This is a genomic window from Natronococcus sp. A-GB1 (assembly GCF_029688845.1).
In the GTDB taxonomy this organism is placed as follows: domain Archaea; phylum Halobacteriota; class Halobacteria; order Halobacteriales; family Natrialbaceae; genus Natronococcus.
The window spans coordinates 1-221037 of record NZ_JARUKW010000005.1; the positions used below are offsets into that span (position 1 = coordinate 1).

Consider the following 221037-nt stretch of genomic DNA (forward strand, 5'->3'; position numbering starts at 1 on the left):
AACTGCGGGACGCGAGCCTCGAGGAACTGGGCGAGGAGTGGCTCTCGATCGTGGTACCCTACCTCGAGTCCCTCGAACTTGAACTGCCGGTCAGCGCGCAGGTCGACGACGACACCTTCGAGATCACCGAGGAGATGCTCCCCGAGGAGCGCGGCCGGGACGGCGGCCACACCGACGCGTGGGTCGACCTTCACGACGACCTCACCTACACCTACCGCGATCTCGGGCGCAGCGACACCACCAAAATTATGGAGAAACCAGAATAGCCGTTTCCGAGGTGGGTTGGTCCGGGTCGCCGGCGAAAAGACGAGCTGCCGGCAGACTCAAATACAGACGTACTCGTGTAAATAGCTGTGCGCGTACCGCGGTTGAGAACTTGTTGAAATTCCGGTACGGTTTCCCGTCGGAAAAGCTCCCGAGATTGGTGCTGAGTCGAGAGTATCCCGTAGCGAGGCCTCAACCGGGTATCTTGGATCTCGTCCCGAGCGGGCGTCGCACGTCTCCGTTCAGCGTCGCTCCAGAAACGCCCGAACGCCGTCCTCGTGCTCGGGCGTTCCGTACGCCAGCGATTGGGTGAGCAGCTCGTGGTCCAGCGCCTCCTGCCAGTACCGGCCCATGTTCTCGTGCATCGCCCGCTTGGTGAGCCCGAGGGTCGCCGTCGGTCGCTTCCGCAGGGTCTCGAGGAGGTCGGCGACCGCGTCGTCCAGTTCCCCGTCCGGGACGGCCTCGTTGACGAGCCCCAGCTCCGCTGCCTCCTCGGCGGAGACGAACTCGGCAGTCAGCGCCAGTCGCTTGGCGTCCCGAAGTCCGATCAGTTGCGGGAGCAGGAAGGTTCCGCCGGTGTCGGGGACGAGCCCGACGCGGACGAACGCGCAGCTAAACGCGGCCGATTCCGCGGCGTAGGCGAAGTCGCTGACCGCAGTGACGGCCAGGCCGGCGCCGACGGCGTCGCCGTTTACCTTCGCGACGATCGGCACGGGCGAGGTGAGCGCGGTCTCGACGACCCGTCCCAGCGTCTCGGTCGTCCGCTCGTACGACTCCTTGGGCGTCTCCTCGCGTTCGGCCATCGCCTCGAGGTCGCCCCCGGCGCTGAACGCCTCGCCCTCGCCGGTGAGCACTATCGCGTCGTACTCCTCCTCGTCGACCTCCTCGATGGCCGCTGCCAGCTTCCTGGCTTCGCTCGCCGTAAACGCGTTCAGCTGTTCGGGCCGATCGAAGGTGATCGTTCGGACTCCGTTCTCGTCATCGATGCGCATACGCCCGCGACAGTGTCGAGTAGTATAACGATTCGCATGTTCGCTTCGTTGACCGTCTCCCTTCGAGAGCGCGTTACGGCACTGAGGGAGCGCAATCATATCATAATAAATATGGCTCCGGTATAGTGTCTGATATCGTATCAGTCTGGGCTTCGCTCGGATATCTATCTCAAGCACCGATTCGACGCTGACGAACCGGACAGGTAGAGGCGCTCAAGGCGAAGAATACGGCCAACCAGGAAGAAGGCGTGTTCGACGAGCAGCGTTGGAGAGGCGGACGATCGATCGATTCCGACTTAGCTCCAGCTCTGCCAGAGTCACGTCTGAGAGGGCTGTATTGCAGTAGCTGAAGCTGTACTGCAGAGCTGCCTGATCGGCGCCCGCAAGCCACCAGCTAGATATTTATATGTATATAGATCTGGCACGTTTGGAGAGAGCGACCGAAACGGGTGTTTGTCTTTGAAAACCCGTCACAGAACGGTCCGGAAGAGACGCGGTTGCCGCGTTACTCTCGGAGCGCGTCCTCGCGCTCGGTTGCCTCGAGCGTCTCGGTCTCGAGGTCGGTGGCGACGACGGCGGGCTTGTAGGCACCGCCATCGAAGAGGTCGTGGTCGCTGACCGAGGACTCGACGAATCGCGTGAATGCTCGGCGGTTCGCGGGCAGTTCGCCGTAGACGACTTCCTCCTCGACGAGGTCGTAGACGGGAATGCGCGGCGTCAGGAGCGTGTTCTCGCCGACGACGCTGTTCTCGCCGACGACGAACCCGGATGTCACTCGGCAGCCGGCACCGAGCGAGACGTTGTCCTCGACGATGACTGGCGCCGACTCGACGGGCTCTAAGACGCCCCCGATCAGCGTGTTCGCGCCGAGCTTGACGTCCGCGCCGATCTGGGCACAGGAGCCGACCGTGTCACAGGAGTCGACGAGGGTGCCGTCGTCGACGTAGGCGCCGACGTTGACGAAGCTCGGGCTCATCATGATGCAGTCCGAACCGAGGTAGGCGCCCCGTCGGATCGTCGTCCCGTCGGGCGTGTTCCGGGTCCCGCGCTCGCCGAGGTCGTCGGTCTCGCGCAGCGGGAGGACGTCGTAGTGGTCGACGCCGCCGTAGTCGTAGGCCTCGTTCTCGCGCAGGCCGAAGTTCAGCAGGATCCCCTGTTTGACCCACTCGTTTGCCTCCCACTCGCCACCGTTTTTCTCGGCGGCGCGGACCTCCCCGTCCTCGAGCGCCTCGAGAAAGGCCTCCAGGGTCGCGAACTCGTCCTCGCCGGCCGACGCCGCGTCGACCTCGTCGTTTTGCTTGCGATCCCACAGCTCGCCGATCTCGCTCTCGAGCGTGCTCATTCGTCGATCACGTCCGCAAAGTCGTAGTTCCCCGCCTTCCGTCCTGCGATCCAGACCGCGGCGTCGACCGCGCCCGCGGCGAACACGCCGCGGTCCTCGGCGCGGTGAGTCAGGCGAACTTCCTCGTCGTTGCCCGCGAGGACGACCTCGTGTTCGCCCGTGACGTTGCCAGCACGGAGCGCGTGAACTCCGATTTCACCCTCTTGGCGGGGTGCTTCCCCCTCGCGGCCGTGCGTGCGCCCCGAGAACTCGCCGTTCGCCTCAATCTCGTCGAGTAGTCTGTTCGCGGTGCCGCTGGGGGCGTCGCGCTTCCCGTTGTGGTGGGTCTCGACGAGTTCGACGTCGTACCCCGGGAGGTTCCGCACTGCCTGGCCGACGACGTTGACTAGCGCCTGAACCCCGCGGGCGAAGTTCGGCGCGTGGAGCACGGGCACCTCGTCGCCGGCGTCCTCGAGCGCCGCGAGCCGGTCGTCGTCGAACCCGGTCGTGCCCGTGACGAAGGCGACGCCGGTCTCGGCGCAGGCCCGGGCGTAGTCCGCTGCCGACTCGGGTCCGGTGAAATCGACGACGACGTCGGGCTCGCGTTCCGCGAGCAGCGCGTCGAACCGCGCCGCGGCCTCGAGGTCGACGCCGTCGACGCGCTCGCCGTCGGGATCGCGGTTGACGGCGAAGGCGACCTCGCAGTCCTCGTGATCGGTGACGGCGGCGACGACCTCGCGGCCCATCCGCCCCGTCGCTCCGGTGACGCCGATCCCGACCGTCATGGACTGGCCTCTGCGTCGGCGACCGCCGTCGGCTCGTCCTCGAGTTCGGCGAGGACGTCCTCGAGCAGTTCTCGGTTCTCGTCGGTGAGGCGGGTCATCGGCGAGCGCATGCGGGCGGGGCCGTAGCCGCGGATCTCCATGGCCTCCTTGACCGGGATCGGGTTCGTCTCGATAAACAGCGTCCGGAACAGCGGGCCGAGTTCGTGGTGGAGCTTGCGGGCGCGCTCGTAGTCGCCCTCGAGGGCGGCTCCGACCATCGCACACGTTCGCTCGGGCTCGATGTTCGCCGAGACGCTGATCGTGCCGGTGCCGCCGACCGACAGGACGGGCAGGGTGAGCGCGTCGTCGCCCGAGAGGACTGCGAAGTCATCGTCGCGCGTGCGTTCGACGACCTCGCCGATCTGGCCCAGGTCGCCGCTTGCGGCCTTGTAGCCCGCGATGTTCTCGTGACTCGCCAGCTCGACGGCTGCGTCGGGCTCGATGTTCTGGCCCGTCCGCGAGGGGACGTTGTAGACGATCTGGGGCAGGTCGACGGCGTCGGCGATCGTCTCGTAGTGGTCGACGAAGCCCTGTTGTTCGGGCTTGTTGTAGTACGGCGAGATCAGCAGGAGGCCGTCGGCGCCGGCGTCGGCCGAGCGCTCGGAGAGCTCGAGGGCCTCGCGGGTGTTGTTCGAGCCCGAGCCCGCGATGACGGGCACGTCGTCGACGGCGTCGATAACGGCCTCGACGACCTCGATATGTTCGTCGTGGGTCAGCGTCGCCGACTCCCCCGTAGAGCCGACGGGAACGAGCCCGTCGACGCCCGCTTCCTCGAGCCGCTGGGCGTCGGTCTGTAGTGTTTCGAAGTCGATCTGCTCGTCCTCGTCGAACGGCGTACACATGGCCGGGAAGACGCCGCTGAAGTCGATGTTGGATGTCATGTCTGTGTCGTGTGGTGGTCGTGCGTTCGTCGAACGATTCTGGGAAACCGCACACCGGAGCGCGCCCGAGACGAGGTCGCCACGCTCGCCACGAGCACTCTCAGACGCGTTTTTTCGAGAAGAGGGCCGCGCTCGCTCCGCTCACCTTGGGTCCGACAATCGCGCGAGCGGTGCGTGGCATACCCGGAAGGCCAACCGGGACGAACTTATGGATTTCGTTGTCCTGCGATTCTTGCGGGAGCTCGAGGCGGACGGGCCGAGATGAGACGCACTCCGCCACGCCGTCTGTCGAATCAACCCGCGAAATTTATACATCGCGACCCCTTACCTCGGGGTATGACAGACTTCGGACTGAAAGTACGAATGTTCGTCGTCGGCTCGATGCTGGCGGCGCTGTACCTGTTCGTCGGGGCCGTCGGCCTCGCGTTCCTGGGGACAGGTGGCTGGCCGATCGTCCTAGTGTTGCTGGTGACGTTCCCGTTCCTCCAGTACAAGCTCGGCAAGTGGATGGCGACCAGGAAAGCCGAGGAGATGCCCGAGGAGGGACAGTACGCCGATATCCACCGCATGACCGAGTCGCTCTCCCGTGACATGGGGATCAAAAAGCCGACGCTGATGGTCCAGCAGATGGGCGTCCCGAACGCGTTCGCGACCGGTCGAAAGGGCGACGGCGTCGTCGTCGTCAGCGAGGAACTCATCCGGCTGCTCGACCGCGACGAACTCGAGGGCGTCATCGCCCACGAGCTGGCCCACATCAAGAACCGCGACGTGCTGATGATGACCGTCGGCAGCTCCATCGGGATGATGGTCGGCTACGCCGTCTACTTCGTCTACGTCTTCGGCGGCGAGGAGAACCCCGGCGGCTTCATCGTCGGCTGGATCCTCTCGATCTTCGCCCAGATGCTCGTCACGATCCTCGTGATGGCCATCTCGCGGTACCGCGAGTACGTCGCCGACGACGACGCTCGCCAGTACATCGGTAGCGGCGACCCGCTCGCTCGGGCCCTCGAGAAGATCTCGAAGGGCGCCGAGAACCGCGAGTCGACCGTCGACGAGGGACAGGCTGCGCTCTGTATCTTCAACTCCGAGCGTGGACTGCTCGCGACCGTGTTCGCGACCCACCCGCCGACCGAGAAGCGCATCGAGAAGCTGCGCAGCTGATCGGGCGTCAGCACGTTTTTTCCGCGACAGGTAGCCACGGATTGCCGGAGGGCCGCCCGTTGTGAGAAGGGTTTTCACGATCGGCCGTCACGGGTAGGACATGACCGAGATCCATTCGGGGCAGCGCGTCGCGGTTCTCGTCGACGCGCAGAACCTCTATCACACCGCACAGAGCCTCCACAGCCGAAATATCGACTACTCCTCGCTGCTCGAGAAGGCGGTACAGGACCGCCAGCTCACCCGTGCCATCGCCTACGTCATCCGCGCGGACTCGCCCGAGGAGGAGAGCTTCTTCGAGGCGCTGATCGACATCGGCTTCGAGACGAAGATCAAGGATATCAAGACGTTCGCCGACGGTTCGAAGAAGGCCGACTGGGACGTCGGGATGAGCCTGGACGCGGTGACGCTCGCGAACCACATCGACACGCTCGTGCTCTGTACGGGCGACGGCGACTTCTCGCGGCTCTGCTCACACCTGCGCCACGAGGGCGTCCGCGTCGAGGTGATGGCCTTCGAGTCCTCGACCGCCGAGGAACTCATCGCGGAGGCCGACTCGTTTCTGGACCTCGACTCGCGCCGCGAGACGTTCCTGCTCTAGACGCGGACGTCGCGGGCACGATCGACGCACAGTGCACCCGCGCCGATCACCAGCGCCGACCCCGTAAGCGCGTAGACGAGGACGTGCGACTCGAGCGCGGACGGGCCGGCGAACGTGAGGCTGCTCACCGCGAGCACCACCAGTCCCAGAACGACCTGCGTAAAATCCATTCGCTCGTCGAATCGGGACCGACCTATATAATGGTCCTGATGACAGTCGCGTGACGGTGGTTGTCAGCGGATCACGAACGCCGTCGCCGACGGGTCGAAGGGCTTTCGACCGCCCGCACCGAACGCGGGCTATGAGCGATCCAGCCGACGGAAACGCGGGACTGCCGGCGCTGCGGACGATCGCCGACTACCAGTTCGGCGCCGACGCGGGTGCGAGCCTCTTCCCGCGGACGGAGTCGCTGACGGTCAAACGCACCTCCTCGGGACGACCCCAGCAGATCTACTGCGAGGACGGTCGCCTCGTCTCGTTCGGAATCGACGGCAGATTCACGCTGGGGATCGAGGGCGGGCGACGGCTCGACACCGCTCTCGAGCGGCCGGCCTACCGGGTCGTCGTCGACGACGAGAGCGAGCCGTTCGTCCGCGAGGAGAAGAACGTCTTCGCGAAGTTCGTTCTCGAGGCCGGTTCCGAGATCCGTCCGGGCGACGAGGTGGTCGTCGTTCACGAGCGTGACGAGGTGCTTGCGGTCGGCACGGCCGAACTCGACGGCGCGGCGATGGGTGACTTCGAGACGGGGATGGCCGTCTCCGTTCGCGAGGGCGTGCCCGCGGAGAACTGACGGCAACCGTCGTCCCTGTTCTCCGACGCCTACGTCTCACCGCCGCGTAGACTCCTTCGAGGTTGCTCGAGCGGACTACCGATCGACGCGGAGGGCGCTGTGTACGCTCCGTTCGGATTTCGGGAACGGTATCGGTCGGAAGAGACCGCAGAGTAAAAGACGGCTGACGGCGACGTTTCGGGTATGTTTGGAGGAGGCGGCGGCATGAACCCGCGCAAGATGGAACAGATGATGGAACAGATGGGAATCGACGTCGAGGACGTCGACGCCGAGGAGGTCATCATCCGGACCTCGGAGTACGACCTCGTCTTCGACGACGCCGAGGTCACGAAGATGGACGCCCGCGGCCAGGAGACCTACCAGGTCATCGGCTCGCCCGAGGAGGTCGAGTCCGGGGCGGCCGGCGCCGTAGAAGGCGCCGACGCCGGAGCCAGCGAGGACGCCGGGAGCGCGATCCCCGACGCCGACGTCGAGATCGTTGCCACCCGCACAGGTGTCAGCGAGGACGAGGCCCGAGAGGCCCTCGAGGAGCACGACGGCGACCTCGCCGCGGCGGTCGAGGCCCTCGAGTAACGCGTGACTGTCCCGGTATTACTGGTTCGGGGCGACCGCGAATACCTCGTCGAACCCGGCGAGGAGAAGGGGACCGACCTCGGTGTGCTCGAGGTTCCCGAGGACGTCGAGCCCGGCGAGACCCTCGAGACGCATCTCGGCGACGAGTTCAGGGTACGCCGGCTCCGGGGGCCGGATCTCTTCCACCACTTCGACCGAACTGGCGCGCCGATGGTGCCACGGGATATCGGGCTGGTGATCGGCGAGACCGGCGTCGCACGGGGCGATCGCGTGCTCGACGCCGGCACCGGCACGGGCGTGCTCGCGGCGCTGCTGGCCCGTGCGGGCGCGTCGGTCGTCACCTACGAGCGCGACCCCGAGTTCGCCGACGTCGCCCGGAAGAACATGCGACTGGGCGGCGTGGCTGAGTCCGTCGACGTCCGAACCGGCGATCTGACCGAGGAGCTCGACGCCCTCGACCCGTCGTCGTTCGACGTCGTCACCCTCGATACGGGCGACGCGCCCGCCGTCGTCGAGGACGTCCCCGAACTGCTCGTCGAGGGTGGGTTTCTCGCGGTGTACAGCCCGTTCGTCGAGTCGACCCGTGAGGTCGTCGAGGCCGCTCGAGCGGCCGAGCTGTCGAACGTGCGCACCCGAGAGACGATCCAGCGGGAGATGCAGTTCGACGATCGAGGGTCCCGACCCTCGACGGCTCCGGTCGGTCACACGGGATACCTGGTGCTCGCCCGGAACGAGTAGTTTTGGTCTACCACTCTCGAGGGAAACTGGCCGGGAGCGGACGCCGAGCACTGCGAGGAGTCCGCGACCCGGGGGAGGGCAGGCCGTTTACCGCCATTTACCGCGAGCGAACCCGGAGGGTGAGCGAGCGGGCCGACGACTGACGTGGAGAGCGCGGCGCTACGCGCCGCGATCAAGCGAACGGCGAAGCCGTGAGCTGAGAACGCCACGCGTTCGGAACGGAGGGAGGAGTGCTTTTGATCGAAATTTTACCGAGGGACGTCGCGGCCGCGGCGATACCGCGGCCGCGACAGACTGCAGCGTAAAATTTCGTTAGTTGTCGTCCTCGCGCCACTTGTACTCGCACTCGCTACAGATGAAAAACCGCGTCTCGGACTCGTCGGCCGAGCGGATCTGTTGCATGTACCAGTACGCGCGGTCGTGACCACACTCGGGACAGTGCGCGTCCGTTTCGGGCAGCGACGTCTCCTCGGAGGACTCGATGACCTCGGACGCCTCCTGGTCGTCGGTCAGCGTGTACTCGGCGGCGTCGCCCTGCGGCTTCGTGAAGCCGCAGCTCCCGCACTCCCAGATGCCGTCGTCGGCTTTCATCATCGAACCGCATTCGTCGCAGAATTCCATCGTTGTCCGGCATACGTCGGTGGAGCGACTTAAACGACCCGTTTGGGTGTTAGCCCTCTCCCTCCGACTGGTACGGCTCGCCGACGGCCTCCCGCGGCAGGACGTTGTGCAGTTCAGCCTCGAGATCGTCGGCCGACTCGAACCGATCGCTGTTGGTCCGGCCGACGAGTTCGCCCAGGTTGCGTTCGCCGTCGGCCAGCAGCAGGGTGACGCCCTCGAGTTCGGTCGCCGCCGTCTCGGCCTCGACCGGGTACTCGAGGCGCTCGAACGCGTCGTCGATTCGACTGAGTTTGACTTCCTCCATGCGAGGGAGACGCGCGCCAGGGTCTTGTAGAGCGATGCAACCAAATCTGACTGTCAGCCCGACAGCCATTTCGATTCGAAACGATAATCGGGGTGGGTTACGCAGTTCGAGGCGATGCGGCGTCTCGTTCACTGGATTCTCGCGCAGTTCGCCGTCGACAGGCGCGTGCTCGCGCTGGCGTTCGCCCGAATGGCGGACGGGGTCGGTAACTCCTTTCTGATCATCGTGATCCCGCTGTACGTCGCCGACGACGTCGTCGGCGGACCGACGTTCGGCCTCAGCGAGGCGATGATCATCGGCGTCATCCTCTCGCTCTTTGGCTTTCTCAACAGCTCCTTCCAGCCGATCACCGGGCGCCTCTCGGACCGAACGAGGCGGCGAAAGACGTTCATCCTGGTCGGTCTCGGCGGACTCGCGCTGACGAATCTGGCGTACGTCTTCGCCGAGACCTACGTCTCCCTGCTCGTGATCCGCGGCCTCCAGGGGATCAGCGTCGCCTTCATCATCCCCGCATCGGTCGCACTGGTCAACGAACTCGCGACGACGGGCGATCGGGGCGGGAACATGGGCGTCTACAACACGTTCCGGCTGGTCGGCTTCGGCGCGGGCCCCGTCGCCGCCGGTGCGGTGGTCAGCGCCGGCCCCTACCCGCTTCCGGGCGGGCTGGCGATCAGCGGCTTCGACGCCGCTTTCTACGTTGCCGCGATCACGGCGACGCTGAGCTACCTGCTGGTGACGGTCCTGATTACGGACCCCGAGTCGACGGGCGCGACCGCGGGCGCGGATCTCTCGATCGACGTCTTCGATTCGTCGGGAAAGAACCTGCTCGATCCGATCTTCACCCTGGGCGTCGTCTCGCTGTTCATGGCGGCGGCGATCGCCCTGTTCGCGACGATCCAGCCACAGGTCAACGACCACCTCGACCAGGGGTCGACCTGGTTCGGCCTCCAGTTCGCGGCGTTCATCCTTGCCCAGATCCTCCTGCAGACACCGATCGGCCGGGCCTGTGACCAGTACGGTCGGCGGCCGTTCATCCTCGCCGGGATGATCGTCCTCGTCCCCGCGACGATGGCTCAGGGGCTGGTCGCGAGCTCCGAGGCCATGTTCCTTGCCCGTCTCGTCCAGGGGATCGCCGGTGCGATGGTGTTCGCACCCGCGCTGGCGCTGGCCGGCGACCTCGCCGGCGACGGCGAGTCGGGGTCGAAGCTCTCGGTGCTGACGATGGCCTTCGGCTTCGGGATCGCGATCGGCCCGTTCTCCTCGGGCGCGCTGATCGGCTACGGGTTCTGGGTCCCCTTCGCCTTCGGCACCGTGCTGGCAGCGCTGGGGGCGATCCTCGTCTACACGCAGGTCGAGGAAACCCTCGAGACGACCGCTCCGGTCCCGATACTCGGGGATTGACCCGTCCGCGTCGGGACACAACGCAAAAGTACCGGATCCGCATATCTCCCGACGATGACGCTCTCGGACGAGGCCACGGAACGGTTGGCCGACGTGGTGGAACTACAGCCGACGAAGAACTCGGAGCTGCAGGATCGGTGGGGACTGGAAAGCGGCAGCGAAGTCCACCAGTACCTCGAGAACGAGCTCGGCGACTACTACTTTCGCGACGACAACAGCCTGATTCGGGCGACGAGCGAGGCCGCAGACCTCGTCGACGTCGAACCGGGCGTCGAGAGCGACCCCGACGACGGCACCCCCTCCAAGATCCGGGTGCCCGAACTCCAGGCGCGAATCGTCGAGGTGCTCGCCGGTCCCGACGAGGAGTCGGAGAGCGTCGTCTCGGTGTTACACAAGCTCCGGGACGCCTACGACGTCGATCCCGACTCCGAGGACGTCCGCTCGGGTCTCCAGAGCCTGCGCCGGAAGGGCGTCGTCGAGATCGAGTACCGCACCGTCCCGACGTTCCGGCTGGCCGTCGAGCGCGACGAACTCGAGGTCACGACGACCGACTGAAGCTCCCTCGCCTCGCGCTCGCCGAACGCCTCGATTGCCACGTTTCAGCCGTCGTTGCGAGCTACAGTCCGGGTCGCCGACGGCGCCGCCGCTCCTCGAGCAGCGTCGAGAGCCGCGTTCCCGGTCCGCCCTCGATCGGCCACCCTCGGATTCGCCAGACCGGGGGCTCCGGTTCGAACTCGGGACAGGAGCCCGAACACTCCGCGGCCGTCTGGCAGCGCCCCTTGGCCTCGCAGTGAGGACGGAGCTGCGTTCCGTCCGTTCCGCGCAGCGCGAAGTGCCGACAGTCGGGACGCATCGTCTCGACGAACGAGCGCCAGCCGCGCTCGTAGGCCCGCTCCGCGATCGCGAGGCGCTTTTCGGCCTTCCGCTCCGGAGCGACGTACTCGAACCGGGCCGCCGAGCCGTCCCGCTCGCCGCCGTCGGGTCGCTCGAGGATCCGGGTTCCCGGCTGGTCGACCGACAGCGACCGGGGGTACCACGCGATCTCGGCCGACAGCGACTCGGGCTCGAGCGCGAGCACGCCCGCCTCGACGGGGAGGCCCTCGAACAGCACGGGCTCGACGCGCTCGCCCGTCTTCCGGGTGGCGACCCAGACCTCGTCGGCGAGCCCCAGCGCGACGTCGTACTCGAGCTGGGTCGCGAGGGTTCGGGCGGCGCTCGCGTCGAGGTCGGGTTTGTTCTCGATGGCGACAATCCGGTCGATCCACGCTGGATAGGCCCACTTCCGGCGGATCTCGATGCGGTTACTCCGTTTTCCCACGTCGAGGATCCCCCGGTCGTCGGCCTCGTGGATCGCCTCGCGGACGTACCGCCAGGGGTAGCCCGGATCCGGGAGCGCGTCGCGGTAGTAGGCCCAGTCGGTGGGCGCGTTCCGGACGACGTGCAGGAGGTCGCCGTCGAGTCGCTTCGGGCCGAAGTTCGCGCGGGTCTCGAGAGCCTTGCGGTCGCACTCGAGGACGATCGTGTCCCAGCGTCGGCGCTTCGTGCCGAGCTGGCGGGCGACGAGGACCGCACGGTCGTCCGCGAGGGGCTCGGCCGGCGGCCACTCCCGCTCGGCCCAGCGGCAGCTCCGCAGCTCGAAGGCGAACTCGCTGTCGGTCGCTCGCGTTCGCGTCACTGGCCGTCCGTAGGGTGATCGGCGACAAGTGCGCTGTGGTCCGCCGCCGGTTCTGGAATTGGACTCCGAGTTGAGGCCACAGCTGGAGCTGTCGACGCCAGATCCGTTCTGCGCGTCCGCTCGTCGCTCGCCTTACTCCTCGTCGTCCTCTTCTAAGATCTCGTCGAGATAGACGTGGGCCTCCTCCAGGATTTCTCGCGGCCCGTCCTGCGTGACGGTGTTGACCGCCTGCTCGTAGTCGCGCCACTGGAGGTCGCGGTGTTCGTTCGAGAGCTCCGCGCTCGCCTCGAAGGACTTCGCGACGAAGAGGTGAACGGTCTTGTGAATCGTCTTGCCGTTGGCCTCGAAGACGTAGTCGTAGTCCTCGCGGAAGCCGTCGAGTAGTCGGAACTGATCGATACCTGCCTCTTCCTTTATTTCGCGGATCGCCGTCTGCTGAAGTTCTTCATCTCCCTCGACACCGCCCTTCGGAAACTCCCAGTCACCCGGGCGGCTCTTGAGTAGAAGATACTCGCGCCGGCCCCGCGTATCGCGGAAGAGGATCGCGCCTGCGCTCGTAGCTTCGACTGCCATTACCTCGAGTAACGTGCGGGACGTTAAGAGAATATCGGACTGTGTATCCGCCGGCACCGCATCTCAGCAGGTTTTTACGCGCCGACCGTTCACAGTTGTACAGTACCAGCATGACCTTCGTCACCCGGCTCACGCTTCAGAGCGGCGATCGAGCCGCACTCGACGGCATCGTCGACGACATCAAATCCACCGCCGAGCGCAAGGGCGCCGCGCTGAAGGGACCCCACTCCCACCCGCCCGAGAAGCTGACCGTCCCCCAGCACGCTCGCCTGCACGGCGACGACGACCGACGGTTCGACTCCTGGAACTACACCGTCTTCACGCGCGAACTCGAGATCCACGGCCACGACGACCTCGCGCGAAACATCGCCGAACACGACTTTCCTGATTCGGTCCACATCGAAGCCGAGGTCGAACAGATCCACGGCGCGGGCCGCGGAAACTGAGTCCAACCGGGTCTCAAAACGGAACGACCGATCCGGACGGCGTCGCCGCGATCGAGGGGCTTTTCTCCGCTCGGTCGAACGCTCGAGCGATGTACACGGGCAAGGTCGAGAAACCCTGCTGTCTCTGTGACGACCCCGAGATCCACCGCCGGATCGACCTGCCGCCGCGGCTCATCCAGCGGCTGCGGTACAGCGAGGCCGTCGCCTGGCGGGACGTCGTCGGCGAGGTGTCGATCCACTTCTGTGCGTCCGACTGGGAGACGGTCCGGAAGCTCGTCCTCGAGACGGGGATGTCGCCGCTGCCCCGCTGTAACGTTGCCCGCGCCTCGTTCGATCTCCGGGTGGACTTCGAGGCGTTCACCGGCCGCACGCGCGAGGAGCCGGATCAGCAGCCGGTCGAGGAGCGGTTCTGGCGGGAGAGTCGACGGGTTCTCGCCGGCGACACCGAGTACCCGCCGTCGGATCGCGACCTCGTCCAGGCCCACGTCGTCACGCGGGCGCTTCGCGAGCTGGACGCCCCCGTTGCCCGAGCGGCGAACACGGAGCCGGGGACCGACCGCGACTGATGCCGCCGTCTCGCGGACCGACGAGCCGAACCCGCCACTGCTTTGGGACCTCCCTCCTAAGACGGCGCTATGTCCACCGACCCGGACCTCGTTTCGCTGCGTCGAGACCTCCACCGTAAACCCGAACCCGCCTGGCGGGAGTTCTACACCACCGCGCGGATCGTCGAGGAACTCGAGTCCCGCGTCGACCTCGACGAACTCCACGTCGGCCCCGACGCCATCGCGGCCGAACACCGCATGGGCGTCCCCGACGAAGCCGAGCTCGAGGCGTGGCACGAGCAGGCTCGCGAACACGGCGCCGACGAGGCGGTCCTCGAGTCTCTCGAAGGCGGCTATACTGGCGCCGTCGCCGTTCTCCGGAAGGGTGAGGGGCCGACGGTTGGCCTGCGGGTCGACATCGACGGCCTTCCCCAGCCCGAATCCGAGGACCCGGACCACCTCCCCGTCGCGGAGGGCTTTCGCTCCGAACACGACGACGCGATGCACGCCTGCGGCCACGACGCCCACGCGACGATCGGGATCGGCGTCCTCGAGGCGGTCGCCGAGAGCGACTTTTCCGGGACGCTGAAGATCTTCTTCCAGCCCGCCGAGGAGGTCGTCGGCGGCGGGAAGTCGATGGCCAAAAGCGAGCACCTCGCGGACGTCGACTACCTGCTCGGACTCCACGTCGGCCTCGACCATCCCACCGGCGAGATCGTCGCTGGCATTGACGGCTTCCTCGCAGTGCGGCACCTCGAGGCGACGTTCACCGGCGAGCCGGCCCACGCGGGCGGCCATCCCGAACAGGGCCGCAACGCCGTCCAGGCGATGGCGACGGCCGTCCAGAACTGCTACGGCATTCCGCGCCACAGCGACGGCCCCACACGGATCAACGCGGGCGTCGTCGAGGGCGGCAGCGCGGCGAATGTCATCCCCGAGGAGGCTCGCATCGTCGCCGAGGTGCGAGGCGAGACGACCGAGCTGATGGAGTACATGTACGAGAAAGCCGAGCGCGTGATGCGATCCGCGGCCGAGATGCACGACTGCGAAGTCGACCTCGAGATCGGCGCGGCCGCGCCCAGCGCGACGAGCGACCAGGCGCTCGTCGACGTCGTCGCCGACGTCGCCGGTAGCGTCGACGGCGTCGAGACCGTCCTCGAGCGCGACGAGCTCGGCGGCAGCGAGGACGCCACCTTCCTGATGCAGGAAGTCCAGCAAAACGGCGGGCTGGCGTGTTACGTCGGCGTCGGCACCGATCACCCCGGCGGCCACCACACCTCAACGTTCGACGTCGACGAGGCGAGCCTCGGCCACGGAATCGAGACGGTCGCCGGCGCGATCGAGCGGCTCGGACGGGACGGTCCCTGACGACGCACCCCCGCAACCGGCTGACTACGACGCCGGATCGAAACGAACCTATCTGCCGGATGAACTTTATTGCCACTCGATCGAAACAGTCGAGTAGTGATGCGACCTCGCCCGCAGCCCCGCTGTTCGTTCCCTGACTCTCGAGTGCGTTCCCGGAGCGTGATCGAGCCGTGAGTTCGACCCGTATCCGGGTCGGTCTCTGGGCACGCATGGCCCTCGCCTCGGCGCTCTGTCTCCTGCTGATCGGCGCCGTCGTCGGTGCCGGGCTGGTGCTCGTCGCCGTCCCAGTCGCCGGCTTCATCTGGTACGCGGTCGATGTCCTCGCGCTCGTCCTCCCGGTTTCGGTCGCGGCGACACTCGCGGTCGCGACCGTCGCTCTCTCGCTGTTCGCCGTCGAGCTGGGTCTTCGAGCCCTGCGAACGGCCCGGACGAAGCCGGCGTCGGTGCGTCCGGGTCCGCTCGCGGAGGGCGTCGTCGAACTCGGCGCGTACGTCCTCTTGCTCTCCTCGCTGCTCGTCGCCCTCGCGACTCTGCCGTTCGCGGCCAGCGTCCTCCCCGCATCCGTCTTCGCCGCGCTCGTCGTGTTCGGCGCCTTCTACCTGCTTACGATCTCGTACGTCTGGGCCGCTCGAGCCTGGGTCCGATCGCGAAACGACGGCGAGGACCGACTCGAACGAAGCGCCGCAGGCGACCAGCTTCTCGTCGCCGTCCTCGCCGTCGGCTACATGAGTGTCGTGTACTCGGAGCTGTTCGCCGTCGTGCTCGTGGTCGCCCTCGTCGCGATCGGTCTGGGCGCGATACTCGCCCCCGGCGCGCTCGACGTCGCTCGGGATCGGCTCGTGGCGTACGTGGAGGACGGGGACGAGGAGGCGGATCCGGAGAAGGCGTACCACGGGATCGCAGAGAAGGCGCGACAGATCGCCGCCCGTCTCGAGCGCGCGCCTGGCCCGCGGCCGACGCTTCTCGTCGCGCTCGGCGGTGTCGTCATCCTCGCAGGGAGCTACGCGGCGACGACGATCTGGTCGTTCGAAGCGCTGGCCGTCGCCGTCGGCGCGGTCGCCGCGTCGGCGTTCGTCGGCGGTCACTTCGTCGACGCAGTTCGCGGCGAGTTCGGCGGCAATGCCGCCGTCCTCCGGAACCTCGAGCTCGAGGACGATCTCGACCGAGAGCCGGTCGCCGAAACGACCGTAGACGACCGCGAACTGGCCGACATCCGGACCACCGTCGCGCGCCTCGCCGGGCAGGCGGACGTTCCGGCCCCCGACGTTCGGCTCGTCGATCGGCAGACGCCGACCGCGCTGGCCGTCGGCTACCGACCCGCGACGTCGACGATCGTGCTCTCACAAGGGATCGTCGACTCGCTCGAGGGCCGCGAACTCGAGGCCGTGCTGGCTCACGAGCTCGCCCACGTCGCGAACCGCGATGCGGCGGTGTTGACCGCGCTGTCGGCACCCGGCAGCGTTGCGCGGACGGCGACCGGTCGGTACGGGTTCAATCCGGTGCTCGAGCCCCTGGCAATGCTTACGAACGCGGTCAGCCGCGCCGCCGTCGCGTTCGTCGCCCGTGGCCGGGAGTACGCGGCCGACGACGCGGCCGTCGCGATTACCGGCGATCCGGCGGGGCTGGCGAGCGCACTCGAGATGCTCGACACCGACCTCGAGCGCCGCCCGGAGTCGGATCTGCGGGAGCGGGATGTAACGGCGGCCTTCTCGATCGTTCCGCCACCGTGGGAGCAACACCGGTTCTTCGATCGGACGCGACGCCTCGTGGCTCGCGGACTGTTCGGGACCCATCCCGCGACCGAGCGACGGATCGATCGGCTCCGGGCTCACACCTAAGGACCAGCCCGCTGGCCCGTCAGCGCTTAGCTCGAGCCGTCGTCGCTCGCCCGCGAGATCGTTCCCTCCGCGGTGGAGTGTCGCGGCTCGGCACCGACCTGGAGGTCGTCGTCTTCGACGACAATCGCGTTCCCGGTACCGAACATCCCGGCACCCTCCTCGAGGTCGTGGCCTCTGTCCTCGAGGTTCTCGAGCACCTCCGGTGGGAACTCGGTCTCGATCTGCAGGGTGCCGTCGGCCTCGTAAGGGTAATCCGTCGAGGGGAAGGCGGTGCTGACGAACCGCGGGCGGTCGACCGCCGCCTGGGCGTCCAGCCCGAACTCGACGACGTTGAGAAACTGCTGGGTCTGGCCTTGGGGCTGGGTGTCGACGCCGGTGACCCCGCCCAGCACGTAGGGACGCCCGTCCCGGAGCGCCATGTACGGGTTCGAGGTGTGTCGAACCTCGTAGCCGGGCGTCAGCCGGTTCGGGTCGTCCTCCTCGAGGGCGAGCATCCGCATCCGGTTGTTGACGTGAATCCCGGTGTCGCCGATCACGAGGAACTGCGCGCCCAGGCTGGTCGTCACCGCGGCCGCATTGCCCTCGCCGTCGACGACGTGGAACGTGGTGGTGTGGTCGACGTCGGTCTCCTCGAGTCCGGTGTCGATCGGCCACTCCATGGCCTCGTCCGGGTCGATCCGGTCGCGCTGGTCGGCAGCGTAGTCGTCCTCGAGCAGGCCTGCGACGGGGACGTCGACCTGGTCGGGATCGCCGACGTGGTGGTACCGATCCGCGAACGCGAGCTTGATCGCCTCGACCTGGAGGTGGACCGCGTCGGCGTCGTCCGGCTCGAGGTCGTCGAAGTCGAACTCCTTCAGGACGTTCAGCGCCAGCAGCTGGGTAATCCCCTGGCTGTTGGGCGGGTTCTGGTAGACATCGACGTCCCCGTCGTACGCGATCGAGAGCGGCTCGACGATCTCGGCCTCGAACTCGTGGAACTCCTCGAGGGTCAGGTAGCCGCCGTGCTCGTCGGCGTGGTCGACGATCGCCTCGGCGATCGGGCCACGGTAGAAGTAGTCCCGTGCGGCCCGGATCCCGGCCGCTCGGTCGTTCCCGTCGGCGTAGGCGTCGGCCAGGTCCTCGAACGTGTCCGCCATCGCGTCCTGGGTGACGGTGTCGCCCTCCTCGAGGAGCTCCCCGTCCTCGCGGTAGATGTCGGCCGCAGCGGGTCGGTCCGCGATCAGATCGGCTTCGTCCGCGAGCCAGCCCTCCATCGCCGGGCTAACCGGGTACCCCTCCCGGGCGAGTGCGATCGCGGGCTCGAGGATGTCCCCGAGATCCAGGTCGCCGTACTCGGCGAGCCACAGCATCCAGCCGTCCCAGGCGCCGGGGACGACGGCCTGGTGGATCCCCGCCTCGTCCGCGCGCTCCTCGTAGTCCTCGGGCGTCGCCTCGAGTCCGGCCGGACCGACCCCGTCCAGACTGGTCACCTCGTCGGCCTCGGCGTCGTAGTACAGCGCCCAGGTCCCCCCGCCAAGCGCCGAGGAGAACCAGGGTTCGACCACGCTCAGAGCGCAGGCAACGGAAACGGCGGCGTCGGCGGCCGTCCCGCCCGCCTCGAGAGTCTCGAGTCCGGCCTCGGTCGCGAGATGGTGCTGGGAGACGACGGCCCACTGGTCTCCCCCCGATTGTTCTTCGGATCCGTCGCTCGAGAAGCCGGCACAGCCGGCGAGACCCGCGGCGCCGGCTCCGGCGCTCGTTACCAGCAACTCCCGACGGCGAACGTTCGTACCCATACCGAAGGCCAGCGACGCGAGAACAAAAGCGAACGGGACGGTTCGAACCGTAGCGAGACGCTACGGTCCGTGCGAGAACGAGACTGGAGCGTCCTCGAGCGAACCGGTAGCGGTCGATCGGCCGTCTCAGACGGTCGGAGACGGCGTCGGTGTCGACAGATCAGTAGTCGTCGTCGTAATCGTCGTCTTCGTCGTGGTCGTGGTCGTCGTCTTCGTCGTAATCGTCGCCGTAGTCGTCGTCTTCGTCGTGGTCGTCGTAATCGTCGTCCATCGCCTCGTCGCCCTCGACGACGTGAATCTCGCCGACCATATCCTGGGCCTCGTGGGGTTCACAGACGTACTCGTAGGTCCCCTCCTGCTCGAAGGTGTGCTCGTACGTCGCGCCCGCGTCGAGGTTCTCGGGTTCGCCATCCCAATCGGTGCCGTCGGGAACCGAGGTCGGAACGACGTTGTGGCCGTCGGAGTCCCAGACGAACTCGACGGTCGTTCCGGCCTCGACCTCGAGGTCGTCCGGATCGAAGACGAGGTCGCCGTCGGGGCCGACGGTGACCGTTTCGCCGTCGGGAATCTCGTCTTCCTCCTCGTCCGCTCCGTCCTCGTCGTCGTCGGGCGCGGCGTCGAGGACGACCTCGAGGTCGAAGGGCTCGTCGGCGGGCGCGGCGTCGGGGTCGAGATAGCCGACAGCGAACGCGGAGTAGACGTTCCCGGCTTCGGGGCTGACTTCGAAGGTCGCGACGACGTCGCCGTCGTTGCACTCCGTCGCGGGTCGCACTTCGAGGCAGTAGTCACCCGGTGGTACTTCGAGCGCCCCTGCCTCGCCGAAGGCGACGTCCTCGAACAGCACCATCTCGCCGTCATCGACGGTGACGTCGACCGCTGGCGCGTCCGGTGAGGCGTGGACGAGGCGGACGCGGGCATCTTCGCCCGGATCGCTCACGTCGTCCTCGAGGACGGCCGGTGCGAACGGCTGGTTCTCCTCGCTCAGCTCGCCCAGCGCGGCGATCGTGAACGCGCCCTCGGCGAGTTCGAGCTCCTCGTCGAAGACGACGGTGTCCGGATCCTCCGCCGCCGAGATGGCGACGTTGGCGGCTCCGACCGGCAGCTCGAGATACTCGCTGACGGCCCGAAACGGCACGTCCTCGAGGACGGTGTCGCCATCGACGCTCACGTCGACGTTCGGCGCGTCCGGCGAGAGATGGGCTGCTCGTACCTGCGCGACCTCCCCTTCGTCGTCGTGGTCGTCGTACTCATCGTCGTGGTCGTCGTACTCGTCGTCGTCCCCCCCGTGCTCGTCGCTCGTCCCGCTGAAACTGGCCGCAACCAGCCCGGCTCCGGTGGCTCCGATCAGCGTTAGCGTGCGTCTGCGGGTATGTCCTTGCGACATAGACACATGTTGGGCGTTCGCAATATTATCGATCACCCCTAACGAGGTAGGAAGACGAGAAGTCGTGAGACCGGTTTAGCGTGTGGTCTGGCGGGCAACGAGTTTCCCGTACGTTTCGGGCATGGTACGTTTCGGGCATGGTACGTTTCGGGCATGCGACGATTACCTGAGAGGGGAGTCGGCGAGTAGATCGCCTCGGAGCGACAACACTGTGTCACAGCTGCGCCGCTCGCCGAACCAGAGGGCTCGACTCTAGTACTTGGGGTCGGCACCAGTCGTCTCGTACACCGCCTCCATCAGGTCGTCGCGGCGATCCTGCCAGCTGTCGAGCGCGCCGGGATGTGAGGGGTAGTGACCGTAGTGCTCGAGCAGGTCGTCCGCACACTGCTTCGTCCGGTAGAGCGTCCAGATCGTCCTCCAGTGGTCACGGCTCTTGAGCAGCGCCTCGAACTTGAGCTTCGTGCCGATGTCCGTGCTGCCCGAGTACAGCGCCTCGGCGAGCTTGTCGCCGGGCATCGCCGCGAGCAGCCCCATCAGGTCGTCGACGTCGACCGCTGTCGAGAGGACGTTGTAGACGTCCAGCGCGGCGTAGCGGGCACCGAAGTGGTCCATCACCTGCTGGTTGTACTCCCAGAGGGCCCGCTCGCCGACGTCGCCGGCCTCGATTCCGTTGACGGCGGCCTCCGCGGCGTACTTGCCGGCGTAGGCCGCGCCCGCGATCCCGCCACCCGTCGTGGGGTTGACGTGGCCTGCCGCGTCGCCGACGGCCATGTAGCCCGGGTGGACCGCCGAGTCGTAGGGTCGACGAGTCGGGAGGGCTGCGCCGAGCTTGTCGTCGACCGTCGCGCTCTCGAACTCCGATCGGCTTCGGAGGTCGCGTTTCAGGCTCTCGACGAGCTTCATCGGCTCCTCGGTCATCTGGAAGCCCAAGCCGACGTTGATCTCGGTCTCGGTGCGAGGGAAGTACCAGAGGTAGCCCGCCGCCCGCTCGGTCGGCTTGAACACCAGGGCGTCGGACCACTCGACGGGGTCGTCGACATGGACGACCTCGCGGTAGCCCGAACAGAAGTGGGTGTAGTCCACGTTCGTGTCGAACGTCGACTCCGAGAAGTCGACGTGGTCCTGCAGCACCGACAACGAGCCCGCCGCGTCGATGACGACCTCGGCCTCGTACTCGACGAGCTCGCCCTTCCGCATCGCCCGAACGCCCGTGACGCGGCCATCTTCAGCCTGGGTGACGTTCTGAACGACGGTGTCGTAGTGGATCTCCGCACCAGCGTTCGCGGCACCCTCGATGACGAGCTTGCCGTACTCCCAGCGATCGACGACCGCCAGCTCTCCGGGGATCGGGATCTCGAGGACGGTGTCCTCCTGAGGAATCTCGAAGCGGCCGTGGTCGACGTCGGTGTTCGTGAAGGCGGGCTCGATCTGAGATCTGGGGATCGCGTCGGGAAAGTCCGCCGCGCCCTTCAGGGCGTCCCCGCAGGCGATGTGACCCGCCTCCTGCTCTGACTTTCGCTCGAGGAGCACGACGTCGTACCCCTCGCTCGCGGCGGTCGCTGCCGCGTAGCTGCCCGCGGTGCCGGCGCCGACGACGACGACGTCCGTCGATCGGGTTCCGGACGTTCCGGCGACCGACCGTTCCTGCGTACTCATATGGAACAGTGTGGATTCCGGGGTAAGAAAACGTTTTATGTGCAGTTTGGCGAGCCAACGACGGAGTCGCCATAGCGGAGCTAATAAAGAGTTTTGACCGGGTCGTTCGTATCGCTCCGTATGACCGAGTACACCGTCGAGTTCGTCGGCACGGGGGAGACGATCACCTGCACGGACAAGGAGACGATCCTCAGCCGCTGTCTCGAGGAGGGGATCGCCCAGGAGTTCTCCTGTCGGGTTGGGATGTGTCTGGCCTGTACCGCCGAGATCCTCGAGGGGGAGGTTACCCAGCCCGCGGCGCGCGGGTTCACCGAGGAGGAGGCCGAGAACTACGCGCTGACCTGTATGGCCCGTCCCCAGTCGGATCTCAAACTCGAGCGGGGGAAGTACCCGCCGAGCATCGAGGGCGACCTCGCGGGCGACGAGCCGGCGACGGCCGACGACTGACACGACGGGAGACGGTCGTGCGTCGCTCTCGCACACCCGCGGTAGGGATTCCCGCGCCATCGTACTACGGACGGTATGGACCCCACGAGGCGCGGGTTGCTCGCGACGGCCGCGGCGGTTACGACGGCGTCGCTCGCGGGTTGTGTCGGCGACACGGACGCGATCGGCCCGTACGAACCCGACGGGGAGTCCGGAGGGGCGACTCCCGAAGAGATGACCGCATCGCCCGACGAGGACGCCGTCGCCGAGACGGCGATCCCGATCGCGGACGATCAGCTCCCCGTCAGCTACTCGCTCGAGACGCTCCGGGGTGAAGTCATCGACGGCGGCGTCCCCCAGGACGGCATCCCCTCGATCGACGACCCGGTGTTCGAGCCCGTCGCGGACGTCGGCGACCGCTTCCGCGCGGACGATCCCGTCTTCGGCGTCGTCCGGGAGGGGGAGGCGCGGGTCTACCCGCAGTCGATCCTCGTCCACCACGAGATCGTCAACGACGAGATCGGGGGCGAGTCGGTCGCCGTCACCTACTGTCCGCTGACGGGGACCGCAATGGGGTTCGAGCGTTCCGGCGTCGAGTTCGGCGTCTCCGGGAACCTGGTGAACAGCAACCTCGTCATGTACGATCGGGAGGACGAGAGCATGTGGCCCCAGATGCTCGGTACGGCGATCGAGGGCCCCCTCGAGGCGGCCTCGCTCCGTGAGTTTCCGGTCCACTGGAGCACCTGGAGCGACTGGCAAGCGGCGTATCCGGAGTCGACGGTGCTCACCGAGGACACCGGGTACGTCAGGGATTACGACGACGACCCCTACGGGATGTACAATCCGAGTAGCGGCTACTACCGCGAGGACAGCGATCCGATCTTCGAGCCGCTGCGAACCGACGACGACGAGCCGCCAAAGCGGATGGTGCTCGGCGCCAGACCGCCCGAGGGGCCGCTCTCGATCGACCACGAGACGCTCGCGGACGAGCGACTGCTCGAGATCGACCACGGGGACGCGACCCTGCTCGCGGTTCACGACCGATCGATCGACGTCGGCCACCTCTATCGCAACCCCGACGGGGAGACGTTCGAACTCGAGGACGACCGACTCGTTGACGCGGACGGTGACTCCTACGAACCGGGCGAGGCCCCTCTCAAGCGGGTGTACGTCTACGACGCGATGTGGTTCGCGTGGACGGGGTTCTACCCCGACAGCGCACACTTCGGGTGATCGCAGTGACAAAGACCCTCCCGGAGCGGATCCGAGTTCGAGTCCGCGACACAGGGCAGGCGAGCCGGCTCGCCGTCAGCCGGCTCGACGCGCTCGCGGTCGCCGGGCTCGTCGCGGCGGCCTACCTCGCGGGATACCTCTGGTCGACCGACCGACTCTCCGTTCGGGCCGGGCTCGGCGGCTCCGTGACCGTCGTCGACGAGCCGCTGGCGCGGGCGTTCGAGCGAACCGGCCAGCTCCAGTTCGAGCCCGTCGCGCTGGTCGATCTGTGGGTCGTCCGCCTGCTCGTCTCGCCGATCGACGTTCTCGTCGGCGCCACGATCGCGGGACTCGTGGGGCTCAACCTCGCACTCGCGTACCTCGCGCTCGTCCAGCCCCGATCCTGTGGACTCGGCGCCGGTGCTGGTGCAGCGGCGTCGGTCCCGGCGCTGCTCTCGGGAACCGTCTGCTGTGCGCCGGTGATCGTCATTGCGCTTGGTGTGCAGGTGAGCGGCACCCTCCTGACGGTCCTCCCGTGGCTGTTGCCGCTCGGAGTCGTGCTGTTGCTGGGGAGTCTGGTCTACGTGGGCGGACTGGTGGATACAGAAAACGGCCGACGGGTCAGTTGACGAAGTCGATGTCGTCCTCGCCGCGAGCGCCGCCCCGGCCTCGAGCCTGCGTGCCCCGCTCGGGCTGTGTCGGCTCCTCGTCGCCGTTGCCGTAGATCTGTGGCGACTCGACGCCCGTGACGACGATCATCGTCCGCATGCTGCCCTCGAGGCTCTCGTCGATCGAGGTCCCCCAGATGATGCGGGCGTCGGGGTCGATCCGGTCGTAGATCTCCTCGACGACGCCCTCCGCTTCCTCGATGGACATGTCGTTGCCGCCGGTGACGTTGACCAGCGCGGAGGTCGCCCCGGAGATGTCGACGTCCAGAAGCGGCGAGCGCAGCGCGGTCTTGACCGAGTCTTCGGCCTTCGCCTCGGAATCGGACTCGCCGAGGCCGATCATGGCGACCCCGCCGCGTTCCATGACGGTCCGAACGTCGGCGAAGTCGAGGTTGACGAGACCGGGCTTCGTAATCAGCTCGGTGATCCCCTTCACCGAGCGCATCAGCACCTCGTCGCTGACCTTGAACGCCTGCCGGACGGGCAGCTTGCCCACGGAGTCGAGCAGGCGGTCGTTGGGGACGACGATCACCGTATCGGAAACGTCCCGGAGACGCTCGAGGCCGGCCTCGGCGTTGGTCCGGCGGACCTCGCCCTCCGCGGTAAACGGCGTGGTGACGATCGAGATCGTGAGCGCTCCGGATTCCCGGGCCGCCTTCGCGACGACGGGCGCCGAGCCGGTGCCGGTGCCGCCACCCAGTCCGGCGGTGACGAAGACCATATCGGAGCCATCCAGCGCGCCGGTGATGTCTTCCTGGCTCTCGAGGGCGGCCTCCTCGCCGACCTGCGGGAGCGAGCCGGCGCCCCGGCCGCCGGTCTTGTCCTCGCCCATCAGGATCTTGGTGTCGGCCTCGATCTCGACCAAGTGCTGGACGTCGGTGTTCGCGGCGACGAGCTTCGCTCCGTGGATCCCCTCCTCGTGCATGCGGTTGACGGTGTTGCCGCCGGCGCCGCCGCAGCCGACGACCGTGATGTCGGTCTGGAGATCCTGCAGAACGTCCTCGAGTTCGTCGTCGGTCATCGTGCCGCTGTTGTCGACGCCGTTCGCGGCCGACCGGTCCGACCCCGACGCGTCGGGGACGTTCCCCTCCGCGTTCTCGGCCTCGTCGATCGCGTCTTCGATAAGAGAGTCCATTCCTGGGAGCCTGTAGTAGATGGAGCATAATTACCTTTCCCCTACACGTCAGGCGCCCGGAGGCGGGATAAGGCGGAGTTACGTGTCGCGACTCGAGAACGAGTGGACCGTCGGACGCGGTCGAACAACCGAGGACTTCCCTCCCGGACCCGACCGGTCAGAACTCGAACCGGTGGGTGCGCTCGCGGTGGACGGCCTCGGGGTCGATCTCCTCGCCGTTGACCGTTACCGCTTCGCCGTCCGCGAGCGCGCCGAACGCCGGCCCCTCGGAAACGCCGAGCGTCCGGGCAAGCTCGGGGTCGAACGCTAGCTCCTCGGCGACGACGGCGTCGTCCTCGACCGCGACGCGCTCGAACTTCGCCTCGAGAACGTCGGCGACGGCCTCGATAACCTCCCGTTTCGCCTCGGGATCGGGGAGGGCGACGCGGCTTCCGACGCGGCTGCCGGCGTTCTCGGTCTCGAAGGCGACGGCGTGGCGTTCGAACGACTCCCGGACCCGATCGGGATCGACGCCCTGGGCGGTCTCGAGCAGCTCCTCCGGCAGTTCGCGGACGACGAACGACTCCTCGCGGCGGTCGCCGAACCGAACGCCCTTCTCGACGCGACCGAGCTCGGCTTCGACGGCGTCGACGAGCTCGAGCGGGCAGTCGCCAACCGCGCGCAGCCAGGTCTCGCCGACGATCCGGCGATCGAGGTCGTCGAGAAGGTCCTCGAGGACGGGCCACTCGCCGTCGAGCACCGCCAGCTCGGCGCGGCTCGCCTCGAAGGCTCGCTCGATGACCTCGCGGTGGGTCTCGGGGTGGCCCATCGACTCGAGCGCCCAGTCGGCGGCAATATGGCCGACCGCCCACTCGGTTTCCTCGACGACCCGCTGGAAACGGGGCGCGTAGTGGTTCCCCCCGAAGCCGACGACCTGCCTGTCGCGGTGGGCGTCGACCCCGCGGAGCTCGAGGATCGCCCGCGCAACGGCCGCGGCGCCGTCGGGGTCGTCCCACTGCTCGTCGTCGCTTCCGAGCTCCGCGAACAGCGACGGACAGCCGACGTCGCTCGGGCCGTGGTGGGTACATTCCATGCCGACATCGTACCCCTCGGGTGCGTGGACCTCGAACGCCTCGAGCAGCCGGGCGAGGGCGTTCGGACAGGCCTCGGCGAGGGCGTCGTCCTCGCCGCCGAACTCCGCCGAGCCGAAGTTGCCTGTGAAGTGGCCCGTCAGCAGGGCGCCGGTGTCGCCGGAGTGGCGGGAGGCGAACACCAGTAGCTCGGGGTCGCAGTCGAAGGCTTCGGCGGGGCGCTCGAGGTCGAGGTGGAGGTCGTCGAACGAGCGCAGTTCGGCGCCCTCGAGGCGGTAGTACGTGCCGCCGCCGTCGGCCGCGGGACGGTCGGGGTCCCCGCGTTCGATCCAGTCGGCCAGCGAGCGAAGCTGCTCGCAGACGTGGACGGAGGCACGATCGGCGCGGCTCTCGACGATTGCGATCACGTCGACTCCTCGGGGGCGGGGCCTCGAATACGCTCCGCTTTCGATCGGCAGCGAAGGAACTCAGTCGGAGGCGACCTGCGGGTTCCGGCCAGTCGTTCCGGACGGCAGCAGGCCGACGTAGTCGTCGAGGTCGAGCGCGAACGCTCGATCGGTCGTCGGCTCGATCCACCGGAACTCGAACTCCGAGCCGTGTTCCTCGCCGCCGTCCCGGACCGTGTGGGTCCAGCGGTCTCGGGGTTCGTGGACGGTCGCGTGGAAGAAGTGGCGGACGTAACACTTCGGCGGGGACTGGCGCCGAACCCAGATATCGGTCGTGAGGTGTTCGGTTCCCTGCAGCGTCGCGAGACCGCTCTCCTCGCGTACCTCGCGGAACACCCCTTCTCGAGGGGACTCGTCGCCCTCGAGGGTTCCCTTCGGAATCTGCAGGCCCTCATGTCCCGGACCTTCGAAGACGAGTAACTCGCCCGTCTCCCGGGTGATGTACGCACAGGCCTTCCCGACGTACGTGGTTTCTTTCGATTCGCTCATACGTTTCGTACAACGGGTATCCCGTAAAGTCCACTCCCAAATCCTTTGGGCACTACGGGACGAGCAGGTAGAGGAAACCGGCGTAGCCGGCGAGGAGAACGGCGCCGTCGAGCCGTGAGAGCCGCCGTCCGTACCCCATCATCGCGACCAGGACGACGGTGAAGCCGACCAGTATCGGGAGCTCGAACCGGAGCGTGCTCGGGGCGATCTCGATGGGGGTGATCAGCGCGACGATACCGAGCACCGCGAGCACGTTGTAGATGTTCGAGCCGACGACGTTTCCGATCGCGAACCCGGTCTCGCCGCGGACGGCTCCGACGGCCGAGGCGGCGAGTTCGGGGAGCGACGTCCCGAGCGCTAACACGGTGAGCCCGACGAACAGCTCGGAAAAGCCCAGTTCGAGCAGCAGGTCGGTGCCGCCGGCGACGAGCCACCGCGAGCCGACCACGAGCGCGAGCAGCCCGCCCCCGACGAGCGCGAGATCCCGGAACGAGACTCCGTCGCTGGCCTCGGGTTTCTCCTCGGCCGGCATCGGGTCGGCGTTGACGTAGTACAGCAGGTAGGCGGTGAATCCGGCCAGCACCAGCAGGAAGATCGCTCCCTCGAGGCGGCCGATCCGACCGTTCCCGCCGAAGGCGACCAGCAGTAGCGCCGCGAACACCATGAAGGGAACGTGGCGTTTCATCACGGTCTCGCTGACCGACAGGGGCCTGATGAGCGCGGCGACGCCCAGCACCAGTCCCACGTTCGCGATGTTCGAGCCGACGACCGCGCCGAGTCCGATATCCGTCGAGACGTCGAGGGCGCCGATCGTCGCGACGAACAGCTCGGGGGCGGTCGTCGCGAACGCGATCACCGTGACGCCGACGGTCGCCGCCCGGAGGCCGATCCCGAGCGCGAGGCGGCCGGCCCCGGCGACCAGCAGCTCCGCACCGGCGTACAGCGCGACGATCCCGGCTCCCAACAGGAGCACAGAAACCCCGGTCTCCGACAGCATACCGGTCGCTACTCGAGACCGTGGGATAAGCGACCCGGAACCCGACCGAAGCGCTGCCGGAGTCACACCCGTTATACGCCCGCTCGCTCGAGTCGACGTATGGCTATGGACGTCTACGGACTGATCGGCAACCCGGTCGGCCACTCGCTGTCGCCGCCAATGCACGAGGCCGCCTACGACGAACTCGCACTCGACGCCCGGTACGTCACCTTCGAACCCGCCGCCGACGAGCTCGAGGCGGCGATTCGGGGCGCCGAGGCGCTCGGCGTTCGGGGACTGAACGTGACGATTCCCTTCAAGCAGGACGCCCTCGAGGTCGTCGCGGCCGACGAGCTGGCGAGTCGGATCGGCGCGGTGAACACGATCGACTTCTCCGGCGAGGAGCCCACGGGTCACAACACCGATGCCGCCGGCGCGTTGCGCGCGCTTCGGGATCACGACGTCGTGCTCGAGGGAGCCGATGCCATCGTGGTGGGTGCGGGCGGTGCCGGCCGGGCAATCGCGTTCGGGCTCGCCGACGCGGGCGCCGCCGTGACGATCGCGAACCGGACCGAATCGACGGCACACGAACTCGCCGACGAGGTGCCCGGCGCGATCGGTCGGGGACTCGAGGACCTCGAGGCACTCCTGGCCGATGCCGACGTGCTCGTCAACGCGACCAGCGTCGGGATGGAGGAGGACGCGACGCCGGTGCCGGCCGAGGCACTCCACGGCGAGCTGGCGGTGCTCGACGCGGTGTATCGCCCGCTCGAGACGCGACTGCTTCGGGAGGCTGCGTCGGTCGGCGCGCCGACGGTCGACGGCGCCTGGATGTTGCTCTACCAGGGCGTCGAGGCGCTCGAGCTGTGGACCGACCGCGAGGCACCGGTTGACGCGATGAACCGGGCGTTACGCTCGAGATTGTAGACGCGACCGGAGGAGCGGTCGTTCACCGCGGTCATCAGGCGAATTTAAGTGGTGCGAGTTAACTATATCCAGCTAATGGCAATCCTCCAAAAGCTGAAGTCGCTGCTGGGGTTCGACGACTCTGGCTCGGAGCGTGGGGACGCTCGGGACGTCGGGGTAACGGTCGAACGAGAGCGCGGGGCCGACCCCGACGAGGAGTCGGCGGCCGCCGAAACGACGGCTTCGGCCTCGACGGGGTCGATGACCGAGGCGAACGACACGCCACACGCCGCGGCGGAGCCGGCCGAGGCGACGGGTCCGACACAGTCTGACGCGACGCCGACCGAATCGAAGGAACCCGGTGAGCAGGGTGTTCGCGACGAGGAACTCGTCGACGACGAGCCGGCGCTCGAGGCCGAATCCGAGACCGAGTCTGCAGAACCGGCCGACCAGATCGAGTCGGCCGAATCTGGCGATCTCGAGGAGTCGACCGAGACTGAGACGTCTCCGGACGACTCCGACGCGGCTGCCGAATCCGAACTGGAGGCCGAGTCCGAGACGCTGGACGAATCGGGGTCCGAGAGCGAGGCGCCGGACGAGCCGGATTCGGAAGCCGAGGCCGAGGCCGAATCCGACGAGCCAGCCGACGACGAGACGCCAGAGGTTCCGGACGAACCCGTCGACGTCGTCAAGGGGATCGGCCCCGCGTACGCGGATCGGTTGGCCGACGCCGGCGTCGAAACCGTCTCCGAGCTCGCCGACGCCGACGCAGCCCACCTCGAGGCCGAGACCGACATCGCCGAGAAGCGCATCCAGGGCTGGATCGACCGGGCGAAGGTCCGCTGACCGCGTCGAGGAACCGTACACTGATTAGGGTCACGACCCTCCGCGAGGGTATGAGCGATCCGCGCGTCGTCACGACGGCCAACTCGTTTCGCGCCGCCGCCCGCGACGGACTCGACGGCGACGGGGTAGCGGCCGCCCGCGTTCCGGTCACCGTCCGTCTCTCCGTCTCCGATCCCTTTCTCGCGTACCGCAGCGCCCGCGACGGCGACAGCGGCGTCTACCTCGAGACCACCGGCGGTCAGCCCGGCTGGGGGTACTTCGGTACCGATCCCATCGACGGGCTCACCGTTGGCCCGGATTCGACCGTGCGGGGCAGAACCGGCGACTCCCCGACGCTTGCGGCACTCGACGGGCTGCTCGACGACGAGGAGCTGGTTCGCGGGGACTGCGAGGTTCCCTATCCCTGCGGGGCGGTCGGCTGGCTCTCTTACGACATCGTCCGCGAACTCGAGGAGCTGCCAGCGTCGGCGATCGACGACCGCGGGCTCCCCCGCCTCGAGGTCGGCGTCTACGACCGGTTGGCGGCCTGGGAGGAGCCGACGGCCGACGACGAGGCGACCGAACTCCGGATCACGGCCTGTCCGCGCGTCGAGCCCGGCGACGACCTCGAGGACGCCTACGATCGGGGTCGGGAGCGAGCGCTCGAGCTTTCCCGGGCGTGTCTCGAGGGCGACCCCGAAGTCGGCGACCCACCCGTTGCGACCGACGAGGCGACCTTCGAGAGCGACTGCGGCCGCGAGGCCTTCGCGGACCGCGTTCAGCGAGTCAAGGAGTACGTCCGGGACGGCGACACCTTCCAAGCGAACATCTCACAGCGGCTGACCGCGCCCGCTGCGGTCCACCCCGTCGCGGCCTACGACGCGCTCCGGCGGGTGAATCCGGCGCCGTACTCCGGACTGCTCGAGTTCCGCAGCGCCGATCTGGTGAGCGCGAGTCCGGAGCTCTTGCTCGAGCGAGACGGCGAGTTCGTTCGGACGGAGCCGATCGCGGGCACCCGGCCCCGGGGCGAGACCACGGAGGAGGACGCCGAGCTCGAGGCGGATCTGCTCGCCGACGAGAAAGAACGCGCCGAGCACGCGATGCTCGTCGACCTCGAGCGTAACGACCTCGGGAAGGTCAGCGCGTACGGCAGCGTCGATGTCGAGGAGTACCGACGGATCGACCGCTACTCGGAGGTAATGCACCTCGTCTCGGACGTCACGGGCCGGCTCCGTTCGGACGCGACGCTCGCCGACGCCGTCGCGGCGATGTTCCCCGGCGGGACGATCACGGGCGCGCCCAAACCCCGGACGATGGAGATCATCGACGAGCTCGAGGCGACCCGGCGAGGTCCGTACACCGGTAGCGTCGGCATCTTCGGCTTCGACGGGCGAGCGACGCTGAACATCGTCATCCGAACGCTCGTCCGCCACGACGAGGAGTACCATCTTCGTGTGGGCGCGGGGATCGTCCACGACTCGGATCCCGACAGCGAGTACGACGAGACCCTCGACAAGGGGCGGGCGCTGATCAACGCCATCGACGACGCGCTCGGGGAGCGAGCCGGAATGGGCCTCGAGTCGACGGAGGGAGGTGGCGAGGATGACTGAACCGACGCGGATCGTCGTCGTGGACAACTACGACTCCTTCGCGTACAACCTCGTCCAGTACGTCGGCGAGGTCGCCGACGAGGTCGTCGTCAGACGGAACGACGAGATCGACCTCGAGGACGTCCGCGAACTCGATCCGACGGGGATCGTCGTCTCGCCTGGTCCCGGCACTCCGCAGGAAGCCGGGATCTCGATCCCGCTGTTCGCCGAAACGGAGTACCCCATCCTCGGGGTCTGCCTGGGCCACCAGGCGCTGTGTGCGGCCGAGGGCGCCCCGGTCGTCCACGCACCCCACGTCGTCCACGGCAAGCCCTCGCGGATCTCCCACGACGGTTCGGGGCTGTTCGACGGCCTCCCCGAACGGTTCCAGGTCGGCCGCTACCACTCGCTTGCCGTCGAGCGTGAGGACCTCCCCGACAGCCTCGCGGAGACGGCCCGGACCGCCGACGAGCGGGGCGTCCTGATGGCGGTCCGTCATCGGGAGAAACCGCAGCTAGGCGTACAGTTTCATCCCGAGAGCATCCTCACTCGCGACCCCGAGGAGGACGCCAACGGCGAGATCTCGCTTTCGGTCGGCAAGCGGATGGTCGAGAACTTCTGTCGGTTCGCCGCCGACCACGAGCGACCCGACTCGCGGGGCGAACGATGAGCAACCGACTGTACCACGTCGACGGCGAGCTCGTTCCCGCCGAGGAGGCGACCGTCAGCGTCGACGACCGCGGCTTTCGCTACGGCGACGCCGCCTTCGAGACGCTGCGGGCCTACGGCGGGACCGTCCTCGACTGGGCGGCCCACCGCGAGCGCCTCGAGGGGACCTGCGACGCCCTCTCTCTCGAGTACGGGCTCTCGGGGAGCGAACTGCGGAACCGAATCGACGAGACGCTCGCGGCGAACGACCTCGCGGACGCCTACGTCCGGCTCTCGGTCACCCGCGGGGTCCAGCCGGGCAAGCTCACCCCCCAGCTCGAGGTCGATCCCACGGTCGTCGTCTACGCCAAACCGCTCCCCCGCGGCGGGCTCGAGGGCGAGCCCGTCTGGGACGGGCCCGCGACGGTTCGCAGCGTCGAGACCCGACGGATCCCCGACGCGGCGCTCCCCTCGAGCGCGAAGACCCACAACTACCTCAACGGGATCCTCGCCCGGGCGGAACTCGAGGGCGAGGCCGACGAGGCGCTGCTCTCGGATCTCGAGGGGCACGTCGCCGAAGGCGCGACGAGCAACCTGTTTTTCGTCCGCGACGGAACGGTCTGTACCCCCACGACGGACGACGACGTCCTGCCCGGGATCACCCGAAAGACGGTCCTCGAGCTGGCTCGAGCGGCCGATCTCCCGGTCGAGGAGGGGAGCTACGGGCTGGCCGAGGTCCTCGAGGCCGATGAGGCCTTCCTCACGAACCGAACCTGGGAGCTACGCCCGGTAGCCTCGCTCGATGCGGTCGACCTCGGCGGCGGGCCGGTAACGGATCGCCTCTCGAGGCTGTACGACGAGCGCGTCGAAAGCGCCTGTTACTGATCGCTCGGTGCGCGGACCGAAAATGTCAGTGTGTTGTACGAAACACTACTCGTATGGACAAACCCAAAAAGAGTATGGACGTCTTCGCTCTGGAGATGACGGTTCTCCTCCTGGCTCCACCACTCGGTTTGGGTGCGTTTCTCGCCGTCCTCGGCGAGCCCGCGGACTTCCTGCCCGGGTTCGGTGTCGGCCTGATCGTCGGCGTCAGCGCGGCCAGTCTGCGCAACGAGATCCGCGGGGCTCGAGACGCGAGCGACGACTGACCGGGACGGGTCTCCGCCTCGAGCCGTCGGGAACCGCCATACGCGGCCGGACTCTCGTTCACGGTCTGCCGATCGGAACGTCCGATCCGCGACGGTGAAGCCGACCCCCACGCCGATCACGACAGAAAGGGAGCGCGTCGGCTCGAACCGACCGAACAGCAGCAGCTCGAAACTCGAGAGAGCCACGAACGCGAGGATCGCCCAGAGAAAGACAGAACGGACGACGGACGACGGACGGGCCGTTCGCCTCGAGAGGCGGTTCGGTTCGCGATAACGCTTTGGGCGCTCGGAGTCGAGGGGTTCGAGGTCGGTCAGTCCGCCGGCTCGGGCATCGCCGATCCCTCGGTGTCGGTCTCGAGGAACTCCCGTTCGACGCCCGCGAGTTCCGTGACGAACGCCGAGCCGAACGCACTGGCCGGGGTCTGGAACCCGTTCTCGACACCGACCTCGAGGACGCGTTCGACGGCGCTGACAGCGGCGTCGGCCGTCAGCGCGTATGGGTTGGGCGTCCGGAGGCGGCCGCTGTGGCGCTCGCCGCTGTCGTCGTCGACGACCTCGCCCCAGACGGTTGCGGATTCGGTCGCCAGGGCCGTTCCGTCGGGACCGTCGAGGAGGGCGTCGATCGCGCGGGTCGCCGCGCGTTCGACCGACGGCCGCTCGAGGAGCCACCCCAGCGAGTCGGTCGCCGACAGCAGTGGCTTGCTCCACTCGGGAACGGCGCCGTAGACCTCGACCGTCTCGATTCCTGTCGTGTGGGCCGCGGTGACGACGTCGCCTAGCGGGATCGTTACGGCGTGTTCGGGACCCTCCCCGAAGTCGATCGTCCGGCTTCGGAAGGCCGCGGGGACGTTGAGTAGCCGTCCATCCCGACGGATGACCCCCCCTTCTCCGGCCAGTTCGACGAACGTTCGGGCGGTTCCCGGGGAGAAGCCGTACTCGCTCTTGACGCCCAGCTGAAGCCGATCGGCGGTCGGCAGACGCTCGTGGAGCATCGCGGCCAGACAGTCGGTCGGCACGACGTCGAACCCGACCCCGGGAAGCAGCGTGATCCCCGCTGCGCTGGCCGCCTCCCCGTATTGGCGGAGGCGTTCAAATACCGGGAACTCGCCCGTAATGTCGAGGTAGTCCGTCCCCGCCTCGAGACAGGCCAGCACGAGCGGTTCGGCGGTTCGCTCGAACGGACCGGCGCAGTTCAACACGGCGTCGAACGCCTCGAGATCGTCCTCGAGCGGGCCGTCCGTGAGATCGATCGCCCGTCCCTCGAGGCCGAGCTCCTCGGCCTGTCGGGCGACCCGGTCTCCGTCGCGCCCCGCGAGCGTCGGCGAGCCGCCGCGAGCCACGGCCTCGCGAGCGATCAGCCGGCCGGTGTAGCCGTACGAGCCGTAGATGAGGAGGGAGTCCATGCCAGCCGTTAGGGGTTCGGCGTGTTAAAACTCCGTCAGACAGTCTCGAAACGTTCACGAACACTGACTCGTAACTGGACACCGATGGCGGCTACACAGCGGATCACGAGCCTGGAGAACGTCCCCACGGAGTCGACCTTCCTCTTTCGCGTCGCCGACGAACTGGGCGACCGTCAGGAGGCGATTCTCGTGGCGAACGGCACGGGGTCGACCGACACGGACGTCTCGTGCTGGCTGAACTACTGTCAGCACTTCACACACATCAAACTCGACAAGGGCGACGGCGCGCCGATGCGCGACGGCGAAGTGATCTGTGCGAACCACGGCGCGTACTTCGAGACCGACTCGGGGGAGTGTACGTTCGGTCCCTGCGAGGGGGCGTACCTGACCGAACTCGAGGTGACGGTCTCGGACGGCGACGTCTACCTCACCGACGAGGAGTACGAGTTCGTCGCGGCGGGCCCGATTGAGGACGACGGCGACCTGACCTCGACGTCGAACGTCGAGTTCTAGCGCATCTCGAGGGGGATCACCAGATCCCGCTCCTGGTCGTACTCGATGAGGTCGGCCTCGACGAGCCGGGGCATGTGGTCGTGGTACAGCGAAATGTAGACGTTCGCGACCCGTTCGGCCGACAGCTCGGTTACCTTTCGGCCGGTTTCGCGAACCGCGACCTCCTCGGCGGCGTCGGGTAGCGTCAGCTCCTCGCCGTAGGTGCGCATGACCTCGAGCAACAGCCGGCGGCGCCGATCGGCCAACAGCTCGAGGCTTTCGTCGACCGCAGCCGGGGACTCCTCGCGGCGCTCGAGCCAGTCGAGCATCGCGAGAACGAACCCGGGGGAGTCGAAGTCGGAGTCGGAGGTGGTCATGCGTATGTTGCGTCGGGTGCCCGGTGGCGGCCGGCCAGAACCGGCGATCGACCGCTCGGGGCGTCGATATCGGATCGTTGCCGCGCCGACAGATAGGCGTGTCGAAACCGTGCTCGCAGTTCGCGGCTGTGGCTACTCGATCGTGTAGGTCGGCTCGTCGATCGCCTCGCTCTTGCAGTCGGGACATCGCGACGGACGGTTCAACAGCTCGTCGAAGCCGTCGAACCCGCAGTCCCGACAGGCCGGGGGCGCGGCGAGGAACTGCTCGTCGCCGCCGTCAACCGACCGCGAGACGTGCTCGAGGTGTCGAAGGATCGTCTCCGGGGTCAGCTCGAACTGGACGGCGAGTTCGCTCGGCGTCGCCGGCTCGGCCCGAAGCGCGTCGGCGAGTCGTTGCCGGGTCGTCTCGTCTGCTTCCCGCATACGTGGGATCATCGCCCGGATCCGGATAGGTGTTCGGTTCGTTCGCGAGACTGTACACCGTGCAGGGGTAAACGACTTACATCGGCTCGGTGAAACACGGGACATGAAAGCCGTCGTTCTGGCAGGCGGGTACGCGACCCGGATGTGGCCGATCACGAAACATCGACCCAAGATGTTCCTCCCGATCGGCGACGCCACGGTTATCGATCGGATCTTCGCGGAGCTCGAGGCCGACGACCGGATCGACGAAGTGTTCGTGAGCACGAACGAGCGCTTCGCCGACGAGTTCGAGGCTCATCTCGCCGACAGCGAGTTCGAGAAGCCGACGCTGTCGGTCGAGGAGACGAGGGCGGAAGACGACAAGTTCGGCGTCGTCGGCGCGCTCGCCCAGCTGATCGATCGCGAGAACGTCGACGACGACCTGCTGGTCGTCGCCGGCGACAACCTGCTGAGCTTCGATCTCTCCGAGTTCGTCGACGAGTTTTTCGACCGGGAGGCTCCGACGCTTGCCGCATATGACGTCGGCTCCCGCGAGAAGGCAAAATCCTACGGCCTGGTCGAGCTCGAGGGCGACCGCGTCGTCGACTTCCAGGAGAAACCCGACGACCCCAAGAGCACCCTGGTGTCGATCGCCTGTTACGCGTTTCCCCGCGATGCAGTGTCGCTGTTCGACATCTACCTCGAGGGGGATAACAACCCCGACGAGCCGGGTTGGTTCGTCCAGTGGCTTCAGGATCGGGAGCCGACCTACGCCTACACCTTCGAGGGAGCGTGGTTCGACATCGGCACCCCCGAGAGCTACCTCGACGCCGTCGCCTGGCACCTCGACGGCGAGTCGCTGATCGCTGACTCGGCGACCCTCGAGAACGCGACGATCGGCGAGAACGTCCACGTGATGGACGACGTCACGCTGATCGACACCGAGCTCGACCACGCGGTCGTCTTCCCGGAGGCGACCATCGAGAACGGCGGCGTCAGGCGATCGATCATCGACGAGGGAACCCGACTCGAGGACCTTGATCTCGCGGGCGCGCTCATCGGAGCCCACACGACCATCACCAGGTGATCGCCCGCCTTGCAGTAGCCGAGCCGTTTATAATTGCTCGGAAAAAGTAGGTGCTATGAGTCTCTTCGGGGAGTTTCACATTCCCGCCGAGGCGTTCGCGCTCCACGAGACCCTCCGATCGGAGCGGGATCTCGTTATCGAGATCGAGCGCGTCGTCGCGGCGGACGACGTGCTCACGCCGTATCTGTGGGTATCCGGGGTCGATCACCGAACGTTCGAGCGAGCAACGGCCGACGATCCGACGATTCGAGACGTCGAACATATCGACGACTACGAGCGATCGATGCTGTACCGCGGGGAGTGGACGGGGAACGTCGACTCGCTGGTCTACGCGTACACGGAACTGGGCGCGACGATCCTCGAGGCGTCGGCGCAGTACGACGAGTGGGAGCTTCGGATGCGATTCGCGGATCGAAACAGCCTCGACGATTTCCAGACGTACTGCCGCGACTTCGACGTCCCCTATCGGCTCACGCAGCTGTTCGCCCGCGCACACCCCCGCGGCGTCGGCCAGTACGAGCTAACGGAGAAACAACACGAGGCGCTGCTCACTGCCTGGGAGATGGGGTACTTCTCCTCGTCGTCGGTTTCGCTCGCTGACGTCGCCGACACACTTGACATCAGTCAGCAGTCGCTCTCCGAGCGGCTCCACCGCGGCTACGAGGCGCTAATCGGTAACACCTTGCCCGTGACCCCACCGGGCCAGGAGGCTGCACCGACCGAGAGTCGTCTCGAGCGGCCGGATACTTGAAGGGTTGAACATACAACCCACCCGACCAATGGGACGGGTTGTGAACGTCCGACCATGGAACACGGTCTCACGGACACCGATGCCGTCTTCGACCTCCTGGCGAACCGACGGCGGCGCAGGACTGTCACTGTACTCAGGTCCGACGACCGCCGGCTGACGATAACCGATCTGTCCAGGAAGCTCGCCGTCGAGGAGGCCGGCCCGCTCATCACCGACGTCCCCGGCGAGACCGTTCGCGAGATCTTCGTCTCGCTCCGCCACGTTCACGTTCCGAAGCTCGCGGACCTCGAACTCGTCGAGTACGACCGAAATCGGGGACTCGTCGAACCGACCGACCGACTCGCCGGTCTCGAGCCGTATCTCTCGATCGTCTCCGAAAGCGACCCCGAACCGCGCTCCGAGCGCGACGATTCCTGAGTCCCTCGAGACCCGCCTCTCACTCCAGCCCCGCGTCGGTCACCCGCAGCGTCCCACGAGTCCCGTCCCACTCGGTCTCGTACTCGAGATCGATCCGTCGATCCATGTGCGGGCCGTCGACCACCAGCGTCTCGAACTCGCCGCCCTCTCCCAGGATGTGAACGCCGTACTCCTCGTTGAGCGACTCGAGCTCCGCGAGGGCATCCGCGTCGAGCGTGCGGCCGAGCCAGGACTCGTCGAGCCCGTAGGCCGCGACCCGAATGATCTTAATCTCGAAGCCCGCGGCGAGCATCGCGTCGGCGAGTTCGCGGGGGTCCTCGCGCCACAGCGGCGCGAACAGGTCACAGCCGAGGCGGTCACACATCGCCTCGATCCGGCTCGTCTGGTACTCGCTCTCGACGGCCCCCGCGGTGACGCCAGCGATCCCACCCGGCAGCTCGGCGTCGAGCTCCCGCAGGGCGGCCTCGAGGGGTTCGAGTTCGTTGTCACCTTGCGCGCCCGCATCCGTTACGTCGTCGGCTCCGAAGTCGTCGGGTTCGACCTCCAGCAGCTCGATGCCGATGCTCTCGGCGGCCAGTCCCGCGAGCTCGGTCGCCGGGACGTGGTACATGTAGGAGTCACCGGTCGGGTGAACCGTGACGAGTCGCTCGACGTTCAGTCCGCGCTCGAGGGCCCGGTACAGCGCCCAGGCGGAGTCCTTCCCGCCCGAAAAGAGGCTGATCCAGGTGCCGTCTGCATCGCTCATGGGGATTACTCGAGCGACGAGGCTAAAGGGGTGGCGAGTCACATCGTTCGACTACCGGGGGTAGTCGGGACCCGAGTCCTCCTCGCTCCCGCGCCCCGAGTCGGTGTCGCTCTCGTCGCGACCGGCGTCCTGACCGTCGGCCGGCTGCGAGCGCGGTCCGCCGTCGGTGAGCCCCGACTCGGGCGTGACGTCCTCGAGAACCGTTCGATCGGTGTCGCCGCTGAACGTCGCGGCGACCTTGGCGCCGACGAGGCTCACGATGATCGCGCTGACGACGTACAGCGCCAGCCGCTCGCCGGCCGTGATCCCGAACGTGTCGATCGAGAGCACGCCCAGCTCGATCGCGGGGACCTGAACCGACTCGATGAGAGCCTGTTGCTCGAGGAAGTACGCCGAGAACCCCCGGACCACCAGCCCGACGGCGACGACGATGAAGGGAAGGTTGAGGTAGGAGCTGCCGATCGGCTCCTCGCCGATCGCCTCGTCGAGCAGTCGGCCGGCGCTGGCGGTCAGGGCGGCCGCGGCGAGCCAGGGGGCGCTGTCGAAGGCGAACTGGACGGCCGGGAGCACGACGCCGGACGGTTCCTCGAGGTTCGAGACGCCGAGAACGCCGACGAAGACGCCGACGAGGGTCAGTCCGGCTGCGACGGCGTAGGTGACAACCGAGACCTGCCCGGAGTACAGCGACTCGCGGATCTGGAGGGCGAGCCCGGTGACGACCTCGTCGACGCTGAACCCCTTGTACAGCAAGAAGAGGCCGATGACGGTCGTGATCGCGGCGGCGCCCTCGGCGGGGCCGACGAACCACGCGAGCATCGGAAACACCAGAAGCGTCAGGCCGATCGGGACCAGGACGGTCTGGCGGAGCTCCTCGTCGGCCAGGAACTGTTTGAGCAGGTAGTACGTCGACTCGATGTCCCGGGCTTGGCGAACGACCACCCGATCGACGGAGTCGACCTGGACGCGACTCTCGACGATCGGCACCAGCCGTTCGTCCTCGGCACTGTCGATGACGACGACCGCCGAGTCGGGGTCGTGGGCGGCCATCAGGTCGTCTACCTGCCGTGCGACCGACCGGTCGGCCGAGACCATCGACTCCCGGTCGCCCGAGACGACCGCGACGACGACGTCCTCGTTCTCGTCGCGGAGGCTCTGTGCGACCCGGAGGGTCTCGAGTAAGGAGTTGACTCCCGAGTCCTCCGGATCCGCGAGGCCGACGTCGGTCACCAGCGCGCGAACTGCCTCCCAGCCGACGATAGGCGACCGGAGTCCGGTCTTTCGCCCGACGTCGTCGGTCCGGTCGAGACAGACGACCAGCGTTGTCACGGTAGGCGTTCGATCCCCTGAAACGATAAAACCACGGCTAGAATCGCAGCCGGAACTCCCGGTCGCCGACGACGCTTGCGACGCCGGCGCCGAAGGCGTAGGCGATACTTCGGGCGCCGCCGCCGACGCGAGCCATCAGCGGTCGCTCGGGCTCGAACTCCTCGATCACGACCGCCTCCCGCTCGAGCCGGTCGGCGAGTTCGTCCTCGAGCTCCCGACGCGTGCCGAGTTCGTCGACCAGTCCCATCTCGTGGGCCTGCTCGCCGAGGTAGATCCGGGCCTCTGTCTCGCGGACGAACTCTGGTTCCAGATCCCGGCCCTCGCTGACTCGCTCGACGAAGTTCTCGTAGTAGTCGTCGATCAATCCCTGGAGGTAGGCCCGCTCGCTGTCGTCCATCTCCTTCAGCGGCGTGCCGGCGTCCTTGAACTTCCCGGCGGCAAAGCGCTCGTAAGAGAGCCCGACCTTGTCGGCGAGGTCGCTCGCGTTGACCCGCGAGCCGATGACGCCGATCGAGCCCACGATGGAGCCGTCTCGCGCCCAGAGTTCGTCACAGCCGCTGGCGATCCAGTAGCCGCCGCTGGCACAGACGTCGGTCGCGTAGGCGACCGTCGGTCCGTCGAACCGTTCGGCGGCGAGTTTGATGTCGTCGCTGGGGACGACCTCGCCCCCGGGCGTGTTCAGCTTGAGCAACAGGGCGTCGACGCTGTCGTCCTCGTCGGCCCGGTCGATCTGCTCGACGATGTCGTCGGCCGGGGTCGAACGCGGCCCCGACGGGAATCGCCCGCCGCCGCCGTCGCGGGTGATCGGTCCCTCGACGGCGACTTCGGCGACGTCGTACCCCGGAAAAAGGGAGTCGGCGACCGAGCCGGCGATCCGAACTCCGAGGACGATCACGGCGAGGGCGACGAGCACGCCGGCGAGATCGGCCAGCGTGTCGGGGTAGATCACGAACAGCGCGACGCCGATCGCGGCGAACGCCGCGGCCCCGACCGCGAGGACGGCGAGTCGACCGATACCTTCGTTACTGACCACTCCTGCCACCTCGAGTCATACCCGTGAGTGACGCCGCAACCCCGTTAAGCGTTGGCGATTCGGAGCCGTTACTCCGCCGGGAGGCCGCCGGGCGCGTCGGCGGTATCCCCGTCGTCTCGCGCCTCTCGCTCGACCTCGCCGGCGTTGGGCAGCGCCTCGTCGGGGTCGGCCGTCCAGTCGCCGAACCACTCCCGGAGGACGTTCCAGCCGTCCCTGGCGAACGGCATGGGATCGTCGGCAACCGCGTAGTCGAACCGCGGCTGGCGGACGAGCGACAGCCCGACCGCCACCAGTGCGGCCCACGGTGACGGCCGCTCGAGACCGGGATACTCCTCGGTCAGCACGCTGTGAAGGTAGCTCACCTCGCCCCGCAGGAGATGGCCGCCGAGCCCGGTCTCGTAGGTCGGACGGCCCGGAATCGGCTCGCCCATCGCCAGCTGCCAGTAGTAAAACGGGAAGTCCGCCCCCGCCTGGACGGTAAACGGCAGCGACGACCAGAACCGGGGGTTGATCTCCATCAGCTTGAACCGCCCGTCGCGGGGGTCGCGCAGAAACTCGACCATCGCCAGCCCGTGCCACTCGAGTTCGTCCAGCAGCGCCCTGCCGTCGGCCTCGAGCTCGGGGAGGTAGATCGACTCGCGGTACGCGCTGGGTCCGCCGCAGTACTCCCAGCCCCGGCGCTGGCAGTGCTGGAAGGTCGCGACGGCCTCGCCCCGGTCGTACAGCGCGAAGAACCCGAACTCCCTCGAGTCGGGAATCCGCTCCTGGACCAGCGGAACGTGGCCTCGGGCCTCGGTACAGGCGGCCACGTTCGGGGGCTCTCCCGGCGTCTGATAGGCGGTCGAGCCGACCTCGACGCGGTCGAACCCCGAACCGAGGTACTCCGGCGCGGCGACCGAGTAGCGAGGTTTGACGATCGTCTCGCGGTTCCAGTCGTCCCACTCGTCTACGAGCGCGGTGTCGGGGGCGGCGACGCCAGCGCGATCGGCCGCCGCGAACAGCTCGAGACGGTCCTGGACCTGCCGCAGCGTCTCGAACGTCGGCCACGGCGTCGCGACTTCCGCCGCGAACGCCTCCCGGTTTCGCGCCAGCGAGTAGACGTCCTCCTCGCGGACCGGAATGATCGTCTCGACGTTGGGCCGGCGGGCGATCGAGAGGAGCGCGTCGCCGTAGGCGGCCAGCTCCGTGGTCGGATCGGGTAAGCGGACGAACTCGTCGCAGTACCGTGAGACCGCACTGGGAGTGGCGGCCGACTCGGAGCCGACGATCGTCCGGATGCCGCGGGGTCGAAGCGAACGGAGACAGGCGACCGTACTCGGGGCGTCGATCCCCGGCACGAAGACGGCGACGTCGTCCCTGGACTCGTGCATGCGAAAGTTCCCCAGCGACGAGGGCATTGTTATGGCCGAACTACCGCCGAACGACTTGTTTGGTGGCCGTGAGAGGTGCCCTCCCGGCACTGTATGTGTCGGTTACCGACTCTCGACGGCTCGAGAGTCGAAACCATCGGCTCACGAACGGGTGACCAACGCAGGAACCAAAATGGCTGTACGCGTCCGTTTCGCCCGAAAACGGGAACCGAAAACCGAGAGAGAACGCGACCGCTACTGCAAAAAGCGAACGGCAGCAGACACAGGTTGACGAATCGGCCTACAGCAGTCCGGTCTTCTGGAGCTTCATCAGGTCCTCGGTGTCGAGGGTCTCGCCCTCCTTGAACTTCTGATAGATCTCCTCGGCCTCCTCTTTGGCTTCCTCTTTCTTCTTGTCACGCTGGGACTTGCGCTGTTCCTCTTCCTGTTTGTCCAGTTCGCGCAGGCGCTTCTGGACGCGGACGAAGTCCTCGTGGTGACGGTCGGCGGCCTCCTGGGCCTCGACGAACGACTCGTGCATCTCGTCGGCCTCGTCGCGGATGTCGTCGGCCTCGCGGTAGGCCTCGATCATCTGGTTGTGATGTTCCTGGGCCTTGTCAGCGAGTTCGGTAACCTTCTGGTGGTGCTGGGAGGCCTCCGAACGCACTTCCTCGGCTTCCTCGACGAGGTCCTCGAGGTCGTCGTTCTGCTCGAGCTTGCCCTTGCGCTCCTCGTACTCCTCGCGCTTGGACTCGATCTTCTCGATGAGCTCCTGTTCTTCCTCGCTCGAGAGCACTTCGGTCTGCTGTTTGAACTCGAGCTGTTCGATCTCCTCTTCGAGTTCCTCTAAGTCCTTGCCCTCGTTGAGCTCCATGTCGGACTTGAGCTGCTCGACGCGGTCGAACAGCTCGTTGGCCTCGGCGTTGAGCTCGTTTCGCTTGTCCTTGTGCTCCTGGACCTGCTCGTTGAGCTCGTCGCGCTTCTCGCGGTGCTCCTGGGCCTCGTCGACCTTCTCGCGAGTCTTCGCGTTGAGGTCGTCGCGCTCGGATGCGCGCTCGGAGGCCATCTGGTTGAGATCGTTTCGTCGATCTCGGAGCTGGCCCGCCTTCTTGATGAGCTGTCCCTTGGAGTCGTTTTCGAGGTCGTCGTCTGTCAGTTCGATGTTTTTCGATTCGTCTACCATGTGTTAGTCAAACCTCTGTGCCATACCCGCACCGGGAGCAGACGGACGCGGTCATCGTCGGTGGTGATCCGCACGTTCGGCGGATCGCCGACTCGTCGCGTCGCCGCGTACAGCGTTCGCTCACGACCTGCGAAACCTCGGTGAATAAGATTTCCTGTCATCGATCGTCGAGCGATACGCGCCCCGGTGGCGTTCTGGTGACCACATCTACTGTCGCCGGTAATTTAAATGTACCGGTCAGCTCACCCGTGAAAACCGTTAGCAGGGCCCGCGTGGGGCTGTCTGGACCGATTCAGCGACCTCGGATGGCGTATAAATATCGTCGATGCCGCCGGAAGGACAACCCACTTGTGGCCGACCGCTGTGGTGTCGAGTATGTTCTACGAACAGCGGATGTCCGTCCCGGAGACGCCGGCCGACCTCCGCGCCGAGTACGACGATCAGCTCGCCTCGGTCGTCGATCGACACGGCCTCGAGACGGCCCTCGATCGCACGGACGTCGACCGCGAGGAACTCGAGGCGCTGCTCGAAGGTGAGTCACCCGACCTCTCGCTCGAGGAGGCTGCCGAGATCCAGGCGCTCGAGAGCGACGAACCCGACGCCGAGACGATCGAGACGATGGCCTGCGAGCACCTGCTGCTCGGCATGACGACGGCGGTGCTCGACGTCGACGCGGTCGAGAGCCACCTCGAGATCGATCTCGACGCGAAGGAGGTGCAACAGAAGATCGAACGGCGCGCACCGATGTCGTTCGCGGAGTACGTCCACTTACAACACGTCATCGTCGGCCGATCCCAGTAGCGGATACCGCCGGGACACCGGGCGGACGCTACGAAGTCAGCGTTACCTGTCCGGTGCGGTCGACCGAGACAAGGAAGCCGGCGTACTCGAAGCTGACCGAGCCGACCGCTCGGTCGGTTTCGCATCGGTCGTGAAACAGCGAGTCAAGCGCCGACGGATCGATAGTGTGGTACAGCGGGCCGAACTCGTTGGCCAGCGCGATCTGATCGACGTCGGTCGCCGTAGCGACCGCCTCGAGAACCGCCTCGCTGAGCGATTGCTCGGGATCGGCCTGGTAGCTCACTGGCGTCTGATCCGTCTCCCGAGTAGCTGTCGTGGAGGTCATGGTTCCCCGTATCGCCGGGAGCGGTGAAAGGACGCTGGTTGGATCGCCAACCTTTCAAGTGGGGTGGTCTATCTCGGTCGCATCAACGATCGGTCGGTCTGTCGGTGCGATTATGTGGCCCGGAGCCCGAGTCGGCGTATGCGTGTTGCGATTCTCGGCTGTGGCTACGTCGGCTGCGAACTCGGCCGCCAGCTCGTCGAACGGGATCACGACGCGATCGGCGTCCGTCGATCCGACGACGGACTCGAGGCGCTCGAATCGGCGGGGCTGGAGGCCGTCCAGGCCGACGTCACCGACCCGGCGACGCTCGAGGCCGTTCCCGACGTCGACGCGATCGTCTTCGCGGCCAGCAGCGGCGGTCGGGGCGCCGACGCCGCCCGCGAGGTGTACATCGAGGGGCTCGAGACGGCGATCGAGGCGTTCGGCGAGCGCGAGAACCCGCCCGAGCGGCTGATCTACACCTCTTCGACGGGCGTCTACGGCGACCACGACGGCGATTGGGTCGACGAGGAGACGCCGATCGAGCCGACGACCGAAAAGACCGAGATGCTGGCCGAGGCCGAGCGGGTCGCCCTCGAGCTTCCGGGGGAGTACGGGTTCGACGGCGCCGTCGCGCGCTACGCGGGTCTGTACGGTCCGGATCGCTACCGGCTCGAGCGCTACCTCGAGGGGCCGGTCACGGAAGGCTACCTGAACATGATTCATCGCGACGACGCCGCCGGCGCCGTCCGCTACCTGCTCCGCGAGGACCTCGCTCGCGACGAGGTCGTCCAGGTCGTCGACGACGAACCCGTCGAGAAGTGGGCCTTCGCCGACTGGCTCGCCAACGAGGCTGGCGTCGAACGGCCGCCGAAGCGGACGAAGTCCGAACGGCTCGAGGCGGACGACCTCTCGGAGGCCGCCCGTCGTCGGATCCTGACGAGTAAGCGCTGCTCGAACGGAAAGCTTCGCGAGCTGGGGTACGAGCTCGCGTACCCGACGTTCCGGGAGGGGTACCGCGAGGCGATCGACGCCCGTCGGTAGGGGTCGGGCAACTATCTCTCCAGTTGATGGGAAACTTCTTGGGGATCCGATGTAATGGTGCGGTATGCGACACCGGGGCGTCGACAGCGGCGGCATCGGAGGTGACACGTTGGCTCTCGAGCCCGCCGCGGAGACGCTCCAATCGCTCGACCCGCTCGTGCTCTCCTTGCTCGTCGTCGCCGTCGGCGGGGTTGCGGTCGGCGTCTGGTGGCTCGTCCGCTGGCTCCGGCGCCCGCCGGGCGTTCGCCTTTGCAACCTCCTCGAGAGCCGCGACGAGGTCGCCGTCCTGTTACACCCGAACCCGGATCCCGACGCGATGGCGTGTGCGATGGGGGTCGCCGAGATCGCCTCGTCGGTCGACACCGACGCGACGCTGCAGTTTCCCGGCGAGATCCGCCACCAGGAAAATCGGGCCTTTCGCACGGTCCTGGGGCTCGAACTCGAGCGCATCGAGGCGGCTTCGGAGCTCGCTGCGGAGGCGGTCGTGCTCGTCGATCACAACACGCCGCGAGGGTTCACCGGCGCACAGATCGTCGAACCCGTCGCCGTCGTCGACCACCATCCTGGAAACGGGACCGGAACCGAGTTTACCGACGTTCGCAGCGAGTACGGGTCGGCCTCGACGATCGTCGCCGCGTACTTCGAGGAGCTGGACGTCTCGCCCGATGGCGACGAAACGGCGGACGAGCCCGCGCTCTCGACGGCGCTGGCGACGGGGCTGCTCTACGGCATCCAGTCGGATACGAACCACCTGACTCGAGGCTGTTCGTGGGCCGAGTTCGAGGCCTGTGGCTATCTCTACCCGGGGATCGACGAGGACCTGCTCGACCGGATCGCCAACCCGCAGGTGAGCGACGACGTCCTCAAGACGAAGGCGCGGGCAATCACCGATCGACGGATCGAGGGCTCGTTCGCCGTCTGTGACGTCGAGTCGGTCACCAACGTCGACGCAATCTCCCAGGCCGCCGACGAGCTGCTCCAGCTCGAGGGCGTCACCGCGGTCGTCGTCTACGGCGAGTACGACGGGACAATCCACGTCTCGGGTCGGTCCCGGGACGACCGGGTTCACATGGGAGAGACGCTTCGCCACGCCGTCAGCGACGTCCCGATGGCCAACGCCGGCGGCCACGCTCGAATGGGTGGCGGACAGATCCCGGTCGACTACCTCGAGGCGATCGAAACGGAGGACGGCTGCGGGCGGGCGGTGTTCGACGATCGCCTCTTCGAGGCGATGTCGGGCAGCCGACGGTAGCGACGACCGAACCGGTTCGGCCCGCCGAACGGAGCGTGGTGCCAGCCGCGGTTCGCCGGAGTCGTGGCCGTTTTACCGGCTCGCTCCAACAGTGGACCGATGGAGTACGTCCAGGATCGGATCGCGACGCTCCACGACCTCGGCGGGGAACCGCTCGCTACTGGTCTCGAGGGCGATCCCATCGCCGAGACGGCCGTCGTCGTTCCGATGACCGACCGGGAACACGAGAGCCCGGCCGCAACCCGCGTGCTCGCCGAACTCGAGTCCCTCGAGCCCGCCACGGTCATCGTCCCGGTCCGGGCGTCGCCCGCTCGGATCGGCCCGTTCCGCGAGTGGCTCGAAACCTTCGCCCTGCCGATCGAGGTGCTGTGGTGTAACGCGCCGGCCCTCGAGGAGCGACTCGCGGACGCCGGGCTCGCCGGCGAGACCGGAAAGGGGCGGGACATCTGGCTCGCGCTCGGTCCCGCCGCCGAGGCCGGCGAGTACGTCGTCGTCCACGACGCCGACGCCCGCAGCTACGAGGCCGACCACGTCCGTCGGCTGCTCGCGCCCCTGACCATGGACTTCGCCTTCTCGAAGGGCTACTACGCGCGCGTCGAACGCGGACGGCTCTACGGGCGCCTCTTCCGGCTGTTCTACGAGCCGCTGCTCCGGACCCTGTCGGCCCGACACGACGAGCCGATCCTCGAGTACTGTAGTGCCTTCCGGTACGCGCTGGCCGGCGAGTTCGCGATGACCGCCGACCTCGCAGAACGGCTCCGCCCACCCCGGACCTGGGGACTCGAGGTCGGCACCCTCGGCGACGCCTTCGACTACGCCGGGTTCGCGGGCACCGCACAGGTCGATCTGGGCGTCCACGAGCACGACCACCGTGCGGTCGCCGGCGAGACCGGGCTCGAGGGTATGAGCCGGACGGTCGGCGCCGAACTGCTTCGGGTGCTCGAGGCCGGCGGCGTCGACCCCGACTACGAGACGCTACCGGGGCGCTACCGGGAGACCGGACGGGAGCTGATCGCCCAGTACCGGGCCGACGCGGCGTTCAACGGGCTCGCGTACGATCCAGAGCGCGAGCACGACCAGCTCGAGCGCTACGCCGCTGCGATCGAACCCCCCGGACCGGACCGCCGGCTGCCCCGCTGGCTCGACGCCCCGATCGATTCCGGAACCGTCCGCGAGTGTGCCCGCCCGTGGCGCGGACCCCGAGTCGGCTCCGCGGGAAGCGACTGATCGCTCGACCGTCGTACTGGATTGCGAGGCGACCGCCCTGACCTCCCGTGGCCGGGATGAAGCCGGCGCTCGACGAGAGGACGAATTCCGCCGCGCTACCGCGTGCGGGGTAACATTCAACAGCGCACCGACCGTGGACGGCGTATGAACGCGACCGCCGACGAACTCGCCGGCGTCGTCGACCTCTTCGGCGGGCTCACCCGCGCCGAACTCGAGCGGGCCCTCTCCGAGGCGGCGTTTCGCGCCGACGGCGGCGATGTCGACCCAGACGCCCTCGAAGCGGGGATCAACCGGGCCCGGGAGTCGTTTGCCCTCGTCGCCTACGACCCTCTCGAGCAACCGACCCCCGACGGAACCGAGTCCGACGAACCGCTGCTGGTCGCCGGGCCGACCGCGTTTCCGACCGTTCCCGAGGGCGCCGAGGACGTTCCCCACATCCTCGACGTCGAGCCCAGACGACCCGACCGCGAGGCCCTCGGCGAGACGGTCCGCGAGGAGTTCGTCGCGGCGGCCGATGCGGCTCTCGACGACGGCGACGACGACAGGGTCGAGACGCTGCTGGACGTGAGCTACGACGTCGAAACATGGGCCCCCGTCGATCTCGTGGACGAACGCGCGCGACTGGAGGCCGCCCTCGAGTGATCAGATGGGACCGAGACTGACTCTCGAGCCGATCGCGGACCACCCCCCGATCGGCATCGACGACCAGGAACACGACGCGGCCGTCGTCGCCCCTGTCATCGAGCGCGACGAGGAGGACTACCTGCTGTTTACCCGCCGATCCGACGATCTGGGCAACCATCCCGGCCAGATGAGCTTTCCCGGCGGCGGCGCCGAACCGGAGGACGAGTCGATCCTCGCGACCGCGTTGCGGGAGGCCAACGAGGAGATCGGGCTCGAGCCCGACGAAGCCGAGGTCGTCGGCCAGCTCGACGACATCCGGACGATCTCGGAGTACGCCGTTACCCCCTTCGTCGCCCGGGTACCCGACCGGGAGTACGAGCGCGATGGGATCGAGGTCGCCGAGATCGTCGTCCTCCCGCTCTCGGGGTTTCTCGACCCCGAGAACTACGAGTGCGAGCGCCGCGACCACCCCTACTACGGCGATATCGTCATTCACTACTTCCACGTCGACGGCTACACCGTCTGGGGGGCGACGGGTCGGATTCTGGTCCAGCTGCTCGAGCTGACCACCGGATTCGAGGCGCCCGAACGGATCGATCGCTCGACGCTGTGAGACGCGCTCCCGTACGAGTCCTGCGCGGAACGTCAGCTTTTTGCTCGCGGCCCACCCAGAACGTCCATGATCGCGCAGACGAGTGATCGCGTTCCGCACCGATCGTAGCCGCCTTTTCGTCGCGCGAGGTGAGTCCCAATGTTAACCACGAGCACCGTCGCCCGAGCCGGACTGGACGGGATCGCGCTGAAACCCGCGGAGTGTGACGTCTCCCTGGCCGCGTCGATCCCCGCAGAGACGATCGCCGTCGACTACGAGGGCCGGGATCATATCCCGGCACCCCACGTCCTCGAGTCGCTGTCGGTAGACGCCGACGTGTTCGTGACGACCCCGGTTCGGGCCGACGGCTTCGACCCGCTGGGCGACGACTCCCTACTGGCCGAACTCCCGTCCGGAGTCGGGCGCGTGCTGGTCGCCGGCCACCCCGCCTACCTCACCGACGAGGAGCGCGAGCGGGCCGTCGCGCCCCGACTGGGTGCGGCCCTCGAGACCGACCCCGACGCCTGGGTCGGCTCCGAGAGCGTCGAACGGATCGCGATGGCGACGGGCGCGACCCAGTACGACCTGCTCTCGCGCTCGACTCCCCGCGAGCTTCGGGCCCTCCGGGCGGCCGGCTTCGAGGGCGACCTCGCCGTCTACGCGCCCGCCGTCTTCGCCGACGAGGACGACGCCGTCCTCGACGCCGTCGGCGACTACGTCGCGCGCCGCCGTCCCGTCGCCCGCGCGCTGCCCGAGGATTGTGCGACGGACTCAACTGCCACCGGACGCGCGCGTGAAGTCCTGCTAAAGGCCGCGGGGGACTACGCGCTCGTCGGCACCGAACGGGAGGTCAGCGAGCAGACCGAGACCCTCCGGGAGGCCGGCGCAACGACCGTCGTCGGCTACCCCGCTCGCGGGTTGGATCCCCTGCTCGAGTAGCGCCGTTCCGTCTCCGGATTTCGGCTTCTAAGGAATCGCTGAATCGGTGGTGGGTGTCCGTTGACAAAACAGGGATATAGTTTAGATTTCTTTACAAACGTGAGTGTGTCATAGATCAATTCTCATGGAGTTGCTCTCATCCCTACTTCAGTGAACCAACCGCTACGTAGAGGGTGCGAACCTAACGCGCTTACTTCCATCAGGTAATAGTGATGTTGAGAGAGCCGTGCTGCATACAGAGCGCGAATGTCCCACGAGATTCGACGCGATTTGCGAGTTTAGAGATTGTCCAGTACGGAGCCAATTAAACAGAAGATATATGCTTTTGTGATAGTATAGTTATACATGTGTCTGAGTCTCATCACAGCACGTCTTCTCCCAGAGAGCGAGCCTATATCGCTTCTGGTCTGATTAGTGCGGTGATTGCTGTCTACTATTTACCGATTGTGTTCGGGCCTGTAGCGGGGTATTTTGGTTCCCGACTGTATAGTGATGGAGCAGAACCGACTGGCGTAGCGATTGTTCTTCTGGGAATATTGGGAATGCTACTTGGGTTCTTCAACATTGCCATTCCGTCAACACTTGGCATAGAAATTGGTGGCCGTCTGGGGAATTGACGTACTCACGAACGCACCAGATGCATTCTCCGTGAAGCAAAACAACTTTTCCTTGATTCTGACAGGCAACTTCTGTGCTGCATCCATGCTCTATATTCAGCAGGCGGTTTTTGACAGCTATCGGAGGGATTGATTGTCTCTCCGCTACCTGCTTGACCTGTACGTACCGTTTGTCAGGAAGTCGAAGAGAGGTATGACAAAAGTTCCATGACATCCTCAACGTTGCTTTGAGGTCTACGACTGGCTTTATGATATTACTCCGAATCCAGAGACCAGCAGTGAGAACGTCTTCCTGCGGAATACCTACCGTTGGTTTCATATAGTTCATGAAACGGTGGTGGATGGCGAAGAGTTCGTCGTCCATAATTGCTGAAACGGTGGTGTGTCTCGATTCGGTACCGGCGTGAATACTACTCACCTACTCCCACGTAGACGCGTTCAACCACCCTCGAGGGGCTCCTCGAGTCCTCTTTTTCGATCCCGCCCCGTGTAAATAAGTCACTCCGGTTCCCACCGACGGGTATGACGTTGCTCGCCGAACGGACGACGACGGCGGCCGCCGAGGACCTCGAGGCGGCTTCCGTCGCCGTCCTCCCTGTCGGAAGCACCGAACAGCACGGCCCCGCGCTCCCGCTGGGGATGGATCATATGGCCGCCGAGGGCTTCGCTCACACAGTGTCCGACCGCGAGGACGCGGTCGTCCTTCCAACGCTCCCGGTGGGCGTCAGCGAACACCACCGCCAGTTCGACGGGACGCTGTACGTCGGCCCGGCGACCTTCGAGGACTATGTTCGGGAAACGATCTCGAGTCTCGCCGATCACGGCGTCCGGAAGGCCGTCGTGGTCAACGGTCACGGCGGCAACTCGGGGGCGCTCCGGCGGGCCGCCCGCCGGCTGCGCGAGGAGCGGACGGCGTTCGCCCCGCCGTGGAACTGGTGGGACGCCGTCGACGGACTCGCCGACGAACTGTTCGACGAGGACGGCGGCCACGCCGACGCGGCGGAGTCGAGCCTGCTCTGGCACCTCCACGAGGACCTCGTCCGGCCCGACGAGCTCGAGGCCGCCGAGGCCGGCGCGAGCGAGGGCTGGGGCGAGTCGGTCCACGGCGCCGTCCTCGGGTTCGACACGATCGACTTCTCCGAGAGCGGCGCGGTCGGGCGACCGACCCAGGCCGACCCCGAGAAGGGAGCACGGCTGTTCGAGACCGGACGGGATCGGCTCCACGCCCTGCTCGATTGGCTCGTCGAGCGGCCGCTCGAGGCCTGCTGGCCTCGTGATGGCCGATGAGCGGAGAGCCCGAACTCGCCGTCGGCGCGGATGCGTTCACCGAGCGCGGCCAGGACCTCGAGGTGGCTGTCGTCGGCGCCGGGGCGATCGGCGCGACCGCGGCCTACGACCTGGCTCGGGAGGGCGCCGACGTGACGCTGTACGACCGCGGGACGATCGCGAGCGGCTCGAGCGGGCGGGCGGCAGGGGTCTGTTACGACGCCTTCGCCGACACGCTGGACGCCGAGATCGGCGGCGACGCGATCGAGCGCTTCAGGGAGCTGTCGGGCGAGGACACGTTCCCGTTCGCCGAGTGCCCCTACGTCTGGCTCGCCCGGGAGGGCGACGAGCGCAACGCCGAGGCGCTTCGCGACCAGATCACGCGCATGCAGGAAAACGGGACGATCGCCCTCGAGGTCGATGGGGACGAACTCGCCGAACGGTTTCGCGCGCTGCGAACCGACGACGTCGCGGTCGCGGGGATCGCCGGCGCCGCGGGCTATACCGATCCCTCGAGGTACACGGCCTGTCTCGCAGCGGCCGCCGACGGGGCCGGCGCGACGCTGCGTCCGGAGACGCCGGTTCGGGTTCGGACCGATCCCGCCCGCGTCGTGCGCGATGCGGACGGGGGCGCCCACGAGGTCGATGCCGTGCTCGTCGCCGCGGGCGCCCACACGAAGGAGGTGCTCGCCGATACGGGGATCGCGATCGCGATGAAGCCCTACCGCGTGCAGGCGCTGGTCGCCGACTGCGAGCTCGCCGAGCCGATGTGTTACGACGCGACCGGGAAGTTCTACCTGCGGCCTCACGCCGACGGCGTGCTGGCGGGCGACGGCACCGAGTACGTCGAGGCCGACCCCGACGACTACGACCGGGACGCCTCGCCGGGCTTTGCAACTGACTTGCTCGAGCAGGTCGACCACCGCGTCTCGGGGATCCACCTCGAATCCGACGACCTCGTGCGAGCCTGGGCAGGACTGTGTACGTCGACGCCGGATCGAGATCCGCTGGTAGGCGAACTCGAGGACGGGCTGTACGTCGCTACTGGGTTCCAGGGTCACGGGTTCATGCGCGCGCCAGCGATCGGCGAGCGGATCGCCGACCAGGTGCTCGGCGGGGAGGAGATAGCTCCCTTCGATCCGACCCGTTTCGACGGCGACGAGGCGTTCGACGTCGTCGAGGGGATGACGATTCGGGAAAACTAGTCGTCGATCGCGATCTCGTCTGTTTCGGGACCGGTCCCGCTTGCGTCGCCGGGCGCCGACCGACTCTCGAGGGACGGCTTGCCGTCGACCGCCGAGCGCTTCGGAATTTCGATCCGCAAAGCGCCCGACTCCGAGAGCGTGGCCGTCCCCGCATCGGGCTCGACGAGCGCGTCGCCGGGAAGCTCGGCCTCGCCCTCGAGTTCCATCCCGCGGCCGGGGAAGCGCATCTCGTAGCCGTCGTGGAACTGCCGGAATCGATCGATCTTGACCGTGACCGTCCCCTCGAGATACCGCACCTGGATGTCGTCGGGGCCGGCGCCGGGGGCGTCGAAGACGACCAGGTAGCCGGTCTCGTTCTCGAGAAGGTCGACCGCCAGCGGACGGTGGCGCTGTACGCGACCGTTGGCGCGGCCGATCTGGCGGTAGAGGGCGGCGCTGACGGCGTCCGCGAGATTCGCGAGGCTCATCGGCGATCAACCCCGCGGGGCGAACGCAGCCGACCCGAGCACGACGGCCGAGGGATCCTGATCATGGTCAGATTCGAACGGTACGCTCGGCTCGTTCTTAGTGATTGTGGCGCGGAAACTACGGGCCTGTGTGACGTTTCTGGAAGGGACTACAGCTCGACCGATTTCAGACAGTTGGTGCCGCCACAGACCGGACATGACAGCGACGAGACGTCGAAGTCGTCGGGGACGTCGTAGGTGTAGTGGTTCTCGAAGAGGTCGAGAAAGCAGTCCTCGGCGGTACAGACGATCTCCTCCGTCGGTGGCATACACGCCAGTAGCGTCACGACGATCATCAACGTCGGGGTTACGGAAAGTCAAGGAGAAAGCCCCGCCATTTAGGCTGGGGAGAATGTCAAGGCACGCACCGCCCGAGCGATCACGATGGCGTCACTCCTCGAGCGGGCCACCGATTTCGGCCGACCGACCAGTCCACGGTTTCACCCTCCCGTTGGCCAATCGTCGGGCGGGACTGAAAGGGGCGACGCACCGAGCATGGCTCGGCACGTCGGGGCTTTCGGGTAGTCACCGTTTTACCGCTCGAGGCGCTATCCGCCGGTATGACTGACCCCGAGACGCTGTCGGTGACGATCGTCGACGGCTACGTCGACGAACCCGCTCACTTCGGGGTGCCGCCGTACATCTCGACGTACCCCCGCTACACCGCGGGAGCCCTCGTCGACGCGGGCGTTCCCCGCGAGGGGATCACCTACCACACGATCGACGGCCTGCGCGACGAGCCCGATCGGTGGCGTGACGTCGACGAGGCCGACCTGCTGTGCTATCTGGGCGGGATGACCGTCCCAGGGAAGTACGTCGGTGGCACACCCGCCGAACCCGACGAGGTTCGCAAGCTCGCCTGGACCGCAAGCGGCACGAGCCTGATGGGCGGCCCCGTCAAGTTCGGCGTCGGCGACGAGAACGCCGGTGCCACGGAGACCGAGCGCCAGGATCTCGACTTCGATTTCGTCGCGAAAGGCGACGTCGAGGCCGCCGTCTACGATCTCGTCGAGAGCGGGCTCGAGGGCTTTAGCAACCGGATGCGCGACGTCGACGAGGTCTCGCGGTGGGCCCAGGAAGGAGCCTTCATCGTCGAGCAGCATCCGAATCATCCCGACCACCTCATCGCCGAACTCGAGACCTCTCGAGGCTGCGCCTACCGATGTTCGTTCTGTACCGAGCCTCTCTACGGGAACCCGACGTTCCGGCCGCCGCCGTCGGTCGTCGGCGAGGTCGACGCCCTCTCCGATCTCGGCGTTCGGCACTTCCGAATCGGCCGCCAGGCAGACATCCTCGCCTACGGCGGCGACGGCGAGGCGCCCAATCCCGACGCCCTGCGCTCGCTGTACGGCGGGATCCGCGAGGTCGCGCCCGACCTCGAGACGCTCCACCTCGACAACATGAACCCCATCACGATCGTCGAGTGGCCCGAGAAGAGTCGGGAGGGGATCCGGATCATCGCCGAGCACAACACCCCAGGCGACACCGCGGCCTTCGGCCTCGAGTCGGCCGATCCGCTGGTCCAGGAGGAGAACAACCTCAACGTCACCGCAGAGGAGTGCTTCGAGGCGGTCAAGATCGTCAACGAGGAGGCGGGGTGGCGACCGGGAGGGCCGGACGATCCGAACGGCCCGGAGGAGGGTGTACCGACCCGTCTCCCCAAGCTCCTGCCCGGGATCAACCTCCTCCACGGGCTGAAGGGCGAGCGCGAGGAGACCTACGAGCGCAACCTCGAGTTTCTCCACCGGGTGTACGACGAGGGGTACATGCTCCGACGGGTGAACATCCGGCAGGTGATGTCGTTCGACGGGACCGACATGTCGGAGACGGGCGCCGAGATCGCAAACGAGCACAAGAAGCTCTTCAAGCGCTACAAGACGCAAGTACGGGAGGAAATCGACAACCCGATGCTCGCCCGCGTCGCCCCGCTCGGAACGGTGTTGCCGAACGTCCATCTCGAGTACCACCAGGACGGGAAGACGTTCGGCCGTCAGTTGGGAACCTACCCGCTGCTGGTCGGCATCCCGGGGGAGCGCCCCCTCGGGGAGACGATCGACGTCGCCGTCGTCGACCACGGCTACCGATCGGTGACCGGCGTGCCGTATCCGCTGGATCTCAACGACGCCTCGATGGACGAACTCACGACCATCCCCGGTATCGGGAGTTCGACTGCAGGAAACATCGTCGTCAACCGGCCCTACGACTCCGTCGCCGACGCCGAGTTCGGCAGCGAGGTCGATCTCGAGGGGTTCGCGACGATTCGCCCGCTCGAGCGCGCCGACTGACGACCGCGGTGACGTCCCGCGAGTGCCACGGGACACCACGGTAGTCGTTCGGTAGTTCTATTACGGTTGGCACGCAGAGTCAAAGTCGAGGGTCTACCTGTGGAAATATCTGAAAAACTGCTGTGTTTGTTCAGTACGGAAGTCTCGGAGGAAGAGGATCGGTACGTCATCGAGGTGCCACGACAGGAGGTCGAAACCGGCGATATCGACGCCGGTGACGTCTATCGTGTCGCGCTCATCTCTCGTGATGAAGCAACCGAGGAGTCGTCCGCATCGACGCCCCAGCCCAAGACTGCGCCGTCGGAACCGCAGCCGCCGGTCGACGTCAACGAGACTCGATACGTCGAGATCGAGGACATCGGCAAGCAGGGCGACGGGATCGCTCGCGTCGAGCGAGGCTACGTGATCATCGTTCCGGGCGCCGACGTCGGCGAGCGCGTCAAGGTCGAGATCACCGAGGTCAAGTCGAACTTCGCGGTCGGCGAGATCATCGAGGACACGTTCTAAGGAACGCACTCCTTTCATGGGGTATCGTGACCGGCCTACGGCCGGTCGCGTGGCGGTTCCGTCGTCACGTCATCCGGTTGCGGGCTGACGGCCCGCAATCCGCTTCCCCCACAAAAACCGTCCTCGGCAATCGAAAATTTCTGATGGAGTCGCAAGCGCTCACGCTTGCGGACTTCGATCAACAACCGCCGGAAGAACGTGCTCTCTCAAGCTCTCGCTCGTCCCATCGGAACTCGCGAGAAAGGCCGAGCGCGCTGTGGGCCGGTTTGGAGCGAGCAATGCAGGCGAGAACCGTGACAAAGACGAGCGGCGAAGCCGCGAGTAAGGCGCGCTCGGGGAAATGGCGTACTTCGTGCGCCGTATACGAGCTTGGCGGTTCTCGAAGCCGCTGTCGTTCTATAGTAACAACTGAAACTGTTTGCACATCGATCGCACAGCCGTCGTGCGATCGGGTGCGCACTGACTTTCAGTGGCTACTATAGGAACAGGGCCCGCAAGACTCCGTTTGCCCGCCTCTATCCGACAGTCAGATTCTGAGCAATCATTCGGTCGCGAATCGGGGCAGTTCCTCCCGAACCATAATAGCGCAGGTTCTCGAAAGGAGAAACATGCCGGACGAGGAGGCAGCGGCCGAGGCCTTCGGAACGCTGTCCGATCCCACGCGGATCGCGATTTTGCGGGCGTTCGCGGAGGCGCTGGACGAGCAGGGACTCACTCCAGGGGGATCGATGCCGGAGCTGTCCTTTTCAGAGCTGTACGAGCGGGTCGAGATCGACTCGACGTCACGACTGTCCTATCACCTCGAGAAGCTCGACGGGGCCTACCTTCGGCACACCGACGAAGGCTGGAAGTTCACCTACGCCGGCGAGGCGATCGTCAGACAGTACCTCGCGGGCGCGTACGCCGGCGACGTCGAACTCGAGCCCTTCGAAATCGAGGGGAGTTGTCTGCACTGTGACGCCGAAGAGCTCGTGACCGACGTCGAGGACAGGATGTTGATGCACCGCTGTGAGGAGTGTGGTGAGTGCTTCGGGAACATTCCCGTGACCCCCGCGCAGGTAACTGCTCGGGACGACGACGCCGTGATCGAGAGCGTGAAGACGCGGACTGCGAGTTACTTCCAGCAGTTCCGCGAGGGGGTCTGTGCGATCTGTGGGGGGAGCAACGACCTCGATGTCAGGAACGTCGAGGACGTGGCGCCCGGGTCGCTCCGGTTCGTCGCGATCGCACGCTGCCGGAGCTGCTGGACCAGGTTCAACGGTCCGCTATCGGTGTGGCTCGCCACCCATCCCGCCTCGATCGCCTTCCACTGGGAACACGGTATCGACACCATGTCCCTGAGCACGTTCGAGATGGTGCCACGCGTCATGGACGAGCGGTGGTCCACCGACCGCCTCGCCTCGGACACGTACGAGGTGACCTACCGCGTCGACGAGGACGCCCTCCGGTTGCTCGTCGGCGACGACCTGTCCGTCGAGCGGGCCGAGCGCGTGCGACGCGATTCGGTCGGCGATCGATGATCCTCTCGGATTCGTTACTCAATAGCAGTTGAGGAATTTCGCCCTGTGAGCCGATCCGCCGCGTCGAACCTACAACGAACCGCCGGATTTACTCAACCCATTTTTTGAACCAGATGCGACATATGTCATTTTTTCGATAATAGTTAAGCATGAGTCCGGGTGACGTCCGAATACGCGATGAGCGCACTCGAGACGAACGAGCTGACGAAACGCTACGGCGGCCGGCCGGTCGTCGACGCACTGGACCTAGCAGTCGAGCGCGGGGAGGTGTTCGGCCTCGTCGGGCCCACTGGTGCCGGCAAATCGACGCTGCTCGATCTGCTGGCTGGGAGCGTCCGGCCCTCCAGAGGGAGCGCGACGGTTCTGGGGCTAAGTCACTGGCACGACCGGGATCGGCTTCACGAACGCGTGGGGTACCTCCGGGAGACTGTCGACCTCGACGGCACGCGATCCGGGTGGGAACACCTCCGGACAGCGACGGGCCGAACGATCGACGACGAGGCGATCCCCGGTGTCGAGTCGATGATCGAGCAGTCCGGCCAACTGGTCGCGTGCGTCTCCGACGCCGACGCCAAGGCGACGGTCGTCCTGGAGGTCGCCCACGCTGGCGCCGCGATCCACGACCTCGCCGTCGCGGCACCCGACGACTCGAATCGACAGCGATCGACCGATAGCCGAACCACCGACGGCGAACGCTAACACCATGCTACGAACGCTACCCCATCGAACGGCCGACGTCGTAACGACACACAACTACCTCGTCGTCATCCTCGCGCTCGTGCTCACGGCGGGCCTGGTCATCGGCATCATGAACGCCGAGATGGGCGGGGACGGCGGCTTCGCCGGTGCCGTCGAGACCGACGTCGACGAGGCGGAAGGATACGTCCAGGCGAACTACGAAACCGACAGCGGCGACGATCCGGCAGCGCACTTCCCAGTCTACGTGCGGGACGACGGCGGCAACGCCCTCTCGACGGACGTGTTGATCGCCACGCTGGAGTACCAGCAGTCGGTCGCCGAGGACGACGCCGTCGCCGACGCGCGGACTGACGACGAGGTCCTGAGCATCGCCTCGCTGGTCGGAACGCAGGCCGCCGGCGATCCCGACGCCAGCCTCGACGAACAGATTGCCGCCCTGGAGGCGGCCGACGAGGACGAGGTCGCCGCACTCGTCGAGGCGACGCTCGCCGAAGATCCGCGTGCCCAGTTGCTGGTGCCCAACAGCTACGCGCCCGGTACCGCCGAGGCCGAGAGCACACAGGTCGTCTTCACGTTCGAGCCCACCGAGGACGGCGAGGCGCCCACCGACGCCCAGTACGCGCTGGCCGACGGGGCCGCCGACCGCGAAACCCCCGAGTTCTTCACACTCGGCGAGCCGGCGATGGACGAGATGTCCGAGACGAGCGTGGAGAACACGGTCTTCCTGGTGCTGCCGGTCGTGCTCGGACTGATACTCGCCGTCGCCGCCTTCGCCTATCGCGACGTCGTCGACGTGATCGTCGGGCTCGCGGGCGTGCTCGTCTCGATCCTCTGGATGTTCGGCATCCTGGGCTGGCTCGGCGTCGAGGTCGGGCCCGCGGTCGTGATCGGTCCGGTCCTGATCGCGGGGCTGTCGATCGACTACGGATTCCACGTCTTTACGCGCTACCGCGAGGAGCGCGAGGCGCGTAGCGCCTCGGATACGCGAACGGGGAGCGAAGCGACCCGTGAGCAACGAGGCCCCGACGATCCAGTCCGAGCCTCGATGGCTCGCGGGCTTCGTGCGGTCGCGGTCGCGTTCGGGCTCGTGACGATCACCGCCGGCATCGGTTTCCTCGCGAACGTCGTCAACCCCGTTGGTACCCTGCAGGACCTCGGGATCGCGATCACGCTCGGCGTGGTGTCGGCGTTCGTGGTCTTCGTCACCCTGGTGCCCGCGCTGAAGGTCACGATCGACGACGCCCTCGAGCGGCTCGGCCTGGATCGTCGCAAGCGGCCGCTGGGTGCCGGTGCCTACGTCGGCCCGCTCCTCTCGAGTACGGTGGCGCTGGCCCGCCGGGCGGCCCCCGTCGTAATCGTCGTTGCGCTCCTCGTCGCGGCCGGCGGTGCGGTCGCGTGGACGGCCCTCGACGAGGAGACGATGGGCGCCGAGAACCCCGATGTCGCCGAGTGGAAACAGGAGCTGCCCGGGCCCATCGGCTGGGAGGAAAACGAGGCGATGGCGAACCAGGAGTACGTCGGCGAACAGTTCCGTAGCGCCGCGGCCGACGAGGACGACCGCGTCCAGCTCCTCGTCGAGGGATCGGTGACCGACGACGACGCGCTGTACGCGCTCGAGGCAGGCATCGACGAGGGGGTCGAACGTGGCACGTTCGCCGAGGGACGCGTGGACACTATCGAGACGCCGACGGCCGTAGTTAGCGAGGTCGCCGCCGAGGACGACGAGTTCGCGAGCACGGTCGAGGCTGCTGACACGACCGGCGACGGGATCCCCGACAGCGACCTCGAGGCGGTGTACGAGCACCTCTACGAGGTCGACGCCGAGGCGGCGAGCGCGGTGATCGAGCGTGAGGACGGGGAGTACCAGTCGCTGCGAGCGATCGGGCCGCCCCAGGCCGCCGACGGGCCGGCGATCGATGGCGATCGGTCGGGGAACCTGTTCGCGGTCGGCGACGCGGTCGAGGCCGATGGCGGCGACCTGGAGGCGACCGTCGTCAGCGACGCCACCGCCGAGCAGGCGGCGATCGAGCGGATTACCGACGGCATCGTCCGGGTGATGATCGTCGCCGTGGCCGCGGTATTCCTGACGCTCACCGCCGTCTACCGGCGGATACACGGGAGCGCCACCCTCGGCCTGCTGACGGCTGTCCCCGTCGCGCTCGTGCTCGGGTACGTCGTCGGCGGGATGTACTTGCTGGACGTCCCGCTGAACTTCCTGACAGCGCTGCTGGTGAGCCTGGTGATCGGGATTGGCGTCGACTACTCGATCCACCTCAGCGATCGGTTCGCACACGAGCGCGCTCGCGGCCGGACCGATCTCGACGCCCTCGAGACCGCTGTCACCGGTACCGGCGGCGCCCTCCTCGGGAGCATGTCGACGTCAGTCGCTGCCTTCGCTGGCATGTTGATTCACCCCGATCCGTCGTTCGGGAACTTCGCAACGCTGGTAGTCCTGGCGATGGTCGCCGCGTTCGTCGCGAGTGTGGTCTTCCTGCCGAGCCTGCTGTACCTGTGGGCACGCTCCGTGAGCACCGAACCGGCGACCGAAGATGCTGACCCTGACGTCGTAGTGTCTACCCAGGACTGAGATGGACAACTCTGGAATAGATCACGGCTCACCGCGTTACATCTTTTTGCGTGTGGAACACTGCGGGAAATGCCGAGCATCCGTGAGCGAAGCGAACGGTTCACCGCCGGAGCGGGGTGAAACCCCGCGACGGCGGCCTTTTTTATCGAAGTTTTTTGCCGGGGGTTGAGGCTGACGCCATCGGCGTCAGCCGATGCCCTCGGTAAAAAAGTTCGCTGTATAGAGCGCACCTACCGAAGACCGCACAAAAACTGTTACAGTAGCCCGCCGGCTCTCGAGCCGCTCTACTCCGGGATCGTCTCCCGGAACGTCTCCGGCTCGTCGTGGAAGCAGTCACCGACGACGATGGCGTCCGCACCGGCCTCGAGGATCTCGCTCGCCTTTTCGGAGCTGTCGATCCCGCCGCCGTAGAACAGCGCCGTCTCCTCGAGATACCGAGCGGCGGCCTCGACGTCGTCGGGACCGCCGTAGGTGCCCGAGTACTCGACGTAGAAGATCGGGAAGTCGTAGAACACCTCCGTCGCGAGGGCCGCACCGGCGACCTCGTCGGGACTGTAGGCGGTGTCGACGCCCGAGACGGCTGCAGCCGTCGACTCGAGGTGTTGGACGACGTACCCCTCGCCGACGAGCTTGTCCGCGAGCTCCGCGACCACCTCGACGCCCTTCGAGGCGATCAGGTCGCCGACGAGGGGAACGCTCGAGCCAAGCAGTTCGTCTGGTTTCTGTCCGACCTCGGTGAACAGCTCGACGTGCTTGCCGACGAAGTGGTCCCGGTCGCCGTTGTAGACGGCGGGGATCGAGACGGCGTCGGCCGCCTCGATGGTCTCCCGCGAGACGTGGCTCGAGCTGTACGGCTCCTGAAAGATCGGAATCTCCGAGAGGACGTCCGTGACTCGTTCGATCGCCTCGAGGCTGTTCGACTCGGTGACGCCGTCGGAGCCGCCGACGAGCACCAGATCGGTCCCCTCGAGGACGCCGAGATCCGACGGCAGGGACTTCGCCGGATCGACTTTCGTGACGTGGGTGATCCCATCCCAGTCGACGTTCATGCGGACGGATTCAGCGGTCGCGTAAAATCCCTGTCGGTTCGGACCGATTGGCGTCGCGGGACCGAGTCGGCTACTCGTCGAGCGGGGTTCCGTCGACCCGCTTTGCGCCCTCGGAGTCGTGGACGACGACCTCGCCCGGCTCCTGATCCGCGGGTTCGTACTCGTCGCGGACGCCGATCGCCTCCTCGAGCTCTCGAACCGCGCGCTCTTTCAGCGCGCGGGCGAGTTCCTCCGCGTCCTCGCGGGAGATCTCTCGGCCCAGCCCCTCGCACTCGTGTGCGCGGAGGACGCCCGCCTTGTCCTCGCTGTCTGCACCTGCCTGCGCCGGGAGCGAAACGCTATCGACGGCCTCGCCCATCGGCTGACTCGTTCCCGCGAGCCCGACGCTGAAGGGGTAGGTGCGACAGATCAGCGGTCGGTCCTCGTGGACGGTACAGGCGCCAACGCCGGCCTCGTCCTCCACGTAGAACGCGCAGTCCCCACAGCCGTCGGTTTCGAGCGCCCACTCGAAGGTCTCGCCCTCGAGCCCGTCGTCGCCCTCCTCGAGGCCGTACGGCATCGGCCGAGCGACGTCGCGCCACTCGCGGTCCTCGGCGTCGGGAACCGTCTCGCCCTCGAGGTTGTCGTCGGTAGGCACGTCCTCGAGCCGGCGGACCTCGTCGGGGAACACCGTTGCCGTGTGTTCGTCCTCGCCGTGGCCCGTACAGCAGGCGCCACAGCGGGTACACTCGAAGCCGATCGACTCGATGGCGTCGGCCAGGTCGTCGACGGCCAGCTCGCGGGCGGACTCGAGTTCGGCTTCCAGCGATCGCACGTTCGTCACTACGTCTCGAGGGGCAAAAGCCGGTCGCTTGGCGCTGCCTCCTACGATGGGGCGGACTGTCTTCTGTGCGAGGACGAACCGTTACCATCGCTTGAGACCTACGCTAGCATATGTCATCACTCAACGAGGAGATGGGCGACGTCCAGACGGAGATCGATCACGTCCGCGAGCACCTCCGGAGAGAGGTTCCCGACCTCTTCGCGTTCGACGTCACCGTCAGCCGGATCGAGTACAACGCGAACAGCAACAGCGTCACGCTCACCGTCGAACCCAGCTCCGAGGCCCGCAAGCAGATCTCCGAGGAGTTCGGCGGCGTCCGGGTACGGATGGAGGATCAGCTCACCTTCGAGTTCCAGTTCACCTCGAACTCGTAGCGCGCTCGCCGTCCCACTCGAGTCGGCCCTCGACGGCGAGCTTCTCGAGGTGGGCCCGGACGGTCGCCCGCGCGAGGTCGCGAACCCCCTCGAGGTCCTTCTCGTAGGCGCCCTCGAGGACTGCCGCGAGCGAGCCGGCGCCGTCGTCGACGGCCTCGAGCACCCGTCGCTCGCGCTGGAGTCGGTGGGTGATGAGTCGCTCGAGGACCGCCCGCGGCGTCTCGACCGTGGGGCCGTGGCCGGGGTGTAGCGCCGGGGGATCGATCGCCCGGAGCCGGCGCAGCGTCGTCAGGTACGCGCGCATATCGCCCTCGGGGGCGCCGACGACGACGCTACCCTCGGCGACGGCACAGTCCCCGCAGACGATCGATCCGTCCGAGCCGGTCCCGAACGCGAGGTGGTCGGGCGCGTGTCCCGGTGTCTCCAGAACGCGCACGCGCTCGTCACCGAGGTCGATCGTCGCCCCTGGAAGCAGCTCCCGGTCGGGGTCCCGTCCCGTCGCCTCGCGGAACCGCTCGCTCCGTCCATACCGGCCCCAGACGGTCGCGCCGGTTTCGGCCGCGTAGGCGTCGACTGCGCCGACGTGGTCGGGATGGGTGTGGGTGACGACAACGTGTTCGACCGACCGCTCGGCGACGAGTCGATCGAGTTCGTCGGTGCGGGCCGCGGGATCGACGAGCACCGACGGCTCCTCGCCGAGCAGGTAGGCGTTGGTCGTCCCTCCAGGTGCGCGGGTACGGACGGGGACGGCGACGGACGCGACGTTCATGGGCGGTCATCACGGTCGGCAAAAAAAGGCGTATCGGAGACCGTCAGCGTTCGGTCCCGACGGTAATCAGTGTTTGAGGAAGTACACTTGCTTGCGCGCGTCACGGAAGCTGTACCGGGAGCCGATCAGCTCGACGTCCTCGAGACGGTTGAGCGCGTAGCGAACGGTCCGGTCGGGCAGCAGCGACTCCTCGGCGAGCTGTCCCTGCGACAGCGGCGAGTCGGCCTCGAGAACCTTGGCGACGAGTTTCGCACTCGGCGGCAGGTCGCGAAGGCGGTCGCGGTACTCGTCTTCGGAAAGTGAGTCCTCGGCGGCAGCAGCGTGGTCCTCTGCGGTACTCATGCTCATACCTACCACAGCGGAAGCAGAGGTGGTAAAGCTTCCCTATATGTGGATACGAACAATCCAGTTTGTAATAGGTGTATAGACGTCATATTATCACATCTATCTGAACCGTCCGGTTCCGGCATGACCGAGCGCTCTCGTAGCTACCTCGAGGCGGTAGTCGCCGGCTATCGACGGCGTTCGTACCGTGGATCGGCGTGTCACTTTCGGGACAGTCGCCGACGGACTCCAGTATCGTTTTATCCTGTCGCTGCTGTAGTTGAACCCAGTGTGAAAGGACAGGAGTGGTACCAGGCCGACGACGTCGCCGCCGAGTACGACGACAAGCGCTTCTCCCAGGGCGGCCAGCTGATCGACCGCCGGGAGAAGGAAGCCGTACTCGAGGCTATCATGCCCGTCGAGGACCGCAACGTCCTCGAGATCGCCTGTGGTACCGGGCGGTTTACCGTCATGCTCGCCGAGCGTGGCGCAGACGTCGTGGGACTGGACATTTCGGCAGCGATGTTGCAACAGGGACGCAAGAAAGCGCAGACGGCGAACCTGGAGGGAACCCTCGAGTTCCTGCGGGGCGACGCCGGACGACTGCCGTTTCCCGACGATCACTTCGACACCGTCATCGCGATGCGGTTTTTCCACCTGGCGGACGATCCCGAGGCGTTCCTGCGGGAGATGCGTCGGGTCTCGCGCGACCAGATCGTCTTCGACACGTTCAACCGCTTCAGCGCGCGCAGCGTCTACAACTGGGCGCTTCCGATGGGGTCGCGGCTCTACTCGAAGAGCGAGGTCAGCGTACTGCTCGCGAAATCGAATCTGACACTGGTCGACGTCGAGGACGACTTCCTGGCGCCGTACGGGCTCTATCGGTCGATCCCGAACCGGCTGGCAACCGCGATCCGCACGCTCGACGAGACGGTCGGTGGCCGTTCGCTGACCGATCACTTCGCGTCGGTGTCGTACTGGAACACACGCGTTCGCTGATCGCGGGATCGAATTCCGCCCTATTTTTATCCTCGGGTAGTTCTACTATACGGTATGGAGCTCTCGGTAGTCGTCTCGACGCTCAACGACCGGGAGCGACTGCTGTCCTGTCTCGACGCGCTCGAGGCCGAAACCCCACACGGAACGGAGATCGTCGTCGTCAACGGCCCCTCCTCGGATGGAACGACGGGTGTCGTTCGCGAACGCGATGACGTCGATGTCCTCGTCGAGATCTCGGAACGAAACCCCAACGTCTCCCGGAACGCCGGCTTCGAGGTGGCGACGGGGGAGATCGTCGCCTTCCTCGACGCCGAGTACGCGATCGAACCCGGCTGGTACGAGGCCCTCGAGGATGCCACCGCCGACGGGTCCGACGTCGTCGCGGGGCCAACTCGGGAGGCCGACGGAACGGTCCCGGAGAGCGAGCGTACCCAACGGATCGTCGGCCACAGCGTGACGGTCTTCGACGGCGGCAACGTCGCGTTCGACCGGACCTCGCTCGAGGCCCTGGACGGGTTCGACGAGTACCTCGAGAGCGACGGCGCACGCGACTGTGCCCACCGCGTGAGCGGCCTGGGCTTCGAGGTCGCCTGGTCGCCGTCGATGGCCGTCCGCAGCGACGTCGGCGCCGACGGCGGCCGGCCCGACCCGGAGTGGGGAACGACGTACCGGGCACTGGCCTACGGTCTCGGGAAGAACTACGGCCCGCGACCGACCGTACTCGGACGGACAGTCGGCAGCGCGATCCGGGACGGCCTCTCGGGGGTTCGGGAAATTATCACCGGGGACGCGACGCCGACCGGCTGGTTCTCCGACGGGGTCGACGTCGTCACGAACGCCGCGGGGGGGTTCAAAGACGGCGTGCAGGCTCGCTACGCGGATCGATCGACCCGCCGCAATCCGAACGGACTGTCGGTGCGCCACGATCGAGCCGTTCGGATCTACGACCGCCGATGATCACTCCCGGCTGAACTGGGGTTCCCGATCGGCGGGCCGCGCATCGAACCCTTCCCGATAGTCCTCGGTGTCGTCGAGTTCGTGTCCCAGTGCCCGCTCGAACTCGAGCCCCCGCTCGAGAGGTGTCTCGAGCGCGGCGTTGAGGGCGCGTTTCCCGTTCTCGAGGCCCAGCGGTGCGTTCTCGCAGAGTCGGTCCGCGAACGCCTTCGTCCGCTCGTCGACCGCGTCGTCCGCACAGAGTTCGTGGACGAGTCCCATCCGCGTTGCCTCCTCTGGCTCGACGAACTCGCCGGTGAGGACGATCTCCTTGGCCTTCGAGAGCCCGACCAGTCGGGGGAGCCGCTGCGTGCCGCCGCCGTGGGGGAACGTTCCCAGTGTGACCTCGAGCAGCCCGTACTTGGCGTCGCGGCCCAGAACCCGGAAGTCACAGAGCAGGGTCAGTTCGAACGCGCCGGCCGGCGCGGCCCGCTTGATCCCGGCAACGACCGGCTGGCGGGTCCCCTCGATGGTCTCGAGCAACGAGGGAAAGACGTCCCGATCGATGTCGGAGCCGGGCTCGACCCGGTCGCGCATCATCTCGAGGTCCATCCCGGCGCTGAGGACGGATCCCTCTCCGAGCAGGGTGATCGCCCAGACGTCCTCGTCGGCGTCGACGCGCTCGAACGCCGCGGTCAGATCCCGCATGAGATCGACCGACATCGCGTTTCGTTTCTCGGGTCGGGCGAGGTAGACATCGGCCCGTCGGTCGTTCCGATCGATACGCGCGAGTCCAGTGCCAACGGATTCCATGGCGAACCGATCAGACGCCAGGAGTATAACGGACGGGGTCGGCGACTATCCGACGAACCCGCTGTGACGCAAGGGGGCTCGTTACTCGGGATCGAAGCCGCCGGCGAGCCAGTCGAGCGCGAACAGCGCGACTGCACCGAGAGCGGCCCACGCTGTCGTCAACAGGATCGTCTCCGTCGTCATCGGGTGTACTTCGGCGATGTTGTGAAGCGGTGCGGGCACGGACCCGGCGATGAGACCAACGAGGAACACGAGCGTGAGCCCGCGGTGGCGATCCAGCGCGAACCTGACGACCCGTGCGATCGTAACGAGTCCGACGAAGCCGCCGACGATGAAGACGACGACGGTCGACCCCGGCTCTCCGACGGCGGCGAGCGTTCCGTTTCCAAGTACGAAATCCTGCAGCGACTGGCGGAACGCACTCAGTTCGCCCGTGAGAACGACGTACTGGCCGAGCAAGATCAGGATCAGCGATCCCGATATGCCCGGCAGAATCATCGCGCTGATCGCCAGTGCCCCGGAAATGAAGATAACGACGAGGCCGCTACCCGGTAGCTGGAGGATGTTGGCGGAAACGAGCAGCGCGAACCCGGTGCCGGCGACAGCCGCAAGGACGTGTTGACTCGAGTCGAACGTCAGGCTCCGGAAGAGGACGACCGCCGACGCGGCGATCAGTCCGATAAAGAAGCCAAAGAGCGGAAGCGGATGCGATTCCGAGAGGGCTGTGACCGCCTCGGCGATGAGCGCGACGGCCGTTATCATCCCCACGCCCAATGGGAGCAGGAACTGCAGATCCATCTCGAGCAGTGCTTCCTTGGCGCGTCCCCGCCGCTCGGCGTCGTATCCTCGGAGCACGTCGATCGCTCGCCCGGGCGTAAGCGAGGTGACGGCGGCGATCAGCCGGCCGTAGAACCCGAGCAAGAGCGCAACGGTGCCGCCGGAGACGCCGGGGAGGGCGTCGGCGGTTCCCATACAGAGACCGTAGCAGTAGACCCGCAGCACCGAGAATCGCGGTCCGAGCCGCTGTTCGAGAGCGTGTAACATACCTGGGGGTCACCGTCCGATCGTCGTCGACGGCGGAGAGCCGACCGCCCGTTTCGCGACCATACGTAGCGAACGTTTCGGCTCCGACATAAATCGACTCACTCGACCCGACGGATGCGAACCCGACACAGGCCGAGTTCGGCGGCTCGAGCGATCCTCGAGCGGCGTTTCCTGTCGGATCTGAACTCGTCGGCGACTGCGATGTCGCACGCCCGTCGTCTCGAGGGTGTGTCGAGGTGTGACAGGGAAATCGCCAGACGGAGCGCCGACGGCTAGCGAAACAATTATATAGAAGTGCTGACGACATGGTTACTGAGGATCAACAATGGCACAACAGCGACGCATGGGCGGACAGCCTATGTTCATTCTGAGCGAGGACAGTCAGCGAACCCAGGGCCGGGACGCCCAGTCGTCGAACATCATGGCCGGCAAGGCCGTCGCCGAGTCGGTACGGACGACACTCGGGCCCCGCGGGATGGACAAGATGCTCGTCGACTCGGGCGGCGAGGTCGTCATCACGAACGACGGCGCGACCATCCTCAACGAGATGGACATCGAACACCCCGCGGCCCAGATGCTCGTCGAGGTCGCCGACTCCCAGGAGGAAGAGGTCGGCGACGGGACGACGACCGCGGCCGTGATCGCCGGTAACCTGCTCGCCGAGGCCGAGGACCTCATCGAGCAGGACGTCCACGCGACGACGATCGTCGAGGGCTACCACGAGGCCGCCGAGATCGCCCTCGAGGCGATCGCCGAGCAGGTCAGCCAGGACGCCGTCGACGACGACGTGCTCAAACAGGTCGCCGAATCCAGCATGACGGGCAAGGGCACCGGCGGCCTGACCGCCGAGTCGCTGGCCGAGACGGTCGTCGAGGCCATCCGCCACGTCGAGGACGACAAGGGCGTCCACCGGGACAACGTCACCGTCCACACCCAGGTTGGCGCGTCCTCGAACGCGACCGAGCTCGTTCCCGGTATCGTCATCGACGAGGAGGCAGCCCACGACGCGATGCCCGACGAGGTCGAGGACGCCTCGATCGCCGTTCTCGACGTCGAACTCGGCGTCCGAACCGGCGACATCGACGCCGAGTACGCTATCGACTCGATCGACCAGCTCAACCAGGCGATCGACGCCGAGGAGAGCGAGGTTCGCGGCTACGCCGAGACCCTCGCCGAGAGCGGCGCCGACGTCGTCTTCACGACCGACGACGTCGACGATCGCATCAGCTCGTTCCTCGCCAAGGAGGACGTGCTCGTCTTCGACAACGTCGGCAGCTCCGACGCCCGCCAGATCGTCTCCGCGACCGGCGCGAACCGCGTCGGCGCCCTCGAGGATCTCGAGGAGAGTGACTTCGGCGCGGCCGACCGGGTCCGCAGCCAGAACTACGGCGACGACGACCTCGCGTTCGTCGAGGGCGGCGCGGCCGCCGAGGCCGTCACCGTCTTCGTCCGCGGCGGCACCGAACACGTCGTCGACGAGCTCGAGCGCGCCATCGGCGACGCCCTCGACGTCGTCTCGACCGCGCTCGAGTCGGGCGAGGTCGTCCCCGGCGCCGGCGCGACCGAGATCGCGATCGCGGACAAGATCCGCTCGGCGGCCGCCGGCATCGAGGGCCGCAAGCAGCTCGCGGTCACCTCCTTCGCGGACGCGCTCGACGTCGTTCCGCGGACGCTGGCGACCAACACCGGCCAGGATCCGATCGACACCCTCGTCGATCTGCGGGCGGCCCACGAGGGCGGCGAGCGCGCCGGCCTCATCACCGACGGCGAGACCGTCACCATCGACGACCCATTCGAGTACGGCGTCGTCGACCCCGCGGACGTCAAGCGCGAGGCCATTCAGAGCGCGACCGAGGCCGCGACGATGATCGTCCGCATCGACGACGTCATCGCCGCCGAGTAGTCGTCCGGTCGTCTTCTTCATCGAACTAATTGTATTTTTGACAATATAGTTAAGTAATAATACACAAATCGTCCTGTAGAATGTCCCTCTCTCCGCCGTCCGACAGGCTGACTCCCGTCAATGACGTCGCAGGTCGAACCGTCTACCGCGACGAGGACCGCGAGACCTACCACGTGTGGTGGACCGACAGCGATCCCGAGGCCGTGACCACGGTCTTAGTGATGGCCGTCGCGTCGGTGCTCGAGACCGATTCCGAGGAACTCGAGGCGCTGTCGACGCGGGTCGATCCCGACGCTCTCGATACGTTGTTCGCCCACTGGGGTCGACACCGCATCGAGGACGGAACGACCTCGTTTCGGTTCGCCGGCTGCGCGATCGTTTGCCACGCCTCGGGCGAACTCGTCATCGATCCGCCGGCCGACCGCTGATTCCTGCTCGGTCGACTGACCCCGATTCGCCCTCAATCGACGGACTCGAGGACGACCTGATCACCGACGGCGAGTTCGAACGCCGTCTCGCCTCGCCCCCGATTGACGTCGAGTTCGACGTAGCCGTGGCTCCCGACGGTCGCGAGTCGCTCGCCCGCAGGGACGGCCTCGAACGTGTCGCCGACCGGAACCTGTTCGCCGCTCGCGACGACTCGCTCGCGGCCCTCGAGGAACTCCCCGGGAACGTTCGTGATCACGTTCCCAAAGTCATCGACGACGAGCACCTCGCCGACGGCACGACCGTCCTTGAGGGTCGCCGCGGGGAGCTCGAGGTCGACCGGCTCGTCCGCCGGCGTCAGAAACGCCACGGCGTCGAGGCCGTCGCTCTCGTGAACCGCCGCGGCGGTCGGGGCGAAGACGTCCCGGCCGTGGAAGGTGTTGCTTCTCGGACCCTCGCCGCGGTCTGAAGCTGACTCGCCCGCGGGGACGACCGGCTCGAGGGCTTCCTCGTCGACGACGAAGGTTTCGAGAGTGGCGTCGCCGGCGAGCCGCCGAGCGGCGGGAAGCAAGACGCCGTTGTCGGGTCCCACGAGCGTGTGCTCCCCTGCACGGATGGCGATCGCGTCGCGGTCGGTGCCGACGCCAGGATCGACGACGACGAGGTGCGTAGCCGGCGGGAAGTACGGCAGCGTCTCCCGGAGCCAGAACGCCGCGGTACGGACGTCCTGACGCGGGAAGTCGTGTCCGACGTCGACCAGCCTCGCATCGGTGCGTCCGAGCAGGACCCCCTTCATCGCCGCGGGGTACGGCGTCCCGAAGTCCGACGTGAGCGTGATCATGGCCGCGGATACGGCGCGGTCGATAAAAAACGAACGCGGCTCGAGGTCGCGGTCACCCTCCGGGTGGGCCCGAAAGATTAGTCGCCGTTCGTATCGGAGCCGCTGACCATCTGGATCCGTTCGATCCCGCCGATCTCGTCGACGACCTCGGCGACGGCCTCGGGGACCAGCGACTCCCAGTCGCCGCCGTTGATCATCCGCTCGCGAACCTCGGTTCCCTCGAGGACCTCGCGGTTGAACATCGGCGACTGGCGCACTTCGAAGTTGGCCTCGCGAAACAGCTGGACGACCAGCGGGTTGTTCGAGTAGGCGACGTCGAAGTCCGGGCTCATACTCTGGACGTGGCTTACCCACACCGAGTTTCGCTCCAGGTCCTCGATGGGGACGGCGTAGGTGACGACGTCGGTGTCGACGAGCGACTTGGTGATCATCATGATCCGTTCGCCGGCGGTGAACGGATTCCGAACCGAGTGTGAGTTGTCGGCGCTTCCGATCCCCAACACGAGTTCGTCGACGTCGTCGGCGATCTGCTCGACCATGTTACGGTGGCCGTTGTGAAACGGCTGGAAACGGCCGATGTAGAACCCCCTCATGCCGAGTACTGTTTCAGGGCTGCGCTTAAGCGTGGCGGGTTCCCTCGCGAGGGCGACGGATCGAGTCGGTATTTACGACCGGTCGGCGATCGCACTCAAACAGGGACGGGGAGATCACTGGCATCGGGAGCTGTAATCCGCGATTACGGCCACGGACGCTGCGTTCCGCATGGAGAAAGTATATCAGTCGCAATCCCTTCGGATCAGGTACTGAACAGAGTTCTATGAGTAACGATACGAACGTTGATGACTCCCCCGAAGGCGCACCTGACGACGCTCCCGGCGAGGACCGACGGGAGCGATCGCCGGATCGCCAGGGGGACCGGTCGCCGGGGGCAGACTCCGGCGACCGGCCCGACGAGTCCGACGGGAGGCCGGTCGAGGAAACCGGCCGCGAGTCGGAGCCCGACGAGTCCGAGCAACGTCCGTCCGACGGGCTCGAGGAGGAGCCCGAAGCCGACGAGGAGCCCGAAGCCGACGAGGGTATCGAGACCGTCGAGGACCTCGGGAGCACCGTAGAGGTCGATCCCGGGGTCGAAGTCGACGAGGAAAACGCCGAGGACGACCTGCTCGGCGGACTCAAGATCGATTCGACGGACGACATCGAGGTTCCCGATCGACTCGTCGATCAGGTGATCGGACAGGACGAGGCTCGAGACATCATCATCAAGGCGGCCAAGCAGCGCCGACACGTGATGATGATCGGTTCGCCCGGAACCGGGAAGTCGATGCTAGCCAAGGCGATGAGCCAGCTACTTCCCCAGGAGGACCTCCAAGACGTCCTCGTATACCACAACCCAGACGACGGCAACGAGCCGAAGGTCAGGACGGTTCCGGCCGGAAAGGGCGAACAGATCATCGATGCCCACAAGGAGGAAGCCCGCAAGCGCAACCAGATGCGTTCGATCCTGATGTGGATCATCATCGCGATCGTCGTCGGGTACGCGATCCTCTCCGGACAGATCCTGCTCGGCATCCTCGCGGCGGGTATCATCTGGTTTATCTTCCGCTACACCTCGCGGGGCACGGACGCGATGGTGCCGAACATGATCGTCGACAACGGCGACCAGCGCCAGGCGCCCTTCGAGGACGCCACCGGCGCCCACGCCGGTGCCCTGCTGGGCGACGTCCGCCACGACCCGTTCCAGTCCGGCGGGATGGAGACGCCGAGCCACGACCGGGTCGAACCCGGCGGTATCCACAAGGCCAACAAGGGCGTGCTGTTCGTCGACGAGATCAACACGCTCGACGTCCGCACTCAGCAGAAGCTGATGACCGCGATCCAGGAGGGCGAGTTCGCCATCACGGGCCAGTCCGAGCGCTCCTCGGGTGCGATGGTCCAGACCGAGCCTGTCCCCTGTGACTTCATCATGATCGCCGCGGGGAACCTCGACGCGATGGAGAACATGCACCCCGCCCTGCGCTCGCGGATCAAGGGCTACGGGTACGAGGTGTACATGGACGACACCATCGAGGACACCGCCGAGATGCGCCGCAAGTACGCCCGCTTCATCGCCCAGGAGATCGACCGCGACGGGCGTCTCCCCCACTTCACTCGGGAGGCCGTCGAGGAGGTCATCCTCGAGGCCAAGCGCCGTGCGGGCCGCAAGGAGCATCTCACCCTCGAGTTCCGGAGCCTCGGCGGGCTGGTCCGGGTCGCCGGCGACATCGCCCGGGCCGAGGACGCCGAGTTCACGACCCGCGAGGACGTCCTCGAGGCAAAGGGCCGCTCGCGCTCGATCGAGCAACAGCTCGCCGACGACTACATCGAACGGCGCAAGGACTACGAGCTGCAGGTTACCCACGACGGGATGGAGGGCCGGGTCAACGGCCTCGCCGTCATGGGCGAGGACTCGGGTATCATGCTGCCCGTCATGGCCGAGATCGCGCCCGCGCAGGGCCAGGGTCAGGTCATCGCCACGGGGCAGCTCAAGGAGATGGCCGAGGAGTCGGTCCAGAACGTCTCGGCGATCATCAAGAAGTTCTCCGACGTCAACCTCTCGGAGAAGGACGTTCACATCCAGTTCGTCCAGGCCGGCCAGCAGGGTGTCGACGGCGATTCGGCGTCGATCACGGTCGCGACGGCCGTCATCAGCGCCCTCGAGGATATCCCGATCGACCAGTCGGTCGCCATGACCGGCTCGCTGTCGGTTCGCGGCGACGTCCTCCCGGTCGGCGGGGTGACCCACAAGATCGAGGCGGCCGCCAAGGCCGGCTGTACGAGGGTCATCATCCCGAAGGCCAACGAACAGGACGTGATGATCGAGGACGAGTACGACGAGATGATCGAGATCATCCCCTGCTCGAACATCAGCGAAGTGCTCGACGTCGCCCTGATGGGTGAACCGAAGAAGGACTCGCTGGTCGATCGGCTCAAGTCGATCACCGGATCGGCGTTCGACCAGCAGGCCGTCGGTTCGGCCAGCGGTTCGAACCCGAGTCTGCAGTAGATGACTCAGTGGACGGCGTTCGCGGCGATCACCGGCGTCGTCCTCCTCGTGTTGCTGGTTCTTTCACACCTCACGCAGTCGGCGTTCGACGAGATCGATCTCGAGGAGGGTTCCGACGACGCTGCGGACGAGCCCGATCACGCCCTCGACGCCGAAGCGTCGCCGCTCGAAAACGACCAGGAGGAGTTCCACGAAACGCCGGTCGGGGCCGAGGCCGAGGTAGACGCTTCCCGCTCGAGTCCGACGTCGGCAGCTGCCGACGACGTGTCCGCGACTGAGACGGTCCGTGATATCGAGTCGAAGGCGGCCGAGCCGTCCACTCGAGATCGCCAGGAGGGCGTCGATCCCGACTCGCTGACGACGGGGATGATGCTCGCGAACGTCGCGGTCTCGCAGGGGCTGTTCGCGCTGATTCTGCTGGGGGCGATCGTCTACACGGGCGTCCCGGCCGACGCGCTAGGGATCGAATTTTCCAGGGGGTACCTCGAGACCGGGCTGGTCGTCGGCACCGCGGTCGGGGTCGTCCTCTACGTCGCTAACGAACTCGGCGCCGCCCTCGCGACTCGGCTGGGTTTTGACCACGACGAACAGCTCCGGGAGCTGCTGGCGCCCGACTCGGCTCGAGGATGGGCCGTGCTGCTCGGGGGCGTGTTGCCGCTGATCGCCGTCTTCGAGGAGCTGCTGTTCCGGGCGGCGCTGATCGGCGCGCTCTCGGTCGGCTTCGGCGTCTCGCCGTGGCTGCTCGCGGTGGTCTCTTCGATCGCGTTCGCGCTGGGTCACGGGATGCAGGGCGACGTCGGCGTCGTCGTCACCGGAGCGCTCGGGTTCGTGCTGGCGGCGGTCTTTATCGTGACCGAGAGCTTTCTGGTCGTCGTCGTCGCGCACTACCTGATCAATGCCTTCGAGTTCGTCGTCCACGAGGGGATCGACCTCGAGTGGGCCCGAACCCTCGAAAGCTAAGGGGGACGGGACGCTCGAGTCGCGTATGAGCGATACGATCGAACTCTCGGCGTCGATGCGGCGGCTGATCGTCTACGGAATCCTGTTTTACTTCGCCCTGTTTGCGTACGCGACGCTGGCCGAGGACGCGATGGCGATGCTCGTGACGGAGTTCGCCTTCGGGGTGATCGCGGTCGGGATCGGCGCGATCCTCTACCGAGAGGCCGACGAGCCGACCTCGGTCGTCACGGGGGCGGCGGTCTGTCTGATCGCGGGCGGGGTCCTCCAGTTCGCCCACCTGGTGAGCGGACTGGTAGTCATCGATCTGGCGAGTACGCTGCTGGTCTACGCCGGCATCGGGCTCTACATCTACGCGGCCTGGAACAGCTAGAAACCGGAGTATCAGTAGATAGCAGCACGAATTAGTTCTACGAAACAGTTTGTGAAATCTGCGTTCCGTACAGTCGGACGACATATCATGTCGGGCCATCCACTCCATCTGCGGTGGCGCGCGCTGTCGGTGAGGCGCGACCGAAGGGAGCGCCTCGAAAGAGCGAACGGGGAACGGAGTGACCCGTGAGCAGACCGGCCGAACGTCAGTGAGGTCGGTCGACGATGCTGCGCGAGGGATGAGTAAGGGAGCGACGCGACCGAACGAATCGGCTGGGGAGGGCGTGGCGATCCCCTGTGTTCGTGCGAGCAGCGTCTGCTATCGTTGCAACTACCGCGAAAGCCCCTGGCCGGCTCGAGGGCTGCGGCTCGCTGCGCGCCTCCCTCGCTCCGCTCGGTCGGTGCTTGCGTCACCTCGCTCCCCGAGCCGGCCAGCCCCTTTCAGTCCCGCCCAGCGGTGGTTGGTCGGCACTGTAGACACAACGCCGGACGTTCCATACGCTTGCGTAAGTAGCGATTCAGCCGACTCGAGTTCACAACTGAGCGAAGAAGCCGCAGCACCAGCTACTACAATCCCTCGAGCGAGCGCAGCTTCTGTTCGACCGGCGGGGGTGCGGCGCTGGGGCCGTCGCGGACCCGGTGGTCCGGGATCAGGATCGGCGCGGGGTTCGTGTCCAGCGCCGTCCGGACCAGGTTGAGATCCTCGCTCTCCTCGTGGTCGAGTTCCGGAGTCATCCGCGTCAGCGTGCGGACATCGACCTGATCGCCGTAGGGAATCTCCCGAACGCCCTCCAGCACCGCCCGCTGGTCGGTCGGCATCGTCAGCGCGACCTGGACGTCGTCGAACTCGACTTCCTCGAGCCCGTCGAGGTACTCGAAGATCCGCTCGAGGACGGGGTGGTCGTCCTCGGCGTCGTCCTCGGGCGTCTCGGGGAACGTGACCCGCAGCACCCGGCCGCCCGCGACGCCGACCTGCACGTATCGGTCGAGGTACGACGACTCCCGCGCGTAGATCCCGGCGTCGGTGACATCCTCCATGCGCGGCGATACGAGCGACGGACTTGAATATTCGCCGGTCGTTCGGGCGCCGCGGACGCAAGCCTTATGTACATAACAGTACGTCGATGTACAATAATGAACTCTCCGACGGAGCTCGCACCCGAAGTACGGTCGATCCTCGAGGCCGCCGGGGAGCGATCGAACGCCGATCGAGACCGGCTCTCGGTCGACGCGCGGTCGCTGCCCGACGCGCTGGCTCGAGCGGAGGCCGACGGCCGGGTCCCGATCATCGCCGAAGTGAAACCCACGAGTCCGACCGCCGAAGGCACCCGCGCGGACGATCCCGTCGAACTCGCGGAGGCGATGGTTGCGGGCGGCGCGGCGGCGATCTCGGTATTGACAGAACCCGACCACTTCGGGGGGTCGGCCGAGGCCCTCGAACGAGTGCGGGCGGCCGTCGACGTCCCGGTCCTGCGGAAGGACTTCGTGCTCGAGGAGCGCGGGATGGACGTCGTCGAGGCCGACCTGCTCCTGCTCATCGCGCGGTTCGTAGAGGACCTCGAGGGGCTGGTCGAGGCCGCCCGCGACCGGGGCTTTCAGCCCCTCGTGGAGGTCCACGACCGCGGAGAGCTCGAGGACGCCCTCGAGGCGGGCGCCGAGATCGTCGGCGTGAACAACCGGGATCTGGCGAAACTCGAGGTCGATCTCGGAACGTTTGAATCCCTCAGTCCCCACGTTCCGGACGACGTGACGCTGATCGCCGAGAGCGGCGTCTCGACTCCCGATGACGTTCGGCGGATGCGCGAGGCGGGCGCCGACGCCCTGCTGGTCGGCAGCGCGATCATGGACCACGACGGCGCGGGCGACGTGACCGAGAACACGCGACGACTCGCGGACACGACACAGGAGACATCTAATGAGTAAACCGGAGCGAAACCGCGACCGAGACAGCGAGGCAACGTTCGGCGAGTACGGCGGCCAGTACGTCCCCGAGGCGCTGATGCCCGCCGTTCAGGAGCTCGAGGACGCCTACGAGCGCTACGTCCTCGAGAACGAGGACGGCTTTATGGACGAGTTCCGCGATCGGATGCGGGACTTCGGCGGGCGTCCGACCCCACTCCAGCGCGCGGATCGGCTCAGCGATCGGTACGATCGCGAGATCTACCTCAAACGCGAGGACCTGCTCCACGGCGGGGCCCACAAGCTCAACAACGCGCTGGGGCAGGTGTTGCTGGCGAAGTACATGGGCAAGGAGCGGATCATCGCCGAGACCGGGGCGGGCCAGCACGGTACCGCGACAGCGATGGCTGCGGCCCACCTCGATATGCCCTGCGAGATCTACATGGGCCGGACCGACATCAACCGCCAGCGACCCAACGTCTACCGGATGCGGATGAACGGCGCTGAGGTCAACCCGGTCACCGCCGGCTCCGGAACCCTGAAGGAGGCGATCAACGAGACGATGCGCGACTGGGCGACGACCGTCGAGCGGACCCACTACGTGATCGGCTCGATCGTCGGTCCGCACCCGTTCCCGAAGCTCGTTCGCGACTTCCAGTCGGTGATCGGTCGGGAGGCCCGCGACCAGATCCGGGAGAAGGCGGGTCGGCTCCCCGACAGCGTTCTCGCGTGTGCGGGCGGGGGCTCGAACACGATGGGAACGTTCCACGAGTTCGTGCCGGACGAGGGAGTGAAGCTGTACGCGGTCGAGGCCGGCGGCTCGAGCCTCGAGATCGACGAGGAAAACGCGCTGGCACCGAACTCGGCGACGCTGTCGACGGGCACCGACGGCGTGCTCCACGGCGCGATGACCAAGCTCCTCCAAAGCGGCGACGGGCAGATCATGGAGTCACACAGCGTCAGCGCGGGGCTCGACTACGCCGGCGTCGGTCCCGAGCTGTCGTATCTGGTCGACACCGGTCGAGTGACGCCCGTCAGCGTCGGCGACGACGCGGCGCTCAACGGCTTCCATCGCCTGTCGAACCTCGAGGGGATCATCCCCGCACTGGAGACGAGCCACGCACTGGGGTACTTAGAAGAAAACTACGAGGAACTCGGCGACCTCGTCGTCGTCAACGCCTCCGGCCGGGGCGACAAGGACCTCGAGACGGTGCTCGAGGAGACCGAGAAGCGCGATCTCGAGGCCGCGCCGGACGTCGAGGTGTTCGACCAATGAGTGAGATCGAGGCGGCCATCCGCGAGAACCATCCCGCCCTGATCACGTACATCACCGCCGGCGATCCCTCGCTCGAGGACACGAAGGCGTACGTCGAAGCCCTGGACCGGGGCGGCGCGGACCTGATCGAACTCGGACTCCCGTTCTCGGAGCCGATCGCCGAGGGGCCGACGATCCAGGCGGCGATCAACCGCGCGCTCGACGCGGGCACGACCCCCGAGGGCTTCTTCGAGCTGGTCGACGACCTCGAGACGGAGGCGCCGCTGCTGGTGATGACGTACTACAATATGCTCCTCCAGTACGGGCCAAGCGAGGCGCAACGCGCCTCGGATAGTCGAGCGGTGGAACCGCGAGACAAGCCGGACGTCCGCCCGTTCGTCGAGCGCGCCGCCGAGGTCGGGCTCTCCGGACTCATCGTCCCCGACCTGCCCGCGGAGGAGGCCGATCCGCTGCGAACGGCCTGTGACGACCACGGGCTCGACCTCGTCTTCATCGTCGCGCCGACGACCGAGGGCGAGCGACTCGATCGGATCATGTCACAGGTGTCGGGCTTCGCCTACGTCCAGGCCCGCCTGGGCACGACGGGTGCGCGGGCGGACGTCTCGAACGCGACCCACGACAGCCTAACCCGCCTCGAGCAGTATGATGTTCCGAAGGCGGTCGGCTTCGGCGTCAGCGAGGGTGACCACGCCGCAGAGATAATCGAGGCCGGCGCCGACGGCGTCATCGTCGGCAGCGCGCTCGTCGACCTGATCGCCGAACACGGCGAGGGCGACGCCCCCGCGGCCGACGCCCTCGAGGCCAAAGCCGCGGAGCTCAAACGCGGCGCCCGCCGGGGCGGCGGGGTAGATGTACCGGAACCAGAACAGCCATAACCACCTGATTGCTAGACACTCGCAATGACTACAGGCACCGAGGCACGACTCGAGCGGATCGGTACAGACGGATCGTACGTAATCGTCCCGATGGACCACGGCATCACGATGGGCGCCGTCCAGGGACTGAAAGACATCGAATCGACCATCGACGGCGTGACGCGCGGCGGCGCCGACGCCGTCCTCACTCAGAAGGGGATCGCCCCCCGCGTCCACGACAACAAGAATGGTAAGGGGTACATCGTCCACCTCAACGGGTCGACGACGATCGGCCCCGACGAGCAGGACAAACGGCTAACCGGCACCGTCGAGGAGGCGATCCGAGTCGGCGCGGACGCCGTCTCCTTCCACATCAACGTCGGCTCGAACTACGAGCCCGACCAGACCAGCCAGCTCGCAGAGATCACCGCGGAGGCCGACCGGTTCGGCATCCCCGTTCTGGCGATGGCCTACGCCCGCGGGCCGGGCGTCGACTCGACCGACCCCGAGTCGCTCGGCCACGCCGTCCGCCTCGCCGAGGAGGTCGGCGCCGACCTCGTGAAAACGGGCTACAGCGGCGACGCCGACAGCTTCCAGCACGTCATCGAATCGACCCGGCTGCCCGTCGTCATCGCCGGCGGCTCGCGGGGCACCGACCGCGAGACCCTCGAGATGGTCCGGGGCGCGACCGACGCCGGCGGCGCCGGCATCTCGATGGGGCGCTCGATCTTCCAGCACGAGGACCCCGAGGCGATCGCGACGGCCGTCGGCGGGATCGTCCACGACGATCTCTCCGTCGACGAAGCCCTGACCAGGTCCGGGCTGGCACTCGAGGTCTGATCGGTAGCGCACTCGTCCGTTTCGTTCGTGTTCGACCCTCTCACGTACGGACCGGTCCCTTTTTCGGAGTTACTGTCAGCGCACAGAGAACCGCTATCTCCGTGCGACGCGTCCGTTCGTTCGGAGAGTTCAATGAGCACACCAACTACCGAACCCGGAACCTACTCGTTACAGAAGGGGTGGCGGACGCTCGCGATCGCGGGCGGTGTCGTCGCGCTGCTCGGCCTGCTCGCGATACTACTACCGTTCGCGACCGGCATCGCGATCACGTACCTCGTCGGCGCCCTGCTGGTCGTCGGCGGAATCGTCCACGCCGGACACGCGTTCACCGCGCGCGGCTGGCGGGGATCGCTGTGGCAGCTCGCACTTGCAGTGGTGTCGATCGGTGCTGGATTGCTGCTGCTCGTCAATCCGATCCTGGGCCTGCTCAGTCTAACGATGCTGGTCGTCGCGTACCTGCTCGTCGACGGTATCGCCGAACTGGGCGTGAGTCTTCGGATGGCAGGCGAACCGGGACGGTCCTGGATCGCCGCCAGCGGCGTCCTCTCGCTCGTTCTCGCGGGGCTTCTGTGGGCCGGTTTCCCCGCCACTGCAGCCTGGGCGATCGGGCTGCTCGTCGGGATCAGTCTCCTCACGACGGGGCTCTCGATGGCCGCCGTCGCCTACGGCGGACGCCGGCTCGAGGACGACGTGGCACCGCCGGCGACTGAACCGCGCGGCGCCTGAGACGCCGTCTCCGCTTTTCGGCCGAACTGCGCTCACCCCCGGATGCCGACTGGATCCGTCTCGAGCAGTGCCTCGACGACCGCCGAACCGACGCGCTCGGCGTTGTCGATCGCCAGCGCGAGACTCGCCTCGGTTCCGTCGAAGCTCTCTTCGACCGTCTCGCCGGGCGCCGGGCGGTCGTAGTTGGCGACCGCGCGCACGCTCAGGTAGCGCTCGAGCAGGCCGAAGCGCTCGAGGGCGGTCGTCGTCGCGGCGTCTTCCATCTGGGTCGTCGCGTAGGAGGCGACCCCGTACTGCTCGCAGAGCCAGTCGACCTCCCTGGCGTAGCGCGGCCCGTGCCAGAACTCGTCGCCGCAGACGGTCGTCCCGACCTCGACGGTCGGCCCATCGTCGGGTGCGGTCGGGTACCGATCCTGGTAGATCCGGACATCGGAATCGGCCCCGAGGTCGATCTGCGCTGCTGCGTCGAGCGCCGGCTCGAGGAGCCGATCCTCGAGTCGGTGCACGTAGTCCCGCGGTCGGTAGGCGAGAGTGTCGATCGACTCGGCAGGGTCGTCCGATCGCTCGTCATCGGTTTCGGTGCGGTCCCAGCGGTGTTTGCGATCCCAGTCGACGATCGCGTCCGCGAGGGCGACCGAGCCCAGCGCGGCTCGAGACGGCGGGCCGCCCGCGATCCCCGCCGAGAGGACGTACGCCGACTCGAGGTCGAGCCCCGGGCTCGCGAGCAGCGCGGTCGTCGTCGTCGCGGCGTCGCTCTTGCCGATCCCGGTCGTCGTGATCGCGACGCCGTCGTCGGTGAGGTAGACCGGCGTGTCGGCCCCCGGGACGGTCAGCGCGTCGACGAGGTCGGCGCGCTCGAGCCAGGGACGGCGCTCGTCCAGGGGCGGTTCGGCGACCGCGACGAGCACGAGCGCGGCGGGACGAACCGGATCGTTCGGCTCGAGGTGTCGCGGCTCCGGACACGGGGGGTCGCTCATGGTCGACGGTTGGCGCCCGGGCGAAAAGGCTTGCCGGAAGCCGGAACCGTTTCGTGGGTCGCTTTCGTCCGTCGAGCCGTGACAGACGAGGCGCTCACGCTCGACGACGAGATCCTCGCCCGTGCGCGGATCCACGCCCGCGAGGTCGCCGCCGAACACGACCTCGAGCTCGAGGTCGGCGCGCTCGAGTGGGACGTCTCGGCGCGGGCACGGCGTCGCGCGGGGCTGTGCCGGTGGGACGCCGACCGCGAGGTGGCGACGATCGTCCTCGCACGCCGGGCCTACGAGCGCTACGAGTGGCCCGAGTTCGCAGCGGTCGTCCGCCACGAGCTCGTCCACGCCCTCGAGTTCCAGCGCACCGGCGAGTCGGGCCACGGCGAGCGCTTTCGTACGCTTGCGGCGCGGCTCGAGGCGCCCCGCCGTTGCCGATCCTTCGCCAACCCGCGGTACGTGCTCCGCTGTCGGGGGGACGACTGCGACTGGCGGGCGACGCGCCACCGGGCGTCCGAGCCCGTTCGGACGCCGGGCCGGTATCGGTGTGGCGACTGCGGGGGCGCCCTCGAGGTCGAACACGCCGACAGCGGCCGAACATGGAACACCGCGAGCGGGTACGGAGGCGCGAAGGCCGCGCTCGGCGAGGACTGGTGAGCGGAGCGCGGAACACTTATCCGGAAACCGAGTACAGATCCAGCCATGGGAATACTCGATCTGATGCTCGGGCGGTCGGGCGAGGGCCAACAGGGAATCGATGGCCACTCCTACAAGCTGCCCGAGGAGAGCCACGAGTTCGTCTACCCCGTCGCCGTCCGCCGGATCGAGCTCGATGCGATCGCGGAGCTGCTGGCGGCCGACGAGTCGGCGCCATCGCTGGCCGAAAACGCCGACGAGCTCCAGGATACCTTCGACGAGCTGTTCGACGGCCAGGGACCCGACGCGACCGACATCGCCGCCAGGGAGGAGGCCGCTCGCTCGACGGTCGAAACCGTCCTCGAGACCTGGCGCGAGCAGGTCCCCGACGGGGACGACGGGCTCGGCGTCGTCTACGTCCAGCAGGGCGAGTTCGAGGCGATCCGATCGTTCGTCAAGCGCTGTAAGCAACGCGACGACGGCAGCAGCGAGTTCGAACTCCCGGAGTCGCTGCCCGCGGTCGCCGCCCTGCTGTCACGGCTGGACGAGGCGACCGACAGCCGGTACCGGGCGGTCGTCCACACCGATCTGTTACCCGAGGCGTAGTCGCGATCAGACGATCGACGCGAACTCCTCGAGGGAGTCGAGTTCGTACGTCGGCTCGTGCTCGCGGCCGACGTCGTCGCGGCCGACGTCGATCCACGCCGAGTCGAGCCCCATCGCGTTGGCGCCCGCGACGTCGGCCCGCAGGGAGTCGCCGACGTGGATCGCTCGCTCCGGGCTCGCCTCGAGCGCGCCCAGCGCCCGCTCGAACGGCGCGGCGTCGGGCTTTGGGAAGACGCCAGCGTTGGGATTCGTGTAGACGCGGACGTCGAAGGCGTCCTCGATGCCGAGCGCCCGCAGCTTCTGGATCTGGGTCTTCCGGCCGCCGTTGGTGATCAGCCCGACCCGACCGCGTTCGCGGGCGTACTCGAGGGCGGTCTCCGCGCCGGGGCGAAACCGGACGGCGCTTGGGTTCTGCACCTCGAGATACTGCTCGGCCAGCGAGGGCGCGAGGTCGGCGTCGGCCCGGTCGGCGACTTCTTTGAACAGCTCCCTGTAGAACTGTTCGGCGGTCTGAACGGTCGGCACCTCGGGAACGGCCGCGCGGAGATCGGCGGGGGTACAGAACGGGTCGCGGTCGACGCCCTCGAAGGCGCGCTCGAGCACCGCGGCGGGATCCTGTGTGGGCTCGCAGAGCGTGCTATCGAGATCGAAACAGATCGCGTCGTAGGCTGCCATCTGGTATCCGGTACGGTGGCGAGCGTTCTGAACGTTTCGACCCGTGACAGATGCGAACTCGGCGCACTGCCGCGGGTGTCGGTCCGACCTTTCGATCCCCACGACTGCTGTCGGATCCGCCACGTTCAAGCCGTTCCCCTTCGAGACTCGAGCTATGACGAGAGCTGTCTGGGTCAAAGCCGACGACGCCGTCGGCGACTGGGACGCCCGCCGCGCACGGATCACGACCGCGCTCGAGGCGGGCGCCGACTGGGTACTGGTCGACGAGGACGACGTCGAACGCGTCAGCGAACTCGGCGAGATCAACGTCGCGGCGTTTCGCACCGACGGGGACGTCACCTTGGTCGACGACGTCGACGTCGTCGACGCCGAGGCGGAGTCGGAGCCGGAGTCGACCGCCGAGCCCGACGCCGTCGTCGTCGGCAAGAACGGCGAGGGCGACGGGACGATCGATCTGCCGACCGATCTGTCGGGTTCGGCCGACCTCTCGACGCTGCGCCGCGAGGGCGAGCTCGACCGGGGTGCGTACGTTCGCATCCTCGGGACGGAGTACGAGGCCTTCGCCGAGTCGGCCGCCGAGGAAGCCGACCACACGATCGTCGTCGGCGAGGACTGGACGATCATCCCGCTCGAGAACCTGATCGCGCGGATCGGCGACGAAACGGAACTCGTTGCGGGCGTCACGAACGCCGAGGAGGCCAGAACTGCCTTCGAGACGCTCGAGATCGGCGCCGACGCCGTCCTGTTGGATTCGGACGACCCCGACGAGATCCGCCGCACCGTCGAGGTCCGGGACGCCGCCGAGCGCGAGTCGCTCGATCTCGAGTACGCCGAGGTCCTCGACGTCGAACAGATCGGCAGCGCCGACCGGGTCTGCGTCGACACCGGTTCCCTGCTCGAGCACGACGAGGGGATGCTCGTCGGCTCGATGGCCCGCGGGCTCGTGTTCGTCCACGCCGAGACCGCCGAGTCGCCGTACGTCGCCTCCCGTCCGTTCCGGGTCAACGCGGGCGCGGTTCACGCCTACGTCCGCACCCCCGACGGCGGCACGAAGTACCTCTCGGAACTCCAGAGCGGCGACGAGGTCCAGGTCGTCGACACCGACGGCAACACCCGCGAGGCGATCGTCGGCCGCGTCAAGATCGAAAAACGGCCGATGTTCCGGGTCGCCCTCGAGACCGACGACGGCGATCGCGTCGAGACGCTGCTCCAGAACGCCGAGACGATCAAGGTGCCCACGAGCGCGGGCCGAAAGGCGGTGACCGACCTCGAGGCGGGCGACGAACTCCTCCTGTACTACGAGGACACGGCTCGTCACTTCGGCGAGGCCGTCGAGGAGAGCATCATCGAGAAATAGTCGCCGTCAGTTCGTGGGTTCGTCCTCGTCCGGGTTGGCCGGCTCGAGGCGCGTCGTACACCAGTGACAGAACGTGAGATCCTCGTCGAGGGGTTTGCCGCAGTGGGGACAGCTCGGCCCGTCATGGTCGGCGCCGTTGTTCGATCCCGGCGGGAATCCCATCGACCGGAACGTCGCGTCGATCGCGGCAAAGAGGATGATAAACGAGATGACGAACTGGCTTATCGTGTCGGTCTCGGTGGTGATGACGCTCACCGCTCCCGAGAGCGAGTCGGCGGCCGCGATCTGATCGGTGGGAAACAAGATCGCCAGCGACGCCACGAAGATACCGCCGAAGGCGAGACCACGAATCCAGTCGCGGATAAACACGTGGCCCGCACCGGGAAGGAGCACGGAGAGTCCGGCGGCCGCGAGCGCGCGGATCCAAGTCATTGTATGTCAACCCGGTGGTGGAGCGGCGCCCTTAACATTCCGATTTCTCTTGACGTCCGCCTTCGACTGCACTCGTGGGCTTCGGCCGTATTAGTCGGACGGACACGTCACCTCGAGATCGACGATATGGGAACTCGTGAAGCTGCTCCCGTCGAGCTTGACAGTCGCCTCCGGCTCCTCCTCGAGTTCCTCGCAGTCGACCGTTCCCTCGAACTCGGTGAAGGTGCCGGATTCGACCTCGGTCTCCTCGAACTCGATCTTGACGCCGGACGATGTCTCGATCTCAGTTACCGTGATATCCTCGTTCAGCCGGTTCGTAACGTTCAGCAGCTCCCGCTCGCCAAGCGGCGCCGCCGCGTCCGTCGCACTCTCGTTCGCGCTTTCGGTCGCGTTCTCCGACCCGGCGTGGTCAGGTACGTCGGCCTCGACGGCCTCGACGGCGACGTTCGCATCCTCGTCGTCGACGACCTCAACGGCGATCGAGCGGTCCATCGAGACGACGCTTGCGCCGGCACTCGCGGTGATCAGCAGGGCAATCGCGACGGCGATCAGGGCGATTCCAGCGCGTGCGCTCATCGTTTCGGCGGCCCCTCGTGGCCGATGCGGTTGCGCCGCAGGTAGTAGGTGTGGACGATCGCCGAGGCGCCGAACATCGCGGTGAACAGGGCGCCCAGCGCGACGGCCGAGAGCTCGCCGATCGGGTACACCGGCACCCACGCGAGCGCAGTGATCACGGCAGCGACCCCCGATAGGCCCAGGTAGCAGTGGCTCCACGGAATGTCGTCCTCGGGGACGTACTCGAGGTACAGCTGAAGCTTTCGAGCCTCGTCGGTGAGTGTGACCTCCCCTCGGTTGCGGTCGTACTCGATGACCCCGGTCTCGTCGAGGCGGGGCAGGTGTGACTGGCGCAACGAGGTGTAGACTCGTTTCCGCTTCTTCCAGGGAAGCTCGTCCGCGGGTGTCTCGTACTCCCACGAGGACACCGAATCGACGAGCGTGCGCAGGTCCACGCGCTCCTTCTCTTCCCGTTTGAGATAGTGCAGTACCCAGCGTCGACGCTGGTTGCTCAACATCTCGAAGACATCGTCTCGATCGAGCTCACCAGTTTCGAGCTCCTCCTCATCCAATTTGCTAACACTCATTCGGATCCCTCCCTTCGTAACCCCGGCGCCACCCCCCGGTGAGCGTGAGGTACACTTGCTCATGTTTACCGTCGATATTTACTATTGAGAGCATAGAGGATAGCTTCCAAACAGTAGCAAGGGATGATTCGATTGACGGGATCTGTATGCGGTGTTTTCGGGCGTTCGGCACTGTTCGGGCAAATTACACAGTGACATGGTTCTGGCAGTGCTTGCCGGTTCGTTTGATACTACTGTCACAGTTCAAGACAGTATTGACCGACCGATAGCGGAGTTCAGGGTCGGCTTGCCGTCTTGCAGGCGTTGCCAGAGGTTGGCTAACGTGCCTATAGTAAGGGGGCGGCCGCTCGTCGTCGGGTTCGGGTACGTCCGATCTCGCGGGTGGCGAGAATCCGGACGTGCGAGGGGACGATGAGTACACAGCAACAGGGGAACGCGTGGAGACTCGTGAAGCTCGCCGCGATCGGCGCCGCCGCCGTCGTACTGCTCGCGATCGTCGCGGGACACCTGCTCGGGGTTCCAATCGCGCTCAGCTACGTCGAAACCGGCAGCATGGAGCCGACGATCGAGACCGGCGACGGCTTCGTCGCGGTTCCGACCGCCGTCGCCGGCCCCGTCGAGGAGGGCGACGTGATCGTCTTCGACGCCCAGGAGATCGAGGGCGGCGGGCTCACGACCCACCGGGTCGTCGAGGTCACCGACCAGGGCTACGTCACCCAGGGCGACGCGAACCCGTTCCCCGACCAGGACTCCGGCGAACCACTCGTCACCGACGGCCAGGTCGTCGCAACGGCCCTCGAGGTCAACGGCGAGCCGGTGACGGTTCCCCACCTCGGGTCTACGGTGATGGGCGTGGAGAGCGGCCTCGAGTCCGGCCAGCAACAGCTGGCGTCGACGTTCGGCACGACCGCCGTGCTCGGCACCCAGGGGCTGTCGTATCTGTTGCTCGCGTTCGGCCTGGTCGTCCTCGGCGTCTCGCTCGCGCTCGAGCGACGGAGCGGTGCGACCCGCGAGCGCAGTCGGGAGCGCTCGCGCGCGGACGTGTACGACGCGCGGACACTCGTCCTCGGGCTGGCCGCACTGCTGGTCGTCGTCTCGCTGGCGACGATGGTCGCGATGTCGGGGACGACCGAAACGGGGATCGTCAGCGCGGAGTTCGACTCCGATCGCCCCGACGTGATTCCGATGGGTGAGACCGAGAGCCACGAGTACGAGCTGTACAACGGCGGCCTGCTACCGACCGTAACGATGGTCGAGCCGGCCAGCGAGGGGGTCGCCGTCGACGAGCGGACGACGCTTGGCTACGGCGAGAACGAAACGGCGACCGTTGCCTACACGGCGCCGCCCGAGACGGGGTACTACCTCCGTTCCGTGAGCGAACGCACCTACTTCGCGGTGTTGCCGGAGCCGGTGATCGCGACCCTCCACGGGATCCACCCGTGGGCGGCGATGGCGTCGGTGACGGCGGTGCTGACGGGGATAATCGTCGCACCGCTGGCCCTGCTGGTCGGCACCGGAACGATCAGAACGCGCTCGCGGTCTCGCTCGCGTTCTCCGGGCGGCGTAAACGACTGAGAACCATGTTTCGATACAGACAACGACTCGAACGACGGGGGGATCGACCGTGATCAGTGACCGACGGCGCGTGCGGCTTCGCACCGCGCTCGACGAGTGGTTCGTCGTGGTGGTCGTCGCCCTGCTCGCACTCGCCCTGCTCGGGGGGTGGGGCGCCTACGGCGCGGTCGCCGACGACGGCGACGAGGAGTTCGAGCAGCGAACCGTCGAGGCGTGGTCGACGACGGGCGGCTTCGACCACAGCGCGACCGTCCAGGAGGAAAACGAGGTGTTCCCGGTCGGCACCGAGCTCTCGGATCGCTCGATGTACTTCGCCGAGGTCGCACCCGAGCTCGAGGCGACCTTCACCTACGCGTACGACGCGCCCGACGGCGACGTCGCGGTCGACGTCGAAGCCGATCGCGTGATTCGGTCGGTCGGCGAGACCGACGACGAGGAAGAGGAGGTTCTCGAGTACTGGGCGACAAACGAGACGCTCGCCCAGGAGGAGACCGAGTCCCTCGCACCCGGCGAGGAGCAGACGACGTCGTTCAGCGTCGACGTGCCCGAAACGACCGCGGAGGCCGAGGCAATCCAGGAGGACCTCAACGAATCCGTGGGTGACCTCGAGACGGTCGTCGAGGTCCAGGTGGCTCTCGAGGGGACGATCGACGGCGAGTCGGTCGATCGCGTCGACAGCTACGAGCTGGTCATTGAGCCCGACGACGCGACGTACGCGGTCGAGGCGCCTGCGGCCGAGGAACGGACCGAGGAACGAACCGAGGAGGTTGCGGTCGCGGGGAGCTCCGGCGGGCTCAGTTCTGTTGTTCTCGCCCTGCTCGGGGTCGGGTCGGTCGCGGCCCTCGGCGTCCTCGGGGTCGCCCGGCGGAAGGGCACCCTCGCGCCCTCGGCGGCCGAACTCGAGCGGATCAACGACCAGTACGAGCGCGAGGAGTTCGACGACTGGATCTCGCGCGGGAGGCTGCCCGCGGAGGTCCGCGAGCGCTCTCGGATCGAGATCGCGACCCTCGAGGACCTCGTGGACGTCGCCGTCGACTGCGATCGCCGCGTGCTCGAGGACGAGCGCGACGGGCGGTACTACGTCGTCGACGATCGGTCAGTGTACGTGTACGTGCCCGAGGGGCTCGAGGACGATCGAAATCCGGTTCTCGAGGTCGACCCGCAGGAAGCCGAGGAGCCCACTGTTATTGGTGACGGCTCGGGTGAGGAGAGTGGGCTCGAGGACGAGAGCGACGACGTCGATTCGTAGCGGTTTTCGGGTTTCTCGAGTCGATTCGGACGAATTGTGGAACGGTGGCGTGTTTTGTTCTTCGGTCGCTCGGCCGAGCCGCAGAACGTGTTGGAAGCCGAACTGTCGTCGATGTCCTCATATCGGGTAGTTGGTGACCGACTCAAGGACCGGATCGCCACTTTCACTGAGAACAACTGTCATTCGACGCCGACAGGCTCGGCTTGAGCCGTCGTTTCACGGTTCACGTACTCCCGTTCGCCGCGACATGTTCCGCTTGCAGGCCCCACTGGCAGCCCGTACTCTTTCGCCGAACGACGTCACGCAAGCACTACTGAACTGCAGAGTCGGGATGTTGCACCTCCTGCCAGTGTATACAAAAGGGGTGTGCTATCGATAGCCGAAATGCATGCGCTCGAAGACGACGACCACGTTGGCGAGCGACGGTCGGCTGGCGGCTCGAGCGCGCAACAACTGGTGTTACCATGGAACGACGTAAATTCCTGATCGGTGCGGGGAGTACAGCAATCGGAGCAAGTGCGCTCGTCGGTTCGGGTGCGTTCGGATTCGTGCGTGCGGAACGTGATTTAACGGTCGACGTTGTCGACGATAGTGACGCGTATCTTCGCCTCGTCGCGAATAGTGCGTATGCTGACGATGAGGGTGGCCAACTCGCCCTCGATTTTGCGGGCGGTTTCGATGACCAGAACGGCGATGGGCTCAACGACAACGCCGATTCGCGATTCGACGACGTGTTTCGCATCGAAAATCAGGGAACGAACGACGCTCGAATCTCTTTCCACGACGAAGAGGGCGAAACTGGGTACGATTCTCCGGGAGCCGTCTGGTATTATACTGAAGGTGAGGGAGGACAAGCGCCCGGTGACGGAGAAATCACAGATAATCCAGTTATTGGATCTGGTGAGACTCTTTCCGTTCATGTGATTTTCTCACTAACCGAGTACGAGGAGAGTGACCTCCCAGATCACCTCGGAATCGTTGCAGAAGAACCCTAATAGAAACCGTTCCATCTCACCTACCGCCGTCACGTGCAGTAGGTGCACGATCAACCAATGAGACGAAGACACTATTTGGGTAAACTCGCTGGCCTCTTTATAGGGGCGAGCGCAATTGTCGGTTCGGGGGCATTCTCCAGCGTGAGGACCGACCGCAGTTTCACTGCAGTCGTTGAAGATGATCCGGATGCGTATCTGTCAATCGACAGCGTGTCTGGTGGTGGTCGGGCTGTTAAAGATGGAGGCGTCATCCGATTCACGCTTCCAGGCGTGTTCGAGGAGATGGACGGGTTGTCGGATGCTTCTGGACTTGGTACGAACTCAACCTACGAGTTCGCTGATGATGCCGCAGCCAGTGGCGGAGAAGGACTATTTGAGGTGAAAAACAACGGAACGAATACAGTCGAGGTATACTTTAAACACGAACCGAAAGCTAACGAGCCTAGAGTGGAGGTGTTCAGTGTCGCCGATGCCGATCGGGATACCCTGAACGAGAAGAACTCTCTACGACTCGAACCAGGTCACCGCTTTAGAGCCGGATTGAGAGTGCATACTGATAATGTCACTCCGGACCGATACCAAACGGTTATTTCGACTATCTCTAAAGCAGTAGACTAACAGTATAGAATCGATACTAGAACGCTATTTTATCTATTTCTTTTAGCGGCTACGGCTCTATAGTTGGTTGACAACTTTCGACAGCGTCTCGAGAGAGTACTGCCCCGGTGCAGTCGCCTCGGTGGGATCAATCGCTCTCGGACGGGCTCAAGGACATTGTCAGCCTCGTTCTCGAGAATCGATTGAAATCAGACCTGATAACACTAGCCTATAAACTAGATACCTTCGCTCGAGATCACGATCCGTTCGTGTTCGTAATCTCAATGGTCGTTGGTGTCCCGTCTTTCTCGAGCCAAAGCCACTCCTCATCCTCGTCGTCGACGACCTCGCGTCCCTCGAGCTCCTCCCCGTCGGCGGTCACGACCGAGAGATCCTCGACGGTATCCGCCTCGGGTTCCTCCAGCAGTCGGTCGGTTCGCAGCTCGAGTGACGAGTCCGCCGGGTTCCCGGAGATCGAGACGGCGACGCTCTCGTCGCTCGCCTCGACGTCTAGCTCCGGTTCGTCGTCGGCTGGATGCTCGAGCCTGTCATCGCCGTCTTACGCTTCTGTAGAGGTGCTTTCGCCGTCGTTGTCCGACTCGTTTGTCTCGGTGTCGTCCGCTTCGGTCTCCTCCACAGATTCGTTCCGTGTGTCGTCACTGTCGTTGGAACCGTTCTCCACTGCCACCTCCGCGTCCTCTGTCGGCGCTTCGTCGTCTTCGCTGTTACCTTCATCGCGCTCGGCAGAGGCCTCGTCCTGAGTCGAGGGCTGACTCGAGTTCTCGGAACTGTTGGACTCGTCCGGCTCGGAATCGTCAGCCGTGGTCGTTTCGACCGTCTGGACGCTGGCAGGTGTCGACTCGTCCGGTTCGCTCTCGTTCTCGCTCGAGTCGCTCTCATTGCTGTCGTTCGCCTCTGTTTCGGTCGACTCGTCGTCGGTGTCGTCTGCCTCCGCGCCAGAAACATCGACTTGGTCCGACTCGGATTCTTCGTCTGTCGCGTTCGCCTCGCTCGAGTCAGTCTCGTCGTCATCCGTCTCGGGATCGGTGTCATTCTCTGCCACTCCGTCGACGACGCCTTCCTCGGGTGTGTCATCCGATTCGTTCGCCTCGAGTTCGTTCTCGTCGGCGTCGAGCGTTTCGTCCTTATCGTCGGACTCGAGGTCCTCGCCATCCTCACTCGTCGCGACCGTCTCGTTCTCAGTGTCGCTCGCTTCGATCTCGTTGCCGTCGGCTTCGTCCTCCTCGGGAAGCTCGCTCGGCAGGTCGGTGTCGACCTCCGAAACCCCGTCGCCGAACTCCGAGTCGGTTTCGAACGTTCCAGTTGCGTCTCCGGACGCCGAGAGCAGCGCGATCGTCCCGTAGCCACCCGCGAACGCGAGGACGACGACCAGCACCGCCAGCAGCGCGAGGACGGGTCGACGTCGCGCGGTCATCGGTCCACCTCGGGCTCTGGCTCCTCGAGTTCCTCGGAGGTCGTCTCCGTCGCATCCTCGAGATCCTCGGACGGGTCGTCCCCTCGCGACGACAGCCACAGGACCGCGACCAGCACGAGACAGATCGCCGTCGCGATGGCGACCGAGATGGTCACGACCATCGGGAACAGGTAGGCCAGAAGCCCGCTCACCGGCGCCAGTACGGCGAGGACACCGACCGCACGCAATAGCATTCGGTCGGTGACGACGAGCGTGTCCTCGGATTCCGCTGACTGTTCGGGATCCCGGCCGTCCTCGAGCGCACCGTCACCGTCGCCGGATTCCGTCACCGCGCTCTCGTCTCGCGACCCTCTCGTAAACGACCAGACTTCGTTCAGCGCGAGAAGGCCGAACGGAAGCACGACGAGCGCCAGGAACCCTTCGGTCGTGTTGGCGAACTCGATAACGTGGCCGATAGCAGGAATCGTCAACACGACGGTCCCCAGTACGTTCTCGTGGGGGACCGGATTTGCGTCGGGCTCGTCGTTCGCGTCGCCCTGGGTCTCGTAGAGGTAGCCGTCCGACGTCTGCTCGACGCCGATCACCCGGTGGGTGACCGGTGCCTCGGCGTCGCCCCTGTAGAAGGTGATGACGTCACCGGTCTCGATCGTCGCGGGATCTTGCTCGCCGACGACGACCGCGTCGCCGGGCTCGATCTCCGGCGCCATGCTCCCGGTCATCACGACGAAGCTGTAGTCCGCGCCGATCACCGCCGGGACGGCGTAGATCACGAACACCGCGACGACCGCGACCAGGACCAGCGCGGCGAGGAGGTGAAGCCCGCGCTTCCAGAGCGGTTTCGACGACGTCTGCGAGGACGGGTCGATCGGCTCCGACCCGGACTCGACCGGGCGGGCGTCGCTCATCGCTCCCGACCTCCGTCGGGGATCTCGAGAGGACAGCGTTCGTCCTCGAGGGCGTCTTCGTGATCGGTACGGAATCGGAACGGTCGGATCGGCTGTTGAGTGTTGGGTGTCATGGCTCGAGGAGTCAGGGACAGATGTAGACGGTCACGTTGCTGATCGCGGGCCAGATCTCGTTTCCGTTGCTGCCCGCCTCGGTCGTCTCCGTGCAGACCTCCCCGGTTCGCGTCGACGGGGGGTGAATCTCGATTTCGTTAGGGTTGCTGGCGGGCCCATTATCACCCGGCGGATTGCGGCCTGGGGGTCCGTTGTCCGGTGGCCCGCCACGGACGACGACCTTGCAGATTCGCGGCGCGGCGTCCTCGCTACCGTCCAGCAGGAGTCTGAAATTCGCACAGACCGTGTCGCCGTCGGGCTTGTTCGTCACGGTCAACGCCTCGAGCTCGTAGTCGCCCTCGGCTTCGATCGGGAACCGATCTCCGGGAGAGACCGAGTCCGGATCGATATCGGCCTTCCCCAGTTCCTCGCAGTCCGGACACGCTGGCTCGGGATCAGGACAGTCCGCGGCGTCGGCGAAGGGGTTCTCGATGTCGGCCTCCGAGACGTGGCGACACTGCTGGGCGAAAAACTCGAGGTGGAGGTTGCTCGAGAGACCCAAGAGTCCATCGCTATCGTCGGCAGGTAGTGACCACTCGAGAGTCAGACACACCGTCTCGTCGCCGTCGATACAGTCGTCGTCGAGCCGCAGGCCGTCGTCGAACTCCAGGCGGAGGTCGTTCAGCGTGCCGTCGAAGAGCGTTTCCCCGCTGCCGGAGCCACAGGCTGGATCGTACCGAAGCGTCACCTCCAGAACTGCGCCGAGCAGGTCGGCCTCCGGTGGACAGTCCGTCCGCATCCAGAGCCGGGCCGCGTTCCCTTCGACGGTGATCTCGAGCGTTTCGGTTCCCGAGGCGCCTGGGTCGAGTCCGTCGAACCCGAACGCAACGCCGTTTCCGTTTTGGGTGCAGCTATCGCAGTCGATCTCGAGGCCGAGCGTGCCAGCCTGGGCGGTGCTCTCGGACAACTGTTCGGAGTCGTTCAACACCGCGTGCGTGCCAGCACCGCCGACCGCTCCGAGAGCACCGACGCCGCTGATCCCGGCGAGGATCCGGCGTCGGGAGAACCCGTCGCTCATCCAATCACCCACTGATTGATTTCGATGACCCTTCCGTGGGGCCGAGAATGTGCTCCGAAGGACGGGCTGAGTCGATGGAGAAACCCGATCGGCAAGGTCGAACGGGAGCCGTAGCGGGTCCGCGCACACTCGCACGCGTCCGGAGTCGTAGTTGTACGTGCTTTCATAGATCTCTCCCGCGATCGGCCCACCGAGCGATCTGGACCTCCGCAGTTACGATCGCAGTGGCTGCCTGTTCGGTTATGTATGAATCTCGTACCGTTCTGTGTGGACCGTCAGGGCGGGTATACCGGTCGGGAGACAGATGTCCACGCGATTGTTCTGTATCAGGGACTAACAGCAGGGAAAGCCTGGGCAGTGATTGTAGTGTAGTATAGCCTAGGCCCCTCCTGGCGGTCCGGACGGTTCGTCGTTGTGCCGGCACTGCTCGGTGTAAAAGCCGAGATCGAATACAACCGACTTCCCTTGGAGATCGTTGACGTCGTCGATCCCCTCGATCTCCGTGTCCGTTGGGAGACACCACTCGAATCCGATACAGAACGTCTCGTTGGCGGGGAAACACTCCCTCGGTACTCCCGGTGGATCCGGGTCCGGCGGATCCGGGTCGTCCACGTCACAGACGAAGAACTCGATGTTGCTGATCGCAGCCCGCTGACCTCCACGGGTTTCGAGGTTGGTTACGATTTCGGTACTGGTCGTGCATCCCAGGTCGTCGAACGTCTCCCTATCATTTCCTCCCCTCACGTGGATTCCGCAGATCCCGTAGTCGCCGTCGATCACCTCGGCCGTGAACGCGACCGGTTCGCTTTCGTCATCGTCTTTGAACTCCGTGATATCGATGCTGATCGTCGCGTCGCGCGCGAGGTATTCACCGCCGCCGAACGGCGGCGGTCGGCTGGTCTGCTCGTTGAAATTGAACTCGTTACCGTTGACTGCACTACCGCCGTCGACATCGCCGAACCCTCCGCCATCCCCGATGTCGACCTTTCCGACCAACACGCACTCGCCGTCGCTGCTATCGTCACCGCTGTCGCTACCATTGTCCTCGGCGTCCTCGACTGCAACACCGCCGTACACGCTCGGATCGAGCGGGATGCCACCTTTTAGGTCCGCGAGGACCTCTCTCAGGCTTCCCTCGTCGAAAATAACCGTATCCTCGTCGTCGACCTCGTTCGTACACTCGAGGTCGTACCACAGCTGGACATCGATCGCGTCGGCGAGCGCCGGATCGGTCTCGGCGAGATCCCCCAGAAACCAGACGTAACCAGGGTTGTCACAGAGATGGTAACTAAACGTGATCTCGCCACAGTCACCCGGCTTGACGTCCTCGAGTTCGATGAGGTGATCCTGTGTTCGCTTGTCGTTATCGAAGTCGCCGGGACCGAAGTTCGAGAGCGTCTCGCAGGTGAGGTACTCCTGAATGTTCCTGTCGTTGTCGCTGTATCTGACGTCAGTATCACCCAGGTCGAGCGACTGCTCGCCGGAGCTATCGTGGTCCGGATGCGCGTTCACGTACGGGTAGCCCGCCGGACCGTAGGGCGCGTAATGGTCTCCGTTTTCCTCCGGTCCGAAATACTTCTGTTGCCAGTCGATTCGGAGGTCGAGCTGACCTGCGACCAGTTCGTTGTCCTCGATATCCTCTCTATCGGCGAGGTACGCGGTCGTCCCGAGTCCCGCCCCGGCGGAGGCGATGCCGATTCCGCCGAGGCCCGCGAGAATCTTTCGTCGTGAGAGTTCGAAATCGTTCCCTGTATTCATCGTCGTCCATCCCCTTCCGGGAAACCCGCTGGCGGAATCGAACCGCCGTATGTCGCCGTCGTAGCGATGAGTCCCAACGCGGGTGGTAGTGGAGAGATAAACGCTCAGCTCTCTCCGAACTCGTCGTTGTGCCGGGACTGTTCGGCGTAGAATTCGAGGTCCGCGCTCAGCTCGGCGCCCTGAATCTCGTTACCGATACTCGTACTACCATCTTTCCGCCTTCCGACTGAAATATAGATACAAACGACTACGTACGGGAATGACGCAGGTTCAGGACCAATCGAGAGCGGGTCCTCATCATTGCTAGCGATGACTAACCCTTCATCGAGGCTGTCGAGGAGATCATTGAGAGTATTGTAGTCGACAACCGAGAGACTACCCGCGTCGGGCCCGCCCGGCTGATAGACCCTGACCGTTGCATCGGCAGTCTCGCCGAGGGTTGCAAGATCCTCAGTATCGTGAAGATCATCAGCATCCAGCTCTGCATCGGTTTCGGATCCGTCACGGTCCTTGATGTTGTCAGCTCTCACCAGCACATAGCCGGGATTATCATGGACAGTTACCTTCCAGCAGAACTTGTATTCGTCACCGGGTTTAGCGTCGCCGATACCGATTTCGCCACTAATGAAGGCACCGTCATCAGTATCGCCAGCATCAGTATTCCAATCGATGTGCTGGTCCTCTTTATCTTGGAGGACCTCGTGCCCAAAGGGATCAACCGTCAGGCCAAACTCGCCTGCGGTGATCGTGTTCTCGTCGAACTCCTCCTGATCGCTGAAGTACGCCGTCGTGCCGAGTCCTGCGCCCGCGGAGGCGACGCCGACCACGCCGAAGCCAGCGAGCGCCTTGCGCCGTGAAATCTCGAGGTTCTTTTTACTCATCGGTTGTCCTCCCCCTTAGGGGAAACCCACCGACGGAATCGAACCGCCTCGTCGCCGCGTGTGTAGCGACGGCGTACCAACATGGGTGGAAGAGTGGTGAGGGTAGATTTCTCAGTCGCCGAGTTCGTCCAGTCCGTCGTCAAGCTCCTCCAGAACATTCTCGGTGTTGTTGTGCCGGCACTGCTCGGCGTAGAAGAGCAGATCCCAGCTGGCCTCTGCACCCTGAATCTCGTTACCGACGGTGGGTGGAATGATGATCTCGACGCAGAGCTCCACTGGGTCCTCGGGATCGTGACAATCTTCCCCGTCACCAGTCGGAACGATGGTTCCACCTAGAACGTCGCTAGCATCGACCGTCTCCCCATTGACTGAGATCGTGACGTCGGCAACCTCACCGAGAGTCGAGAGTTCGTCTTTCTCTTTGATTCCATGAGGAAGTTCATCCAGGTTCCCCGCATCCTTTCCGTTCTGATCGTCAGCGTTGGCGGCGCCGAGTGCCACGTATCCAGGGTTGTCGTGGACAGTAATCTCCCAACAGAACTCGTACTCGTCACCGGGTTTGGCATCGTCGATGGTGATTACGCCATCTGCAAAGACACTGCCTTCACTATCCAGCAGATCGCTTTCATCGACGTTGAGGTCGGAAGATTCACCCTCGACTGTCAGCCCGAACTCGCCCGCGGTGATCCTGTTGCCCTCGAATTCCTCCTGGTCGCTGAAATACGCCGTCGTTCCCAGCCCCGCGCCAGCCGAGGCAACGCCGACCATACCCAGTCCCGCGAGCGCCTTTCGCCGTGAGATTTCGAATCCGTTGTTCGTCATTTGTGGTCATCTCCCCGGCTCGGCCCGCCCGACGGACCGCGACCGGTTACTCGAGTCGTCGGGACATACCCCTGTAGTTACAATTCCCCATCCCCCGACCGAACGGGCGAATCAACGCGTCTAACGTCGGATGGAACCGTTCGAGTGATCGGTCAAGCCACGCCAGAATCCGTCACCGAATCATCAGCGCGGGCGGTACGACACCCCTGCCGTTCGAGCGATCGGTTGACCGCAGCGGAATCGAGCGCAAAATCGCTCTCGAGAGCGCCCGACGAGCCAACAGGACCGTCGTACCGCCGACACGCTGCTCATACATTTGCCCGATAGCCAACATGGGTCCGTATCGACGACTCATGCGCGTTCGAAACACCTCCCTCTCTGAAGATCAGATCCACAGGCTCCTGGGGAACAGTCGCCGCAGTGCGACGCTTCGTCAGCTCGGGGAGAACGGCGGGACCGTCTCGCTCCGAGAGCTGTCGGAGCGGGTCGCGGCCCTCGAGACCGGGGAGACGCCGCCGCCGTCGAACGTCAGGGAGAGCGTCTACAACTCGCTCCACCAGACCCACCTCCCGCAGCTCGAGGAGGTCGGCGTCGTCGAGTACGATCGCGACCGCCGTCAGGTCCGACTCTGCAAACACGCCCGGGAGGTCGATCTCTACATGGAGGTCGTCACGCAGTACGGGGTGACGTGGTCGGAGATCTACCGCGCGCTCGGGGTGTCCGGTCTGCTGGTCGTCCTCGGCGCCCTGCTCGAGGCTCCGCTTCTGGGCGGGGTCGATCCGCTCCTCTGGACGAGTCTGTTCCTAGCGCTGTTCGCCCTCCTCTCGCTGTACCAGCTGTGGGCGAACCGAAGTCTCGTGCTCTCGGGGTTTCGAGAATAAACGACCTTTCGCGGATAAACAACCGTCCGACGGCAGCTTTCGAGGGAGAGTCCCCGAACGGTCTCGCGGCGTAGTGGTTCAGACTCCGGCCTCGAGGAGTCTATCGTTACACTCCTCGCAGGTCGCGGCGACGACGTCGTACTGCCGACAGCATGACTCGACGACCGCCTGCTCGAAGTTTACGGTGCCGTCGCAGGTCGGGCAGCGCTCGAGAAACAGTCGCAGCGCGCCGAGAACCTCGCTGCGTTGGGCGAGCGACAGCTGGTCCCAGCTCTCGACCCGCTCCTCGAGCAGCCTGGCGCTGGCCACGTCCGCGACGAACGCCGAGCGGGACTCCCACTGTCCGATCCGCTCTCCCTCGACCACCGCGACGAACGCGGTGCCGTGCCAGCGGATCTCGAGGTCCGAGGGTGAAAGGCCGACGAGCTCGGCGAGCGCATCTCGATCGGCGTGTTCCACGCCGACGGCTGCACACTCCCGTCGCCACGCACGCTCGAACGTCGGCTCGAGGACGAGGTCGTCGGCGACTGGATCCTCCATTACGACGCCCGTCTGTTTGAGGTAGCGGTCGACCCGTAACTCGTCGATCGGAGTCGCGTCCGGCGACTTCCCGAACCAGTCGAGGACTCGGGCCGGAAAGTAGCGCTTCGTCAGCGACGGCGTTCCGGGGACGAGATAGCCTCGCAGCCAGATCGCTCCAATTGCGACGACGAACAGTACGATTCCCGCGACCGGAACGGCGGCACCGACGGCGACCGCCGCGACCGTCGCAACCGCGACGTTGAGTACCGTACACGGGAGACACCTGTTCTTCCCGGTGTACTCCGGTCGGGTTACTCGCTCGAGCAGAGTAGCCCATGGTCTCGTCATACGTTCGCTCGGATCCTGGACGAAATATGTATGACCACTCTACCGCATTTGATCGCTCCTCGCTCGCAACGGTCGGCGAACCGCATCGGGCTCGCTCGCATCACCGAATCGGCGGTCTGGCGACGTGCCGTCCCCGATCCGATCACTTGCGGCTCCTCGGCGGCTTAACAGGTTGTTCGTGGTTTTCAAGCCTGCCCTGATAGACGACAGGAAGATCGTGTAGCGACTTCAAGCTCATTCGTCCCCTCTGCTCGAGCGCTCATACCGGGATAGCGCTCTGTCGTTCCCACCTAGCTTCCGAAGCGACCACTCGTATCCCTCGTCTCGGTGTGACTTCCGGAGAAGACTGTTTCGGATACACCGACAGTTACGCCCTACTGAAGGCGCTCCTTGTCTCTCGATCGATATTGGTATTGGTGTTAAACGGTCTCACTGTCTTATTAGCGATCCGAGGAATATCCGATCGAGGACAGGTCAGAGATGGACGAGGGAGAGGTACACGAGGTTCGACGGGGGGTATCGAACGAGAAGCGGTCCGCGAGGGACGAACTCTTTCACGCGTTGAGCAACCAGCGACGGCGGCACGTGCTGACGTATCTGCGAGTGAACGGAGGGGAGGCGACGGTCAGAGAACTCTCGGAGTGGCTCGCCGCGCGCGAAAACGGCGTGAGCCTCGAGGAGGTGTCTTACAAGCAGCGAAAGCGGACGTACACGTCGCTCATCCAGATCCACCTGGGGACGCTTCGCGACGGGGGGTTCATCCGATACGACAGAGGACGCGGACGCGTCGAGTTGACCGCGGACGGTCGCCGCCTCGCGCGCGTTCTCGAGCGGGATCTGATCGGTGACGATCGAGCGGCGTCCGACGGCTCCGGGACGACCCTGCTCGAGCGCTGGAAGCGCCGCCTCTCGTAAGCAGCGAACGTCGCCCGCTTAGTTTTCCATCGCCGCCCCGTCGAGATCGGCAACTAACCTCGAGAGCGTCTCGAGATCGTACTGTCCGGGCGCGGTCGCCTCGGCGGGGTCGACGGGCGCGTAGCCGATTCTCGAGCCGTACACCGGCGCCACGGCCCGCGTGTGCCGCCCGACCTCGCCCATCGCCATCGTCGCCACCCGATCGCCGTGATACGCGAGCTGCTCGGTCGCCGACAGCAACGCGATCGTGTCCGCCTTCGACTCCGCCGTCACAGCCAGCTTCGCGACGTCGGCGTACTTGCCCGCCTCGGTCAGCGTCGAGACCAGCTCGCCGCGGGGCGGAGTCCCCTCGAAGTCGTGCGAAGAAGCGATAACCGAGACGTCCCGTTCGCGGGCGGTCTCGAGGACGTCTTCGGCCTCTCCCTCGAGAATCGACTCGAGTTCGATGTCGATCGCGCCGACGGCGTCGAACGCGGTCGCCGCCGAGAGGGTCTCGAGCCGATCGCCGTCGTCGCCCTCCCACTCGCCGCCCTCCCAGGCGGCGCGGTTGGTCGCGATGAGCGGGAGGGCCCCATCGTACCCCTCGAGCGCCTCGAGGGGATCGTCAGTCAGGTCCATCCGGAACTCGACGGCATCCGCGTGCTCGCGGGCCGTCGGCTCGTCGGCGTCGGCGAGATCGGCGGTCGCGGCCGCAAGCGTAAACGAGTCGAAGTCGATACCCATAGCCGGTTGTGAGAACGGGGCGGCGAAAAACGGTGTCGTTTCGGCGAGTTATACGGATTGCTGTAACGATGTGCCGGCGTAACCGCGACCCGTGCGGCGGTTACGCCGGTACTGACTTACAGTAAACCGTATCAAGCCATCCCGAGGGTTTCCTCGGCCTCGAGCAGCTCGTGGTACCGGTTCCGGATGGTGACCTCGGAGATGTCGGCGACGTCGCTCACCGCGGCCTGGGTCGTCTTCTCGTTGGTCAGCAGGGCGGCGGCGTACACAGCGGCAGCCGCGAGGCCGACCGGCGACTTCCCCGAGTGAACGCCCTTCTCCTTGGCGTTCTGGAGCAGGCCGCGGGCGCGGTGTTCGGCCTCGTCGGAGAGCTCGAGTCCCGACGCGAAGCGGGGGACGTAGCTCTCGGGGTCGGCGGGCTGGACCTCGAGGCCGAGTTCGCGGACGACGTAGCGGTAGGTGCGGGCGATCTCGTTTTTCTCGACGCGGGAGACGTCGGCGATCTCGTCCAGCGAGCGCGGAACGCCGGCCTGGCGCGCGGCGGCGTAGACGCAGGCCGTCGAGACGCCCTCGATCGAGCGTCCGGGAAGGAGGTCCTCGTCGAGTGCACGACGGTAGATCACGCTGGCGGTCTCGCGGACGTTCGTCGGCAGTCCCAGGGCACTCGCCATCCGGTCGATCTCGCCGAGTGCCTGCTTGAGGTTGCGTTCCTTGGAGTCGCGGGTACGGAAGCGCTCGTTCCACTTGCGAAGGCGCTGCATCTTCTCGCGCTGGCGCGAGCCGAGCGAGTTGCCGTAGGCGTCCTTGTTGCGCCAGTCGATGTTCGTCGACAGCCCCTTGTCGTGCATCGTGTTCGTCGTCGGCGCGCCGACGCGGGACTTCTCGTTTTTCTCGCTGGCGTCGAAGGCGCGCCATTCGGGGCCGCGGTCGACGGAATCCTCCTCGACGACGAGGCCACAGTCCTCACAGACCGTCTCGCCGTGTTCGTCGTCGACGACGAGGTTGCCCGTACACTCGGGACAGACGACGTCGCTTTCCTCGCTCTCGGTCGTCTCCTCGCTCGTTTCGTGTTCGCTACGTCGGACTCTCGTGCTCGGTGATGCGTTAGTCATGGGATGGCGGGTACTGCCCGGTAGGTCGCGTACAGAATCCGGACGGAGTTGCTACCTACCTGGTTCCGAGACACCGGAGTTAATGGTTTCGAAATCGCCGCCGTGCTCCGCTCGAGACGCGGTTCATCGTCAAAATCCGTGTAGGACCCGAAGCCGCGAGCGCTCGGGTCCGGGACGGAAGCAACGAAACGGGAGTTCCAAACGGCTCCGCGCCGAGCCCCGCGTATGGACGTTGCAGTCGGGAGCACGAACCCGGTCAAGGTCGACGCGGTCGAACGCACGCTCGAGCGGTACGCTCCGACGGTCACGCCGATCGCGGTCGACTCCGGCGTGGCCGAACAGCCCCGCTCGGTCGCCGAGACGGTCTCCGGTGCCGAGAACCGGGCGCGGCGAGCCCTCGAGGCGACCGGCTGCGAGTACGGGATCGGCCTCGAGGGTGGCGTCGCCCGACTCGAGGGGACGACGGGGCTCTCGCTGATCATGTGGGGCGCGGCGACCGACGGCCACCGTCTCGAGCGCGGAAGCGGGCCGACGCTTCGGCTCCCCGATCGGATCGCGGACCGACTCGAGAACGGCGAGGAGCTCGGCCCGGTGATGGACGACGTCCTCGGTCGGGACGACGTCGCCGAAACGGACGGGGCCGCGGGGGTGCTCACCGACGGACTCACCGACCGAACGCGAGCGCTCGGCGAGGCGGTCGCCTGTAGCGTCGGCCCACTTCTGACGCCGGAGTACGAGTAGTCGGCCGGTCGCGCCGCGTTGAGATTTCTCCCACGGACAGTCGTCGATTCGTACCGATTAGCCGACCGTACCAACACGACGTTTCGCTCTCCGGTTTCCGCCCCTACGTCTCGAGCAATCGCAAGACGGGAGTGAGTTAACCGGTCGTACCAAACCCCCTAAGAGCGTTCCGACTGTGGCATGTCGTATGAGCACCGCAACGGCTACCGACCTCACGAGCAAACAGCGCCGGATCCTCCAGTACTTCCGGGAGCACGCGGCGACGAAGACGTACTTCAAGTCGCGACTCATCGCCCAGGAGCTGGGGATGACGGCCAAGGAGGTCGGATCGAACATCACCGCGCTCCAGGAGAGCGACTCCGGCGTCGAGATCGAGAAGTGGGGCTACTCCTCGAGTACGACCTGGAAGGTCAGCCTGTAGCGCTTCGAGACGAGGCGGCTGCTAATGCGTTCTATCCTGTAAACAGTCCCCGTCGAGTCGACTCCCTACCCCTCGTAGGCGACGAACTGGTCGGCGTTGCGCGCGAGTCGACGTGCCCGGTCGCCGAAGGAGTCGGCGTGGCGAACGACAAGAACGAGCACGGTCTCGGGCCGTTCGACCGCGTACCCGTCCTCGCGAGAGAGCAGTCCGGCCTCCTCGAGTTCGCCGGCGTACTTGCTCACCGTCGGCGCCGAGACCTCGAGGGCGTCCGCCAGGTCGCCGGCCGTCGAGTCCGACGACAGCAGCAGTTCGATCAGCATTCCCCGCGGGGTGTCCCGGCGGAGATACCCCAGCGTGCGTTTCTCGAACTCGTCGAACCGATCGGCGGGGACGAACCGCTTGTAGTCGCCGTCACGGTAGCGCTCGATGGCGCCTTGCTCCTCGAGCTGCCGGAGGTGGTGTTGAGTCTCGCCGGTACCGAGCTGCAGATCGTCACGGATCTTCGAGAAGTGCGCGCCGGGCGTCGTTGAGAGATATCCCGAGATCGCGTCGCGAGCGTCGCTCTCTCCGGTGTCGGCGCTCGCGGTTTCCGAGAGGCCCGCCACCGGTGCGGTGGCACCGAGTGCGGCGAACCGACGCAGGGTCGAGCGTTTGTCGTCGTCGACCCCTTCGGACGATGTCATGACTTCTACAGTCAGCAATGTGACCCGCGGTAAAACAGGTTTCGCTCCGTCTCGGATCCCAAGATCAGCGGTGAAACGGCCTCAGTCGGTACTCTGGGAGGGATCTGTCGTGTCGTCCCCTGCAGGCGACGGCTCCTCGTCGATCTCCTCGAACTCGATCGCCGAGTTCGCCTCGAGCTCCGCGTCGATCTCGCCGAGGATCTCGCTGATGTCGTCGAGGCCGATCAGCTCGCGGGTCTCCTCGTCGAACTCGAGGCTCTCGAGCTGGTCGCCGTCTTCCTTGACGTCGCTGCCCGAGAGGTGTTTGCCGTAGCGCCCGACCATCGAGGTCAGCTCCTGTGGCATGACGAAGGTGGTCGACTCGCTCTGACCGATGTTCTCGAGCGTCTCCAGTCCCTGATCAATGATGGCGCGTTCGCCCATCGACTCGGCCGAGCGCGCCCGGAGGACCGTCGAGATGGCGTCACCCTGGGCCTCGAGGATCTGGCTCTGCTTCTGGCCCTGTGCGCGGATGATCTCGCTCTGCTTGTCACCTTCCGCCTTCTCGACGGCGCTGCGGCGTTCACCCTGGGCCTCGAGGATCATGGCGCGGCGCTTCCGTTCCGCGGAGGTCTGTTTCTCCATCGACTGCTGGACGTCCTGCGAGGGGTTTACCTCCCGAACTTCGACCGACTCGATCCGGATGCCCCACTCGTCGGTGGGCTCGTCGAGCTCCTGGCGGATCCTTGCGTTGATCTCCTGGCGCTTGTTCAGCGTGTCGTCGAGCTCCATATCGCCGATGACGGCACGCAGGGTCGTCTGAGCGAGATTTGAGACGGCCTTCTTGTAGTCGTCGACCTCGAGAAACGCCCGCTTGACGTTCATCACGCGCATGTAGATGACGGCGTCGGCCGTCACGGGCGAGTTGTCCCGCGTGATCGCCTCCTGGCGTGGGACGTCGACCGTCTGGGTCCGCATGTCGAACCGATAGGTGTTCGAGACGAACGGCGGAACGACGTTGATCCCGGGCTCGAGCAGCTTGCGGTACTCGCCGAGGACGGTCAGCGTTTTCTTCTCGTAGGCGTCGACGATGACGATACTGCTCCGGAGGACGATCGGAACGAGCACCAACACCAACAGTCCGATCGCCAGTCCGGCGACGGTCGTCACGAAAAGCGGCGTGAACAAGGACATGCTTCTACGACGAACTCAACACTTCAAAAGTGTTTCTAATATACTGATAAATTTGGGACGGAGCCGACGCGAAGGGGGTCGTCACACCGAACCGTAAAAACCGCCGTCTCGGACGGAGCGCTAGTTGTCCGCGCTCGAGTCGTCAACCGGCGGTTCGGCGTCGTCGGGGTCGGCATCGTCGGTCGCGGGTTCGGTCGTTCCACCGTCGGTCTGCTGGAACTCCTGGTCCATCTCCTCGATGACCTCGTCGGGGTCGGTGATCTCGGCGGGGTCCTCGCCCTCCTTGATCGCCTGGGCCTCCTGTTCCATCGCCTCGACGTCCATCTCGGCCTCCTGGTCGATCTCGCCGATGATCTCGGCGATATCGTCGAGGCCGATCAGCTCGCGGGTCTCCTCGTCGAACTCGAGGCTCTCGAGCTGGTCGCCGTCTTCCTTGACGTCGCTGCCCGAGAGGTGTTTGCCGTAGCGCCCGACCATCGAGGTCAGCTCCTGTGGCATGACGAAGGTGGTCGACTCGCTCTGACCGATGTTCTCGAGGGCGTCCATTCCCTTGTCGATGACCGCACGCTCGCCCATCGACTCGGCCGAGCGGGCACGGAGAACCGTCGAGATCGAGTCACCCTGCGCTTCCAGGATCTGGCTCTGCTTCTCACCCTGTGCGCGGATGATCTCACTCTGCTTGTCACCTTCCGCCTTCTCGACGGCGCTGCGGCGTTCACCTTGGGCCTCGAGGATCATGGCGCGGCGTTTCCGTTCGGCGGAGGTCTGTTGCTCCATGGCGCGCTGGACGTCCTTCGAGGGGTTCACTTCTCGAACTTCGACGCTCTCCACCCGAATACCCCACTCGTCGGTGGGTTCGTCGAGCTCCTGGCGGATCTTCGCGTTGATCTCCTGGCGTTTGTTCAACGTGTCGTCGAGCTCCATGTCGCCCAGCACGGCCCGCAGGGTCGTCTGGGCGAGGTTCGAGACGGCCTTCTTGTAGTCGTCGACCTCGAGGAAGGCCTTCTTCGCGTCCATCACCTTGATGTAGACGACGGCGTCGGCGGTCACGGGCGAGTTGTCCCGCGTGATCGCCTCCTGGCGCGGGACGTCCAGGGTCTGGGTTCGCATGTCGAACCGATAGGTGTTCGAGACGAACGGCGGGACCCAGTTGATCCCGGGCTCGAGCAGCTTGCGGTACTCGCCGAAGACGGTCAGAGCGCGTTTCTCGTAGGCGTCGACGATCTCGATCGCGCTCAGTAGCGCGGCGACGACGACGACGAGAACCAGCGCACCTAGAAACAGCAGTGCACCGCCGGTTTGCATGGGGAGTAATTCGATCGCCATACGTCGATCTTACGGCGGTGAGGGGAAAAACGTTCCCCTGGTCAACATATCCCGTCGGTCAGTCGGATTTCTCGGTCTCGGGTTCGCGGATCGAGTCGTCGGCGTTCGATTCCGTGGCTCCGGTCTCGTCGACCGTCGGCTCCTCGGCGTCCGAGGAGTCGCGGGCGAGCGCCCGGTCGATCTCGTCCTCGCCGATCGAGCCCAGCGACTCGACCGTCAGCACGTTTCCGCCGCCGGGATCGAGGACGATGATCTCCTCACCTTCCTCGATGGTGCCACTCGAGGTCCGGGCGCTGTAGTAGGGGGCGAACCCACCCTGCTCGAGTTTGACCTCGCCGCCGCGGTTGGTGACCGTCTCGGTGACGTAGCCGGTGGTTCCGGCCAGCGACTCCGAGTCCGAGGTCTGGGGGGTCCCCTTCCCGCCGTAGAAGTCGAACTCGCGGTAGACGTAGGTCGCCACGAGCCCGATCGCCAGTGTCAGCCCCGCTAGCACCAGCAGGTTCGCCGCCGGCGGGAACAGCATCCCGATGAGTCCCGCACCGACCAGGGCGATGCCGATGACGATCAGGTGGGCCCCCGGCGACAGCGCCTCGAGCCCCATCAACACGAGACCCGTCGCCAGCAACACGAGGGGGATATTCTCGAAGAGAACTTCGATCATGCCCGATGCTAAGGTCTCGCCGTGATTAAATGTTTAGTGGGCTCAGAACGGCAGCGAGACGACCCGGACGATCACGAGAAGCATCGCGATCGCACCCAGTACGACGAAGACCGCGTTCTCGAGGTCGGGATCGCCGCGTTCGATCGGCGTCGAACTCGGCTCGGGCGCGTAGGGGTCGTCCTCCTCGGTCTCCTCGCTCGCGTCTGCCTCGTCGGTATCGTAGCTGGAGAGGTCGATCGGGATTCGATCGCGATCACCGCTGCGGGCGGGCTCGACACCGGAGGTGTCCCGGACGTTCCGCACCGTTTCCCGTTCGTCGGTTGACCCCGTCATCGGCTGCTCCCGCGTCCCGTCGTCGCCCTCGCGTCGGTCGCCGGAGGCGTCGCCTGCCATACCTCGAGGTTAGAGCGCCGCGGTCAAAAACCCGCGGTCCTCGACTCAGTTTCGCTCGGTTCGGTCGCCGATGTCGCCGCCGTAGACGACGCCGCGCTCGGCGTCGAGCGTCACCATCGATCCGTCCTCGAGTTCGTCGACGTCGGCGCCGCTGATCATCGGCACGTCGATCTCGCGGGCGACGAGGGCGGGGTAGCCCGTCATTCCCCGCTGTGCGTTGACGATCCCGCCGATCCGCTCGAGGTTGCCCTCGAACTCGTCGTCGAACGCCGCTCCGAGTGCGACGATTGCGCCGTCGGGAATTTCCGAGAGGTCGCCATCTCGAAGCCGAACCACGGGGCCGGTCGTCCGTCCCTCGACGACGACCCGTCCCGTCGTCAGCGCGTCCGCGGCGACGTGGACCTTCATCATGTTCGTCGTGTTCGCCCCCTCGAGTTCGGTCATCATGCCACAGAGGACGACGACGGTGTCGCCGCTGTCGGCGACCCCCGCGTCGAGCGCCGCCTGGACCGCCTTCTCGACGACGGCGTCGGCGCCCTGGTCGGAAACCCGGGCGTACAGCGGCGTCACGCCCCACGAGAGGGCGAGTTGACGGCGGACTTCGTGGCTCTGGGTTGAGGCGACGACGGGAACGCCGGGGCGGTACTTCGCCGTCTTCAGTGCCGTGTAGCCGGACTCGGTGGCAGCGACGATCGCCTCCGCGCCGATGTCCCGGGCCATGTAGCGCGCCGACCGGGCCAGCGCGTCCGTTCGGGCGTCCCCCGCGGTCGGGACGCGCTGCTCCAGGGTTTCGTCGTACTCCTCGGAGTCCTCGACCTGACGGACGATGCTGTCCATGGCGTCGACGACTTCGGGAGGGTGGTCGCCGATCGCCGTCTCCGCCGACAGCATCACCGCGTCGGTTCCGTCCAGCACGGCGTTGGCGACGTCGGACGCCTCGGCGCGGGTCGGTCGCCGGGCGTGGACCATCGAGTCGAGCATCTCCGTCGCCGTGATCACCGGCGAGCCCGCGTTGTGACAGTTCCGAATGATCCGCTTCTGGATCATCGGGACGTCCTCCATCGGACACTCGACGCCCAGATCACCGCGGGCGACCATGATGCCGTAGGAGGCCTCGATGATCTCGTCTAAGTTCTCGACGGCGCCCGCCCGTTCGATCTTCGAGATGACCGGAATGTCCTCGGCGCCCAGTTCCTCGAGGACCTCGCTGACCTCGTAGACGTCCTCGGCGTCGCGGACGAAACTCGCCGCGACGAAGTCGACCTCCTTCTCGGCGCCGAGCTCGAGGTCCTTCCGGTCGGACTCGGTGACGATATTGAGGTCGAGGTCAACGCCGGGAACGTTGACGCCCTTTCGACCGCCGAGTTCGCCGCCGGTGTCGACGCGGGCCCGGACCGCGTCGCCGGATCGCTCGAGCACCGTCGTCTCGATCAGGCCGTCGTCGAGCAGGATGCGGTCGCCCGCCTCGACCTCCCGAATGGGAAGCGAGAGACCCACGCGCTCGGGGGAAGCCTCCTCGCTCTCGACGAACTCGATCTCCGAACCCGTCTCGAGCGAGACGGTGTCGCCCTCCGGAAGCGGGGCCGTCCTGACCTCCGGTCCCTTCATGTCGAGCATGACCGCGACCGGTTCGTCCCGCTGTTCGTCGACGGCGCGCACGCGGTCGATCAACGTTGCGCGATCCTCGAGGCTGCCGTGGCTCGCGTTCAGCCGAGCGACGGACATCCCGGCGTCGGCGAGTGCCGAAATCGTTCCCCGGTCGTCCGAGGCGGGTCCCAGGGTACAGACGATCTTCGCGTTTCTCATGTCCCCTGATAGCGCGAGCACCGTCAAAAAGCTGCGTGGTTTACTCGGTCACGAGTTCCTTCCAGACCCATCATGTGCCACGGGAACGGTTTTCCGACGTTCGTGCCTCTCTTCGTATATGCCAACGTTCGCGTCCGTCGTGGAGCTTGCCGACCGGGACGTCCAGAACATGCAAGAGCTCGCATCGATCTGGGGCGAGATCCGAACGGAGTTCGAGGAACACGACACCACGCTCGAGGACTCCTACGCGATGCTCGGCGAGCACGACTTTCTCGTCATCTTCGAGGCCCCGGACCAGGACTCGGCGTACAAGGCCGCACTGACACTGCACCGCCACGGGCTGGACGCCCAGACGATGGCGCTGAAGGATACCGACGAGTTCGCCGACCTCGTCGACGAGGTCTGACTCGGAGCGGTTCTCCCGGTACTCGGGAGGACGCGTCCTTACGGTTTCGCACTGACACTGACACTACAGCGTGCGTTCTTGCCTTCCTTCCAGTTTCGGGTCGAATCCGATCGACTCCCGAGTATCGCTACTCGAGAAGATGACGCGTTCCGCACAGGTGAACGACGTATCAGCTCGGTCGGACCATCCCTCCGACAGTGGCGCGCGCTGTCGACCGACCGAACGTCAGTGAGGACGTCGACGACACTGTGCGAGGGATGAGCGAACGACCGAAGGGAGTGAGCGAGTCGGCTGGGGAGGGCGTGGCGATCCCCTGTGTTCGTGCCAGCAGGACTGCTATCGTCGTCACTACCTCGAAAGCCCCTGGCCCCTTTCAGTCCCACCCGGCAGTGGTTGGTTGAGGCTGCAGATACAATGCCGGACGGTCCATACGCACGTTCTTTGTAACGGCTCCCTCCAAACCGCCCCTCCGGAACGCCTCCGACTCGAGCAAATACCGTGAGAACGACTACCGAACCTTCTCGCCGACCTCGGCGTCGCCGTGGGTCGTCAGCAAGTCGGCCTGTTCGCCCGCGGCGAGGACCATTCCGTTCGACTCGACGCCGAACAGCTCGGCGGGCTCCATGTTCGCCAGCAGGATGCACTTCTCACCGGGGAGTTCCTCGAGGTCGTGGAGCTGCTTGATCCCCGCGACGACCTGGCGGGTCTCGAAGCCGATGTCGACCTCGAGTTTGGCGAGGTCGTCGGCGCCCTCGATCCCCTCGGCCGTCTCGATGCGGCCGACGCGGATGTCGACGTCCTGGAACTCCTCGAAGCCGATGCGGTCCTCGAGCAGGGGCTCGAGGTCACTCGTCTCCTCGTCTCCGTCTGCCATGTCTGCGGTTTCGTCCTCGTCGGTGTCGTCGCTTTCGGTTTCCTCGTCTCCCGCGGCAGCAACGCGCTCCTCGAGTTTCTCGTTCAGTTCGTCGACACGGTCGTCCTCGATCTTCTCGAACAGCTCGCCGGGCTCCGCGAAGTTTCGAGGTGGCGCCTCGAGGGCGGCCTCGAGACCGGCGTCCGCGATCTCGCCCTCCTCGCCGATCTGGTCCCACAGCAGCTGGGATTTGTTGGGCGTGATCGGCTCGAGCAGGACGGCGATGGCCTTGGCGATCTGGACGCAGTCGCGGATGACCTGCTGAGCGCGCTCGGGATCGTCGTCGGTGAGATTCCAGGGCTCGTTGCGCTGGATGTACTCGTTGCCGAACTGCGCCAGGCGAGTCGCTGCCTGGCCGATGCCTCGCAGCGAGTAGTCGTTGACGGCCTCGCGGACCTCGCCGATCGCGCCCTCGATTCGCTCTTCGACCTCTTCGGAGACGTCCGCGTCCGGAGTGCCCTCGAAGTTCCGGTAGGCGAACAGCAGCGAGCGGTACCAGAAGTTGCCGACCGTTCCCACTAACTCGCCGTTGACCTTCTCCTGGAAGGCGTCCCAGGAGAAGTCGACGTCCTGCTGGAGGCCGCCGGTAGTCGTCAGGTAGTACCGCAGCAGGTCGGGATGGAAGCCCTCCTCTAAGTACTCCTCGGCCCAGATCGCCCGGTTACGGCTCGTCGAGAGCCCCTTCCCGTTGATCGTGATGAAGCCGGTTGCCGCGACGGCTCGCGGGGCGTTGTAGCCGGCGCCCTCGAGCATCGCGGGCCAGAAGATCGTGTGGTGCTGGATGATGTCCCGGCCGATGACGTGAACGATCTCCCCGTCGTCTTTCCAGACGCGCTCCCAGTCGTACTCGTCGGTGCCGACGCGCTCGCTGTACTGCTTCGTCGAAGCGATGTACTCGACTGGGGCGTCGACCCAGACGTAGAGGACGATATCCTCTTCCTCGGATCCGGGATAGTCGATCCCCCACTCCATGTCCCGCGTGAGACACCAGTCCTGGAGCCCCTCTTCGATCCACTGGCGGGGCTGGTTACGGGCGTTCGAGGTCCCCTCGAGGCCGTCCAGGAACTCGGTGAGGTAGTCCGAAAACTCCGAGACGCGGAAGAACTTGTGGCTCCGGTGGCGGTATTCGGCCGGGTTCCCTGTGATCGTACTTTTCGGATCCTCGACCTCGCCGGGCTCGAGGTGGCGCTGACAGCCCTCGTCGCACTCGTCGCCGCGGGCCTTCTCCCCGCAGTACGGACAGGTGCCCTGAACGTAGCGATCCGGCAGGTACTGGTCGGCGTCGGGGTCGTAGGCGACCTGGATCTCCCTCTCGTAGACGTAGCCCTCCTCGTCTAAGCTGCGGACGATCTCCTGGGTGAGTTCGGTGTTGGTCTCGTCGTGGGTGTGGCCGTAGTTGTCGAAGTCGACGTTGAACTTCGGGAACGTCTCCTCGTACTGCTCGTGCCAGTCCAGCGCGAACTCCGCGGGATCGACGCCCTCCTGTTCGGCGTTGACCGCAACCGGGGTACCGTGCATGTCCGAGCCGGAGACGTAGGCCGTCTCCTGGCCCAGCGTCTCGAGGGCGCGGTTGAAGGCGTCTGCGCCGATATACCCGCGGAGGTGACCGATGTGGAGGTCGCCGTTGGCGTACGGCAACCCGCAGGTCACGATCGCGGGACTATCAGTTGGAAACTCGTCGGTGCTCATACTCGCCATGAGTCGGTGCCGGGCGTAAAAGCCGCCGGTTTCCGCTCGGTCACTCGGTCGCGTCGCCGACGACCCAGACCTCCGGCAGCAGGCCGGCTCGAGCGCCGATCAGCAGTCCGAGCCCAACCAGCAGGGACGCGAAGAAGACGACGGTCGACATCGCACCACCGACGGGGACGACGAGCGAGACGGCGGTGACCACCCACGCCAGCCAGGCCAGTGCCTCCCAGGGTCGCCCGCCGTACAGCCGCCAGCTCGAGAGCGAGAGCGCGAAGCCGCCGAGCGCGGCCGCCACCAGGACGCCCTCGAGGATGGTCGACGCCGCGATCAGCGCGCCGACGCCGACGATCGAGACGGCATCGATCCGGTCCAGGCCCATACTGATTATCTTCCGGCGACGTGCCAAACGGGTATCGATCGGCTCTCAACCACGGTCGGCCGTGCCCCGCTTACCCGAACTTTTCGGCCCGACCCTGCAGCCGCTCGAGCACCGACGGCCGACCGCGACACGTGAGCGTGACCGTCTCACCCTCGTAGTCGACCGACTCGACGGTCGTGCGGTCGTAAGCAGTCGAGACCAGCGACATCGCGTCGTCGGTGTTCGGCAGCCGAAGCGTCGCCCGCTTCTCGGGGAACCGCTCCCGAATCGCCGAGCGAACGGTCTCGAGGTTCGTCCCCTCGAGCAGGCTCGCGAGGATCGGCTCGGCCGCCGGCTCGGGAACGAGATCCGCAGCTACCGAGGAGCGCCGACGGCGTTCCTCGTCGGACAGCGTCTCGGCCTTGTTGAGTACGGGGACGATCCGATCCTCGTCGACCGCCTGTGCGTCGAGCACCTCGAGAGACACCGACAGCCGTTCGCGGAACGTCTCGAGGGGATCGCCCGCATCGACGACCAGGACGACGACGTCGGCCGCGGCCGCCTCCGACAGCGTCGAGCTGAACGACTCGACAAGGTCGTGGGGTAGGTCGTCGACGAACCCGACCGTGTCGGTGACGAGCGCGGGCCGGCCCTCGAGGGTCGCCCGCCGGGTCGTCGTCTCGAGGGTCTCGAACAGCCGGTCCTCGATCGCCGCGGTGGCGTCCTTTCCGTCGCCGTCCGCGGGAGCGTCCTCGGCGCGATCCTCGAGACTCATCTCGTCGGCGAGGCGGTGCAACAGCGTCGACTTCCCGGCGTTGGTGTAGCCCGCCAGGGTGACGAGATCGAACCCCTCCTCGCGGCGCCGCTGCCGGAACTGCTCGGCGGGCTCTGGCAGCTCCTCGAGTTTCGTCTCGAGGCGGTCGATCCGCTCCTCGACGTCGTAGATCCGGGACCCCTTCTCGGTCTGCTGGTTCAACATCCCCTCGTCGGCCGCGGCGATCACCCGCGGCAGGTCGTAGCGCAGGCGCGCCAGCTCGACCTGGAGCTGGGCCCGCCGGGTGCCGGCCTGGCTCTCGAAGAGCTCAAGGACGAGCCGGTAGCGATCGACGACGATCGTCTCCTCGGGCATCCGTTGCTCGATGGTGTGGTGCTGGTCGGGCGTGAGCTCGCCGTCGACGACGACGCGGCCGGCTTCCCGCTCCTCGACGACGGCCGCGAGCTCCTCGAGCTTCCCGCTGCCGAGGTAGGTCCCGGAGTCGTTCGGCCCGACCTGCGTGACGGTCGCGACGACGTCGTCCCCGTTGGCCCGGACGAGCGCCTCGATCTCGTCGGTCTCGACGGGGGCGTTCGGCGATCGTTTCGCGATAACTGTGCGTGCGGTCTGCGTGGGTGCTGATCGTGACATGAGCGTCTGTAGCTGCGAGTACTGCGTGGCTCCGGCTCGAGTCCGTGCCGGGCGAAACGAGCGGGGACCGGGGGCTGCGTCGCCGTCGACCGAACCGTCGACGACGGCGGCGAACCCGACTCACCGAGCGAAAACGATCTCCATCTGCTGTGGCGTGGATTTGCCGAGCATACCACTAATCGGTTGTGGTAGTGTGGGTAGCTGTGACATATCCTCTCGGGAGTACGGCCGTTTCGATCGAACTCGTCGCGAAAAGCGAGCCGAATACCTTACTCCCCGAACAGCTCGTCGACGGCCTCGCGCGCGGCGAGGGCGGCGTCGTCGGCGACCTGCTCCGGGTCGGTCTCATCTTCGGGCGCGTTCAGGTAGACGTCGACCTCGAGGACGCCGTCCTCGAAGACGATCGTCACATCGTAGTCCCGAACCTCGGATTGCTTGTACCGGGAGAAGATCAGTCCCTCCGCCGCGTCGGACGCGGTCTGGACGACCTCCTCGTCGGTCGGCTCCTCACTCGACATTTACGCGCCGCCGGCACCGGGACCGCCCGGACCTGCCGGGCCGCCCATGCCGCCGCCCGCGCCGCCGAGCAGTTCCTCGAGCTCGCCCTGGAGGTCCTCGAACTGCTCCTGGACGCGCTCTTCTTGCTTCTCTAAGGTCTCGAGACGGATCTCGAGGGTGTCGACCTTCTCTTCGAGGTCGTCCTCGGCCGTGTCGTAGTCGGTCTCGACGAACAGCTCGCCGACGTTGCGGTACATCGTCGTCTCCTCGTCGATGTTGTCGAGCTCGTCGAGGGCGCTCTCGGCCTCCTCGAGGTTCGTCTCGGCCTGCTGTTTCTGCATGGCGACTTCCTGTGCGGTCTCCTGAAGGCCCTGGAGCTGCTCGATCTTCTCCTGTGCTTCCGGCGGCAGGTTTCCTTGCATATCTCGACCGTCGCCCTCCGGACTGATAAAGCCAAGCTTTGTCGCTCGAACGAAAGCGAGCGCCCGAGCCCGTTGGGCGTGCAACCTCGAAACCTATCCCCCTCGCGGTCGTCCCTCCGGTGATGCGACGACGCGACCTGCTCGCTGCCGGCGCCCTCTCGAGCGCGCTCTCGCTTGCGGGCTGTCTCGAGACGCTCGAGCGCGAGGACGCCTGGCGGGAGCTGGTCGTCGACCCACCTGAGGGCGCCTACGTACCGCCGAAGGTCGACGAGATGCTTCCGCTTGGCACTGCGACCGCCGACGGTCTCGAGGTCTCGCTGTCGGCAACGCGACCCCACTCGTTCTGGACGGTCGCCGACGGCGAGCGGGCGCGTGCGGACGTCCGGGACCACCACGACATCCACCTGATGGCGACGGTCACCGACGCCGAGACCGGTCTCGCGGTTCCGACGTCGGTGTCGACGGCGATCAACAGCCGCGAGGAACGGATCGACGAGCGAACGCTGTGGCCGATGCTCTCCCAGCGGATGGGATTTCACTACGGCGACAACGTCCCGCTGGGCGAGGACGGCCACCACAACGCGACCGTTCGGATCGAACCGACGAGCGCCCAGGTCTCCGGCACTCTCGCCGACCGGCTCGACGCGGCCCGCACCGTCGACCTCGAGTTCGAGTACGCGGCCGCGGAGATCGAGTCGCTCGATCGCCGGCTAATCGACGAGGACGAGGGGCGTGGCGAGAGCGGGGCAGTCGAGCCGATGGAACACGGTCACGGCCACGGGGACCACGAGTCGGAAGCGGAGAACGACCGGGATGACCACGACAGCCACAGCGACCACGAGTCCGAGAACGACCACGGCGATCACGACGCTCACGACGACGACTACGACGCGGAAGCTGACCTCGAGACGGCTACCGACACGTGGTTCGGAACCGCCCACAGCGGGGATCTCGAGTTCGGCGTCGGCGTCCTCGAGCGGGGGTCGGACGGGACCGGCGAGGACACCGTCGTCGTGAGCGCTCGCACGCGGTACAACCAGTTTTTGATCCCGTTTGCTGGGCTGTCGGTCGCTCCGGTTCGGGACGGATCGCTCGGCGAGAAAACCCCGCTCGGGGAGCGACTCGACGCTGAGCTGGGTCACCACTACGGCGCTCCCCTCGAGCGGGAGCGCCTCGAGTCGACGGCCGAGCTGGCGGTGGTCGTCGACGCGACGCCGCAGCTCTCGCGCCACGAGGGGTACGAGACGGCGTTTTTCGACCTCGAGCCAGCGACGGTGGGGATCGCCCTCGAGTAGAACCGATCAGTCGGCTCGAGCGAGGTGGCCGTCCGCGCTGCGGACCAGGAGGATCCCGACGGCGAGCATGAGCACGCTCACCGCGAGCCAGTGGGGGTTCCAGGCTTCGGTGCCGTGAACGACGTTGTGCAGGTCGAGCACGTAGTGGCTGACGACGCCGTCGAAGACGTTGAAGGCGCCCGCCCCGACGACGACGGAGCCGATCAGGTACCGCGTCGAGAAGCGGGCGTCGGTGCCGTTGACGAGTCGCCAGGTGAGCCCGAGACCGACGCCCATCACGCCAAGCATCAACAACAAGAAGAGACCGTCGAACATGACGTTCGTCCGCATCCCGTCGAGGCTGTAGGGGTCGTAGATCCCCGACAGCAGGTGGTGGGTCTGCAGCGTCAGATGGAAGATCACGACGTCGATAATCGCACCGAAGCCGAAGCCGACGGTTCCACCGGCCAGCAGAACGCGCCGAGGGCTCCCCGTGCTCGAATCCGTTACCATACCGCAGTCCTTCGCGGACCGCAGGGAAAAACGGCCGGCCGACGACTGCTACGTTTCCGAACGCGACCGAACCTGGTCGCCGACGTCGGCGGTTCGCTCGGCGACGTCGACCAGCGAGAACCAGGTGTTCAGCGCCGCGCGAAGCGCGACCGGATCCGCGGCCTCGATCTCGAGCGAGACGATCGATCCCTCGCGGTCGATCGTCGTCTGCGACCGGTCGTCGTCGATCTCGCCGACCTCGAGGGCGACCGATTCGGCGACGAGGCGGGCTCGAGCCGGGTCGTCGTACTCGAGGTCGAGGGTCGCGCCGTGGGCGGACACGGACGCTACCGAACGCTGACTTCCTTGACGTCGCGGCTGCGTTCCTTCAGGAGGACGCGGTGGCCACAGTAGGGACACCGAACGCCGCCGTACTCGTCGAGCTGAACGTCGCGTTTACAGCGGGAGCACTTGTAGCTCATGCGTAGAGAGTGAGAGACCGTTATTCGTCTTCGGCCAGCGCGGCTCGAATCGAGCGCTGGACGGTGCGACCTGCGGGAGTCTCCGGCCGGTAGGCGCCGCCGGTGAAGACCTCGCCGGTCTCGTCGTTCTTCCAGATGCCGGTGCCGACGCGGGTGACGCTGTCGCCGTCGACTTCGGCGTTTTCCATGTCGTCTTCGATCTCGCTGACGCGGCGTCGAGCGACGCGACCGTAGCGTGCGCCAAAACGGCCCGCGCTGCCGACTTCTTGGTTACCCATAGTACCGCTATCTATCGCTACTGGATTCTTAAACCTGTTGAGTTGCGACTACTCCTCCGCGGCACGTTCGGCGACGGGGCCGGCGAGCAGCTCGCGGAAGACGAGCGCGAGCGCAGCGACCGGACCGGCCGGGGCCAACGGTGCGGCGAGCAGCCCGGTCCCGAGTCCCGTCGCCGCGATCGTCGTCTGGAGGGCGAGACCGCTCACCGAGAGCAGCGGGATCGCAGCCAGGATCGCGTCGGGTCGCTCGAGCATGGCTAATTATATCTAATTACGCCTGGTCGGATAAGGGGCCGACAACCAGCAGCACCTGTCGCTTCTCCGGAGTGAGGAAAACGATCGTTTCCGACTGGTTCGTTACTAGTAGCTGGTGGTGCGATTTTACCGTTCGATTCGTTTGTGCGTCCGAAGCGGTCGGTTCGCCATGTAGAGAGTGCGAATGGAAGGTCCAGCCTCGAGTCTGCAACCCCGACTATCCACCGCTGGGTGGGACTGAAAGGGGCCAGGGGCTTTCGGGCTGATGCTGACGAGTAGCAGTCCTGCTCGCACGAGCACAGGGAATCGCCACGTCCTCCCCACCCGATTCGCTCGGTCGCGTCGCTCCCTTGCTCATCCCTCGCACAGTGTCGTCGCCCGTCCTCACTGACGTTCGGACGGCCGACAGCGCGCGCCACTGCAGAAGGGATGATCAGACCGAGCTGATACGTCGTTCACCCGTACTAAACACGAGTTTCACGCAATGTACGGAGTGCAAAACTTGTATGACTGTCACTGAAACTCCGAGTCGCCGAGCACGTCGTTGAGGTCGTCCCGGATCCGCTCGCCCAGCTCCCGATTGGGTGCTGTCGTGACGACGCGATTCTCCTGGACGCTCGAGCCGTCCCGGATGAGCATCCGGACGTTGCCGCCGTCGTCGGCGCGGGTGACTTTCGCTCGGAGCCCGGACTGCGAGCCCTTCCCGCCCGCGTCGATCGGGCCCGGAATTACCTTCTTGACGTGGGGATGGCCCGCGACGGTCTGGATCGCGCGCATTCCGGTGCGGCCGCCGATCAGCGTCGAGTGGCTGCCGCCGATCTTCTCGGCCGGCGGGGTCTCGACGACCTCGAGGGCTCGGTTCCCGCGGCGCTCGAGGGTCGCCTCCACGGGGTCCTCGGCGTCGCCGTCGACGCGATAGAAGGGGTAGTGGACCTCGCGTCGAACGGCACGGATCACCTCCCGGCTCCCGCTGGCGTACACCTCCTCGGGACGTTTGCGGCGGATCTCGTCGGCGAGCAGCCCCGCGAAGTTCCGCAGTTCGACGACCCCGTTCTCGCCCTCCTCGGGCGTGGTGGTGACCGTCGTCTCCGCGATGACGGGATCGTCGGCGTCCTCGCCGGCCAGCATCGTCAGCGTCGCCCGCTCGCGGGTCGCCTCGAGCACGATCGCCTCGGTGTTCTCGGCCCGGCAGACCAGACAGAAGTCACCGGGTTTCTCGAGGGCCGAGCCGCAGTGGCGACACTCCATAGTGGCGATTCGGGAGAGCGGTGTAAAACGGCCCTGTTTTTCCTCGGACTACGCCGAGCCCATCTCGTCGGCGAGTTTCGTTCCGCAGGCCCGGCAGTACCGCGATCCCTCGAGGACGACGGCCTCGCAGTTCGGACACGCGAGCCCGGAGCCGTCGACGGACGCGGTCTCGACGTCGGTGCCACAGGAGGGGCAGTACGCGGCGTCCTCGGAGACGTCGGCGCCGCAGTCCGGACAGCGCTCTCGTCCCTCCCAGAGCACCTGCCGGCGTGATCGGGAGATGTAGTTGTACGCCCCCCAGAGGACGTTTCCGATCCCCATCGTCCACCAGATCGTCAGGATCGCGACGAGGATGTGGGAGGCGACGGAGCCGAACTCCCGGTCGACCATCACGACTCGGTCCCGACCCTCGTCCTCGATTTTCCATCCCTGCGCCACGAGGTCGTCGATCTCCCGCTGCAGGCGTTCGCTTCGCATGCTCGAGGGAGGACTCGAGCGGACAAAAGCCTATCAGACGCGTTCAGCGTGGCCCGTCGACGGGAAAGCCGTCGAGACGAGTCAGCCCAGGTCGACGGGGTCGACCTTCAGGTACTCCCGGGCGACGACCGTCGCGTACGACCCCTTCGGCAGCGCAAAGGAGAGCGTCAGCGGACCGCGCTCGAGCCCCAGTTCCGTTCGGACGAGGATCGCCCGACGGGTCCCCGTCGAGTGGAACTCCCCCGGCAGGTCGAAGTCGCCGGGCTCGAGCCCCAGCTCCTCGAGCACGTTGCGTTCGATCTCGCCCTGCTCGCCGTCGGCCAGTTCGGAGTCGGTGCCGACCAGTGGCGCTGTGACGAACGCCCGGCCGCGCTCGCAGTGGCGGGTGACGGAGTCGACCCGTCGCTCGTCGACGTGCTGGAGCCGGTCGGTGTCGGGAAGCTCGAGGCCGTCCGGAGCGTCCGAGTCCGAGAAGCAGACGACGTCGCCCGCGACGGGTCGATCGAACGGGAGCCCGCGCTCGAGTCGCTCGCTCAGCATCCGGTTGAAGGCGTACGACTGGGCTGCGTGGACGAACAGCCGCTGGAGGTTCGAGGGGACGCGCTCGAGGGCCGCCCGGAACTCCTCGGGACCCGGCTCGTCCTCGCACTCGGCCAGCGCGTGACACATCGAGCGCTCGTAGCGCAGTCGGTTGGGAATCCGCTCGAGCGCCTCCTGCCAGTCTCTGGTCTCCTGGACGAACGCCCGTGCCTCCTGGGTTCCCTCGGGCTCCGCGTCGGTCGGGTTCCCCAGGTAGGCCATCACGGCCCCCTCCCAGTTTCCGCGAACGATCTCGAGACCGACCTTGTGGGTGACCGGGCGTCGGCTGCCGAAGCGCTGTTGGCCGAAAAAGTTCGGAACGCCGATCGGCGTCGCGCGGTTTTCGTCTCTTTCGCCGTCGCCTCGTGGGCCCTCGAGCCCGCCGAACTCGCACAGCTCGTCGGTGATCGCCTCGGCGTTTTCCGGGCGCTCCGGGTCGCCGACGACGACCTCGAAGGCGTTGCCCGCCAGGTCGCCGAACTCGAGGTTCCGTCCCGCCCGCCCCAGCACCTCGAGGTCGGCGCCGTCGACGTCGGGTAGGTCCGCGGGCTCGGCGCCGTAGACCGAGAACAGCTGCGTGGTCACGGCGTACTTGTCCTTCGTGCCGGCCCAGTTTACGCGCTCGCGGGAGATCCCCAGGGCGTCCGAAATTCGGGAGGCGAAGTCGTTCGTGTCCCACCCCCGCAGCGTCGCCCGAAAGACGAGGTGGGGGTAGGCATCGGTCGAGGACTCGAGGGGTTCGGTGTCGAAGCGCTCGAGTTCGCGAACCCGGAACTGGTCGTCCGCGGCGCGGAGGCGGCCGCCGACGCCGTCGGTGTCGCTGACGTAGTGATCGATCCCGACGGCCTGCTCTGTAGGGTGGGCTGGGCGCATGCTCGTTGCCGGCGGTTCGGCCGCCGCGGGTAAATCGGTTCGTTCTCGAGCCAGCGGATTCGACCGTCGGTGGCGTGGTCGACTACAGCGTCACGTCCCACGCGTGGCCACAGCCGGGACACTCGAAGTCCGCCGACACGTCGCCGCTACCGTAGTTCTTCCCGATCAGCTCTCCCAGCCCGTCGCTGCACTCCGGACATCGAGCGTTCATTTCCGCTTTAGGTACCGAACCGGTGGTGATTAACAGCACATCACATTACTTTGGATTATCTATTATAGAACGAAAACTAACTGTCGCCGTTTGGCCGTTCGGCGACGCCGTCGACGAGGCTCCGGACGTACTCGAGTTCGTCCTCGAGCACCGTGTGGCCGACGCCCTCGTAGATCCGTTTCTCGACGTCGGCCTCGAGGGCCTCGAAGACGCGGGCGGTCTCCTCGACGCGCTCGACGGGGATGTGCGGATCCTGATCGCCGCAGCCGACGAACACCGGGCTCCCGTCCATCGACCCTTCGTACTCCCGAGGGGTTTCCTCGGGGCCGATCAGGCCGCCGCTGAGCGCGACGACGCCGCCGTAGCGGTCGGGGTTCCGGGCGGCGTACTCCGTCGCGAGACAGCCGCCCTGCGAGAACCCGAGCAGCACCGTTCGCTCGAGGGGGACGCTCCTGTCGTCGTCGTCGGTCGTCACCTCCTCGAGGACGTCCTCGAGCAGCCCGAGTGCCGACTCGAGGTGGGGCTGGTTCGACTCGATTTCGGCGAGAAACGAGTTCGGGTACCAGGTTCCCCGCGCCGCCTGCGGGGCGAGGGAGGCGACGTCGTCCCGACCGATCTCCTCGGCGAGCCCGAGCATCCCTCGCGCCCGGGCGCCGCGGCCGTGGATCAGGATCATCGCCGCCGAGGCGTCGGCGAGAGCAGCACCGGCCCGCTCGATCGGCTGTCCGCCGTGTGGATCGCCAGTCATACTCGATCGAGGGCCGCCAGCCGAAAGACGTTTGCGAGCCGGCGAAGCGGACAGCGAGTTAGAACAGCGAGAGTTCGCCCGTGACGCGGTCGACGACGTCCTCGTCACCCGGCCCGACCGCCAGCGCGGTGACGGTGCCCGACTCGAGCTGGGTGTGGCCCGCATCCCGGATCACGGCGCTTGGAAGGCCGCGACTCTCCGCGATTTCGGAGAGCTCGTGGAGCTGCCGTTCGCTTTCGCCTTTGAGGACGACCTTCTTCTGGCCGCCCGACTTCCAGCGGTCGCGGGTTCGCTTGTCGGCTTTCTCGTAGGCCGACAGCGAGGCATGGGCGACCTGCGCGGCGAGCTTTCCCTGTCCCATTCCGATGTCGGTGCGGGCGACGATGGCCTGTTTCATGCTCGAGTGAACGGGGCCGATCCCTATAGCCGCGGCGAAAGTCCCGGCGCGATCCGAACCGTTTTGTGCCGTAACTCTGACGGTCGAACCGTGACGAAGCCATCGACCCCGCTCGTCGATCCCGACGGCTACTTCGCTCGAGCGGACGCGTTCTCCCTTCCGCGTGCGGCCGGGCTCGTCGTCGCGTACTGGCTCGGCTCGCTCGCCGTCGATCTCGGCTGGTGGCTCGCCGGCGACCTCGCTGGCGATCCCGTGACGCTGCTCTCCGCGCTCCAACAGCTCGAGGCAACGCTGCTGTACTGGGTCGTGCCGACGGTCGTCCTCTACGGGCTCGTCCTCGTTGTCGGCGCCGAGGGCGAACCGGCCGAGACGCTCTCGCTTGCGGCCTGGGGGCTCGTTCCCCTGCTGGCTGGGATGGCTGTCTTCAACCTCGCGCTCGCCGCGCTCGCGACCCTCGGCGTCGATCCAGGCGCGATTCCGTCGGACCCCAACGTCTGGCTGTTTGCCCCTCTCGCGCTCCTGGCTTGCGGCTGGGCCGCGTACGTCTGGCGCGGCGGGCTCGCGGTCGGGTTTGGCCTCGAGCGCTCGAGCGCCACCGCGACCGCCCTGCTGGCGGGCGGGGTCTGTGCGGTCATGCTCGTCTTCCCGACCCTCGTCTGAGCAGTTGGGTCAGTCCGGTCCCAAGTCGAACCGTTTACACCCCCACCGTTCGACTCGTCGCGTATGATCCTCTCCGACGCCGATATTCTGAAGCGCCTCGAGGAGGGCGACCTCGCGATCGACCCCCTCGACGATCCCGAACTGCAGATCCAGCCCGCGAGCGTCGACCTCCGCTTGGGCCGGGAGTTCCTCGAGTTCCAGCGGACGAACATCTCCTGTATCCACCCCGACGCCGAACACGAGGTCGACGAGTACGTCACCGAGACCGTCGTCGACGACGGCGACGACTTCATCCTCCATCCGGGCGACTTCGTGCTGGGGACGACCCACGAGCGCGTCGAGATTCCGGCCGACCTGATCGCTCACGTCGAGGGCCGCTCCTCACTGGGCCGCCTTGCCGTCGTCGTGCACGCGTCGTTGCCCGCCGACGAGGAGGTCTTCCTGTGGACCCCGGAGGACGGATACGGCTTCTACGAGATCGGCGACATCGTCGAAAACGAGCGCCCGGCTCACGCGGTCGCGTTCGATCCGAAGACGCTTCGAGTGAGCACGCACCCAGTGACGAACTACATCACGAATCCGACGAAACGGATCTACCGCGTCACGCTCGAGTCCGGACGACAGGTACACGTTACGAAGGACCACAACCTGTTCACGATCGACGAGTGGGGCGGCGTCACCCGGATTCCGAGCGAGGACGCCGAGGGAACGCACGTGATGGTTCCCGATCAGCTCCCCGGACCGCGCGGAACGGAGACCGAACTGGACCTCGTAACGCTGTTCGAGGGAGACGACGAGGTCGTCGCGTATGCAGCCGACGGGTTAGGAGCCGTTCGGTGGACCGACGATATCGGACGAACGACCCGCCGGCACTACGAGTCGAGAAACGCGGCCCCGCTCTCCTGTGTCTCATCCGTGAAGACGCCGGAGGACGCCGAGGTCGCGTTCAAACGAAGCGACGCGCGGCTCCCCCGGCACCTCGAGATCACGCCCGAGTTCGGGTGGGTCCTCGGCTTCTACATCGCCGAGGGATCCGTCCGCCGAAAGCAGGTCCAGATCGCGAACACCGACCCGGAGCTGCTCGACCGCGTCGAATCGTGGTTCGAGCAGTACGAGACGAGTATCTACCGACGGGAACGAAATGACGGCATCGAACGGCTGACCGTCTGCTCGGCACTTTGGGCGAAACTGTTCCGCCGGCTGGCGGGCGAGGGTGGCCAAAAGAATGTCCCGGAACGTGCGTGGAACTGGTCCGACGAGGTGCTGGAGGCGCTGCTCGAGGGGATGCTTGACGGAGACGGCTGTCAGCGCGAGACGAGAGACACGCTGTACACGGCAAACGAAGCGCTCGCCGACCGAACGCTGTATCTCGCGAGTCGGCTGGGACTGTTGAGTTCGACCTACAGCAGGGAACGTGAGACCTACATCGAACCGAGCGACGTTCACAACAGCAGCACCGAATGGGCGATCGATCTCGCTTCGGACGCTCACAAGCGGGGCCAGTACGTTCCCGTCCCAAGCGAACTGCTCCGTTCGCTCCGCGAGGAAGCGGGGCTCCGTATGATCGACGCCGCAGAGAAGATGGACTATTCCTCGAAATCGAGCATTTCGAACGTCGAAAACGAGGAGTACGGCTCGGTCAAACGATCGACGCTGCGTCGGTTTTGCAACGTCTACGCCGACGAAGGTGCGGACACCGAACGGCTCGAGCAACTCCTCGAGGGAGGAATCCGGTTCGAGAAGGTAGCAGCCGTCGAGGAGACCGATCGCGTCGAGCCGACCTACGATCTCGAGGTGCAGCCGAACGGACGGACGATCGAAAACTTCCTCGGCGGCCGGGGCGGGGTGTTCCTGTCGAATACAGCCGGGCTTTGCGACCCCGGGTACCGCGGCCAGATCACCCTCGAGCTGTCGAACCTCGGCACCGCGCCAGTCGCGCTCACGCCCGGAATGCGGATCTCACAGCTCACCTTCACCGAGCTGAAAACGGAGGCGGAGCGACCCTACGGCAGCGAGCGGGGCTCGAAGTACCAGGATCAGGCCGGTCCGCAGGCCTCGCGCATCCAGAGCGACGACGAGTTCGGCGGTGACCAGCTCGAGCGAGAGGATTAGACTCGATCGGAGACCAGCACTGCGAGGACGATCCCGACGGCCGCGCCCGCGGCGACCGACGAGCTGAGATCGAAGTGTAGCAGGTACGCCGACAGCGCAGTCCCGATCACGAAGCCGATGCTGAACCCGGCGAACCCCCCGGTCAGCCGGCGCTGGCGTGGCGGGGTCGACTCGGCGAGCCCGGTCGCGACGCTCGCGACGGCGATGGCGCCGGCCAGCGCGCCGACGGGCAGGCCGACGAGCAGTCCCACGCCGATCAGCTCGCGAGCGAGCTCGCCGACGGCGACGCTGACGATGAAAAACGTCGCGACGCCGGAGCCGATCACGAGCCCGATGGATTGGTCGCTCATCAGCAGAGGGTTTCGTCGAGAGCGGGATAAATCGTCCGCGACGTCGGCGGCGATTTGTACGCTCGGCAGCTACGATACTCATGGGAGAGAGTGTCCTCGTCCCCGTCGACCGATCGGCGCGATCCGACCGCGCCCTCGAGTACGCCATCGAATCGTTTCCGGACGCGGAACTCACCGCGTTGCACGTAATTAACCCCTCGAGCTACTGGTACGGCGACACGGACGGCTACATCTACAACGACGAGATCGAGACGTGGCTCCGCGGTCAGGGGAAGGCGGTGCTCGAGGAGGCAGAGGAGACGGCCGCGGAGTACGACCGCGAGATCCGAACGGAGCTGAAGCTGGGATCGCCTGCGCGAACGATCACCGAGTACGCGGCCGCCAACGGGGTCGACCACATGGTCCTCGGCAGCCACGGTCGGGACGGCGTCTCGCGGATCCTGCTGGGCAGCGTGGCAGAAACCGTCGCCCGGCGCGCACCCGTTCCGGTGACGATCGTCCGCTGACCGCCGGGACCCAGGAGTTATTTCCGCGGCGCGCGTCTGCTCACGTACGAAATGCAATTCGTCGAAGAGATCGTCGTCGACGAGTTCCTGCCGACGTTCCGGTCGTTGCTCGCCGGCGAGCTCCGGGAGCGGGGACTCACGCAGAGCGAGGTCGCGGCGGTGCTCGGCATCAGCCAGAGCGCCGTCTCGAAGTACGCCCACGGGGACGTAACGGTCAACGACCGCATCGCCGACGACGAGCGCGTCACCGCCCTCGTCGACGAGCTCGGCGAGGGGCTCGCCAGCGGCGATATGGCGCCGGTGCAGGCGCTGATCGAGACCGAAGTGTTGATCCGCGAGCTCGAGAGCGGGAGCGACCTGCTCGCCCAGCTCCACGAGGAGGCCGTCCCCGAGCTGGCCGACCACGGCACGAGCTTTCGGATCCACGATCCCGAGAGCGAGCTTCGGACCAGCGAGCGGGTGCTGTCCTCGCTGCGGCGGGGGCTGCGGCTCCTCGAGAACGCCAGCGGGTTCGCGACGCTGATCCCTGCGGTCGGCTCGAACCTCGTCGCCTGCACGCCCGACGCCGAGGACGTCGACGACGTCGCCGGCGTCCCGGGCCGGATCTTCGACGTGAAGGGACGGACGACGGTGCCCACGAGCCCCGAGTTCGGCGTCTCCGAGCACGTTGCGACGGTGTTGCTCTCGGCGCGTCGCCACGGTGCCGATGCCTCGGCGGCGATCAACGTCGCCTACGATCCCGACGTCCTCGAGGAGCTCGCCGACCAGGGCCACGTCACCGCCGAGTTCGACGAGTCGGGTGACGTCGACGAGAGCGTCGGGGCGGCCATCGACGACCAGCCCGACGCGACAGTGCTCTACCAGACCGGCGGGATGGGGATCGAACCGCTGATCTACGTGCTCGGGCCCGATGCGGAGTCGGTCGCCGACAGCGTTCGACGGCTCCTCTAACATGTCGGCGAGCACGAGCGGCGAGACCGCACAGGAGTTCTACGGCCGCTGGGCGCGCCTCTACGACCTGATCGCGCGCCGAACGCCCGGCATCCCCGCGCTACGCCGACGGGCCGCGGCCGCCTGCCGACTCGAGCGCGGCGACACCGTCGTCGAAATGGGCTGTGGGACGGGCGCGAACCTTCCCTACCTGCGCGAGCAGGTCGGTCCCGAGGGAACCATCGTCGGGATCGACTTCACGGGACCGATCCTCGAGCGAGCCCGCGATCTGACGGCCGAGTACGACAACGTCCACGTCGCTCGCGGCGACGCGACCCAACCGCCCGTCGACGAGGACGTCGACGCCGTCCTCGCGACGTTCGTCGTCGGCATGCTCGAGGACCCCGCCAGGTCGGTCGACGACTGGTGCGATCTCGTCGAACCCGGGGGTCACGTCGTGCTCGCGAACGCCGCCCGGAGCGACGAGTGGTACGCCCCGCCGGTCAACGCCGTCTTCCGGGCGATCGTCGTCCTCTCGACGCCGCCGACGACGAAGCTGCGCTACGAGAACGAGCCCCACCTGCGACTCGACGCGAAGATCGACGCGGCCCACGCGCGGCTCCGGGAGCGCTCGCGGGCGGTTGCCGACGAAACGCACGTCTTCGGGGTCGTTCGGCTGACGGGCGGACGGATCGGCGAGGCTTAGGTCGACGCTTCGAGCCCCTCGTACTCGCGGATCCGTTCGCGGACGTCCTCGTCGATCGGCGCCGGTTTCCCGGTCTCGCCGTCGGTGTGGACCATCACGGTCTCGGCGGTCGCCGCGACCTCGCCGTCGACCCGGATCTCGTAGGCCATCGTACAGCTCGTCTCGCCCAGCTCGGTCACCCACAGGGCGACGACGGGCTCGTCGCCGTACTCGATCGGCCGTCGGTAGGAGAGCTCGAGATTCGCGATCACGAACGACAGCTCCCGCAGGCGCTGGTCCAGCACTTCTTCGATGTAGTCGATCCGGACCGACTCGAGGTAGCTCGCGTAGACGGCGTGGTTGACGTGGTTCAGCGGGTCGAGATCGCGAAACCGAACCGGGACCTCCATGGTAAACTTCTCACTCATTGTGCGTTTTCCAGGGCGCTCGGACAAAAGTGAACCGCCTCGGGGTCAAGTGGTTCGAGAATCTCCGATTCTCGTCATCACGGAAACCTTCGATTTCTGTACGACCCCGAGGCACTCGGTCTGCTCCGCCTGTAGACTCCGATTCCGGACGCCGTCGTCCGACTCCGGTCGTCCGGCGACGAAGACCGTCCCCCAGATAGAAGCCCTTACACGCACCACGCTGATACACAACTCATCATGGATTCGACTTCCGACTCGGACGCGACGCTCCGTCGCCGCATACGACAACAGGAAGTCATCGCCGACCTTGCCCAGCGAGCGCTCGAAGGTAACGATCTCGACCAGTTGCTACACGACGCGTCGGTTTCCGTGGCCGAGACGCTCGGGATCGAGTGCGTCGAGCTGTTCGAGCTGCGTCCCGACGACACACTCGCATTGAGAGAGAGTGTTGGCTGGCCCGACGAGTCGATCGACTCGAGAGCGATCCCCGTCGAGGCGGGATCCCAGGCGGACTACACGCTGCGTTCCGAGGAGCCGATCGTCGTCGACGACTTCCGGAGCGACGAGCGGTTTTCAGGGCCTGAATCGCTCGTCGACGGCGCCGTCAGCGGGACCAGCGTCGTCGTCGGCTCCGCCGAGGAGCCGTGGGGTGTGCTGGGAGCCCACGCGACGGAAAGACGGGCGTTTACCCGACAGGACGTCGACTTCATCGAACGCGTCGCGGACGTCCTCGCGACCGCGATCGAGACCAAACGCACCTATCGGGAACTCGAGGAGATTCACGGCCGTATCTCGGACGGATTCTTCGCGCTGGACGAAAATTGGGAGTTCGCCTACCTCAACGAGCGCGCCCACGAGCTGATCAATCCCGACCATCGGGAGCTGATCGGGACGAACGTCTGGGAGGCGTTTCCGGAGGCGAGCTCTCGGGAGTTTAAACCGCTCTACGAACGTGCGATGGCCGACGAGGAGACGATCGCGTTCGAGGAGTACTACCCCGAGCCGCTGGACAGCTGGTTCGAAGTCCGGGCGTACCCCTCGGAGACCGGCCTCTCGGTGTACTTCCGAGATATAACCGACCGGAAGGTGGAGAAACAGGCACTCGAGGAGACGCGACGACGCTACCGGACCCTCGTCGAGCACTTCCCGAACGGAGCCGTTGCGCTCGTCGACAGGGAGCTTCGGTACGTTTCTTTCGGCGGGGCACCGGAGGGAACGGCCGACGTAACGAGAACCGAGATCGAGGGGGAACCGGTCCGAGAGGTGTTGCCGACGGAGCTGGAAACGATCGTCGCCCCGCGGTACGAGGATGCCCTCGAGGGCGAGACCAGCACGTTCGAGACGAGTATCGGCGACGAGGTCTACCGGTTTCATTTCGTGCCGGTTCGCGACGACGGCGGCGACGTCGTCGCCGCCATGGGGCTGTCACAGGACATCACCGAACGGGCCGAGGCTCAGCGCAGACTCGAGGAATCGGAGCAACGCTACCGCGCGCTCGTCGAGCACTTCCCGAACGGGGTCGTCACCCTGTTCGATCACGATCTCGAGTACCTGCTGGCAGCGGGCCAGGCTTTCGAGGAACTCGACCTCGAGCCGGCCGATCTCGAGGGACGTCGAGTGCGCGAGATCTGGCCCGAGTCGGTCGCCGCTACGCTCGAGCCCGCGTTCCGGGATGCGCTCGACGGAACGGTACGATCCGTCGAACTCGAGTACGCCGGCCGGGACTGGATCGTCCACGCGGTCCCGGTGACCGACGACGGCGGCGACGTCTCCGCGGGGATGACGATGGCCCAGGACATCACCGACCGGAAGGAACGCGAGCGGTACCTGCGCGACGCCAAGGCGCAGCTCGAGGCGGCAACCGAGGCCGGCGCGGTCGGCACCTGGGAGTGGCAGATTCAGGAGGATCGGTTCGTTACCGGTGCGTCCTTCGCCCGAACGTTCGGCGTCGAACCCGAGGCCGCCCGCGAGGGCGTTCCGCTCGAACGACTGCTCTCGTCGATCCACGCGGCCGATCGCGACCGTGTGGAGAGGAGAATCGAGGAGGCGGTCGAGACCTGCGGCGAGTACGAGGCCGAGTACCGCGTCTGGAACGCCGACGACGATCTGCGGTGGGTGATCGCCCGCGGCCACGTCGAGTCCGACGAACAGGGCGTCCCCGAAACGTTCCCCGGTGCACTCACCGACATCACCGACCGAAAGCAAGCCGAACTCGAGGCCGAAAAACAGCGAACACAGCTCGAGACGCTGTTCGAACTCCTCCCGGTCGGCGTCGTGGTCGCGGAGGCTGACGGCCGCTTGGTCGAGGCCAACGACGCCGCGGCCGAGCTCTGGGGCGGCGACGTCTTCGACGCCGAAACCGTCGGCGACTACGAGCGCTACGACGGCTGGTGGCTCGACACCGGTGAGCCGATCGAGCCCGAGGAGTGGCCGATGAGCCGCGTCCTCGAGGGCGAAACGATTCTCGATCCGGACGTCGTCGAAATCGAAACGGTCGACGGCGAGCGACGCACGGTAATGATCCACGGGATGCCAATCAGAGACGAGGACGGCGAGATCGTTCGCGGCGTGCTCACGCAGACCGACGTCACCGAGCGCAGGGAGTACCGGCGCAGGCTCGAGGAATCGAACGAGCGCTTAGAGCAGTTCGCCTACGCCGCCAGCCACGACCTCCAGGAGCCGCTGCGGATGGTCGCGAGCTACCTGCAGCTGATCGAGAGCCGGTACGCCGAGGCCCTCGACGACGACGGTCAGGAGTTCCTCGCATACGCGGTCGACGGCGCCGAACGGATGCGAGCGATGATCGAGGGGCTGCTCCAGTATTCCCGGGTCGAAGCGCGTGGAGAGCCGCTGGCTCCCGTCGATCTCGAAGCCGTCCTCGAGGACGTACTCGCGGATCTGCAGTTGCGGATCGAGGAGAGCGACGCCGAGATCACCATCGAGCCGCTGCCGCGGGTCGAGGGTGACGGAGACCAGCTTCGGCAGGTGTTTCAGAACCTGCTCGAGAACGCGATCACCTACAGCGGCGACGATCCGCCGCGAGTCCGCGTCGACGCGGATCGGCGGGGCGACGAGTGGACGATCGCCGTCCGCGACGACGGGATCGGTATCCCGCCGGAGGAACAGGAACGAGTCTTCGAGGTGTTCCACCGGCTCCACAGCCAGGGCGAACACGACGGAACCGGGATCGGGCTCGCGCTGTGTGAACGGATCGTCGAGCGCCACGGCGGGGAGATCACCGTCGACTCCGAACCCGGGAAGGGATCGACGTTCTCGGTGACCCTTTCGGACGCGCGCGATCGGTAACCCATCACGCGGGCTCGTATCGCGACGCGTGTTCGGAACAGAACTCGGGTTCGCGGAGCTGGGCCGCGATCAGGTCCTCGTGGTAGTGGGCGTTGAACAGCCGACACCCCTCGCGGTCACAGAAGGCCTCGCCGGTCTCGAGGTAGTGGTACGCCTGCAGGGCGTACCCCTTCAGCGCGTCGGTCGTCCGCGGGTCGTCCTCGATCAGGAAGTCGCCCTCGACGCGGTTCTCGAGCACTTCCCGGGGCGGTGTGTCACCAGAGAGCAGCGAGTGACGCTGCTTTTCCTTGTAGTACTCTTCGGGCTTGGCGGGCGCCTCGTAGAGCCCCGGCACCGAGAGCAGCGCCGGCTGGCCGAGGACGTTCACGCGCTTGTGCCAGCGCCCGTCGTGGTCGCCCCAGGTGCCGATCGCCCGGTCGAGGACAGCAACGTGTAGCGTCTCGAGTCCGCGCTCCGCGGTCGGGAGCGCGCTGTTCAACGCCCGCTGGACCTGCCGACCGTCGTAGAGCACGCCCCCCTCGCGTTCCGGGTGCTCGAGGGCGCGTTCCTCGTAGCGGATCGTCCCCAGCATGGTGTTCCCGGTCTCGCGGTCGTACGGCGAGGGAACCCGCGCCTCGGCGAACCGCTCGCCGAGGTCGTCTGTCCGGTGAACCTCGAGGAACCGATCCCGGACCGAAACCGTCGCCTCGACGCGAGGCTCGAGCCAATCTGCGATTCCCTCCGCGTCGGCGACCGTCGTCGGCGCCCGATAACACAGGATCTGCTCGACCATGTATTACCTAGTCGTACCACTGGGTGAATCAGTTACGGTCTCGCGGTTGCCGACCGATTTATGCCGTCGCCATTCGTTCAGTTCTGTATATATGTTTCCGCCACCGTTTTCGAACGAGTCGATTCTCACCGACGAGATGAACCCCCCGACGCAGGCGTATCACGACGCCGTCGTCTACGACGAGGCCGACGCCGAGGACCCCCTCTACGAGGGGCCGCTCGTCGTCCACGCCAACGGCTGGCTCGAACTCGAGGGCAACCGCTTGCTCTCGCCGAGCGCGGTCCACCACGTCGATACCTACGATGACGAGCGACCGCCCGCTGAAACCGACGACCGCGACGCGGTCGACGACGAGCGGCGAACCGGACGGTTCGGCTTCCGGTAGCCGTCTCGAGCGCTCGAACTCGCACTCGCGTCAGCCGTCCAGAAACGACGGCTCTACCGCCTCCTCCGTTTCGGTCTCCCGCCAGGTGTGCTCCGGTTCCCAGCCGAGTTCCTCGCGGGCTTTCGCCGTCGCAAACGCCGCATCCTCGCCCTCGAGCGTACAGTCCTCGGGCAGATCGCCGTAGACGTCCTCGATCGTCGCCGCCGTGGGTCGACCGAGGTAGTTCTCCGCCGCGACCGCGAGGTAGGCCTCGTGGCCCTCGATATCGGCAGTGAGCGCGGCCTCGACCAGCGAGACCAGATCGCGGACGTCGACGTACGACCAGAAGTTACCGCTTCCCTGATCCCCGGGTTCGACCGTTTCGGGGTCGAACGCCTCCCTCACGCGGGCCAGTTGCTGACTGCCGGGATAGCTCACCCACGCGGGGCGCAGCGAGGTCACCGAAACGTCGAACGCCCGGACCGTTCGCTCGGCGATCAGCTCGCCGACGAGCTTCGAGGTGCCGTAGGGGTCCTCGGGGCGCTGCGGGTGGGCCTCGTCGATCGGCAGATAGTCGGGCAGGGATGGAGTCGCCGCAAAGGGCATCCCGTAGGTGCTCTCGCTCGAGGTCCAGACCACCTCCGCGCCCGCCAGTCCGGCGGCCTCGAGAACGTGGTAGGTACTCACAACGTTCGTCTCGAAGGTCTCACCGCCAGCGCGGATTCCCATCGCGGGGACTCCGGCGCAGTGAACGACGGCGTCGGGATCGGGATCGCGGATCAGCTCCCTGGCGACGCCCTGATCCGTCAGATCCCCCGCGAGAAACGTGGCGTTCTCGCGCTCGCCGGGCGGACGCTCGAGGTCGACGCCGAGCACCTCGTGGCCCGCGCTCGCGAGACCCTCGACGATCCAGCTTCCGATCCCGCCGGTCGCACCGGTGACGACGAGTTTCATGTCCGGAGGCTGCGGCGGGCCGACGAAAACAGTGTGGGTTTCGGCGATCGATCACTCGAGGTCGTCCGTCAGGTCCTCGAAATCGGGGCTCCCGGTTGCGCCGAGGATCCACCAGCTACAGAGGGTAGCCACGAGCATGCCCGCTCCGAACAGAGCGGAACTACCGAACCCCACGATAAACGGCAGGAGCATCGCGGCGAGACCGAGCAGAATACCGACGGTGGCGACGACCAGCCCGACGACCCGTTTGAAAAATCGGTGTAGCTCGCGTCGCAGGGCGATCCGGAGGGCGGTTACGTCGTTGCGGTCGTCGTCCATACGACGGCCGACAGCCGGACGTCGTATCAATTCAGTGATTATCGTTACCCGCGGTGGGAGCCGACCGCGACGTCAGTCGTCCGCTGGTGCGGCACGCGACGTGATGTCGACGGGGTCGGCGTCGACCTCGAGTTCGTCGAGTGCCTCCTGGGCGGCGCGCTTGCCCGAGACGAGCATGGCGCCGAACGTCGGCCCCATGCGGGGCAGCCCGTAGGTCGTCGCGGTCGCCATTCCCGTTGCGATCAGGCCGTCGTGGACGAGACCGGTGTGTTCGACGACGGCGTCCTCGCTCTTGCCGACCCACATCGAGTCGTGGCCGGGCGAGTCGTGGCCGGGGGCGCCGTAGCTGTCGTCGTCGGTCTGGTCCATTCCCGTGGCACTGGCCTCGGCGTCGCCGATACCCGGCGCGTCGAGGACGCCGCGCTCGTCGAGTTTCTTGACCGCCATCGCGTCGTGGCCCGTCGCGTCGATGACGAGGTCGGCCTCGACGGCGATCGGATCGACGCAGGTGATCTCCCGAGGAAGAGCGTGGACCGGTGTCCAGTTCATCACGATCCCCGAGACCTTGTGGTCCTCGCGGATGACGATGTCCGTGAACTCGGTCATGTTCTGCATCTTCGCGCCCGCGTCACAGGCGGCCTTGATCAGCCCCGAACAGGCCTCGGGGCCGTTCGCGACGTACAGCCCCTCGCTGTCGGCCGACTGCTTGTAGGAGACCTCGAGCTCCTCGAGGATGTTCTGTGCGGGGTCACGCACCGTCACCTTGTTCATCAGGAAGCCGCCGAGCCAGAACCCGCCGCCGAGGTAGTTGTTCTTCTCGACGACCATCGTTTTCACGCCGCGCTCGGAGAGCTCCTTGGCCGCGGTCAGCCCCGAGGGGCCGCCGCCGACGATGATGACGTCCGAGTCCGAGAAGTCCATGAACTCCTCGGTCCACTCCTGGCCGATTGCCCGTGTTACGTCCGCTTCACCGACGTCGCTGAACTGATCGAACTCGCTCATACAACTAGGTGGTAACAGTGGGTAGTGAAAAGTGTGTCGCGATACATCGGATCGCTAACTCGAATCCGTACCCTCAAGACCCGCGGCTGCAAACGACCGACTCGATGCACCGCCGCGCGTTCCTGGCCGTCGCCACCTCGCTGTCGGTGTCGGGCTGTCTCGAGTACTTCACCGAGGACGCCGAGGAGATCACCGAACCCGCCGACGTCGAGATCGTCTGGGACGACCTCGTGCGCGACGACCCGGGTACCGACGAGGAACGCGTCTACGTCTGGGGCGTCGTCAGGAACGCGGGGGAGCGAACGCTGTCGTACGTCGAGATCCGAGCGACGTTCTTCGACGAGGACGGCGAGGAGCTCGAGAGCGTCATCGAGAACGTCGAGGAGGACGTCGCCGAGGGCGAGGAGTGGCCGTTCGACGCGGAGTTCCCTCACTTCGGCGAGGAGGCCGCCGCGGTCGATAGCTACGAGCTCGAGCCGGCGACGGGTGTCTGACGTGCTCGAGCCGACCGCAGGGACGTGCCGACGGCCGCACACGACGCTCGCAGGACGTCGCGACCACCCACACCCAACGTTGTCATGACCGATCAGGACGAGGGCGTTACCACGCTCGCCAAGCAGGGTAGCATCACGTTCGCCGGAAACGTGATCAACGGCGCGATGGGGTTTGCGATCGTCATGCTGATGACGCGGTTCGTCAGCCCCTCCGTCTACGGGCTGTTCGTGCTGGCGACGTCGGTCATCCTGTTCATGCAGGTCTTCGCCAACCTCGGGCTCCCGCTCGCGATCGACTACTTCGTCCCCCAGTACCTCGACGACGACGAGTACGGGAAGGCCAAGGGCGTGATCGTCCAGGTGACCGCGACGGTGCTGGTGACGTCGTCGCTGGTCGCGCTCGCGCTCGCGCTCAGCGCCGCCGCCTTCGCCGAGTTCTTCGAGGAGCCGGCACTGCGGGTCGGACTCCTGCTCCTCTCGGTGACGATCCCGATGTTGGCGATCTACAACGTCCTGTTGACCTCCTACTACAGCATCAAGAAGCTCCAGTACCGGGTCATCATGCGGGATCTGGTTCGCCCGATCGTCCGGTTTACGGCCACCGCCGGGCTGTTGCTCGCGGGGTTCGGCCTGCTCGGGCTCGTCGCCGGCTACATCGTCGGGCTGTTCGTCGCGATCACGGTCGGCGCCGCCGTCTTCACCTACAAGGCCTGGGATCTGCTCTCGCGGGAGCTCGAGCTGGTCGCGCCCGGTCCGCTGGTGAAGTACTCGGTCCCGCTGGCGATGACCAGTGTCGTCTTCGTCCTGATGGGCCACGTCGACTACTTCGTGCTCGGCTTCTTCCTCGACTCCGATGACGTTGGGATCTACCGCGTCGGCTACATGCTCGGCTCCGGGCTGATGATCATCTTCAACTCGCTGTCGCCCGTGTTCAAACCCCTGATCGCCGAGAGCCGGAACGATATCGGCCTCGTCGAACAGCGGTTCCGGATCATGGCCCGCTGGATCGCCGGCATCACGCTGCCCGTCGCCATCTTCCTCTCGCTGGGTGCGAGTTCCTTCCTCGCGGTGCTCTACACGCCCCAGTACGCCGAGGCGACCGCCGTCGTTGCCCTCCTCGCCGTCGCCTTCCTCTTCAACGTCACCTTCGGCGGCCCCGACGGCTCGCTGCTGCAGGGCCTTGGCTACTCCCGGTTCGTCTTCGCTAACACCCTCGTCCTCTTCGGCGTCAACCTCCTCGTCTCGTTCACGCTCGTCCCGTTTCTCGGGATGGAGGGCGCCGCGATCGGTTCGGCGACCGCGCTCTTTCTCGTCGGCGGACTCACCCTCGCGGAGATCTACTACCTCGACGGGATCCACCCGTTCACCCGGGATTTCGCGAAGATCGTCGGTGCCGGTATCCCGGCGGCCGTCGCCGGTGCGCCGATCGTCTACGTCCTCGAGTCCGATCTCCTGACCGTCGTCGTCCTGCCGATCGTCGTCGTCGCCACCTACGCGGGAACGCTCGTCCTCACGGACGCCTTCACTGACGACGACGCCCGCATGGCCGCCGAGTTCAGCCCGACGCTGCGAAAGTGGCTCCCCGTCGGCGGCTCGAGTTAGGGATCGAGCACCTCGCTTTCGTCGCCAGCGCTCGAGCCGATCTGAGCCTCTCGCTGCTCGCCTGCCTCGTCGATGACGCCCTCGGTCCAGGTCCCGAGCCGGAACCAGAGCACGGCGACGACGAACGAAGCGACCATCCCGAACGAGAACGCCCACCAGATCCCCGCGACGCCGAGATCGATCGCGGCCACGGTCGGAATCGTCACGCCGACGAACGGCACCGTCACGGCGGTAAAGGCGAGCACCAACGCGACCGGGACCCGGAAGATCCACCGCGAGAGGAACGAAAGCACCATCGCCTCGCGGGTGTTCCCCGCGCCCCGGAACGCCCCCTGGAGGACCATCACGCCGGCGAACAGCGCCCAGAACGGCGCCATGATCCGGAGAAAGAGAACGCCCTCGGCGATCACCTCTGGGTCGGCGACGAAGATCCGCATCGCCTGGGCGGGGAAGGCGACGAGGACGGCGGCGACCGCGAAGATCAGGAGCATCGTCCCCGCGGTCGCGACCCGGGCGACCGCGGCGGCCCGATCCGGCGTACCCGCCCCGAGGTTCTGCCCGACTCCAGTTGCGGTCGCGTTGCCGACCGCGCCAGCGACGGCCCACGTCACCGACATGAACCGGACGCCGATCCCGTACGCCGCGGTTGGCGCGGCCCCGAAGCGGGCGACGAAGCCGGCCATCGCGACCGACGCGAAGCTGCGTGCCCAGCCGTCGATCGTCGCCGGGTAGCCGATGTCGACCAGCTGGCGCTGAATTGCGAGGTTGGGAGTCAGGTCGCCGAGCCGGAGCCGAACGCCGAACCGCCCGTCGAGCAGAATGGCGATCCCGGCGACGGTGGCGAACGCGCGGGCGATAAACGTCGCGACGGCCGCACCTCGAGTTCCCATCTCGGGGAACGGTCCCCAGCCGAGGATGAAGAACGGATCGAGGACGACGTTGAGCCCGGCCGAGATCAGCACGAGCCACATCGCCGTCTTCGTGTCGCCGGCGCCCTGGAGCGACGAGCGGAACGCGAAAAAGAGGAAGGTGAGCGGCAGCGCGAGGAAGATGACCTCGATGTAGGCGAGCGCCTCGACGAACACCCGGTCGCGGGCGCCGATCAGGACGAGCAGCGGTCGCCGGAAGTAGAGACCGACGGCGGCGAGCGCCGTCGAGACGGCCAGTGCGAGCAGGATCGTCTGGGCGACGACCCGATCGGCCATCCGGTCGTCGTCGGCGCCGACGTACTGGGAGACCAGCGCGATGGTCGCTGCGGTGAGTCCCATCGCCGTCGAGACGAACATCCACGAGAGCGGAAACATCAGGGAGACGGCGGCGACGGCCTCGCTGCTCACGCGGCCGACCCAGAACATATCCGCCAGGTTGTAGAACGTCTGCAGGAGGTTGCCGAGTACGAGCGGCCAGGCTAGGTGGAGCAGCTTCGGCGGGATCGCCCCCGTTGTCATGTCGACGCGTTTACGGTCGGGTTCCGGCTCTGCCACGGCGCTTTCGATGCCTTCTCGCTCCGAGGGAGAAAAGGGCTCGACTCCCCAGTTTCGTTGCCGGCTTTTGCCGATCTCGAGCCCGACCGAGCGCGGCGAGGCCGACGGCTTCGATGCGAACACCTCACCATTGATGAACGGCCGGCCGAAGCACATCGCTATGGCCGACACCCTCGAGCCGACGACCACCGATCGGATCGATTCGTTGCTGCGCGACCGACTGCAAGGAGACGAGATTCCGGGATTGAGCCTCGCGATCACCGACGGGGACGACACCGTCTACGCGCGCGGCTACGGATCGCGGGATCTCGCGGCGAACGATCCCGCCACGCCCGAAACCGTCTACGGCATCGGCTCAGTCTCGAAATCGTTCGCCGCGCTTGCGGTGGCACGACTCGTCGACGCCGGCGTCCTCGCGTTCGACGACCCCGTGGCGACACATCTCGAGATTGACGTTCCCGACGACGTGACGCTTCACCATCTGCTCAGTCACACCTCCGGCTACCCCTCGCTCGCGGTCAGTGAGGCCCTGATCGCCCGCCAGCTCGAGGTCGGCGAGTCGCACGTCCCCCTCGGGACCCGGGACGATTTCCACACTCACGTCGACGGTGCGCGCGACGAGATCGTCGGCGACCCCGGCGAGCACTGGCTGTACTGCAACTCCGGCTACACGCTCGTCGGCGAAGTGATCGAAGCCGTCACCGGACGCTCGTTTACGGCGTACGTCGAAGACGAGGTCCTCAAGCCGCTCGCGATGGCCCGTTCAACGTACGACGGCGACGTCTTCGAAGGCTTCGACGATCGGATGACGCCGTACTTCGCCGGTGAGGGCGAGGACGCCTCCCTCGAACCCGCCCCCGTCCCCGTCCGCGAGCGCAGCGCGGCAGCGGGTGGCCTGCTCGCGCCCGTGACCGACCTCGCGCGCTACCTGCGACTGCACCTCAACGGTGGCACGGTCGACGGTACGGAGATCATCAGCGAGGAGAGACTCGAGCCGTGTTACGGCGCGTATGCCGAGACGCCGTCGGGTCCGTACGGCTACGGCTGGCGCACCCGCGAGGTCGCCGGTCGCGAGCTGATCGGTCACGGCGGCTCGGTCGTCGTCTCGACGGCGTACGCCGGTTTCTCGCCCGACGAGGGGCTCGGAGTCGCGCTGCTGGCAAACGCCTCGCCGGGGTACGGTCTCGCGGAACTCGGGAAGGGTGTCTTCGCGGCGCTGGTCGGCGAGAATCCCGTCGACCTGCCGTTTTTCGCGCGAAAGCGCCGGCTCGAGGAACTGGCCGGCGAGTACGAATCCTATCGCGGCATCAAGCGGGGTGAAGTCAGCGTCGAGGGAGGGACCCTTCGCCTGCGCGTCGGCGGTCCGATCGAGGACGGCTCCTGGACGCCGCTGATCCCGGACGACCTCGAGGCCGGCGAGTTCCACGCGCTGACGACTGCGGGCGATCGCCAGCCGGTGCGCTTCGAGCGCGACGGCGACGACCTGTGCCTGTACGTCGACCGGTGGCGGTTACACCAGCGCTGATCCGCGGTCGGGGCGACCTCGTCGCCGCTACTGGACCAAGTAGGGTCCTCACACGCGCGCGAGCGCAACGCCCGCGTAACGCACGCACACCCGCGCTGTCTGCGGGTTTTGCCGAAAGCGTTATCAAATCCTCAGCCGTACCGGGCGACCATGATCGTGACTGTCGCACCGGTTCTACCGCTCGAGCCGCGAGGTGATCGGCGGTGGAGCTGATCATCACGGAGAAGGACAACGCCGCGCGCCGGATCGCCGACATCCTGAGCGGTGGGACGTACGACTCGAGCCGCGAGAACGGCGTCAACGTCTACGAGTGGGGCGGTAAGCGCTGTGTGGGGCTATCTGGCCACGTCGTCGGCGTCGACTTCCCCGCGGAGTACTCAGACTGGCGCGACGTCGAACCCGTCGAGCTCATCGATGCGAACATCGAGAAGACGGCGACGAAGGAGAACATCGTCGCCACCCTGCGGATCCTCTCCCGCCGGGCCGAACGGGTCGCGATCGCGACCGACTACGACCGCGAGGGCGAACTCATCGGGAAGGAGGCCTACGACATCGTCCGCGAGGTCGACGAGGACGTCCCCATTAGACGGGTTCGGTTCTCCTCGATCACCGAAAACGAGGTCCAGAACGCCTTCGACGAGCCCGACGAGCTGGACTTCGACCTCGCCGCGGCGGGCGAGGCCCGCCAGATCATCGACCTGATCTGGGGCGCCGCGCTCACCCGATTCCTCTCGCTGTCGGCCGGCCAGCTCGGCAACGACTTTATTTCGGTCGGGCGGGTGCAGTCCCCCACCCTCAAGCTGATCGTCGACCGCGAGCGGGAGATCCAGGCGTTCGATCCCGAGACCTACTGGGAGCTCTTTGCCGACCTCGTCAAGGACGAGACGAGTTTCGAAGCTCAGTACTTCTACCGCGACGAGGACGACAACGAGGCCGAGCGCGTCTGGGCGGAGGCCCGCGCCGACGAGGTCTACGAGACCCTGTCGGGACGCGACGCCGCGACGGTCGTCGACGTCAACCGACGGACGCGAACCGACGCGCCGCCCGCGCCGTTCAACACGACCCAGTTCATCCGCGCGGCCAGCGCGATCGGCTACTCGGCCAAGCGCGCGATGTCGATCGCCGAGGATCTGTACACGGCGGGCTACATCACCTACCCCCGAACGGACAACACCGTCTACCCCGACGACCTCGATCCCGAGGAGCTGCTCGAGGAGTTCGTTGGCCACTCGACGCTTGGCGAGTCGGCCGACTCGCTGCTCGAGGCCGACGAGATCCGACCCACGGAGGGTGACGAGGAGACGACCGACCACCCGCCGATTCACCCGACCGGCGAGATTCCGAGCCGCGGCGGGGACGTCAGCGACGACGAGTGGGAGATCTACGAGCTGGTCGTCCGCCGATTCTACGCGACCGTCGCCGACCCCGCCGAATGGGAACACCTCAAGGTCGTCGCCGAAGTCGACGACGCCCGCCTGAAGGCGAACGGCAAGCGCCTCGTCGAACCGGGCTATCACGACGTCTACCCCTACTTCAACACGACGGAGAACTACGTCCCCGACGTCGAGACCGGCGAGGAGCTTTCGATCGAGGGCGTCGGGCTCGAGGAGAAGGAGACACAGCCGCCCCGCCGGTACGGCCAGTCGCGGCTGATCGAGACCATGGAGGATCTCGGGCTGGGAACGAAGTCGACCCGCCACAACACGCTCGAGAAGCTCTACGACCGGGGCTACATCGAGAGCGATCCGCCCCGGCCAACGAAGCTGGCGATGGCGGTCGTCGACGCCGCCGAGAGCTACGCCGACCGCGTCGTCAGCGAGGGGATGACCGCCCAGCTCGAGGCCGACATGGACGCCATCGCCTCCGGCGAGGCCGACCTCGAGGACGTGACCGACGAGTCCCGCGAGATGCTCGAGGAGATCTTCGCGAACCTCGCGGACTCACGCGAGGAGATCGGCGACCACCTCCGGAAGTCGCTGAAAGACGACAAGCGCCTCGGCCCCTGCCCGGAGTGCGGCGAGGACTTGCTCGTCCGTCAGAGCCGCCACGGCTCGTACTTCATCGGTTGTGACGGCTACCCCGACTGCGAGAACACGCTACCGCTGCCCTCGACGGGCAAGCCGCTGATCATGGACGGCGAGTGCGAGGAGCACGGGCTCAACGAGGTGAAGATGCTCGCCGGCCGCCAGACGTTCGTCCACGGCTGTCCCCTGTGTAAGGCCGACGAGGCGGGCGAGGGCGAGATCCTGGGCGACTGTCCGGACTGTGGGGAGGGCGCGACGTCTCCGACGTCGCGAGGCGAAGGCGGTGAAACCGCCGAAGCGGACGGCGAACTCGTCATCAAGACCCTCCAGAGCGGCTCCCGACTGGTGGGTTGTACCCGCTACCCTGATTGTGAGTACTCGCTGCCGCTACCCCGCCGTGGCGAGATCGAGGTCACCGACGAGCACTGTGAAGAACACGAGCTCCCCGAACTCGTCGTCCACAGCGGCGACGAGCCCTGGGAGCTCGGCTGTCCGATCTGTAACTACCAGGAGTTCCAGGCCCGCGAGGCTGACAGCGGGTCGGACCTCGAGAGCCTCGACGGCGTCGGCGCCAAGACCGTCGAGAAACTCGTCGACGCGGGTATCGAGAGCCTCGAGGATCTGAGCGACGCCGACCCCGACGCGGTCGCCGACGACGTCGACGGCGTCAGCGCGGATCGGGTTCGGAGCTGGCAGGCGAAGGCGTAGTGTCGGTACGCGCTCCGGGATTCAATCTTGGAAGCGAGCAAGAAACTGCCGGACGTACGAATTGTTGCGCCAGCTTCGCTCATCCACCATCTCCGAAAGCGCTACTCGTGCGTCCTCGGCCGAAAGAACGTCCCGCAGAACGAGTGCTTCGATCATCTTGGGCGTCGTGAGAAGCCGGGAACCCGATAAGAGTGCGTGCACTGTCGAGAGTTCACCGTACTCGTCACACAGGAATATCTCGGCGTTCACCTCGTTCGCGAGCGCGATAGCCGCCGTTTCACCCTCGTCGAGTGGATACTCCGGCTGCTCACTCGGTTGCCGGATATGCTCTTCGGCTAGGTGACCAAGTACCCGCGTTGCTGCCTCCGCATGCACATCGTCGTGGGCAGCGATCTCCTCGAGTTCTTCAACGACTGCGGGCGGAACCTGAACGTCGTACTCCGTAAAGAGAAGCCGAATTGGACGCTCGTTGCTCGCAATCGCGAGGCTGACGAGAGCGGACGTGTCTGCGACGACGACCATCTATAGGTTCGCAACGTCTTCCGCGAGCTCGTCATCCTCGAGCTGGTCCTTGAGCAGTCGAAGGTTCTCGGCTTCTTTTGGTCCGAGAACCGCCTTCATTTCGTCGTACTGAATGGTCCCGTCGTAGTACGCGTTAGCGATATCACGCTTCACGTCATCGCTCTCGGACGATTCACGCAGATACGAACGAAGTGCCTCGATGATCACGTCCGTTCGGTCGCGGTCCGCTGCCGTCGCCAGGATATCCGCCTGTTCGATCAACTGTTCGGGCGCGCGGAACTGGACTCGTTTGCTCGAACTCACGTGTGTACATTCGTACACACAGAACTTAGCTATTGTGCCAGCTGGACCGCTATTTCGATCTGCCCATCTTGAGAACGGCGAACGCGTCGAGAGGGCAGATTCCACTATCGGTCTTCCCCCTAAGACGAAACTTTCGACAGTCGCCAGGTCGGTCACAAAGCCGTCCAGGAACGGTGGCGACTCGAGACGATCAGTCCGACCCCTCGGGGTCGTCTTCGGCTGTCTCCGCTTCGTCGTCCGCGCCGTCGCTCTCGTTCGCAGCGTCGCCGTCCGACGACTCGTTTCCGTTCGACTCCTCGTCGTTCTCGTCGGCCGTCGCCTCGAGGACGCGCTCGACCGCCGACGCGATCTCGCGACCGCCCGTCGTCCCCGTCTCGCGCCAGTGTTCCTCCCCGTCGGGGTCGACGACGATCGTCACGGGGTAGCCGACGGCCGCGTACTCCTGCATCGGTCTCGAGGCGTCGTAGCTCACGTAGCCGTTCCCGCCGTGGGTCTCCCACCACTCACGGAGCTCGTCGGGCGGGATCTGCTCTTCGGAGTCGTAGGTCAGCGACAGGAATCGGACGTCCTCGCCGTGGTCGGCCTCGAGTTCCGCCCTGGCGTCGGCGAGCCGTCCGGCCTGGACCTGGCAGTTGCCACAGCCGTTGACGAAGAACATGAGGACCATGACGTCCTCGGAGGGGACAGTCACCGTCCCGGCCTCGCTTCCGCGGGCCTCGATCGTCTCGACCTCGATGGGCCACTCCTCGTCCTCGTCTCCGTCGTCCTCGGTCTCGTCGTCGATATCGCCGTCGCCGCCAACCGAAGGCGGGCCGTAGCGCACGATCGACCCTGCGCCCGCGAGCACGCCGAGGCTACCGATCCCGGCGACGAGGTCGCGACGCCTCATCGGTCGCTCCCCCCTCGAGGGCGATCGACGCGGGCAATCGGTCGACGAGCGGGACGGTCGTTCATGCTCACGCGTACGATCCGGACGAAAAAGGGTTCTCCGATTCGGTCACTCCGTCGACTCGTTCGCGTCGTCGGGTGCGTCCTCCGGATCCGGCGTTTCGGGCTCGGCCTCCAGGGCGCACTCGATCCCTCTTCTCATGTTGCTGGCGCCGGTGCCGCCCGTGTCGCGCCAGTGGACCTCGCCGTCGGCGTCGAGAGCCAGCACTGTCGGGAACCCGTTGACCTCGTAGTAGTCGTTGATCGTTCCGTCCTCGTCGATCCCGACCGTCCACTCGCCGCCGTGTTCGACCCACCAGTCGGCAAGTTCCTCCTCGGAGGGATTCGGGCCGGAGCGGGGGTCGACCATCGAGATGAACCGAACGTCGCCGTCCGGACCGACGTCGTACCGGGACTCGAGGTCGGCTCTGGCGTCGCCGATCGTCTCGATCAGCCCCTCGCTCGTCGGACACAGCGTCCGCGTCGGGTTGAGAAACGTGACCTGTCCCTCGCCCGGGACGGTCGTCGTCCCGGCCTCGCTGCCGGGTGCGTCGACCGTTCGTAGCTCGAGCGGCGGCGATTCGGGCTCGTCGCCGCCGTCGTCACCGTTGCCGTCGGAATCGGAATCGTCCGCTGCGTCGTCCTCGAGACAGCCCGCGACCGCGCTCGCCCCGGCGACCACGAGCAGCGTTCGGCGTCTCAGTCCCATCGCACCCTCGCCGCCCCCGGACGTCGGCTCCGAAGCGTACCCGCCGGCAGACGGTCGCGGAGTCGATCCATATGCGCAGTATCGGGCGTCGACGGCAAAGAGTTACCTGCCGTCCGACACAGCCGCGAAGCGGTCACGACGCAGCGAACGATAATCACCAGTAGGAATAAGATTGCTCGGGTGAACGTTCAGTCGAACGCCGACTCGGGAGCCACCGTCTCGAGTGGGAGCCGAGCCAAATCCATGATCCACGACCGCGCGACACGTTCGATGCCTCGCTCGAGACGACTGCAGGCCCCCAATCAGGGTGAGCGATGACCCGCGACGCCGCCGACTCGACGTCCCCAGGGACGCTTCCCGACTGTCCCGTCTGCGGGCGACCGATCGTAACGGTGACGCTGACCGGACCGACCGAGGGGGTGGCCTCGCCCTGTGGTTGCCAGTTCATTCCCGGCAGCCTCGAGTAGCCGCCGAACGCGTCGTTTTTCACGATCGGCGACGGAGTATGGACCGAACACCGTGCCAGTCGCCACCGCGCTCGCCGGCGTCCTCTTCGGCATCGCACTCGCCGCGCCGCCGGGACCGATGAACGCGATAATCGCCGAGGAGAGCGTCGTCCGCGGCTGGTCGGCTGGCTTCCGGGCGGGACTCGGCGCGATGCTCGCCGACGTGCTGTTCTTCGTGCTCACGCTTGCCGGCGTCGTGGCCGTGATCGATCGCTACCCGCTCGTCCGTCCCGTGCTCTACTTGCTCGGCGGACTGCTCATGTGTTACTTCGCCGTCGGCGCGATCCGGGAGGCGCGGGCCGCGACCTCCTTTACCGACGGGGGCCACGCGACCTCGACCGGGTTTCGCAAGACGTTCGCGCTGTCGCTGACCAACCCCTACCAGATCGGGTTCTGGCTCACCGCCGGCGTCGGCCTGCTCCGACCGGGATCGCTGGACGTTCTCGCACACGTTCCGGCCGCCGGCGCCGCCCTCGAGGGAGCGCTCGTCGTCGAAACCGGCTCGCCCGCGCTGCTGGCCGGCTTCTTCGGCGGGATCGCAGTCTGGATCGTTCTCTACCCTGCGGGGCTGGTGTCGGCCGGTCGGCGGGTCGACGCGCTGGCGCCGATCGTCGCCGCGGGCAGCGCGCTCGTGCTGGCGGGCTTCGGCGTCGTCTTCCTCGCGGTCGGGACGATGGGACTCGCCTGAGACGGGGCCGGGACGCGTCGCTCGAGGCAGCCCGTTATACGCAAAAGCGGTCGGTTCGACGACGAGGCGGACGGGTTGTTGGACGTCGGTCCCGTTTCAACCCATCGCCGCGATCTCGTCCTCGAGCCACTCGCGGAACCACTTGACGCGCTTGAGCCGCTGGTGGGCGATCCCTTCGGCGGTGTCGCTTTCGACCCGCGAAGCGGCGTCGTAGCCGCGTTCTAAGACCCGATCGACCATCTCGTCGGTGTCCATGTGGGTCCGAGCCTCGTAGCCCATCCGCAACAGCATCAGGGCAGTGCCGTTGGCGCCGATCTTGTCAAGCAGGTCGGCCTCGATCAGACACTGGGTCTCGAGCGAGACGTCGTTCAGGTCGCCCTGGTAGGCGTGCTGTTCGACGGCGCGACACACCTGGTCGATAAACGAGTCGGGGTACTCGGCGCGGGACTCGAGGTACTCGCGGGCGACGCGGGCGCCGGCCTCGGGATGGAGGTCCTGGTCGGTCTCGAGTTTCGCGACGTCGTGAAAGAGCGCGGCGACGCGGGTGATGTCGACGTCGGCGCCCTCCTTCCGAGCGATCTCCTCGGCCAGCGAGACGACGTTGAGGATGTGGTTGTGCCGGTACTCCGCGGAGTGCCAGGGGTACCAGCGCATCCGTCCGCCCTCCTCTTCCTTCTCGACGCTCGCGGCGAGGTACTCAAAGACGAACTCCTGCATCGCCTCGAACTCGGCGTCGGTTACTCGGGTTTCTTTTATTTCGACGCCCATGAGAGATCCCTCCGCAATAGATGTACGATACTCATTGGGTGAATGTAAGCTGGTTTCGCTCTTAGGCCTTTGGTTCGGAATGGTGGTTGTTGGCACGGTCGCCTGGAGCTGTCCGGTTCGGTACCGTTTCGACCGCGACCGAGCCGATCCCCCGCCGACGAACGGACCGGGCCGGAGAGATTTGCAGGAATTTCCGTTAAAGTCAAACAGCCGGCTCGGGAAGGGAGCGTATGAGCAGTGAACAGGAGCAGGAGTCGATCCGTTGTCTGGTCGCCAAGGTCGGTCTCGACGGCCACGATCGGGGAGCACATGTCATCGCGCGCGCGTTCCGCGACGCCGGGTTCGAGGTCATCTACTCGGGACTGCACAAAGCCCCCGAGGAGATCGTCCAGGCGGCAGTCCAGGAGGACGTCGACGTGCTGGGGATCTCGATCCTCTCCGGCGCCCACGACACGCTCGTCCCGAAGATCATGAGCGGACTCGAGGAGTACGACGCGAAGGACGACACCCTCGTCCTCGTCGGCGGCGTCATCCCCGAGGAGGACCGTCCCGAACTCGAGGCCGAGGGCGTCTCCGCGATCTTCGGCCCCGGGACGTCGATCGAGGAGACGATCGAGTTCGTCCGCGAGAACGCTCCCGACCGATGAACGCCGACGACGAGACGCTGCTGGCGGAACTCCTCGAGGGGAAACACCGCGCGCTGGCCCGGACGATTTCGAAGATCGAGAACCGCGCGCCGGGCTACCGGGAGCTGATCTCCAAGCTGTACGCCCACACGGGCGAGGCCGAGGTGATCGGGATCACAGGCAGTCCCGGCGCGGGGAAGTCGACGCTGGTCGACAAGCTCGCCGAGACCTACCGCGAGCGCGGCGAGACCGTCGGCGTCATCGCGATCGACCCCTCCTCGCCGTTTACCGGCGGGGCGGTGCTGGGCGATCGGATCCGAATGGCCTCGACGGTCGGGGATATGGACGTCTTCGTGCGCTCGATGAGCGCCCGCGGGACGCTGGGCGGGCTCTCGACCGCCACTGCGGACGCCGTCAAGGCAATGGACGCCTTCGGGAAGGACAAAATCATCATCGAAACCGTCGGCGCCGGCCAGAACGAGATCGACATCGTCCGTACCGCAGATACGGTCGCCGTACTCGTCCCGCCGGGATCGGGCGACGACGTCCAGACGCTCAAAGCCGGCATCCTCGAGATCGCGGACGTCTTCGTCGTCAACAAGGCCGACCGTCCCGGCACCGATCGAACGGTCCAGGAGCTCCGAGAGATGATCGAACTCGGTTCCGGGAGCGGCCTCAGTGGGAGCGGTCACCACGGCGCCGACGCGGGGGGCGACGTCGGTGGCTCCGCGGTTGCGACGCAGGACGACCCCGAGGAGCGCGCGACGTGGACGACGCCCATCGTCGAGACGGTTGCCACCGACGGGACCGGCGTCGACGACTTCATCGACGAGCTTGTGGCCCACCGCGAGTACCTCGTCGACTCCGGCGCCCACGCGGAAAAGGCCCGCCAGCGCTCGGCCGAGGAGATCCGAACCCTGCTGCGCGAGGACGTTCACGCCATGCTCGAGGACGAACTCGAGCGCGCTGGCGGGATCGACGACCTCGCGGCGGCGGTCGCGGCGGGTGAGACCGACCCCTACACCGTCGCCGACGAGGTGCTGTCGCCGGTCGAGGACTGCCTCGCGGAGCTCGAGACTCGGAACCCGTAGCTGTGCCAACCGCAGGCATAAGGCGTTCGCCGCGGTACGAATGGTATGCGAATCCGAACAGTTCTGGGAGGTCTCGTCGGTACCGCCGGGGCGGCCGTACTCGGCAACCGACTCCTGAAGCGCCGCGCCAGCAAGTTCGAGCACCGACTGCCCGGACTCGAGCGGACGTACCGCTGGCGGGGAATGGAAGTGAGCTACACCGTCGCCGGCGATCCGAACGACGACGATCTACTGCTGCTCCACGGAATCCACGCCGGCGCCAGCAACTACGAGTTCGAACCCGTCATCGAGCTGCTGGCCGAGAACTACCGCGTCGTCGCCGTTGACCTGCCCGGCTTCGGCCGCTCCGAGCGGCCACCGCTGGTCTACTCTGCGGGACTGTACGCCGAGTTCGTCCGGGATTTCGCGGCCGACGTCACCGACGAGCCGATCGTCATCGCGTCCTCGTTGACCGGGACGTTCGCCGTCGACGCGGCCACGGACAGCGAGTTCGAGCACCTGGTGTTGATCGGCCCGACCGGCGACACCGGCGACAGCCGCCCGTGGCTACGATCGCTGATCCGCGCACCCGTCGTCGGCACGACACTGTTCAATCTGGTGGCGAGCAAGCCGTCGATCCGGTACTTCTACGACCGGGACGGCTACTACGATCCAGATCGGATCGACGACGACGAGGTCGAGTACGCCTGGACGAGCGCCCACCAGCCCGGCGCCCGGTACGCCCCCGCTTCCTTCGTTGCGGGGACGCTCGATCCCGACTTCGACCTCCAGACCGAACTCGCCGCGCTCGAGACGCCGACCACGCTCGTCTGGGGTCGGGACGCCGAACTCGTCCCGCTGCGGGAGGGACGAACCCTCGCGGACGCGGCCGATCGGGACCTTGTCGTCATCGACTACGCGACCCAGCTCCCCCACGCCGAACACCCCAAGAAGTTCGTCGAGTACCTGACGACGGAGCTGCTCGAGAGCGACCTCGGCGTCGACTCCGGAGCCGGTTCGGACTCTGGCATCGGCTCCGACTCCGATCTCGAGGTCTGACGGGCGACCGACTCGAGAGCTCGCTGCTGTCGAGTTTTCGACTGAAAAGAAAACGAAACGGCTCGAGAGGAGAAGACCTCAGAACAGCGGCTCCGGTTCTGCCGGCGGGGTCCGCTTGTGTTCGCTTTCCTCGTGGAACTCCTGGATGCGCTCGACCGCCTCGATCGAGGTGTCGGTCAGTCGGGCCGTCACCGATGCGGGGAGGTTGCCGTCGATGTGGAACGCGAGGACGGCGTCGAGCGTGTCGTAGCTCATCCCCATCTCCTCCTCGTCGGTGCCGTAGTCGACCATCCCGCCGGTCGGCGTCTTCCGGACGACCGATTCGTCGACGCCCAGGTGGGCCGCGACCTGTCGGACCTGCTGCTTGTAGAGGTTGCCGAGCGGGTTGCAGTCGACGCCACCATCACCGTACTTGGTCACGTAGCCGGTCCCGAGTTCGGCGCGGTTTCCGGTGCCGAGCACGATCCGGTTCTCGCGGTTGGCCAGCAGGTAGATCAGTGTCATCCGGACGCGGGCGCTGGTGTTGCCGACGTAGCGTCCTTCCCACTCGTCCTCGGAGGGGTTCTCGGTCTCGGCGTCGCCCTGGTCCAGGACCTCCTTCATGATCGAGTCGATGCCGATCACGTCGTAGTCGATACCCAGCTCCTCGGCGACGTGTTCGGCGTCGCTCATGTTCTCGTCCTCGTTTACTTCCTTGGGGAGGAGCACGCCGTGGACGTTCTCCGCGCCGAGCGCCTCGACGGCGAGGTAGGCGGTCGCCGTGCTGTCGATGCCGCCAGAGAGCGCGATCTCCGCACCGTCGGCACCCATCGCGTCGACGCGCTCGCGAATGAAGTCGGTCAGGTGGTCGATCTGCGCTTCCATCTCGTCTTCGGAAAATCGAAGGTCTACGGGGCTGATCTCCTCTTGTGTTTGCTCGTAGAGGGTGTCCATTGTGAGTACTGGATAACCGGGCGTGTGACTGAAAAGCCATACGCTTTCGTTATCAGATCAGGGCCTGATCTCTCCGATTTCGGGTGAACGATCATCAGCGACCTCGCCCTCCTCGGGCCATTCGGTTCCCGCGTGCTAGTAGTCGCCGAATGGAGCCTCGAGCATAATCGACTGGTCCATTTCAGCGGCGAGTCGCCCGTGTAACTCGGTCCCGAGCGCGGGGAACTCGCTGTCAGTCGGTTTCGCGACCTCAACGGTGACGACCTGCTGGTCGTCGAACGCCCCGCGGGTCGTGTACTCCGCCGAGACCGACACCAGCTCGAGCTCCTCGTACCGGGGGTCCTCGAGGGCAGCCTCGACCTCTGTCCAGGTTTGAGGTCCTCGACTTTCGCACGGAGCTTCCGGTGGGTGCTCCCGCGCTGGTTGCGCGGCCCTCCGCGAACCGTCCCGAGATCTCGTCGAGCTTCAGTTGTAGAAGACGCACCCTCCGAATCGAGCACGACTCTCCCGCGCGGAGTCAAGACCGTTGTGGCTTGAGCTCTCAGACCGGGCTGAACCCGAGGATGCGCTCGCCGGTCGTCTCCGAGACCGTGATCTCGAGTTCGACCTCGAGGCCGGTCTCGACGGTCTCGAGGTCGGCGCCGACGACCTGGCCGGTGAGCCGAACGGGGCCGAAGGCGGCGACGGCCGTCGCGTAGGGGGCGTCCTCCTCGAAGGCGGGCGTCGGGACGTGGGTGACGGTAAACGTCTGAATCTCGCCGCTGTCGGGCAGGACGGTCTCCTCGAGGTCGGTCGCGCCGCAGTCCGGACAGACCCGACGGGGGGGCAGCGAGGCGTGGCCCTCGGGACACTCGAGACAGTAGGCCGCGTCGTCCTCGGCGGCGTCGAGCCACTCGTCGAAGCCGGCGTCCTGGACGTCGTCGTCGCTCATCGGTCCACCTCCAGAACGTGAACGGTTGCACTCGCGACCGTTCCACCCGCGTTGTGCGCGACGCCGGTCGCCGCGTCGGAGACGAACTCGCTGTTCGGATGATCGCCCGAAAGCAGGTCGGACAGTTCGGCGATCTGTGAGACGCCCGTCGCGCCGACGGGGTGGCCCTTGGCCTTCAGCCCGCCAGAGAGGTTGATCGGCGTCTCGCCGTCGGCCGTGGTTCGACCGTCGCGAGCCGCAGAGATTCCTTCGCCTACCGGCTCGAGGTCGAGCGCCTCGATCGCCAGCACCTCCGCGATCGTAAAGCAATCGTGGACCTCGGCGACGTCGACGTCGGCCGCGTCGATCCCCGCGTCGGCGTAGGCCTCCTCGCCGGCCTCGCGGGCGGCGGGCGAGCGTGCGAGGTACTCGCGGTCGTGGAGGGCCATCCGGTCGCCGCCCTGTCCCGTTCCGGAGATCGAAACCGGCGCGTCGAGGTCGTGTTCCTCGGCGTACTCCTCGCTTACGAGGACGGCCGCGGCAGCGCCGTCGGAGATCGGACAGGAGTCGTACAGCCCGAGCGGTTCCGAAACCGGGGGCGCCTCGAGGACGTCCTCGATCTCGATCGCGCTCTGATACTGGGCCTTCTCGTTGGTCAGGGCGTTCTCGTGGTTTTTCATCGCGACATGAGCGAGGTCCTCGTGTTCGCCGCCGTACTCGTCGAAGTACGCCTGGGCCATCAGCGCGTAGGCGCCGGGGAAGGTCATCCCTGCTCGGACTTCCCAGAGGTCGTCGGCCGCGATCGCCAGGGCCTCGGTCGCGCCCGCGGTGCCGAGGTTGGTCATCCGTTCGGCGCCCCCGACGAGGACGACGTTGTCCTCGCCGTTGCGGATCCGGAACACGGCGTCGCGGACGGCGGCCCCGCTCGAGGCACACGCCGACTCGTAGCGGGTGGCCGGGGCCTGGATCCCCGCGGCCTCGGCCATCAGGGGGCCGTGGTGGCCTTGGTGCTCCGACAGTTCGCCCATGAAGTTTCCGTACAACAGTGCGTCGACATCCGATCGGGGGACGTCGCTTTCCTCGAAGGCGGTGACGGTTGCCTCCGCGAAGAGGTCCCGGCTCGTCCGTTCGGGACTGTGACCGAACGCGGTCAGCCCGGAACCTGCGACACGTACGTCAGACATACGCATCCATTGTGGACGGACCCGTTAATACCCCGCGGTTAATATCTCAACGTCGGCAGTATTGGCCGCCTGCGGTTCGAATTAACTCCAATGTGAGTTCAACTCGGTGGCACGCACTGTCCAGTTTCCACGCGCTTATCACCCACTCGTTCGCACGTTCGGGTATGGAATCCGCGCCGTTCGACACCGACCTTCTCGAGAAGCTGACCGAGACCAGCGGGGTCCCCGGTTACGAGGATCGCGTCCGCGAACTCGCCGTCGAGGAACTCGAGGAGAGCGTCGATCGTGTTCGAACCGACGCGATGGGCAACGTGGTCGGAACCCTCGAGGGCGACTCGGAGTACTCGGTCGCCGTCGCGGCCCACATGGACGAGATCGGCTTCATGGTCCGGAACGTTCGCGGCGAGGACGAGGGGTTCGGATTCGTCGAACTCGACGCACTGGGCGGGTGGGACGCCCGCGTGCTCAAGGCCCAGCGGGTGACGATCCACACCGAGGAGGGCGACATCCCGGGCGTCATCGGCTCACCGCCGCCCCACACCCTGGACGAGGAAGAGCGAGAGAAGAAAGCCGAAGTCGAGGACGTCGACGTCGACGTCGGCCTCCCCTACGAGGAGGCGACCGATCGAATCTCCCCGGGCGATCTGGTCACGATGGAGCAAACCACCGAACGCGTCGGCGAGACGATCACCGGAAAGGCGCTTGACGACCGGGTCTGTCTGTTCGCGATGCTCGAGGCCGCGCGCCAGCTCACCGAACCCGACGTCACGATCCACTTCTGTGCGACGGTCCAGGAGGAAGTCGGGCTCCGAGGCGCGAACGCGCTGGGTGTCGACGTCGACCCCGATCTCGCGATCGCGCTCGACGTCACCGTCGCCAACGACCTCCCCGAGTTCGACGACGGCGAGTACGTCACGGAACTCGGCGAGGGAACGGCGATCAAGCTCAAGGACTCGAGCGTCATCACGAACCCGAAGGTCCACCGTCGGATGCAGGCCGTCGCCGACGAGCGGGAGATCGACTTCCAGCTCGAGATCCTCCCCGCGGGCGGCACCGACACCGCCGGCTTCCAGAACACGGCGGGCGCGAAGCCCGTCGGCGCCATCTCGATCCCGACGCGCTATCTGCACACCGTCACCGAGACCGCCCACGTCGACGACATCGCGGCGACGATCGACCTGCTCCATGCGTTCCTCGAGAGCGAGGATGGTCACCACGAGTACACGCTCTGAGAGCGGCGAATGGCTCCCGGTTCGAACGATCCACACTATCAGTTAATGTAGTGATATAAAAATAGTAGTGAAAGTTCTCTTCGAACTCATGTCAATACAGTAATCTTTTGTGTGGCGTCGATGTTGACTGTCTCGTGGAACGAAGAAACGTGCTACTTGGTGGATCAGTGGTTCTGACCAGCGTTCTGGCGGGCTGCGCCAGCGACGACGATAGCGGCGACGACGAGTACCAGGACGGTGATGGGAACAGCGACGAGAACGGTGGCGACGAGAACGGCAACGGCAACGAAACCGACGACGGCGACGAGGAGGAACTCGACGAGGAGGACGTCGAAGACCGAGACGAGGGCGAGGACGTCCTCGAGTTCGGCGACCTCGAGATCCTCGAGCACGAGCTCGTGATCGAGGAAGACGAGTTCAGCGACGATATCGAAGTCGAGGGGATCATCGAGAACACCGGAGACGAGCAGTTCGACTACGTCGAAGTCGGCGTTCGGATCTACGATCCGGACGGCCATCAGCTCGACCGGTACATGACCAACACCCAGGACCTCGACGGCGACCAGACTTGGGCGTTCGAGATCATGATCATGGAGGACGCCGAGGACGTCGACGACTACGACATCGGGGTCAGCGGCAGCCAGTACTGACGTCGGTCGAATACACCGACCCCGTCGCTTTTTCCCAGACGTCCCTCGGAGACGCCACGGGCTTCCGCGGAACGAACTCGCCCCATCCTGGCCGTTCTCAGTCCGGGAGCTGGGCGAGCGAGAACCAGAACGTCTGGATCAGCTCGACCCGCTCGACGAGCTCGTCGGGGTCGACCGGTTTCGTCAGGTAGGCGTTGGCGCCGGCCGCGTAGGCCCGCTGGATGTCGTCGTCGTCGTTCGAACTCGAGAGGACGATGATCGGAATACGGCTGTGTTCGGGGTCCGACTTCACCTCGGTGAGCACCTCGTGGCCGTCCGTGTGGGGCAGGTTCAGGTCGAGCAGGATCAGATCAGGCTGGGGAGCGTCGGCGTACTCGCCGCGCTGGTAGACGAACTCGACCGCCTCGTCGCCGTTGGTGACGACGTGCAGCTGGTGTGGAATCGCGGTGACTGCAAGCGCCTCCTGCAGCAGGCGGACGTCGCCGGGGTTGTCCTCGACGAGGAGGATCTCGGCATCCTCGGAGCTGGGTTCCGACGGAGGAACACGTTTCGAGGCCTCGCTGTCGGTCATCGCTCCTCGAGTACGGACCGTGAGCTCGCAGTGTTCGTCGGCAGCTCGTCGATGGAAAGAGAGAGTGCGTCGGTCGCCGATCGGTGCGTGCTCGAGAGTCCCATGTCGGAGTGGAGACTACCGACCACCGAGAGAATGCGGACTACCTATGTAACGCCTTTATATACTCGTCCGGCGACGCCGCTGTCGATGCCGACGAGCCACGCGAGAACGTTCTTCTCGAGTCGAAGCGGTCTCTCAGCGTTCGAGAGTCAGCGACAGCAGCGGTTCGGACTGGCCTCCCCCCACGACTGAAGTCGTGGGCTTTCTCCTCGAATCTCTGTAATCGGCGGCTATGGCATCTCGTGGACCGTCAGCTCGACGTCCCGGTACTGGCCCTCGATGTCGGCGACCAGCCGTTCGACGACGGTCTCGGCCTCGTCGAGGATCTTGGGTTCGACCTTTCGGACGACCCAGTCCAGCGAGACGAACCGGGGTAGCGAGAGCGCGCTCTCGTCGGCCGAGTACGGATCGTAGGTCGCATCGAAGTAGACCCGACTCGCCGTCTCGACACCCGCGGGTGCGGCGTCCGGCTCGGGCTCGACGCGCCACTCGCCGCTGGCGTCGATGTCGTTGAGCAGGTGCCACTCGAGCGATCGGGGGGCGTCGATCGCGGTTACCTTCGACCGGGCGGTGTAGTTGAGCTTCCACCAGGCGAGCCGGAGATCGTACACCGAGCCGATGTCGCCGTTTCCGCGGACGCGAACCTCCTCGAGGTGGTCCGTATATCGCGGGTAGTCGACGAACGACCGAACGTACGGAAACACCTCCTCGGGCGGACGGTACGCGACCGTACTGAGCAGGATCCTGTCCACGACGGATGTAGGGCGTGCGTCGGTAGTAAGGATTCCCATTCGGAGAGTACGCGGTGCGACGGGACAGCGCCGACGGTTCGCACTCGGGGGCGCACCTGGTTGGGAATCTTCTATACGGCGGGCCGTCAACGGTCACGTATGCGAGATGTCTGTATCGTCGGTGGGGGCGTCGCCGGCCTCGCCGCGTCGATCTTCACCGCCCGTGCGGGACTGGACACGCTGGTCGTCGACGGGGGCGAATCGATCCTCGCGCGCAACGCCAGCCTCGAGAACTACCCCGGGTTTCCAGACGGAATCGACGCCCGTCGGTACCTCCAGCTGACCCGGGAACAGGCCACAAACGCCGGCGCGACGTTCGAACTCGGCCACGTCGAGGGCGTCACGGCGATCGACGAGACCGACCTCGATCGAGGATTCGTCCTCGAGACCGACGGTGGAGACCCGCTCGAGGCTCGGCGGGTGATCGCGGCCTCCTGGTCGGACAGCGACTACCTCGTGCCGCTGGACGTCGGTCGGCTCCAGCGCGGGAATAAACACTTCGTCAGCGTCGACGAGGGCGGCCGAACCGCCGTTGACGGCATCTACGCCGCGGGCCGGATCGCCGACGAGCCCCACCAGGCGATCATCGCCGCAGGTCACGGCGCGAAGGTCGGCTTCGCGGTGATCCACGACGCCGACGTCAACTACTACCAGGACTGGGTCGTCCCGGAGGGGTACTTCACCGGGCGCGGCCGCGAGGTGCCGCCAGCGTGCGAGGAGATCGACGATGAGGAGCGCCGCCGCCGGGACGAACGCGCCCGCGAAACGATGGTCGAGGCGCTCTCGGAGCCGCTCGAGGAGCGGCCGACGATGCACCCGAGCGTCGAGCGTGACCGAGAATGAGGCCGACTACTGAGACCTGGTCGACGGTGACCGTCCCGTCGAGGGGAAGATGAGCGACCGAGCCGGCGCCGAGTCGATCCGGCTCCGAACGAGCGCCGAACGGGAAACCCTTGGTGCGGCCACCAGCTACGCGCGAGCGAACGGTCTGGGGACTCCGGCCGAGGCGGCGTACCTCGAGGCGCTCCCCGGCGCTCGCCGGGAGGTTCTCCAGCGCTTCGTCCGGGGACTGCTCCGCGGGCGGCCGGCGGGCCTTCCCGACGTCAGGTTCGTCGAGCCGGGCGATCCCGTCGTTCCGGACGAACCGACTCCGCTCGAGGGCCTCGGAGCCGACGAACTCCGGTCGCTCGCCGATCCGCTATCCGAGCGGTGTCGTCGGGTCGCGCTGCTGCCGTTTTCAGCCTCCGAGGCGGTGCTCGTGGCGCCGATCGCGTCGAGACACGGCTACGACCGCTTTCGGTTTGCCGGACCGATGCGTCGCTGGTCGCCCGAGCCGGCGGGAGGCGACGGCGCAAGTCGGGAGCTTGCACACCCGGTCGACCTCGTTCCGCTCCTCGAGCGTGAGGGCGCGTTCAGCGACGGCGAGCAGGCCGAGCGGATCCGCCTCGAGGTCGCCGAGAGCGTCGCCAACCTCGCGCTGGCGCGGCTGGCGAGACCGGCTCACGCGCGAGACGTCGAGACGGCCGCCGCCGAGAGCGGGTCGGTCCTCGAGGCCGTCGCGAGCGGCGTTCCGGCCGCGGATCCGGCGACCGCCTTCGAGCGAATCGTCACGGACGGCCACCCGTTCCACCCTTCCGGGAAGATACGCCGGGGTATGAACGCCGCCGACGGCCTCGCGTACGCGCCCGAGTTCACCGGCAGAATCGATCTCCGGTTCGTCGCCGTCGACCGGGAGTACGCCCTCGAGACGCGAGCGGAAGCGATCGAAGACGGGCAACTAACCGATCGCCTGTACGCGACGTTCGAGGACCTCGAGGGCGCACTCGAGCGGGCGATCCCCGCGGGTCGCTCGAGCGAGTCGTACGCGGTCGTCCCCGTCCATCCGCTGCAGTACCACCGAACGATTCCCGAGCGGTACGCGGACGGGATCGAGGACGGACGGGTCGTTCCGATCCCCGACTACGCGTCGCCAGCGACGCCTCAGCTCAACCTCCGGACGGTCGTTCCCTACGCCACCGACCGCACCGCCGACGGCCCGCTCCCCCACCTCAAGCTCGCGATCCCGGTTCAGACGACCAATGTCGTGCGCACGCTATCGCCCCACGCCGTCTCGAACGGGCCGCAGGTGACCGACGTCGTCCGGGCGATCGAGCAGCGGGAGGACCTCGAGCGACTAGGGCTGCTCGCCGAACCGGCCGCGACCTGTTACTACCCGCCGGGCGGTCCCCACCCAGAGGGGGAGGCGTTCGACGACGCGAGACATCTCTCGGGACTGTTACGGCAGAACCCCGCTTCGCACCCGCTCGTCCCCGAAGAGGGGGTTCCAGTGGTCGCCTCGAGTCTGGTCGCCGACGCCCCGACGACCGGGCGCCCGCTCGTCTGTGGGGTGATCGAACGCTACGGCGACCGAACGGGGGCGTCGACGACCGGTGAGGCGGTGCTGTCGTTCCTTGAGCGCTACGCCGACGTCGTCGTCCCCGAGCAGCTGGCCCTGCTGAGCGAGTACGGGGTAGCCCTCGAGAGCCACCTCCAGAACAGCCTGATCATCTTCGAGGACGCCGAACCGGTCGCAACGCTGGTTCGCGATCTGGGCGGCATCCGCGTCCACAGAGGCAGACTCACCGAACGCGGCCTCTCAGTCGAGCCCTACCCCGACTCTGACCTCGAGGCCGACGATGCCGCGGACTGCTACCGGAAGCTGCACTACGCGCTGTTTCAGAATCACCTCGCCGAACTGGTCGCGACGGTCGCAGACGAGTTCGCGATCGACGAGCGCGACTGCTGGGAGGTGATCGCCGACCGCTGCGAGCGCGCGTTTGACGCGATCCGGGCCGAGGGAAGGGTTCCCGAGGACCGCCTCGAGCGCGACGAGCGGGCGCTGTTCGCCGCGTCGACGACCCACAAGGCTCTGACCGCGATGCGCCTGCGGGGCAAGCGCCACGAGTACGTGACCAGCGAGGTCGCGAACCCCCTCTCGGCGCGCGGACGGGATCGGATCGACCCGTAACGTCGCGGCCCTCGCTACGCTTAACACGTCCCGAGCGAGAGTAGGGGACGAATGCTCGAGGGAGTCAACGTCGCGCTCGGAGTGACGGGGTCGATCGCGGCCGTAAAGACGGTCGAACTGGCCCACGAGCTGCGACGCCACGGCGCAGCGGTTCGAGGGGTGATGACCGACAGCTCGCGGGGGATCGTCCACCCCTGGGCCGTCGAGTTCGCGACCGAGAACGACGTCGTCACCGAGATCACGGGTAGCGTCGAGCACGTCGAGCTCTGCGGGTACGACGGCTGGGCCGACGTGTTCCTGATCGCGCCCGCGACGGCGAACACCGTCGGCAAGATCGCGGGTGCGGTCGACGACACGCCCGTGACGACGTGTGCGACGACGGCCCTCGGCGCCGACACACCGGTCGTGATCGCCCCCGCGATGCACGAGCCGATGTACGACCACCCCGGCGTGCTCGAGGCGATCGAAACGGTCGAACACTGGGGCGTCGAGTTCGTCGACCCCCGACTCGAGGAGGGGAAAGCGAAGATCGCCAGCGAGGAAGCGATCGTCGCGGGCGTCGCCCGCACGGTCGGTGGCCGCCCGCTCGAGGGACGTCACGTCGTCGTCACCAGCGGCGCGACGAGCGAGACGATCGATCCTGTTCGCGTGCTGACGAACCGGTCGTCGGGGAAGACGGGACGGGCCGTCGCCAGGGCCTGTGCGGTTCGGGGCGCCGACGTGACCCTGGTCCACGGCGTCGTCGGCCCGCACTCGCTCGAGGCGGGCGGCGGGTCGGAGTGGGAGTCGATCCCCGGCGTCGAGGTCGAGCGGGTCGAGAGCGCAGCGGAGATGCTCGACGCGACCCGCGAGGGCTGTGAGGACGCTGACGCGCTCGTGTCGGTCGCCGCTATCGGCGACTACACCCTCGAGTCGAGCTCGGAGAAGATCCGCTCCGGTCAGGAGCTGTCCCTGGAGCTCGAGCCCACGCCGAAGCTCATCGACGAGATCCGTGAGACCCACCCCGACCTGCCGATCGTCGGCTTCAAGACCGAGACCTCCGGCGACGACGAGGCGATGATCGACCGGGCCAGGGAAACCCTCGAGCGGGCGACCCTCGAGTTCGTCGTCGCCAACGACGCGAGCGTCATGGGATCGGATCGAACGCGCGCGCTGCTGGTCCGAGGGGAGGAGACGTCATCGTACACGGGCTCGAAGACGGGGCTCTCCCTCGAGGTCGCCGACTCGCTTGCGGCCGTCCTCGAGACGTAGGGCCGGCGACACGTCGGGGTTCCGAGAACGCGCTCCGACGGCCGTGTGGCTCGGTTACAGCGCTCGATGTCGGAGAGAGCCGTGGTACGGACGATTCAGCGCGGACGGCTCCGGCGTGTATCGTCAACTTTTACTCGCCTACCGTCCGACCCACGACATGGACCAGCTGAAGCGGTCGCTCCTCGAGGCGCCGATCATCGAGAAAGACGGCTACCACTACTTCGTCCACCCGATCAGTGACGGCGTCCCGAAGCTCGATCCCGGCCTCCTGCGCGAAATCGTCATCCGCATCATCCGGAAGGCCGACCTCGAGGACGTCGACCGGATCGTCACGCCCGCCGCGATGGGGATTCACATCTCCACGGCGGTGTCGCTGATGACCGACATCCCGCTGACCGTCATCCGGAAACGACAGTACGGGCTCGACGACGAGGTCGCGATCTTTCAGGAGACGGGCTACTCCGAGAACGAGATGTACATCAACGACGTTCGCGAGGGCGAACGGGTGCTCGTGCTCGACGACGTGCTCTCGACGGGCGGCACGCTGGCAGCGGTGCTCGAGGCGCTCGACGATATCGGCGCGGAGGTCATCGACACGGTCGCGGTGATCAAGAAGGCCGGTGGCGAGAACAAGGTGGCCGACGCCGGCTACGACGTCAAGACGCTGATCAACGTCGACGTCGTCGACGGTGAAGTCGTCATCGTCGACGAAGAGGGCGATTAAGTTACACGTTCGTTTCTGGTCGATTGAAACTCTCTAATTGTTTTCTATTCCTTCAACAGGTAACCGAGGCTTTCCAACGATCGTCTCCTACTGGTGGTTCTACTGGACGTCCATCCGCCAGAGTAACGCCGAATTAGACGGGGTAAGTGTTGCGTCGTCCTGAAGCAATACATATATATATTAGCTTTACACATGAAAGATCATGGTGCAGGATCACAAGCAATCCTCAATCGATATCGATAGACGGCGATTACTGCAGGGTGCTGGTGGGGTAAGTATCGCGGCGGTCGCCGGCTGTCTTGGTGGAGACGACGGCGACGACGACGCGCCGATTCACGTTCAGCTGGAGGTCAACTCCGACAACGACGACCGGGTCCAGATGGTCGACCTGATCGCGACCTCCCTGGAGGAGTCGGGCTACTTCACGACGGAAATCGACACCTACGAGTTCAACGACTACACGCAGCGGGTAATGGATCCCGAGTACGCCGAGAACGGGTACGTCCCCTGTATCGGACTGTCGGGGACGTTCAACCCCGAAAGCTTCTGTCAGGCGCTTCACCACAGCGACAACATCGGACAGTGTTGTAACCTGAACGGGATCAGCGACGAGGAACTCGATCAGATGATGGACGACGCCCGCTACGGCGTCGACGTGGCGGACGACGACGAGGAACGACGCGAGCGCTACGACGAGATCTGGGAGTACCTCGCCGAGGAACGGTACAGCTCGATCACTCACTTCGACCTGCAGGCCGGCGTGATGAACACTAACGTTCACGGGTTCCGTCAGAACCCGTTCACCGAGAGCACGTTCGAATACGGCCTCTACGCGCCACAGGACGAGGTCGTCACCTGGATGGACGAGGACGCCCATCCCGACGAGACCGACCTCTCGGACCTCGAGGAGGGAGGCACCCTCCGGGGCGGACTCACCGAGGATCCCGAGCTGTTCGACCCGCCGTACACGACGGGCGCGAACTCGACGATCGTCCAGGTGCTGATCTTCGAGCAGCTGGTCGTCAGCGACAGCGAGGGGAACCTCTACCCGTGGCTCGCCGAGGACTACGAACTCGTCGAGACGCAGGACGTCGACCGAGCCGACTACGAGGAGTACATGATCGAGGTCGACGCCGACGAGGAAGGCGTCCTCGACACCGAGGAGCAGGTCGTCGTCACCCACCCCGAGGACAACCCGATCGAGGACGACACGGTGCGCGTGCTCACGCCGGAGCAGGCCGGCGACGCCGTCGACGACGGCACCTTCGGGATGCAGTTCCAGTACGAGCTCCACGAGGGAATCGAGTTCACCAACGGCGAGGAGCTCACCGCCGAGCACGTCGTCGCGACCGCCGAGCGCTACGAGAACTCCGACCTCGAGGCCCAGACGTACGACTCGCTGCTGTACGCCGAGGAGGTCGACGAGTACACCGTCAACCTCTACGCACAGATCCCCGACGCCGAGGCCGAACGCGAGCTGCCCGGCTTGTACATCCACTCGCTCGAACAGGCCGAACTCGAAGGCGGCGAGATCGACCCCAGCGCCGACAACGACCCGATCGGGACCGGACCGTACGAGCTCAGCGACTACTCGGAGGGACAGTACATCGAGTACACGAAAAACGACGGCTACTGGCTCGAGGAGATCGGCCTCGAGAGCAAGGAGTGGTTCGACGGGCCCGAGGACTTCCCGGACGGCCCCGTCATCGACGAACTCGAGTTCGAGATCGTTCCCGACGACTCGAGTCGCGCCGGAGCGCTCCAGAGCGACGAGATCGACATCACCTACGGGCTGGCCACGGGCGTCCTCGACGACTTCGAGGAGGACGACGACTACGTCATCGACAGCGTCGAGGCCGGCGGCTACGAGTACATCCAGTACCCGATGAACGTCGAGCCGTGGGACGACGAGCGTCTCCGCCGGGCCGTTAACCACCTCGTGCCGCGCCAGGAGATCGTCGACAACGTGCTTAACGGCTGGGCGCGTCCTGCCTGGACCGATCTGCCGGAGCTCGCCGAGGAGAACGGGACGACCGACGCCGACGCCCTCGAGGAGAACATCCGGCCCTACAACGAGTACGATCCCGAAGCCGCCGCGGAGCTGATCGAAGAAGTGATCGACGACCACGACCTCGAGTGAGGTCGCCCCGGTAGCCGTTTGCAGTGTTCGAAAAATATCATGAGTTTACGACGTTTCATACTGAAGCGACTGTTATCGATCGTTCCGATTCTGTTCGGCGTCTCGGTGATCACCTTCGCGCTGGTGCATCTCACCCCGGGTGATCCGATCAGCCAGATGACCGCAACGAACCCCCATATGACGGCGGCCGACGAGGCACAGATGCGTGCCCGATACGGGCTCGACGGCCCCGTCTGGGAGCAGTACCTGACCTGGATGGGCAACGTCCTGACTGGGGACTTCGGCGAGGTCATCAGCTCCGGCCAGGACGTCTCGTCGGTTATCATCGCGAGACTCCCCGAGACGATCGCACTCGGCCTGTTCGGCTGGGTGTTCGGTCTCGTGATCGCGATCCCGACCGGGATCTACGCGGCCATCAACAAGGACCAGATCGCCGACACCGTCAGCCGCTTCGTCGCGCTGTCGGGGATCTCGATCCCGAACTTCTGGCTCGGCCTGATGCTGATCCTGATCGGCGCGCTCTGGCTGGAGATCTGGACCGTGTTGCCACCCTCTCGGCTTCCGCTGTACCACCCGCAGATGCTGTTCTACCTGATCCTTCCGGGAATCACGATCGGGACGGCCGCGGCGGCGAGTATCATGCGCGTAATGCGGACCTCGATGGCCGAGGAGCTGAACAAGGAGTACGTGACCGCAGCGCGAGCGAAGGGGCTCCCCGAACGACAGGTGATCCTCAAGCACGTACTGCGAAACTCGCTGATCTCGGTCGTGACCCTCGCGGCGACGCTGACGGCGAGCATCGTCGCCGGCTCGGTCGTCGTCGAGGTGGTGTTCAACTGGCCGGGGCTCGGCCGGGAGTTCATCGAAGCGATCAACCAGCGCGAGATCAACCTGATCATGGCGATCACGCTGTTTACCGGCGTGTTCATCGTCCTGGCGAATCTGTTGGCGGACATCCTGTACGCGGTTCTCGATCCGAGGATCAGATATGAGTAACGAGCAACACACCGAGCGCGGACGAATCCGAGTGACCGGCTTCGACCCGGAGCAGGTCCGACAGCGCGACTCGCTGTCGGACTGGACCGAGGAGAGCGGCGGCGAGACCGAGGGGCGGTTCGAACGGGCCTGGAAGCGGTTCAAGCGCAATCGGACGGCGCTGATCGGGCTTTTCGTCGTCGCCGTTCTCACCCTGCTCGCGGTCTTCGCCCGCCCGATTACGATGATGGGGATGACGGTCCAGCCGTTCTCGCTCGCTCCCTACGATCCGACGACGATCATGTACATGAGCCCGGAGTCGTCGGCGGGAACCTACGACTCGCCGACGCTCTCTCACCCGATGGGGACCGACGGCGACGGCCGTGACCTGTTCTCGCGGGTCCTGTACGGCGGCCGGTACAGCATCTCGATCGGCTTCATCGTCGTCGGGCTCAGCGCCACCTTCGGACTGGTTTACGGGGCGATCTCGGGGTACTACGGCGGCTGGACCGACGAGATCCTGATGCGGATCGTCGACACCGTCTACGCGTTCCCCGGTCTCATCCTGGCGCTGATCATCGTCGCCACGCTCGGCGGCGGCTACTGGCAGCTCGTCGCCGCGTTCGCGATTCCGGGCTGGATTACCTACGCTCGCCTCATCCGCGGTGAAGTCCTGACGATCAAGGAAAACGAGTACGTTATGGCCGCGAAGGCGTTAGGTGCGCGCGATCGATCGGTGATCTTCAAACACATCGTCCCGAACGCGATGCCGCCGCTGATCGTCTACGGGACGCTCAACATCGGCACCGTCGTCATCGGCGTCGCCGCGCTCGGGTTCCTCGGGCTCGGCATGCCGCCCGGCACCGCCGAGTGGGGGACGATGCTCGATCAGACGCGAGAGACGCTCATCCAGGGTCCCGGCGGTGCGATCCCCTGGTGGGCCACGGTGTTCCCCGGCGGCGCGATCTTCCTGTTCGTGATGGCGATGAACATGATCGGCGACGGGGTCAACGACGCCTTCGACGCCCAGGAGACGGGCATCGAAGGGCAGGGAGGTGGCTAAGATGGCACTACTCGAGGTCAACGATCTCACGGTAAAGTTCTACACGCAGGAGGGCGTCGTCACCGCCGTCGACGACCTCTCCTATCGCATCGAGCGCGGCGAGAAGTTCGGCGTCGTCGGCGAGAGCGGTGCCGGGAAAAGCGTCACCGCCCTCTCGCTGATGCGGCTCATCGAGAGTCCGGGTCGCATCGAGAGCGGCGAGATCCTGTTCAAAGGTGAGGACTTGCTCGAGATGAGCGAGGAGGAGATCAGGGACGTCCGGGGCAACGAGATCGCGATGATCTTCCAGGACGCCCAGACGGCGCTGAACCCCGTCTACACCGTCGGCGAACAGATCGGCGAGGCGGTCAGACACCACCTCGACTACGACGAGGAGGAGGCCCGCGAACGGACGATCCAGCTCCTCGACACCGTCGGCATCCCCGAGGCCGAGTCGCGGTACTCCGACTACCCACACGAGTTCTCCGGCGGGATGCAACAGCGGGCGGTGATCGCGATGGCGCTGTCCTGTGATCCCGATCTGTTGCTCTGTGACGAGCCGACGACGGCGCTGGACGTGACGATCGAAGCCCAGATCTTAGAAGAGCTCGAGAGCCTGGCCGACGAGTTCGACACGGCGATCCAGCTCATCACACACGACCTGGGCGTCGTCGCCGAGGTCTGTGACCGAGTGATGGTCATGTACGCGGGCAGTCCCGTCGAGAAGGCGCCCGTCGAGGAGCTGTACTATGACCCGAAACATCCCTACACGGTCGGGCTGATGAGCTCGATCCCTCGCGTCGGCGACAGGCGCGAGCGCCTCCAGACGATCCCCGGCACGATGCCGGATCTCGTTGAGCTTCCGCCGGGCTGTAGCTTCCACCCCCGGTGTCCGTACGCCGAGGACGTCTGTACCAAGCGAGATCCTCCGCTGCTGGATCCGGAGACGGGCCAGGACGCGTCCGGCGTGGACGCCGAACGCGCGGCGGCGTGTCTCGAGTACACTGGCGAGCTCCAGGAGGGTCTCGACTACGAGGTCACGGTCGGCGACGGCCACGAGACCCGCGCCGACGCGACCGCGCCGAACCCGGAGGGTGATCGGCGATGAGCCGGTCCAGCGAGGAGCCGATTCTGCGGGCCGAGAACCTGACGAAGTACTACGACGCGAGCAGCGGGTTCATCGACGGGCTGCTCGGCCGAACGCAGTGGGTCAAGGCCGTCGACGGAATCGACCTCGAGCTCCACGAGGGCGAGACCCTCGGCGTCGTCGGCGAGTCGGGTTGTGGAAAGAGTACGCTCGGCCGATCGCTGCTGCGTCTGCTCGAGCCGACCGACGGCTCGGTCTACTACCGCCAGCGGACCGGTGCGGGCGACGCCCGCGAGGAGGTCGAGATCACCGACCTCTCGAGTTCGGAGCTGCGGGATCTGCGAACGGACGTCCAGTACATCTTTCAGGACCCGTTCTCGAGTCTGAACCCTCGGCTGACGGTCGGCGACATCATCGGCGAACCGCTCGACATCCACGACATCGCCGAGGGCGAGGCGCGAACCGAACGGATCTACGAGCTGTTAGAGACCGTCGGCCTCAGCCAGAACCACGCCCACCGCTACCCACACGAGTTCTCCGGCGGCCAGCGCCAGCGGATCGGCATCGCCCGGGCGCTGGCGGTCGACCCGGAGGTCATCGTCTGTGATGAACCCGTCTCGGCGCTCGACGTCTCGGTGCAGGCCCAGATCCTCAACCTGCTCGAGGACCTCCAGGAGGAGTTCGGTCTCTCGTATATCTTCATCGCCCACGACCTGAGCGTCGTCGAGCACATCTCCGATCGGATCGCAGTGATGTACCTCGGCGAGTTCGCGGAGGTCGGGACGACCGAGGAGGTGTTCTCGCCGCCCCACCACCCCTACGCGGAGGCGCTGCTGTCGGCGATCCCGGAGCCGGATCCGCTCTGGAACGGCGAGCAGATCCTGCTTCCCGGAACCGTTCCCTCGCCGATGAACCCGCCGTCGGGCTGTCGGTTCCACACCCGGTGTCCGCGGATCATCCCGCCTGACGGGATCGACCTCCCGCAGGACGTCTGGCGCTCGATCGTCGATCTCAAGCTACGGGTTCGAGGCGCCGAGGAGCTCGAGGCGGTCACCGCGGTCGACGAGATCGAAGAGGAGGCGACCGATCCAAACGACCTCACACGCGAGGCGTTCGATCGGTCGGTCCGCGAGGAGTTCGAGATTCCCGAGACCGTTTCCGACCCGACGGCCGAGCAAGCGCTCGACGAGAGTCTCGACGCGCTTCGCGACGCGGAGTTCGAGGCCGCCCGGGAGCGACTCGAGGAGACGTTCACGTCGCCCTGTGAAACCCACGACCCACATCAGGTTCCGACGGGCGAGACCCACGAGATCGCCTGTCTGCTGTACGACGACCGGTACACCGACGGCGAGTTCCGGTCTGACGACGGCGCGGGCGACGCCGTCGCCGACGACTGACCTGCGGCTTCCGAACGTTTTAGTTCTCGTCGCGCCTGTATCGACTATGCGTCGGATCTACGAGTCGAGCGCTCTCCGCCGGGACGACGACGAACCCTTCTCCCCCCGGGAGCGAGAGACCGAGCCGCAGTCGATGCGGTCGATCGACAGCACGAGCCTGAGCCGTCGGCTCGTTCCCGACCGGCTCTGTCACTGGGCGATCTCGATCGACGTCTCGACGCCGCGGTCGACGTACCCGGCCGGGGTCGCGATCCCGTTTCGCGTGACGATGCGAAACGCGATGCCGTTCCCGATCACGGTGACGACGCGCTCGCCGATTCTCTGGCGCTGGAGCGTCGACGGGCTCGTCGACGCCGCCGAAATTCCGCTCCACGATCCGCCCGCGGAACCGCAGGGGTTCCGGTTCGACCGCGGCGAGCGAAAGCAGTTCACGAAGCGCTGGCACCAGCACTTTCGGGTCGCTGACGACGAGTGGGAGGCCGCCGAGCCCGGAACCCACACGATCGGTGCCGGCCTAAACGTTGAGAACTCTGCCGAAAAGGGTCTGTACGACGAGACGACGATCACCGTCGAACCGGACGACACCTGAACGCCTGCGATCCAGACGCGACCGAATCCGCTACCCGCGCCAGGGGATCGGCTCGGCCTCGATCGTCGAGTCGTAGCGATGACACCGGACGAGGTGTTCACACTCGTCGCCGGCTTCCGGCTGAGTGCGCTCGCAAACCGTCGAGAGCGACTCGGCGAGCCGTTCCCGTGCGCGCTCGAGATCACCGTCGGCGACCGCTCGCGTTGCGGCCTCGACCGCGTCCTCGATCCCCTCGTTGGGGAGGTCGGTCGGGAGATCGAACGCGTCTCGCACCGTTTCCGGATCGACCCGCGTGCCGCTGTCGACGGCGATCGGCTCGGGAACCGTCCCTTCCTGCAGCGCGAATCGAAACCTCGCGATCGCGCGCCAGTCCTCCCGTTCGAGCGACGCCGTCGGGGGGATCAGCTCCTGACATCGCGGGTGGAACCGACAGCCAGAGGGTGGATCGGACGGGGCCGGGACGGTCTCGGTCAGCGGCCGGACGAGCGAGCGGTCCGACGGATCCAGGCTCGGTATCGAGCCGATCAGAACGCGGGTGTAGGGGTGGGCGGGGGATTCGAGTACCGCCTCGGTCTCGCCCCGCTCGACCAACTCGCCGAGGTACATGACTCCGACGCGATCGCAGAACCGACGAACGACGTCGATGTCGTGGCTGATACACAGCACCGCGATATCGAACTCCCGGCGGAGTTCGTCCAGCAGCGACAGCACGTCAGCTTTCACTCGGCCGTCGAGTGCGCTTGTCGGCTCGTCGGCGACGATCAGATCGGGATTGACAACGAGCGCGCGAGCGATCGAGAGGCGCTGTTTCTCCCCACCGGAGAACTCGTGAGGGAAGCGATTCGCGTCCGTCGCTTCGAGTCCGACTCGCTCGAGGAGGTCCGCGACGATCGCCCGTCGCCGCTCCTCGTCGTCCATCCCGTGGAGCGCGAGCGGTTCGGCGACCGACTTTCCGACGGGGAGCCGCGGATTGAACGCGTCGTCGGGGTTCTGGACCACAAGCTGCGCTCGTCGCCTGAATTGCTGGAGCTCCCATCCTGTGAGCTCGTCTACCAGCTGCCCGTCGAATCGGACCGCCCCGCCTGTCGGCTCTTCGAGACCGAGGATCGAGTGGGCTGCAGTCGTCTTCCCGCTGCCGGACTCGCCGACGAGTCCGAACGCCTCGCCGCGATCGATCGCGAAGCTCACCCCGTCGACGGCTCGGATCCGACCGACCTCTCGCCGGAGCCACCTCGTCGTGATCGGGAAGTGTGTCTCGAGGCCGTCGACCTCGAGCAGCGGCGAGTTGGTGTCCGACGCTCCGGCGCGGTCGGCCTCGGCGTCGCCCTTTGGGAACCGCTCAGTCATCGCTCCCCTCCGCCTCTGCTATCGTCGCACCCGCTTCGAGCACGGCCCCCGGATCGTTGCCGGGACCGTAGTGGACACAGGAAGCTCTTCGATCGGAGTCATCGCCGACGGCATAGAAGGGAGGCTGCTCGCCGTCGGAACAGGCTTCGACCGCGTGGGGACACTCCGAACGGAACCGACAGCCGTCCGCTGGAACGTCTCCGCGAGCCGTCCGATCGCTACCCGCCGAACGGCCGGCGTAGCTCTCGAACAGCGCCTGCGTGTAGGGGTGGGCGGGCCGTTCGAACAGTTCCTCGATCGGTCCTCGCTCGACGATCGTCCCGCCGTACATCACGAGGAGGCGGTCGGCCAGTGCGGCGGCGACCCGCAGGTCGTGTGTGACAACCAGGAGCGACGTGCCGCCGTCGGTCACCTCTCTGAGTAGTTCGATCAGCCTGGCCTGAACGGTGACGTCAACTGCCGTCGTCGGCTCGTCGGCGACCACGAGGTCAGGCTCAGCCGTGAGCGCGATCGCGATCGCAACGCGCTGGCACATCCCACCCGAGAATTCGTGAGGATAGTCGTCAATGCGGTCGGCGGGCCGAGGGATCCCGACCTGTCGTAAGAGCCCGATCGCCCGGTCGCGGGCGTTCGTCTTCGGGACGTCCTCGTGGATTTCGATCGTCTCGATCAGCTGTTCGCCGACCGTGTACACCGGATCGAGCGCGCTCTGGGGGTTCTGAAACACGTGTGCGATTCGGTCGCCGCGCACACGGCGGCATCGCCCTGTGTCGGCTGCGAACAGATCTCGGCCTTCGAACTCGACGCAGCCGCCGACGATCTCGAACGGCGGCTCCGGAACCAGTCGCGTCAGCGACTCGCAGGTAACGCTCTTGCCGCTGCCGGACTCGCCGATGAGACAGACGGTCTCGCCACGGCAGAGTTCGAAACTGACCCCGTCGACGGCACGTATCGTCTCTCGTTCGGTCCGGACGTGCACCCGGAGGCCGTCGACGGCCAGCAGCGGTTCCGTACTCGTTCGCTCGTCGGAGATGTGATCGTCAGTCATCGTTAGAGTCGGGGATCGAGCGCGTCGCGCAGCCCGTCGCCGATGAGTTTCAGCGATGCGATCGTCAGCGTGAGTGCGAGTGCGGGGAACGTCGAGACCCACCAGATCTCGTGGGGCTGCATCTCGAGGCCGATCCCTGCAAACTCCGGATCCAGCCCCTCCTGGACCGTCGACCCCCACGAGTAGAGTTCAACGTGGTGGAATCCCAGGAAGGCGACGCCAGCCTCGACGAGCACCAGCAACGCGAGCAGGTGGAACGCGGCGGGAACGAGCGTGTTCGTGATGTTCGGAACGACGTGTCGCTTCGCGACGTATGTCCACGAGCCGCCGAGGCTGCGGGCGATGAGGACGTAGCCGTCATCGCGGCGCTGTAACGTTTCGCTTCTGACAAGCCGTGCGATACCGCCCCAGCTGAGGAGACCAAACGTCACGAGCAAGAGGGCAAGCGAGACGTTCCAGTACATGTAGCCGATGAAAAACGCCACGATGGCAGGCACGCACAGCTGCACGTCGACGTAACTCATCAACAGGTCGTCGACTGCTCCGCCCCGAACGCCCGCAAGGACCCCGACGGCGGTCGCGAGTGGAACGACGAACGCAGCGGTGAACACGAGGACGGTGAGAGTCACGCTCGCTCCCTCGACGAGGAGGTGGCCCATCGGATGGCCGCGCTCGTTGGTCCCGAGCGGATACTGCAGCGTCCCCTCGCAGTAGCGAGTGATTCCCTCGCCCTCGACGATGTCCCCGAGACACTCCGCGTGCCAGCGGTCGGCACCCGTAAACCCGTACGGCGCGTGAAACCGGTGCTCGAAGGCCAGATCCGGTGATCCGAGCACAACGGGTCCGAGGGCCGCGACGATCGCGAAGACGCCGAGAAACACCGCGGCGGCGCCACGGAGCGGTCGCGAGAGGAGTTCTCGGAGCACTCGCCGTGCTAACGCGTGGTGCTCGAGTGCCGGGACGACGCCAAACGAGAGCACGACGAGTGCGCCGAGCGCCGTGATCCAGTCGAGGTGATCGAACCCCCAGTTGGGGACGACCGCAGCCGCCTGGAGCGCGAGGAGTGCCCCGAAAAGCGCCAGCCCGGCGACAAACACTGCTCGTGCCGGCGTGACGGTCCGTCGCGAACGCTCGAGTTCCGTCCAGTCGACGTCCTCGAAGCGCTGTGGATCGTCCCCGGCCGACATCGGGATGATCGGACCGAGTGCCCGCTGTTTAATAAAACTATGTCGTCTCGAAAACCAGTCGAATCTGACTGGACAGGCAACCGATACGCTTTTCGTGTGACACTAGCTACCAGTTGTAGATGCAGTACCCCGCGAGAGGCGCCGGCCGTCCGCTCGCCTCGACTGGACGGCGGGGGTGTCGGCAGTGAGTGTCCTTCGGCTCCTCGTCAAACGCATCGCACTGGGCCTCGTCGCGGCGTGGGCAGTGCTGACGGTGACGTTTCTCGCGTTTACGACGAGCCGTGACTGGGTCGCCGGTGGAATCGAGGGAACGATGCGGTACGAGGGTGCAAGCGAGGCGGAGGTCGAACTCGCCCTCGAAGAGTACCTCGCGATCCACGGCCTCGACCGGCCGCTGTGGGAACAGTACGTCGACTGGATCGGTAGTATGTTGACTCTCGATTGGGGACGTGCCTTCTTTATCGATGGCGAGTCCGGTTCGGAAGCCACACTGTTCGAGCCCGGTGCCCCGGTGTTCCAGATGGTGATAGAGGCGACTGCGCGCACGGTGCTGTACGTCGGTCCCGCGCTGGTACTGGCGCTCGCAGCGGGGACCGCAATCGGACTGTATGCGGCGTCAAACCCGAAGGGACGGCTTGCGAACTCGAGTTCGGGAACGACGTATCTGCTGTTTGCAGTTCCGAACTTCTGGATCGGCGGAATGGCACTTTCGCTCGCGGCCGCCGGTCGACTCCCCGACTCGACGCTCGTGTTCGAGCATCTGCTCCCGATCACGCTAACCGCGACGACGCTTCTCGGTGCGTACGTCAGTTACGCGCGTGCGCACGCCCTCGAGTACGCCAGCGCTGAGTTCGTGACGCTCGTGAGGGCGAAAGGAGCCGGTCCGATCCGCGTTGCGAGACACGTCCTCCGGAACGCGGCGATCCCGCTGTTCTCGATGGTGTTTACCGAGGCGCTTGCCTTGCTCGTGCTCACGGTGTTCGTGATCGAGTCGCTGTTCACAATCGAAGGGTTCGGGCTGTTGCTGTTCGAAGCGGTCCAGTTGCGGGATCTGCCGGTGGTTCTCGGCTGTACGCTCGTCATCATCGCCGTTGGAATCGCCGGCAACGTCGTCCAGGATCTCACATACACTATCCTCGATCCCCGTGTCGATACGGACTCCCGATGAGTGGATCCGGCCCCACAGTAGTACGCGTCGATGCAACTTTGGGTCCGCGTAGCACGCGCCGATTTCAGGGCTGGAGCCCACCCCCAGCACCGTGGTCGACATCGTCCGGATCGAACTCGAGCAGCGGCTGTTCGCAGCCGTCGCAGTTGAGCGCGTGGACCGCGTAGGTCTGACAGCAGGAGTCGACGGTGTCCTCGGTCAGCGTGATTGGCCCCCCGCAGTCCGGACAGCGCTCGCGGAACGATCGCAACACCTCGAGCAGTTCGATCCGCTGGGCCTGCGGAACCTCCCCCCAGCGCTCGGTTTGTTCCTCGAGCGCGCGGTGGGTCGCGAGATCCGCCCGTAGGGCGGCCGTCGACGGCCACTTGTGGATCCGACGGCCGATCCTGACGGCGGGGTACTGACGGTCCGCGACCGTTACCGCCGCGGGCTCGAGGCCGTACAGTTCGGCGACGAGCGCCGGCTCGAGCGGGTCGTCGGGCAGCGTTCGAAGCCGATCGTCGATCCGGTCGGCGAGGTCGTCGGTAAAGCGGAGGTCGTTCTCCCGGAGCTCGACGGCGCCGACCTCCAGCAGGAACCGCTCGGGATCGACCGCCCGCTTCTGCTGGCGTTCGTACTCCTCGATGGTCTCGGTCGTCAACTCCTCGGCGTCCTCGTCGGGCTCCTCGAGCGGGTGCGTGTCGAAGCGCTCGAGGATCGACGCCGGGAGATACCGCTTCGTCAGCGCCGGCGTTCCAGGAACGAGGTACCCCCGGAGGCCGATCGTGGCCAGCGAACCTGCAAACGCCGCTGCGCCACCCTTTCGCGAGACGCTACCGACGATGGCGCTCGCCGCCGCGGCGAGCGAGACGTTGACCATCGTACACGGAACGCACCTGTTCTCGCCGGTGTACTCGGGGTTTCGGACGCGAGCCAGCGCCGTCCGAATCGACTCTCTCATACCCGTCGGTTGTGCCGGTGTCACCAAAAACGGGACGGCTCGAGCGGGGTCGCCTCGCCGACTCACTCGGTTCAGTCGTCGACGTCGTCGTTCCCGTGGCATCCCTCGAGCGGTCGCTCGTCCCGTCTTTCGGGAGCGAACTCACGAACGGCTCGAGGCCGGTCCACTCGAGGTCGTCCTCGCTACCGTGACCTGTGTGGAGGGCGTCACTGGACGGCACAAGAGCTGGTGGCGACAGTGATTGTCTGGAAAACAGGCCTCTACTCGAGTTGACGGCGGTCAGATGGTCGTATGTCCCGAATCGGTTGTCGGAGGACGGCGCGAGCGTTCTCCAGACAAAAACGGGAGGTAGATTTGAACCTCGGGTAGACGGTCGTCCTCGCGTTGCTCGGACGCTGCGACTACCCTGGTTCAAATCTACTCCGTGCTATACTTGCCGCTCGCGAGCTTGCTCGCGGCAAAATATAGCGGGAGGTAGATTTGAACTACCGGTCTGCGGGTTATGAGCCCGCCGGAATCTCCTGGCTATCCCATCCCGCTACTTCTTCGTAACCCGGTGCGCTAGTTAAGGGTTGTGATTCGGCCGCCGTATGTGGGTTTCTGTCGTCAACCCTGGTGGACCTTCCACGTGTAGAGGCTCTCGCAGGTGTAGTTGACGAAGAAGCCGATCCCCATTCCGACGAGGTTCGCCGCCAGATACCAGACGCCGAAACCGTACACCAGCAGGGCCAACACGCTCAGTGAGACGAAAAGCCCCCCGAGCCGAACCATGTTCGATCGGAGAAAGCGCCGGCCGAGCGCCCGAGCGCTCGTCCCGCCGTGGCTCGCGAACGTCCAGCGCTCGTTGATCGCGAAGATCACCGCGATGGCGAACTCCCAGGCGATCACCTTCGCGACGACGGGTCCCAGAACGGTGAGTTCGACGAGCGTGACGAGAACGAGGTTGTCGACGGTCGCGCCGACGAGGCCGACACTCGCGAACTGGGTGAACCGAGTCGCCGAGAGCAGCGCCCGGATCCGCACCCGGAGCGCGTCCGTGAGTGATCGTGACATCGCCGTCTCTGGCTGGAGTGTCGGTCTCGAGAGAACGATCGGCGCTCGTGGCTACAGCTCGAGGTCGGCTTTCGCGCGGACGACGTCGACGTCGTCGGCGTCGACGCGGTCGACATCGAGGAAGTGAGGGGTGAAGTTGCGCTTCTCGAAGTCCTCGAACTCCGAGTCGGCGCCGACGGTACACCACAGCTGGACCTTCTCTGGGCCGTGCCACTCGCCGTTGCGCGTCACGGCGAAACACACCACCTCCTCCCCGTCGTACTCCACGATGGCCCCCTTCCGGATTCCCGGGTCCCCGTGGATGATGAGACGCTTCATGCGAGTGCGTTCACGCGAGAGGGGATTAAACGCTTCGAAGGCCCGAGGGGGCCGCCATCGGGTCGACGACGAACCAAACGGGTTTTAAACAGCGCTGTCTTAGCCCACGTCAAGTGAGCTAACGATGCAGATGCCACGCCGATTCAATACGTACTGTCCGCACTGCAACGAACACCACGAGCACGAGGTCGAGAAGTCCCGTTCCGGCCGCTCCTCGGGGATGAAATGGGACGCGCGCCGCACCCGGCGCAACACCGCGACGATTGGAAACGCCGGTCGGTTCTCGAAGGTCCCCGGCGGCGAGAAGCCGACGAAGAAAACGGATCTGAAGTACCGCTGCAGCGAGTGTGGCAAGGCCCACCTCCGCGAGGGATGGCGCGCCGGCCGACTCGAGTTCCAGGAGTGATTACTATGGCAGGAAATTTCTACAACGTCCGCTGCGGTGACTGCGAGAACGAACAGACCGTCTTCGGCAAGGCCTCCACCGAGGTCGCGTGTGCCGTCTGCGGAACGACGCTGGCGCGACCGACCGGCGGCAAAGCCGAGATCGACCACGAGATCCTCGAGACAGTCGAGTCACGATGAAGTACAGCGGCTGGCCCGACACCGGCGAGCTCGTCGTCGGCAAGATCGACGAGATCGAGGACTTCGGCGTCTTCGTCGACTTGGAGGAGTACCAGGACCAGCGCGGCCTGATCCACATCTCCGAGGTCGCGAGCGGCTGGATCAAGAACGTCCGCGATCACGTTCGCGAGGGCCAGATCGTCGTCTGCAAGGTACTCGACGTCAACACCGAGTCCCAGCAGATCGACCTCTCGCTCAAAGACGTCAACGACCACCAGCGCTCCGACAAGATCCAGGAGTGGAAAAACGAGCAGAAGGCCGACAACTGGATGGCCCTCGCGCTCGGCGAGGACGCCGACGACGAGACCTACACCGCCGTCGCCAACGAGTTGATCGGCGCCCACGGCAGCCTCTACGACGGGTTCAAGCAGGCCGCGATCCACGGCGAGGAGGCGCTCGAGGGAACCGACCTCTCGGAGGGTGAGATCGACGCACTCGTCGAAACCGCCCGCGAGAACGTCTCGGTGCCGTACGTCGACGTCACCGGCTACGTCGATCTCGAGAACGCCTCTCCGAGCGGCGTCGACGGCATTCGAACCGCCCTGGAGGCCGCCGAGGGGAACGGCGAGGTCCCCGACGAGGTCGACCTCGAGGTCAGCTACGTCGGCGCCCCGGAGTACCGAATCAACGTCCGTGCGCCCAACTACAAGACCGCCGAGTCCCAGCTCGAGGAGAGCGCCCGCCGTGCGGTCGCCGCGATCGAGGGCGAGGGCGGCTCCGGCGAGTTCCACCGCGAACGGCGCACCGACGACGAGTAATGAAGTCGGACATCCGGGTCTGTTCGGCGTGGCGCGACGCCCACGACCGCCCGGTGTACACCCTTTTGTCGACCTGTCCCGACTGCGGTGCCGAGGCCGTAAACAGCGCGCCGGCGCCGTTCGACCCCGAAGACGCCTACGGCGAGTACCGACGCGCTCTTAAACGTCGCAGTCGCTGATACGGTATGGACGAACTCGAGATCGACGCGGTCGCCGAGGTCGAGCTGGACGACCCCGTACTCGTCGAGGGGCTGCCCGGCGTCGGACACGTCGGCAGCCTCGCGGCCGAACACCTCCTCGAGGAGCTCGAGGGCGAGAGCACCCTCGTCCGGCGGATCTACTCCCACGAGTTCCCGCCGAAGGTGAGCATCGAGGACGGCGTCGCCGACCTGACCTGTGCCGAGATCCACGCCGTCTCGGTTCCCGACGGTCGGGATCTGCTCGTGTTGACCGGGGACCACCAGGCCCAGACCAACGAGGGCCACTACGTGCTGGCGTCGGCGTTTCTCGACGTCGCCGAGGAGTTCGGCGCGAGCGAGCTGTACGCACTCGGCGGTGTGCCGACCGGCGAACTGATCGACGAGTACGCCGTCGTCGGCGCCGTCAGCGACGAGTCGCTGGTCGAAACCCTCGAGGACGCCGGCGTCGAGTTCCGCGAGGACGAGCCCGCCGGCGGCATCGTCGGCGTCTCCGGACTCCTGCTCGGATTAGGCGAGCGTCGCGGGTTCGAGGCCGCCTGCCTGATGGGCGAGACGAGCGGCTACCTCGTCGACCCCAAAAGCGCCCGCGCAGTGCTCGAGGTGCTCGAGGCGCTGCTCGGGTTCGAACTCGACTACGAGAGTCTCGACGAGCGCGCCGACGAGATGGAGGACGTCATCGGCAAGATCCAGGAGATGGAACAGCAGCAACAACAACAGCAGATGGACGTGCCGACCGACGACGACCTGCGCTACATCGGGTAGTCGCTTCGAGTCGAGTCAGCTGCCGCGGGTAACGTCGTACTCGTGTTATATCGTTCTGGACGTAGTGGTCCCGGACATGGCACACAGCCCCGAACTCCCCAAGAGGTACGTCTGTGTCGACTGTCAGACGATACACGCCGGGACGGTCGCCGAGCGTACTGACACCGGCCACCGGTACGAGCCACCCGAAGCGTGTGGCTGTTGTGACGGGACCGAGTTCGTATCCGAAGCGGACTGGCCCCACGTCGATCGGTAGCGTGGTTCGCCTGCCGTCACGGGCCGATCGGCTCCGAGAATCGCTGCGGGAACCGCGAACGCTATTTTCGTGCCGACCCACGGACCGCATATGACCGCTTCTCGAACAGCCGAACGCTACGATGTCGGCGTTGTCGGCGCAGGACTGGCCGGACTGACGGCGGCACGGGAGCTGATCGACGCCGGGCTCGAGGTAATCGTCCTCGAGGCCAGGGACCGCGTCGGCGGTCGGACGGCCGCGGGATCGCTGTCGACCGGTGACGTGATCGATCGCGGTGCAGAGTGGATCGGCGCCGACCACGACCGCGTCCTCGAGCTGGTCGAGGAGTTCGACCTCGAGCTGTGCGAACAGCACGGCGCGGGCGTCGATCGGGTCGCCGTCGCGGGCGAGCTGTTCGACCACGAGGACCGCTTTCGGGCGCTTCCCGAGGAGTCGGCCGCGGAGCTGCGGGCGGCGCTCGAACGGATCGAGAGTCTCCGTCGCGACGTTCCCCTCGAGTCGCCCGACGAGGCGCCCGACGCCGAGCGGTGGGACGGGACGACCCTCGAGTCCTGGAAGCGGGAGACGATGGCAACCGAGGCCGCCCGGGAGGCGTTCGACGCGTTCGTCCGGGCCGAGTTCACCGTCGAGCCGAGCGCGATCTCGCTACTGTACTTCCTCGCGGCCGTCGACGCCGGCGGCGGACTCGAGATTCCCGGCGAGTCGACCAACACAACGCAGGAGTATCGCCTCGCCGGTAGCACCCAGCAGCTCTCGGACGGGCTCGCTGACGGTCTCGGCGACGCGATCCGACTGAGCGAACCGGTTCGCCGGCTCGAGCGACGGGACGACGGCGTAACCCTCGAGACCGACGACGGAGCGTACGTGGTCTCGGACGCCATTGTCGCCGTCCCGCCGCCGCTGATCGACCGCATCGACCACGAGCCGCCGCTGCCCACCCGTCGACAGGGGCTGGTCCAGCGGATGCCGATGGGGGCGGTGATCAAGTGTTTCGCCGCCTACGAGGAGCCGTTCTGGCGCGAGGACGGCTACTCGGGGTCGGTGCTGGCGACCGACGGCATCGTAACCGAAATCGCAGACGGAACGCTCCCCGACGGAGACCGGGGTCTCCTGGTCGGATTCGTCGCCGGGGCCGCCGCCCTCGAGTGGAGCGACCGTCCCGCGGCCGAGCGCCAGGAGCGGGTGCTCGAGGAGTTCGGCCGCTACCTCGGGCCGCAGGCGACCGAGCCCCTGGAATACGACGACGAGGTCTGGCCGAAGACCCGGTGGTCGGCGGGCGGGTACAACGCCGCGATGACGCCGGGGACGCTGACGACCTGCGGCGACGCGCTCCGCGAGCCAGTCGGCCGCGTCCGCTGGGCCGGCTCGGAGACGGCCCTCGAGTGGCGCGGCTTCATGGAGGGAGCGATCCGCTCGGGGGAGCGGGTCGCGAGCGAAATGCTCGAGGATCGCAGTGCTCGAGGGAGCTGACGTCTGACGTACCGGTAGTCAGCAGTACGGGTTCTCTGTCGAAGACCGTGTCCGAACGGAGGAGTTCGGTACGTAGCAATTCGAGTCTACCACGCATCCATCGACCGATCATAGCGATGGTGTCGAAGTACGGAGCACGGCGGGCGATACCTCGTCGGTTCGTCCCGCGGAAATCGCAAGCACTGCTTCCGTCAGTCGACTCTCGACCGACGGGTCTTTGATTCTCTCCGGAAAGGAGCACGTATGGCATCGAAAGGCGTTCTCGCAAGCGCTCTCGTCGCGTTCGTCGTTGCGACCGCCGTCGCCGGCGCGGTCGGCGGGAGGCAACTCGGGGTAGGAATCGGCGTTCTGACTGGCGTAGCAGTGGCTCTGAGCACCTGGTTGTCCAGCCACTCGACCACAGCGGAAACCGACCTTACGGACGAAACGGCTGCTGTGTAATCGAATGGAGTTGGTTGTAGATTTAGTATATCTCCGAATCTACCGTTACCCCTCCAAGACTTCGTAGGAGACGGCAGCATCCCGTAGCGTGTCAGTGACCCGACCGACGGCCTCGGTCGTCGCAACTGCCGTGACTGTAAGCCCGCGTTCGGCGGCGTCGGTCGCGACCTCGCCGACGGCGAAGGTGACCGCGGGATCGACGTCGGCCCGTCGGCAGGCGACGACCGCCTCGACGCCCGTCGCGAGGACGAGGTCGGCGCCCTCGCAGTGCTCGGTGATCGCCTTCGCGCTGATCTCGCGGCTGCCACCCGACCGCACCGCGGGTACCTGCAGGACGGTGACGGAGCCGGGCTCGAGGTCGATGACGCCCTCGAAGCTCGTGACGCCGACGTCGGTGCCCGCCTCGGCATCGGTCGTCGCGACGCCCGTCGCCGGTCCGACCTCGCCGGGTTCCGCGTGGAGCAGCCCCTCGTCGATCGACAGCGAGACGATGTCGCCCTCCTCGAGATCCTCGAGTGCGATCGCGGTGTCCTCGCCCATCGCGCCCAGCACGTCCTCGGTGACGTGGTCGGCGAATCGTCGAACGTCGCCGGCGGCCTGGAAGAGCCAGTCGACGCCCTCCTTGGTGACTCGATACCGGGAGCGCCCCTCCTTTTCGACGAGCCCGTCGTCGACGAGTTCGCGGATGTACTCGCTCACGGCCTGGCTCGTGACGCCGACTTCCTCGGCGATCTCTCCCTGGCTGACGGCGGGCTGGCGCTCGGCGATCTGGACAAGGATCCGGAACCGTGTCGCAGCCCGTTTGTTGTCGAGGACGTCGACCATACGGGTCGTTTTCCCCCAGCGCGGCAAAAAAGGTACGCAGTCGCGGGTCCGCTTCGGTCGCCGAGGCAACAAGTTGATACCGGGAGAGTTCATCAGAAAGAATGACTATGTCGCCGCCCCCTTCGACGTCGGTCGAACTCGAGACCGCCGTCGGCGTCGCGTCGGCGGGTAACGGGGCGGTCGGTTCGGCGCTCAGAAGCGCCCAGCCGATCGACGCGCTGGCCTGGATCGCCATCGTTGCCTTCGGACTCGCGTTGCTCGTCCGCTGGTCGGACGTCGCGGCCCCCGTCCGCCCGATCGCGGGGGTCGCCTGGCTCCTCTTTGGGACCTACTGGCTGACGATGGTGCCGTACTACTACTACGACGCCCAGAGCCCCCTCCAAACGATACTGGCGCTCCTCGCCTTACCGCTGTGTGCCTACACCGGCTACCTGCTCTGGAACGGCCGGGAGTCGCTGTTCGTGCTAACCAAGGCGGTCGCGCTCATGGGACTGATCTACCTGCCCGCGGAGACGATCCCGATCGTCCGCCAGTGGCTGATCGAGACGACGGCGGTCCAGACCCACTACGGGATGGAGCTGCTTGGCCACAGCCCCGGTATCAACGAGGGCATGAACGGGTACGAAAGCCGGTTTAACTTCGACTCCGAGGAGACGGCAACCGGACGGACCACCTACATCGTCCTCGCCTGTACCGGGCTCGGGAGCATGGCCATCTTCGGCGGGCTGATCGCCGCGGTGTCGGCCCCGCTGCGGCGAAAGCTGACCGCGTTCGCGCTCGCGATCGGCGTTATCTGGCTGCTGAACCTCGTCCGAAACGTCTTCATCGGTCTGGCGACCCCACACGGCTGGTTCCAGCAGGACCTCGTCGTCTCGCTGGTGACGACCTACATGGGCGCCGAGGAGGCCCGAGTCTCCTATCTCGTCGCGCACAACTACATCTCCCAGCTGCTCGCGGTCGTCGCCTTGATCGGCGTCACCTACCTGGTGGTCAAGATCCTCCCCGAGGTTCTCGAGCCCCTCGAGGAGGTGCTGTTCGTGCTCACCGGCACCGAGTACGATCTCGAGACGGCCCTCGGCGCGGACGTCCGGACCGACGGCGGCTCTCGCGACCCATGACTGACGCCGTCGACGTCCCCTTCGAACTGGACGATCGAGCGGTCTACTTTCCCCGCGCCGAGACGCTCGTCCTCGCGGACCTGCATCTCGGACGCGGCGCCGCCTCGAGGGTTCAGGCGCCGATCGGCGGCGAGGAAGACGTCGGCGGCAGGCTCGAGGAACTGCTCGTCACCCGAAATCCCGAAACGGTCGTGATCGCCGGCGATCTGCTGCACTCGTTTTCCTGGATCCCTCGCGGCGTCGAACGATCGATCACCCGGCTCGTCGACGGCGTCGAGGCCGCCGGTGCCTCGCTGGTCGTTACCCCCGGTAACCACGATACGATGCTCGAGTCGGTGCTCGACGGCGAGACGGCACCTGCGTACCAGCTGGCCGACGGGGAGACGGTCGTCTGTCACGGCCACGAGTCGCCCCCGGACGACGTTCGCGACGCAACGCGGTACGTCATCGGACACGAACATCCGGCGATCGAGATCGACGGGCGAAAACGGCCCTGCACGCTGTACGATCCCGGCGGCGACGACCGCGCGGCGACCCTGATCCTCCCGGCGTTTACCCGCCTCGCGGGCGGTCGAACCGTCAACCGACTCCGCTCGAGCAACCTACAGTCGCCCCTGATCGGCGATCTCGACGGATACTATCCGGGCGTCTACGACCGCTCGAGTGGGGATGTCCTGTGGTTCCCGCCGTTAGGAGAGTCGCGTCACCTCCTCTGACCATAAGTATAAAATTAAAAGACTGTATCCACAGAAAGACATATGCCAGATCGCACATACGCTTCGGTAGCAAGATGGCCGAACCCCTGGAACACCAGCCGGTTGCGGATCGCCTCGTCTGCCCGAACTGTCCGGCGGACTACCCGACGCCGTTCTCGAGGCGACGGATCAGCTGCCGGCGCTGCGGAACCGACTTCCTGGCGCCCGACGAGGCCCGCGACGGGAACGGCTGTCCGGGGGACGACGGCCGCGAAACGGGTCCCGAAGCGAGAGTCGAGGCGGACCGAGCGGTGGACGACGGGAGCGACAATCGGATCGCTCCCTACCTGCGGACGATCCGGACGAGTGCGCCCGCTATCGCACTCGGGTTCAACGGCGTCGCGCTCGGGTTCTGGCTCGCCGGCGCCGCGTCCTTCGAAATCGCCGTGATGAGCGTACTGCTCGTTACGAACGGAGTCCTCTTTCAGGACCGACTCTGATCGGACGTTCGGCCATCGAGGTCCTGAAACGGTTTACTTCACCGCTCGAGTGCGAGCGGGAGTACGACGGTGTTCAACGACGCCCGCGGAGGTCGTCTACCGCCGCCTTCGCCGCGAGGCGACCGCTCTTCATCGCGCCCTGGATCGACGACCACTGGGTGTACTCACCCGCCAGGTAAACGGGACCGTCCGGATCGCGGGGATCGGGCAGTCGATCGCGAAAGCCTGGCGGCTGCGCGAACTGCGCGAACTCGATCCGATCGGTTCGACGGGTCTCGAGCGCTTCGAATCGGCGATCGGGGTACCACGCGTCGAGGGTTTCGCGGGTGAGCTCCTCGAGCTCCGCGTCGCTCTCCTCGCGCTCACCGAGGTAGGTCGCGCTGATCAGTTCGGCGTCGTCGGGGGCGTACTCGGGGGCGACCGCGCTGTGGGGAACGATCTGGTTCGGGCCCTCGTCGACCGTGTTGAGGAGGAGCTTTCCGCCGGCTTCGAGATCCGTTCCCGCCGGTAGCTCGTAGTACTGGGTGACGCAGGCCCGGGCGTCGGTGGGGATCGATTCGACGCCCGTCAACTCCCGTGCCGCGGACGGATCGGTCGCGACCACGACGGCGTCGGCGTCGTACTCGCTGTCGGTCGCGGTTACCGTCGCGGACTCCCCGTTCGCGCCCTCGACCGAGACGTTAGTCACCTCGGTCTCGAGTCGGATGCTGGCGCCGGCGTCCCGCACGTGCTGGGCCAGCTGGGCCGGGATCGCGGCCATCCCTGTCGCAGGAACGGCCGCTCGGCTCGTCAGCAGTGTCCGGAACGTGTACTCGAAGACCCGACTCGAGGTCGACAGCGACCGATCGAGGGTGATCCCGCCGTAGAACGGTGCTGCGAAGTTGTGGATAAACCTGTCCGAGAATCCGCGATCGCGAAGGAATCCCTCGATAGTCGTGTCCGGTTCGGAGCGGTCGAAGATCGCTTCCGGATCGCGTCGGGCGAGTTCGACCGCCAGCCGCGCGACGCGGAGCTTGTCCCCCGTCGAGACGTCCGTGTTCGACAGCGTCTCGAGCAGCGCCTTCGAATCCCGGATCGGATCCGATAGCGTCGATCGGTGGCCGGGTCGAGCGAGACACGCTCCCGGTGCGAACCGGCGCAGATCGAGACGCTCGAGATCGAGCTCCCGCTGGACGGCGGGGTACGACGGGAACAGTACCTGAAATCCGCGGTCGAACCGGAATCCCCGGTGCTCCCGGGTCCAAACCCGTCCGCCGATGTTTTCCGACCGTTCGAGCAACGTTACGTCCAGTCCCGCACCGGCGAGATGCCGTGCAGCGACCAGTCCGGCGAGCCCGCCGCCGGCGACGACGGCTCGCGGCGTCTGAGTCATATCCGGTCGTTGGAAACCGAGACGGAAAGTCGTACCCGTCGCGGTCGCCAGGCGAACTCCGAACCCGTCAGTGGTCCGTCAGCAGCCGGAAGGCGACTCCAACCAGAATCACCGGAATGCCGATCGCGGCGGTGATAAACGGCGGAACCGGGACCAAAAGCAGTGCAACACCAAGCAGGGCGACGATCGTCGACACTCTGACCATACCGTTCGGTGAGCCTCGTGGCGGGTATCGCTGTGGCAGGCATCTCCAGCGCGCGCCAATTCGATCGGCGACCGACGGAGGCCCACTCCTATAGTAACAACTGAAACGGTTTGCACACCGATCGCACAGCCGTCGTGCGATCGGGTGCGCACTGACGTTCAGTGGCTACTATAACTTCCGACCGACCGTAGGGACGGCATGGTCGATGCGACACTTACGCCGATCGAGCGCGGTACGATCACGACCGACTACAACCACATCCTCGAGGGCCACACGGTGGGGACGGCCGACGACCCGAACCCCGAGACGACGATGGGCGACGGCCCCGTCTACAACGTCGTGATCGACCACCCCGAGGCGACGATTCTCTGGGACACCGGCTCCCACCCTGAAGCCGATTCGGGCCACTGGCCCGCGGCGCTGTACGCGGCCTTCGAACACACCGGACTCCGGCCCCTCGAGGACGACCTCGGGACGGCCGGCTACGCGCTCGAGGATATCGACTGCGTGATCCAGAGCCATCCCCACCTCGACCACGCGGGCGGGCTGTACGCCTTCGAGGGGACCGATATCCCGATCATCGTCCACGAGCGGGAGCTGAAACACGCCTACTACAGCGCCAAGACCGACGAGGGCGACGAGGCCTACCTCGCGGGCGACTTCGACCGGGAGCTGAACTGGGAGGTCGTTCACGGCGACCGCGAGCGGTGGTTTCGCGACCTCGAGCTCGTCCGCCTGCCGGGTCACACGCCCGGCCTGCTCGGTGTTCGGCTCGAACTCGAGGACGCGGGCACCGTCCTGATCGCGGGCGACCAGGCCTACGTCCGGGAGAACTACGAGGACGGACACCCGATGGGTGGGGGCCTACTGTGGTGCAAGCGCTCCTGGCTCGAGAGCCACCGGCTGCTCGAGGAGGAACAACGGCGCCACGACGCGACGATTATCTGCGGGCACGACGAGCGTGACCTCGAGACGTTGCAGGAGCTGTAGCGGTCGGTCGGTGCGGCGGGCCGGACGTCGGCCTCGCATCCCGTCCGAACGAGTTGCGCGCGAGGAGTCCGAATCACCGACGGAGACGACGAACGTGCGCCGAGCCGATTCTTATGAGGGCTGCCGGGGTAGTGGTCGCATGGCTGAGGAGAAGACAGCGATAGTGACGGCGGCTGGAAGCGGAATCGGAGAGGCGTGTGCCCGACGACTGACCGACGAGGGATACACGCCGGTGTTGCTGTCGCCGTCGGGTAGCGCCGTCGAGGTCGCAAACGGCCTCGGCGGGGACGGGTTCGAGGGATCGGTGACCGACCACGACGATCTGGCCGCTCTCGTCGAAACGACCCACGAACGCTACGGGCGCATCGACGCGGTGGTGAACAACACGGGACACCCGCCCTCGGGCGATCTCCTCGAGCTCACCGACGAGGAGTGGTACGAGGGGATGGACCTCGCTCTGTTGAACGTCGTGCGTATGGCTCGACTCGTCACACCCATCATGGAGGAACAGGACCACGGGTCGATCGTGAACGTCTCCACGTTCTCGGCGTTCGAGCCGTCGCTCGAGTTCCCCGTCTCGTCGGTGGTTCGAGCCGGACTCGGGAGTTTCACCAAGCTCTACGCCGACCGGTACGCGGCGGCGGGGATCCGAATGAACACGGTCCAGCCCGGCTTCGTCGATAGCTACGACGTCGACGAGGAGACTCGGGACCGAATCCCGATGGGGCGACCGGCGCAAACCGCGGAGATCGCGGACACTGTCGCGTACCTGCTCTCGCCCGCCTCGAGCTACGTCACTGGCCAGAACATCCGCGTCGACGGGGGATTAACGTCGTCCGTCTGAGCGCCCCGGTTTCGGTTACGGTGTCCGTTCTCGTCGAACGCTACCCTCCACTACGAGCCTGCTCGACCGCGTAGCCGGCGTTGAGTACCGTCGCGTCGTCGAACCGCGCGCCGACGAGCATCAGTCCGATCGGGAGCCCGTCGACCTCGCCCGCGGGGACGCTGATGCCGGGATGGCCGCTGCGGTTGAACGGCGAGGTGTTGGCGGGGACGTCGGTCTCGAGGAGCCGATCGAACGCGTCCCGGTCGGGGTCGTGTTCGGGTGCGGTCACGTCCGTCGTCGGCATCGCGAGGACGTCGTACTCCTCGAGGGCCGCGTCGTACTGTTCGGCCAGCTCGAGCATCAGGTTCATTCCGGCCGCGTAGTACCGGGAGTGGTACCGACTGAGTGTGTACAGCCCCTGGAGCAGCTTGAGCTTGAGGTTCGGGGGGAAATCATAGCCCTGTGCGCGCTGGAACTTGCCGAAGGCCTCGACCCAGGAGGTGCTGTACCAGGCCTTCCAGCCGTGGCCGACGCCCTGGCCCATCATCGCGGCGACCAGCCCCTCGTTCGTACAGATCTCGTGGATCGTGTCGGCGTCGGCGTGCAGCGGGATCGAGACCTCCTCGACGGTCGCGCCACGCTTCTCGAGCAGGTCGATCGCCTCTCGAACCTGCTCGTCGACCCCCGGGTCGCCGTTGGGTTTGTCGAACCCCTCCTCGAGGACGCCGACCGAGAGCTCCGAGACGTCGCCATCCAGGGCGTCCTGGTAGCGTTCGGTCGGGACGTCCGTCGGCCGCCGGAGGTGAGCCGCGTTGCTGCCGGCGATTTCGGTGAGCATTTCCGCGGCCGTCTCGACGTCGGGGGTCATTGGGCCGGGGTGGTCGATCGTGTGCTCGAGGCCGACACAGCCGGTGTAGGGAACCAGTCCGTAGGTGGGTTTGTGGCCGACGATGCCACACAGCGAGGCGGGGATCCGAATGCTCCCGCCCTGGTCGCTCCCGATCGCGGCGTCGACCTCGTCCTCGACGACCGCGACCGCGCTCCCCCCGCTCGAGCCGCCCGCGAGGTAGTCGTCGTCGCGGGGGTTCGTGATCGGGCCGAACGCGGTGTGGCCGACCCGCGTGACGGCCATGTCGTCCATGTTCGTCTTCCCGACGATATCGGCCCCGGCCTCGAGCAGCCGGCTGACCACCGTCGCGTCGGCGTTCGGAACGTAGCCCTCGACGACGTTCGAGCCGCAGGTCATCTCGACGCCGGCGACCGCGACGTTGTCCTTGATCGCGACCTCCCAGTCCGACAGCGGCCCGTCCTCGTCGCCCTCGACCTCACATTTGGTGACCCAGGCGTTGTGCGGATCCTCGTCGTCGTCGAGTCGGGTTCCCGGACTCCGGGGCCGGGTTCGCGTGATCGGCCCGCGAGGCTCGGGATCGTACGACTGGATCGTCTCGTACTCCTCGAGATTGTCGGTGAGCTGCTCGTGGTAGAACTCGACTTCCCCCGGCGTGAGGTCGAGGAACAGCTCCTCGCCCAGCTCCCGGACGTCGTCCTCGGACGGCGGACGGATTGGCATACGCTTTCATCACTGTTCGGACAAAAATGAGTTCAGCATGACCCTGCGCAGTCGATTCGTACGCGGGAGTCGACCGTGGTCGTCCGCCGATCCGGCGGTTCGGGGACGAAGCTAGACGAGCGCCTCGAGATCGGTCGGCCGCTCGAGCAGCCGGTACTCGCCGTCGTCGTACGCGACGACGTCCTCGTGACGGAGGTGATCGAGGTGGGCGTAGGCCTCGCCGGGGCCGTGGACGATGTGGATCCCCTCGAGCTCGCCAAAGAGGTGAGCGCTGACCGTCCAGGCGTCGGCCGGGCCGTGCTCCTCGAGGACGTCGATGACGTTTCCGGTCCGCTCGCGGTGGTGGTCGAGGATCGTCTGCGCGCGCTCGGAGGGCTCCTCGATGGGATCGCGGTGTCCCGGCCAGACCCGGTCGTACTCCCGATCGATAAACGACCGCAGCGTCTCGGCGTACTTTTCGAGGGGGCGCTCGACCCTGACGTCCGCGCCGCCGACGTTGGGGGTGTAGACTGGGAGGACGGCGTCGCCGACGAACGCCTCCCCGCCGGTTCGCGATCCGCCGTCGGCCGCGCCGCCGCGGTCCGTCTCCGCGGCGTCGCCGATCTCGAAACAACAGAGCCCCGCGGCGTGGCCGGGCGCGTGGACCGTCTCGAGGGTCGTCCCGCCGACCTCGAGGACGGTTCCGTCCTCGATGGGTGTCGGCTCCGCGGGCAGCCCCTCGATGTGGACAGAGCCGTCAAGAAACGCGAGCAGCTCTTCGCGGGCGTCCTCGGGAAGCCCCCACTCCTCGAGCAGTTCTTCGCGGCGGTCCTCGAGGGCGGCGACGGCCGCCTCGTCCTGTTCGACGAGGGGGGCGTCGGCCTCGTGGACGTACACCGTCGCATCGCTCTCGCGTTGAATCTCGCCGGCCAGTCCCGCGTGATCGACGTGGAAGTGCGTGAGCACGATGTCGTCGACGTCGGCGAACTCGTAGCCCCGTTCGGCCAGTCCGTCCCGGAGGTCGGCCCGGATGTCGTCGGTCGAGACGCCGGTGTCGACCAGCGCGAGCTCGTCCCCGTCGGCGAGGACGTAGGCGTTGTTCCGTCCCTCGAACTCCTCGTTGCCCAGCGTGATCCTGTCCATATCGAGTAGGAAACGGCTACCCGCTATTAGTTTGCGCGATAACAAAACGTCCGTCGGCGCGGTCGGATCCGACCTCCGGGATAGATGGAAGGGGGTTACTCCTCGAGCTCCGCTCGCAGCAGCTGGTTGACGTCGCCCGGATCCGCGCTCCCGCCCGTCTTTTGCATCACCTGGCCGACCAGGAAGTTGATCGCGCCGTCGTCACCCGACTCGTAGTCCGCGACCGCCTCGGGGTTCTCCTCGACGGCCTCGGTGACGGCCTGCTGGACCTCGTCTTCGCCGGTCTTGCCCAGCCCCTCCGCTTCGACGATCTGGTCGGGTCCCTTCCCGTCGTCGAGCATCCCTCGAAGCACCGTCTCGCGGGCGTTTTTCGCCGTGATCTCGTCCTCGGCGACGAGTTCGACGAGTCGGGTGACCTCCTCGAGTCGGCCCTCGATGTCGGTAATCTCCATGTCGCGGTAGTTGAGTTCGCCGAGCAGGTTGTCCGCGACCCAGGTCGCGGCCAGATCGGGGTCGTACTCCCCGGCGACGTCCTCGTAGAAGTCCGCAACCTGCTTGGTCGAGGTGAGTTTGGAGGCGGCCTCGTCGCTCAGCCCGTACTCCTCCTCGAAACGCTCCCGGCGGGCAGTTGGAAGTTCGGGGATCGCGATCTCCTCCTTCCAGCCCGAGACCCGCAGCGGCGGCAGGTCGGCCTCCTCGAAGTACCGGTAGTCCTTCTCCTCTTCCTTCGAGCGCATCGAGACGGTGATCCCCCGCGACTCGTCCCAGTGGCGGGTCTCCTGTTCGACCGCGCGGCCGCGCTGGATCGCGTTCTTCTGGCGGGTTTCCTCGTAGGCCAGGGCCTTCTGGGCGCCCTTGTGACTCGAGATGTTCTTGACCTCGGTGCGGTTGGCCGCGGCGAGGGCGTCCGGACCGATCTCGGTGACGTCGTCGCTCTCGATCTCCTCAGTGGGGATGATCGAGAGGTTGGCGTCGATCCGCAGGCTGCCGTCGCGCTCGGCGTCAAAGACGCCCAGGTACTCGAGGACCTCCTCGAGCTCCGAGAGGAACGCCCGCACCTCGTCGGGGCTGCGGAAGTCGGGTGCGGTGACGATCTCCATCAGGGGCGTCCCCGCGCGGTTGTAGTCGACGAGCGTGTACTCCGCGGAGTCGATCCCGCCGCCACCGCCGACGTGTTGCAGACTTCCGGGGTCCTCCTCGAGGTGGGCCCGTTCGACCGTCACGGTGCGACGGTCACCTTCGACGCTGATCTCGAGTTCCCCCTCCTGGCAGATCGGCTCGTCGTACTGCGTGATCTGGAAGTTCTTGGGCAGGTCGGGGTAGTAGTAGTTCTTCCGGTGGAACCGCGTCTCCTCGGGAATGTCGGCGTCGATCGCCTTCCCGATCTTCACCGCGGCCTCGACGGCGCCCTCGTTGAGCACCGGCAGCGCACCCGGCAGGCCGAGACAGACCGGGCAGACGTTTTCGTTCGGCTCGTCGGTCGCCTCGGTCGAACAGCCACAGAAGATCTTCGTGTTAGTCTCCAGCTGGACGTGGACCTCGAGGCCGATGACGGTGACGAGGTCGCCCTGCTGGGCGGTCTGGGCAGTCATTGAACCTCGGTTCGGGCCGGGCCGGGTAAAACGTAACGGGACGGAGTCACCGCCTCGTTCTTCGGGAGCGGGGTCACAGCGGAACATTGTAGGGGCAATCGTTTATTCGCCTGGGGGCTGAAGATCGAATTATGACAGGAGCTCGCACGCTCCTCGTTCATCCGAAGAATGGGGTGGTGGACCAAGCGACGGGAGCGCTCGAGGACGTGGGGTGTCGGGTGACGACGGTCGACTCCGCGACGCGGGCGCTCGCGACGCTGTCGACCGAGGGGTTCGACTGTCTGGTCAGCGAACAGTCGCTGCCCGGCGACGATGGCCTTTCGCTGCTCGACGCGGTTCGGGAGGTGGAGCCGGAGCTCCAGTTCGTAATGTACGCCGACGAGGAGACCGCCGAGGACGCGTTCGAGGCGGGCGTCGACCGGTTCGTCGCGAAAAACGGCGGCGACTCCGCGGGCGAACTCGCTGCGGAGGTGGCCGCGGTCACGTCCGCGACCGGGACGATCGAACGGGACGTCTCCGACCACGAGCCGGCACCCGAAGAGATCGTTCGGGCGATCGACGACGCCTCCGTCGGCATCAGCATGACCGACCCCTCGCTGCCGGACAACCCGATCGTCTACGTTAACGACGCCTGGGAGGAGATCACCGGCTACGATCAGGAGACGATCCTGGGGCGGAACCCACGATTCCTGCAGGGCCCTGGAACCGATCCCGAGGCTCGGGAGACGCTGTCGACGGCTCTCGAACAAGAAGCGCCGACCACCGTCGAGCTCAAAAACTATCGGCCCGACGGCACCCCATGGTGGAACGAGCTGACCGTCGCACCGATCCACGACGAGGACGGGGAGCTCGTTCACTACGTCGGGTTCCAGACGGACGTCACCGATCGCAAGACCGCGGAGCGTCTCGCAGAGGAGCGTGCCGAGAAACTCGTCGACGAGAAGGAGGCGCTCGAGCGGATCCTCACGCGGGTCAACGGCGTCCTCAGTGAGATCACACGCGTCCTGGTCGAGGAGAACGATCGACCAATCGTCGATCGACGGATCTGCGACGAGCTCGTCGACGCCGAGGGGTACGTCGCTGCCTGGATCGGATCGGTCGACTCGGTCGGCGAGACCCTGGAGCTGACCGGAGCGGTCGGAATCGAAGCGGGAACGGGTAGCCGATCGCTTGCGGCCCTCCCGGACGCCGTCTCGCGGGCGGTCGAGACGAACGAGATCGCCTCCCAGTCGGTCCGGGAGTGTGACGCCGAGATGCTCGATGCGGCCGCCGTCGGCGCGCGCCGGCTCGCCGTCGTTCCGCTCGTCTACGGCCACAAGCGGTACGGGCTGCTCGGCGTCTACGGTGAAACCGAGTCGGCGCTGGACGCCCGCGAGCGTCGGCTGTTCGACTCGATCGGCGCGATGATCGGTACCCGATTCAACGCGATCGAAATGTCGAAGATCCTGACGGCCGATCGCGCCGTCGAGGTGACGGTGTCGATCGCCGACCCGTCGTTTCCCCTGTCGGCCGTCGCGGCCGCGGTCAACGGCGAGGTCGAGTACGTCGGGATGACGTCGGCGGGCGAGGGAACGGAGCTGTTCGTGACCATCCGCTGTGAGGGGCCGGTACCGGACCTCACGACGCTCTCGTTCGTCGAGGACGTCCGAGAGATCGCCCGGACCGACGACGTCCACACGCTTGCCCTCACGGTCGATGCGGCGACGCCTTTCGACGAACTGGCCGACTACGGGGCGTTGGTCTCCCGGGTCACCGCGAACCCGACCCGGGCGCGACTCGCCGTCGACCTCCCGCTGGAGTACGACGTTCGGTCGGTGCTCGAACTGCTCGAATCGTTGTACGGCGGCGTCGAACTCCGATCGCAGGTCGAACACGATCGGCGAGAGCGTACCCCAGAGGAGTTCGCATCCGATCTCGAACAGCGGTTAACCGACCGCCAGCGGACGTCGCTCGAGACGGCCCACATGAACGGGTACTTCGAGTGGCCGCGGCCGACCGACGGCGACGAGATCGCCGACACGATGGACATCACTCGTCAGACCTTTCACCAGCACCTTCGCGCGGCAGAGCGCAAGCTCGTCGACACCTATGTCGACTCCTGGTCGAACGGTTGCTGACCGACTTCGACCCCGTTCCAGCTTCTCTCACGTCCTCGGGCGGACGTCCCGTCGCGCCCGCGGCGGTACTGTACGTATGAGCCGTCAACCGACCGACGCCGCGAGGTCGCGACCGATCGCTCCGGTGGATCTGTGCCGCGGAACCCGGACTGGTTAGGGAAGTCGTTCTTTTGCGCTGTCGTCCCCGTTCGCATATGGTCACGGTATCCGAAACGATCGAGATCGACGCCGACCCCGAACGGGTTTTCGACTACCTCGACGATCCCCACAACCACGCCGAGGTGACGCCGAGTCTCTCCGATATCCGAAACGTGGAGTCGCTCGAAGATGGGAGCAAGCGTCTCGAGTTCACCTACGGGATGGCCGGTGTCGGCCTCGACGGCGAACTGGTCCAGACGATCCACCAGCCGCCGGAACGGCATACGTTCGCGATGTCGGGCACCCTCGAAGGAGAGATCGATATCGAACTCGAGGAGCACGACGACGGCACCCGGCTGACGTATACGGGAACGTACGACCTCCCGGGGCGGGTACTCTCGAAAGCCGCCGAGCCGTTCGTCCGGCGGTACAACGAGCGCGAGCTGCGAACGACGCTCGAGAACGTCAGGACCCGACTCGAACTGTCGGCGTGAGCTACGGGAACAGGATCAGCCGCCGAACAGCCTGTCGAGGACGAGCCGCTGGACGAGTCCGGGGCGATGCTCGTCGGTCGGCTGGACCATCACCGCAGTCACGTCGACCGAATCCACGAGCCGATCCCCGGGACGGCCGAGCATGTCACCCAAGATGCCGCGGCTCTCCGTACCGGTCACGAGAAGGTCCGCCGACTCGGCGAAGCGGGCGAGTCCGTCGACGCGGTCGTCGGTCTCGACGACGTGCGATCGAGCCGGGACCGTCAGGATTCGCATGAGTTCTGCGTGGTAGTCCTCGATGACCTGGCGACGCTGGCCCGGTGCGTCGGCCGGAACCGCCTGTAACAGGACCAGCTCCGCACCGGTCTCCTCGGCGATGGCGTCGGCGACGAGCAGTTTCAGCGGATCGTAGGCCCCGCGGCTCGCGACGACCGCTATCTCGTCGACGCCGTCGAACCCCCGGTCTTCGACCAACAACACGCCACAGGGGGCGTTTCGCAGGACGTGATCGTTCAGGCCCCCGGTGAACGGCCGGTGGAACTCCTCCCGACGTCGCTCGAGCACGAGCAGGTCGTAGCCGTCGAAGGTGGCGAACTCGACGATCGCGTCGGGGACGTCCTCGCTCTCGATCTCGAGGTAGTCGAACGACGCGCCGGCCGCCCCGCGCAGTTCCGTCCCGCCGGAGGGTCTGAGCGACCAGTCGGTCTCTTGCATCCAACTCGGCGGATCGTCGACCGAAAGCCAGTCGGGGGCCTCACGTCGCGTCACCGACGGCCCGCTCCCGGTGAACGCCCGGTGGGGGACGTCGACGAACCGGGCGACGGTAACCGACCCCGTCCTGAGTCGCGAGAGGTCGGTGGCGATCCTGACCAGATTCGTTCGAGCCTGGTCGTTCGTCACGTCGGTAATCGCGACGAGGACGTCGTGGCGTCGATCCTCCGCGAACAGCTCCGCCGTCCGCTCGACGGCGCTCTCGCCCACGCTCTGTCTGACCCCCGATCGCGCTGCTCCCTCGCGATCGATCCGCGGACGGGCGTAGAGGTAGTACCAGGCCAGCGAGCCACCGACGATCACGAGCGAGCCGAGGAAGGGAACGAACCCCATCTGGGTCAGGACGAGGACGCCACCTCCGATCCCGACCAGCTGGAGCCACGGGTACAGCGGCGAGACGAACACGGGGGAGTACTCCTCGACCGCCCCCTCGCGGAATCCGATCACGGCCACATTGAGCAGGATGAACACGAGGATCTGGAAGGCGCTGCCGAACTGGGCGATCCGCTCGACCGGAAAGACCGTAACGAGGACGACCATTACGCCACCGGTCAGCGCGATGGCGTTGGCCGGCGTGTTGTACCTGGCGCTTATCGACTCGAACTGGGGGGGGACGAGGCCGTCGCGAGCCATCGCGAACGGGAACCGAGACGCCGCGAGCAACCCCGCGTTCGCCGTCGACGCGAGCGCGAGCAGGGCGGCAAGAACGATCGCAACGACGCCGAGTTGGCCGAAGGCGGCATCGGCGGCGGCCGCGATCGGCGCGGTCTCCTCGCCCGGTGCTGCAGGGACGAATCCGGCCCCGGGCTCGAGGTCGGCGAGCGCGATCGCGATCCACACGACGGCGACGTAAAGCGCCGTGGTGAAAACCAGCGAGCCGACCATCGCCAGCGGGAGGTTCCGGCCGGGGTCTTTCACCTCCTCGGCCACGGCGGTCACCTTCGTCACGCCGGCGTAGGAGACGAACACGACGCCGACCGCGGCGAGAATGCCGTCGGCCGTGAGGTCGAAACTCCCCGCCGTCTGCTCCGGAGCGAACGCCTGACTCGAGAAGCCGCTGACGACGAAAAACGCCATGACGGCGAGCATGACGCCGACGATGACGAACTGCATCGAGCCGGACCCCTTCGCACTGACGATGTTGATCAGGGTGAAAAAGAGCGCGAGAGCGACTGCGAGCACGACGATCCAGTCGGCGAGCACCGGCGCGAGCTGGGCCAGGTACGGGACGCCACCGACGAGCGCGAGCGAGCTCTTCAGGGAGAGCATCAGCCAGGTGCCGATACCGGCGACGGTGCCGAGGACGGGACCCATTCCCCGCTCGACGTAGATGTATGCGCCGCCGTCCTCGGGCATCGCGGTCGCCATCTCGGCCGCACTGATCGCCGCCGGAAGCACCAGCAACCCGGCGATCAGGAACGCGACCACGGCGGCCGGTCCCGCTGCGACGTAGGCGATCGCCGGCAGGATGAAGATGCCGCTGCCGACCATCGCCCCGATGGCGAGCGCGGTCGTCGACAACAGTCCGAGATCCCGCTTGAGATCAGTTGGCACCGTCGGTCCTCCAGTCGAACGCGTTCACGACGTTCGACCGTTAGGACGGTCGGGTAATGTGTGACACACCTAACCAGTAATACGCCACCGCCGGCCGCGGATCGCGACGGGCCACTCCTCGCGAGCGAAGCATTATACGCCCCCACGACGTCAGACGGCTTCGATGGACGATCAGGACGACGTCACGGAGACGGTGCTCTCGGGCGAGGCGTACGCCCGGGCGGCGCTGTCGACGAGACGATTCTACCCGCTCGGGCTCCGGGGCAAGGTGCTGTTTTGCATCCTGACGATCGCGTCGACGATCCTGCTCGCGCCCGCCACGTACGCCCGTCGCGGCTTGATCGGGTCGCTCGAGGGGGACGCTGCTTCCTCGGGTGCGATCGAGCCCGGTTTCAGCACGATCGCTCTCGCCGGCGTCGTTTCGACGAGCCTCTGTGCGATCCTCCTGTTGCGCTTCCTCTGGCTGGTCGAGACCGACGCCCTCTCCGTCGAGCAGGCGACGGAGGTGGTTCGGATCGAGGAGGCGATCCTGACCGTCGCCATCTCGACGGGGACGATCATCGTCGTCGCAAGCGTGACGCTGGCGCTGATCGGCCTTCTCGCCCCGGATCTAGCCGTGGCTCTCTACGGCTCCGGCGTCCAGATCTACGTCCAGGCCGGCGGCCTCTTCGCCGTCGACACGCAGGTCACGTCCGGCCTCGCGGTCGCGATCACGCTCGCCTTCCTGTTGCTCTACCTCCTGATCACGGGCGAGGGCGAGCGCCGACGGGCGGCCGTCCCGCAGCCGCAGTGAGCCCGACGGACGACGATCGACGCGAATTCGCGTCGGTACCCGTTCGGATCCGTCGCCGGGTCGCCGATCCCTTACCAGTATGGGACCCCGTTCACTTCGGATGGAACCTAACATGACAGCGTAACCATGCAACTGACCGAATCACTGGCAGCGATCACGCGGAACATCACCCTGCAGGCACCGGAGACCCAGGGCGAGATCGTCGAGTTCGTGCTCGACGACACGTTGCTCACGCTCTCGTTCGTCGCAAACATCGCCCTCGCTGGCCTGACGATCCTCTTTATCGTCGCGATGGCCCGGGGTGTGACCGACCCACGGACGAAACTGATCGTCGTCGCAACGATGCTGATCTCGGTCGTCTCGATCTCGAGTTACACCGGGCTCATGTCGGGGCTGACGTTGAGTTTCATCGAGATGCCCACGGGCCACCCGCTTGCAGGCGAGGAGGTGCTTACCATGTGGGGACGCTACCTCACCTGGACGTTCTCCACGCCGTTCATCTTGATCGTGCTCGGGATGATTGCCGGCTCGAATCTGACGAAGATTCTGACCACCGTCTCGATGACGATCGCGATGTGTGTCACCGGCCTGGCCGCCGCGCTGACCACCTCCTCGTACCTCATGCGCTGGTGGTGGTTCGTGCTCAGTTCGGCCTTCTTCCTGGTGATCGTCTACGTCATCATGGTCGACTGGACCCGGGAGGCCGAGCGGACCGGTACCGATGATCTGTTCAACACGTTGAAGATCCTCACCGTCGTCGGCTGGTTCGGCTACCCGATCCTCTGGGCGCTCGGCGTCGAAGGGTTCGCGCTGCTCGAGGTCTGGATGACCTCCTGGGGCTACAGCGTCCTCGACATCATCACGAAGTACATCGTCACCGTGCTGATCGTGATGTACGTCGTCAAGGAACCCGAGACGATCACCGCCGACGCCGACTACGGCACCACGCTGAAGAGTGTCGGGACCCCCGCCGACGACTGACCCGGACGCAACCGACCCGATGCTACCCTACAGTTCCACACGATGACGCCACCGCTCACCTACCTCGAATTCCACCTCGTCTTCACGCTTCCGCCGATCGCGCTGCTCGGCTGGCTCGCCGTCAGACGCGAGCGAGCCTGGTGGAACTGGCAGTCGTTTTCGGGGTTTGCGATCCTGGTCGCGCTGGCGATGGTGTACACGACGCCGTGGACGAACGCGCTGATCCCCGAAGGGGTCTGGTGGTACGGCGAGGACGCCGTTCTCGCCACGATCTGGTACACCCCCGTCGAGGAGTACCTCTTTTTCGTCCTCCAGACGGCGCTCACGGCGTTCTGGCTCTTTCACCTGCTCGACGTCCGCGACGTCTCGCTCGACCTCCCAACCAGTCACCGACTCATCGGCGTGCTCGCCGGTGCGACTCTCTGTCTGGTCGGCTGGCTCCTGCTCGGGACGACGTCGACGTTCTACCTCGGAGCGATCCTGTTCTGGGCCGGCCCGATCCTCGCGATTCAGTGGGGGTTCGGTCTCACCTACCTCGTCCGCGCGAGACGACAGGTGCTGCTCGCGATCGCCGTCCCGACGCTGTACCTGTGGCTCGCCGACTGGGTTGCGATCTCGCTCGGCATCTGGATGATCTCGGAGACGCACACGATCGGCGTCGGCGTCGCCGGTCTGCCGCTCGAGGAGATGTTATTCTTCCTGATGACGAACGTCTTCATCGTGCAAGGGATCGTCCTCTACGTCTGGGTCCTCGACCGCCTGGACGTCGATCCGGCCAGTTCGCCCGTTCGGTCGCTCGTCGAGCGACTCGACGGCCGACCAGCCGATGAGTGAGCTACCGCCATCGAGCGACCTCGGCGCGGATTCGGCGACAAGCACCGCACGGAAGCGTGCCACCCGGATCGCCGTCGTCGGTGGCGTCGTGGCCCTCGCCGTCGGCGCGGCCGCCGCAGTCGTCACCGACTTGATCCCGCTATGGGCACAGCTGCTTCCGTTCGCGGCGAGCGTCCTCGTCTTCGGGCTCCCTCACGGCGCCGTCGACCATCTCGTGCTCCCGCGTGCATACGGCCGCCCGGTCACCCCTCGAGCCCTGGCGTTCGTCGGTGGGCTGTACCTGACCGTCGGCGGTCTGTACGCCGTCGTCTGGTGGTTCGCGCCCGCAGCCGCGTTCGCGGCGTTCATCGGGCTGACGCTCGTCCACTGGGGACAGGGCGATGTCTACACGCTCGTCGCGATCGCGGGTGCGGACCACCTCCGGACGCGGGCGGCCCGCGCGCTGACGGCGTTCGTTCGCGGCGGGATCCCAATGTTCGTCCCGCTGGTCGCGTTTCCCGCCGAGTACGCCTTCGTCGCGCAGGCGCTGGTGGGGCTGTTCGATCCCGCCGCCGTGGCGGCTCTCGAGCCCGCTTTCACGCTCGAGGCGCGCCTCGTCGTCGGTGTCGTCCTCGCGGCGTCGATACTGGGATCGCTCGCGATCGGGTTTCGCGCGGCCGACGACCACGGTCCCTGGCTGCTCGAGGCGGGCGAAACGCTCGGACTGGTTGCGTACTTCGCGGTCGTCCCTCCGATCCTCGCGATCGGACTGTACTTTCCGTTCTGGCACTCGCTTCGTCACATCCTCAGAGCGATGCTGCTCGACGAGCCGGCCCGCAGTCGGCTCGCCCGGGGTCCTCTCGCCGGTGCGTTCGGTCGGTTCGCTCGCGACGCCGCGCCGCTGACAGCCGGTGCACTGGTCCTGTTCGTCGCCCTCGCGCTCCTCGTGCCGACGACACCGGCGACCGTCGCTGATCTGCTGGGACTCTACCTGGTCGGCATCGCAGTGTTAACACTGCCACACGTCGTCGTCGTCGTGTTGCTGGATCGCCGGATCGGACTCTGGGCGCCGGGGCGCTGACCGACCGACGAACTCGAGAACCGACCACAGTAGTGCCGGGTAGCTATAAATCGAAGGCGATCGTATGTGGCTGTCAATGTCTCACACAGACGACAGTGCGGACCATCCACTGGACCCGCTAGCACCGTCCGAGATCGAACGGAGTTGGTCGATCGCGACCGAAGAGCGGAGCCTCTCGGAGGACGCTCGAGCGATCGAGATCACGCTCGCCGAACCACCGAAGGCGGCGCTTCGGGCGTTCGAGGACGGCGACTCGAGACCGGAACGACGGGTATCGATCGTCGCCCGCGACAAGACCAAGCGGGTATCCTACGAGGGGATCGTCTCGCTCGACGACGAGGCGGTCGTCGAGTGGAGCGAGATCGAGCGCGGCCAGCCGCGAATGATCGGCGAGGAGTTCGTCGAGGTCGAAGAGACGGTCACCGCGAACGAGGAGTTCCGCGAGGCGGTGCGTCGGCGCGGCGCCGATCCCGATCTGGCGATCGTCACCGCCTGGTCGGCGGGCTACGACTTCGTCCCCGAGGACGTCGACCGGGAGCGCCGGCTGGCACACGGTATCGCCTGGGTGCAGGGCGACGCCGAGGACGAGGGTGCGGAGGCGTACAATCGGCCGCTATCGGGCATCCACGCCTGGGTCGACCTCGACGACCGCGAGGTAGTGAAGGTCGTCGACACGGGGCCGAAAACGGAAGACGTCGTCGGGAACCTCCGGACGAGCTACTACCGCGAGGACAAACGCGAGCTGCGCGAGGACCTCGAGCCGTACAACGTGATCCAGCCGGAGGGGCCGAGCTGGGAGGTCGACGGCCACACCGTCGAGTGGCAGAACTGGAACGTCCGAGTGGGATTCAACCACCGAGAGGGGCTGGTACTTCACGACGTCAGCTACGAGGACGACGGCGACGAGCGGACGATCCTCCGGCGGGCCTCCTGGCCGGAGGTCGTCGCCGCCTACAACGACCCCGATCCCGACCACGACTGGAAGGCCCCCTTCGACGTCGGCGAGTACGGGCTCGGGCGCCTGGCGAACTCGCTGACCGAGGGGTGTGACTGCCTGGGGTACATGCACTACTGGGACGCCGCGCTCAACGACGCCGACGGCAACGCGCAGGTGATCCCGAACGCGATCTGTCTCCACGAGGAGGACTACGGCCTCCTCTGGAAGCACTACGACTGGCGGGTCGGCGACCACGAGGTGCGGCGCAACCGGCGGCTCGTGATCTCGTTCATCTCGACGATCGGGAACTACGACTTCGGGTTCTACTGGTACTTCTACCAGGACGGAAGCGTCGAGGGCGAGGTCCGACTGACGGGGTGTAACGCGACGGGACTGCTCGGCGAGGACGATCGGGAGACGGGGTACTCCGAGACGATCGGTCCGGGCCACAAGTCGATGCTCCACCAGCACGTGTTCAACTGTCGGCTCGATTTCGAGGTCGACGGCCCGACAAACACCGTCCGGGAGGTAAACCTCAAGGAAGTGCCTTACGGGCCCGACGGGTACGATCCGACGCCACACGCCGACGCCGACCGAAACCACCTGAACCCCCACGGGAACGCCGCCTACGTCGACCGCACGCGGTTCGAACGGGAGTCCGAGGCCAGGCGCCTGACCGATACCCACGCGGGTCGCTACTGGGAAATCGTCAACGAGGACGTCCGGAACGACGCGACGGGCGAACCGGTCGGCTATCGATTGGTCGGCGGGGACGGGACGAACACCGCGTTCCCGATGCAGGCCGGCTCCGGCGTGGTGAAACGGGCCGGCTTCGCGAAGAAACACCTCTGGGTCACGCGGTACGACGACGACGAGCGCTACCCCGCGGGCGAGTACCCCAACCAGAACCCCGGCGGCGAGGGGCTGCCGGCCTGGACCGAGGCGGACCGCTCGATCGCGAACGAGGACCTCGTCGTCTGGTACAACCTCTGTCAGACCCACGTCTCGGTACCGGAGGACTGGCCGATCCTGCCCGCGAAGATGGTCTCGTTCAAGCTCCAGCCCGCCCACTTCTTCGAGGAAAACCCCGCGATCGACGTCCCGCCGGAGCACGCGATCAAGGACGTCGAGCAGTGGAAGACCGACCGCCAGGAGTCGATGGAACTCGACGAGTGATACGGATCGCCGTCTCGAGCGACTGCCGGGCGTCGTTCGGCCCGCCCTCGTCCCCGTAGAACAGCGTTCATGAATCCGATCGGTCGAGACGAGGGGCCCGAAACCGCCACCGGCCGGCCGTCAGTTTTCGTTCGTGAGCGACGGCTTGACGACCGCGAGAAAGAGGAAGTACGCGAGCGCGGCGACGACGATCGAGACGGCGAGGACGGTCACGCCGACGAATCCCTCGAGTGCCGCCTCGGGCCGCTCGAAGAGGTACGCGCCGCCCTCGATGGCGAACACGACCAGCCCGCCGTAGACCGCGGTAAACGCGACCGCCCGGACGAGCGCTTCCCCGTCGTACCCTGGGCTTCGAAAGAGTTCGACCACGAACAGCAACGCGAGCGCCAGCACGTAGAACGGCTCGGGCACGGCCCCGAAACCAACGGCGCTCACGGCGAGGTAGCCGTAGTACGCGAGCGCGAGCAACACCCCGCCGAGCAGGGTCATCGAGAAACCGTACCCGCTGGCGTCGTCGACCGCCGGCGTCGTGAACTCTATCCCGTCGCTCGCGTCGTCGGCCGGGGTCGAATCCGGCCCGGCGGTCTCGTCGTCGGACATAGCTCTACACGTTGACTCGACACCCATCCTTAGAAACATTCGGTATATTATATCTGGAGTCGCGGGCGGCGACGTCCCCGCGGTCACCGACCGTCCCTTAGTGCGCCCGTTCGAGGTCCTCGAGAAGCGGAAGACCGAACGCCGGGAGCCGATCGAACTCGAGGAGTGGGTCGAGCCGGGTCCGCTTGGGAGTACGACCGCGGTCGGCGTTTCGAGGAGGGGAACTCCGAAACGGAATTGTCGAGGGAGGGCACGCGGTCCTGTCGCCCAACGGAACCCGCCGAACGTCGATTTCGACTACGGTACCGCTCGAAACGCCCGCCGTGACCGTCCGTAACGGCCGGCGCTACTCGTCCTCGAAGTCCTCGAACTCGAGATCCAGTTCGTCGAAGAGCTCGACGACCAGCTCGTAGTCGTCCCTGTCGGCCTCCTCGATGCCGGTAAACCAGAGCTCGTAGTCCTCGTCGACGTCCTCCGGGATGAGATCCTCCTCCTCGGCGTCGAGCAGCGCCTCCCTGACGTCGTCGCGAACGGGCTCGTCCCAGTCGCTCCGGGCCGCGATCGGCGCTCGGGGGAGCGGATCCGAGACGGCGACCAGCTGTAGTTCCTCCGCCCCGTCCTCGAGGGCGCTCCCCGCGTCGTCGTACTCCGCAGAGTGTTCGACGAACTCCTCGTGTTCGTCGAACTGCTCCTGGGGGATCTGCGGCGCGGAGGCGAACGCACCCGTCGCCGCGGCCGCGACGGTGTCGTCGTTGATCATCTGTTCGCGGGTCGTATCGTGGTCGTCCGCGGTCTGGATCTCCAGATCGTTCGCGTCGCCCTGCGGGAAATCACCGATGTCTAGCCCGGCCTCGCTCAGCATCATCGACGGCGCGAGCGTGCCGCTGAACGACAGGAGCGCGCCGGTGGCCATCGTCTCACCTTCGAGGTCGTCGATGGTTTCGATGTCGCTGTCCGGTGTGGTGATGATCGTCGAGAAGTACAGCGGCCCGCCGAAGGCCGTCCGCATGCCGAGGACGTCGGCGAACTCCTGGCTCCCCGGGAGCCCAGTCGGTGACGTGTCTGCGATCTCGGCCTGGTTGGTGTTGAGCGCCTCGAAGGTCTCGACGTAGCTGCCGGCGCGGATCAGTTCGATTTCGGCGCCGGTTTCCTCCTCGAGGTACTCCTTCATTGGCGTGTACTCCTCGACGATGTCGGTCTGCTCCTCCGCGGGATTGAGGACGAACCGAACCGGATCGTCGTCCTCCCTGCCGCCGCCGTCGCCCTCTCCGAGACAGCCGGCCAGTCCCGCAAAGGCGGCCCCGCCGGTCGCGGTCAGAAACGTTCGCCGAGTGCTGGTACCAGGGCGTGGTAGCTTCGCCATATCCCGTACCGAGAGTCGATCAGTATAAAATCAACGAGATTCACTCGTGGTCGTTCACGTGTGGGGTACCGACGAGCGGGTCGGAGTAACGGGCGAAATGCACACCCGTCCGGGAAACGGAGATCGAGGGAACTCGAGCCTCCCTGAACCTACCGCGCGTCCTCGAGATCCTCGAGCGCGTCGGGGTTCTCGATGCTACTCATGTCGCCGAGATCCTCGCCGGTGTAGGTCGCTTCGATCGCCCGCCGGATGATCTTGCCCGACTGGGTCTTGGGGAACTCGTCGACGAACAGCACCTCGCGCGGCCGGAACGGTTTGCCGAGCTCCTCGCCGACCTGCGCACGAAGCTCCTCGCGGAGGTCGTCGCTCTCCTCGCGGCCGTCCTCGAGGATGACGTAGGTGACGACCGCAGTGCCCGTGGTGTCGTCGGGGGCGCCGATCGCCGCAGCCTGGTTGACGGCGTCGTGATCGATCAGCGCGCCCTCGACCTCGGCGGGGCCGACCTTGCGGCCCGCGACGTTCAGGGCGTCGTCGGCCCGGCCGTGGAGGAACCAGAAGCCGTCGGCGTCCTTCTGGGCCCAGTCGCCGTGGTTCCACATGTCGTCGAACCGCGACCAGTACTCCTCGAGGTAGCGCTCATCGCCCGACCACAGCGATTTGGTCATCGACGGACACGAGTCGCGGGCGACGAGGTAGCCCCGTTCGTTCTCCTCTCTGACCGACTCGCCAGTGGCGTCGACGATGTCGATATCCATGCCGAGACCGGGGCCACCGAGCGTACACGGTTTGAGGGGTTCGCTCGGCATCGGCATCAGGAAACAGCCACAGATCTCGGTGCCGCCGGAGATATTGACGATCGGCGCCTCGCTGCCGCCGACGTGCTCGTAGAACCACCGCCAGGATTCGGGGTCCCAGGGCTCGCCCGTCGACCCCAGCAGTCGGAGCGAGGAGAGGTCGTGATCCTCGAGCCACTCGTCGCCGTGCTTGCGAAGCGCTCGGATCGCCGTCGGCGAGATGCCGAACTGGGTCAGCTCGTGGCGGTCGATCATCTCCCAGAACCGGTCGGGTTCGGGGTGATCGGGCGCACCCTCGTACATGAAGACGGTGCCGCCGAAGGTGTGGGTGCCGATCAGCGTCCAGGGACCCATCATCCAGCCGATGTCGGAGACCCAGAAGAACCGATCCGAGGGCTTGAGATCCATCCCGAAGTGGACCTCCTTCGAACACTGGACCTGGACGCCCGCGTGGGTGTGGACGATCCCCTTGGGCTTCCCGGTGGTCCCCGACGAGTACAGCAGCATCGACTCCTGATCCGCCGGGAGGGACTTCGTCTCGTACTCGTCGGACTGGCTCTCGACGGCGTCGGCCCACCACTCGTCGCGGTCGTCGGTCCAGGGAACGTCGCCGTCGTCATTGCTACCCAACCGATCGAAGACGATCACGTCCTCGACGTAGCCGGCCTCCTCGATCGCCTCGTCGGCCGACCCCTTCAGACGGACGGGGCTCCCCCGGCGGTAGAAGCCGTCGCCGGTGAACAGCACCGAACACTCCGAGTCGGCGATCCGAGTCGCCGTGGCGTCGACGCCGAAGCCCGAGAAGATCGGCACCGCGATGGCGCCGACCTTGAAACAGCCGTAGAGGATCGCGGCGACCTCGGGGACCATCGGCATGTAGAGCCCGACCGTATCGCCCGTCTCGATCCCTCGCTCCTCGAGGGCGTTCGCGACCTGATTCGACTGGCGACGAAGCTCGTGGTACGTAATCTCGCGAACCTCGCCGTCCTCACCCTCCCAGATAGTGGCGACCTTGTTTCGCCGCTCCTCGTCGCGGGCGGCGTGGCGGTCGGCGACGTTGTGGGCGAGGTTGAGCTCGCCGCCAGGGTACCAGTCGGTGAACTGGGGCCCTTCGCTGTTATCCCTGACCTCGTCGTACTCCTCGTAGAACTCGATCCCGAGGTAGTCGACCAGCTCGTCCCAGAACCAGTCGACGCCGCTCTCGGACTCGCCCTCGAGTTCGGTCGTCGTCCGCTCGATCAGCGCCTCGTAGTTGTCGATCCCGTACTCCCGCATGAACGCGGCGACGTTGGTCGACTCGACGAACTCCTCGCTCGGTTCGTGAACGATCTCGTCGACGTCTTCCAGACTGGTGGTTTCTCCCATTGGACTCTCACTCGTATGTTAGCGTCATGCCCCCATCAAACAACAGGTCGCCACCGTCAAGGTGTCGGCCGAGATCCGAAAAGCCGAGGACGAAGAGGTTGCCGACGTCGATCGGTTCCATCATCTCCTTGACCCGGGATTGGCCGACCATCACGTCCTCGATCACCTCCTGGACGCTGATACCGCGTTGCTCGGCGGTGTCCTCGAGCTGGGCGGTCACGAGCGGGGTCTTCACGTAGCCCGTACTCACTGAAAACGAGCGGATCTTACCGTTGCCCTCGGCGGCGATCGACTGGGTGAGCCCGCGCAGCCCGAACTTCGAGACGTTGTACGCGACCTTGTCGCTGGTGACGTAGTGGGCGTGGACCGACGCCATATTCCCGACACAACCCTGTCCGTTCTGGGTGTCCCGGAAGTGGGGCATACACAGCTTCGAAAGGTACAGCGGCGCCCGGAGCATGATCTCGTGGAGCATATCGTAGGTCTCCATCGGGAACTCCTCGATGGAGTCGATGTGTTGCATCCCGGCGATGTTCGCGAGATACTTGAGATCGCCCAGCTCGGCGGCCTCGGCAACCATCCGCTCGATGTCGTCGTCGACCGTGAGATCGCCCACGATCGGCACGATCTTCCCCTCGAGACCCAGCTCTTCGCCGCGAGCGACGGTCTCTTCGAGGCCGGACTCGTCGATGTCCGTGATCGCGACGGTGAGGCCGTTGCCTGCGGCCGCCAGCGCGGTCGCCTGGCCGATACCGGATCCACCACCCGTGACCAGACAGACGTTTCGGTCGGTAAAGGAATCGTCCGAGATCGTGTGAATATCTTCCCGCGTGATCGTCGGCGGGCTCACTTTGTCCTGAGGCATACCGTGTAGGTGGGTCGCAGGGCGCTAAAGCGACCCTGTTAACATATCAACGGCGGTCGTCGACCCGCCGTCGCGGCCACAGTCGGCGCCGACCGCAAATGCGAACGATTAATATCCGTATTATGGTTATAATGTACCGTGCTATGATCGACCTCGATCTCGACATGCGGCAGTACGACTGCCCGTTCATCGACACGACCGACGACGTCGACGTCGCGTTCTCGGCCGTCCAGTGGCAGCTCGACACGGACGCCGAGAAGCTCGAGACGCGGCTCATTGCGAAGGGAGAGTCGGCGGCGGCGCTCGACCAGGGACTCCACGAGCTTCGGACCCACCCGAACATGCGCGACTGTTACATCCTCACGAAACGGGACAACGTCGCTCAGATCGGGACGACGATCGAACAGACGAACGCGATGCGGGCGATCCAGGAAAACGACGGCTACATCACTGGTCCGTTCCGGATCGAGGACGGCCGCGAGCGATGGCACGTCGGCTTCGACGACGACGACGCCGAGGACCGCACCCTCGCTGAACTCGAGCGACACAACGACTACGAGGTCGAGGGCCGAGACCAGTTCGGTCCGACGACGCTGTTCGATCTGCTCGAAAACTCCGACAGCGCGCTGCGCTTGCTCGAGGGCTGTCGTTCCCTCACCGAGACCGAACAGGAGACGTTCGAGGTCGCCTCAAAGAACGGCTACTACGAGACGCCCCGCGAGACGACGCTCGACGAGCTGGCCGACCACTTCGACATCTCGAAGACCGCCGTCTCGATGAATCTACGACGCAGCGAGCGCAAGATCCTAAAGGCCGCACTGGGTGCGATCGAGGGGATGGACGATCACGACGAGCTGTAGTTTGGTACAGATTCACAGTAAGTTACCAGAACTGTTAGTTGTGTCTGACGTACGTTTATGGTTCCGGACCATTCCCTAGATGGTATGTCGAACAACCGCGTGGAGCAACTCGAGTCGACCGTCGCCGAACTCGAGTCGACCGTCGAGGGACTGACGAGCGAACTTATCGAAGCGAAAGAACGAATTCGCGTCCTCGAGGCCGAACTGGACGCCGACACGCCGACCCGCGTTCCGGAGCGGCGAAGCGAGAGCGAGGAGCCAGTCGACGAGGAGCCACCCGAACAGTCGGAGTCGTCGGACGACGCTACCCCCGAAGCCGAGCCGGAATCGGACGAGGACGGCGAGAGCGACGCCGACGAAACGGAAGACTCAGGTAGCGACGACATTATCGTCGCATAACCGCATCGCAGCCGGGCCGAGACGGCCGAGTTGACGGAGGATTCGAGAAGGGTATGTACATCAAGGCGCTCGTCTTAGACAACTTCAAGAGCTTCGGACGCAAGACCAAGATTCCGTTCTACGAGGACTTCACCGTTGTCACCGGACCGAACGGCTCCGGGAAGTCGAACATCATCGACGGGGTGCTGTTCGCGCTGGGGCTCGCACGAACACGGGGGATCCGCGCCGAGAAGCTGACCGACCTCATCTACAACCCCGGTCACGAGGACGACGCCGCCTCGAGCGGTCCCCGCGAGGCGACCGTCGAGGTGATCCTCGACAACTCGGATCGAACGCTCGAGCGTTCCCAGGTCGTCAACGCCGCCGGCAGCGACGACGTCGGCGACGTCGACGAGATCCGCATCCGTCGCCGGGTCAAGGAGACCGAGGACAACTACTACTCCTACTACTACCTCAACGATCGCTCGGTCAACCTCTCTGATATTCAGGACCTGCTCGCACAGGCCGGCGTCACCCCCGAGGGGTACAACGTCGTCATGCAGGGCGACGTCACCGAAATCATCAACATGACGCCCTACGCCCGCCGGGAGATCATCGACGAGATCGCGGGTGTCGCGGAGTTCGACGCGAAGAAAGAAGACGCCTTCGCGGAGCTCGAGACAGTCCAGGAGCGGATCGACGAGGCCGAACTCCGGATCGAGGAGAAACGAACCCGGCTCACGCAGCTCGAGGACGAACGACGGGAGGCGCTTCGCTACCGACGGCTCCGTCGCGAGAAGGAGGAGTACGAGAGCTACAAGAAGGCCAGCGAGCTCGAGGAAAAACGCGAGGAGCTCGACGGGCTCGAGGCGACCGTCGACGAGCTCGAGGACGAACTCAAGGGACTCCGGCGCACGTTAGACGAGCGCCAGGGAACGGTCGTTCGCCTCCAGGAGGATCTCGAGGATTTGAACGCCGAGATCGAGCGGAAAGGCGAGGACGAACAGCTCCGGATCAAAGGCGAGATCGAGGAGATCAAGGGCGACATCTCCCGGCTCGAGGACAAGATCGAGGCCAGCGAGGAACAGATCGAGGCCGCCGAATCCGACCGACGGGAGGCGTTCGTCGGGATCGACCGCAAGCAGGAACAGGTCGACGAGCTCGACGCCGATATCCGCGAGCACAAACTCGAGAAGGCGTCGGTCAAGACCGAGATCGCCGAGCGCGAGGCCGAACGCGACGAACTCGAGGCCGAGATCGACGCCGTCGACACCGAGTTCGACGAACTCAAGGCGGACCTCGCCGATCGCAAGGAGGACCTCGAGGCGGTCAAAACGGAACGAAACGATCTCCAGCGCGAGCAGGATCGGCTGCTCGACGAGGCCCGCCGACGCTCGAACGCCATCAGCGAGAAAGAGGCGACGATCGAGGAGAAACGCGAGGAGCTTCCCGAACTCGAGGAACGGGAGTCGGACCTCGAACGCGAGCTGCAGAAAGCCGAGACGAACCGCGAGAACATCGCGAGCGTCGTCGACGACCTGAAAGCCGAGAAGCGCCGAACCCAGTCCGAACTCGACGAACTCGACGACGAGATCCAGGCGAAACAACAGGAGTACGCCGAACTCGAGGCCAACGCCGGCGAGAGCGGCGACTCCTCCTTTGGCCGCGCGGTGACGACGATTCTGAACGCGGGGGTCGACGGCGTCCACGGCGCGGTCGCACAGCTGGGGTCGGTGCCGGGCGAGTACGCCGTCGCCTGCGAGACCGCCGCGGGCGGCCGACTCGCGAACGTGGTCGTCGACGACGACGGCGTCGGTCAGCGGTGTATCGAACACCTCAAATCGCGCAACGCCGGGCGCGCGACCTTCCTCCCGATGACCGACATGCACGAGCGACGACTCCCGTCGGCGCCGACCGATCCCGGTATCGTCGGCTTCGCGTACGATCTGGTCGAGTTCGACGAGCAGTACGCGGGGATCTTCTCGTACGTGCTCGGCGATACGCTGGTCGTCGAGGACCTCGAGACGGCCCGCTCGTACACGGGCGACTACCGGATGGTCACCCTCGACGGCGACCTCGTCGAGAAAAGCGGCGCGATGACCGGGGGCTCCCGGAAGGGCTCTCGGTACTCCTTCACCGGCGGCGGCGAGGGCCAGCTCGAGCGCGTCGCGAAACGGATCACCGACCTGCAAGAAGAGCGCGAGGAGCTGCGTGAGGAGCTGCGGAGCGTCGAGGATCGCCTCGACGACGCTCGCGACCGGAAGACCGACTCGGCCGACGAGGTCCGCTCGATCGAGAGCGAACTCGAGCGCATCGAAAGCGACCGCGAGACGGTTCGGGACGAGATCGACGACCTCGAGAGCGAACTCGAGGAGCTTCGCGGGGAGCGCGAGTCGGTCGACGAGCGGATGACCGAAATCTCCGACGAGATCGACGCGAAGACCGAGCGGATCGAGGCGATCGAGGCCGACATCGACGAGCTCGAGACCGAACTCGCCGACTCGAAGATCCCCGAACTCACCGCGGAGATCGAGGAGCTCGAGGCCGAGATCGACGAGCGCGAAGAGCGCATCGACGACCTCGACGGCAAACTCAACGAGCTTCGCCTGGAGAAGGAGTACACCGAGGACGCGATCGAGGAGCTCCACGACGACATCGAGGAGGCCCAGAATCGGAAGGCCGACCACGAGGAGCGGATCGACGACCACGAGGCGACGATCGAGGAGAAACGCGAGGAGCTCGAAGGGAAACACGAGGCCGTCGCGACACTCGAGGACGAGCTGACCGAGCTCAAGGCCGACCGCAGCGAGCTCAAGGAGGAGCTCGCCGACGCCCGAACGAAACGCGACCAGCAACAGGACCGGGTCAACGCCGTCGAGAGCAAGCTCGAGGACAAGCGGGGTCGGCTCGAGGACCTCGAGTGGGAGATCGAGAGCCTCGAGGCCGAGGTCGGCGACTACGATCCCGAGGACGTGCCCGACCACGAGACGGTTCTCGAGACGATCGAGCTCCTGGGAGCCGACATGGAGGCGATGGAACCGGTCAACATGCTCGCGATCGACGAGTACGACGAGGTCCGGGAGGATCTCGCGGAGCTCGAGGAGGGGAAGGCGACGCTGGTCGAGGAGGCAGACGGCATCCGGGACCGGATCGAGCAGTACGAGACCCAGAAGAAGCGGACGTTCATGGACGCCTACGAGGCGATCGCCGGTCACTTCACCGAGATCTTCGAGCAGCTCTCGGAGGGGACCGGATCGCTGCACCTGGAGAACGAGGACGACCCCTTCGAGGGCGGGTTGACGATGAAGGCCCAGCCGGGCGACAAGCCGATCCAGCGCCTGGACGCGATGTCGGGCGGCGAGAAGTCCCTGACCGCGCTTGCGTTCATTTTCGCGATCCAGCGGCACAACCCGGCGCCGTTCTACGCGCTCGACGAGATCGACGCCTTCCTCGACGCGGTCAACGCCGACCGGGTGGGCGAGATGGTCGACGAGCTCTCCGGGGACGCCCAGTTCGCGGTCGTCTCCCACCGCTCGGCAATGCTCGACCGTGCCGAGCGCGCGATCGGGGTGACGATGCAGCGGGACAACGTGAGCGCGGTGACCGGTATCGATCTGGGCGACGGGGAGGCGACGGAGGTTCCGGCCGATGACTAGCGACTCCGACGACGAGATTCCGCTGAATATCGCCGGACACGACGAGCGAGCCCGAGCGAGCGACGAGGATGCCGTGTTCGAGTTCGACGACGGGGAGGTCGGGCCGGTCGACGACGATGGTGACGACGACGAGAAGGTCGAGCCCGTCGAACTGCTCGTCCAGCTCGCCGAGAACGGGGAGATCGATCCCTGGGACATCGACATCGTTGAGGTAACTGATCGGTTCCTCGAGGCGCTGGACGACGCGGACCTGCGGACCTCGGGTCGGGCGCTGTTCTACGCCAGCGTCCTGTTGCGGATGAAAAGCGACGAGCTGTTCGGTCCGGACGAGCCCGAGGAGGAGGAGCTGCCGCCGTGGGAGGCCCCCTTTGCCGACGAGACGCCGATTCAGGAGGGCGACGACGCGCCCGCGTTCGACCCCGTCGAGGGACTCGAGGCGGAGATGGAACGCCGTCTCGATCGAAAACAAGCCCGCGGAAAGCCCGAGACGCTCGACGAGCTGGTTCGTGACCTCCGGGACGCCGAGCGGGACACCTGGTGGAAGGAGTCCCGGAGCTACGACACGAGCGACTCGCCTCGGGGATACGACCGCGGCGTCCAGGAGCTGAGCTACCACGCGGAGGACCAGTTTCGGGTCGACGACGAGCCGACCAGCGACGACGTCACGCACACGACCCACGAGGAGGACATCGAGCGAGTGATCGACGACGTCGCGACCGAACTCGAGAGCCGGTACGAGCGGGGCCGCGAGGAGGTCCTGTACGCCGAGATCGACGAGGTCGGCGGCTCGCGCGTGATGACGTATCTCGCCGTGCTCTTTCTGTCACACCGAGGGACGATCACGCTCGAGCAGGACGAGCTGTTCGGTGATCTCTGGCTCCGGCGGGCCGACGCCGACACCGATCGGGCCGAGCCGGTAGCGAACTAACGGTCGTTGCAAAACTGGGAGCGGGTTCGGTCGGGCAAACCCGCACGCGAACCACTACAGACGAGGGAGAGACGTTACTGGGCGGTGAGACTGTTCGCCGATTCCACGAACTGTGAGAGGTTCGTGACGAGCGTGATCAGCGCGAACAGCGCCGTGATGATCGCCGCGAGGGCGACACCGGGGATCGAGAGGAGGCCGACCGCGGAGGCGAACAACAGGCTCGCGCTCGCGGCGACCGCGGTGACGTAGTACTCCCGGACCGCGCGATTGCTCGAGAGCTGGGAGTCGAGCTCCGCGGTTCCCTTCTCGGTCGCTTCGATGTAGGGCGCGAAGATCTCGAGGTTGTCGGTCGGTTTGACGATCCCGCGGGGCTGGTTGTACTCGACGACGCCTTCCTCGTCGAGTTTTGGCAGGTGTGACTGGTACAGCGGGATATACACACGCTGGCGCTCGGTCGAGGACAGCTCGGCGACGGTCGTGTCGTTCTCGCGAGCGGCGACGTACTCGGCGACGTCGCGCATCTTGACGGGACCCTCCTCCTCGAGGAGGTAGCGGATGGTGTCCCGCCGGCGATTGGTCTGGAGCAGGTGGAAGATGTCGTCACTGGAGAGGGTCGGCGTCTCGTCGGACGCCGTCTCTTCCTCGTCGTCCGATGAGTGGGCTGAGTGGTCAGTTTCGAGGGTCATGCTCTTCACTCGAACAGTGGTATCCGTACATACATAAAACTTTCCGTGACAATCTCAAATTTTGAAGATATACGTAACTATAGGATACTAATGAAGAATTAAACACTGAGAAAGTGCACAACTGTTGCACTTCGGGATCGGCAGTGTTTCGCCGATCGCCTCCTCGAACATATCGACGGGTTCGGTTCGTCTCGTACTTACGGAGAGGGGTGAGAGTGGCATAGGGGTTGCTCCAACGATATTTGGTATGGTACTCGCTGACAGGATTCGGATAGTATGACCATAACGCCCAGGCCTACCCTGCTGCCGGGACTCCTGTCGAACGCGGGAGTCACTATCCAGTCGATACGTCTCCGCTACGCGGTCGATAACGGACCGATTGTCGAACGGAAACGGTTCCAAGAAACGAACGAACCGCGGTAGTCGACGTGTTAGCGCCGATGGACCTCCGCTATCGGAGGTACTCGCCGGCCAGCAGATCGATCCGTTCGCGGGTCTCCTCGGGGATCGCGTCGGTCGGCGTGTTGATCGTTCCCTCCAGGGCGTTCCAGGCCTCGCTCTCGAAGTCCTCGGGCATCGTCCGAATCGCGTGCTCGATGACAGCGTTGATCGACTCCTGGTTCGCCTCGGCGTTCGCGAGCACCTCCTCGAGGCTGACCTCGCTGTCGTCCTTCCAGACGTCGTAGTCGGTGACGCCCGCGACGGTCGCGTAGCTTAGTTCGGCCTCGCGGGCCAGTTTCGCCTCCGGGATCGTCGTCATCCCGACGATATCCCACCCCTGTTCGCGGTAGAACTCGCTCTCGGCTTTCGTCGAGTACTGTGGTCCCTCGATACAGACGTAGGTGCCGTCCTCTGAGACGTCGGCGTCGGTCGCGTCGCGGGCGGACTCCGCGAGGTGTGCGGTCATCTCCGGACAGTACGGCTCGGCGAAGCTCATGTGGACGACCATGCCGTCGCCGAAGAACGTCGGCGTTCGGTGTTTCGTCCGGTCGTAGATCTGATCCGGAACGACCAGCGTTCGGGGCGGCAGGTCCTCGCGGAGGCTGCCGACGGCGTTCGTCGAGATCACGCGATCGACGCCGACCGACTTCAGCGCGTAGATGTTCGCCCGGTAGCTCGCCTGCGTCGGCGTGTGCTGGTGGTCGCCGCCGTGGCGCGGGAGGAAGGCGACCTCCCGACCGCCGAGTTCGCCGAGGGTCACGTCCTCGCTCGGTTCGCCGTAGGGCGTCGAGACGGACTCCGTCGAAACGTTCTCGAGTGGCAGTGCCTCGTAGATACCGCTGCCGCCGATGACACCAATGGTCATACGGTCACCTCGCGCGGGCGAGGACGTAAACGGTGTGGGTTCGGACCGACTACTCGAGCAGCCGCCACTCGCCGTGGTCGGCCATCTCGACGACCTCTCGTCGATCCATCTCCCGGAGAACTTCCTGAAGACGGTCGGGCTGGGCGATCTCCATCTCCATGCGCTCGATCCCGTGGTACTCCGAGAGGAAGTGGCGGATCTCCTCGCTGGTGAACTGCTCCCGGTCGGCCCGCTCCATCGCCCCCGAGATCAGATCGATCATGTCCTCGATGAAGTTCCAGGGGTAGACGACCCAGGTCCACTCCTCGAGGCACTCGCCGATGTAGTCGGGTTCGTACTCGCTGGTCTGAAGCAACTGGAGCGTCGCCGTTCGGACCTCGCCGGCGTTGCGCTCATCGACGTACTCGTGGGCGCGCTCGATCGAGCCGCCCGTGTCGGCGATGTCGTCGATGATGAGGACGTCCTTCCCCTCGACGCTGCCCTCCGGCATCGGGTAGCGAACGGTCGGCTCGCCGCTTTTCTCGGCCGTGCCGACGTAGTGTTCCATCTTCAGGCTCGTCAGGTCGTCCATCCCAAGGAAGTCACAGATGCAGCGCCCCGCGAACCAGCCGCCGCGGGCGAGTGCGACGATGACGTCGGGTTCGAAGTCGTCCCGGCGAACCTCGTCGCTGACGTCTCGACAGAGGCTGTAAATGTAGTCCCAGTTCGTTATGGTACAGTCGAAATCGTCCGGTAAGTCGGACATCTGGTAGCCACCTACCCGAAGGAATTCGTCCCGTCCCCATAAGTGGGACTAAACGGACGGCTTCTCGGTGTACGATAGACAGCCACACAGCTAAGATGGTTCGGTACAAATTAGTCATGGGTTCAAATTATGCCTAAAACACAGGATTTCGAGTACCTGCTCGAGTGCAAGAACGTGATCGGCGTCGATTACGACGAAAGCGAAAACGAGGTTCGGGTATTCGTCTCACAGAAGGAGCCACCCGGTACCCTCGAGGATAAAGACGACGTCGAGAAACGGATCCGCGAGGTCGGTGACGAGGATATCACCGTCGACGTCGTCGACGCCGGTTACGGCGAGGAACGACAGGGGTTCGACCCGTTGGCAACTCTCGAGGTGGTTCCCGAGGCCGCGGAGGGGCGAAGCGACCGCAAGCGCCCGGTGCCTGCCGGAGCGAGCGAGGCCAACGACGACCTGTCTGCGGGTACCGGAGGGCCCTACCCCGCGCGGGTTACGGGCGACGGCGAGGGCGCGGTCTGGGACGAGGCGGTCGAACCGGGTGAGCTGGTTCGGCTTTCGAACAACCACGTCTACGCGCGCTCGAACGAGGCCGAACTCGGCGAGTCGATCCTTCAGCCCTCGCCCCACGACGGCGGCGGACCCGACGACGAGGTCGGCCAGCTCGTGGGGTACGTTCCGGTCGAGGACGGCGTCGAGGTCGACGTCGCCGCGAGATCCGTCGACCCGGAGCGGGAGTCCGACCGGTATCACGAACTCGACGAGGCGTGGCCGACGAAGATCCGCCGGGACGAGTACGGTGACCTCCGCGACGAGACGCTGACCAAGACGGGACGGACGACGGGAGTAACCAGCGCCACCGTGGAGGCCACGAGCGCGACCGTCGAGGTCGAGTTCGGCGCCGAGCAGGGGTCGGTGACGCTGCGCGACCAGCTGATCACGGACTACATGTCCGAGGGCGGGGACAGCGGCTCGCCGGTCTTTCTCGAGAACGGCGAGCTCGTCGGTCTCCTGTTTGCGGGCTCGTTCCAGCAGACGATCTGCAACCGGATCGAGAACGTCGAACGGCAGCTCGGGGTGGAGATCCTCCTCGAGGAACCGGACGACGGTAACGGGGACGGAGACGACGACGAAGACGACGAAGACGACGAGGACGCCGATCGGGACGTTCCGGTGTACACGACGTCGTTCGAGACCGATCTCGAGATCGACCTTCGAGACGCGACGCTCGCACTCGAGTCGGTGACGTTCGACGAACAGCCGGAGCCAGGTGCAACGGTCGGCGGGACGGTCGTCGTGACGGCGACCGAGGCGGGTGAGTACTGGCTCGAGGTCGGTGACGAACGGAAAACGTTCGAGAGCGGTGGGGACGACGCGGAACACGAGATCGATGTGACGGTCCCCCTTCCGGACGACGCGGATTCGACGGTCACCGTGCCGATCCGCGGCGGCACGATCGGGTAAGAACCTACTCGACGGCTTCGGACCGCTATCTCCGAGTTCGTCGATCCGAGCGACGGACCGTGAGAGGGCGACGATGGATTGATGCGCCACGCGTTCGACCCCGACGTATGGAGACGATTCGGGTCCTGCAGGTCGACGCGTTCACCGACGAGGCGCTGACGGGCAATCCGGCCGGCGTCGTCCCCGAGGCCGACGGACTCACCGACGAGCAGATGCAGGCGATCGCCCGCGAACTGTCCCTGAGCGAGACTGCGTTCCTCCGCTCGAGCGACGACGCCGACCGCCGAATTCGGTACTTTACCCCCACACAGGAGGTCGATCTCTGCGGCCACGCGACGATCGGGAGCTACGCCCACCTCCACGACGAGGGCCTCGAGCCGGGAACGACGACCCTCGAGACGAACGTCGGCGTCCTCGAGATCGAACTCGAGGCCGACGGGACGGTCTGGATGACCCAGAGCGAACCGACGATCCGGGAGATCGACGTCGGCTACGACCGCGTCGCCGACGCGCTGGGCGTCGAGATGGCCGCCCTCGAGGGTGCCAGTGACGACATCCCGCTCGCGGTCGCCTCGACGGGGCTTCCGTTTCTGATCGTCCCGATAACCTATCTCTCCGATCTCGGCGCGGCCGATCCCGATATGGCCACTATCGAGGCGCTCACGGAGGAACTCGAGGCGACCGGGATCTACCTCTTCTCGTTCGACGCGCTCGATCGCGAGTCGACGCTGCACGGACGGATGTTCGCCCCCGGCGCCGGTGTTCCAGAGGATCCGGTCACCGGAACCGCGAGCGGTGCCGTCGGCGCGTACCTCGATCGGTTCGGCGCGTTCGACGACGACCTCCCCGACGAGCTCCGCCTCGAACAAGGCTACTACGTCAACCGTCCCGGAACGGTCTTCGTTCGGGTCGGCGACCGCGTCAGGGTCGGCGGCCGCGGCGTGACGGCACTCGACGGGAGCCTCGTCGTTCCCGACGACGACAGCGATGAAATAATCGAAGGCTGACAGTTCAAAATTGCCGCGGCTTCGACAAACTCATTCGGTCACGAGTTCTGAATCATGTGTGCCGTTCGCAACCTTCTTTAGCCGGTCGGGTGACCTTCCAGCTACAGATGGCTGTACTCTGGTTGGACGAGATCAGCGCCGGTGACCTCGAGAGAGTCGGCGGCAAGGGAGCTTCTCTGGGCGAGCTCACAGGCGCTGGACTTCCCGTCCCACCTGGTTTCGTCGTGACTGCGGACACCTACCGATCGTTCATCGAGAACGCGAACATCGACGAGGAACTGTTCGAGGTCGTCGACGTCGACGTCGACGATTCGAGTGCGCTCGCAGCGGCGGCCGAGCGCGCCCAAGAACTTATCCTCGAGACGCCGTTCCCCGAGGACGTCCGCGAGGAGATCCTCGAGGCCTACCGACAGGTCGGCGATTCCGGCGAGGAGGCGTTCGTCGCCGTCCGATCCTCCGCGACCGCCGAGGACCTTCCGGATGCCTCCTTCGCCGGCCAGCAGGAGACATATCTCAACATCACCGAGGACGACCTGCTCGACCGCGTTCGGAGCTGCTGGGCCTCTCTTTTCACCCAGCGGGCGATCTACTACCGACAGGAGAAGGGGTTCGACCACTCCGCGGTGAACATCGCCGTCGTCGTCCAGCAGATGGTCGAGGCCGAGAAATCCGGCGTCATGTTCACGAGCCACCCCTCGACCGGCGATCCGACGATGATCATCGAGGCCGCCTGGGGACTGGGCGAGGCCGTCGTCTCGGGGGCCGTTTCCCCGGACAACTACATCGTCCCGCGGGACGGCGGCGACACCGACGTCACCATCGCCGAAAAGAAGGTGATGCACGCCAAAGACGAGGAAACTGGTGAAACCGTCGAGCGCGAGGTCCCGGCGGACAAACGCACCGCCCGCGTCCTCTCGGACGACGAGATCGACCGGCTCGTCGAACTCGGCGAGCGCGTCGAGGATCACTACGACACCCCCCAGGACGTCGAGTGGGCGATCCTCGATGGCGAGGTCTTCATGCTCCAGTCGCGCCCGATCACGACGATCGACGAGAGTGACACAGACGCGACGAGCGCCGCCGATACCGGCGACATCACGGCGGGACTCACCGACGGCAGCGGGACGCAGGCTCGGGCCGCCGACAGCGCCGAGAGCGCGACCGGAGCCGGGACCGGCGACGTGGTGGTCGACGGGCTGGGCTCGAGTCCGGGTCGGGTCAGCGGCGCTGCCCGGATCGTCACCAAGCTCGACGAGCTCGACAAGGTCGGCGAGGGCGACATCATCGTCACCGAGATGACGATGCCCGATATGGTGCCCGCGATGAAACGCGCCGCCGGCATCATCACCGACGAGGGCGGAATGACCAGCCACGCAGCCATCGTCTCCCGCGAGCTCGGCGTGCCCGCCATCGTCGGTACGACCAACGCCACCAGCGCCCTCGAGGACGGCCAGGTCGTCACGCTCGACGGCGACAAGGGCTCGGTGCTCGAGGGTGACGTCGTCTCGCCCGAGGAGGAGGCCGAACCCGTCGAGGAGGTACGCCCGCAGTCACCGGTCAAACCGATGACCGCGACCGAGGTCAAAGTCAACGTCTCCATCCCCGAGGCCGCAGAGCGCGCCGCCGCGACCGGCGCCGACGGCGTCGGCCTGCTTCGTACGGAGCACATGATCCTCTCGCTGAACCAGACGCCAGCGAAGTTCATCGAAGAGAACGGCGAGGACGCCTACATCAAGGAGCTCGTCCAGGGCGTTCGCGGCGTCGCCGACGAGTTCTACCCCCGACCCGTCCGAGTCCGGACCCTGGATG

Annotated in this window: 230 protein-coding genes, 1 tRNA gene and 4 pseudogenes (1 of these 235 only partly in view); 123 read left to right on the plus strand and 112 right to left on the minus strand. The window is 66.2% G+C overall.

Annotated elements, in window-relative coordinates; translation table 11 throughout:
• Positions 1–266 (plus strand): annotated as a pseudogene (locus tag QA600_RS06975) (phenylacetate-CoA oxygenase subunit PaaI); the annotation flags it as partial.
• Positions 267–506: 240 nt separating this feature from the next.
• Here the strand turns inward: QA600_RS06975 and QA600_RS06980 are convergent.
• The 4 genes from QA600_RS06980 to dapA all read right to left on the minus strand — a co-directional run bounded on the left by QA600_RS06980 (position 507) and on the right by dapA (position 4282).
• Positions 507–1256, minus strand: coding sequence for an enoyl-CoA hydratase-related protein (locus tag QA600_RS06980; RefSeq protein ID WP_278291237.1), 750 nt, complete (start codon positions 1254–1256; stop codon positions 507–509).
• Positions 1257–1761: 505 nt separating this feature from the next.
• Positions 1762–2598: a 2,3,4,5-tetrahydropyridine-2,6-dicarboxylate N-succinyltransferase gene (locus QA600_RS06985; protein WP_278291238.1), complete on the minus strand. Its 837-nt coding sequence runs from the start codon at positions 2596–2598 to the stop codon at positions 1762–1764.
• Positions 2595–3362: a 4-hydroxy-tetrahydrodipicolinate reductase gene (gene dapB / locus QA600_RS06990; RefSeq protein ID WP_278291239.1), complete on the minus strand. Its 768-nt coding sequence runs from the start codon at positions 3360–3362 to the stop codon at positions 2595–2597. Before dapB ends, QA600_RS06985 begins: the two co-directional genes overlap by 4 nt.
• Positions 3359–4282, minus strand: a complete 924-nt coding sequence (gene dapA, locus QA600_RS06995; protein WP_278291240.1) for a 4-hydroxy-tetrahydrodipicolinate synthase — start codon at positions 4280–4282, stop codon at positions 3359–3361. The genes dapB and dapA overlap by 4 nt, the downstream gene beginning before the upstream one ends.
• Positions 4283–4618: 336 nt before the next feature.
• On the opposite strand from dapA, the gene QA600_RS07000 reads away from it, so the two are divergent.
• Together QA600_RS07000 and QA600_RS07005 are read left to right on the plus strand one after the other, a co-directional pair.
• The gene (locus tag QA600_RS07000) at positions 4619–5443 is read left to right on the plus strand and encodes a M48 family metalloprotease (protein WP_278291241.1); all 825 of its coding nucleotides are present in this window, start codon (positions 4619–4621) and stop codon (positions 5441–5443) included.
• A 100-nt stretch (positions 5444–5543) separates the two neighbouring features.
• Positions 5544–6041 carry an NYN domain-containing protein gene (locus QA600_RS07005; RefSeq protein WP_005553972.1) on the plus strand — a complete coding sequence of 166 codons (498 nt, stop codon included), beginning with the start codon at positions 5544–5546 and terminating at the stop codon, positions 6039–6041.
• Here QA600_RS07005 and QA600_RS07010 read toward each other — a convergent pair.
• On the minus strand, positions 6038–6211 hold the full coding sequence (locus QA600_RS07010; protein WP_278291242.1) for a hypothetical protein: 174 nt from the start codon (positions 6209–6211) through the stop codon (positions 6038–6040). The two genes, QA600_RS07005 and QA600_RS07010, sit on opposite strands and share 4 nt — an antisense overlap.
• A 131-nt stretch (positions 6212–6342) precedes the next feature.
• On the opposite strand from QA600_RS07010, the gene QA600_RS07015 reads away from it, so the two are divergent.
• The 3 genes from QA600_RS07015 (at position 6343) to QA600_RS07025 (ending at position 8142) form a co-directional block, all read left to right on the plus strand.
• Entirely contained in the window at positions 6343–6831 is a 489-nt protein-coding gene (locus QA600_RS07015) for a PUA domain-containing protein (RefSeq protein WP_278291243.1), read from the plus strand.
• A 183-nt stretch (positions 6832–7014) separates the two neighbouring features.
• Positions 7015–7404: a nascent polypeptide-associated complex protein gene (locus QA600_RS07020; RefSeq protein ID WP_049891426.1), complete on the plus strand. Its 390-nt coding sequence runs from the start codon at positions 7015–7017 to the stop codon at positions 7402–7404.
• 3 nt (positions 7405–7407) lie between these two features.
• Positions 7408–8142 (plus strand): methyltransferase domain-containing protein, encoded by a 735-nt coding sequence (locus tag QA600_RS07025; RefSeq protein WP_278291244.1) that lies wholly within the window; start codon positions 7408–7410, stop codon positions 8140–8142.
• A 312-nt stretch (positions 8143–8454) separates the two neighbouring features.
• Here QA600_RS07025 and QA600_RS07030 read toward each other — a convergent pair whose 3' ends face one another.
• Together QA600_RS07030 and QA600_RS07035 are read right to left on the minus strand one after the other, a co-directional pair.
• Positions 8455–8763, minus strand: coding sequence for a transcription factor S (locus tag QA600_RS07030; RefSeq protein WP_005553967.1), 309 nt, complete (start codon positions 8761–8763; stop codon positions 8455–8457).
• A gap of 49 nt (positions 8764–8812) precedes the next feature.
• A complete protein-coding gene (locus QA600_RS07035; protein WP_278291245.1) occupies positions 8813–9067 on the minus strand; it encodes a hypothetical protein in 255 nt (84 codons plus the stop codon).
• Between the two features lie 114 nt (positions 9068–9181).
• Between QA600_RS07035 and QA600_RS07040 the strand changes: the two genes are divergently transcribed.
• Both QA600_RS07040 and QA600_RS07045 read left to right on the plus strand, forming a co-directional pair.
• Positions 9182–10468 (plus strand): MFS transporter, encoded by a 1287-nt coding sequence (locus QA600_RS07040; RefSeq protein ID WP_278291246.1) that lies wholly within the window; start codon positions 9182–9184, stop codon positions 10466–10468.
• A gap of 54 nt (positions 10469–10522) precedes the next feature.
• The gene (locus tag QA600_RS07045) at positions 10523–11023 is read left to right on the plus strand and encodes a DUF5797 family protein (protein WP_278291247.1); all 501 of its coding nucleotides are present in this window, start codon (positions 10523–10525) and stop codon (positions 11021–11023) included.
• Positions 11024–11084: 61 nt separating this feature from the next.
• On the opposite strand, the gene QA600_RS07050 is transcribed toward QA600_RS07045, so the two are convergent.
• Both QA600_RS07050 and QA600_RS07055 read right to left on the minus strand, forming a co-directional pair.
• The gene (locus QA600_RS07050) at positions 11085–12143 is read right to left on the minus strand and encodes a DUF5787 family protein (protein WP_278291248.1); all 1059 of its coding nucleotides are present in this window, start codon (positions 12141–12143) and stop codon (positions 11085–11087) included.
• Between the two features lie 132 nt (positions 12144–12275).
• On the minus strand, positions 12276–12716 hold the full coding sequence (locus QA600_RS07055; RefSeq protein WP_005553958.1) for a bis(5'-nucleosyl)-tetraphosphatase: 441 nt from the start codon (positions 12714–12716) through the stop codon (positions 12276–12278).
• A 110-nt stretch (positions 12717–12826) separates the two neighbouring features.
• On the opposite strand from QA600_RS07055, the gene QA600_RS07060 reads away from it, so the two are divergent.
• The 4 genes from QA600_RS07060 to QA600_RS07075 all read left to right on the plus strand — a co-directional run bounded on the left by QA600_RS07060 (position 12827) and on the right by QA600_RS07075 (position 16913).
• A complete protein-coding gene (locus QA600_RS07060; RefSeq protein WP_005553957.1) occupies positions 12827–13162 on the plus strand; it encodes an uS10/mL48 family ribosomal protein in 336 nt (111 codons plus the stop codon).
• 89 nt (positions 13163–13251) lie between these two features.
• Positions 13252–13728, plus strand: coding sequence for a hypothetical protein (locus tag QA600_RS07065; protein ID WP_278291249.1), 477 nt, complete (start codon positions 13252–13254; stop codon positions 13726–13728).
• A gap of 69 nt (positions 13729–13797) precedes the next feature.
• Positions 13798–15075 carry an amidohydrolase gene (locus QA600_RS07070; protein ID WP_278291250.1) on the plus strand — a complete coding sequence of 426 codons (1278 nt, stop codon included), beginning with the start codon at positions 13798–13800 and terminating at the stop codon, positions 15073–15075.
• 170 nt (positions 15076–15245) lie between these two features.
• The gene (locus QA600_RS07075; RefSeq protein ID WP_345782013.1) at positions 15246–16913 is read left to right on the plus strand and encodes a M48 family metalloprotease; all 1668 of its coding nucleotides are present in this window, start codon (positions 15246–15248) and stop codon (positions 16911–16913) included.
• A 26-nt stretch (positions 16914–16939) separates the two neighbouring features.
• Here QA600_RS07075 and QA600_RS07080 read toward each other — a convergent pair whose 3' ends face one another.
• The 3 genes from QA600_RS07080 to QA600_RS07095 form a co-directional block, all read right to left on the minus strand.
• Positions 16940–18688: a gamma-glutamyltransferase family protein gene (locus QA600_RS07080; RefSeq protein ID WP_278291251.1), complete on the minus strand. Its 1749-nt coding sequence runs from the start codon at positions 18686–18688 to the stop codon at positions 16940–16942.
• 160 nt (positions 18689–18848) lie between these two features.
• Entirely contained in the window at positions 18849–20072 is a 1224-nt protein-coding gene (locus tag QA600_RS22805) for a DUF4397 domain-containing protein (RefSeq protein ID WP_345782014.1), read from the minus strand.
• 252 nt (positions 20073–20324) lie between these two features.
• Positions 20325–21728, minus strand: coding sequence for a geranylgeranyl reductase family protein (locus tag QA600_RS07095; protein WP_278291252.1), 1404 nt, complete (start codon positions 21726–21728; stop codon positions 20325–20327).
• Positions 21729–21848: 120 nt separating this feature from the next.
• Here QA600_RS07095 and QA600_RS07100 point away from each other — a divergent pair, with 120 nt between their 5' ends.
• The 3 genes from QA600_RS07100 to QA600_RS07110 all read left to right on the plus strand — a co-directional run bounded on the left by QA600_RS07100 (position 21849) and on the right by QA600_RS07110 (position 23995).
• The gene (locus tag QA600_RS07100; RefSeq protein ID WP_278291253.1) at positions 21849–22175 is read left to right on the plus strand and encodes a 2Fe-2S iron-sulfur cluster-binding protein; all 327 of its coding nucleotides are present in this window, start codon (positions 21849–21851) and stop codon (positions 22173–22175) included.
• A gap of 75 nt (positions 22176–22250) precedes the next feature.
• Positions 22251–23387: a DUF3179 domain-containing protein gene (locus QA600_RS07105; RefSeq protein WP_278291254.1), complete on the plus strand. Its 1137-nt coding sequence runs from the start codon at positions 22251–22253 to the stop codon at positions 23385–23387.
• A gap of 5 nt (positions 23388–23392) precedes the next feature.
• Positions 23393–23995: a hypothetical protein gene (locus tag QA600_RS07110; protein ID WP_278291255.1), complete on the plus strand. Its 603-nt coding sequence runs from the start codon at positions 23393–23395 to the stop codon at positions 23993–23995.
• Here the strand turns inward: QA600_RS07110 and ftsZ are convergent.
• The 4 genes from ftsZ to QA600_RS07130 form a co-directional block, all read right to left on the minus strand.
• Positions 23988–25169 carry a cell division protein FtsZ gene (gene ftsZ, locus QA600_RS07115; RefSeq protein WP_278291256.1) on the minus strand — a complete coding sequence of 394 codons (1182 nt, stop codon included), beginning with the start codon at positions 25167–25169 and terminating at the stop codon, positions 23988–23990. The genes QA600_RS07110 and ftsZ overlap by 8 nt on opposite strands.
• Before the next feature lie 157 nt (positions 25170–25326).
• On the minus strand, positions 25327–26646 hold the full coding sequence (locus tag QA600_RS07120; protein ID WP_278291257.1) for a D-aminoacyl-tRNA deacylase: 1320 nt from the start codon (positions 26644–26646) through the stop codon (positions 25327–25329).
• A 60-nt stretch (positions 26647–26706) separates the two neighbouring features.
• On the minus strand, positions 26707–27174 hold the full coding sequence (locus QA600_RS07125) for an NUDIX domain-containing protein (protein ID WP_005553945.1): 468 nt from the start codon (positions 27172–27174) through the stop codon (positions 26707–26709).
• 52 nt (positions 27175–27226) lie between these two features.
• The gene (locus tag QA600_RS07130; RefSeq protein ID WP_278291258.1) at positions 27227–28171 is read right to left on the minus strand and encodes a calcium/sodium antiporter; all 945 of its coding nucleotides are present in this window, start codon (positions 28169–28171) and stop codon (positions 27227–27229) included.
• 105 nt (positions 28172–28276) lie between these two features.
• Between QA600_RS07130 and QA600_RS07135 the strand changes: the two genes are divergently transcribed.
• The 6 genes from QA600_RS07135 to QA600_RS07160 all read left to right on the plus strand — a co-directional run bounded on the left by QA600_RS07135 (position 28277) and on the right by QA600_RS07160 (position 33266).
• Positions 28277–29077, plus strand: coding sequence for a shikimate dehydrogenase (locus QA600_RS07135; RefSeq protein WP_278291464.1), 801 nt, complete (start codon positions 28277–28279; stop codon positions 29075–29077).
• A gap of 75 nt (positions 29078–29152) precedes the next feature.
• Entirely contained in the window at positions 29153–29902 is a 750-nt protein-coding gene (locus QA600_RS07140) for a helix-hairpin-helix domain-containing protein (protein WP_278291259.1), read from the plus strand.
• Positions 29903–29952: 50 nt separating this feature from the next.
• Positions 29953–31491, plus strand: a complete 1539-nt coding sequence (pabB, locus tag QA600_RS07145) for an aminodeoxychorismate synthase, component I (RefSeq protein WP_278291260.1) — start codon at positions 29953–29955, stop codon at positions 31489–31491.
• The gene (locus QA600_RS07150; RefSeq protein WP_278291261.1) at positions 31484–32140 is read left to right on the plus strand and encodes an aminodeoxychorismate/anthranilate synthase component II; all 657 of its coding nucleotides are present in this window, start codon (positions 31484–31486) and stop codon (positions 32138–32140) included. The genes pabB and QA600_RS07150 overlap by 8 nt, the downstream gene beginning before the upstream one ends.
• Complete coding sequence (locus QA600_RS07155) at positions 32137–33003, plus strand: aminotransferase class IV (protein ID WP_278291262.1); 867 nt, start codon at positions 32137–32139, stop codon at positions 33001–33003. Before QA600_RS07150 ends, QA600_RS07155 begins: the two co-directional genes overlap by 4 nt.
• 74 nt (positions 33004–33077) lie before the next feature.
• Entirely contained in the window at positions 33078–33266 is a 189-nt protein-coding gene (locus tag QA600_RS07160; protein ID WP_278291263.1) for a hypothetical protein, read from the plus strand.
• A 311-nt stretch (positions 33267–33577) separates the two neighbouring features.
• Here QA600_RS07160 and QA600_RS07165 read toward each other — a convergent pair whose 3' ends face one another.
• A complete protein-coding gene (locus QA600_RS07165; RefSeq protein WP_278291264.1) occupies positions 33578–34669 on the minus strand; it encodes a saccharopine dehydrogenase NADP-binding domain-containing protein in 1092 nt (363 codons plus the stop codon).
• A gap of 84 nt (positions 34670–34753) precedes the next feature.
• Between QA600_RS07165 and QA600_RS07170 the strand changes: the two genes are divergently transcribed.
• Positions 34754–35182 (plus strand): Rieske 2Fe-2S domain-containing protein, encoded by a 429-nt coding sequence (locus tag QA600_RS07170; protein WP_278291265.1) that lies wholly within the window; start codon positions 34754–34756, stop codon positions 35180–35182.
• Here QA600_RS07170 and QA600_RS07175 read toward each other — a convergent pair.
• Positions 35179–35538, minus strand: a complete 360-nt coding sequence (locus QA600_RS07175) for a hypothetical protein (protein WP_005553930.1) — start codon at positions 35536–35538, stop codon at positions 35179–35181. The two genes, QA600_RS07170 and QA600_RS07175, sit on opposite strands and share 4 nt — an antisense overlap.
• Before the next feature lie 132 nt (positions 35539–35670).
• Positions 35671–35961, minus strand: a complete 291-nt coding sequence (locus tag QA600_RS07180) for a transcriptional regulator (protein ID WP_278291267.1) — start codon at positions 35959–35961, stop codon at positions 35671–35673.
• Between the two features lie 103 nt (positions 35962–36064).
• On the opposite strand from QA600_RS07180, the gene QA600_RS07185 reads away from it, so the two are divergent.
• Genes QA600_RS07185 through QA600_RS07195 form a run of 3 tightly spaced genes read left to right on the plus strand, consistent with a single transcriptional unit; the run spans position 36065 to position 38195 of the window.
• Positions 36065–37027 (plus strand): NDP-sugar synthase, encoded by a 963-nt coding sequence (locus tag QA600_RS07185; protein ID WP_278291268.1) that lies wholly within the window; start codon positions 36065–36067, stop codon positions 37025–37027.
• Between the two features lie 55 nt (positions 37028–37082).
• Complete coding sequence (locus tag QA600_RS07190) at positions 37083–37778, plus strand: bacterio-opsin activator domain-containing protein (RefSeq protein WP_278291269.1); 696 nt, start codon at positions 37083–37085, stop codon at positions 37776–37778.
• Positions 37779–37832: 54 nt separating this feature from the next.
• Positions 37833–38195 (plus strand): hypothetical protein, encoded by a 363-nt coding sequence (locus QA600_RS07195; RefSeq protein WP_278291270.1) that lies wholly within the window; start codon positions 37833–37835, stop codon positions 38193–38195.
• Positions 38196–38214: 19 nt separating this feature from the next.
• Here QA600_RS07195 and QA600_RS07200 read toward each other — a convergent pair whose 3' ends face one another.
• The 5 genes from QA600_RS07200 to QA600_RS07220 all read right to left on the minus strand — a co-directional run bounded on the left by QA600_RS07200 (position 38215) and on the right by QA600_RS07220 (position 43831).
• Complete coding sequence (locus QA600_RS07200; RefSeq protein ID WP_278291271.1) at positions 38215–38940, minus strand: diphthine--ammonia ligase; 726 nt, start codon at positions 38938–38940, stop codon at positions 38215–38217.
• A 51-nt stretch (positions 38941–38991) separates the two neighbouring features.
• Positions 38992–40266 carry a DUF373 family protein gene (locus QA600_RS07205; RefSeq protein WP_278291272.1) on the minus strand — a complete coding sequence of 425 codons (1275 nt, stop codon included), beginning with the start codon at positions 40264–40266 and terminating at the stop codon, positions 38992–38994.
• A 37-nt stretch (positions 40267–40303) separates the two neighbouring features.
• On the minus strand, positions 40304–41299 hold the full coding sequence (gene sppA / locus QA600_RS07210) for a signal peptide peptidase SppA (protein WP_278291273.1): 996 nt from the start codon (positions 41297–41299) through the stop codon (positions 40304–40306).
• Positions 41300–41367: 68 nt separating this feature from the next.
• Positions 41368–42669, minus strand: a complete 1302-nt coding sequence (locus tag QA600_RS07215) for a carboxylate--amine ligase (RefSeq protein ID WP_278291274.1) — start codon at positions 42667–42669, stop codon at positions 41368–41370.
• 280 nt (positions 42670–42949) lie between these two features.
• A complete protein-coding gene (locus QA600_RS07220) occupies positions 42950–43831 on the minus strand; it encodes a coiled-coil protein (RefSeq protein WP_278291275.1) in 882 nt (293 codons plus the stop codon).
• Between the two features lie 375 nt (positions 43832–44206).
• Here QA600_RS07220 and QA600_RS07225 point away from each other — a divergent pair, with 375 nt between their 5' ends.
• Positions 44207–44632 (plus strand): DUF5791 family protein, encoded by a 426-nt coding sequence (locus QA600_RS07225; protein ID WP_278291276.1) that lies wholly within the window; start codon positions 44207–44209, stop codon positions 44630–44632.
• A 28-nt stretch (positions 44633–44660) separates the two neighbouring features.
• Here QA600_RS07225 and QA600_RS07230 read toward each other — a convergent pair whose 3' ends face one another.
• The gene (locus QA600_RS07230) at positions 44661–44957 is read right to left on the minus strand and encodes a HalOD1 output domain-containing protein (protein ID WP_278291277.1); all 297 of its coding nucleotides are present in this window, start codon (positions 44955–44957) and stop codon (positions 44661–44663) included.
• 138 nt (positions 44958–45095) lie between these two features.
• On the opposite strand from QA600_RS07230, the gene QA600_RS07235 reads away from it, so the two are divergent.
• From QA600_RS07235 to QA600_RS07270, 8 genes are all read left to right on the plus strand, one after another.
• Positions 45096–45980 (plus strand): SDR family oxidoreductase, encoded by an 885-nt coding sequence (locus tag QA600_RS07235; RefSeq protein WP_278291278.1) that lies wholly within the window; start codon positions 45096–45098, stop codon positions 45978–45980.
• A 64-nt stretch (positions 45981–46044) separates the two neighbouring features.
• Positions 46045–47232, plus strand: a complete 1188-nt coding sequence (locus QA600_RS07240) for a bifunctional oligoribonuclease/PAP phosphatase NrnA (RefSeq protein ID WP_278291279.1) — start codon at positions 46045–46047, stop codon at positions 47230–47232.
• 99 nt (positions 47233–47331) lie between these two features.
• Positions 47332–48459, plus strand: coding sequence for a glycosyl transferase family 2 (locus QA600_RS07245; RefSeq protein WP_278291280.1), 1128 nt, complete (start codon positions 47332–47334; stop codon positions 48457–48459).
• Positions 48460–48603: 144 nt separating this feature from the next.
• Positions 48604–49101: a hypothetical protein gene (locus tag QA600_RS07250; RefSeq protein ID WP_278291281.1), complete on the plus strand. Its 498-nt coding sequence runs from the start codon at positions 48604–48606 to the stop codon at positions 49099–49101.
• Between the two features lie 4 nt (positions 49102–49105).
• Positions 49106–49696 carry a CoA pyrophosphatase gene (locus QA600_RS07255; RefSeq protein WP_278291282.1) on the plus strand — a complete coding sequence of 197 codons (591 nt, stop codon included), beginning with the start codon at positions 49106–49108 and terminating at the stop codon, positions 49694–49696.
• 138 nt (positions 49697–49834) lie between these two features.
• Positions 49835–50614, plus strand: coding sequence for a luciferase (locus QA600_RS07260; RefSeq protein ID WP_278291283.1), 780 nt, complete (start codon positions 49835–49837; stop codon positions 50612–50614).
• A 1139-nt stretch (positions 50615–51753) separates the two neighbouring features.
• The gene (locus QA600_RS07265; RefSeq protein WP_278291284.1) at positions 51754–52518 is read left to right on the plus strand and encodes a creatininase family protein; all 765 of its coding nucleotides are present in this window, start codon (positions 51754–51756) and stop codon (positions 52516–52518) included.
• Entirely contained in the window at positions 52515–53702 is a 1188-nt protein-coding gene (locus tag QA600_RS07270) for an FAD-binding oxidoreductase (RefSeq protein WP_278291285.1), read from the plus strand. Before QA600_RS07265 ends, QA600_RS07270 begins: the two co-directional genes overlap by 4 nt.
• Here QA600_RS07270 and QA600_RS07275 read toward each other — a convergent pair.
• Complete coding sequence (locus tag QA600_RS07275; protein WP_278291286.1) at positions 53699–54169, minus strand: Hsp20/alpha crystallin family protein; 471 nt, start codon at positions 54167–54169, stop codon at positions 53699–53701. The two genes, QA600_RS07270 and QA600_RS07275, sit on opposite strands and share 4 nt — an antisense overlap.
• A gap of 149 nt (positions 54170–54318) precedes the next feature.
• The gene (locus QA600_RS07280; RefSeq protein WP_278291287.1) at positions 54319–54477 is read right to left on the minus strand and encodes a hypothetical protein; all 159 of its coding nucleotides are present in this window, start codon (positions 54475–54477) and stop codon (positions 54319–54321) included.
• A gap of 291 nt (positions 54478–54768) precedes the next feature.
• On the opposite strand from QA600_RS07280, the gene QA600_RS07285 reads away from it, so the two are divergent.
• The 5 genes from QA600_RS07285 (at position 54769) to QA600_RS07305 (ending at position 61806) form a co-directional block, all read left to right on the plus strand.
• Positions 54769–56493 carry a radical SAM protein gene (locus QA600_RS07285; RefSeq protein WP_278291288.1) on the plus strand — a complete coding sequence of 575 codons (1725 nt, stop codon included), beginning with the start codon at positions 54769–54771 and terminating at the stop codon, positions 56491–56493.
• A 99-nt stretch (positions 56494–56592) separates the two neighbouring features.
• A complete protein-coding gene (locus tag QA600_RS07290; RefSeq protein WP_005553893.1) occupies positions 56593–57000 on the plus strand; it encodes a TRAM domain-containing protein in 408 nt (135 codons plus the stop codon).
• A 608-nt stretch (positions 57001–57608) separates the two neighbouring features.
• Positions 57609–58520, plus strand: a complete 912-nt coding sequence (locus QA600_RS07295) for a helix-turn-helix domain-containing protein (protein ID WP_278291289.1) — start codon at positions 57609–57611, stop codon at positions 58518–58520.
• Positions 58521–58697: 177 nt separating this feature from the next.
• Positions 58698–59219, plus strand: coding sequence for an ATP-binding cassette domain-containing protein (locus QA600_RS07300; RefSeq protein ID WP_278291290.1), 522 nt, complete (start codon positions 58698–58700; stop codon positions 59217–59219).
• Between the two features lie 4 nt (positions 59220–59223).
• Entirely contained in the window at positions 59224–61806 is a 2583-nt protein-coding gene (locus QA600_RS07305; protein WP_278291291.1) for an MMPL family transporter, read from the plus strand.
• A 284-nt stretch (positions 61807–62090) separates the two neighbouring features.
• Here the strand turns inward: QA600_RS07305 and QA600_RS07310 are convergent, their stop codons facing one another.
• Both QA600_RS07310 and QA600_RS07315 read right to left on the minus strand, forming a co-directional pair.
• Positions 62091–62855: a heptaprenylglyceryl phosphate synthase gene (locus tag QA600_RS07310; protein WP_278291292.1), complete on the minus strand. Its 765-nt coding sequence runs from the start codon at positions 62853–62855 to the stop codon at positions 62091–62093.
• A gap of 70 nt (positions 62856–62925) precedes the next feature.
• Positions 62926–63669: a YkgJ family cysteine cluster protein gene (locus tag QA600_RS07315; RefSeq protein WP_278291465.1), complete on the minus strand. Its 744-nt coding sequence runs from the start codon at positions 63667–63669 to the stop codon at positions 62926–62928.
• Positions 63670–63788: 119 nt separating this feature from the next.
• On the opposite strand from QA600_RS07315, the gene QA600_RS07320 reads away from it, so the two are divergent.
• On the plus strand, positions 63789–64052 hold the full coding sequence (locus tag QA600_RS07320; RefSeq protein ID WP_005553881.1) for a hypothetical protein: 264 nt from the start codon (positions 63789–63791) through the stop codon (positions 64050–64052).
• On the opposite strand, the gene QA600_RS07325 is transcribed toward QA600_RS07320, so the two are convergent.
• Both QA600_RS07325 and QA600_RS07330 read right to left on the minus strand, forming a co-directional pair.
• Positions 64036–64821, minus strand: a complete 786-nt coding sequence (locus QA600_RS07325; protein WP_278291293.1) for an MBL fold metallo-hydrolase — start codon at positions 64819–64821, stop codon at positions 64036–64038. The genes QA600_RS07320 and QA600_RS07325 overlap by 17 nt on opposite strands.
• A gap of 66 nt (positions 64822–64887) precedes the next feature.
• The gene (locus tag QA600_RS07330) at positions 64888–65169 is read right to left on the minus strand and encodes a helix-turn-helix domain-containing protein (protein WP_005553878.1); all 282 of its coding nucleotides are present in this window, start codon (positions 65167–65169) and stop codon (positions 64888–64890) included.
• Positions 65170–65436: 267 nt separating this feature from the next.
• Between QA600_RS07330 and QA600_RS07335 the strand changes: the two genes are divergently transcribed.
• Together QA600_RS07335 and QA600_RS07340 are read left to right on the plus strand one after the other, a co-directional pair.
• Positions 65437–66144, plus strand: a complete 708-nt coding sequence (locus tag QA600_RS07335; protein WP_278291294.1) for a class I SAM-dependent methyltransferase — start codon at positions 65437–65439, stop codon at positions 66142–66144.
• 54 nt (positions 66145–66198) lie between these two features.
• Positions 66199–67101: a glycosyltransferase gene (locus QA600_RS07340; RefSeq protein WP_278291295.1), complete on the plus strand. Its 903-nt coding sequence runs from the start codon at positions 66199–66201 to the stop codon at positions 67099–67101.
• On the opposite strand, the gene QA600_RS07345 is transcribed toward QA600_RS07340, so the two are convergent.
• Both QA600_RS07345 and QA600_RS07350 read right to left on the minus strand, forming a co-directional pair.
• Positions 67102–67890, minus strand: coding sequence for an enoyl-CoA hydratase/isomerase family protein (locus QA600_RS07345; protein ID WP_278291296.1), 789 nt, complete (start codon positions 67888–67890; stop codon positions 67102–67104).
• An 81-nt stretch (positions 67891–67971) separates the two neighbouring features.
• Positions 67972–68934 carry a DUF368 domain-containing protein gene (locus QA600_RS07350; protein WP_278291298.1) on the minus strand — a complete coding sequence of 321 codons (963 nt, stop codon included), beginning with the start codon at positions 68932–68934 and terminating at the stop codon, positions 67972–67974.
• Positions 68935–69292: 358 nt separating this feature from the next.
• Here QA600_RS07350 and thsA point away from each other — a divergent pair, with 358 nt between their 5' ends.
• Together thsA and QA600_RS07360 are read left to right on the plus strand one after the other, a co-directional pair.
• Positions 69293–70837, plus strand: coding sequence for a thermosome subunit alpha (thsA, locus tag QA600_RS07355; protein ID WP_278291466.1), 1545 nt, complete (start codon positions 69293–69295; stop codon positions 70835–70837).
• 80 nt (positions 70838–70917) lie between these two features.
• Positions 70918–71265: a HalOD1 output domain-containing protein gene (locus QA600_RS07360; RefSeq protein WP_278291299.1), complete on the plus strand. Its 348-nt coding sequence runs from the start codon at positions 70918–70920 to the stop codon at positions 71263–71265.
• Positions 71266–71297: 32 nt separating this feature from the next.
• On the opposite strand, the gene QA600_RS07365 is transcribed toward QA600_RS07360, so the two are convergent.
• Positions 71298–72104 (minus strand): SAM-dependent chlorinase/fluorinase, encoded by an 807-nt coding sequence (locus tag QA600_RS07365; protein ID WP_278291300.1) that lies wholly within the window; start codon positions 72102–72104, stop codon positions 71298–71300.
• Between the two features lie 77 nt (positions 72105–72181).
• Complete coding sequence (locus QA600_RS07370; RefSeq protein WP_278291301.1) at positions 72182–72697, minus strand: nicotinamide-nucleotide adenylyltransferase; 516 nt, start codon at positions 72695–72697, stop codon at positions 72182–72184.
• A 224-nt stretch (positions 72698–72921) separates the two neighbouring features.
• Between QA600_RS07370 and lonB the strand changes: the two genes are divergently transcribed.
• Genes lonB through QA600_RS07385 form a run of 3 tightly spaced genes read left to right on the plus strand, consistent with a single transcriptional unit; the run spans position 72922 to position 76477 of the window.
• On the plus strand, positions 72922–75147 hold the full coding sequence (gene lonB, locus QA600_RS07375; RefSeq protein ID WP_278291302.1) for an ATP-dependent protease LonB: 2226 nt from the start codon (positions 72922–72924) through the stop codon (positions 75145–75147).
• Positions 75148–76107: a CPBP family intramembrane glutamic endopeptidase gene (locus QA600_RS07380; protein ID WP_278291303.1), complete on the plus strand. Its 960-nt coding sequence runs from the start codon at positions 75148–75150 to the stop codon at positions 76105–76107.
• A gap of 25 nt (positions 76108–76132) precedes the next feature.
• On the plus strand, positions 76133–76477 hold the full coding sequence (locus tag QA600_RS07385; RefSeq protein WP_278291304.1) for a hypothetical protein: 345 nt from the start codon (positions 76133–76135) through the stop codon (positions 76475–76477).
• 566 nt (positions 76478–77043) lie between these two features.
• Here QA600_RS07385 and QA600_RS07390 read toward each other — a convergent pair.
• A complete protein-coding gene (locus QA600_RS07390) occupies positions 77044–77514 on the minus strand; it encodes an MGMT family protein (RefSeq protein WP_278291305.1) in 471 nt (156 codons plus the stop codon).
• 96 nt (positions 77515–77610) lie between these two features.
• On the opposite strand from QA600_RS07390, the gene trpC reads away from it, so the two are divergent.
• From trpC to QA600_RS07415, 5 genes are all read left to right on the plus strand, one after another.
• On the plus strand, positions 77611–78399 hold the full coding sequence (gene trpC, locus QA600_RS07395; RefSeq protein ID WP_278291306.1) for an indole-3-glycerol phosphate synthase: 789 nt from the start codon (positions 77611–77613) through the stop codon (positions 78397–78399).
• Positions 78392–79651: a tryptophan synthase subunit beta gene (gene trpB / locus QA600_RS07400; protein ID WP_278291307.1), complete on the plus strand. Its 1260-nt coding sequence runs from the start codon at positions 78392–78394 to the stop codon at positions 79649–79651. The genes trpC and trpB overlap by 8 nt, the downstream gene beginning before the upstream one ends.
• On the plus strand, positions 79648–80526 hold the full coding sequence (gene trpA / locus QA600_RS07405) for a tryptophan synthase subunit alpha (RefSeq protein ID WP_278291308.1): 879 nt from the start codon (positions 79648–79650) through the stop codon (positions 80524–80526). The genes trpB and trpA overlap by 4 nt, the downstream gene beginning before the upstream one ends.
• Before the next feature lie 24 nt (positions 80527–80550).
• Positions 80551–81345: a 2-amino-3,7-dideoxy-D-threo-hept-6-ulosonate synthase gene (locus tag QA600_RS07410; RefSeq protein ID WP_278291309.1), complete on the plus strand. Its 795-nt coding sequence runs from the start codon at positions 80551–80553 to the stop codon at positions 81343–81345.
• A 132-nt stretch (positions 81346–81477) separates the two neighbouring features.
• Positions 81478–82071 carry an HdeD family acid-resistance protein gene (locus QA600_RS07415; RefSeq protein WP_278291310.1) on the plus strand — a complete coding sequence of 198 codons (594 nt, stop codon included), beginning with the start codon at positions 81478–81480 and terminating at the stop codon, positions 82069–82071.
• A gap of 32 nt (positions 82072–82103) precedes the next feature.
• On the opposite strand, the gene QA600_RS07420 is transcribed toward QA600_RS07415, so the two are convergent.
• Positions 82104–83048: a phosphorylase gene (locus tag QA600_RS07420; protein WP_278291311.1), complete on the minus strand. Its 945-nt coding sequence runs from the start codon at positions 83046–83048 to the stop codon at positions 82104–82106.
• 78 nt (positions 83049–83126) lie between these two features.
• On the opposite strand from QA600_RS07420, the gene QA600_RS07425 reads away from it, so the two are divergent.
• A complete protein-coding gene (locus QA600_RS07425) occupies positions 83127–83696 on the plus strand; it encodes a SprT-like domain-containing protein (RefSeq protein WP_278291312.1) in 570 nt (189 codons plus the stop codon).
• 45 nt (positions 83697–83741) lie between these two features.
• A complete protein-coding gene (locus QA600_RS07430; RefSeq protein ID WP_278291313.1) occupies positions 83742–84281 on the plus strand; it encodes a hypothetical protein in 540 nt (179 codons plus the stop codon).
• A 6-nt stretch (positions 84282–84287) separates the two neighbouring features.
• Here the strand turns inward: QA600_RS07430 and QA600_RS07435 are convergent, their stop codons facing one another.
• Positions 84288–84956 (minus strand): HAD family hydrolase, encoded by a 669-nt coding sequence (locus tag QA600_RS07435; protein WP_278291314.1) that lies wholly within the window; start codon positions 84954–84956, stop codon positions 84288–84290.
• Between the two features lie 154 nt (positions 84957–85110).
• Between QA600_RS07435 and QA600_RS07440 the strand changes: the two genes are divergently transcribed.
• The gene (locus QA600_RS07440; RefSeq protein WP_278291315.1) at positions 85111–86313 is read left to right on the plus strand and encodes a 3-dehydroquinate synthase II; all 1203 of its coding nucleotides are present in this window, start codon (positions 85111–85113) and stop codon (positions 86311–86313) included.
• A 6-nt stretch (positions 86314–86319) separates the two neighbouring features.
• On the opposite strand, the gene QA600_RS07445 is transcribed toward QA600_RS07440, so the two are convergent.
• The 3 genes from QA600_RS07445 to QA600_RS07455 all read right to left on the minus strand — a co-directional run bounded on the left by QA600_RS07445 (position 86320) and on the right by QA600_RS07455 (position 87887).
• Entirely contained in the window at positions 86320–86745 is a 426-nt protein-coding gene (locus tag QA600_RS07445) for a zinc ribbon domain-containing protein (RefSeq protein ID WP_005553847.1), read from the minus strand.
• 90 nt (positions 86746–86835) lie between these two features.
• Positions 86836–87321, minus strand: a complete 486-nt coding sequence (locus tag QA600_RS07450; protein WP_278291316.1) for a hypothetical protein — start codon at positions 87319–87321, stop codon at positions 86836–86838.
• Positions 87318–87887, minus strand: coding sequence for a hypothetical protein (locus QA600_RS07455; RefSeq protein WP_278291317.1), 570 nt, complete (start codon positions 87885–87887; stop codon positions 87318–87320). Before QA600_RS07455 ends, QA600_RS07450 begins: the two co-directional genes overlap by 4 nt.
• A 411-nt stretch (positions 87888–88298) precedes the next feature.
• Between QA600_RS07455 and QA600_RS07460 the strand changes: the two genes are divergently transcribed.
• The 4 genes from QA600_RS07460 (at position 88299) to QA600_RS07475 (ending at position 92324) form a co-directional block, all read left to right on the plus strand.
• On the plus strand, positions 88299–89462 hold the full coding sequence (locus QA600_RS07460; RefSeq protein ID WP_278291318.1) for a signal peptidase I: 1164 nt from the start codon (positions 88299–88301) through the stop codon (positions 89460–89462).
• Positions 89463–89511: 49 nt separating this feature from the next.
• Positions 89512–90711, plus strand: a complete 1200-nt coding sequence (locus tag QA600_RS07465) for a DUF5305 domain-containing protein (RefSeq protein ID WP_278291319.1) — start codon at positions 89512–89514, stop codon at positions 90709–90711.
• 464 nt (positions 90712–91175) lie between these two features.
• Positions 91176–91706 (plus strand): DUF1102 domain-containing protein, encoded by a 531-nt coding sequence (locus QA600_RS07470; protein ID WP_278291320.1) that lies wholly within the window; start codon positions 91176–91178, stop codon positions 91704–91706.
• 75 nt (positions 91707–91781) lie between these two features.
• Positions 91782–92324 (plus strand): hypothetical protein, encoded by a 543-nt coding sequence (locus QA600_RS07475; protein WP_278291321.1) that lies wholly within the window; start codon positions 91782–91784, stop codon positions 92322–92324.
• A 235-nt stretch (positions 92325–92559) separates the two neighbouring features.
• Here QA600_RS07475 and QA600_RS07480 read toward each other — a convergent pair whose 3' ends face one another.
• The 7 genes from QA600_RS07480 to QA600_RS07510 form a co-directional block, all read right to left on the minus strand.
• Positions 92560–92685, minus strand: coding sequence for a hypothetical protein (locus QA600_RS07480; RefSeq protein WP_278291322.1), 126 nt, complete (start codon positions 92683–92685; stop codon positions 92560–92562).
• Positions 92686–92862: 177 nt separating this feature from the next.
• Positions 92863–93738, minus strand: a complete 876-nt coding sequence (locus QA600_RS07485; RefSeq protein ID WP_278291323.1) for a hypothetical protein — start codon at positions 93736–93738, stop codon at positions 92863–92865.
• Positions 93735–94643 (minus strand): signal peptidase I, encoded by a 909-nt coding sequence (locus tag QA600_RS07490; protein WP_278291324.1) that lies wholly within the window; start codon positions 94641–94643, stop codon positions 93735–93737. The genes QA600_RS07485 and QA600_RS07490 overlap by 4 nt, the downstream gene beginning before the upstream one ends.
• 124 nt (positions 94644–94767) lie before the next feature.
• Positions 94768–95814 (minus strand): SipW-dependent-type signal peptide-containing protein, encoded by a 1047-nt coding sequence (locus QA600_RS07495; RefSeq protein ID WP_278291325.1) that lies wholly within the window; start codon positions 95812–95814, stop codon positions 94768–94770.
• A gap of 378 nt (positions 95815–96192) precedes the next feature.
• On the minus strand, positions 96193–97572 hold the full coding sequence (locus QA600_RS07500) for a hypothetical protein (protein ID WP_278291326.1): 1380 nt from the start codon (positions 97570–97572) through the stop codon (positions 96193–96195).
• Positions 97573–97676: 104 nt separating this feature from the next.
• The gene (locus QA600_RS07505; protein ID WP_278291327.1) at positions 97677–98453 is read right to left on the minus strand and encodes a SipW-dependent-type signal peptide-containing protein; all 777 of its coding nucleotides are present in this window, start codon (positions 98451–98453) and stop codon (positions 97677–97679) included.
• A gap of 111 nt (positions 98454–98564) precedes the next feature.
• The gene (locus QA600_RS07510) at positions 98565–99275 is read right to left on the minus strand and encodes a SipW-dependent-type signal peptide-containing protein (RefSeq protein WP_278291328.1); all 711 of its coding nucleotides are present in this window, start codon (positions 99273–99275) and stop codon (positions 98565–98567) included.
• Between the two features lie 353 nt (positions 99276–99628).
• Between QA600_RS07510 and QA600_RS07515 the strand changes: the two genes are divergently transcribed.
• A complete protein-coding gene (locus tag QA600_RS07515; protein ID WP_278291329.1) occupies positions 99629–100156 on the plus strand; it encodes a hypothetical protein in 528 nt (175 codons plus the stop codon).
• 78 nt (positions 100157–100234) lie between these two features.
• On the opposite strand, the gene QA600_RS07520 is transcribed toward QA600_RS07515, so the two are convergent.
• Positions 100235–101026 carry a hypothetical protein gene (locus QA600_RS07520; RefSeq protein ID WP_278291330.1) on the minus strand — a complete coding sequence of 264 codons (792 nt, stop codon included), beginning with the start codon at positions 101024–101026 and terminating at the stop codon, positions 100235–100237.
• Positions 101027–101506: 480 nt separating this feature from the next.
• Between QA600_RS07520 and QA600_RS07525 the strand changes: the two genes are divergently transcribed.
• Positions 101507–101941 carry a hypothetical protein gene (locus tag QA600_RS07525; RefSeq protein ID WP_278291331.1) on the plus strand — a complete coding sequence of 145 codons (435 nt, stop codon included), beginning with the start codon at positions 101507–101509 and terminating at the stop codon, positions 101939–101941.
• 18 nt (positions 101942–101959) lie between these two features.
• Here QA600_RS07525 and QA600_RS07530 read toward each other — a convergent pair whose 3' ends face one another.
• Both QA600_RS07530 and QA600_RS07535 read right to left on the minus strand, forming a co-directional pair.
• Positions 101960–102664 carry a type I 3-dehydroquinate dehydratase gene (locus QA600_RS07530; RefSeq protein WP_278291332.1) on the minus strand — a complete coding sequence of 235 codons (705 nt, stop codon included), beginning with the start codon at positions 102662–102664 and terminating at the stop codon, positions 101960–101962.
• Positions 102665–102795: 131 nt separating this feature from the next.
• Positions 102796–103776, minus strand: a complete 981-nt coding sequence (locus QA600_RS07535) for a transcription initiation factor IIB (protein WP_005553824.1) — start codon at positions 103774–103776, stop codon at positions 102796–102798.
• Between the two features lie 225 nt (positions 103777–104001).
• Between QA600_RS07535 and QA600_RS07540 the strand changes: the two genes are divergently transcribed.
• The gene (locus tag QA600_RS07540; RefSeq protein ID WP_278291333.1) at positions 104002–104517 is read left to right on the plus strand and encodes an inosine/xanthosine triphosphatase; all 516 of its coding nucleotides are present in this window, start codon (positions 104002–104004) and stop codon (positions 104515–104517) included.
• A gap of 187 nt (positions 104518–104704) precedes the next feature.
• Positions 104705–104938, plus strand: coding sequence for a hypothetical protein (locus tag QA600_RS07545; RefSeq protein WP_278291334.1), 234 nt, complete (start codon positions 104705–104707; stop codon positions 104936–104938).
• Positions 104939–105003: 65 nt separating this feature from the next.
• Here QA600_RS07545 and QA600_RS07550 read toward each other — a convergent pair whose 3' ends face one another.
• From QA600_RS07550 to pyk, 6 genes are all read right to left on the minus strand, one after another.
• Positions 105004–105621 (minus strand): MarR family transcriptional regulator, encoded by a 618-nt coding sequence (locus QA600_RS07550; protein WP_278291335.1) that lies wholly within the window; start codon positions 105619–105621, stop codon positions 105004–105006.
• A gap of 81 nt (positions 105622–105702) precedes the next feature.
• Complete coding sequence (locus tag QA600_RS07555) at positions 105703–106794, minus strand: SPFH domain-containing protein (protein ID WP_278291336.1); 1092 nt, start codon at positions 106792–106794, stop codon at positions 105703–105705.
• Between the two features lie 120 nt (positions 106795–106914).
• Positions 106915–108120, minus strand: a complete 1206-nt coding sequence (locus QA600_RS07560; protein ID WP_278291337.1) for an SPFH domain-containing protein — start codon at positions 108118–108120, stop codon at positions 106915–106917.
• Between the two features lie 58 nt (positions 108121–108178).
• Positions 108179–108781 (minus strand): NfeD family protein, encoded by a 603-nt coding sequence (locus QA600_RS07565; protein WP_278291338.1) that lies wholly within the window; start codon positions 108779–108781, stop codon positions 108179–108181.
• Between the two features lie 42 nt (positions 108782–108823).
• Positions 108824–109174: a hypothetical protein gene (locus tag QA600_RS07570; RefSeq protein WP_278291339.1), complete on the minus strand. Its 351-nt coding sequence runs from the start codon at positions 109172–109174 to the stop codon at positions 108824–108826.
• A 45-nt stretch (positions 109175–109219) separates the two neighbouring features.
• Positions 109220–110980 (minus strand): pyruvate kinase, encoded by a 1761-nt coding sequence (pyk, locus tag QA600_RS07575; RefSeq protein WP_278291340.1) that lies wholly within the window; start codon positions 110978–110980, stop codon positions 109220–109222.
• Between the two features lie 118 nt (positions 110981–111098).
• On the opposite strand from pyk, the gene QA600_RS07580 reads away from it, so the two are divergent.
• Positions 111099–111386 carry a GYD domain-containing protein gene (locus QA600_RS07580; RefSeq protein WP_278291341.1) on the plus strand — a complete coding sequence of 96 codons (288 nt, stop codon included), beginning with the start codon at positions 111099–111101 and terminating at the stop codon, positions 111384–111386.
• A gap of 508 nt (positions 111387–111894) precedes the next feature.
• On the opposite strand, the gene metG is transcribed toward QA600_RS07580, so the two are convergent.
• The 5 genes from metG to QA600_RS07605 form a co-directional block, all read right to left on the minus strand.
• On the minus strand, positions 111895–113988 hold the full coding sequence (gene metG, locus QA600_RS07585; RefSeq protein ID WP_278291342.1) for a methionine--tRNA ligase: 2094 nt from the start codon (positions 113986–113988) through the stop codon (positions 111895–111897).
• Between the two features lie 49 nt (positions 113989–114037).
• On the minus strand, positions 114038–114367 hold the full coding sequence (locus tag QA600_RS07590) for a hypothetical protein (RefSeq protein WP_278291343.1): 330 nt from the start codon (positions 114365–114367) through the stop codon (positions 114038–114040).
• Between the two features lie 70 nt (positions 114368–114437).
• A complete protein-coding gene (gene hflX / locus QA600_RS07595; RefSeq protein WP_278291344.1) occupies positions 114438–115751 on the minus strand; it encodes a GTPase HflX in 1314 nt (437 codons plus the stop codon).
• Between the two features lie 269 nt (positions 115752–116020).
• Positions 116021–116269, minus strand: coding sequence for a DUF3194 domain-containing protein (locus tag QA600_RS07600; protein ID WP_278291345.1), 249 nt, complete (start codon positions 116267–116269; stop codon positions 116021–116023).
• Positions 116270–116671 (minus strand): prefoldin subunit beta, encoded by a 402-nt coding sequence (locus tag QA600_RS07605; RefSeq protein WP_005553807.1) that lies wholly within the window; start codon positions 116669–116671, stop codon positions 116270–116272.
• 122 nt (positions 116672–116793) lie between these two features.
• On the opposite strand from QA600_RS07605, the gene QA600_RS07610 reads away from it, so the two are divergent.
• A complete protein-coding gene (locus tag QA600_RS07610; RefSeq protein ID WP_278291346.1) occupies positions 116794–117966 on the plus strand; it encodes an iron transporter in 1173 nt (390 codons plus the stop codon).
• Between the two features lie 6 nt (positions 117967–117972).
• Here QA600_RS07610 and QA600_RS07615 read toward each other — a convergent pair whose 3' ends face one another.
• The 11 genes from QA600_RS07615 to pth2 form a co-directional block, all read right to left on the minus strand.
• Entirely contained in the window at positions 117973–118458 is a 486-nt protein-coding gene (locus QA600_RS07615) for a DUF2243 domain-containing protein (protein WP_278291347.1), read from the minus strand.
• A gap of 48 nt (positions 118459–118506) precedes the next feature.
• Positions 118507–118779 (minus strand): KEOPS complex subunit Pcc1, encoded by a 273-nt coding sequence (locus QA600_RS07620; RefSeq protein ID WP_278291348.1) that lies wholly within the window; start codon positions 118777–118779, stop codon positions 118507–118509.
• A gap of 5 nt (positions 118780–118784) precedes the next feature.
• Positions 118785–118919 carry a DNA-directed RNA polymerase subunit P gene (locus tag QA600_RS07625; protein ID WP_005553800.1) on the minus strand — a complete coding sequence of 45 codons (135 nt, stop codon included), beginning with the start codon at positions 118917–118919 and terminating at the stop codon, positions 118785–118787.
• Positions 118920–118939: 20 nt separating this feature from the next.
• Positions 118940–119197: a hypothetical protein gene (locus QA600_RS07630; RefSeq protein ID WP_005553799.1), complete on the minus strand. Its 258-nt coding sequence runs from the start codon at positions 119195–119197 to the stop codon at positions 118940–118942.
• A gap of 48 nt (positions 119198–119245) precedes the next feature.
• On the minus strand, positions 119246–119452 hold the full coding sequence (locus QA600_RS07635; protein ID WP_278291349.1) for a hypothetical protein: 207 nt from the start codon (positions 119450–119452) through the stop codon (positions 119246–119248).
• 513 nt (positions 119453–119965) lie between these two features.
• Positions 119966–120700 carry a DUF2103 domain-containing protein gene (locus tag QA600_RS07640; protein WP_278291350.1) on the minus strand — a complete coding sequence of 245 codons (735 nt, stop codon included), beginning with the start codon at positions 120698–120700 and terminating at the stop codon, positions 119966–119968.
• Between the two features lie 48 nt (positions 120701–120748).
• Positions 120749–121177: a zinc ribbon domain-containing protein gene (locus QA600_RS07645; RefSeq protein ID WP_278291351.1), complete on the minus strand. Its 429-nt coding sequence runs from the start codon at positions 121175–121177 to the stop codon at positions 120749–120751.
• A gap of 81 nt (positions 121178–121258) precedes the next feature.
• Positions 121259–122629: a tRNA pseudouridine(13) synthase TruD gene (gene truD / locus QA600_RS07650; RefSeq protein WP_278291352.1), complete on the minus strand. Its 1371-nt coding sequence runs from the start codon at positions 122627–122629 to the stop codon at positions 121259–121261.
• Between the two features lie 82 nt (positions 122630–122711).
• Positions 122712–122840 carry a hypothetical protein gene (locus tag QA600_RS07655; protein WP_278291353.1) on the minus strand — a complete coding sequence of 43 codons (129 nt, stop codon included), beginning with the start codon at positions 122838–122840 and terminating at the stop codon, positions 122712–122714.
• Positions 122841–122916: 76 nt separating this feature from the next.
• Positions 122917–123588: an alpha/beta fold hydrolase gene (locus tag QA600_RS07660; RefSeq protein WP_278291354.1), complete on the minus strand. Its 672-nt coding sequence runs from the start codon at positions 123586–123588 to the stop codon at positions 122917–122919.
• Positions 123589–123646: 58 nt separating this feature from the next.
• Positions 123647–123985, minus strand: coding sequence for a peptidyl-tRNA hydrolase Pth2 (gene pth2, locus QA600_RS07665; RefSeq protein ID WP_278291355.1), 339 nt, complete (start codon positions 123983–123985; stop codon positions 123647–123649).
• Between the two features lie 90 nt (positions 123986–124075).
• On the opposite strand from pth2, the gene QA600_RS07670 reads away from it, so the two are divergent.
• From QA600_RS07670 to QA600_RS07685, 4 genes and pseudogenes are all read left to right on the plus strand, one after another.
• Complete coding sequence (locus QA600_RS07670; RefSeq protein WP_278291356.1) at positions 124076–124645, plus strand: YIP1 family protein; 570 nt, start codon at positions 124076–124078, stop codon at positions 124643–124645.
• Positions 124646–124708: 63 nt separating this feature from the next.
• Positions 124709–125062 (plus strand): annotated as a pseudogene (gene dcd / locus QA600_RS07675) (dCTP deaminase); the annotation flags it as partial.
• Positions 125051–126466: pseudogene (locus QA600_RS07680) on the plus strand (LAGLIDADG family homing endonuclease); the annotation flags it as partial. The pseudogenes dcd and QA600_RS07680, both read left to right, overlap by 12 nt.
• 39 nt (positions 126467–126505) lie before the next feature.
• Positions 126506–126757: pseudogene (locus QA600_RS07685) on the plus strand (dCTP deaminase); the annotation flags it as partial.
• On the opposite strand, the gene QA600_RS07690 reads toward QA600_RS07685, so the two are convergent.
• Positions 126754–127107: a hypothetical protein gene (locus tag QA600_RS07690; RefSeq protein ID WP_005553784.1), complete on the minus strand. Its 354-nt coding sequence runs from the start codon at positions 127105–127107 to the stop codon at positions 126754–126756. The pseudogene QA600_RS07685 and the gene QA600_RS07690 sit on opposite strands and share 4 nt — an antisense overlap.
• An 80-nt stretch (positions 127108–127187) precedes the next feature.
• On the opposite strand from QA600_RS07690, the gene QA600_RS07695 reads away from it, so the two are divergent.
• Genes QA600_RS07695 through QA600_RS07705 form a run of 3 tightly spaced genes read left to right on the plus strand, consistent with a single transcriptional unit; the run spans position 127188 to position 129249 of the window.
• Positions 127188–127613 carry a universal stress protein gene (locus tag QA600_RS07695; RefSeq protein WP_278291357.1) on the plus strand — a complete coding sequence of 142 codons (426 nt, stop codon included), beginning with the start codon at positions 127188–127190 and terminating at the stop codon, positions 127611–127613.
• Positions 127614–127664: 51 nt separating this feature from the next.
• Entirely contained in the window at positions 127665–128564 is a 900-nt protein-coding gene (locus tag QA600_RS07700) for a thiamine-phosphate synthase family protein (RefSeq protein WP_278291358.1), read from the plus strand.
• Between the two features lies 1 nt (position 128565).
• Positions 128566–129249 (plus strand): class I SAM-dependent methyltransferase, encoded by a 684-nt coding sequence (locus QA600_RS07705; RefSeq protein ID WP_278291359.1) that lies wholly within the window; start codon positions 128566–128568, stop codon positions 129247–129249.
• Here the strand turns inward: QA600_RS07705 and QA600_RS07710 are convergent.
• Positions 129246–129656 carry a thioesterase family protein gene (locus QA600_RS07710; protein ID WP_278291360.1) on the minus strand — a complete coding sequence of 137 codons (411 nt, stop codon included), beginning with the start codon at positions 129654–129656 and terminating at the stop codon, positions 129246–129248. The genes QA600_RS07705 and QA600_RS07710 overlap by 4 nt on opposite strands.
• Before the next feature lie 237 nt (positions 129657–129893).
• On the opposite strand from QA600_RS07710, the gene QA600_RS07715 reads away from it, so the two are divergent.
• Positions 129894–132962 carry a PAS domain-containing protein gene (locus QA600_RS07715; RefSeq protein WP_278291361.1) on the plus strand — a complete coding sequence of 1023 codons (3069 nt, stop codon included), beginning with the start codon at positions 129894–129896 and terminating at the stop codon, positions 132960–132962.
• Between the two features lie 4 nt (positions 132963–132966).
• Here QA600_RS07715 and QA600_RS07720 read toward each other — a convergent pair whose 3' ends face one another.
• Entirely contained in the window at positions 132967–133734 is a 768-nt protein-coding gene (locus tag QA600_RS07720) for a DUF6775 family putative metallopeptidase (RefSeq protein ID WP_278291362.1), read from the minus strand.
• 91 nt (positions 133735–133825) lie between these two features.
• Between QA600_RS07720 and QA600_RS07725 the strand changes: the two genes are divergently transcribed.
• Entirely contained in the window at positions 133826–134119 is a 294-nt protein-coding gene (locus QA600_RS07725; RefSeq protein WP_278291363.1) for a hypothetical protein, read from the plus strand.
• A gap of 30 nt (positions 134120–134149) precedes the next feature.
• Here QA600_RS07725 and QA600_RS07730 read toward each other — a convergent pair whose 3' ends face one another.
• From QA600_RS07730 to QA600_RS07740, 3 genes are all read right to left on the minus strand, one after another.
• Positions 134150–135052, minus strand: coding sequence for an NAD(P)-dependent oxidoreductase (locus QA600_RS07730; protein WP_278291364.1), 903 nt, complete (start codon positions 135050–135052; stop codon positions 134150–134152).
• Positions 135053–135103: 51 nt separating this feature from the next.
• On the minus strand, positions 135104–135370 hold the full coding sequence (locus QA600_RS07735; protein WP_278291365.1) for a hypothetical protein: 267 nt from the start codon (positions 135368–135370) through the stop codon (positions 135104–135106).
• Between the two features lie 72 nt (positions 135371–135442).
• Positions 135443–136372 carry a sulfide-dependent adenosine diphosphate thiazole synthase gene (locus tag QA600_RS07740; protein ID WP_278291366.1) on the minus strand — a complete coding sequence of 310 codons (930 nt, stop codon included), beginning with the start codon at positions 136370–136372 and terminating at the stop codon, positions 135443–135445.
• Between the two features lie 104 nt (positions 136373–136476).
• Here QA600_RS07740 and QA600_RS07745 point away from each other — a divergent pair, with 104 nt between their 5' ends.
• Positions 136477–136866: an FxLYD domain-containing protein gene (locus QA600_RS07745; protein WP_278291367.1), complete on the plus strand. Its 390-nt coding sequence runs from the start codon at positions 136477–136479 to the stop codon at positions 136864–136866.
• An 84-nt stretch (positions 136867–136950) separates the two neighbouring features.
• Positions 136951–138468 (plus strand): flippase, encoded by a 1518-nt coding sequence (locus QA600_RS07750; protein ID WP_278291369.1) that lies wholly within the window; start codon positions 136951–136953, stop codon positions 138466–138468.
• On the opposite strand, the gene QA600_RS07755 is transcribed toward QA600_RS07750, so the two are convergent.
• On the minus strand, positions 138465–139916 hold the full coding sequence (locus QA600_RS07755; protein WP_278291371.1) for an MATE family efflux transporter: 1452 nt from the start codon (positions 139914–139916) through the stop codon (positions 138465–138467). The genes QA600_RS07750 and QA600_RS07755 overlap by 4 nt on opposite strands.
• A 196-nt stretch (positions 139917–140112) precedes the next feature.
• On the opposite strand from QA600_RS07755, the gene QA600_RS07760 reads away from it, so the two are divergent.
• The gene (locus QA600_RS07760; protein ID WP_278291373.1) at positions 140113–141477 is read left to right on the plus strand and encodes a serine hydrolase; all 1365 of its coding nucleotides are present in this window, start codon (positions 140113–140115) and stop codon (positions 141475–141477) included.
• A 203-nt stretch (positions 141478–141680) separates the two neighbouring features.
• Entirely contained in the window at positions 141681–144209 is a 2529-nt protein-coding gene (locus QA600_RS07765; RefSeq protein ID WP_278291374.1) for a DNA topoisomerase I, read from the plus strand.
• A gap of 21 nt (positions 144210–144230) precedes the next feature.
• On the opposite strand, the gene QA600_RS07770 is transcribed toward QA600_RS07765, so the two are convergent.
• The 4 genes from QA600_RS07770 to QA600_RS07785 form a co-directional block, all read right to left on the minus strand.
• Complete coding sequence (locus QA600_RS07770) at positions 144231–144731, minus strand: hypothetical protein (protein WP_278291375.1); 501 nt, start codon at positions 144729–144731, stop codon at positions 144231–144233.
• A complete protein-coding gene (locus QA600_RS07775; protein WP_005553764.1) occupies positions 144732–145034 on the minus strand; it encodes a hypothetical protein in 303 nt (100 codons plus the stop codon).
• A gap of 190 nt (positions 145035–145224) precedes the next feature.
• Positions 145225–145923 carry an alkyl hydroperoxide reductase gene (locus tag QA600_RS07780; protein ID WP_278291376.1) on the minus strand — a complete coding sequence of 233 codons (699 nt, stop codon included), beginning with the start codon at positions 145921–145923 and terminating at the stop codon, positions 145225–145227.
• A gap of 108 nt (positions 145924–146031) precedes the next feature.
• The gene (locus QA600_RS07785; RefSeq protein WP_278291377.1) at positions 146032–146670 is read right to left on the minus strand and encodes a TlpA family protein disulfide reductase; all 639 of its coding nucleotides are present in this window, start codon (positions 146668–146670) and stop codon (positions 146032–146034) included.
• A gap of 314 nt (positions 146671–146984) precedes the next feature.
• Here QA600_RS07785 and QA600_RS07790 point away from each other — a divergent pair, with 314 nt between their 5' ends.
• Entirely contained in the window at positions 146985–147137 is a 153-nt protein-coding gene (locus tag QA600_RS07790) for a hypothetical protein (RefSeq protein ID WP_278291378.1), read from the plus strand.
• A 52-nt stretch (positions 147138–147189) separates the two neighbouring features.
• On the plus strand, positions 147190–147864 hold the full coding sequence (locus tag QA600_RS07795) for a LysE family transporter (RefSeq protein ID WP_278291380.1): 675 nt from the start codon (positions 147190–147192) through the stop codon (positions 147862–147864).
• Between the two features lie 96 nt (positions 147865–147960).
• On the opposite strand, the gene QA600_RS07800 is transcribed toward QA600_RS07795, so the two are convergent.
• Positions 147961–148632, minus strand: a complete 672-nt coding sequence (locus tag QA600_RS07800; RefSeq protein ID WP_278291382.1) for an HD domain-containing protein — start codon at positions 148630–148632, stop codon at positions 147961–147963.
• A 230-nt stretch (positions 148633–148862) separates the two neighbouring features.
• On the opposite strand from QA600_RS07800, the gene QA600_RS07805 reads away from it, so the two are divergent.
• Genes QA600_RS07805 through QA600_RS07815 form a run of 3 tightly spaced genes read left to right on the plus strand, consistent with a single transcriptional unit; the run spans position 148863 to position 151387 of the window.
• The gene (locus QA600_RS07805) at positions 148863–149279 is read left to right on the plus strand and encodes a cobalamin B12-binding domain-containing protein (RefSeq protein WP_278291383.1); all 417 of its coding nucleotides are present in this window, start codon (positions 148863–148865) and stop codon (positions 149277–149279) included.
• Positions 149276–150349, plus strand: a complete 1074-nt coding sequence (gene meaB, locus QA600_RS07810) for a methylmalonyl Co-A mutase-associated GTPase MeaB (protein ID WP_278291384.1) — start codon at positions 149276–149278, stop codon at positions 150347–150349. The genes QA600_RS07805 and meaB overlap by 4 nt, the downstream gene beginning before the upstream one ends.
• Positions 150350–150394: 45 nt before the next feature.
• On the plus strand, positions 150395–151387 hold the full coding sequence (locus tag QA600_RS07815; protein WP_278291385.1) for an alpha/beta fold hydrolase: 993 nt from the start codon (positions 150395–150397) through the stop codon (positions 151385–151387).
• A gap of 78 nt (positions 151388–151465) precedes the next feature.
• Here the strand turns inward: QA600_RS07815 and QA600_RS07820 are convergent, their stop codons facing one another.
• The 4 genes from QA600_RS07820 to QA600_RS07835 form a co-directional block, all read right to left on the minus strand.
• Positions 151466–152320, minus strand: coding sequence for an NAD+ synthase (locus QA600_RS07820; RefSeq protein WP_278291386.1), 855 nt, complete (start codon positions 152318–152320; stop codon positions 151466–151468).
• Between the two features lie 135 nt (positions 152321–152455).
• Positions 152456–152635, minus strand: coding sequence for a hypothetical protein (locus QA600_RS07825; protein ID WP_278291387.1), 180 nt, complete (start codon positions 152633–152635; stop codon positions 152456–152458).
• Between the two features lie 226 nt (positions 152636–152861).
• The gene (locus QA600_RS07830; RefSeq protein WP_278291388.1) at positions 152862–153251 is read right to left on the minus strand and encodes a Zn-ribbon domain-containing OB-fold protein; all 390 of its coding nucleotides are present in this window, start codon (positions 153249–153251) and stop codon (positions 152862–152864) included.
• Complete coding sequence (locus tag QA600_RS07835; RefSeq protein WP_278291389.1) at positions 153248–154414, minus strand: beta-ketoacyl synthase N-terminal-like domain-containing protein; 1167 nt, start codon at positions 154412–154414, stop codon at positions 153248–153250. The genes QA600_RS07830 and QA600_RS07835 overlap by 4 nt, the downstream gene beginning before the upstream one ends.
• A 164-nt stretch (positions 154415–154578) precedes the next feature.
• Between QA600_RS07835 and QA600_RS07840 the strand changes: the two genes are divergently transcribed.
• The gene (locus QA600_RS07840) at positions 154579–155646 is read left to right on the plus strand and encodes a M20/M25/M40 family metallo-hydrolase (protein ID WP_278291390.1); all 1068 of its coding nucleotides are present in this window, start codon (positions 154579–154581) and stop codon (positions 155644–155646) included.
• Positions 155647–155780: 134 nt separating this feature from the next.
• The gene (locus QA600_RS07845; RefSeq protein WP_278291391.1) at positions 155781–156296 is read left to right on the plus strand and encodes an FxLYD domain-containing protein; all 516 of its coding nucleotides are present in this window, start codon (positions 155781–155783) and stop codon (positions 156294–156296) included.
• Positions 156297–156393: 97 nt separating this feature from the next.
• Here the strand turns inward: QA600_RS07845 and QA600_RS07850 are convergent, their stop codons facing one another.
• Together QA600_RS07850 and QA600_RS07855 are read right to left on the minus strand one after the other, a co-directional pair.
• Positions 156394–156867, minus strand: a complete 474-nt coding sequence (locus QA600_RS07850) for a response regulator (protein ID WP_005553748.1) — start codon at positions 156865–156867, stop codon at positions 156394–156396.
• Positions 156868–157199: 332 nt separating this feature from the next.
• The gene (locus QA600_RS07855; RefSeq protein WP_278291392.1) at positions 157200–157721 is read right to left on the minus strand and encodes an SRPBCC family protein; all 522 of its coding nucleotides are present in this window, start codon (positions 157719–157721) and stop codon (positions 157200–157202) included.
• 138 nt (positions 157722–157859) lie between these two features.
• Here QA600_RS07855 and QA600_RS07860 point away from each other — a divergent pair, with 138 nt between their 5' ends.
• The 10 genes from QA600_RS07860 (at position 157860) to QA600_RS07905 (ending at position 169972) form a co-directional block, all read left to right on the plus strand.
• Positions 157860–158603 (plus strand): FAD-dependent oxidoreductase, encoded by a 744-nt coding sequence (locus tag QA600_RS07860; RefSeq protein WP_278291393.1) that lies wholly within the window; start codon positions 157860–157862, stop codon positions 158601–158603.
• A 49-nt stretch (positions 158604–158652) separates the two neighbouring features.
• Entirely contained in the window at positions 158653–160767 is a 2115-nt protein-coding gene (locus QA600_RS07865; protein WP_278291394.1) for an IucA/IucC family protein, read from the plus strand.
• Between the two features lie 51 nt (positions 160768–160818).
• On the plus strand, positions 160819–162018 hold the full coding sequence (coaBC, locus tag QA600_RS07870; protein ID WP_278291395.1) for a bifunctional phosphopantothenoylcysteine decarboxylase/phosphopantothenate--cysteine ligase CoaBC: 1200 nt from the start codon (positions 160819–160821) through the stop codon (positions 162016–162018).
• 157 nt (positions 162019–162175) lie between these two features.
• Positions 162176–162742, plus strand: coding sequence for a hypoxanthine/guanine phosphoribosyltransferase (hpt, locus tag QA600_RS07875; protein ID WP_005553743.1), 567 nt, complete (start codon positions 162176–162178; stop codon positions 162740–162742).
• A gap of 202 nt (positions 162743–162944) precedes the next feature.
• Positions 162945–164882 carry an ABC transporter substrate-binding protein gene (locus tag QA600_RS07880; RefSeq protein WP_278291397.1) on the plus strand — a complete coding sequence of 646 codons (1938 nt, stop codon included), beginning with the start codon at positions 162945–162947 and terminating at the stop codon, positions 164880–164882.
• A gap of 39 nt (positions 164883–164921) precedes the next feature.
• Entirely contained in the window at positions 164922–165878 is a 957-nt protein-coding gene (locus QA600_RS07885) for an ABC transporter permease (protein ID WP_278291399.1), read from the plus strand.
• Positions 165871–166920, plus strand: a complete 1050-nt coding sequence (locus tag QA600_RS07890) for an ABC transporter permease (RefSeq protein ID WP_278291400.1) — start codon at positions 165871–165873, stop codon at positions 166918–166920. The genes QA600_RS07885 and QA600_RS07890 overlap by 8 nt, the downstream gene beginning before the upstream one ends.
• Before the next feature lies 1 nt (position 166921).
• Positions 166922–168007 (plus strand): ABC transporter ATP-binding protein, encoded by a 1086-nt coding sequence (locus tag QA600_RS07895; protein WP_278291401.1) that lies wholly within the window; start codon positions 166922–166924, stop codon positions 168005–168007.
• On the plus strand, positions 168004–169383 hold the full coding sequence (locus QA600_RS07900) for an oligopeptide/dipeptide ABC transporter ATP-binding protein (protein WP_278291402.1): 1380 nt from the start codon (positions 168004–168006) through the stop codon (positions 169381–169383). The genes QA600_RS07895 and QA600_RS07900 overlap by 4 nt, the downstream gene beginning before the upstream one ends.
• A 46-nt stretch (positions 169384–169429) precedes the next feature.
• Entirely contained in the window at positions 169430–169972 is a 543-nt protein-coding gene (locus QA600_RS07905; RefSeq protein ID WP_278291403.1) for a hypothetical protein, read from the plus strand.
• A gap of 30 nt (positions 169973–170002) precedes the next feature.
• On the opposite strand, the gene QA600_RS07910 is transcribed toward QA600_RS07905, so the two are convergent.
• The 3 genes from QA600_RS07910 to QA600_RS07920 are packed head-to-tail and all read right to left on the minus strand — an operon-like array spanning position 170003 to position 173554.
• Positions 170003–171319, minus strand: coding sequence for an oligopeptide/dipeptide ABC transporter ATP-binding protein (locus QA600_RS07910; RefSeq protein ID WP_278291404.1), 1317 nt, complete (start codon positions 171317–171319; stop codon positions 170003–170005).
• Entirely contained in the window at positions 171312–172367 is a 1056-nt protein-coding gene (locus QA600_RS07915) for an ABC transporter ATP-binding protein (RefSeq protein WP_278291405.1), read from the minus strand. Before QA600_RS07915 ends, QA600_RS07910 begins: the two co-directional genes overlap by 8 nt.
• A 2-nt stretch (positions 172368–172369) precedes the next feature.
• Positions 172370–173554 carry an ABC transporter permease gene (locus QA600_RS07920; protein WP_278291406.1) on the minus strand — a complete coding sequence of 395 codons (1185 nt, stop codon included), beginning with the start codon at positions 173552–173554 and terminating at the stop codon, positions 172370–172372.
• 184 nt (positions 173555–173738) lie between these two features.
• On the opposite strand from QA600_RS07920, the gene QA600_RS07925 reads away from it, so the two are divergent.
• Positions 173739–174722, plus strand: coding sequence for an ABC transporter permease (locus QA600_RS07925; protein WP_278291407.1), 984 nt, complete (start codon positions 173739–173741; stop codon positions 174720–174722).
• 64 nt (positions 174723–174786) lie between these two features.
• Here QA600_RS07925 and QA600_RS07930 read toward each other — a convergent pair whose 3' ends face one another.
• The 4 genes from QA600_RS07930 to QA600_RS07945 form a co-directional block, all read right to left on the minus strand.
• On the minus strand, positions 174787–175662 hold the full coding sequence (locus tag QA600_RS07930; protein ID WP_278291408.1) for a hypothetical protein: 876 nt from the start codon (positions 175660–175662) through the stop codon (positions 174787–174789).
• A gap of 465 nt (positions 175663–176127) precedes the next feature.
• Positions 176128–176202: transfer RNA gene (locus QA600_RS07935), tRNA-Met, on the minus strand.
• Between the two features lie 66 nt (positions 176203–176268).
• Positions 176269–176715, minus strand: coding sequence for a GtrA family protein (locus QA600_RS07940; RefSeq protein ID WP_278291409.1), 447 nt, complete (start codon positions 176713–176715; stop codon positions 176269–176271).
• 51 nt (positions 176716–176766) lie between these two features.
• Positions 176767–177033: an HAH_0734 family protein gene (locus tag QA600_RS07945; RefSeq protein WP_278291410.1), complete on the minus strand. Its 267-nt coding sequence runs from the start codon at positions 177031–177033 to the stop codon at positions 176767–176769.
• A gap of 124 nt (positions 177034–177157) precedes the next feature.
• On the opposite strand from QA600_RS07945, the gene QA600_RS07950 reads away from it, so the two are divergent.
• From QA600_RS07950 to QA600_RS07985, 8 genes are all read left to right on the plus strand, one after another.
• On the plus strand, positions 177158–177439 hold the full coding sequence (locus tag QA600_RS07950; RefSeq protein ID WP_278291411.1) for a 50S ribosomal protein L44e: 282 nt from the start codon (positions 177158–177160) through the stop codon (positions 177437–177439).
• 5 nt (positions 177440–177444) lie between these two features.
• Positions 177445–177618, plus strand: coding sequence for a 30S ribosomal protein S27e (locus QA600_RS07955; RefSeq protein ID WP_005553725.1), 174 nt, complete (start codon positions 177445–177447; stop codon positions 177616–177618).
• Positions 177615–178415 carry a translation initiation factor IF-2 subunit alpha gene (locus QA600_RS07960; RefSeq protein ID WP_005553724.1) on the plus strand — a complete coding sequence of 267 codons (801 nt, stop codon included), beginning with the start codon at positions 177615–177617 and terminating at the stop codon, positions 178413–178415. The genes QA600_RS07955 and QA600_RS07960 overlap by 4 nt, the downstream gene beginning before the upstream one ends.
• A complete protein-coding gene (locus QA600_RS07965) occupies positions 178415–178594 on the plus strand; it encodes an RNA-protein complex protein Nop10 (protein WP_005553723.1) in 180 nt (59 codons plus the stop codon). Before QA600_RS07960 ends, QA600_RS07965 begins: the two co-directional genes overlap by 1 nt.
• A 6-nt stretch (positions 178595–178600) precedes the next feature.
• Positions 178601–179377 carry a proteasome assembly chaperone family protein gene (locus QA600_RS07970; protein WP_278291412.1) on the plus strand — a complete coding sequence of 259 codons (777 nt, stop codon included), beginning with the start codon at positions 178601–178603 and terminating at the stop codon, positions 179375–179377.
• 76 nt (positions 179378–179453) lie between these two features.
• Entirely contained in the window at positions 179454–179633 is a 180-nt protein-coding gene (locus tag QA600_RS07975; RefSeq protein WP_278291413.1) for a hypothetical protein, read from the plus strand.
• A 90-nt stretch (positions 179634–179723) separates the two neighbouring features.
• Positions 179724–181103 (plus strand): FAD-dependent oxidoreductase, encoded by a 1380-nt coding sequence (locus QA600_RS07980; RefSeq protein ID WP_278291414.1) that lies wholly within the window; start codon positions 179724–179726, stop codon positions 181101–181103.
• Between the two features lie 243 nt (positions 181104–181346).
• Entirely contained in the window at positions 181347–181544 is a 198-nt protein-coding gene (locus tag QA600_RS07985) for a hypothetical protein (RefSeq protein ID WP_278291415.1), read from the plus strand.
• A gap of 45 nt (positions 181545–181589) precedes the next feature.
• Here the strand turns inward: QA600_RS07985 and QA600_RS07990 are convergent, their stop codons facing one another.
• Positions 181590–182369 carry a MarR family transcriptional regulator gene (locus tag QA600_RS07990; RefSeq protein ID WP_278291416.1) on the minus strand — a complete coding sequence of 260 codons (780 nt, stop codon included), beginning with the start codon at positions 182367–182369 and terminating at the stop codon, positions 181590–181592.
• A gap of 107 nt (positions 182370–182476) precedes the next feature.
• Here QA600_RS07990 and artA point away from each other — a divergent pair, with 107 nt between their 5' ends.
• The 3 genes from artA (at position 182477) to QA600_RS08005 (ending at position 184682) form a co-directional block, all read left to right on the plus strand.
• On the plus strand, positions 182477–183487 hold the full coding sequence (gene artA, locus QA600_RS07995; protein WP_278291467.1) for an archaeosortase A: 1011 nt from the start codon (positions 182477–182479) through the stop codon (positions 183485–183487).
• The gene (locus QA600_RS08000; protein ID WP_278291417.1) at positions 183484–184203 is read left to right on the plus strand and encodes a metallophosphoesterase; all 720 of its coding nucleotides are present in this window, start codon (positions 183484–183486) and stop codon (positions 184201–184203) included. The genes artA and QA600_RS08000 overlap by 4 nt, the downstream gene beginning before the upstream one ends.
• 74 nt (positions 184204–184277) lie before the next feature.
• The gene (locus QA600_RS08005; protein ID WP_278291418.1) at positions 184278–184682 is read left to right on the plus strand and encodes a hypothetical protein; all 405 of its coding nucleotides are present in this window, start codon (positions 184278–184280) and stop codon (positions 184680–184682) included.
• A 73-nt stretch (positions 184683–184755) separates the two neighbouring features.
• On the opposite strand, the gene QA600_RS08010 is transcribed toward QA600_RS08005, so the two are convergent.
• Positions 184756–186054 carry an NAD(P)/FAD-dependent oxidoreductase gene (locus QA600_RS08010; protein WP_278291419.1) on the minus strand — a complete coding sequence of 433 codons (1299 nt, stop codon included), beginning with the start codon at positions 186052–186054 and terminating at the stop codon, positions 184756–184758.
• Between the two features lie 67 nt (positions 186055–186121).
• Positions 186122–186259 (minus strand): transporter, encoded by a 138-nt coding sequence (locus QA600_RS08015; protein WP_278291420.1) that lies wholly within the window; start codon positions 186257–186259, stop codon positions 186122–186124.
• A 198-nt stretch (positions 186260–186457) separates the two neighbouring features.
• Here QA600_RS08015 and QA600_RS08020 point away from each other — a divergent pair, with 198 nt between their 5' ends.
• Together QA600_RS08020 and QA600_RS08025 are read left to right on the plus strand one after the other, a co-directional pair.
• Entirely contained in the window at positions 186458–187249 is a 792-nt protein-coding gene (locus QA600_RS08020) for an N-acyl homoserine lactonase family protein (RefSeq protein WP_278291421.1), read from the plus strand.
• Positions 187250–187388: 139 nt separating this feature from the next.
• Complete coding sequence (locus QA600_RS08025; RefSeq protein WP_278291422.1) at positions 187389–188093, plus strand: SDR family oxidoreductase; 705 nt, start codon at positions 187389–187391, stop codon at positions 188091–188093.
• Positions 188094–188133: 40 nt separating this feature from the next.
• Here the strand turns inward: QA600_RS08025 and QA600_RS08030 are convergent, their stop codons facing one another.
• The 3 genes from QA600_RS08030 to gatB form a co-directional block, all read right to left on the minus strand.
• The gene (locus tag QA600_RS08030) at positions 188134–189645 is read right to left on the minus strand and encodes an amidase (RefSeq protein ID WP_278291423.1); all 1512 of its coding nucleotides are present in this window, start codon (positions 189643–189645) and stop codon (positions 188134–188136) included.
• A gap of 111 nt (positions 189646–189756) precedes the next feature.
• Positions 189757–190767 carry an MBL fold metallo-hydrolase gene (locus tag QA600_RS08035; RefSeq protein WP_278291424.1) on the minus strand — a complete coding sequence of 337 codons (1011 nt, stop codon included), beginning with the start codon at positions 190765–190767 and terminating at the stop codon, positions 189757–189759.
• 95 nt (positions 190768–190862) lie between these two features.
• On the minus strand, positions 190863–192359 hold the full coding sequence (gene gatB, locus QA600_RS08040; protein WP_278291426.1) for an Asp-tRNA(Asn)/Glu-tRNA(Gln) amidotransferase subunit GatB: 1497 nt from the start codon (positions 192357–192359) through the stop codon (positions 190863–190865).
• A gap of 131 nt (positions 192360–192490) precedes the next feature.
• Here gatB and QA600_RS08045 point away from each other — a divergent pair, with 131 nt between their 5' ends.
• Both QA600_RS08045 and QA600_RS08050 read left to right on the plus strand, forming a co-directional pair.
• The gene (locus tag QA600_RS08045; RefSeq protein ID WP_278291427.1) at positions 192491–194476 is read left to right on the plus strand and encodes a bacterio-opsin activator domain-containing protein; all 1986 of its coding nucleotides are present in this window, start codon (positions 192491–192493) and stop codon (positions 194474–194476) included.
• Positions 194477–194670: 194 nt separating this feature from the next.
• Positions 194671–195108: an SRPBCC family protein gene (locus tag QA600_RS08050; protein WP_278291428.1), complete on the plus strand. Its 438-nt coding sequence runs from the start codon at positions 194671–194673 to the stop codon at positions 195106–195108.
• 15 nt (positions 195109–195123) lie between these two features.
• Here QA600_RS08050 and QA600_RS08055 read toward each other — a convergent pair whose 3' ends face one another.
• A complete protein-coding gene (locus QA600_RS08055; protein ID WP_278291429.1) occupies positions 195124–197433 on the minus strand; it encodes a universal stress protein in 2310 nt (769 codons plus the stop codon).
• 163 nt (positions 197434–197596) lie between these two features.
• On the opposite strand from QA600_RS08055, the gene QA600_RS08060 reads away from it, so the two are divergent.
• The 5 genes from QA600_RS08060 (at position 197597) to QA600_RS08080 (ending at position 203214) form a co-directional block, all read left to right on the plus strand.
• Positions 197597–198226 carry a hypothetical protein gene (locus tag QA600_RS08060; RefSeq protein WP_278291430.1) on the plus strand — a complete coding sequence of 210 codons (630 nt, stop codon included), beginning with the start codon at positions 197597–197599 and terminating at the stop codon, positions 198224–198226.
• A 126-nt stretch (positions 198227–198352) separates the two neighbouring features.
• Entirely contained in the window at positions 198353–199207 is an 855-nt protein-coding gene (locus QA600_RS08065) for a bacteriorhodopsin (RefSeq protein ID WP_278291431.1), read from the plus strand.
• A 42-nt stretch (positions 199208–199249) separates the two neighbouring features.
• Positions 199250–200041, plus strand: a complete 792-nt coding sequence (locus tag QA600_RS08070; RefSeq protein WP_278291432.1) for a lycopene cyclase domain-containing protein — start codon at positions 199250–199252, stop codon at positions 200039–200041.
• Positions 200034–201101 carry a Brp/Blh family beta-carotene 15,15'-dioxygenase gene (locus tag QA600_RS08075; protein ID WP_278291433.1) on the plus strand — a complete coding sequence of 356 codons (1068 nt, stop codon included), beginning with the start codon at positions 200034–200036 and terminating at the stop codon, positions 201099–201101. The genes QA600_RS08070 and QA600_RS08075 overlap by 8 nt, the downstream gene beginning before the upstream one ends.
• A 76-nt stretch (positions 201102–201177) precedes the next feature.
• Complete coding sequence (locus tag QA600_RS08080) at positions 201178–203214, plus strand: primary-amine oxidase (RefSeq protein WP_278291434.1); 2037 nt, start codon at positions 201178–201180, stop codon at positions 203212–203214.
• A 120-nt stretch (positions 203215–203334) separates the two neighbouring features.
• Here the strand turns inward: QA600_RS08080 and QA600_RS08085 are convergent, their stop codons facing one another.
• The 4 genes from QA600_RS08085 to QA600_RS08100 form a co-directional block, all read right to left on the minus strand.
• Positions 203335–203814: a hypothetical protein gene (locus QA600_RS08085; RefSeq protein WP_278291435.1), complete on the minus strand. Its 480-nt coding sequence runs from the start codon at positions 203812–203814 to the stop codon at positions 203335–203337.
• Between the two features lie 346 nt (positions 203815–204160).
• Positions 204161–205177: a PhnD/SsuA/transferrin family substrate-binding protein gene (locus tag QA600_RS08090; protein WP_278291436.1), complete on the minus strand. Its 1017-nt coding sequence runs from the start codon at positions 205175–205177 to the stop codon at positions 204161–204163.
• A 149-nt stretch (positions 205178–205326) separates the two neighbouring features.
• Positions 205327–207336 carry an AMP-binding protein gene (locus QA600_RS08095; RefSeq protein ID WP_278291437.1) on the minus strand — a complete coding sequence of 670 codons (2010 nt, stop codon included), beginning with the start codon at positions 207334–207336 and terminating at the stop codon, positions 205327–205329.
• A 7-nt stretch (positions 207337–207343) separates the two neighbouring features.
• Positions 207344–208201, minus strand: a complete 858-nt coding sequence (locus tag QA600_RS08100; RefSeq protein ID WP_278291438.1) for an SDR family oxidoreductase — start codon at positions 208199–208201, stop codon at positions 207344–207346.
• Between the two features lie 143 nt (positions 208202–208344).
• Between QA600_RS08100 and QA600_RS08105 the strand changes: the two genes are divergently transcribed.
• The 4 genes from QA600_RS08105 to QA600_RS08120 all read left to right on the plus strand — a co-directional run bounded on the left by QA600_RS08105 (position 208345) and on the right by QA600_RS08120 (position 214023).
• The gene (locus tag QA600_RS08105; protein WP_278291439.1) at positions 208345–209061 is read left to right on the plus strand and encodes a helix-turn-helix domain-containing protein; all 717 of its coding nucleotides are present in this window, start codon (positions 208345–208347) and stop codon (positions 209059–209061) included.
• An 84-nt stretch (positions 209062–209145) separates the two neighbouring features.
• Positions 209146–209460, plus strand: a complete 315-nt coding sequence (locus tag QA600_RS08110; RefSeq protein ID WP_278291440.1) for a hypothetical protein — start codon at positions 209146–209148, stop codon at positions 209458–209460.
• Positions 209461–209513: 53 nt separating this feature from the next.
• Positions 209514–213095, plus strand: coding sequence for a chromosome segregation protein SMC (smc, locus tag QA600_RS08115; RefSeq protein WP_278291441.1), 3582 nt, complete (start codon positions 209514–209516; stop codon positions 213093–213095).
• A complete protein-coding gene (locus QA600_RS08120) occupies positions 213088–214023 on the plus strand; it encodes a ScpA family protein (RefSeq protein WP_278291442.1) in 936 nt (311 codons plus the stop codon). The genes smc and QA600_RS08120 overlap by 8 nt, the downstream gene beginning before the upstream one ends.
• 74 nt (positions 214024–214097) lie before the next feature.
• Here the strand turns inward: QA600_RS08120 and QA600_RS08125 are convergent, their stop codons facing one another.
• The 3 genes from QA600_RS08125 to QA600_RS08135 all read right to left on the minus strand — a co-directional run bounded on the left by QA600_RS08125 (position 214098) and on the right by QA600_RS08135 (position 216760).
• On the minus strand, positions 214098–214709 hold the full coding sequence (locus QA600_RS08125) for a hypothetical protein (RefSeq protein ID WP_005553693.1): 612 nt from the start codon (positions 214707–214709) through the stop codon (positions 214098–214100).
• A 451-nt stretch (positions 214710–215160) separates the two neighbouring features.
• Positions 215161–216015: an S-methyl-5'-thioadenosine phosphorylase gene (mtnP, locus tag QA600_RS08130; protein ID WP_278291444.1), complete on the minus strand. Its 855-nt coding sequence runs from the start codon at positions 216013–216015 to the stop codon at positions 215161–215163.
• A 49-nt stretch (positions 216016–216064) separates the two neighbouring features.
• The gene (locus tag QA600_RS08135) at positions 216065–216760 is read right to left on the minus strand and encodes a phosphoribosyltransferase (protein ID WP_278291445.1); all 696 of its coding nucleotides are present in this window, start codon (positions 216758–216760) and stop codon (positions 216065–216067) included.
• Between the two features lie 129 nt (positions 216761–216889).
• On the opposite strand from QA600_RS08135, the gene QA600_RS08140 reads away from it, so the two are divergent.
• From QA600_RS08140 to ppsA, 3 genes are all read left to right on the plus strand, one after another.
• Positions 216890–218221, plus strand: coding sequence for a S46 family peptidase (locus QA600_RS08140; RefSeq protein WP_278291446.1), 1332 nt, complete (start codon positions 216890–216892; stop codon positions 218219–218221).
• A gap of 107 nt (positions 218222–218328) precedes the next feature.
• Positions 218329–219228 (plus strand): PhzF family phenazine biosynthesis protein, encoded by a 900-nt coding sequence (locus tag QA600_RS08145; protein WP_278291447.1) that lies wholly within the window; start codon positions 218329–218331, stop codon positions 219226–219228.
• A 107-nt stretch (positions 219229–219335) separates the two neighbouring features.
• A protein-coding gene (gene ppsA / locus QA600_RS08150; RefSeq protein WP_278291448.1) for a phosphoenolpyruvate synthase crosses the window boundary here: on the plus strand, positions 219336–221037 show its 5' portion. The gene runs 641 nt beyond the window's last position; only the first 1702 of its 2343 coding nucleotides appear in the window; the start codon lies at positions 219336–219338; the stop codon falls past the right edge of the window.

Coding starts and splice junctions, on each gene's coding strand:
- QA600_RS07985 (WP_278291415.1), top strand. CDS start 181,347: ATGGCATCGAAAGGCGTTCTCGCAAGCGCTCTCGTCGCGTTCGTCGTT.
- QA600_RS07415 (WP_278291310.1), top strand. CDS start 81,478: ATGAGCACACCAACTACCGAACCCGGAACCTACTCGTTACAGAAGGGG.
- QA600_RS07325 (WP_278291293.1), bottom strand. CDS start 64,821: ATGAACGTCGCGTCCGTCGCCGTCCCCGTCCGTACCCGCGCACCTGGA.
- dapB (WP_278291239.1), bottom strand. CDS start 3,362: ATGACGGTCGGGATCGGCGTCACCGGAGCGACGGGGCGGATGGGCCGC.
- QA600_RS07330 (WP_005553878.1), bottom strand. CDS start 65,169: ATGAGCATGAGTACCGCAGAGGACCACGCTGCTGCCGCCGAGGACTCA.
- QA600_RS07065 (WP_278291249.1), top strand. CDS start 13,252: ATGTACACGGGCAAGGTCGAGAAACCCTGCTGTCTCTGTGACGACCCC.
- QA600_RS07385 (WP_278291304.1), top strand. CDS start 76,133: ATGAGCGATACGATCGAACTCTCGGCGTCGATGCGGCGGCTGATCGTC.
- QA600_RS07155 (WP_278291262.1), top strand. CDS start 32,137: ATGAGCAACCGACTGTACCACGTCGACGGCGAGCTCGTTCCCGCCGAG.
- QA600_RS07930 (WP_278291408.1), bottom strand. CDS start 175,662: ATGAGAGAGTCGATTCGGACGGCGCTGGCTCGCGTCCGAAACCCCGAG.
- QA600_RS07225 (WP_278291276.1), top strand. CDS start 44,207: ATGTTCTACGAACAGCGGATGTCCGTCCCGGAGACGCCGGCCGACCTC.
- QA600_RS07420 (WP_278291311.1), bottom strand. CDS start 83,048: ATGAGCGACCCCCCGTGTCCGGAGCCGCGACACCTCGAGCCGAACGAT.
- QA600_RS07780 (WP_278291376.1), bottom strand. CDS start 145,923: ATGAGGCGTCGCGACCTCGTCGCCGGGATCGGTAGCCTCGGCGTGCTC.
- QA600_RS07755 (WP_278291371.1), bottom strand. CDS start 139,916: ATGACAACGGGGGCGATCCCGCCGAAGCTGCTCCACCTAGCCTGGCCG.
- QA600_RS07190 (WP_278291269.1), top strand. CDS start 37,083: ATGAGTCTCTTCGGGGAGTTTCACATTCCCGCCGAGGCGTTCGCGCTC.
- QA600_RS08085 (WP_278291435.1), bottom strand. CDS start 203,814: ATGTCCGACGACGAGACCGCCGGGCCGGATTCGACCCCGGCCGACGAC.
- QA600_RS07815 (WP_278291385.1), top strand. CDS start 150,395: ATGCGAATCCGAACAGTTCTGGGAGGTCTCGTCGGTACCGCCGGGGCG.
- QA600_RS07230 (WP_278291277.1), bottom strand. CDS start 44,957: ATGACCTCCACGACAGCTACTCGGGAGACGGATCAGACGCCAGTGAGC.
- QA600_RS07705 (WP_278291359.1), top strand. CDS start 128,566: ATGTCGGCGAGCACGAGCGGCGAGACCGCACAGGAGTTCTACGGCCGC.
- QA600_RS07500 (WP_278291326.1), bottom strand. CDS start 97,572: ATGAATACAGGGAACGATTTCGAACTCTCACGACGAAAGATTCTCGCG.
- artA (WP_278291467.1), top strand. CDS start 182,477: ATGTCGCCGCCCCCTTCGACGTCGGTCGAACTCGAGACCGCCGTCGGC.
- gatB (WP_278291426.1), bottom strand. CDS start 192,359: ATGACTGCCCAGACCGCCCAGCAGGGCGACCTCGTCACCGTCATCGGC.
- QA600_RS07175 (WP_005553930.1), bottom strand. CDS start 35,538: ATGACCACCTCCGACTCCGACTTCGACTCCCCCGGGTTCGTTCTCGCG.
- QA600_RS07445 (WP_005553847.1), bottom strand. CDS start 86,745: ATGACTTGGATCCGCGCGCTCGCGGCCGCCGGACTCTCCGTGCTCCTT.
- QA600_RS07215 (WP_278291274.1), bottom strand. CDS start 42,669: ATGCACGAGTCCAGGGACGACGTCGCCGTCTTCGTGCCGGGGATCGAC.
- QA600_RS07965 (WP_005553723.1), top strand. CDS start 178,415: ATGAAGTCGGACATCCGGGTCTGTTCGGCGTGGCGCGACGCCCACGAC.
- QA600_RS07080 (WP_278291251.1), bottom strand. CDS start 18,688: ATGGGTACGAACGTTCGCCGTCGGGAGTTGCTGGTAACGAGCGCCGGA.
- QA600_RS08070 (WP_278291432.1), top strand. CDS start 199,250: ATGACGCCACCGCTCACCTACCTCGAATTCCACCTCGTCTTCACGCTT.
- QA600_RS07360 (WP_278291299.1), top strand. CDS start 70,918: ATGTCCCTCTCTCCGCCGTCCGACAGGCTGACTCCCGTCAATGACGTC.
- QA600_RS07920 (WP_278291406.1), bottom strand. CDS start 173,554: ATGTCGGCCGGGGACGATCCACAGCGCTTCGAGGACGTCGACTGGACG.
- QA600_RS07910 (WP_278291404.1), bottom strand. CDS start 171,319: ATGACTGAGCGGTTCCCAAAGGGCGACGCCGAGGCCGACCGCGCCGGA.
- QA600_RS07505 (WP_278291327.1), bottom strand. CDS start 98,453: ATGAGTAAAAAGAACCTCGAGATTTCACGGCGCAAGGCGCTCGCTGGC.
- truD (WP_278291352.1), bottom strand. CDS start 122,629: ATGCGCCCAGCCCACCCTACAGAGCAGGCCGTCGGGATCGATCACTAC.
- QA600_RS07730 (WP_278291364.1), bottom strand. CDS start 135,052: ATGAAACTCGTCGTCACCGGTGCGACCGGCGGGATCGGAAGCTGGATC.
- QA600_RS07060 (WP_005553957.1), top strand. CDS start 12,827: ATGACCTTCGTCACCCGGCTCACGCTTCAGAGCGGCGATCGAGCCGCA.
- thsA (WP_278291466.1), top strand. CDS start 69,293: ATGTTCATTCTGAGCGAGGACAGTCAGCGAACCCAGGGCCGGGACGCC.
- metG (WP_278291342.1), bottom strand. CDS start 113,988: ATGAGCACCGACGAGTTTCCAACTGATAGTCCCGCGATCGTGACCTGC.
- QA600_RS07890 (WP_278291400.1), top strand. CDS start 165,871: ATGAGTAACGAGCAACACACCGAGCGCGGACGAATCCGAGTGACCGGC.
- QA600_RS07070 (WP_278291250.1), top strand. CDS start 13,798: ATGTCCACCGACCCGGACCTCGTTTCGCTGCGTCGAGACCTCCACCGT.
- QA600_RS07635 (WP_278291349.1), bottom strand. CDS start 119,452: ATGCTCGAGCGACCCGACGCGATCCTGGCTGCGATCCCGCTGCTCTCG.
- QA600_RS07255 (WP_278291282.1), top strand. CDS start 49,106: ATGGGACCGAGACTGACTCTCGAGCCGATCGCGGACCACCCCCCGATC.
- QA600_RS08050 (WP_278291428.1), top strand. CDS start 194,671: ATGGTCACGGTATCCGAAACGATCGAGATCGACGCCGACCCCGAACGG.
- mtnP (WP_278291444.1), bottom strand. CDS start 216,015: ATGACCATTGGTGTCATCGGCGGCAGCGGTATCTACGAGGCACTGCCA.
- QA600_RS07435 (WP_278291314.1), bottom strand. CDS start 84,956: ATGGCAGCCTACGACGCGATCTGTTTCGATCTCGATAGCACGCTCTGC.
- QA600_RS07185 (WP_278291268.1), top strand. CDS start 36,065: ATGAAAGCCGTCGTTCTGGCAGGCGGGTACGCGACCCGGATGTGGCCG.
- QA600_RS07915 (WP_278291405.1), bottom strand. CDS start 172,367: ATGACTGACGATCACATCTCCGACGAGCGAACGAGTACGGAACCGCTG.
- QA600_RS07235 (WP_278291278.1), top strand. CDS start 45,096: ATGCGTGTTGCGATTCTCGGCTGTGGCTACGTCGGCTGCGAACTCGGC.
- trpC (WP_278291306.1), top strand. CDS start 77,611: ATGAACTCTCCGACGGAGCTCGCACCCGAAGTACGGTCGATCCTCGAG.
- QA600_RS22805 (WP_345782014.1), bottom strand. CDS start 20,072: ATGTCGCAAGGACATACCCGCAGACGCACGCTAACGCTGATCGGAGCC.
- QA600_RS07860 (WP_278291393.1), top strand. CDS start 157,860: ATGCGAGATGTCTGTATCGTCGGTGGGGGCGTCGCCGGCCTCGCCGCG.
- QA600_RS08140 (WP_278291446.1), top strand. CDS start 216,890: ATGCCTAAAACACAGGATTTCGAGTACCTGCTCGAGTGCAAGAACGTG.
- QA600_RS07540 (WP_278291333.1), top strand. CDS start 104,002: ATGGACGTTGCAGTCGGGAGCACGAACCCGGTCAAGGTCGACGCGGTC.
- QA600_RS07660 (WP_278291354.1), bottom strand. CDS start 123,588: ATGACTGGCGATCCACACGGCGGACAGCCGATCGAGCGGGCCGGTGCT.
- QA600_RS07100 (WP_278291253.1), top strand. CDS start 21,849: ATGACCGAGTACACCGTCGAGTTCGTCGGCACGGGGGAGACGATCACC.
- QA600_RS08065 (WP_278291431.1), top strand. CDS start 198,353: ATGCAACTGACCGAATCACTGGCAGCGATCACGCGGAACATCACCCTG.
- QA600_RS07440 (WP_278291315.1), top strand. CDS start 85,111: ATGACGAGAGCTGTCTGGGTCAAAGCCGACGACGCCGTCGGCGACTGG.
- QA600_RS07265 (WP_278291284.1), top strand. CDS start 51,754: ATGACGTTGCTCGCCGAACGGACGACGACGGCGGCCGCCGAGGACCTC.
- QA600_RS07720 (WP_278291362.1), bottom strand. CDS start 133,734: ATGGTCGAGCAGATCCTGTGTTATCGGGCGCCGACGACGGTCGCCGAC.
- QA600_RS07800 (WP_278291382.1), bottom strand. CDS start 148,632: ATGGGCGTCGAAATAAAAGAAACCCGAGTAACCGACGCCGAGTTCGAG.
- QA600_RS07365 (WP_278291300.1), bottom strand. CDS start 72,104: ATGATCACGCTCACGTCGGACTTCGGGACGCCGTACCCCGCGGCGATG.
- QA600_RS07905 (WP_278291403.1), top strand. CDS start 169,430: ATGCGTCGGATCTACGAGTCGAGCGCTCTCCGCCGGGACGACGACGAA.
- QA600_RS08090 (WP_278291436.1), bottom strand. CDS start 205,177: ATGGCGAAGCTACCACGCCCTGGTACCAGCACTCGGCGAACGTTTCTG.
- QA600_RS07095 (WP_278291252.1), bottom strand. CDS start 21,728: ATGAGTACGCAGGAACGGTCGGTCGCCGGAACGTCCGGAACCCGATCG.
- QA600_RS08015 (WP_278291420.1), bottom strand. CDS start 186,259: ATGGTCAGAGTGTCGACGATCGTCGCCCTGCTTGGTGTTGCACTGCTT.
- coaBC (WP_278291395.1), top strand. CDS start 160,819: ATGCTCGAGGGAGTCAACGTCGCGCTCGGAGTGACGGGGTCGATCGCG.
- QA600_RS07570 (WP_278291339.1), bottom strand. CDS start 109,174: ATGGCAGGCGACGCCTCCGGCGACCGACGCGAGGGCGACGACGGGACG.
- QA600_RS08135 (WP_278291445.1), bottom strand. CDS start 216,760: ATGTCCGACTTACCGGACGATTTCGACTGTACCATAACGAACTGGGAC.
- QA600_RS07555 (WP_278291336.1), bottom strand. CDS start 106,794: ATGTCCTTGTTCACGCCGCTTTTCGTGACGACCGTCGCCGGACTGGCG.
- QA600_RS07790 (WP_278291378.1), top strand. CDS start 146,985: ATGACCCGCGACGCCGCCGACTCGACGTCCCCAGGGACGCTTCCCGAC.
- QA600_RS07515 (WP_278291329.1), top strand. CDS start 99,629: ATGCGCGTTCGAAACACCTCCCTCTCTGAAGATCAGATCCACAGGCTC.
- trpA (WP_278291308.1), top strand. CDS start 79,648: ATGAGTGAGATCGAGGCGGCCATCCGCGAGAACCATCCCGCCCTGATC.
- QA600_RS08110 (WP_278291440.1), top strand. CDS start 209,146: ATGTCGAACAACCGCGTGGAGCAACTCGAGTCGACCGTCGCCGAACTC.
- QA600_RS07605 (WP_005553807.1), bottom strand. CDS start 116,671: ATGCAAGGAAACCTGCCGCCGGAAGCACAGGAGAAGATCGAGCAGCTC.
- smc (WP_278291441.1), top strand. CDS start 209,514: ATGTACATCAAGGCGCTCGTCTTAGACAACTTCAAGAGCTTCGGACGC.
- QA600_RS07785 (WP_278291377.1), bottom strand. CDS start 146,670: ATGGGACTGAGACGCCGAACGCTGCTCGTGGTCGCCGGGGCGAGCGCG.
- QA600_RS07310 (WP_278291292.1), bottom strand. CDS start 62,855: ATGAACGTCGACTGGGATGGGATCACCCACGTCACGAAAGTCGATCCG.
- QA600_RS06985 (WP_278291238.1), bottom strand. CDS start 2,598: ATGAGCACGCTCGAGAGCGAGATCGGCGAGCTGTGGGATCGCAAGCAA.
- QA600_RS07830 (WP_278291388.1), bottom strand. CDS start 153,251: ATGAGCGACGACGACGTCCAGGACGCCGGCTTCGACGAGTGGCTCGAC.
- QA600_RS07180 (WP_278291267.1), bottom strand. CDS start 35,961: ATGCGGGAAGCAGACGAGACGACCCGGCAACGACTCGCCGACGCGCTT.
- QA600_RS07940 (WP_278291409.1), bottom strand. CDS start 176,715: ATGTCACGATCACTCACGGACGCGCTCCGGGTGCGGATCCGGGCGCTG.
- QA600_RS08145 (WP_278291447.1), top strand. CDS start 218,329: ATGGAGACGATTCGGGTCCTGCAGGTCGACGCGTTCACCGACGAGGCG.
- QA600_RS08000 (WP_278291417.1), top strand. CDS start 183,484: ATGACTGACGCCGTCGACGTCCCCTTCGAACTGGACGATCGAGCGGTC.
- ftsZ (WP_278291256.1), bottom strand. CDS start 25,169: ATGGACTCTCTTATCGAAGACGCGATCGACGAGGCCGAGAACGCGGAG.
- QA600_RS07170 (WP_278291265.1), top strand. CDS start 34,754: ATGGCGGCTACACAGCGGATCACGAGCCTGGAGAACGTCCCCACGGAG.
- QA600_RS07645 (WP_278291351.1), bottom strand. CDS start 121,177: ATGCGAAGCGAACGCCTGCAGCGGGAGATCGACGACCTCGTGGCGCAG.
- QA600_RS07850 (WP_005553748.1), bottom strand. CDS start 156,867: ATGACCGACAGCGAGGCCTCGAAACGTGTTCCTCCGTCGGAACCCAGC.
- QA600_RS07520 (WP_278291330.1), bottom strand. CDS start 101,026: ATGACGAGACCATGGGCTACTCTGCTCGAGCGAGTAACCCGACCGGAG.
- QA600_RS07340 (WP_278291295.1), top strand. CDS start 66,199: ATGGAGCTCTCGGTAGTCGTCTCGACGCTCAACGACCGGGAGCGACTG.
- QA600_RS07380 (WP_278291303.1), top strand. CDS start 75,148: ATGACTCAGTGGACGGCGTTCGCGGCGATCACCGGCGTCGTCCTCCTC.
- QA600_RS07615 (WP_278291347.1), bottom strand. CDS start 118,458: ATGGTAACGGATTCGAGCACGGGGAGCCCTCGGCGCGTTCTGCTGGCC.
- QA600_RS08105 (WP_278291439.1), top strand. CDS start 208,345: ATGATCGACCTCGATCTCGACATGCGGCAGTACGACTGCCCGTTCATC.
- QA600_RS07285 (WP_278291288.1), top strand. CDS start 54,769: ATGACTGACCCCGAGACGCTGTCGGTGACGATCGTCGACGGCTACGTC.
- QA600_RS07530 (WP_278291332.1), bottom strand. CDS start 102,664: ATGGGTATCGACTTCGACTCGTTTACGCTTGCGGCCGCGACCGCCGAT.
- QA600_RS07895 (WP_278291401.1), top strand. CDS start 166,922: ATGGCACTACTCGAGGTCAACGATCTCACGGTAAAGTTCTACACGCAG.
- QA600_RS07960 (WP_005553724.1), top strand. CDS start 177,615: ATGAAGTACAGCGGCTGGCCCGACACCGGCGAGCTCGTCGTCGGCAAG.
- QA600_RS07625 (WP_005553800.1), bottom strand. CDS start 118,919: ATGAGCTACAAGTGCTCCCGCTGTAAACGCGACGTTCAGCTCGACGAG.
- QA600_RS07835 (WP_278291389.1), bottom strand. CDS start 154,414: ATGTCTGACGTACGTGTCGCAGGTTCCGGGCTGACCGCGTTCGGTCAC.
- QA600_RS07760 (WP_278291373.1), top strand. CDS start 140,113: ATGGCCGACACCCTCGAGCCGACGACCACCGATCGGATCGATTCGTTG.
- QA600_RS07105 (WP_278291254.1), top strand. CDS start 22,251: ATGGACCCCACGAGGCGCGGGTTGCTCGCGACGGCCGCGGCGGTTACG.
- QA600_RS07035 (WP_278291245.1), bottom strand. CDS start 9,067: ATGGAGGAAGTCAAACTCAGTCGAATCGACGACGCGTTCGAGCGCCTC.
- QA600_RS07560 (WP_278291337.1), bottom strand. CDS start 108,120: ATGGCGATCGAATTACTCCCCATGCAAACCGGCGGTGCACTGCTGTTT.
- pyk (WP_278291340.1), bottom strand. CDS start 110,980: ATGAGAAACGCGAAGATCGTCTGTACCCTGGGACCCGCCTCGGACGAC.
- trpB (WP_278291307.1), top strand. CDS start 78,392: ATGAGTAAACCGGAGCGAAACCGCGACCGAGACAGCGAGGCAACGTTC.
- QA600_RS07390 (WP_278291305.1), bottom strand. CDS start 77,514: ATGGAGGATGTCACCGACGCCGGGATCTACGCGCGGGAGTCGTCGTAC.
- QA600_RS07580 (WP_278291341.1), top strand. CDS start 111,099: ATGCCAACGTTCGCGTCCGTCGTGGAGCTTGCCGACCGGGACGTCCAG.
- QA600_RS07165 (WP_278291264.1), bottom strand. CDS start 34,669: ATGGACTCCCTCCTCATCTACGGCTCGTACGGCTACACCGGCCGGCTG.
- lonB (WP_278291302.1), top strand. CDS start 72,922: ATGAGTAACGATACGAACGTTGATGACTCCCCCGAAGGCGCACCTGAC.
- QA600_RS07240 (WP_278291279.1), top strand. CDS start 46,045: ATGCGACACCGGGGCGTCGACAGCGGCGGCATCGGAGGTGACACGTTG.
- QA600_RS07725 (WP_278291363.1), top strand. CDS start 133,826: ATGTTTCCGCCACCGTTTTCGAACGAGTCGATTCTCACCGACGAGATG.
- QA600_RS08120 (WP_278291442.1), top strand. CDS start 213,088: ATGACTAGCGACTCCGACGACGAGATTCCGCTGAATATCGCCGGACAC.
- QA600_RS07900 (WP_278291402.1), top strand. CDS start 168,004: ATGAGCCGGTCCAGCGAGGAGCCGATTCTGCGGGCCGAGAACCTGACG.
- QA600_RS07735 (WP_278291365.1), bottom strand. CDS start 135,370: ATGGACGACGACCGCAACGACGTAACCGCCCTCCGGATCGCCCTGCGA.
- QA600_RS07820 (WP_278291386.1), bottom strand. CDS start 152,320: ATGGACACCCTCTACGAGCAAACACAAGAGGAGATCAGCCCCGTAGAC.
- QA600_RS08075 (WP_278291433.1), top strand. CDS start 200,034: ATGAGTGAGCTACCGCCATCGAGCGACCTCGGCGCGGATTCGGCGACA.
- QA600_RS07250 (WP_278291281.1), top strand. CDS start 48,604: ATGAACGCGACCGCCGACGAACTCGCCGGCGTCGTCGACCTCTTCGGC.
- QA600_RS07300 (WP_278291290.1), top strand. CDS start 58,698: ATGAGCGCACTCGAGACGAACGAGCTGACGAAACGCTACGGCGGCCGG.
- QA600_RS07750 (WP_278291369.1), top strand. CDS start 136,951: ATGACCGATCAGGACGAGGGCGTTACCACGCTCGCCAAGCAGGGTAGC.
- pth2 (WP_278291355.1), bottom strand. CDS start 123,985: ATGAAACAGGCCATCGTCGCCCGCACCGACATCGGAATGGGACAGGGA.
- QA600_RS07865 (WP_278291394.1), top strand. CDS start 158,653: ATGAGCGACCGAGCCGGCGCCGAGTCGATCCGGCTCCGAACGAGCGCC.
- QA600_RS07135 (WP_278291464.1), top strand. CDS start 28,277: ATGGACGTCTACGGACTGATCGGCAACCCGGTCGGCCACTCGCTGTCG.
- QA600_RS07430 (WP_278291313.1), top strand. CDS start 83,742: ATGGGAATACTCGATCTGATGCTCGGGCGGTCGGGCGAGGGCCAACAG.
- QA600_RS07590 (WP_278291343.1), bottom strand. CDS start 114,367: ATGGGCCTGGACCGGATCGATGCCGTCTCGATCGTCGGCGTCGGCGCG.
- QA600_RS07535 (WP_005553824.1), bottom strand. CDS start 103,776: ATGACTAACGCATCACCGAGCACGAGAGTCCGACGTAGCGAACACGAA.
- QA600_RS06980 (WP_278291237.1), bottom strand. CDS start 1,256: ATGCGCATCGATGACGAGAACGGAGTCCGAACGATCACCTTCGATCGG.
- QA600_RS07980 (WP_278291414.1), top strand. CDS start 179,724: ATGACCGCTTCTCGAACAGCCGAACGCTACGATGTCGGCGTTGTCGGC.
- QA600_RS07350 (WP_278291298.1), bottom strand. CDS start 68,934: ATGTTACACGCTCTCGAACAGCGGCTCGGACCGCGATTCTCGGTGCTG.
- QA600_RS07640 (WP_278291350.1), bottom strand. CDS start 120,700: ATGGAGTGTCGCCACTGCGGCTCGGCCCTCGAGAAACCCGGTGACTTC.
- QA600_RS07840 (WP_278291390.1), top strand. CDS start 154,579: ATGGAATCCGCGCCGTTCGACACCGACCTTCTCGAGAAGCTGACCGAG.
- QA600_RS07950 (WP_278291411.1), top strand. CDS start 177,158: ATGCAGATGCCACGCCGATTCAATACGTACTGTCCGCACTGCAACGAA.
- QA600_RS08060 (WP_278291430.1), top strand. CDS start 197,597: ATGGACGATCAGGACGACGTCACGGAGACGGTGCTCTCGGGCGAGGCG.
- QA600_RS07030 (WP_005553967.1), bottom strand. CDS start 8,763: ATGGAATTCTGCGACGAATGCGGTTCGATGATGAAAGCCGACGACGGC.
- QA600_RS07450 (WP_278291316.1), bottom strand. CDS start 87,321: ATGAGCGCACGCGCTGGAATCGCCCTGATCGCCGTCGCGATTGCCCTG.
- QA600_RS07005 (WP_005553972.1), top strand. CDS start 5,544: ATGACCGAGATCCATTCGGGGCAGCGCGTCGCGGTTCTCGTCGACGCG.
- QA600_RS07195 (WP_278291270.1), top strand. CDS start 37,833: ATGGAACACGGTCTCACGGACACCGATGCCGTCTTCGACCTCCTGGCG.
- QA600_RS07745 (WP_278291367.1), top strand. CDS start 136,477: ATGCACCGCCGCGCGTTCCTGGCCGTCGCCACCTCGCTGTCGGTGTCG.
- pabB (WP_278291260.1), top strand. CDS start 29,953: ATGAGCGATCCGCGCGTCGTCACGACGGCCAACTCGTTTCGCGCCGCC.
- QA600_RS07630 (WP_005553799.1), bottom strand. CDS start 119,197: ATGGGTAACCAAGAAGTCGGCAGCGCGGGCCGTTTTGGCGCACGCTAC.
- QA600_RS07275 (WP_278291286.1), bottom strand. CDS start 54,169: ATGAGCCTCGCGAATCTCGCGGACGCCGTCAGCGCCGCCCTCTACCGC.
- QA600_RS08020 (WP_278291421.1), top strand. CDS start 186,458: ATGGTCGATGCGACACTTACGCCGATCGAGCGCGGTACGATCACGACC.
- QA600_RS07345 (WP_278291296.1), bottom strand. CDS start 67,890: ATGGAATCCGTTGGCACTGGACTCGCGCGTATCGATCGGAACGACCGA.
- QA600_RS07130 (WP_278291258.1), bottom strand. CDS start 28,171: ATGCTGTCGGAGACCGGGGTTTCTGTGCTCCTGTTGGGAGCCGGGATC.
- QA600_RS07885 (WP_278291399.1), top strand. CDS start 164,922: ATGAGTTTACGACGTTTCATACTGAAGCGACTGTTATCGATCGTTCCG.
- QA600_RS08010 (WP_278291419.1), bottom strand. CDS start 186,054: ATGACTCAGACGCCGCGAGCCGTCGTCGCCGGCGGCGGGCTCGCCGGA.
- QA600_RS07490 (WP_278291324.1), bottom strand. CDS start 94,643: ATGAGCGACGCCCGCCCGGTCGAGTCCGGGTCGGAGCCGATCGACCCG.
- QA600_RS07975 (WP_278291413.1), top strand. CDS start 179,454: ATGGCACACAGCCCCGAACTCCCCAAGAGGTACGTCTGTGTCGACTGT.
- QA600_RS08100 (WP_278291438.1), bottom strand. CDS start 208,201: ATGCCTCAGGACAAAGTGAGCCCGCCGACGATCACGCGGGAAGATATT.
- QA600_RS07040 (WP_278291246.1), top strand. CDS start 9,182: ATGCGGCGTCTCGTTCACTGGATTCTCGCGCAGTTCGCCGTCGACAGG.
- QA600_RS07495 (WP_278291325.1), bottom strand. CDS start 95,814: ATGAGCGACGGGTTCTCCCGACGCCGGATCCTCGCCGGGATCAGCGGC.
- meaB (WP_278291384.1), top strand. CDS start 149,276: ATGAACGCCGACGACGAGACGCTGCTGGCGGAACTCCTCGAGGGGAAA.
- QA600_RS07655 (WP_278291353.1), bottom strand. CDS start 122,840: ATGAACGCTCGATGTCCGGAGTGCAGCGACGGGCTGGGAGAGCTGATC.
- QA600_RS07370 (WP_278291301.1), bottom strand. CDS start 72,697: ATGAGGGGGTTCTACATCGGCCGTTTCCAGCCGTTTCACAACGGCCAC.
- QA600_RS07700 (WP_278291358.1), top strand. CDS start 127,665: ATGCAATTCGTCGAAGAGATCGTCGTCGACGAGTTCCTGCCGACGTTC.
- QA600_RS07160 (WP_278291263.1), top strand. CDS start 33,078: ATGGACGTCTTCGCTCTGGAGATGACGGTTCTCCTCCTGGCTCCACCA.
- QA600_RS07055 (WP_005553958.1), bottom strand. CDS start 12,716: ATGGCAGTCGAAGCTACGAGCGCAGGCGCGATCCTCTTCCGCGATACG.
- hflX (WP_278291344.1), bottom strand. CDS start 115,751: ATGTCACGATCAGCACCCACGCAGACCGCACGCACAGTTATCGCGAAA.
- QA600_RS07125 (WP_005553945.1), bottom strand. CDS start 27,174: ATGAGCGAATCGAAAGAAACCACGTACGTCGGGAAGGCCTGTGCGTAC.
- QA600_RS07295 (WP_278291289.1), top strand. CDS start 57,609: ATGCCGGACGAGGAGGCAGCGGCCGAGGCCTTCGGAACGCTGTCCGAT.
- QA600_RS07245 (WP_278291280.1), top strand. CDS start 47,332: ATGGAGTACGTCCAGGATCGGATCGCGACGCTCCACGACCTCGGCGGG.
- QA600_RS08080 (WP_278291434.1), top strand. CDS start 201,178: ATGTCTCACACAGACGACAGTGCGGACCATCCACTGGACCCGCTAGCA.
- QA600_RS07045 (WP_278291247.1), top strand. CDS start 10,523: ATGACGCTCTCGGACGAGGCCACGGAACGGTTGGCCGACGTGGTGGAA.
- QA600_RS07610 (WP_278291346.1), top strand. CDS start 116,794: ATGCGACGACGCGACCTGCTCGCTGCCGGCGCCCTCTCGAGCGCGCTC.
- QA600_RS07525 (WP_278291331.1), top strand. CDS start 101,507: ATGGACGAGGGAGAGGTACACGAGGTTCGACGGGGGGTATCGAACGAG.
- QA600_RS08005 (WP_278291418.1), top strand. CDS start 184,278: ATGGCCGAACCCCTGGAACACCAGCCGGTTGCGGATCGCCTCGTCTGC.
- QA600_RS07150 (WP_278291261.1), top strand. CDS start 31,484: ATGACTGAACCGACGCGGATCGTCGTCGTGGACAACTACGACTCCTTC.
- QA600_RS07690 (WP_005553784.1), bottom strand. CDS start 127,107: ATGAGCGACCAATCCATCGGGCTCGTGATCGGCTCCGGCGTCGCGACG.
- QA600_RS07455 (WP_278291317.1), bottom strand. CDS start 87,887: ATGAGTGTTAGCAAATTGGATGAGGAGGAGCTCGAAACTGGTGAGCTC.
- QA600_RS07970 (WP_278291412.1), top strand. CDS start 178,601: ATGGACGAACTCGAGATCGACGCGGTCGCCGAGGTCGAGCTGGACGAC.
- QA600_RS07510 (WP_278291328.1), bottom strand. CDS start 99,275: ATGACGAACAACGGATTCGAAATCTCACGGCGAAAGGCGCTCGCGGGA.
- QA600_RS07320 (WP_005553881.1), top strand. CDS start 63,789: ATGTCATCACTCAACGAGGAGATGGGCGACGTCCAGACGGAGATCGAT.
- QA600_RS07410 (WP_278291309.1), top strand. CDS start 80,551: ATGACTACAGGCACCGAGGCACGACTCGAGCGGATCGGTACAGACGGA.
- QA600_RS07270 (WP_278291285.1), top strand. CDS start 52,515: ATGAGCGGAGAGCCCGAACTCGCCGTCGGCGCGGATGCGTTCACCGAG.
- QA600_RS08095 (WP_278291437.1), bottom strand. CDS start 207,336: ATGGGAGAAACCACCAGTCTGGAAGACGTCGACGAGATCGTTCACGAA.
- QA600_RS07485 (WP_278291323.1), bottom strand. CDS start 93,738: ATGACCGCGCGACGTCGACCCGTCCTCGCGCTGCTGGCGGTGCTGGTC.
- hpt (WP_005553743.1), top strand. CDS start 162,176: ATGGACCAGCTGAAGCGGTCGCTCCTCGAGGCGCCGATCATCGAGAAA.
- QA600_RS07770 (WP_278291375.1), bottom strand. CDS start 144,731: ATGGTCGTCGTCGCAGACACGTCCGCTCTCGTCAGCCTCGCGATTGCG.
- QA600_RS08125 (WP_005553693.1), bottom strand. CDS start 214,709: ATGACCCTCGAAACTGACCACTCAGCCCACTCATCGGACGACGAGGAA.
- QA600_RS07010 (WP_278291242.1), bottom strand. CDS start 6,211: ATGGATTTTACGCAGGTCGTTCTGGGACTGGTGGTGCTCGCGGTGAGC.
- QA600_RS07015 (WP_278291243.1), top strand. CDS start 6,343: ATGAGCGATCCAGCCGACGGAAACGCGGGACTGCCGGCGCTGCGGACG.
- QA600_RS07460 (WP_278291318.1), top strand. CDS start 88,299: ATGAGTACACAGCAACAGGGGAACGCGTGGAGACTCGTGAAGCTCGCC.
- QA600_RS07565 (WP_278291338.1), bottom strand. CDS start 108,781: ATGATCGAAGTTCTCTTCGAGAATATCCCCCTCGTGTTGCTGGCGACG.
- QA600_RS07305 (WP_278291291.1), top strand. CDS start 59,224: ATGCTACGAACGCTACCCCATCGAACGGCCGACGTCGTAACGACACAC.
- QA600_RS07260 (WP_278291283.1), top strand. CDS start 49,835: ATGTTAACCACGAGCACCGTCGCCCGAGCCGGACTGGACGGGATCGCG.
- QA600_RS07550 (WP_278291335.1), bottom strand. CDS start 105,621: ATGACATCGTCCGAAGGGGTCGACGACGACAAACGCTCGACCCTGCGT.
- QA600_RS07695 (WP_278291357.1), top strand. CDS start 127,188: ATGGGAGAGAGTGTCCTCGTCCCCGTCGACCGATCGGCGCGATCCGAC.
- QA600_RS07220 (WP_278291275.1), bottom strand. CDS start 43,831: ATGGTAGACGAATCGAAAAACATCGAACTGACAGACGACGACCTCGAA.
- QA600_RS07990 (WP_278291416.1), bottom strand. CDS start 182,369: ATGGTCGACGTCCTCGACAACAAACGGGCTGCGACACGGTTCCGGATC.
- QA600_RS08035 (WP_278291424.1), bottom strand. CDS start 190,767: ATGGACAGGATCACGCTGGGCAACGAGGAGTTCGAGGGACGGAACAAC.
- QA600_RS07805 (WP_278291383.1), top strand. CDS start 148,863: ATGAGCAGTGAACAGGAGCAGGAGTCGATCCGTTGTCTGGTCGCCAAG.
- QA600_RS08045 (WP_278291427.1), top strand. CDS start 192,491: ATGACAGGAGCTCGCACGCTCCTCGTTCATCCGAAGAATGGGGTGGTG.
- QA600_RS07000 (WP_278291241.1), top strand. CDS start 4,619: ATGACAGACTTCGGACTGAAAGTACGAATGTTCGTCGTCGGCTCGATG.
- QA600_RS07955 (WP_005553725.1), top strand. CDS start 177,445: ATGGCAGGAAATTTCTACAACGTCCGCTGCGGTGACTGCGAGAACGAA.
- QA600_RS08025 (WP_278291422.1), top strand. CDS start 187,389: ATGGCTGAGGAGAAGACAGCGATAGTGACGGCGGCTGGAAGCGGAATC.
- QA600_RS07140 (WP_278291259.1), top strand. CDS start 29,153: ATGGCAATCCTCCAAAAGCTGAAGTCGCTGCTGGGGTTCGACGACTCT.
- QA600_RS08030 (WP_278291423.1), bottom strand. CDS start 189,645: ATGCCAATCCGTCCGCCGTCCGAGGACGACGTCCGGGAGCTGGGCGAG.
- QA600_RS07545 (WP_278291334.1), top strand. CDS start 104,705: ATGAGCACCGCAACGGCTACCGACCTCACGAGCAAACAGCGCCGGATC.
- QA600_RS07710 (WP_278291360.1), bottom strand. CDS start 129,656: ATGAGTGAGAAGTTTACCATGGAGGTCCCGGTTCGGTTTCGCGATCTC.
- QA600_RS07600 (WP_278291345.1), bottom strand. CDS start 116,269: ATGTCGAGTGAGGAGCCGACCGACGAGGAGGTCGTCCAGACCGCGTCC.
- QA600_RS07200 (WP_278291271.1), bottom strand. CDS start 38,940: ATGAGCGATGCAGACGGCACCTGGATCAGCCTCTTTTCGGGCGGGAAG.
- QA600_RS07880 (WP_278291397.1), top strand. CDS start 162,945: ATGGTGCAGGATCACAAGCAATCCTCAATCGATATCGATAGACGGCGA.
- QA600_RS07280 (WP_278291287.1), bottom strand. CDS start 54,477: ATGCCACCGACGGAGGAGATCGTCTGTACCGCCGAGGACTGCTTTCTC.
- QA600_RS07945 (WP_278291410.1), bottom strand. CDS start 177,033: ATGAAGCGTCTCATCATCCACGGGGACCCGGGAATCCGGAAGGGGGCC.
- QA600_RS07470 (WP_278291320.1), top strand. CDS start 91,176: ATGGAACGACGTAAATTCCTGATCGGTGCGGGGAGTACAGCAATCGGA.
- QA600_RS07740 (WP_278291366.1), bottom strand. CDS start 136,372: ATGAGCGAGTTCGATCAGTTCAGCGACGTCGGTGAAGCGGACGTAACA.
- QA600_RS07715 (WP_278291361.1), top strand. CDS start 129,894: ATGGATTCGACTTCCGACTCGGACGCGACGCTCCGTCGCCGCATACGA.
- dapA (WP_278291240.1), bottom strand. CDS start 4,282: ATGACATCCAACATCGACTTCAGCGGCGTCTTCCCGGCCATGTGTACG.
- QA600_RS07020 (WP_049891426.1), top strand. CDS start 7,015: ATGTTTGGAGGAGGCGGCGGCATGAACCCGCGCAAGATGGAACAGATG.